The sequence below is a fragment of the Faecalicatena faecalis genome (assembly GCF_012524165.2).
Classification (GTDB): domain Bacteria; phylum Bacillota; class Clostridia; order Lachnospirales; family Lachnospiraceae; genus Faecalicatena_A; species Faecalicatena_A faecalis.
In genome coordinates this window covers 1-228,454 of the sequence record NZ_JABACJ020000005.1, presented here as the reverse complement: position 1 = coordinate 228,454, position 228,454 = coordinate 1, and the positions used below count along the sequence as shown (strand labels likewise).

The 228,454-nt window shown below is 46.0% G+C and carries 217 protein-coding genes, 1 tRNA gene and 1 other RNA gene; 29 read left to right on the top strand and 190 right to left on the bottom strand.

Translation table 11 applies throughout. The features are described from left to right. Positions 1–183: 183 nt before the first annotated feature. The 46 genes from gdhA to gpr all read right to left on the bottom strand — a co-directional run bounded on the left by gdhA (position 184) and on the right by gpr (position 52,817). Positions 184–1,518, bottom strand: coding sequence for an NADP-specific glutamate dehydrogenase (gdhA, locus tag HGO97_RS08100; RefSeq protein ID WP_216240799.1), 1,335 nt, complete (start codon positions 1,516–1,518; stop codon positions 184–186). Positions 1,519–2,014: 496 nt separating this feature from the next. After that, the gene (locus tag HGO97_RS08095; protein WP_216240798.1) at positions 2,015–2,602 is read right to left on the bottom strand and encodes a putative ABC transporter permease; all 588 of its coding nucleotides are present in this window, start codon (positions 2,600–2,602) and stop codon (positions 2,015–2,017) included. A 199-nt stretch (positions 2,603–2,801) separates the two neighbouring features. After that, positions 2,802–2,978 carry a 30S ribosomal protein S21 gene (rpsU, locus tag HGO97_RS08090; RefSeq protein WP_004054229.1) on the bottom strand — a complete coding sequence of 59 codons (177 nt, stop codon included), beginning with the start codon at positions 2,976–2,978 and terminating at the stop codon, positions 2,802–2,804. Positions 2,979–3,103: 125 nt separating this feature from the next. Next, complete coding sequence (gene alaS / locus HGO97_RS08085; RefSeq protein ID WP_216240797.1) at positions 3,104–5,743, bottom strand: alanine--tRNA ligase; 2,640 nt, start codon at positions 5,741–5,743, stop codon at positions 3,104–3,106. Between the two features lie 235 nt (positions 5,744–5,978). Beyond that, the gene (locus HGO97_RS08080; protein WP_216240796.1) at positions 5,979–7,493 is read right to left on the bottom strand and encodes a 4Fe-4S dicluster domain-containing protein; all 1,515 of its coding nucleotides are present in this window, start codon (positions 7,491–7,493) and stop codon (positions 5,979–5,981) included. Positions 7,494–7,625: 132 nt separating this feature from the next. Continuing rightward, a complete protein-coding gene (locus HGO97_RS08075; RefSeq protein WP_216240795.1) occupies positions 7,626–10,022 on the bottom strand; it encodes a homocysteine S-methyltransferase family protein in 2,397 nt (798 codons plus the stop codon). A 16-nt stretch (positions 10,023–10,038) separates the two neighbouring features. Beyond that, a complete protein-coding gene (locus HGO97_RS08070) occupies positions 10,039–10,695 on the bottom strand; it encodes a vitamin B12 dependent-methionine synthase activation domain-containing protein (RefSeq protein ID WP_216240794.1) in 657 nt (218 codons plus the stop codon). A 12-nt stretch (positions 10,696–10,707) separates the two neighbouring features. Continuing rightward, entirely contained in the window at positions 10,708–11,577 is an 870-nt protein-coding gene (gene metF, locus HGO97_RS08065) for a methylenetetrahydrofolate reductase [NAD(P)H] (protein WP_216240793.1), read from the bottom strand. A gap of 42 nt (positions 11,578–11,619) precedes the next feature. After that, entirely contained in the window at positions 11,620–13,068 is a 1,449-nt protein-coding gene (glgA, locus tag HGO97_RS08060; protein ID WP_216240792.1) for a glycogen synthase GlgA, read from the bottom strand. An 86-nt stretch (positions 13,069–13,154) separates the two neighbouring features. Continuing rightward, the gene (gene spo0A, locus HGO97_RS08055; protein WP_216240791.1) at positions 13,155–13,943 is read right to left on the bottom strand and encodes a sporulation transcription factor Spo0A; all 789 of its coding nucleotides are present in this window, start codon (positions 13,941–13,943) and stop codon (positions 13,155–13,157) included. Between the two features lie 92 nt (positions 13,944–14,035). Next, entirely contained in the window at positions 14,036–15,118 is a 1,083-nt protein-coding gene (gene spoIVB, locus HGO97_RS08050) for a SpoIVB peptidase (RefSeq protein ID WP_216240790.1), read from the bottom strand. A gap of 123 nt (positions 15,119–15,241) precedes the next feature. Then, the gene (recN, locus tag HGO97_RS08045; protein WP_216240789.1) at positions 15,242–16,918 is read right to left on the bottom strand and encodes a DNA repair protein RecN; all 1,677 of its coding nucleotides are present in this window, start codon (positions 16,916–16,918) and stop codon (positions 15,242–15,244) included. Positions 16,919–16,927: 9 nt separating this feature from the next. After that, positions 16,928–17,386, bottom strand: a complete 459-nt coding sequence (gene argR, locus HGO97_RS08040) for an arginine repressor (RefSeq protein ID WP_216240788.1) — start codon at positions 17,384–17,386, stop codon at positions 16,928–16,930. 4 nt (positions 17,387–17,390) lie between these two features. Beyond that, complete coding sequence (locus HGO97_RS08035) at positions 17,391–18,224, bottom strand: NAD(+)/NADH kinase (RefSeq protein ID WP_216240787.1); 834 nt, start codon at positions 18,222–18,224, stop codon at positions 17,391–17,393. Between the two features lie 10 nt (positions 18,225–18,234). Next, positions 18,235–19,038 carry a TlyA family RNA methyltransferase gene (locus HGO97_RS08030; protein WP_216240786.1) on the bottom strand — a complete coding sequence of 268 codons (804 nt, stop codon included), beginning with the start codon at positions 19,036–19,038 and terminating at the stop codon, positions 18,235–18,237. Positions 19,039–19,040: 2 nt separating this feature from the next. Next, positions 19,041–20,915: a 1-deoxy-D-xylulose-5-phosphate synthase gene (gene dxs / locus HGO97_RS08025; RefSeq protein WP_216240785.1), complete on the bottom strand. Its 1,875-nt coding sequence runs from the start codon at positions 20,913–20,915 to the stop codon at positions 19,041–19,043. A gap of 23 nt (positions 20,916–20,938) precedes the next feature. Further along, complete coding sequence (locus HGO97_RS08020) at positions 20,939–21,829, bottom strand: polyprenyl synthetase family protein (RefSeq protein WP_216240784.1); 891 nt, start codon at positions 21,827–21,829, stop codon at positions 20,939–20,941. Then, positions 21,819–22,061: an exodeoxyribonuclease VII small subunit gene (gene xseB / locus HGO97_RS08015; protein ID WP_216240783.1), complete on the bottom strand. Its 243-nt coding sequence runs from the start codon at positions 22,059–22,061 to the stop codon at positions 21,819–21,821. The genes HGO97_RS08020 and xseB overlap by 11 nt, the downstream gene beginning before the upstream one ends. Beyond that, complete coding sequence (xseA, locus tag HGO97_RS08010) at positions 22,051–23,265, bottom strand: exodeoxyribonuclease VII large subunit (protein ID WP_216240782.1); 1,215 nt, start codon at positions 23,263–23,265, stop codon at positions 22,051–22,053. Before xseA ends, xseB begins: the two co-directional genes overlap by 11 nt. Before the next feature lie 113 nt (positions 23,266–23,378). Then, positions 23,379–23,777 (bottom strand): transcription antitermination factor NusB, encoded by a 399-nt coding sequence (gene nusB / locus HGO97_RS08005; RefSeq protein ID WP_216240814.1) that lies wholly within the window; start codon positions 23,775–23,777, stop codon positions 23,379–23,381. 918 nt (positions 23,778–24,695) lie between these two features. Next, positions 24,696–25,079 carry an Asp23/Gls24 family envelope stress response protein gene (locus tag HGO97_RS08000; protein ID WP_216240781.1) on the bottom strand — a complete coding sequence of 128 codons (384 nt, stop codon included), beginning with the start codon at positions 25,077–25,079 and terminating at the stop codon, positions 24,696–24,698. 87 nt (positions 25,080–25,166) lie between these two features. Next, positions 25,167–26,759, bottom strand: a complete 1,593-nt coding sequence (locus tag HGO97_RS07995) for a peptide chain release factor 3 (protein WP_216240780.1) — start codon at positions 26,757–26,759, stop codon at positions 25,167–25,169. Positions 26,760–27,034: 275 nt separating this feature from the next. Next, positions 27,035–27,655: a SpoIIIAH-like family protein gene (locus HGO97_RS07990; protein ID WP_216240779.1), complete on the bottom strand. Its 621-nt coding sequence runs from the start codon at positions 27,653–27,655 to the stop codon at positions 27,035–27,037. A 15-nt stretch (positions 27,656–27,670) separates the two neighbouring features. Next, on the bottom strand, positions 27,671–28,282 hold the full coding sequence (locus HGO97_RS07985; protein ID WP_246597353.1) for a stage III sporulation protein AG: 612 nt from the start codon (positions 28,280–28,282) through the stop codon (positions 27,671–27,673). Beyond that, on the bottom strand, positions 28,272–28,637 hold the full coding sequence (locus HGO97_RS07980) for a stage III sporulation protein AF (RefSeq protein WP_216240778.1): 366 nt from the start codon (positions 28,635–28,637) through the stop codon (positions 28,272–28,274). The genes HGO97_RS07985 and HGO97_RS07980 overlap by 11 nt, the downstream gene beginning before the upstream one ends. Positions 28,638–28,687: 50 nt before the next feature. Beyond that, a complete protein-coding gene (locus tag HGO97_RS07975) occupies positions 28,688–29,950 on the bottom strand; it encodes a stage III sporulation protein AE (protein ID WP_246597352.1) in 1,263 nt (420 codons plus the stop codon). Then, positions 29,947–30,333 carry a SpoIIIAC/SpoIIIAD family protein gene (locus HGO97_RS07970; RefSeq protein WP_216240777.1) on the bottom strand — a complete coding sequence of 129 codons (387 nt, stop codon included), beginning with the start codon at positions 30,331–30,333 and terminating at the stop codon, positions 29,947–29,949. Before HGO97_RS07970 ends, HGO97_RS07975 begins: the two co-directional genes overlap by 4 nt. Positions 30,334–30,383: 50 nt before the next feature. Continuing rightward, positions 30,384–30,578 (bottom strand): stage III sporulation protein AC, encoded by a 195-nt coding sequence (gene spoIIIAC, locus HGO97_RS07965; RefSeq protein ID WP_216240776.1) that lies wholly within the window; start codon positions 30,576–30,578, stop codon positions 30,384–30,386. A gap of 42 nt (positions 30,579–30,620) precedes the next feature. Further along, complete coding sequence (locus HGO97_RS07960; RefSeq protein ID WP_216240775.1) at positions 30,621–31,139, bottom strand: stage III sporulation protein AB; 519 nt, start codon at positions 31,137–31,139, stop codon at positions 30,621–30,623. Next, on the bottom strand, positions 31,124–32,068 hold the full coding sequence (spoIIIAA, locus tag HGO97_RS07955; RefSeq protein ID WP_216240774.1) for a stage III sporulation protein AA: 945 nt from the start codon (positions 32,066–32,068) through the stop codon (positions 31,124–31,126). The genes HGO97_RS07960 and spoIIIAA overlap by 16 nt, the downstream gene beginning before the upstream one ends. 827 nt (positions 32,069–32,895) lie before the next feature. Further along, complete coding sequence (locus HGO97_RS07950) at positions 32,896–34,983, bottom strand: polyribonucleotide nucleotidyltransferase (protein WP_216240773.1); 2,088 nt, start codon at positions 34,981–34,983, stop codon at positions 32,896–32,898. Between the two features lie 288 nt (positions 34,984–35,271). Next, positions 35,272–35,538, bottom strand: coding sequence for a 30S ribosomal protein S15 (rpsO, locus tag HGO97_RS07945; protein WP_216240772.1), 267 nt, complete (start codon positions 35,536–35,538; stop codon positions 35,272–35,274). Between the two features lie 201 nt (positions 35,539–35,739). After that, the gene (locus HGO97_RS07940) at positions 35,740–37,392 is read right to left on the bottom strand and encodes a Na/Pi cotransporter family protein (protein WP_216240771.1); all 1,653 of its coding nucleotides are present in this window, start codon (positions 37,390–37,392) and stop codon (positions 35,740–35,742) included. Positions 37,393–37,415: 23 nt separating this feature from the next. Beyond that, a complete protein-coding gene (locus HGO97_RS07935; protein WP_216240770.1) occupies positions 37,416–38,324 on the bottom strand; it encodes a bifunctional riboflavin kinase/FAD synthetase in 909 nt (302 codons plus the stop codon). 2 nt (positions 38,325–38,326) lie between these two features. Beyond that, positions 38,327–39,292, bottom strand: coding sequence for a tRNA pseudouridine(55) synthase TruB (gene truB / locus HGO97_RS07930; protein ID WP_216240769.1), 966 nt, complete (start codon positions 39,290–39,292; stop codon positions 38,327–38,329). 22 nt (positions 39,293–39,314) lie between these two features. Next, positions 39,315–40,271 (bottom strand): DHH family phosphoesterase, encoded by a 957-nt coding sequence (locus HGO97_RS07925; protein WP_216240768.1) that lies wholly within the window; start codon positions 40,269–40,271, stop codon positions 39,315–39,317. 1 nt (position 40,272) lies between these two features. Continuing rightward, on the bottom strand, positions 40,273–40,644 hold the full coding sequence (gene rbfA / locus HGO97_RS07920) for a 30S ribosome-binding factor RbfA (RefSeq protein ID WP_109729244.1): 372 nt from the start codon (positions 40,642–40,644) through the stop codon (positions 40,273–40,275). 38 nt (positions 40,645–40,682) lie between these two features. After that, complete coding sequence (infB, locus tag HGO97_RS07915; protein ID WP_216240767.1) at positions 40,683–43,643, bottom strand: translation initiation factor IF-2; 2,961 nt, start codon at positions 43,641–43,643, stop codon at positions 40,683–40,685. A 14-nt stretch (positions 43,644–43,657) separates the two neighbouring features. Beyond that, the gene (locus HGO97_RS07910; RefSeq protein ID WP_216240766.1) at positions 43,658–43,981 is read right to left on the bottom strand and encodes a L7Ae/L30e/S12e/Gadd45 family ribosomal protein; all 324 of its coding nucleotides are present in this window, start codon (positions 43,979–43,981) and stop codon (positions 43,658–43,660) included. After that, on the bottom strand, positions 43,968–44,222 hold the full coding sequence (rnpM, locus tag HGO97_RS07905) for an RNase P modulator RnpM (protein ID WP_216240811.1): 255 nt from the start codon (positions 44,220–44,222) through the stop codon (positions 43,968–43,970). Before rnpM ends, HGO97_RS07910 begins: the two co-directional genes overlap by 14 nt. 44 nt (positions 44,223–44,266) lie before the next feature. Then, complete coding sequence (nusA, locus tag HGO97_RS07900) at positions 44,267–45,481, bottom strand: transcription termination factor NusA (RefSeq protein WP_216240765.1); 1,215 nt, start codon at positions 45,479–45,481, stop codon at positions 44,267–44,269. Between the two features lie 17 nt (positions 45,482–45,498). Next, positions 45,499–45,966 (bottom strand): ribosome maturation factor RimP, encoded by a 468-nt coding sequence (gene rimP / locus HGO97_RS07895; protein ID WP_216240764.1) that lies wholly within the window; start codon positions 45,964–45,966, stop codon positions 45,499–45,501. 272 nt (positions 45,967–46,238) lie between these two features. Next, complete coding sequence (locus HGO97_RS07890) at positions 46,239–48,485, bottom strand: DNA gyrase/topoisomerase IV subunit A (protein ID WP_216240763.1); 2,247 nt, start codon at positions 48,483–48,485, stop codon at positions 46,239–46,241. A 19-nt stretch (positions 48,486–48,504) separates the two neighbouring features. Further along, on the bottom strand, positions 48,505–50,427 hold the full coding sequence (locus HGO97_RS07885) for a DNA gyrase/topoisomerase IV subunit B (RefSeq protein WP_216240762.1): 1,923 nt from the start codon (positions 50,425–50,427) through the stop codon (positions 48,505–48,507). Positions 50,428–50,529: 102 nt separating this feature from the next. Next, positions 50,530–51,711, bottom strand: coding sequence for a stage II sporulation protein P (gene spoIIP / locus HGO97_RS07880; protein WP_216240761.1), 1,182 nt, complete (start codon positions 51,709–51,711; stop codon positions 50,530–50,532). A 116-nt stretch (positions 51,712–51,827) separates the two neighbouring features. Next, positions 51,828–52,817 (bottom strand): GPR endopeptidase, encoded by a 990-nt coding sequence (gene gpr, locus HGO97_RS07875; protein WP_216240810.1) that lies wholly within the window; start codon positions 52,815–52,817, stop codon positions 51,828–51,830. 331 nt (positions 52,818–53,148) lie between these two features. Here gpr and rpsT point away from each other — a divergent pair, with 331 nt between their 5' ends. Beyond that, complete coding sequence (gene rpsT, locus HGO97_RS07870) at positions 53,149–53,412, top strand: 30S ribosomal protein S20 (protein WP_216240760.1); 264 nt, start codon at positions 53,149–53,151, stop codon at positions 53,410–53,412. 90 nt (positions 53,413–53,502) lie between these two features. On the opposite strand, the gene HGO97_RS07865 is transcribed toward rpsT, so the two are convergent. The 14 genes from HGO97_RS07865 to HGO97_RS07800 all read right to left on the bottom strand — a co-directional run bounded on the left by HGO97_RS07865 (position 53,503) and on the right by HGO97_RS07800 (position 76,953). Then, positions 53,503–54,144, bottom strand: coding sequence for a type I phosphoribosyltransferase (locus HGO97_RS07865; RefSeq protein ID WP_216240759.1), 642 nt, complete (start codon positions 54,142–54,144; stop codon positions 53,503–53,505). A gap of 82 nt (positions 54,145–54,226) precedes the next feature. Then, positions 54,227–55,582: an MATE family efflux transporter gene (locus HGO97_RS07860; RefSeq protein WP_216240809.1), complete on the bottom strand. Its 1,356-nt coding sequence runs from the start codon at positions 55,580–55,582 to the stop codon at positions 54,227–54,229. Positions 55,583–55,762: 180 nt separating this feature from the next. Beyond that, positions 55,763–56,782 (bottom strand): ketol-acid reductoisomerase, encoded by a 1,020-nt coding sequence (gene ilvC / locus HGO97_RS07855; RefSeq protein ID WP_216240758.1) that lies wholly within the window; start codon positions 56,780–56,782, stop codon positions 55,763–55,765. Between the two features lie 179 nt (positions 56,783–56,961). Further along, positions 56,962–57,462, bottom strand: coding sequence for an acetolactate synthase small subunit (gene ilvN / locus HGO97_RS07850; RefSeq protein ID WP_216240757.1), 501 nt, complete (start codon positions 57,460–57,462; stop codon positions 56,962–56,964). Between the two features lie 109 nt (positions 57,463–57,571). Then, a complete protein-coding gene (locus HGO97_RS07845; protein WP_216240756.1) occupies positions 57,572–57,814 on the bottom strand; it encodes an acyl carrier protein in 243 nt (80 codons plus the stop codon). Continuing rightward, a complete protein-coding gene (locus tag HGO97_RS07840; protein WP_246597349.1) occupies positions 57,811–59,475 on the bottom strand; it encodes an AMP-binding protein in 1,665 nt (554 codons plus the stop codon). Before HGO97_RS07840 ends, HGO97_RS07845 begins: the two co-directional genes overlap by 4 nt. Further along, positions 59,420–61,000 carry an HD domain-containing phosphohydrolase gene (locus HGO97_RS07835; protein WP_216240754.1) on the bottom strand — a complete coding sequence of 527 codons (1,581 nt, stop codon included), beginning with the start codon at positions 60,998–61,000 and terminating at the stop codon, positions 59,420–59,422. The genes HGO97_RS07840 and HGO97_RS07835 overlap by 56 nt, the downstream gene beginning before the upstream one ends. A 5-nt stretch (positions 61,001–61,005) precedes the next feature. Next, positions 61,006–62,826 (bottom strand): histidine kinase N-terminal 7TM domain-containing protein, encoded by a 1,821-nt coding sequence (locus HGO97_RS07830; RefSeq protein ID WP_216240753.1) that lies wholly within the window; start codon positions 62,824–62,826, stop codon positions 61,006–61,008. After that, complete coding sequence (locus HGO97_RS07825) at positions 62,823–70,277, bottom strand: non-ribosomal peptide synthetase (RefSeq protein ID WP_216240752.1); 7,455 nt, start codon at positions 70,275–70,277, stop codon at positions 62,823–62,825. The genes HGO97_RS07830 and HGO97_RS07825 overlap by 4 nt, the downstream gene beginning before the upstream one ends. 83 nt (positions 70,278–70,360) lie before the next feature. Next, complete coding sequence (galE, locus tag HGO97_RS07820; protein WP_216240751.1) at positions 70,361–71,383, bottom strand: UDP-glucose 4-epimerase GalE; 1,023 nt, start codon at positions 71,381–71,383, stop codon at positions 70,361–70,363. A gap of 66 nt (positions 71,384–71,449) precedes the next feature. Then, positions 71,450–72,370 (bottom strand): sugar phosphate nucleotidyltransferase, encoded by a 921-nt coding sequence (locus HGO97_RS07815; protein ID WP_216240750.1) that lies wholly within the window; start codon positions 72,368–72,370, stop codon positions 71,450–71,452. Between the two features lie 312 nt (positions 72,371–72,682). Then, positions 72,683–74,491, bottom strand: a complete 1,809-nt coding sequence (locus HGO97_RS07810) for an ABC-F family ATP-binding cassette domain-containing protein (protein WP_216240749.1) — start codon at positions 74,489–74,491, stop codon at positions 72,683–72,685. 92 nt (positions 74,492–74,583) lie between these two features. Beyond that, positions 74,584–75,528, bottom strand: a complete 945-nt coding sequence (locus HGO97_RS07805) for an L-lactate dehydrogenase (RefSeq protein WP_216240748.1) — start codon at positions 75,526–75,528, stop codon at positions 74,584–74,586. A gap of 90 nt (positions 75,529–75,618) precedes the next feature. Beyond that, positions 75,619–76,953 carry an MATE family efflux transporter gene (locus HGO97_RS07800; RefSeq protein ID WP_216240747.1) on the bottom strand — a complete coding sequence of 445 codons (1,335 nt, stop codon included), beginning with the start codon at positions 76,951–76,953 and terminating at the stop codon, positions 75,619–75,621. Positions 76,954–77,295: 342 nt separating this feature from the next. On the opposite strand from HGO97_RS07800, the gene HGO97_RS07795 reads away from it, so the two are divergent. Then, entirely contained in the window at positions 77,296–78,165 is an 870-nt protein-coding gene (locus tag HGO97_RS07795; protein WP_216240746.1) for an ATP-dependent RNA helicase, read from the top strand. 71 nt (positions 78,166–78,236) lie between these two features. On the opposite strand, the gene HGO97_RS07790 is transcribed toward HGO97_RS07795, so the two are convergent. Both HGO97_RS07790 and HGO97_RS07785 read right to left on the bottom strand, forming a co-directional pair. Then, the gene (locus tag HGO97_RS07790; RefSeq protein WP_216240745.1) at positions 78,237–78,563 is read right to left on the bottom strand and encodes a cupin domain-containing protein; all 327 of its coding nucleotides are present in this window, start codon (positions 78,561–78,563) and stop codon (positions 78,237–78,239) included. 64 nt (positions 78,564–78,627) lie between these two features. Further along, complete coding sequence (locus HGO97_RS07785) at positions 78,628–79,209, bottom strand: helix-turn-helix domain-containing protein (protein WP_216240744.1); 582 nt, start codon at positions 79,207–79,209, stop codon at positions 78,628–78,630. 317 nt (positions 79,210–79,526) lie between these two features. Between HGO97_RS07785 and HGO97_RS07780 the strand changes: the two genes are divergently transcribed. From HGO97_RS07780 to HGO97_RS07750, 7 genes are read left to right on the top strand one after another with little or no spacing between them, the layout of a single operon-like run. After that, positions 79,527–80,534 (top strand): proline racemase family protein, encoded by a 1,008-nt coding sequence (locus HGO97_RS07780; RefSeq protein ID WP_216240743.1) that lies wholly within the window; start codon positions 79,527–79,529, stop codon positions 80,532–80,534. Positions 80,535–80,551: 17 nt separating this feature from the next. Beyond that, complete coding sequence (locus HGO97_RS07775; RefSeq protein WP_246597348.1) at positions 80,552–80,872, top strand: (2Fe-2S)-binding protein; 321 nt, start codon at positions 80,552–80,554, stop codon at positions 80,870–80,872. Then, a complete protein-coding gene (locus tag HGO97_RS07770) occupies positions 80,869–81,954 on the top strand; it encodes an NAD(P)/FAD-dependent oxidoreductase (RefSeq protein WP_216240742.1) in 1,086 nt (361 codons plus the stop codon). Before HGO97_RS07775 ends, HGO97_RS07770 begins: the two co-directional genes overlap by 4 nt. Next, positions 81,954–82,787 (top strand): (2Fe-2S)-binding protein, encoded by an 834-nt coding sequence (locus HGO97_RS24180; RefSeq protein WP_216240741.1) that lies wholly within the window; start codon positions 81,954–81,956, stop codon positions 82,785–82,787. Before HGO97_RS07770 ends, HGO97_RS24180 begins: the two co-directional genes overlap by 1 nt. 1 nt (position 82,788) lies before the next feature. Beyond that, positions 82,789–83,955: an NAD(P)/FAD-dependent oxidoreductase gene (locus tag HGO97_RS07760; RefSeq protein WP_216240740.1), complete on the top strand. Its 1,167-nt coding sequence runs from the start codon at positions 82,789–82,791 to the stop codon at positions 83,953–83,955. Positions 83,956–83,989: 34 nt separating this feature from the next. Beyond that, a complete protein-coding gene (locus tag HGO97_RS07755) occupies positions 83,990–84,880 on the top strand; it encodes a dihydrodipicolinate synthase family protein (RefSeq protein ID WP_216240739.1) in 891 nt (296 codons plus the stop codon). A 43-nt stretch (positions 84,881–84,923) separates the two neighbouring features. Then, positions 84,924–86,330: an aldehyde dehydrogenase family protein gene (locus HGO97_RS07750; protein ID WP_216240738.1), complete on the top strand. Its 1,407-nt coding sequence runs from the start codon at positions 84,924–84,926 to the stop codon at positions 86,328–86,330. A gap of 231 nt (positions 86,331–86,561) precedes the next feature. Here the strand turns inward: HGO97_RS07750 and HGO97_RS07745 are convergent, their stop codons facing one another. From HGO97_RS07745 to HGO97_RS07520, 47 genes are all read right to left on the bottom strand, one after another. Further along, a complete protein-coding gene (locus tag HGO97_RS07745) occupies positions 86,562–88,058 on the bottom strand; it encodes an N-acetylmuramoyl-L-alanine amidase (protein ID WP_216240737.1) in 1,497 nt (498 codons plus the stop codon). Next, positions 88,055–88,186 carry a hypothetical protein gene (locus HGO97_RS23990; protein WP_281419941.1) on the bottom strand — a complete coding sequence of 44 codons (132 nt, stop codon included), beginning with the start codon at positions 88,184–88,186 and terminating at the stop codon, positions 88,055–88,057. The genes HGO97_RS07745 and HGO97_RS23990 overlap by 4 nt, the downstream gene beginning before the upstream one ends. Before the next feature lie 75 nt (positions 88,187–88,261). Further along, positions 88,262–88,762 (bottom strand): phage holin family protein, encoded by a 501-nt coding sequence (locus tag HGO97_RS07740; protein WP_216240736.1) that lies wholly within the window; start codon positions 88,760–88,762, stop codon positions 88,262–88,264. A 5-nt stretch (positions 88,763–88,767) separates the two neighbouring features. Next, complete coding sequence (locus HGO97_RS07735) at positions 88,768–89,358, bottom strand: putative ABC transporter permease (RefSeq protein WP_216240735.1); 591 nt, start codon at positions 89,356–89,358, stop codon at positions 88,768–88,770. Positions 89,359–89,362: 4 nt separating this feature from the next. Continuing rightward, on the bottom strand, positions 89,363–89,920 hold the full coding sequence (locus HGO97_RS07730; protein WP_330654211.1) for a DUF4376 domain-containing protein: 558 nt from the start codon (positions 89,918–89,920) through the stop codon (positions 89,363–89,365). Between the two features lie 16 nt (positions 89,921–89,936). Next, a complete protein-coding gene (locus tag HGO97_RS07725) occupies positions 89,937–91,175 on the bottom strand; it encodes a reverse transcriptase domain-containing protein (protein WP_216240733.1) in 1,239 nt (412 codons plus the stop codon). Positions 91,176–91,536: 361 nt separating this feature from the next. After that, the gene (locus HGO97_RS07720; protein WP_216240732.1) at positions 91,537–91,980 is read right to left on the bottom strand and encodes a four helix bundle protein; all 444 of its coding nucleotides are present in this window, start codon (positions 91,978–91,980) and stop codon (positions 91,537–91,539) included. A gap of 72 nt (positions 91,981–92,052) precedes the next feature. Next, the gene (locus HGO97_RS07715) at positions 92,053–92,979 is read right to left on the bottom strand and encodes a DUF6273 domain-containing protein (RefSeq protein ID WP_216240731.1); all 927 of its coding nucleotides are present in this window, start codon (positions 92,977–92,979) and stop codon (positions 92,053–92,055) included. Between the two features lie 15 nt (positions 92,980–92,994). Beyond that, positions 92,995–93,930 carry a hypothetical protein gene (locus HGO97_RS07710; RefSeq protein WP_216240730.1) on the bottom strand — a complete coding sequence of 312 codons (936 nt, stop codon included), beginning with the start codon at positions 93,928–93,930 and terminating at the stop codon, positions 92,995–92,997. Positions 93,931–93,945: 15 nt separating this feature from the next. Beyond that, a complete protein-coding gene (locus HGO97_RS07705) occupies positions 93,946–95,034 on the bottom strand; it encodes a siphovirus ReqiPepy6 Gp37-like family protein (protein ID WP_216240729.1) in 1,089 nt (362 codons plus the stop codon). A 12-nt stretch (positions 95,035–95,046) separates the two neighbouring features. Continuing rightward, positions 95,047–95,907 carry a phage tail domain-containing protein gene (locus HGO97_RS07700; RefSeq protein ID WP_216240728.1) on the bottom strand — a complete coding sequence of 287 codons (861 nt, stop codon included), beginning with the start codon at positions 95,905–95,907 and terminating at the stop codon, positions 95,047–95,049. A 5-nt stretch (positions 95,908–95,912) separates the two neighbouring features. After that, entirely contained in the window at positions 95,913–98,645 is a 2,733-nt protein-coding gene (locus HGO97_RS07695; RefSeq protein ID WP_216240727.1) for a phage tail protein, read from the bottom strand. 270 nt (positions 98,646–98,915) lie between these two features. Then, positions 98,916–99,293 (bottom strand): hypothetical protein, encoded by a 378-nt coding sequence (locus tag HGO97_RS07690; protein WP_216240726.1) that lies wholly within the window; start codon positions 99,291–99,293, stop codon positions 98,916–98,918. A 53-nt stretch (positions 99,294–99,346) separates the two neighbouring features. Beyond that, positions 99,347–100,057 carry a hypothetical protein gene (locus HGO97_RS07685; protein ID WP_216240725.1) on the bottom strand — a complete coding sequence of 237 codons (711 nt, stop codon included), beginning with the start codon at positions 100,055–100,057 and terminating at the stop codon, positions 99,347–99,349. 3 nt (positions 100,058–100,060) lie between these two features. Next, complete coding sequence (locus HGO97_RS07680) at positions 100,061–100,381, bottom strand: hypothetical protein (RefSeq protein WP_216240724.1); 321 nt, start codon at positions 100,379–100,381, stop codon at positions 100,061–100,063. A 4-nt stretch (positions 100,382–100,385) separates the two neighbouring features. Then, positions 100,386–100,793 carry a hypothetical protein gene (locus tag HGO97_RS07675; protein ID WP_216240723.1) on the bottom strand — a complete coding sequence of 136 codons (408 nt, stop codon included), beginning with the start codon at positions 100,791–100,793 and terminating at the stop codon, positions 100,386–100,388. Continuing rightward, positions 100,790–101,125 (bottom strand): hypothetical protein, encoded by a 336-nt coding sequence (locus HGO97_RS07670; RefSeq protein ID WP_216240722.1) that lies wholly within the window; start codon positions 101,123–101,125, stop codon positions 100,790–100,792. The genes HGO97_RS07675 and HGO97_RS07670 overlap by 4 nt, the downstream gene beginning before the upstream one ends. Further along, positions 101,122–101,433: a hypothetical protein gene (locus HGO97_RS07665; RefSeq protein ID WP_216240721.1), complete on the bottom strand. Its 312-nt coding sequence runs from the start codon at positions 101,431–101,433 to the stop codon at positions 101,122–101,124. Before HGO97_RS07665 ends, HGO97_RS07670 begins: the two co-directional genes overlap by 4 nt. Positions 101,434–101,488: 55 nt before the next feature. Beyond that, positions 101,489–102,832, bottom strand: a complete 1,344-nt coding sequence (locus HGO97_RS07660; protein WP_246597346.1) for a phage major capsid protein — start codon at positions 102,830–102,832, stop codon at positions 101,489–101,491. Positions 102,833–102,842: 10 nt separating this feature from the next. Beyond that, positions 102,843–103,754, bottom strand: coding sequence for a head maturation protease, ClpP-related (locus HGO97_RS07655; RefSeq protein ID WP_216240720.1), 912 nt, complete (start codon positions 103,752–103,754; stop codon positions 102,843–102,845). Next, on the bottom strand, positions 103,732–104,880 hold the full coding sequence (locus HGO97_RS07650; RefSeq protein WP_216240719.1) for a phage portal protein: 1,149 nt from the start codon (positions 104,878–104,880) through the stop codon (positions 103,732–103,734). The genes HGO97_RS07655 and HGO97_RS07650 overlap by 23 nt, the downstream gene beginning before the upstream one ends. Before the next feature lie 18 nt (positions 104,881–104,898). Then, positions 104,899–106,566: a terminase TerL endonuclease subunit gene (locus HGO97_RS07645; protein ID WP_216240718.1), complete on the bottom strand. Its 1,668-nt coding sequence runs from the start codon at positions 106,564–106,566 to the stop codon at positions 104,899–104,901. Further along, positions 106,550–106,936: a P27 family phage terminase small subunit gene (locus HGO97_RS07640; RefSeq protein ID WP_330654209.1), complete on the bottom strand. Its 387-nt coding sequence runs from the start codon at positions 106,934–106,936 to the stop codon at positions 106,550–106,552. The genes HGO97_RS07645 and HGO97_RS07640 overlap by 17 nt, the downstream gene beginning before the upstream one ends. 84 nt (positions 106,937–107,020) lie before the next feature. Next, positions 107,021–107,449 carry an HNH endonuclease gene (locus tag HGO97_RS07635; protein WP_216240717.1) on the bottom strand — a complete coding sequence of 143 codons (429 nt, stop codon included), beginning with the start codon at positions 107,447–107,449 and terminating at the stop codon, positions 107,021–107,023. Positions 107,450–107,595: 146 nt separating this feature from the next. Further along, positions 107,596–108,012, bottom strand: a complete 417-nt coding sequence (locus HGO97_RS07630; protein WP_216240716.1) for a single-stranded DNA-binding protein — start codon at positions 108,010–108,012, stop codon at positions 107,596–107,598. A gap of 113 nt (positions 108,013–108,125) precedes the next feature. Then, entirely contained in the window at positions 108,126–108,341 is a 216-nt protein-coding gene (locus HGO97_RS07625) for a hypothetical protein (protein ID WP_216240715.1), read from the bottom strand. Continuing rightward, entirely contained in the window at positions 108,338–108,490 is a 153-nt protein-coding gene (locus HGO97_RS07620; RefSeq protein WP_216240714.1) for a hypothetical protein, read from the bottom strand. The genes HGO97_RS07625 and HGO97_RS07620 overlap by 4 nt, the downstream gene beginning before the upstream one ends. Then, entirely contained in the window at positions 108,487–108,732 is a 246-nt protein-coding gene (locus HGO97_RS07615; protein WP_216240713.1) for a hypothetical protein, read from the bottom strand. The genes HGO97_RS07620 and HGO97_RS07615 overlap by 4 nt, the downstream gene beginning before the upstream one ends. Further along, positions 108,729–109,667 carry a ParB/RepB/Spo0J family partition protein gene (locus HGO97_RS07610; protein ID WP_216240712.1) on the bottom strand — a complete coding sequence of 313 codons (939 nt, stop codon included), beginning with the start codon at positions 109,665–109,667 and terminating at the stop codon, positions 108,729–108,731. The genes HGO97_RS07615 and HGO97_RS07610 overlap by 4 nt, the downstream gene beginning before the upstream one ends. A 5-nt stretch (positions 109,668–109,672) precedes the next feature. After that, positions 109,673–110,419 (bottom strand): ParA family protein, encoded by a 747-nt coding sequence (locus HGO97_RS07605; RefSeq protein ID WP_216240711.1) that lies wholly within the window; start codon positions 110,417–110,419, stop codon positions 109,673–109,675. A gap of 194 nt (positions 110,420–110,613) precedes the next feature. Continuing rightward, positions 110,614–111,012: a VRR-NUC domain-containing protein gene (locus HGO97_RS07600; RefSeq protein ID WP_216240710.1), complete on the bottom strand. Its 399-nt coding sequence runs from the start codon at positions 111,010–111,012 to the stop codon at positions 110,614–110,616. After that, positions 111,002–111,283, bottom strand: a complete 282-nt coding sequence (locus HGO97_RS07595; protein ID WP_216240709.1) for a hypothetical protein — start codon at positions 111,281–111,283, stop codon at positions 111,002–111,004. Before HGO97_RS07595 ends, HGO97_RS07600 begins: the two co-directional genes overlap by 11 nt. Next, positions 111,261–111,686 carry a hypothetical protein gene (locus HGO97_RS07590; RefSeq protein WP_216240708.1) on the bottom strand — a complete coding sequence of 142 codons (426 nt, stop codon included), beginning with the start codon at positions 111,684–111,686 and terminating at the stop codon, positions 111,261–111,263. Before HGO97_RS07590 ends, HGO97_RS07595 begins: the two co-directional genes overlap by 23 nt. Next, complete coding sequence (locus tag HGO97_RS07585) at positions 111,683–112,078, bottom strand: hypothetical protein (RefSeq protein ID WP_246597345.1); 396 nt, start codon at positions 112,076–112,078, stop codon at positions 111,683–111,685. Before HGO97_RS07585 ends, HGO97_RS07590 begins: the two co-directional genes overlap by 4 nt. Positions 112,079–112,264: 186 nt before the next feature. Next, positions 112,265–113,083, bottom strand: a complete 819-nt coding sequence (locus tag HGO97_RS07580; protein ID WP_216240707.1) for a rolling circle replication-associated protein — start codon at positions 113,081–113,083, stop codon at positions 112,265–112,267. A 217-nt stretch (positions 113,084–113,300) separates the two neighbouring features. Further along, complete coding sequence (locus HGO97_RS07575; protein ID WP_216240706.1) at positions 113,301–113,684, bottom strand: hypothetical protein; 384 nt, start codon at positions 113,682–113,684, stop codon at positions 113,301–113,303. After that, positions 113,662–114,102, bottom strand: coding sequence for a hypothetical protein (locus HGO97_RS07570; protein WP_246597344.1), 441 nt, complete (start codon positions 114,100–114,102; stop codon positions 113,662–113,664). The genes HGO97_RS07575 and HGO97_RS07570 overlap by 23 nt, the downstream gene beginning before the upstream one ends. Further along, complete coding sequence (locus HGO97_RS07565) at positions 114,099–114,452, bottom strand: hypothetical protein (RefSeq protein ID WP_216240705.1); 354 nt, start codon at positions 114,450–114,452, stop codon at positions 114,099–114,101. The genes HGO97_RS07570 and HGO97_RS07565 overlap by 4 nt, the downstream gene beginning before the upstream one ends. A gap of 29 nt (positions 114,453–114,481) precedes the next feature. Next, on the bottom strand, positions 114,482–115,174 hold the full coding sequence (locus HGO97_RS07560; RefSeq protein ID WP_216240704.1) for a single-stranded DNA-binding protein: 693 nt from the start codon (positions 115,172–115,174) through the stop codon (positions 114,482–114,484). Between the two features lie 72 nt (positions 115,175–115,246). Continuing rightward, positions 115,247–115,531 (bottom strand): hypothetical protein, encoded by a 285-nt coding sequence (locus tag HGO97_RS07555; RefSeq protein ID WP_246597343.1) that lies wholly within the window; start codon positions 115,529–115,531, stop codon positions 115,247–115,249. Further along, entirely contained in the window at positions 115,522–116,361 is an 840-nt protein-coding gene (locus HGO97_RS07550; protein WP_216240703.1) for a DNA-3-methyladenine glycosylase family protein, read from the bottom strand. Before HGO97_RS07550 ends, HGO97_RS07555 begins: the two co-directional genes overlap by 10 nt. Next, positions 116,361–116,582, bottom strand: a complete 222-nt coding sequence (locus tag HGO97_RS07545) for a hypothetical protein (protein WP_216240702.1) — start codon at positions 116,580–116,582, stop codon at positions 116,361–116,363. The genes HGO97_RS07550 and HGO97_RS07545 overlap by 1 nt, the downstream gene beginning before the upstream one ends. Next, the gene (locus HGO97_RS07540; protein WP_216240701.1) at positions 116,582–117,427 is read right to left on the bottom strand and encodes a hypothetical protein; all 846 of its coding nucleotides are present in this window, start codon (positions 117,425–117,427) and stop codon (positions 116,582–116,584) included. The genes HGO97_RS07545 and HGO97_RS07540 overlap by 1 nt, the downstream gene beginning before the upstream one ends. Before the next feature lie 67 nt (positions 117,428–117,494). Next, complete coding sequence (locus HGO97_RS07535) at positions 117,495–118,142, bottom strand: DUF6273 domain-containing protein (protein ID WP_216240700.1); 648 nt, start codon at positions 118,140–118,142, stop codon at positions 117,495–117,497. Positions 118,143–118,178: 36 nt separating this feature from the next. Then, positions 118,179–118,478, bottom strand: a complete 300-nt coding sequence (locus HGO97_RS07530; RefSeq protein WP_216240699.1) for a hypothetical protein — start codon at positions 118,476–118,478, stop codon at positions 118,179–118,181. Positions 118,479–118,862: 384 nt separating this feature from the next. Next, positions 118,863–119,285: a hypothetical protein gene (locus HGO97_RS07525; protein ID WP_216240698.1), complete on the bottom strand. Its 423-nt coding sequence runs from the start codon at positions 119,283–119,285 to the stop codon at positions 118,863–118,865. Positions 119,286–119,316: 31 nt separating this feature from the next. Then, the gene (locus tag HGO97_RS07520) at positions 119,317–119,520 is read right to left on the bottom strand and encodes a helix-turn-helix domain-containing protein (RefSeq protein WP_216240697.1); all 204 of its coding nucleotides are present in this window, start codon (positions 119,518–119,520) and stop codon (positions 119,317–119,319) included. A gap of 262 nt (positions 119,521–119,782) precedes the next feature. Between HGO97_RS07520 and HGO97_RS07515 the strand changes: the two genes are divergently transcribed. From HGO97_RS07515 to HGO97_RS07505, 3 genes are all read left to right on the top strand, one after another. After that, a complete protein-coding gene (locus HGO97_RS07515; protein WP_216240696.1) occupies positions 119,783–120,094 on the top strand; it encodes a helix-turn-helix transcriptional regulator in 312 nt (103 codons plus the stop codon). 65 nt (positions 120,095–120,159) lie between these two features. Further along, complete coding sequence (locus HGO97_RS07510; RefSeq protein WP_216240695.1) at positions 120,160–120,693, top strand: hypothetical protein; 534 nt, start codon at positions 120,160–120,162, stop codon at positions 120,691–120,693. Positions 120,694–120,864: 171 nt separating this feature from the next. Beyond that, a complete protein-coding gene (locus HGO97_RS07505; protein ID WP_246597342.1) occupies positions 120,865–121,959 on the top strand; it encodes a tyrosine-type recombinase/integrase in 1,095 nt (364 codons plus the stop codon). A gap of 179 nt (positions 121,960–122,138) precedes the next feature. On the opposite strand, the gene HGO97_RS07500 is transcribed toward HGO97_RS07505, so the two are convergent. The 8 genes from HGO97_RS07500 to HGO97_RS07465 all read right to left on the bottom strand — a co-directional run bounded on the left by HGO97_RS07500 (position 122,139) and on the right by HGO97_RS07465 (position 128,352). Beyond that, entirely contained in the window at positions 122,139–123,149 is a 1,011-nt protein-coding gene (locus HGO97_RS07500; protein ID WP_216240694.1) for a GGGtGRT protein, read from the bottom strand. Positions 123,150–123,198: 49 nt separating this feature from the next. Further along, positions 123,199–123,891, bottom strand: a complete 693-nt coding sequence (locus tag HGO97_RS07495; RefSeq protein ID WP_186874366.1) for an iron-sulfur cluster assembly scaffold protein — start codon at positions 123,889–123,891, stop codon at positions 123,199–123,201. A 202-nt stretch (positions 123,892–124,093) separates the two neighbouring features. Beyond that, positions 124,094–124,603, bottom strand: a complete 510-nt coding sequence (locus tag HGO97_RS07490) for a CinA family protein (RefSeq protein ID WP_216240693.1) — start codon at positions 124,601–124,603, stop codon at positions 124,094–124,096. A 2-nt stretch (positions 124,604–124,605) separates the two neighbouring features. Beyond that, positions 124,606–125,145 (bottom strand): CDP-diacylglycerol--glycerol-3-phosphate 3-phosphatidyltransferase, encoded by a 540-nt coding sequence (gene pgsA / locus HGO97_RS07485; RefSeq protein WP_216240692.1) that lies wholly within the window; start codon positions 125,143–125,145, stop codon positions 124,606–124,608. Beyond that, positions 125,145–126,467 (bottom strand): 30S ribosomal protein S12 methylthiotransferase RimO, encoded by a 1,323-nt coding sequence (gene rimO / locus HGO97_RS07480; RefSeq protein WP_216240691.1) that lies wholly within the window; start codon positions 126,465–126,467, stop codon positions 125,145–125,147. Before rimO ends, pgsA begins: the two co-directional genes overlap by 1 nt. 73 nt (positions 126,468–126,540) lie before the next feature. After that, positions 126,541–126,786, bottom strand: a complete 246-nt coding sequence (gene rpoZ, locus HGO97_RS07475; RefSeq protein ID WP_216240690.1) for a DNA-directed RNA polymerase subunit omega — start codon at positions 126,784–126,786, stop codon at positions 126,541–126,543. A 6-nt stretch (positions 126,787–126,792) separates the two neighbouring features. Further along, positions 126,793–127,428, bottom strand: coding sequence for a guanylate kinase (gene gmk / locus HGO97_RS07470; RefSeq protein ID WP_216240804.1), 636 nt, complete (start codon positions 127,426–127,428; stop codon positions 126,793–126,795). Positions 127,429–127,473: 45 nt separating this feature from the next. After that, positions 127,474–128,352 (bottom strand): YicC/YloC family endoribonuclease, encoded by an 879-nt coding sequence (locus tag HGO97_RS07465; RefSeq protein ID WP_216240689.1) that lies wholly within the window; start codon positions 128,350–128,352, stop codon positions 127,474–127,476. Positions 128,353–128,554: 202 nt separating this feature from the next. On the opposite strand from HGO97_RS07465, the gene HGO97_RS07460 reads away from it, so the two are divergent. Together HGO97_RS07460 and HGO97_RS07455 are read left to right on the top strand one after the other, a co-directional pair. Then, entirely contained in the window at positions 128,555–128,740 is a 186-nt protein-coding gene (locus HGO97_RS07460) for a hypothetical protein (protein WP_216240688.1), read from the top strand. A gap of 29 nt (positions 128,741–128,769) precedes the next feature. After that, entirely contained in the window at positions 128,770–130,506 is a 1,737-nt protein-coding gene (locus tag HGO97_RS07455; protein WP_216240687.1) for an Rqc2 family fibronectin-binding protein, read from the top strand. A gap of 114 nt (positions 130,507–130,620) precedes the next feature. On the opposite strand, the gene HGO97_RS07450 is transcribed toward HGO97_RS07455, so the two are convergent. The 3 genes from HGO97_RS07450 to pheA all read right to left on the bottom strand — a co-directional run bounded on the left by HGO97_RS07450 (position 130,621) and on the right by pheA (position 133,991). Further along, on the bottom strand, positions 130,621–131,469 hold the full coding sequence (locus HGO97_RS07450; RefSeq protein WP_216240686.1) for a DUF6612 family protein: 849 nt from the start codon (positions 131,467–131,469) through the stop codon (positions 130,621–130,623). Between the two features lie 64 nt (positions 131,470–131,533). Next, complete coding sequence (locus HGO97_RS07445; protein WP_216240685.1) at positions 131,534–132,829, bottom strand: ATP-binding protein; 1,296 nt, start codon at positions 132,827–132,829, stop codon at positions 131,534–131,536. 31 nt (positions 132,830–132,860) lie between these two features. Beyond that, positions 132,861–133,991 (bottom strand): prephenate dehydratase, encoded by a 1,131-nt coding sequence (pheA, locus tag HGO97_RS07440; RefSeq protein ID WP_216240684.1) that lies wholly within the window; start codon positions 133,989–133,991, stop codon positions 132,861–132,863. Between the two features lie 154 nt (positions 133,992–134,145). On the opposite strand from pheA, the gene HGO97_RS07435 reads away from it, so the two are divergent. From HGO97_RS07435 to HGO97_RS07420, 4 genes are all read left to right on the top strand, one after another. Beyond that, positions 134,146–134,523: a putative ABC transporter permease gene (locus tag HGO97_RS07435; protein WP_216240683.1), complete on the top strand. Its 378-nt coding sequence runs from the start codon at positions 134,146–134,148 to the stop codon at positions 134,521–134,523. A gap of 135 nt (positions 134,524–134,658) precedes the next feature. Then, on the top strand, positions 134,659–135,195 hold the full coding sequence (locus tag HGO97_RS07430; protein ID WP_216240682.1) for a nitroreductase family protein: 537 nt from the start codon (positions 134,659–134,661) through the stop codon (positions 135,193–135,195). Positions 135,196–135,233: 38 nt separating this feature from the next. Then, complete coding sequence (gene pyrB, locus HGO97_RS07425; RefSeq protein WP_216240681.1) at positions 135,234–136,154, top strand: aspartate carbamoyltransferase; 921 nt, start codon at positions 135,234–135,236, stop codon at positions 136,152–136,154. Between the two features lie 33 nt (positions 136,155–136,187). After that, the gene (locus HGO97_RS07420) at positions 136,188–136,631 is read left to right on the top strand and encodes an aspartate carbamoyltransferase regulatory subunit (RefSeq protein WP_216240803.1); all 444 of its coding nucleotides are present in this window, start codon (positions 136,188–136,190) and stop codon (positions 136,629–136,631) included. A 38-nt stretch (positions 136,632–136,669) separates the two neighbouring features. Here HGO97_RS07420 and HGO97_RS07415 read toward each other — a convergent pair whose 3' ends face one another. The 11 genes from HGO97_RS07415 to HGO97_RS07365 form a co-directional block, all read right to left on the bottom strand. Beyond that, positions 136,670–137,215: a flavodoxin domain-containing protein gene (locus HGO97_RS07415; RefSeq protein WP_216240680.1), complete on the bottom strand. Its 546-nt coding sequence runs from the start codon at positions 137,213–137,215 to the stop codon at positions 136,670–136,672. Then, a complete protein-coding gene (locus tag HGO97_RS07410; protein WP_216240679.1) occupies positions 137,208–137,699 on the bottom strand; it encodes a MarR family transcriptional regulator in 492 nt (163 codons plus the stop codon). Before HGO97_RS07410 ends, HGO97_RS07415 begins: the two co-directional genes overlap by 8 nt. A gap of 171 nt (positions 137,700–137,870) precedes the next feature. Then, positions 137,871–138,524 carry a CatB-related O-acetyltransferase gene (locus HGO97_RS07405; RefSeq protein ID WP_216240678.1) on the bottom strand — a complete coding sequence of 218 codons (654 nt, stop codon included), beginning with the start codon at positions 138,522–138,524 and terminating at the stop codon, positions 137,871–137,873. Between the two features lie 179 nt (positions 138,525–138,703). Next, positions 138,704–138,967, bottom strand: coding sequence for a CD3324 family protein (locus HGO97_RS07400; protein ID WP_216240677.1), 264 nt, complete (start codon positions 138,965–138,967; stop codon positions 138,704–138,706). 164 nt (positions 138,968–139,131) lie between these two features. Next, positions 139,132–141,219, bottom strand: a complete 2,088-nt coding sequence (locus HGO97_RS07395) for an EAL domain-containing protein (RefSeq protein WP_216240676.1) — start codon at positions 141,217–141,219, stop codon at positions 139,132–139,134. Positions 141,220–141,344: 125 nt separating this feature from the next. Beyond that, an RNA gene (rnpB, locus tag HGO97_RS07390) (RNase P RNA component class A) lies at positions 141,345–141,720 on the bottom strand. 95 nt (positions 141,721–141,815) lie between these two features. Beyond that, positions 141,816–142,298, bottom strand: coding sequence for a ribonuclease HI (rnhA, locus tag HGO97_RS07385; protein ID WP_216240675.1), 483 nt, complete (start codon positions 142,296–142,298; stop codon positions 141,816–141,818). 45 nt (positions 142,299–142,343) lie between these two features. After that, positions 142,344–143,078, bottom strand: coding sequence for an MBL fold metallo-hydrolase (locus HGO97_RS07380; RefSeq protein ID WP_216240674.1), 735 nt, complete (start codon positions 143,076–143,078; stop codon positions 142,344–142,346). Beyond that, positions 143,075–143,563 (bottom strand): MogA/MoaB family molybdenum cofactor biosynthesis protein, encoded by a 489-nt coding sequence (locus HGO97_RS07375; RefSeq protein ID WP_330654208.1) that lies wholly within the window; start codon positions 143,561–143,563, stop codon positions 143,075–143,077. Before HGO97_RS07375 ends, HGO97_RS07380 begins: the two co-directional genes overlap by 4 nt. Positions 143,564–143,633: 70 nt before the next feature. Then, entirely contained in the window at positions 143,634–144,911 is a 1,278-nt protein-coding gene (locus HGO97_RS07370) for an amidohydrolase (RefSeq protein ID WP_216240673.1), read from the bottom strand. 35 nt (positions 144,912–144,946) lie between these two features. Next, positions 144,947–145,768 (bottom strand): purine-nucleoside phosphorylase, encoded by an 822-nt coding sequence (locus HGO97_RS07365; RefSeq protein ID WP_216240672.1) that lies wholly within the window; start codon positions 145,766–145,768, stop codon positions 144,947–144,949. Positions 145,769–146,042: 274 nt separating this feature from the next. Between HGO97_RS07365 and HGO97_RS07360 the strand changes: the two genes are divergently transcribed. From HGO97_RS07360 to HGO97_RS07345, 4 genes are all read left to right on the top strand, one after another. Continuing rightward, a complete protein-coding gene (locus HGO97_RS07360; RefSeq protein WP_216240671.1) occupies positions 146,043–146,576 on the top strand; it encodes a helix-turn-helix domain-containing protein in 534 nt (177 codons plus the stop codon). Between the two features lie 107 nt (positions 146,577–146,683). Next, positions 146,684–146,881, top strand: a complete 198-nt coding sequence (locus tag HGO97_RS07355; RefSeq protein ID WP_216240670.1) for a DUF1648 domain-containing protein — start codon at positions 146,684–146,686, stop codon at positions 146,879–146,881. A gap of 20 nt (positions 146,882–146,901) precedes the next feature. Then, entirely contained in the window at positions 146,902–147,633 is a 732-nt protein-coding gene (locus HGO97_RS07350) for an ABC transporter ATP-binding protein (RefSeq protein ID WP_216240669.1), read from the top strand. Then, positions 147,617–149,197 (top strand): hypothetical protein, encoded by a 1,581-nt coding sequence (locus HGO97_RS07345; protein ID WP_216240668.1) that lies wholly within the window; start codon positions 147,617–147,619, stop codon positions 149,195–149,197. Before HGO97_RS07350 ends, HGO97_RS07345 begins: the two co-directional genes overlap by 17 nt. A 163-nt stretch (positions 149,198–149,360) precedes the next feature. Here HGO97_RS07345 and spoIVA read toward each other — a convergent pair whose 3' ends face one another. The 4 genes from spoIVA to der form a co-directional block, all read right to left on the bottom strand. Continuing rightward, the gene (spoIVA, locus tag HGO97_RS07340) at positions 149,361–150,833 is read right to left on the bottom strand and encodes a stage IV sporulation protein A (RefSeq protein WP_216240667.1); all 1,473 of its coding nucleotides are present in this window, start codon (positions 150,831–150,833) and stop codon (positions 149,361–149,363) included. Positions 150,834–150,904: 71 nt separating this feature from the next. Then, positions 150,905–151,924 (bottom strand): NAD(P)H-dependent glycerol-3-phosphate dehydrogenase, encoded by a 1,020-nt coding sequence (locus tag HGO97_RS07335; protein ID WP_216240801.1) that lies wholly within the window; start codon positions 151,922–151,924, stop codon positions 150,905–150,907. Positions 151,925–151,949: 25 nt separating this feature from the next. Then, positions 151,950–152,585: a glycerol-3-phosphate 1-O-acyltransferase PlsY gene (gene plsY, locus HGO97_RS07330; protein WP_216240666.1), complete on the bottom strand. Its 636-nt coding sequence runs from the start codon at positions 152,583–152,585 to the stop codon at positions 151,950–151,952. Positions 152,586–152,587: 2 nt separating this feature from the next. Then, positions 152,588–153,916 carry a ribosome biogenesis GTPase Der gene (der, locus tag HGO97_RS07325; protein WP_216240665.1) on the bottom strand — a complete coding sequence of 443 codons (1,329 nt, stop codon included), beginning with the start codon at positions 153,914–153,916 and terminating at the stop codon, positions 152,588–152,590. A gap of 376 nt (positions 153,917–154,292) precedes the next feature. Between der and HGO97_RS07320 the strand changes: the two genes are divergently transcribed. From HGO97_RS07320 to HGO97_RS07310, 3 genes are all read left to right on the top strand, one after another. After that, positions 154,293–155,462: a ribose-phosphate pyrophosphokinase gene (locus HGO97_RS07320; protein ID WP_216240664.1), complete on the top strand. Its 1,170-nt coding sequence runs from the start codon at positions 154,293–154,295 to the stop codon at positions 155,460–155,462. A gap of 148 nt (positions 155,463–155,610) precedes the next feature. Beyond that, positions 155,611–156,000: a BlaI/MecI/CopY family transcriptional regulator gene (locus HGO97_RS07315; protein ID WP_216240663.1), complete on the top strand. Its 390-nt coding sequence runs from the start codon at positions 155,611–155,613 to the stop codon at positions 155,998–156,000. Beyond that, on the top strand, positions 155,997–157,778 hold the full coding sequence (locus tag HGO97_RS07310; protein ID WP_216240662.1) for a BlaR1 family beta-lactam sensor/signal transducer: 1,782 nt from the start codon (positions 155,997–155,999) through the stop codon (positions 157,776–157,778). Before HGO97_RS07315 ends, HGO97_RS07310 begins: the two co-directional genes overlap by 4 nt. Positions 157,779–157,870: 92 nt before the next feature. Here the strand turns inward: HGO97_RS07310 and HGO97_RS07305 are convergent, their stop codons facing one another. From HGO97_RS07305 to mgtE, 17 genes are all read right to left on the bottom strand, one after another. Then, the gene (locus HGO97_RS07305; RefSeq protein WP_216240661.1) at positions 157,871–160,570 is read right to left on the bottom strand and encodes a penicillin-binding transpeptidase domain-containing protein; all 2,700 of its coding nucleotides are present in this window, start codon (positions 160,568–160,570) and stop codon (positions 157,871–157,873) included. Between the two features lie 143 nt (positions 160,571–160,713). After that, the gene (locus HGO97_RS07300; protein ID WP_216240660.1) at positions 160,714–161,253 is read right to left on the bottom strand and encodes a DUF1653 domain-containing protein; all 540 of its coding nucleotides are present in this window, start codon (positions 161,251–161,253) and stop codon (positions 160,714–160,716) included. A 186-nt stretch (positions 161,254–161,439) separates the two neighbouring features. Beyond that, positions 161,440–162,654 (bottom strand): threonine ammonia-lyase, encoded by a 1,215-nt coding sequence (ilvA, locus tag HGO97_RS07295; protein WP_216240659.1) that lies wholly within the window; start codon positions 162,652–162,654, stop codon positions 161,440–161,442. 21 nt (positions 162,655–162,675) lie between these two features. After that, the gene (ftsY, locus tag HGO97_RS07290) at positions 162,676–163,617 is read right to left on the bottom strand and encodes a signal recognition particle-docking protein FtsY (RefSeq protein ID WP_216240658.1); all 942 of its coding nucleotides are present in this window, start codon (positions 163,615–163,617) and stop codon (positions 162,676–162,678) included. Between the two features lie 115 nt (positions 163,618–163,732). Then, complete coding sequence (smc, locus tag HGO97_RS07285; RefSeq protein WP_216240657.1) at positions 163,733–167,293, bottom strand: chromosome segregation protein SMC; 3,561 nt, start codon at positions 167,291–167,293, stop codon at positions 163,733–163,735. Between the two features lie 12 nt (positions 167,294–167,305). Beyond that, on the bottom strand, positions 167,306–167,995 hold the full coding sequence (gene rnc / locus HGO97_RS07280) for a ribonuclease III (protein ID WP_216240656.1): 690 nt from the start codon (positions 167,993–167,995) through the stop codon (positions 167,306–167,308). Between the two features lie 65 nt (positions 167,996–168,060). Then, entirely contained in the window at positions 168,061–168,291 is a 231-nt protein-coding gene (acpP, locus tag HGO97_RS07275; RefSeq protein WP_216240655.1) for an acyl carrier protein, read from the bottom strand. Positions 168,292–168,316: 25 nt separating this feature from the next. After that, a complete protein-coding gene (gene plsX, locus HGO97_RS07270) occupies positions 168,317–169,345 on the bottom strand; it encodes a phosphate acyltransferase PlsX (protein WP_216240654.1) in 1,029 nt (342 codons plus the stop codon). 199 nt (positions 169,346–169,544) lie between these two features. Further along, complete coding sequence (locus HGO97_RS07265; RefSeq protein ID WP_216240653.1) at positions 169,545–170,075, bottom strand: TlpA family protein disulfide reductase; 531 nt, start codon at positions 170,073–170,075, stop codon at positions 169,545–169,547. A 53-nt stretch (positions 170,076–170,128) separates the two neighbouring features. Further along, complete coding sequence (locus HGO97_RS07260; RefSeq protein WP_216240652.1) at positions 170,129–171,652, bottom strand: hypothetical protein; 1,524 nt, start codon at positions 171,650–171,652, stop codon at positions 170,129–170,131. 21 nt (positions 171,653–171,673) lie between these two features. Next, complete coding sequence (locus tag HGO97_RS07255) at positions 171,674–172,162, bottom strand: hypothetical protein (protein ID WP_216240651.1); 489 nt, start codon at positions 172,160–172,162, stop codon at positions 171,674–171,676. Then, on the bottom strand, positions 172,159–173,553 hold the full coding sequence (locus tag HGO97_RS07250) for a dicarboxylate/amino acid:cation symporter (RefSeq protein WP_216240650.1): 1,395 nt from the start codon (positions 173,551–173,553) through the stop codon (positions 172,159–172,161). Before HGO97_RS07250 ends, HGO97_RS07255 begins: the two co-directional genes overlap by 4 nt. A 199-nt stretch (positions 173,554–173,752) precedes the next feature. Further along, a complete protein-coding gene (rpmF, locus tag HGO97_RS07245; protein ID WP_004068723.1) occupies positions 173,753–173,932 on the bottom strand; it encodes a 50S ribosomal protein L32 in 180 nt (59 codons plus the stop codon). A 3-nt stretch (positions 173,933–173,935) separates the two neighbouring features. Continuing rightward, positions 173,936–174,463: a YceD family protein gene (locus HGO97_RS07240; protein WP_216240649.1), complete on the bottom strand. Its 528-nt coding sequence runs from the start codon at positions 174,461–174,463 to the stop codon at positions 173,936–173,938. A 220-nt stretch (positions 174,464–174,683) separates the two neighbouring features. After that, positions 174,684–175,874: an acetate/propionate family kinase gene (locus HGO97_RS07235; RefSeq protein WP_216240648.1), complete on the bottom strand. Its 1,191-nt coding sequence runs from the start codon at positions 175,872–175,874 to the stop codon at positions 174,684–174,686. 68 nt (positions 175,875–175,942) lie between these two features. Continuing rightward, positions 175,943–176,938 (bottom strand): phosphate acetyltransferase, encoded by a 996-nt coding sequence (gene pta, locus HGO97_RS07230; RefSeq protein ID WP_216240647.1) that lies wholly within the window; start codon positions 176,936–176,938, stop codon positions 175,943–175,945. 331 nt (positions 176,939–177,269) lie between these two features. Next, on the bottom strand, positions 177,270–178,604 hold the full coding sequence (gene mgtE / locus HGO97_RS07225; RefSeq protein WP_216240646.1) for a magnesium transporter: 1,335 nt from the start codon (positions 178,602–178,604) through the stop codon (positions 177,270–177,272). Between the two features lie 154 nt (positions 178,605–178,758). On the opposite strand from mgtE, the gene HGO97_RS07220 reads away from it, so the two are divergent. Continuing rightward, positions 178,759–180,045, top strand: coding sequence for a nucleotidyltransferase (locus HGO97_RS07220; RefSeq protein ID WP_216240645.1), 1,287 nt, complete (start codon positions 178,759–178,761; stop codon positions 180,043–180,045). An 86-nt stretch (positions 180,046–180,131) separates the two neighbouring features. Here the strand turns inward: HGO97_RS07220 and HGO97_RS07215 are convergent, their stop codons facing one another. From HGO97_RS07215 to polA, 6 genes are read right to left on the bottom strand one after another with little or no spacing between them, the layout of a single operon-like run. Continuing rightward, a complete protein-coding gene (locus HGO97_RS07215; RefSeq protein WP_216240644.1) occupies positions 180,132–180,989 on the bottom strand; it encodes a DegV family protein in 858 nt (285 codons plus the stop codon). Between the two features lie 16 nt (positions 180,990–181,005). Beyond that, positions 181,006–182,370, bottom strand: coding sequence for a PFL family protein (locus tag HGO97_RS07210; protein ID WP_216240643.1), 1,365 nt, complete (start codon positions 182,368–182,370; stop codon positions 181,006–181,008). Between the two features lie 39 nt (positions 182,371–182,409). Further along, a complete protein-coding gene (locus HGO97_RS07205) occupies positions 182,410–182,682 on the bottom strand; it encodes an ACT domain-containing protein (RefSeq protein ID WP_216240642.1) in 273 nt (90 codons plus the stop codon). A gap of 20 nt (positions 182,683–182,702) precedes the next feature. Further along, positions 182,703–183,500, bottom strand: a complete 798-nt coding sequence (locus tag HGO97_RS07200) for an MBL fold metallo-hydrolase (RefSeq protein WP_216240641.1) — start codon at positions 183,498–183,500, stop codon at positions 182,703–182,705. Next, positions 183,497–184,078: a dephospho-CoA kinase gene (coaE, locus tag HGO97_RS07195; RefSeq protein WP_216240640.1), complete on the bottom strand. Its 582-nt coding sequence runs from the start codon at positions 184,076–184,078 to the stop codon at positions 183,497–183,499. Before coaE ends, HGO97_RS07200 begins: the two co-directional genes overlap by 4 nt. 1 nt (position 184,079) lies before the next feature. After that, positions 184,080–186,695, bottom strand: coding sequence for a DNA polymerase I (gene polA, locus HGO97_RS07190; RefSeq protein ID WP_216240639.1), 2,616 nt, complete (start codon positions 186,693–186,695; stop codon positions 184,080–184,082). A 365-nt stretch (positions 186,696–187,060) separates the two neighbouring features. Between polA and HGO97_RS07185 the strand changes: the two genes are divergently transcribed. Next, positions 187,061–187,690 carry an HAD family hydrolase gene (locus HGO97_RS07185; RefSeq protein WP_216240638.1) on the top strand — a complete coding sequence of 210 codons (630 nt, stop codon included), beginning with the start codon at positions 187,061–187,063 and terminating at the stop codon, positions 187,688–187,690. Here the strand turns inward: HGO97_RS07185 and HGO97_RS07180 are convergent. From HGO97_RS07180 to HGO97_RS07085, 20 genes are all read right to left on the bottom strand, one after another. Further along, positions 187,665–188,312 (bottom strand): SdpI family protein, encoded by a 648-nt coding sequence (locus HGO97_RS07180; protein WP_216240637.1) that lies wholly within the window; start codon positions 188,310–188,312, stop codon positions 187,665–187,667. The genes HGO97_RS07185 and HGO97_RS07180 overlap by 26 nt on opposite strands. Before the next feature lies 1 nt (position 188,313). Beyond that, entirely contained in the window at positions 188,314–188,580 is a 267-nt protein-coding gene (locus HGO97_RS07175; RefSeq protein ID WP_216240636.1) for an autorepressor SdpR family transcription factor, read from the bottom strand. A gap of 205 nt (positions 188,581–188,785) precedes the next feature. After that, a complete protein-coding gene (locus tag HGO97_RS07170; RefSeq protein WP_216240635.1) occupies positions 188,786–190,042 on the bottom strand; it encodes an L-rhamnose isomerase in 1,257 nt (418 codons plus the stop codon). Next, the gene (locus HGO97_RS07165) at positions 190,024–191,229 is read right to left on the bottom strand and encodes a M20 family metallopeptidase (RefSeq protein ID WP_216240634.1); all 1,206 of its coding nucleotides are present in this window, start codon (positions 191,227–191,229) and stop codon (positions 190,024–190,026) included. Before HGO97_RS07165 ends, HGO97_RS07170 begins: the two co-directional genes overlap by 19 nt. Further along, complete coding sequence (locus HGO97_RS07160; RefSeq protein WP_216240633.1) at positions 191,222–191,977, bottom strand: glutamine amidotransferase; 756 nt, start codon at positions 191,975–191,977, stop codon at positions 191,222–191,224. Before HGO97_RS07160 ends, HGO97_RS07165 begins: the two co-directional genes overlap by 8 nt. 9 nt (positions 191,978–191,986) lie before the next feature. Next, on the bottom strand, positions 191,987–193,261 hold the full coding sequence (locus tag HGO97_RS07155; RefSeq protein ID WP_216240632.1) for an ArgE/DapE family deacylase: 1,275 nt from the start codon (positions 193,259–193,261) through the stop codon (positions 191,987–191,989). Positions 193,262–193,271: 10 nt separating this feature from the next. Beyond that, positions 193,272–194,219, bottom strand: coding sequence for an ABC transporter permease (locus HGO97_RS07150; RefSeq protein WP_216240631.1), 948 nt, complete (start codon positions 194,217–194,219; stop codon positions 193,272–193,274). Further along, positions 194,216–195,712 (bottom strand): sugar ABC transporter ATP-binding protein, encoded by a 1,497-nt coding sequence (locus HGO97_RS07145; RefSeq protein ID WP_216240630.1) that lies wholly within the window; start codon positions 195,710–195,712, stop codon positions 194,216–194,218. The genes HGO97_RS07150 and HGO97_RS07145 overlap by 4 nt, the downstream gene beginning before the upstream one ends. Positions 195,713–195,726: 14 nt before the next feature. Next, positions 195,727–196,701 carry a substrate-binding domain-containing protein gene (locus tag HGO97_RS07140; RefSeq protein ID WP_168866681.1) on the bottom strand — a complete coding sequence of 325 codons (975 nt, stop codon included), beginning with the start codon at positions 196,699–196,701 and terminating at the stop codon, positions 195,727–195,729. Positions 196,702–196,746: 45 nt separating this feature from the next. Beyond that, a complete protein-coding gene (locus HGO97_RS07135; protein ID WP_216240629.1) occupies positions 196,747–197,844 on the bottom strand; it encodes a M28 family metallopeptidase in 1,098 nt (365 codons plus the stop codon). A gap of 17 nt (positions 197,845–197,861) precedes the next feature. Beyond that, positions 197,862–198,863, bottom strand: coding sequence for a LacI family DNA-binding transcriptional regulator (locus tag HGO97_RS07130; RefSeq protein WP_216240628.1), 1,002 nt, complete (start codon positions 198,861–198,863; stop codon positions 197,862–197,864). Between the two features lie 147 nt (positions 198,864–199,010). Beyond that, the gene (locus HGO97_RS07125; RefSeq protein ID WP_216240627.1) at positions 199,011–200,063 is read right to left on the bottom strand and encodes a LacI family DNA-binding transcriptional regulator; all 1,053 of its coding nucleotides are present in this window, start codon (positions 200,061–200,063) and stop codon (positions 199,011–199,013) included. A gap of 70 nt (positions 200,064–200,133) precedes the next feature. Then, a complete protein-coding gene (locus HGO97_RS07120; protein ID WP_216240626.1) occupies positions 200,134–201,315 on the bottom strand; it encodes a M24 family metallopeptidase in 1,182 nt (393 codons plus the stop codon). 439 nt (positions 201,316–201,754) lie between these two features. Then, the gene (locus HGO97_RS07115) at positions 201,755–204,172 is read right to left on the bottom strand and encodes a pentapeptide repeat-containing protein (protein WP_216240625.1); all 2,418 of its coding nucleotides are present in this window, start codon (positions 204,170–204,172) and stop codon (positions 201,755–201,757) included. A gap of 129 nt (positions 204,173–204,301) precedes the next feature. Next, the gene (locus HGO97_RS07110) at positions 204,302–205,006 is read right to left on the bottom strand and encodes a PHP domain-containing protein (RefSeq protein ID WP_216240624.1); all 705 of its coding nucleotides are present in this window, start codon (positions 205,004–205,006) and stop codon (positions 204,302–204,304) included. Positions 205,007–205,112: 106 nt separating this feature from the next. Next, a complete protein-coding gene (locus HGO97_RS07105) occupies positions 205,113–206,351 on the bottom strand; it encodes a glycosyltransferase family 4 protein (RefSeq protein ID WP_216240623.1) in 1,239 nt (412 codons plus the stop codon). Between the two features lie 198 nt (positions 206,352–206,549). Further along, a tRNA-Leu gene (locus HGO97_RS07100) sits at positions 206,550–206,632 on the bottom strand. A 95-nt stretch (positions 206,633–206,727) separates the two neighbouring features. After that, positions 206,728–208,002, bottom strand: coding sequence for a diaminopimelate decarboxylase (locus HGO97_RS07095; protein ID WP_216240622.1), 1,275 nt, complete (start codon positions 208,000–208,002; stop codon positions 206,728–206,730). A 52-nt stretch (positions 208,003–208,054) separates the two neighbouring features. After that, positions 208,055–209,491 carry a pyruvate kinase gene (pyk, locus tag HGO97_RS07090; RefSeq protein WP_216240621.1) on the bottom strand — a complete coding sequence of 479 codons (1,437 nt, stop codon included), beginning with the start codon at positions 209,489–209,491 and terminating at the stop codon, positions 208,055–208,057. Positions 209,492–209,537: 46 nt separating this feature from the next. Then, positions 209,538–210,365: a rhomboid family intramembrane serine protease gene (locus HGO97_RS07085; RefSeq protein WP_216240620.1), complete on the bottom strand. Its 828-nt coding sequence runs from the start codon at positions 210,363–210,365 to the stop codon at positions 209,538–209,540. A 288-nt stretch (positions 210,366–210,653) separates the two neighbouring features. Here HGO97_RS07085 and HGO97_RS07080 point away from each other — a divergent pair, with 288 nt between their 5' ends. Then, a complete protein-coding gene (locus HGO97_RS07080; protein ID WP_216240619.1) occupies positions 210,654–214,901 on the top strand; it encodes a 2-hydroxyacyl-CoA dehydratase in 4,248 nt (1,415 codons plus the stop codon). A gap of 121 nt (positions 214,902–215,022) precedes the next feature. Here HGO97_RS07080 and HGO97_RS07075 read toward each other — a convergent pair whose 3' ends face one another. From HGO97_RS07075 to HGO97_RS07020, 12 genes are all read right to left on the bottom strand, one after another. After that, positions 215,023–215,685 carry an HAD family hydrolase gene (locus HGO97_RS07075; protein WP_216240618.1) on the bottom strand — a complete coding sequence of 221 codons (663 nt, stop codon included), beginning with the start codon at positions 215,683–215,685 and terminating at the stop codon, positions 215,023–215,025. Between the two features lies 1 nt (position 215,686). Beyond that, the gene (gene greA, locus HGO97_RS07070) at positions 215,687–216,190 is read right to left on the bottom strand and encodes a transcription elongation factor GreA (RefSeq protein WP_216240800.1); all 504 of its coding nucleotides are present in this window, start codon (positions 216,188–216,190) and stop codon (positions 215,687–215,689) included. 171 nt (positions 216,191–216,361) lie between these two features. Further along, positions 216,362–217,900: a 2,3-bisphosphoglycerate-independent phosphoglycerate mutase gene (gpmI, locus tag HGO97_RS07065; RefSeq protein ID WP_216240617.1), complete on the bottom strand. Its 1,539-nt coding sequence runs from the start codon at positions 217,898–217,900 to the stop codon at positions 216,362–216,364. A 142-nt stretch (positions 217,901–218,042) separates the two neighbouring features. Beyond that, on the bottom strand, positions 218,043–218,864 hold the full coding sequence (locus HGO97_RS07060; RefSeq protein ID WP_216240616.1) for an alpha/beta hydrolase: 822 nt from the start codon (positions 218,862–218,864) through the stop codon (positions 218,043–218,045). Positions 218,865–218,983: 119 nt separating this feature from the next. Continuing rightward, positions 218,984–219,733 carry a triose-phosphate isomerase gene (gene tpiA / locus HGO97_RS07055; protein WP_216240615.1) on the bottom strand — a complete coding sequence of 250 codons (750 nt, stop codon included), beginning with the start codon at positions 219,731–219,733 and terminating at the stop codon, positions 218,984–218,986. Between the two features lie 154 nt (positions 219,734–219,887). Continuing rightward, a complete protein-coding gene (locus tag HGO97_RS07050; RefSeq protein ID WP_216240614.1) occupies positions 219,888–221,081 on the bottom strand; it encodes a phosphoglycerate kinase in 1,194 nt (397 codons plus the stop codon). Positions 221,082–221,236: 155 nt separating this feature from the next. Next, positions 221,237–222,250 (bottom strand): type I glyceraldehyde-3-phosphate dehydrogenase, encoded by a 1,014-nt coding sequence (gap, locus tag HGO97_RS07045; protein WP_216240613.1) that lies wholly within the window; start codon positions 222,248–222,250, stop codon positions 221,237–221,239. Between the two features lie 150 nt (positions 222,251–222,400). Beyond that, positions 222,401–223,219 (bottom strand): histidinol-phosphatase HisJ family protein, encoded by an 819-nt coding sequence (locus HGO97_RS07040; protein WP_216240612.1) that lies wholly within the window; start codon positions 223,217–223,219, stop codon positions 222,401–222,403. Continuing rightward, positions 223,216–224,286: a tRNA 2-thiouridine(34) synthase MnmA gene (mnmA, locus tag HGO97_RS07035; protein ID WP_216240611.1), complete on the bottom strand. Its 1,071-nt coding sequence runs from the start codon at positions 224,284–224,286 to the stop codon at positions 223,216–223,218. Before mnmA ends, HGO97_RS07040 begins: the two co-directional genes overlap by 4 nt. Beyond that, positions 224,286–224,729 carry a Fe-S cluster assembly scaffold protein NifU gene (gene nifU / locus HGO97_RS07030; protein ID WP_216240610.1) on the bottom strand — a complete coding sequence of 148 codons (444 nt, stop codon included), beginning with the start codon at positions 224,727–224,729 and terminating at the stop codon, positions 224,286–224,288. Before nifU ends, mnmA begins: the two co-directional genes overlap by 1 nt. A 15-nt stretch (positions 224,730–224,744) precedes the next feature. Next, positions 224,745–225,929 (bottom strand): cysteine desulfurase NifS, encoded by a 1,185-nt coding sequence (gene nifS, locus HGO97_RS07025; RefSeq protein WP_216240609.1) that lies wholly within the window; start codon positions 225,927–225,929, stop codon positions 224,745–224,747. 51 nt (positions 225,930–225,980) lie between these two features. Then, the gene (locus HGO97_RS07020) at positions 225,981–226,439 is read right to left on the bottom strand and encodes an RrF2 family transcriptional regulator (protein WP_216240608.1); all 459 of its coding nucleotides are present in this window, start codon (positions 226,437–226,439) and stop codon (positions 225,981–225,983) included. Between the two features lie 218 nt (positions 226,440–226,657). Here HGO97_RS07020 and HGO97_RS07015 point away from each other — a divergent pair, with 218 nt between their 5' ends. Next, positions 226,658–227,980 carry a polysaccharide biosynthesis protein gene (locus tag HGO97_RS07015; RefSeq protein WP_216240607.1) on the top strand — a complete coding sequence of 441 codons (1,323 nt, stop codon included), beginning with the start codon at positions 226,658–226,660 and terminating at the stop codon, positions 227,978–227,980. Positions 227,981–228,454 lie beyond the last annotated feature (474 nt).

Genomic DNA, 228,454 nt, shown 5'->3' with positions numbered 1-228,454 from the left:
TTTGTATAACAAACGTCGCGCACCCGCATAGCGGGTGGTTTATATTTCGCACGTTTCCGTTTCTCTGCTGAGAAACTCCAACGTACTCAACAGGGTCTATCCGACCCATAATGAAAAGAGGCATCCTAAAGGGATAACCCTTATGGACGCCTCAAATTCTATGAACTTTATATTGCTTCGATCTTATACTACTCCCTGTGCCATCATTGCATCTACGACCTTCTCAAAACCTGCGATATTGGCACCTACAACGTAATTGCCTTTCACATCGTATCTCTCTGCTGCATCTGCCATATTGTGGCAGATATCCACCATGATGCGCTGTAATCTGTTATCTACTTCTTCGAAGGACCAGCTTAATCTTTCACTGTTCTGTGACATCTCAAGTGCAGATGTCGCAACGCCGCCGGCATTTGCTGCCTTACCAGGTGCGAACAGCACTCCATTCGCCTGCAGATATTCTGTCGCCTCAAGCGTAGTAGGCATATTAGCTCCCTCTGCTACTGCAATACAGCCATTAGCGACCAGTGCCTTGGCATCATCCAGAAGCAGTTCGTTCTGTGTCGCACATGGCAGGGCAATGTCGACCTTAACAGACCATACGCCTCTTCCCTCATGGTATTCTGAGTTCGGACGATACATCTTATATTCTGTCAGTCTTGCACGTCTGATTTCTTTGATTTCCTTTAATGCCTCTACATCGATTCCGTCCGGATCATATACCCAGCCATTAGAATCACTGACGGTCACAACCTTAGCTCCTAACTGCTGTGCCTTCTGTGTCGCATAGATGGCAACATTACCAGATCCAGAAACTGCCACGGTCTTACCTGCAAGTTCAATTCCGTTCATCTTGAGCATCTCCTGTGTCAGGTATAGAACGCCATATCCAGTCGCTTCTGTACGCGCTAAGGAACCGCCGTAGCTTAATCCCTTACCTGTCAGAACACCTTCTGAGAGACCGCGGATTCTCTTATACTGACCATACATATAACCAATCTCTCTGGCACCAGTTCCGATGTCACCTGCCGGAACGTCTGTATCTGCTCCAATATATTTACATAATTCTGTCATAAAGCTCTGGCAGAACGCCATGACTTCTCTATCTGACTTTCCTTTCGGATCAAAATCAGATCCACCCTTTCCACCGCCGATTGGAAGCCCGGTCAGGGAATTCTTAAAGATCTGTTCAAATCCAAGGAACTTAATGATTCCAAGGTTCACAGATGGATGCAGACGAAGTCCTCCTTTGTATGGTCCGATCGCGCTGTTGAACTGTACACGGTATCCGGTATTTACCTGTACCTGGCCGTTATCATCTACCCACGGCACACGGAACTTTAACTGTCTCTCAGGCTCAACAAGTCTCTCCAGTAGCGCATCTCTGCGGTACTTTTCCTCGTTCGCCTCAACAACGACTCTCAGGGATTCCAGCACTTCTTTGACTGCCTGATGGAATTCAGGTTCTGCCGGGTTCTTCTTCACTACCAATTCAATCACTTCATCTACGTATGACATCTCTAATACCTCCTGAAATCAATAAAATCAAAAGAATTTATCTTCCTTTATTTACCTGCATTGTCTACTCGTATTATTTTAAAGACTAATTGCAGTTTTGTCAATGAAAAATTTCATATTTTTTATAACTTTATCACTTCACCCCAATAAATCTAACTCTTCATTTCTAATGTCACCTTCGTTTTCCTGTAATTCCACCCAGTATACAAACGTTTCTTTCCCATTTGGCATGTGGTTTTAATCCTTTAGTTTTCTTTTTACCATAACTACAATTTTCTTAATTTTGCAAGAATTCATTTTTCATTATTCATTTCGTCCTATTTTATATTCAATTTATAGAAGCAGGCCTAGGACGAGTGAAGCCTCTTTTGAAGTACAATGAATTTCACTTGCGAAACTTGCATGAGGAGAACTTTTCTATAATAACAAAGGGATATCATGAACGCAAATCCATGATATCCCTTTATATTCCCATATTTTTAATAACTCTCGTCTCCTAGCGTCCCATGAAATTCCAGAAACGGTCCTTGATCTCAGTAAAATGAAATGGCAGTTCTTCTCTTTTTTCCTGATATACCGTTGTCAGGAAATCAATCACATAAAGGATAATCAATACAGCTCCTGCAATTCTGCCAATATGAAATGGTATCGCATTGACGATCCGTTCTACGAACCCATGAAGTACTCCGAATAAGATCACCGTATATAACCCCCAGGCAAGAGTACTCTCCAGGCAGAGAATTCCCTTATAATTGAAGGGCTTGTCCGTATAATCCCACCAAATCTCTCCAAACAGCCGCTCCATGATCCTGGCCGTAGCCCATTCAATCGCAGTAGCAAGAACCGCACCCAGGAAGAATAGAAGTACCCTGTTATGACTGTACGGACTTAACAGGAAGTATACTGTCAGTGCACCCACACCATAAATAGGACAAATAGGGCCTCTTGAAAACCCACGGTTCGTCCATTTTCTGTTGCAGATCGACATATAGATAGATTCTACTACCCATCCAAGGATACTATATGTAAGGAACCAAAGCACCACATGGTATATGTCTTTTCCTAAAATAATCTTGTCCCACATTCTAATCACTCCGTCTTATCTTTCTATCTGTCAGCTTACATGAAATATCATACCACAGCTTTTTCTTCATTTCTACGAACTTTGGAAAGTCTTAAACAAATCTTAAAACTTTAGGGAAATCCTGTCATTTACAAATTGTTATCCCTCTTTATGAGCATAAAAATAGAGTGTTTTTCAACACTCTATTTATCTGCACATATTAATTATACTTGCGTTTTCTAGCAGCTTCAGATTTTTTCTTACGTCTTACGCTTGGCTTCTCATAGTGTTCTCTTTTGCGAATCTCCTGCTGAATGCCAGCTTTTGCACAGTTTCTTTTGAATCTGCGTAAAGCGCTATCTAACGTCTCGTTTTCTTTAACGATTACATTTGACATAGTCTCACACCTAACCTCCCCTCCAGCCTTGTATTGTGCATCATACGACTGTTCGGGTATATTTATTGCACTACAAAAGATTATACCATATTTTCGATAAACGTCAACCATTTCTGCGAAAAAAACTAAGAAAGTTGTCCTTCCAGTGTCTCCTTTGCTTTCCCCAGCGCATCTTTGATGCCTGCCGGGTTCTTTCCACCGGCCTGTGCCATATTCGGGCGTCCGCCTCCGCCTCCGCCTACCAGTCCGGCAATTGCTTTGACAAGGTTCCCTGCATGTGCGCCCTGCTTCATAGCTGCTTCTGTGGCGGTTACCATAAGACTCACTTTACCGTCATTACCGGATGCCAGAACAACGACCCCTTCTCCCAGCTTTTCTTTGAGCTGGTCACCGAGATCACGCAGGCCGTTCATATCAACGCCATCCACCTCTGCAGCCAGAAGCTTCACGCCTTTTACTTCCTGTACCTGATCCATGACATCGCCCATGGCATCCTGTGCCAGTTTGCTCTTTAAGCTCTCCACCTCTGAATGCAGCGCTTTATTTTCAGACATCATATGGCCAATCTTCTCTGCCAGATTCTCCGGTGTGGCCTTGAGAGCCTTAGCCGCCTCGTTCAGCCTCTGTTCCAGAGCATCGTAATATTTCAGAAGTCCCTTAGAGGTCAATGCCTCGATACGGCGCACTCCTGCTGCTACCCCTGTCTCGGACAAAATCTTAAGGGCCATGATCTCGCTGGTGTTCTTTACGTGAGTTCCGCCGCAGAATTCAATAGAGAATCCGCCCATATTTACAACGCGGACGATATCGCCGTATTTTTCACCGAACAGTGCCTGCGCGCCTGTCTTTCTTGCCTCCTCGATCGGCATGTTCTGTACCTCGACCGGAAGTCCCTTCGCAATATTCTCATTGACGATCTCTTCTACCTTTTTGAGTTCTTCAGGAGTCAATGCAGAGAAATGAGTAAAGTCAAAACGCAGTCTATCTTCGTTCACACTGGAACCAGCCTGCTCAACATGTGTTCCAAGTACGGTTCTTAAAGCTTTTTGAAGCAGATGAGTCGCACTGTGATTCCTTGCGGACAGAGCACGTTTCTCTTCATCTACTGCCAGTTCTGCCTGATCGCCTGTCTTAATCATGCCCTTTACGACCCGGCCGACATGACCGATTTTGCCGCCCAGAAGCTTGATTGTGTCTTCTACCTGGAATTCTCCTTCTGCCGTGCGAATCACTCCTGTATCGGCCTCCTGACCACCACTGGTCGCATAGAAAGGTGTCTCTTTCACAAAGATAGTGCCTTTCTCACCGTCTGACAGAGCATCCACAATCTCTGTCTCTGTTGTCAGAACGGTAATCTCTGATACACAGGTCAGATTCTCATATCCTACGAATGTACTTGTAATGCTTGGATCGATGGACTCGTATACGGTCACATCGGCTCCCATGTAGTTCGTCACACCGCGTGCTGCTCTTGCAGTCTGACGCTGTACCTCCATGGCTGCGTGGAATCCTTCTTCATCCACATCCATTCCCTTCTCTTCCAAAATCTCCTTAGTAAGGTCGATCGGGAATCCATAGGTATCATATAACCGGAATGTCTCGTCGCCGGACAGGGTCTTAGTCCCCTTCTCTTCCATCTCTTTGATCATATCGGATAAAATTCCCAGTCCCTGATCGATCGTCTTATTGAACTGTTCCTCTTCCTTTGCAATTACATTTAAAATAAAGTCCTTCTTTTCCTCCAGCTCTGGATATCCATCCTTAGAACCTTCGATGACAGTCAGTGCCAGCTCCGGCAGGAAATTACCTTCAATATTCAACAGTCTTCCGTGACGGCATGCTCTTCTTAACAGACGGCGCAGCACATATCCGCGACCTTCATTAGAAGGCATGATGCCATCAGAAATCATGAATGTAACGGAACGAATATGGTCCGTGATGACACGGATAGAAACATCCGTATTCTCGTCTTTCCCATATTCCACCTTTGCAAGACGGCACACATGGTCGCGGAGGGCTTTGATGGTATCCACATCAAAAATAGAATCCACATCCTGCACAACAGATGCCAGTCTCTCCAGGCCCATCCCTGTATCAATATTCTTCTGCTCCAGCTCTTCATAATGGCCCTTCCCATCATTATCGAACTGGGTAAATACGTTATTCCAGATCTCCATATAACGGTCGCATTCACAGCCTACTGTACAATCTTCTCTTCCACATCCGTACTTTTCGCCCCTGTCATAGTAGATTTCAGAGCACGGACCGCATGGGCCGGAACCATGTTCCCAAAAATTATCTTCCTTGCCGAACTTAAAAATACGTTCCGCCGGAATTCCCATCTTCTTATTCCAGATCTCAAATGCTTCGTCATCCTCCAGATAGACAGACGGATATAATCTGTCCGGGTCAAGGCCCACCACTTCTGTCAAAAATTCCCATGACCATGCGATTGCCTCTTCCTTAAAATAATCACCGAATGAGAAATTACCCAGCATCTCAAAAAATGTACCGTGGCGTGCAGTCTTACCTACATTCTCGATATCGCCTGTACGGATACACTTCTGGCAAGTCGTCACTCTCTTGCGCGGCGGGATCTCCTGGCCTGTAAAATAAGGCTTGAGCGGAGCCATTCCTGAATTGATGAGCAGAAGGCTCTTGTCATTGTGCGGCACCAGAGAAAAACTCTTCATTGCCAGGTGTCCTTTGCTCTCAAAGAACTCCAAAAACATCTTTCTTAATTGATTCACTCCATATGGTTGCATAACCTCGTCCTCCCGGTTTCTTTATCTAAAGCAGACCAACCTTGCCTGCTCTATGTTGTATCTGACACGTCCCTTAAACACCTGGCCGGTGTTCAGGGTCCGATATGCATATATAGTCAACAGAAACAGAGTGGATATTCATCCACTCTGCGTGTCTAACCTATCATACCATAGCTGTAACGGTTTTTCAAATACTATTTGCGCATATCTATAGGCGCAAACTACTACGATTTTATTATTTCAATTCAATCTCAGCCAATTCTTCCGGCGGAATATTCTTTGTTGAATTCTTCACATAATTTGTAAGTGCCTTTTTCGCCTTCGCCACCGGGATATTCGTACCTGCTCCTGCAATACATCCGCCCGGACATCCCATACCTTCGATCAGACATCCATTCATCCGGCCGGCCTTTGCCAGAGTCAGGATCTTTTTACATTCTGCAAGTCCTTCCGCATGTTCGATATTGACTTCCACTCCTGGATAATACTCATTGACACACTTTTCAATCGCCTCTGCAACACCACCAGCGCACGCATATCCACGGCCCGCTCCTGTCGCATCATGGAAGGAGGATTCTGCGGAATACTTCGTCAGGTCGATTTCCTTTGCATCGAACATTGCCTGGAGTTCCTCATATGTAACAACAAAGTCTACATCACTTCGCACCGTCCTTCTGGAAGCCTCCAGCTTCTTCGCAGCACAAGGCCCAATGAAGACAACTCTCGCATTCGGATGTTCCTTTTTGATCGTACGTGCCGTTGCCACCATAGGGGTCAGTTCCTCTGAAATCTGATCGATCAGATCCGGGAAGAACTTCTTCGCCATCATCGCCCAGGATGGACAGCAGGAAGTCAAAAGAAACGGCAGTTCACCAGAAACTACTTTTTCCACATAGTGATGCGCCTCTGAAATTGCTCCGATATCTGCTCCTAAGGCAACCTCATATACTTCTGAAAAGCCGAGTTCCTGCAGGGCCGCCTTGATATTTCTCGGTGTAATATTCTCGCCGAACTGCCCAACGAAAGCCGGTGCGATCTCTGCTACGATCTCGCCGCCCTCCTTGAGTGCGCGGGTCAACTGGAAAATCTGTGACTTATCAGAAATCGCACCGAACGGACAACTTACCATACACATACCGCAGGATACGCACTTCTCTGTATCAATATAGGCTCTGCCATGCTTATCGGAAACGATGGCGCCCACGCCGCAGGCATTCTTACAAGGTCTTTCCTTCTTAGTGATCGCATCATAAGGACAGACAGATTTACATTTACCACACTTGATACACTTCTCCTGATCAATATAAGACTTTCCGTTCACCATGGAGATCGCACCTTTTGGACAGACCTCCTGGCATGGATGTGCCAGACATCCTTTACACATATTGCTGACCTCGTATTTGTTCTCCTCACAGCGTTCACACGCAGAAGGAATGACCTGCATAAGAGGCGGCTCATAGTATTTTTCAGAAATATTACTTGCTTCTACTCCGGCAGTCAGATGGACTGGCTTATTCTCCGGGCGCAGGGACAATCCCATTGCCAGTCTCAGTCTCTCTCTTACGATCGCGCGGGCACGATATGTACTCTCGCGGTACTGAACCTCGGTATCATCATTCACAATCTCATAAGGTATTGCTTCCATATCTGCTAACAACGTCTCCGCGTCAGCTTTAAATCCCAACTTTGCAACTTCTGTAAAAACGCGTCTTCGAATCGCTCTGACAGGCGTCTGCAGTCCTCTCATCATAGGTCATCTTCCTCCTGAATTCTCTTAAAAAACGGCACTTTGTCCGCTTCCTCTTACTTTGCATTACCACTATACCGTTTTGTTAAAAAATAGTCAATACCGTTCCTTGTACAAAAAAAGGTACATTCCAGCCTACTTTCCCTGGAGCAGCTTCTGCGCATAATAGACGGACTGCATAGCATCCTTCCCATAAAAATCTGCTCCGATCATATCCGCATATTCCTGGTTCAAAACTGCGCCCCCGACCATCACCTTACAGTCCGGTGCCTGCTTTTTTAACTGCCGGATTGTCTCTTCCATACTGACTACCGTTGTCGTCATCAGGGCGCTCAAGCCCACCAGACGGATGTTTTCCTTTAATACGGTCTCCACGATCAACTCAGGAGGCACATCCTTCCCCAGATCCACCACCTCAAAGCTGTAATTTTCCAGAAGCACTTTCACGATATTCTTCCCGATATCATGGATATCTCCTTTGACTGTCGCGAGTACGACCTTTTCCTTCTTTTCGACCTCACTGCCGCTGGCAGCCAGAATGTCTTTCAGGACCGAAAATGCCGCCTTTGCTGCCTCCGCACTCATCAAAAGCTGTGGCAGGAATACAGTTCCCGTCTCAAAGCCTTTTCCGACATGGTCCAAAGCCGGAATCAGATACTCATTGATGATATCTAAGGGTGCCTTTGTCTTAGCCAGCTCCATAGTAATGCGGTGCGCATCTTCCTTCAGACCCTTTTCGATTGCAGTGTCAAGCTGCATCTGGCTGCCTGCAGCGCCTGTTGCACTTGGAGCGGCAGGCGCTGCCCCCGCATACTGGGCAATATAATGCTCACAGTTCTGATCCAGATTCATCAGTGCATGAAATGCATAATAGGACTTCATCATCTCCTCCGAGGACGGATTGATGATTCCTGCGCTTAAACCATTCTGCATCGCCATCGTGTAGAATGCAGCGTTGATGACCGGACGGCTGGGCAGTCCAAAGGATATATTAGATACTCCCAGTACAGTGTGAACCCCCAGTTCTTCCCGCACTCTTTTTAAGGCTTCGAGAGTGACCCTCGCTCCATCCGGCTCGGAACTGATTGTCATACACAAAACGTCGATCACGATATCCTTCTTCTGGATTCCGTACTTCGCAGCTTCTGCAATGATTTGTTCTGCAATCTTCACCCTGCCGTCAGCTGTTTCAGGGATTCCCTTTTCATCCAATGTAAGCCCGATCACGACACCACCGTATTTTTGAAGAAGTGGGAAGACAGCATCCATGGACTCCTGTTTGCCGCTGACGGAGTTCACCATCGCTTTTCCATTATAAATGCGAAGTGCAGCCTCCATCGCATTCACGTCCACCGTATCGATCTGCAGCGGAAGATTTGTCACGCTCTGCAGCTCGGTCACCACCTCGCGCATCATGGCTGTCTCGTCAATATCCGGGAGCCCCACATTCACATCCAGGATATGTGCTCCCTTGTCCTGCTGCGTGATTCCCTCCCTCAGAATGTAATCCAGGTCATGCTCCTTTAGAGCCTGCTTGAACTTTTTCTTGCCTGTAGGATTGATCCGTTCTCCAATGATCTTAGATCCCTCTCCTAAGCACACGGCCTGTCCATAGGAAGACACCATGGTCCATTCTTTTGGCTCCAGGGGTTTGATCTTTATCCCACGGCAGAGTTTGATCATCGCATGGATATGTTCCGGTGTGGTGCCGCAGCAGCCGCCAATCACAGCAGCGCCCTTCCTGACGATTTCCTGCATCACAAAAGCAAACTCTTCCGGAGAGACATCATATACAGTCTCGCCATCCACCTGCTTCGGAAGCCCTGCGTTCGGCTTCACTATGATTGGGAGGGAAGAATATTTCAAGATTTCCTCCAGGATGGGAAGCATCTGCCTGGGCCCGAGTCCACAGTTGATTCCCATCGCATCCACGCGCAGTCCCTCCAGCAGAGCGGTCACTGCAGGAACATCCGCACCTGTCAAAAGCTTCCCCCGTTCATCAAAAATCGTTGTTACGAACACGGGAAGATCCGTGTTCTCCTTCGCCGCAAGCACTGCCGCCTTCAACTCATAGGTATCACTCATCGTCTCAATATGAATCAGGTCGGCTCCTGCCTCCTCTCCATATTTGACCACCTCCCGAAAGGCCTGGTAAGCTTCCTCAAAATCCAGATCTCCCATAGGCTTTAACAGCTTTCCTGTGGGGCCGATATCCAGCGCCGTATAAATCCTGCGTCCGTTAGTCTCTGCCCGTCTGGCCGCCTCTTTCACATGGCCGACTGCCACAGTAACGATGTCTTTCAATGAGCACGACTTGTCATGGAACTTTAGAGCATTGGCCCCGAACGTATTCGCCAGGACAATATCACTTCCAGCTTCAATATACTTCCTGTGAATTTCAATTACAGTCTCCGGGTGGGTCATATTCCAGGTCTCCGGCAGCTCCCCCGGCTTCAATCCTTCTGCTTGCAGCAGTGTTCCCATACCGCCATCAAAAAACAGCAGTTCTTTTCCTAATCTGTCTAAAATCATATTCTGTCCTTTCTGCTTATGTCACCGGGACATTCCTTCTGTAGATACAATCTTTCTTATCACAGACCTCGCATCCCTTTGTATGACAGTTCTCTTTTGTCTTACTTGCACCGATTACGGCTGTTACAGATTTTGTTGGTGTCATCATATAACTGTCCGTCATCGTAAGCCCGATTGTCTTTGCACAATCCAGCATCCTCATCAGAGGCTCCTGGAAGCAGATATCGAAATCCCCATACCCCGGACTAAATCTGGGCCGCAGATAGAGTCCTTCCTGTCCAAGTATCCTTCCGATCTCTGCCTGGCATTCGTCGCAGTACTCCTCCAGCACCGCTGCCGCGCATGCCTGTAATACAACCGCTGCCGCCATGTCAGTCAGTGAAGTCCGTGTAATCAATCGGTCCACGGCCGTGCCCAGTGTAGCACCGAATAAAACGATTCCGCTGCACCCTCTTAAATTCCTGCCCAAGCTTTTGCTCTGCACCTCTGTCTCCCCGATTTTAAGCCGGTCGTCCGCTATCTGTTGAAAATCAAAGATGCGATAGATGGATCTCTTGTCCGCCGCATCCTCCAGATTCCGAAAGGAATCTGAAATCAGCGCAAGAGTCTTTTCATCTACCGCATGCTTTCCATACCCCAGATAGCGGATGGCTTCCTTTGTCATCTGATCCATCTGTTATAGCTCCTAGCATTTAATAATTTCTGACAAGTTGTCCATGATCGCTTTTGCAACCTCTGGTTTATTCATGGAATAAATATGAATATTCTTTACACCATTTGCAAGCAGGTCAATGATCTGGTCCGTCGCATATGCAATACCAGCCTGCTGCATCGCCTCCGGGCAGTCTCCGAACCGGTCCAGAATCGCCTGAAACCTTCTTGGGAATACTGTCCCTGATAATTCACAGCTTCTCTTCATCTGCTTTGCGCTTGTAATCGGCATGATTCCCGGCAGGACCGGAACCGTGATTCCTGCTTCACGGATACGGTATAAGAAATTATAGTGGATGTCATTGTCAAAGAACATCTGAGTCGTCAGGAAGTCAACACCGCTGTCTACCTTCTGTTTTAAATACTTGATGTCATCTTCTTTATGCTCATTCTCCACATGCCCTTCCGGATAACATGCTGCACCGATGCAAAAATCTCCCGAATTACGAATCTCTTTAACAAGCTCATACGCATAATGGAATCTGTCCTCGGTCGGAAAACCCATATCTGCCGGAATATCTCCCCTGAGTGCCAGGATATTCTCGATTCCCAGCTCTTTCAGGTTCGCGATCACCATCCTTACTTCCTCCTTGGTAGAGGATGCGCAGGTCAGATGTGCCAGGCTCTCCACGCCTAAATCTTCCTTGATATGCTTTGCGATCTTCGCAGTATTCTTACTCGTTCCTCCGCCTGCACCATAGGTGACACTGATAAAATCAGGGGAAAGCCCTGCAATCTTATCGGTCGCAGCAAGGACCTTGTCAAATCCTGCATCTGTCTTCGGTGGGAACACTTCAAATGATATATGTATCCGGTCTTCTTTCAGTCTGTCTATAATCTTCATGCCTTCTTCTCCTGTGTATAATAGATAGCCAAAATCCCCTTCTTATTCTCCGATCAGGCTCTTATATAAATCGTCATACTGTCTTGCAGAATTCTTCCATGAGAAATCCATATTCATAGCTCGTTCTACAATTTTATTCCAGTCACGTTTCTTATCGTAATAGATACGTTCTGCATAACGGACGGTATTCAATACTTCCTGTGCATTATAATTGCAGAAGCTAAATCCCGTTCCGGTCTTTTCAAATTCATTATATGGCTCTACTGTATCCTTTAATCCTCCGGTCTCTCTTACGATCGGAATCGTTCCGTATCTAAGGCTCATCAACTGGCTCAGTCCACATGGTTCGAACAGAGACGGCATAAGGAATGCATCACATGACGCATAGATCTTATGAGATAGATCCTCTGAATAAAAGATATTCGCAGAAACCTTTCCTGAGTACTTCCATGCAAAATGACGGAACATGTTCTCGTATTTTGCTTCTCCTGTGCCAAGTACGACAATCTGTACCGCATCCTGGCAAAGGTCATCCATGATATAGTCTACAAGGTCAAATCCCTTTTGGTCAGTCAGTCTGGATACCATACCGATCATCATGATCTTCGGGTCCTTCTCCAGCCCGAGCTCTTCCTGAAGAGCAGCCTTGTTATATGGTTTGTTCTTTCTAAATGTGTCTACTGTAAATTTCTTGGCAATCCTGTTATCCTTAAATGGACAATATTCTTCGTAATCCAGTCCATTCACGATACCGGACAGATCGTTCGATCTTGCCTGCATCAATCCGTCAAGGCCTTCCCCAAAGAATGGAGTCTTGATCTCCTGGGCATAGGTCTGGCTGACAGTTGTCACTTTATCTGCATAAACGATTCCGCCCTTGAGCAGATTCGCGTCTTTGTATGCTTCCATCTTATCCGGTGCGAAATAGTAATCCGGCAGCCCTGTGATGCCCTGGACCGTCTTCGTATCCCATACGCCCTGGAACTTTAAGTTATGTATCGTCATCACGGTCTTGATACCACGATAATACTCTCCAAGATAACGGAAATTATCGAGGTAAACAGGAATCAGTCCAGTCTGCCAGTCATGACAGTGGATGAGTTCCGGACGGAATCCGATAACAGGGAGGATGCTCAATACTGCCTTTGAGAAGAATGCGAACTTCTCGATATTCCACTTGGGATCGCCATCATAAGGAGCGAATCCGCCGAAATAATACTCGTTATCGATAAAATAAAATGTAATATTGTCGTATACACACTTTAAAATACCGACATATTGGTCCACACCTGCGATATCCATATAAAAATGGTTCTCATATTCCAGCATGTCTTTCCATTTCTGGTTCATGCATGTATATTTGGGCAGGACAACTCTGACATCGTATTTTTTCTTGTCAAAATATTTGGGCAGTGAACCGACAACATCAGCCAATCCTCCTGTCTTGATAAAAGGTACACACTCGGATGATGCAAATAAAATATTTTTCATAAATAAACCCTCCCACTTTCCTCGAGTTATGTTCGAAGCATTATGCTATTGACTATTATACCTCATTTTTGAGGCAAAGGGAAGAATTATCTGTGTTTATACTCCAATTGGATCGTATCTGCAATCAATGCGATAAATTCAGAATTTGTCGGTTTTCCCTTTCCTGTGCTCACCGTATAACCAAACAGTTCATCCAGTGTATCTAACTTTCCGCGGTTCCATGCTACTTCAATTGCATGTCTGATCGCGCGTTCTACACGACTGGATGTTGTCTGATATTTCTTGGCTACTGTCGGATAAAGTACTTTTGTAATAGCATTTAGTACATCCATGTCTTCAACAGCCATCATAATTGCGTCTCTTAAATAATGGTATCCTTTGATGTGAGCGGGAATGCCGATCTCGTGAAGCATATTTGTGACACGATTTTCCAGGTCCTCTTCTCTGATGCCGGTACTTACGGATAATTCATCATTTTTCTTTTCGTGGTTTCGGAACACTTTTCTTACAGTTTTTATGCGATTCAACAACATCTCGTTATTAAAAGGTTTCATGATGTAGTAATTTGCGCCTTTGTTGAAAGCGTCTTCTGTAATTTTTTCCTGGCCAACTGCTGTTACGACAATAAAATCAGGGCGTTTTGTCATGGTTTTGTCTTGATTGATCTTTTCCATCACGGTCAGTCCGTCCATTTTCGGCATAATCAGATCAAGAAGAACCACGTCCGGCTGTTTGTTTTTGATGATTTGACACATCTCCTCACCATTTTTAGCCTTTCCCACCACATTCAGCTCCTTGTCCATGTTGATGATTTCTTCAAGTAAGTCCAAAATTCTTTCATTATCATCAGCGATGGCCACGTTTAAATGTTCCATAATCCCTCTCTCCTCTAAGGACCAGATCCAAGGAAACGCCACTCGATTATTATATCTGCCAATGATTGCAGAATCAAGGGGAATTTGTTTCTCTAATTCGACAAAGTCTGACTTGCAACATTGTCGAGCATATTTTCAATAAAAATGCCGTAGCCTTTTGTGGAATCCTGGACGAACACGTGCGTCACCGCTCCGATTAATTTTCCGTTCTGCAAAATAGGGCTTCCGCTCATTCCCTGTATGATTCCTCCGGTCTTTTCAAGGAGTTCGGGATCTGTCACTTGGATGACCAGTCCCTTGTTTGCCTCCCGTCCGGAATCGTCGATATCTGTCACCTGAATGCTGTATTCTTTGATTTCGTTGTCGACAAAGCAACGTATTGTCGCGTCGCCAATTTCTATCTCCTCTTTTGATGCAGTCTGCACTGGAATCTGTTCGGAAAACAGCTCATCGATCTTGTCGACTTTGCCATATATCCCTTCATCCGTATTTTTTTCAATGCTCCCGAGCTTATTATAGCCATTATAGACAATAATCCCTTCCATACTGCCCGGAATGCCATTCTCTCCCTTTTTGACTGAATGAATGCTCGTCTTGTACAGAGTTCCTTCTGCAATAGACAAAAGGACGTTCGTGTCCGTATCGTGTATTCCATGTCCCAGCGCCCCGAACTCACTATTCCCTGTCAAAAATGTGATAGTCCCCAGTCCCTGTACATTATCTCTGACCCAGATTCCCAGCTTATAGTCATCGGTGCCGCATTCCACAGGCTTTACCCGGACATCAATCATCTCATCCTCTCTGCGCAGCTTTAGGATGACATCCTCTCCATCCAGATCCTTCAGAGCTTCCATCAGTTCCTTCTTATTCGCAATCTTCTTCCCATTCAATCCGGTAATATAATCCCCGCATTTTACCAGATGGCCGGCCGGCTCATATTCGACTCCGTCCACACCCTTGATATGATCCGTATCAAGCACCATCACGCCGTCCGTCTCCATATAGATCCCGACCGGCATCCCGCCGAGCAGGACCGTGTCTTCACTGATCGTCTCTGTGCTGACCTCGGTCTGCTCCATGGCATCGGCCGCCGACCACCCGAAATATCCTGCTCCAAAGGCCAGAAAAGCAGCAGATATCATCACCATGATTTGTTTCTGCCAGCGTCTCTTCATGCATCCACACCCTTTCTATGCGCTTTCAGTTTTTCGAAAAGCATATTAATATAAAAGAAAAAAACGGGTACCAATTGGTATCCGTTTTTAGTATGTGTGCACATCGCTTTTTTCACTCTGGTATTATATTTCACGCTTTGCCATTTCTTTCATCTCAGCAGCACTTTCTAATATCTTACCGGTCACATTCGCACCGCCCAGAAGTCTTGCAAGCTCTTGAATGGATTCTGACTCTTCCAGACAGAAAATCTCTGTTTTAGTAATATTTTCCTTTGCCTCCTTCTGAATCAGGTAATGAGCATCTGCCATCGCTGCGATCTGAGGCAGATGGGTGATGCAGATCACCTGTCGGCTCCTGCCGATCACATGCATCTTCTCCGCGACCTTCCCGGCCGTGATCCCGCTGATTCCGGTATCGATCTCATCGAAGATCAAGGTCGGTGTTTCTTCCTTATCTGCCAGGACTGCCTTGATCGCCAGCATGATTCTGGAAAGCTCACCGCCGGAGGCCACGTTACTAAGTGGTTTCAAAGCCTCTCCCGGATTTGTGGAAATATAGAATTCGCCTTCGTCCTTTCCATTGGATGTGTAAGAATCCAGCTCATTCAGACGCAGCTCGAACTTTACATCCAGGAAATTCAGATCCTTGAGTCCCTGGGAGATTTCCTTTTCAAAAGAAATGCCTGCCTTTTTTCTAGCCTTGCTAAGTGCCAAGGAATACTTCTTTAACTCCTCTTCACATTTTATGAGATTTTTGTTCAGCTCTGCAATATAATTTTCATAATCTTTCAGTTCATTTAGTCTTTCCGTCTTTTGACGGCAGTATTCTTTAATTTCACTGACACCGCTTCCATATTTTGCCTTTAAATGGTTGAGCAGGTTCAACCGGCTTTCTGTCTCATAATATTCTTCCTCTGAGAACTCAAAGCTTTTTTCATATTCGGACAGTTCCCGGTTAAAATCATTCAGAAGGCTGTCGATCTCCACGAGCTGCTCATACAGCGTGGCTCCCTTGTCATCACATTCACTGACATCCTGAAATGCACGAATTGCCCGGCTGAGCAGGTCACTTGCATTGGCAGATGCAGATTCACTCGTGTACTGATAGGTCTCCGCAATTCCTTCCGTATAACGGCGGCTCTCTGTCATACGCTGATAGAGCGCCTCCAGCTCCTCATCCTCGTTGTCCAGAAGGCCGGCTTCTGTAATCTCCTGGATTTCAAATTCCGCAAGAGAAAGCTCCTTCTGTCTGCTCTGCTCATCCATACCAGACTCTTCCAATTTCTTTTTACATTTCTGGTATTCACGATAAGACTTTGAGACTGCCTTTTTCAGTTTCTCCACTGATTCCCCTGCATATACATCCAAGAGTGCCAGGTGATTCTTCTTATGCAGCAGTGTCTGGTGTTCATGCTGTCCATGGATATCAATCAACAGACTGGCAACATCTCTTAACACGCTCATGTTCACCGTCTCTCCGTTGATCTTGCTGATACTGCGTCCCTCCATCAGTTTTCTGGACAGCACAAGAAGTCCGTCCTCCGGGAAGATATCCAATGCCTCAAGCTGTTTTTTGATGGCATCATCCTCAATAGTAAAAATCAATTCCACCAGACCAGCCTGCGCACCCTTGCGCAGCATATCCGCGTTATATCTGCCTCCCAGGGCAAGATTCACAGAGCCTAAGATAATGGACTTCCCGGCTCCAGTCTCTCCGGTCAGGATGTTCAACCCTTCCCGGAACTCTACTTCAATTTCATCAATCAATGCTAAATTTTTTACATGCAGATATTGTAACATATTCTCTTCCTAATTCCCTTTAGACACAATCTTGTGAATCTTGTCCATGACAGCTACCGTCTCATCTACACTTCGGATCGCACACATAATCGTGTCATCTCCCGCGATGCATCCTACGACCTCATTCCATTTCATCGCATCGACCGCCGCTGCAACTGCCATTGCCATGCCTGAGACCGTTTTAATAACAAGAATATTCTGTGCCATATCCATGGAAACATACCCGTCTTTTAATACACGGATATACTTTTCGCTCATCCCGTCCTCCTCCGGCTTAAGCACAACATACTTCTGCTTTCCGCCGTCAACAGATACCTTAGTGAGCTTAAGATCCCTGATGTCTCTGGATACGGTTGCCTGAGTTACCTTGAAACCGGCACCATTCAAGCGCTCCGCCAGTTCTTCCTGGGTTTCAATATTATTCTGGCTGATTAATTCGATTATTTTTGCATGACGACTGACCTTCATTGTCCTAGTTTCCTTTCATTTTCTCGCGCATAGTCTTCATAAAACTCTCTTTACTCAGTTTCACCAGTTTCGTTGTTTCCTGTGACTTTCTGATCAGGATTCGATTTCCAGTCACCAACGGCACCGTACTGGCACCATCAAATGTAACACTTGCATGCTCCGTCCTGCCATAACGGCCCTCGCAGATTTCCACCTCAATCGTATCCTTTGCTGAAAGCACGATGCTGCTCGTATTCAGCGCATGGGAACAGATCGGGGTAATCACGAACATGCTGGCCGTCGGTTCTACGATTGGACCTCCCGCAGAAAGATTATATCCGGTCGTCCCTGTCGGTGTGGAAATGATTACGCCGTCCGCCAGATAGCTGTTGAGCATCTCGCCGTTGACATATACATTAAAATGGACCACCCGAAGGCTTCCCTCTCTCGTCACGACGATATCATTCATGGCCACATCATCGATCAGTCCCTCCACAGTACCGCGCATCATCATCCGTTCCTCAATCACGGGCCTGGATTCAAACAGCTTATCAAGAGCCTTCTGATAATCATTGAGTTCTACCTCTGTCAGGTAACCCAATGTCCCAAGATTGATTCCAAGCAACGGAATATTATGTCCTTCCAGTTCCCTTGCGGCACGGATGAGAGTCCCATCCCCGCCTAACACAAGCGCACAATCTATCCCTTTCGGCACGGTACCCGGGATGATGTGTCCTTCTTCATCTTTTTCTGATAAGATACAGTGTTTCTGATTCTGCTCAATATACGCCATGATCTCTTTTGTAATCCTGAGGTCACCGTCTTTGAGCATATTGGTTATCATATAAAAATTGTCCATCTTATACCTCTTATTTAGCCAAAGTTTCAAATGCTCTATCTACGACAGACTGCAGATCCACTGCAATCTCTGGTGCGCCTTCTTCCCGCTTTTTCAAATGAATCAGGTATTCAATGTTTCCCTCCGGTCCCTTGATCGGAGAAAAGTCAATATTTAAAATTTCAAATCCAATTGAATTGGCGTAAGAAGCCACCTTTTCAATGACCTCATGATGAGTGCTGCGCTCTCTCACCACACCTTTTTTCCCGACCTTTTCACGTCCTGCCTCAAACTGCGGCTTGATCAGAGCGACAATCTCCCCATCCGCTGTCAGATAGTTGCGAATCGGCTCAAGAACCTTAGTCAGGGAGATAAAAGAGACATCAATGGAAGAAAAATCTACCGGCTCCCCGATATCTTCCGGGGTCACATAACGGATGTTGGTCTTCTCCATACATACGACCCTCTCATCCTGACGAAGCTTCCAGTCCAGTTGTCCGCGCCCCACATCGATGGCAAAGACTTTGACTGCCCCGTTCTGGAGCATGCAGTCTGTAAAGCCTCCCGTGGAAGAACCTACATCCGTACAGACCTTCCCTTCCACCGTAACGTCAAAATTCGCAAGTGCTTTTTCAAGCTTCAGTCCGCCCCGGCTTACATATGGCAGTGTATGGCCCTTCACCTCGATCTGTACATCCTCAGAAAAGGAAGAGCCTGCCTTGTCTTCCCTCTCACCGTCCACAAATACATTGCCGGACATAATGATGGCTTTTGCTTTTTCTCTGGATTCTGCAAGGTTGCGTTTCACAAGCAGAACATCTAATCGTTCCTTCATGTCTATTCTTTCCTTATCGTCACATATTCTGTAATAATCTGCTTTACAATAGTCTCTTCATCCAGGCCGACCTCATGGCGCAGGACATCCACATTCCCGTGTTCTACATAATCATCCGGGATTCCGATATTAAGGACATCCACATCAAGACGTGCCCGGGACACATATTCTAACAGTTGTTCTCCATAGCCGCCTGTCAAAACATTCTCTTCCACCGTAACGAACAGGGAATGCTCTTTCGCCATCTGTTCTAAGAGCGCCTCATCCAGAGGCTTCACGAACCTGGCATTGATGAGACTGCAGCTATAACCGATCTCCTTGAGCCGGGTTCGCACTCTCTCAGCGATCGAAGCCATATGACCTACAAAAAAGAGGGCAATATCTTCCTCCTCATACAGGACCTCCCCTTTGCCATATACAAGCGGGGCACGGAACTCCTTAAGTCCCTCATATGCCTCTCCTCTCGGATACCGGAGTGCTACAGGACAGTTAAAATCAACGGCAAAACGAATCATATCTGCCATCTCCCAACGGTTCTTCGGTGACATCACGGTCATATTCGGAATCGTGGATAAGAAGGACAGATCGAACAGCCCCTGATGTGTCTCCCCATCACTGCCCACCAGTCCTGCGCGGTCTACCGCCAGTACGACCGGAAGCTTCTGGAGACAGATGTCATGGATAGCCTGGTCATAAGCCCGCTGTAAAAAGGAAGAGTATAACGCCACGACCGGCTTCATCCCTCCTGCCGCAAGTCCTGCCGCAAACGTAAGGGCATGCTCCTCCGCAATCCCCACGTCAAAGAAACGATCTGGAAAATGCTTCTTAAAGCGGTCAAGCCCCGTTCCGCCTGCCATTGCCGCCGTGATTGCCACGACCTTTTCGTCCTTTCTGCCGATGTCGCACAGCACCTTGGAAAAGACATCCGTATAGCTGTCCTTTGTGCTTTTTGACTTCGGCTCCCCGGTCTCGATCACAAATGGTCCTGTCCCATGAAAACGGGATGGATTCTTTTCCGCTGGCTCGTAGCCCTTTCCTTTCTTCGTCAGGACATGAACCAGAACTGCATGATCTACCCGTTTTGCCTCTTGGAAGGCCTTGTATAGTCTCTTCACATCGTGCCCATCCACCGGACCTAAATAAGTGATTCCCATATCCTCAAAAAACATTCCGGGTACGATCAACTGCTTAATTCCGCTCTTTGTCTTCTTCATCTGGTGGATGATTTTCTCTCCCTGCACCGGAATCTTAAGAAGGGTATCCTCCACACCTTTTTTCAATCCCACATAGGCATCCGCCGTGCGCAGGCCATTCAGATATTTGGACATGCCGCCTACATTTTCAGAGATGGACATGTTATTGTCGTTCAATACAATAATAAAATTACTCTTCAACCGTGATGCATTATTCAATGCTTCATAGGCCATCCCTCCGGTCATGGACCCATCCCCAATAATCGAAATGACATGATGATCCTGCCCCTGGATATCCCTGGCCGCGACATAGCCCAGCCCTGCGGAAATGGAGGTAGAGCTGTGACCGGTATCAAAGGCATCACAATCGCTTTCCTTACGCTTCGGGAAACCGCTCATTCCGCCATATTTTCGCAGATCGTCAAAGCCTGCCCTGCGTCCGGTCAGAATCTTATGGGTGTATGCCTGATGTCCCACATCCCAGATCATCTTATCCCCAGGCAGATCAAATGCAAGGTGCAAAGCCATCGTAAGCTCCACCACGCCCAGATTCGATGCCAGATGTCCCCCGGTCATACTGATCTTCTCGATCAGAAACTCCCGGATTTCCTCTGCCAGAAGCCCCAATTCCTCCGGCTCCAACTGTTTGATATCATTTTCCTTTTGGATTTTTTCTAATATCATAAGGAATTCCTCTTTCCTGATTTCTATTTATCCCGGTGGATCAGGGATTCTAACAACTCTGCCAGATACATATCCGGCGGATTCAGGCTCTCTAACTTTTGTATTGCTTCCATGGAAATCTGCTCCACAAGTGCCTTCGCCTCATCCAGACCTTTCCATGTCACATATGTTGTCTTCTCATTCTTTTCATCACTGTGAATTGGTTTGCCAAGAACCTCTGCAGTGCTAATGACATCCAGAATATCATCCTGAATCTGGAATGCCAGGCCGACCATCCCCGCGATCTCCTCTATTGTCTTCACCTGTGCCTCATCTGCTCCTGCAAGAACTGCACCAATCATCATAGAAGATTCAATCAAAGCCCCTGTCTTCAGCTTATAGATAAAATCTAATACCTCGCCGGAAACCGTAGTTTTCGTAGATTTCACATCCACGACCTGACCGCCGATCATCCCATAGATGCCAGCTTTTTTCGCCAGAATCTGCATCGCCTTTCCAATCTCAAGACTTGCCTGCGGCGCCATATCAAAGGCCTTTGCAGCAGTCTCGAAGGCATAATTCAAAAGGGCATCCCCTGCAAGGATTCCCATATCTTCCCCGTATACCACATGTGTCGTTTTCCTGCCCCTGCGGTAGTCATCATTATCCATCGCCGGCAGATCGTCGTGTACCAGAGAATAGGTGTGTATCATCTCGATTGCTGCCATGAACGGCTCGATCAAGGCAGATTCTCCGCCGAACAGTCGGTATGACTCCTTCATCAGCATCGGCCGCAGTCTTTTACCTCCTGCCATCAGGCTGTATTCCATCGCCTCCATGATGACCTTCTGATACCCTTCCTGTTCCGGCAGATATGCCCTCAAAATCTGCTCGATCTCCTCTACTTTTCTTTGGTATGTTTCTTTAAAATTCATGAACTTCACCATCCTCATCCAGCATCTGGACCTTCTTCTCTACTGTATCTATCGTTTCATTGCACTCCTTGAGCATCTCCATCCCCTTTTGATAGAGCTGAAAGGATTCCTCCAGTGAAATATCCTCGCCTTCCAGTCTGGACACCACCTCATCCAGGTTCTCAAAGAGTTCCTCCAGAGAAAGCTTCTTTTCTTCTGTTTCTTTCGCCTTGCCGGCCGTCTTACCTGCCATCCTCTGTCACCTCCGCAATCTCTTTCACTTCTGCACGGACATTACCATCCGTCATAAAAATCCTGATTTCATCCCCCGGCTTTGTCTGATGTACAGACTTCACATTTTCACCAGAAGGACCTTCTACATAAGAATATCCCTGATTCAGTTTGGTTAAAGGGGACAGCCCCTTCATCTGTTCTACATACAGAGCGAAACGATGTCTTCGCTGATTCAGACATTCCTCCATCCTAAGACGCAGTCTCTGCTCCAAATCTACGGCACGCTGCCGCTTCTCCAACAGCTTCTGTCTGGGATGCGTCAGCCTCAGCTTGAGTGCCGCCTGCTCGCTCCTTCGCCTCTCGGCTGTGATCCTCTGCATCATATTTCTGCGCATACGGGCCTCATATTCACGCATGGTCCCTGCAACTTTCAAATATTCATAGACTGCCAGCTCAGCCGCTGCTGAAGGTGTAGGGGCACGCAGATCCGCCACATAATCTGCAATCGTTGTATCTGTCTCATGCCCGACCGCGGAAATGACCGGTACACGACACTCAAAAATCGCTCTTGCCACGGACTCCTCGTTAAAAGCCCAGAGATCCTCAATGGAACCGCCGCCGCGGCCCACGATCATGACATCCACGCCTTTCTTCTCCAGAGCCTGGATTCCTCTGACAATGCTCGCCGCCGCACCTTCCCCCTGAACCAGGGCCGGATACAAAATCAACTGCACATAGGGGTTGCGCCTGGAAGCAATATTGATGATATCCCGGACCGCTGCTCCCGTGGGAGCCGTCACGATTCCCACCGTCTTTACATAAGACGGAATCGGCTGCTTGTACTCCTTCGCGAACATCCCCATCTCTTCTAACTCTTTCTTCAGGGCCTCAAACTTCTCATAAAGAAGCCCCGCACCGTCTAAGATGATCTCCCTGGCATAAAGCTGATATTTACCATCTCTTTCATACACATTGACAGAGCCCAGAACAACGACCTGCTGTCCTTCCTGCATACGAAAAGAAAGCCCTGATCGCGAGCCCGCGAACATCACGCAGGCAATCGTGCCGGACTCATCCTTGAGTGAAAAATATATATGCCCTGATGTATGGTATTTGCAGTTAGATACTTCACCCTTCACATAAATCCGGTTCAACATGAAGTCTTGAGTGAACATATTCTTAATATATGCATTGACCTGCTTTACCGTATAGACATTACGCATCCTGTACCCTCCCAAAAGCCGGATCATCCAATCTTGTCGGTATCCGGCTGCTGTCTGATTCCGTCTTCCAGTCTGATCTGGTCTGCCAAGCTCTTCTCAACTGTCAGTCTGACCTAGTCTGCCAGCTTTCCGAGCACTCCATTTACAAATGCTGGGCCTTCTTCTCCGCTGAATCTCTTCGCCAGCTCCACGGCCTCATTGATAGCGACTCCCGTCGGCACATCATCATCCCACTTCATCTCATAGACCGCCAGACGTAAGATCGTCAGATCCACCTTGCTCATTCTAGTAGTCTTCCACCCTGTCGTCTTCTCATTCAGGATGGCGTCAATCTCCTCGACTTTCTTGGCTGCTGCTTCAAACTTGTTCTTTATGTATTCTTTATCTTCATCTGTAGCACTCTCTAAATTCTCAAAATAAAGCATCAAGTGCTCCGGCATATCACTCATATCATTGAATTCAATCTGGAACAGTATCTTAAAAATGTGCTCCCGAAGTTCTCTTCTTACCATAGTGGCTCCTTTCATTAATGTCTCCTAAAAACGGGGGACATGTTACAACTCCGATTATTATACTACAGATTCCCACCTCTTTGCAACTATTCTTGGAAAACATACTTTCGGAAAAAAGGAGGGGCCGTCTGCCAGAAGGAGGGGAGGGCGGGGAGTGGACATGCATACCGGGGCGCGGCTTTCCATTCGCTAAACAGGACTAAATAAAATTCAGCCAGATCAACGGAAAGCCAAGTGATTCGCTCCGTTTGCTGATGCAAACGCAGCTCAACACTTGTTGGAATTTGTTTTGGAAAACAAATTCCATTCCGCTGATCTGGCTGAATTTTATAAAGTCCTGCTAAGCTTATTCTACGCCTGCGCCCCGGTATGCATGTCCACTCCCCGCCCTCCCCTCCTTCTGGCAGACTACGCTCATCCTGATTGGAAAGAAAGTTATCCTCGGGGGAATAGCGCGTAAAAATCACGGTTTTTAGAATCATTCAAGATCCTGAGGACACACAACTATAACGTCCACAAGGACACAAATGTAAGCATGCATTTACCGGTAAGTCAGCTCCCAAGGAAGTAAATTTTGCAGGACCAATTGGATGAACCTAGCTTGAGGTAAGACCAGTCGGAGCTCTGCGATGCAGTCCAATGCCGATGCGAAGTGCTTATAGTGCGCTTACGGATTCTTAGGACAGAAAAGCGGAAAATGGAGGGAGAAATGTGATTCCGAATCACATTTCTAGCTGACCCAGAGCGGGAAAATATCGATTTTCCCGTGATGTGTCAGCTGTACCTTCATTTTCCGCTTTTCTGTTCTTAGAATCCGTTTGCAAACGGCCTGCACTTTGCATCGGCATTGGACTGCACCACAGAGCTCCGGCTGATCTTACCTCAAGCGACCTCCATCATACATCCAAACTTTTCTTCCTACTCCTGACTCTCCATTTCGACACCGGCTACTTTGATGTTGACATCAGCAACTTCGAGTCCTGTCATATTCTCAATCGCGTTCTTTACTTTTTCCTGTACCTTAGATGAGATTTCCATGATACTATAGTTATATTTCAAATTTAATGCCAGGGATACGGTCACGACACCCTCAAGCACGTCCACTTTTACTCCCTTGGAAAGGTTCTTCATACCAAGCTTGCTGATCAGTTCGTTGGTGATGTTCCCTGCCATAGATGCAACGCCTTCCACCTCGGTAGCTGCAAGTGCTGCTATGATTGCAACGACCTCGTCTGCAATCTTGACTTCTCCCATACTGGAGTCGTTCTGTATTGAATAAGTATTTCTTTCATCCTTTGCCATTTGTAAAAACCTCCCGTCGGTTTAATTCTTTTTGTTTTGATTCTTTTTACATTATAACAAATATCCCTATGTTTGCAAAGGGAAATATCAGGAACGACCGAATTCGGAAAGGATCAGATCTTTATTGCGGTCCATTGTCATACGGATGCTCCACTCATGCACGAACAGCAGCAGCGGACGATCTTTCAAGTCTTTGATCTTCTTCATATCAGAGGTTCCGACCAGTTTGTCCATGTTGATCTCCTCATTTTCAATCCAGCGGATGTGCTCGTAAGGCAGGTTCTCCAGTCGGATTTCTACATTGTACTCATTCTTTAGACGGTACTTGAGCACATCGAACTGCAGTACACCCACGACTCCCACGATAATCTCTTCCATCCCAGTGTTGTACTCCTGGAAAATCTGAATCGCACCTTCCTGAGCGATCTGATTGATTCCCTTGACGAACTGCTTCCGCTTCATGGTATCCACCTGACGCACTCGGGCAAAATGCTCGGGTGCAAAGGTTGGAATCCCTTCATAGGCAAACTTTTCTTTCGAGGTCGTCAATGTATCTCCAATGGAAAAGATGCCCGGATCAAAGATTCCAATGATATCCCCGCCGTATGCCTGCTCCACCATCTTCCTTTCGCTCGCCATCATCTGCTGTGGCTGTGACAGACGCACATCCTTGCCGCCCTGCACATGGTAGACAGACATCCCAGCTTCAAACTTACCGGAGCAGATTCTCATGAATGCGATTCTGTCTCTGTGGGCCTTGTTCATGTTTGCCTGTATCTTAAAGACGAACGCGGAAAAATCCGGCTCTGTCATCGGGTCAATCTCGCCGTGATCTGACATCCTTGGAAGCGGAGAGCTTGTCATTTTGAGGAAATGCTGCAAAAAGGTCTCCACACCAAAGTTCGTCAATGCAGAACCGAAAAACACAGGTGACAGCTCTCCTCTGTTGACCATCTCCTGGTCAAATTCTGCGGACGCTCCATCCAGCAGTTCGATTTCATCTTCTAATGCGATCTTAGCCTCGGTCCCCAAAATCCAATCTAATTCTGGATTGTTGGAATCAATCTTACGTACTTCTCCGGTCGTCGTCCCCTTATTCGTATCAGAGAACAGCTCCACCTCTTTTTGTGCCCTGTCATAGACACCCTTAAAGGCTTTTCCAGAACCGATCGGCCAGTTGATCGGGCAGGTCGCAATTCCTAACTCCTTCTCGATTTCATCCAAAAGCTCGAAGGTATCCCTTGCCTCTCGATCCATTTTATTGATAAATGTAAAAATCGGGATATGGCGCATCACGCAGACCTTGAACAGCTTCCTTGTCTGTGCCTCCACGCCCTTTGAAGCATCGATCACCATGACCGCGGAATCCGCAGCCATGAGGGTACGGTACGTATCCTCCGAGAAATCCTGATGTCCCGGTGTATCCAGGATATTAATACAATATCCTCCATAATTAAACTGTAAGACAGAAGAGGTCACAGAAATACCTCTCTCCTTTTCAATCTCCATCCAGTCTGAAACCGCATGTTTTGCAGTTGCCTTTCCTTTTACAGAGCCCGCCTGGTTGATGGCGCCTCCGTAAAGCAGGAACTTCTCCGTCAGTGTCGTCTTTCCCGCATCAGGGTGGGATATAATCGCAAACGTTCTTCTTTTCTTTATTTCATTCGTAATCTCTGACATATCTTTCCTAATCTCCTCTAAATTATTTTCAGATTCGGTTTTTATCTTCTTTCACCTTAAGACTGAAAATACATCCTGTTGGCTTAGGCCTGGTCCGCTCTCGCTTCTATTATAAGTATATCCAACTAAGCACATTGAATAATTTTAACATAAGTAAGGTTCTGCCGCAATTGTTTACTGGAAATATTCTGCCCAATTTCCAGATTTTTTACACTGTTCTCTATTATTTATGTCCATAAATTGTGCAGAATATTTCCAGATACTTTGCAGGCACCTTACTCGCTTGCTGCATGAATCGGTGTGATCACAATATTTTCCGGGGAGATATTTGATTTTCTTGTAACAATATCCTCAATCTGGGCGCGGTTTGCATCGGTCAGCTCCGCACTGTCCACAACGATATCTGCGGAATCTTCCGTCAAGCTCACTACAGAATCTGAAAATCCTTTGGATGCCATTAACGTTTCAATTGCCACTTCCTGCTCAGAAAGTTCTGTCATCTTTACCATCTGTGCAACTGCATCTGTTTTTTCGTCTTCACTGATGTTCGTGTTATCAATAATTGCCTGAAGAGTCTCTTTGTTCTGTGCGCGGACCTGTTCCCTGGCTACCTTTGCCTGAGCCACTGTGGTGTCAGCACCGCTGTTTGTCAGTACCGCCTCGCCTGGGGTGCCGTCTACATCGGAATCATTGCTGGCAATATCCCCTGTACCTGTTTCTATATCTTCCTCCGAAATGTCGAGCAGCTCCTTGTTCGCCAGCTCCGCATTTGCCTCTGTCGTACCCTTGTCTGATTCTCCGAACAGCCGCCCTGAATAATTCAGGTATCCGGCAATGGCAATCATAACTGCCAAAGTAGTAATGATGATCTGATTCTTCTTAAATAAACGCTTCACTTGGAATCCTCCTTTTTATGTATCAGTCCTTTTCATTATTTTAATTTTATGCGCCTCTACGCCGAATAATGCCTGGATTGCTTCTGTAATATTCTGTACCACCACCGCATTATCTCCGCCGTCTGCAATCACGACTACTCCTGCGATCTCCGGTGTCAGTTCTTTGCTCACATAGGGTGACTGTGAGCCGTCCGATCCCTGTTCGTAAATACTGGTCTTATCTGTTGTATTGTCCTGTACACTTCTGGTTCCACCCGAGCTGTCCTCCTCGTCTGTCTTCTGGCTTGTATTCTGCTGGTCCTTCTCTATGATTTTCTGCCCAGAGGACTTTAATGTAATCATGACCTCCGCTTTTCCCACCCCCTCCACATATTCTAATGTCCGTGCAACACGGTTCTCCAGATATTCCTCATATTCCTCGCTCGAATCTGGATAATTACCGTCCATGGTTTTGGACGATGTCCTTGATCCATCTCTTTCTTCCTCTGTTTTCTTTTTTCCGGGAGTCGGAATAGCGATGACAACAAGCAGGATTCCAATCAGCAGAAGAATCAGCAATTGATTTTTCTTCGGAAGTACCGCCTTTTCTTTCATCTTATTGAAGATGTCTTTCCATTTATTGTCCAAAGCGTATTTCCTCCACTTCTACTTTATTCTGGACTGCATCCTTCTCCCCACTCTTCTCTGCCTGATACTCTTCTGGCAGAAAATCCAGGAAATCCACATCTTTTAGATAATTTTCTGATCTTTCGATTTCTGCTTTCTCCATTTCATATTCCCTGCTGTGGTACAGCTCGTAAAATTTTGCCTCCGTTCCCGCTAACTTCAGGATAGGCGTCAACATCAAAAGTATCATGACCAGCCCGGAAAAGAACTGGATATATTTTTTATAGCTTTTTCCAGGAAGGATCTGAACTACGGCTGTAATAATGACCAGATAAAATGCAAGATTCTGAATCCATTCAAATAGAAAGTCAAACATTTCCTTTTCCCTCCTGTGATATGGCAGATGTAATTGTGCAGTAGATGCCGTTATGTGGTAGATGCCGTTACGACAGCGATTGTAAGCAGGAACAGTACTCCGGTGGAAAATACGACCTTGACCAAAAGCTCATACCCTTCACTCACGCTGCTTATGCATCCGGTAATCCGCTTATCCGATACCGGCTGTACCAGGGCTGCCGCCAGTTTATACAACAGAGTCATGACTGCCATCTGCAGGATAGGGACCGCACAGATGGCGATCATCACCGCCGCCCCTGCCATCCCGATTCCATTTTTAATCAGGACGGCCGTCCCCAGGACCACATCCGTCACGCCTCCGATTGCATTTCCAATTCCCGGAATGGCCTCTGCCGTCTTGGTAATGGCACTTCGTTTGAGTGCATCGATTGCCGGAGCGAGCATTCCCTGGATTACATTGATTCCAATCACGCAGGTCACAAGTGTCTTTAGAATCCAGGAGATTATTTTTTTCAGGAGTTCAGCAAATTGAGACAAATACTCCTCCCCTGCCAGGTAGTTCATCACCTGTACCATAATATAGATATTCACGATAGGAAGCAGGAATCTTAAGATCAGCGTCTCTGCTATATAAATAAGAAAGAGTACGATGTTGTAAAAAATCAGAGAGCTGCTGCTTCCTGACGCAATCGCCACGGCCAGAAAGTAGCTGGGACACAGCACCCGCATGAAATCTAAAAGCAGCTCCAGATGTCCTTCTATCCCGGTCATTGCGATTCTGAATGCATTCAGGCACATGGTGATCAACAGCATATATAGGACATAAAAGCTGATTTCTGAGACTTGTTTGTTCTGGAATGCATTCGAAAAATTCGTGAAGACCGCCGCAATGATAGCAATCAACAGCATATATGCCAGATTCTGCTTATTATAACGGAACTCATAGCTCACCTGGTCTGACACGAACTGCATGACCAGCTCCTTTGCATTTTTCCCTTCCCCGCTGATCAAAGATGTCACCAGCTCCTGAAAGCCCATCTTATCGCCCGGAAAAATCTTTTTCAGACTTTCATCAATTTCTGTAAAATCAAACTCGGAAAAGATCTTCTCTTTCGTCTCCTCTTCCAGTGCATCGTAGTCGTATTCTTCCTCCTCTTGCGCCAAACCCTCGTCTTTAGCATATACAACAGACATTCGGGAACCACCGGGATTACATCCACTTAAGATGAGGCCAAAAACCGGAATCATCACCAATAAAAAGGAAAAGGGCCGTCCAGAGAGCCATTTCTTTTTCTGATCCTTTACCTGATTCCTTTTTCGATTCCACTTCATGCCAAAAACTCCCGGATTGTCTCAAGCAGTGCAAGCAGTACCGGAAGCCCCAGGGCAAGAATTGTGAGTTTACTGAAAATCTCGATTTGGACCGCGATTGTCTGATATCCCGCATCTTTACAGACACTGGAAGAAAACTCAGCAATATATGTGATTCCGATCATTTTCAGCATGGCTGCCAGATAGCTTGTATCGATCTTAATATACTGGCTGACCTGGGAGACCGTCCTCACAAAAAGTTCCAGCTTGTCTACAATACAGGCGAAGATCAGAATACTGATCGCCACACTCATATAGATTCCATATTCTGATTTCCCGCCCTTGAATTGGATCGATAACAGCGCCCCGATCACGCCGATCACACCAATCTGGATCATGTTCATAAAAACGCTCCCCCCTCTGCCCTAGACAGACTTTTTTTGATACTCTACTTTTACAGGGAAAATAATTGTTTGATAGATGAAAACAAATCGTAAATATAAGGCAGTACCCAAGAAAGTACCAGAATCAGCCCTGCAAAGCTTGTCAAAAATGCCTGTTCATCTCTCCCGCTGTGTTTTAGTACCTGGCTCAGAATCGAGACCAAGATCCCGACTGCCGCAATTTTAAATATCAGATTAATGGTCATGGATTCCTCCTGCATATGTATTGATTCTGCGGTTTGCTCTTCTTACAGCAATATGACAACTAGAAAAACCCCTCCCATCACGCCAAGACAGTTGCTGATTCTTTTCTTTGCCGCCATCCCTTCCCTTACCTTTTCAATCTCCAGCTCGAGCCGGTTCAAGTATAGCTGCATCGTTCTTCCCAATGTATCTCCATCCAGTTGTCCCAGAAATGTCCCCAGCTCCTTTAGCTGGATAGAATGCGCACTTTTCAGATGAAGTTCTTTTAAGTACCGGTCAATGGAGCGGTTCCATATCCTGGCAAATTCTGCTTCCTCCCTGTCTTCTATCTGTTTCTCCATGGCCCGAAGCCAGCTTCGAAAGGGCTCTTTGACTCGGACGGCAACACGGGCGAAGATTTCTCCCAATGGTGCGTTGGCATACTCGATCTCGCCCTTGAGCATGTACACAATATGCCGGATGTACAGTAGTTTTTCCAAATACCGCTGCAGCTCGGTACCATATGCGACTCCTGCCCCTGTTGTGGCACCGATGATAAGCAGACTCCCTATAAATCTCTGCATAGAAGGCTCCCCCGTTCGTCGTAGATTGCCTTCACCTCTCCAGGCCGTTTTTCATTTCCCAGTAAAATATAACGTTCAAATCTGCGTTCCTTTATCAGCCTGCCAAGCACAGGTTTCTCGTGCGCCTCATCCATGGTAAGCCCATGTACGCTCGCGATCATCTTGCAGCCGCACTGCATAGCATACTCGATGGCATGGATGTCTTCCGTAGATCCGATCTCATCGACCGCGATCACCTGTGGGGCCATAGACCGAATCAGCATGATCATCCCTTCCGCCTTTGGACAGCAGTCCAGCACATCGGTACGCATTCCCAACTCATTCTGGGCTACCCCCAGGTAACAGCCTCCGATTTCCGACCGTTCGTCCACGACCCCCACCGTACATCCCTTCACATATGTATTTCCATCCGAGATTTGCCGGATCAGGTCTCGAATCAACGTTGTTTTCCCGCAGCGCGGCGGTGAAATCACCAAGGTGTGGCACACCTGCCGGTTCTTCGTGATAAACGGAAGAAGCCGGTCTGCACATCCTAAGACCTCATGGGACATCCTGATATTCACAGAAGAAATGTACTGTAAGTTCTTCACATGATTATTCTCTAAAATTGCTTTTCCCATTACACCCACACGGTGTCCTCCTTCAATCGTAATAAATCCCTGCTTCATCTCATGTTCGTATGCATAGAGAGAATAATGGCTGGTGTACTCCAGTGTCTCCCTGATTTCCTCCTTTGTGACCACATGTCCTTCTTTCTGCCCGCCCGGCAGTATCCGCTCCTCATTATCATAGACCACCATCAGAGGTTTCCCAATCCGAAGCCGGATTTCCTGTACCTTCTCAAAATCCAGATCTTCATCCTCTATCACGGAACGGATGGGACGAGCAAGCACCTGAAGGATCTGCCGTTTTCTGTTTAACTCATTCATCTTGTCCACCTCTTTAAACAATATATGAGAGGAATCTAAAATTATGAATAGAATTTTGGGGGAAATGAATGGGGGGGCAAAGAAACATCCGCTGCAAAGGGGGCATGTCCGGGTGCAGGGCTGTATGCGAAGATAAAGGGGACTAAAGTGAAAAAGCAGAAAAAGGGGGACGACCTGAACACTGAGCCCAAAATCTGATGATTTTGATCTCAGGGTCCAGGAAAAATCGTGATTTGTGATCACGATTTTTGTCCCTCTTTTTCTGCTTTTTCGCTTAAGTCCCCCTAATCTTTGCAAGATGCCCCGCACCCGGACATGCCCCCTTTGCAGCTAGGTGCTTCCAAGCGGAAGGATTCCTTTCTCCGGTGGGAATTCTTACCGGAACAAGTCGGCGCGCTTACGGCCGGAGGCGTATGCGGCACATTAGGTATCTTTTGTTTTCCTGAAGGAAAACGTAAGATACCTTATACCACCGTAGCGGAATTCTAAGGTGCTTCCTTCTTCTGTCCGCCCCGCTGTCCCCTTTGATGTGCCTAGCGAACGGGAATAGCAGCCGGGGCTTTTCAGGATGGCAGGTGCTGGGTGGGATGCGTAGAGTGCGTTTAGGAATTCTTGGAATAGAAAAGCCGGAAATCTGGGAGAAAATGTGATTCCAAATCACATTTTCGGCTGACCCAGAGCGGGAAAATATCAATTTTCCCGTGATGTGTCAGCTGTGCCCAGATTTCCGGCTTTTATATTCCATAGTATTCCTTAACAAACGGTCAGCATTCCAACCAGTACCTGCCATCCTGAAAAGCCCCGGCTGTTATCCCCGCGAGCGACCCCTACTCTGCTACGTCGCGCATGCTGAAGCTAAAGCGTCCCATCTTATCTTTTCCAAGGCAGACTACTTTTACGACATCGCCCAGTTTGAGTACGTCTTCTACTTTGTTGATTCTCTGCTTGGAGATCTTGGAAATGTGTACCATTCCTTCTTTTCCTGGCGCAAATTCCAGGAATGCTCCAAATTCTTTGATGCTGATTACTTTTCCTTCGAAGATCTGTCCTGCTTCGAAGTCTGTTGTAATCGTTGCAATGATCTTTGCTGCCTGATCCATGCTCTCTTTGTCTGTTCCGCAGATGGATACAGAACCGTCATCTGTGATGTCAATCTTGACACCTGTCTGCTCGATGATGGCATTGATCGTCTTACCGCGCTGTCCGACTACATCGCCGATCTTCTGTGGGTCGATCTGCATCTGCATGATCTTCGGTGCAAACTGTCCTACTTCTGTTCTTGGCTCTGCGATCGTCTTATTCATCACTTCATCCAGGATGAAGGTTCTTGCTTTCTTTGTTGCAGCAATTGCTTCTTCAATAATCGGTCTTGTCAGTCCGTGGATCTTGATATCCATCTGGATTGCTGTAATACCCTTGTGTGTACCGGCAACCTTGAAGTCCATGTCTCCAAAGAAGTCTTCCAGCCCCTGAATATCGGTCAGTACAAGGTAATCATCATCTGTATCACCGGTTACCAGGCCTGCGGAGATACCTGCTACTGCTGCTTTGATCGGCACGCCTGCAGCCATCAGTGACATACTGGATGCACAGATACTTGCCTGTGATGTGGAACCGTTGGACTCAAATGTCTCAGATACGGTACGGATTGCATATGGGAACTCGGCTTCACTTGGAAGTACCGGGATCAATGCTCTCTCAGCCAGCGCACCATGACCGATTTCACGGCGTCCAGGTCCTCTGGATGGTTTTGTCTCACCTACAGAGTAGGACGGGAAGTTATAGTGGTGCATATATCTCTTAGAAGTCTCCGCTTCATCGAGGCCATCAATTCTCTGTGCGTCAGATAATGGTGCCAAAGTTGTAATGGTACAGATCTGTGTCTGTCCACGTGTGAACATTGCAGAACCGTGTACTCTCGGGATCAGGTCGGTCTCTGCAGCCAGAGGACGAATCTGATCGATTGCACGTCCATCTGGACGTTTCTGATCTTTTAAGATCATCTTTCTGACGGTCTTCTTCTGATACTGATAAACAGCCTCGCCAAGTACAGCAAGCCATTCTTCATTTTCAGCAAAAGCTTCTTCTAATTTAGCAGTGATGACACGGATATTCTCTTCTCTTGTCTGCTTGTCATCTGTAAAGACCGCCTCTTCCATCTCTGCCGGAGGTACGATCTCTTTGATTGCAGCGAATAACTCTTCCGGTACAGCGCAGCTCTCATATGTGTGCTTCGGCTTTCCACATTCTGCAACGATGGTCTCAACAAAAGCGATTACCTTCTGGTTCAGTTCATGTGCAGCAAAAATCGCCTCGATCATCTGTGCTTCCGGCACTTCGTTAGCGCCTGCTTCGATCATGATGACTTTCTCCTTGGTAGAAGCAACTGTCAGCGCAAGGTCAGATACTTCCTTCTGCGCTGCTGTCGGGTTGAATACAAATTCTCCGTCAACCAGACCTACCTGTGTGGTAGAAATCGGTCCGTCAAACGGGATATCAGAAATACTCGTTGCAATCGCTGCACCAAGCATCGCTGTCAGTTCCGGGCTGCAGTCCTGATCTACAGACATTACCAGATTCTCTAATGTCACATCATTCCTGTAATCCTTCGGGAACAGAGGTCTCATCGGTCTGTCAATCACACGGCATGTCAGAACCGCATTCTCAGATGCCTTTCCCTCTCTCTTATTGAATCCTCCCGGAATCTTACCTACAGAATATAATCTCTCATTATACTCTACGCTCAGAGGGAAGAAGTCGATCCCCTCTCTCGGTTTCTCAGATGCTGTTGCTGTACAAAGCACAGTTGTGTCTCCGTAGTGCATCAATACGGCACCATTTGCCTGCTTAGCTACTCTGCCGACGTCTACTCGCAGAGTTCTGCCTGCAAGTTCCATTTCAAACTTTTTAAACATATCGTTCTCCTTTTATATATAAAATACATACTTCGCGGCAGGAGACTCCGAAACTACTGAAAAACACATTAGAACACTAATATCCTTTTCAGTGGTCTCGGGTACTTGTAACCTGTCCGCAATCTTAAATATTATAGCATAGGCATTCACTTTAATCAAGGGATTTTCAAAGGGGTCAGGCCCCTTTGCAGCCTATTTTCAGAATATTATCATTATACGAATCTAAAAAGAGTTCCAAGGCTGTTTTTCCCGCCTTGGAACTCTTTTGCTGTCTGACTATTGTCTGGATTATTTTCTTAATCCAAGTCTTTCGATCAATGTACGATATCTCTCGATATCTGTCTTCTTCAGGTATGCAAGCAGACCACGTCTCTGTCCTACCATCTTAAGAAGTCCTCTTCTTGAGTGGTGATCCTTCGGGTTTGCTTTGAAGTGATCTGTCAGTTCGTTGATTCTAGCTGTCAGAATTGCGATCTGTACCTCTGGAGATCCTGTATCTCCCTCACTTCTTCCATACTCTGCGATGATTGCCTGTTTCTTTTCTTTTGCGATCATGTTTTGTTTCCTCCTTTTATTTTCTTTGTTAGACCGCCTGGCATTAAGCAACGGTCGGAGTGATCCGATTACCGAACACCGGCTGAATTCATACTTGCTAAGTATAGCATAAGACTTTCGGTATGTAAAGCAGTATTTTTTTACTGATTTATTTTCTGACTCATACTTTGATACATTCCTGAACCTTCTTGCCGCCGCATCCTACTCTTCATCTTCTTCCAATTCATCCACATCCTGCGGCTCTAATATCGCGAATGCAATATTCGTAGCATGGTCGGCCACACGTTCCAGGCCTGAAATCGTATCAGAAAAGATCATCCCAGCCTCCGGGCTGCACTTGCCTTTTGTGAGACGCTTTACATGTGCTTTTTGAAGCTTTTTCTCGCGCTCATCGACCTCATCCTCCAGCGCGATCACCTCGGCCATATGGGCCTGACTGCGGTTCGCGAACATGTCGAAGGAATATTCCAGTGTTTTCTCAACCAGATCCATCATCTCCTGCAACTGCTTAACGCCCTTTTCACTAAAGGAAATGTGCCGCTCGATCCGCATTTTTGCGGAGTCCGCAAAGTTTTCTGCATGGTCTCCGATTCGTTCAATATCATTCGCCACATGGAACAGGCCGCCTACCATCTTTGCATCTGCGATCGGAATATCCATCTCATTGATGCGCACAAGATAATTGGTAATCGCTTTATTCAGGTAATCGATGTAGCCCTCCTGTTTATAGACCTCAGCGATCTTCTCCTCATCCAGTGTACATAAGGCATCCATCCCGCGCTTCAGATTTTCGATTGCCAGCTCTCCCATATGCTCCAGCTCGTGAATGACTGCGATCACAGCCGTCGTCGGCGTGATCATTGTACTCTTCCCGATATATTTCAGTTCATAAGCATCTTCCGGTGATGCATCCTCTCCCGGAATAATCACATAGGTCGCTTTTACCACCCAGTTCATGAACGGGAACAGGAAAATCACCTCGCAGATTTTAATCAATGTATGTGCATTGGCTACTGCCCTGCCCGGATTGCCGCCAGATACCCGCATGATAGCATCAGCAATTGGGTTCAATGCGAACATCAAAATTACAAAAATAATCAAAGAGCCCACAATATTGAATAAAAAATGAATCCATGCCGCTCTCTTCGCATCCTTTTTTCCTCCGAGACTGGCTATCAGAGCAGACACGCATGACCCCATGTTACATCCCAAAATCAAGAAGAAGCAGATTGGGAAATTCAAGAGTCCCTGTGAAGCCATCAGAATCACGATACCTACCGTCGCAGAGGAACTCTGCAGCACTGCCGTTATCCCGAATCCGACCAGAATCGCCGCCAAAGGATTCGTCAGTGATTTCAGCAGACTCACCATGTGTGGAGATTCCCTCAATGAGGACATTGCATCACTCATCGTACTCAATCCCATAAAAAGGATACCAAATCCCAGGATCACTCCGCCTATTTTCTTTACGTTCTGCTTTTTACTGAACATGAACATCACAACACCGATGATGACGAATAACGGGGCAATGTCTGAAAGATTAAACGCAATCAACTGACCGGTGACCGTTGTACCGATATTGGCCCCCAGGATGACTCCGGCAGCCTGATACAGATTCATAAGCCCTGAGTTGACAAAACTTACGACCATCACTGTAGTTGCACTCGATGACTGGACCACGGCCGTGAACAAAATTCCGACCAGCATTCCGACAAATCTGTTCTTTGTAAAAAATTCCAGGATAGAACGCATACGTGCGCCGGCAACTCTTTCCAGCCCGTCGCTCATCATCGTCATCCCAAATAAGAATAATCCGAGTCCCCCTAACAGTAGAAAAATAGTTGTTATACTCATTTGTACCTACCTAATCTCTTTCTCTATACATCCATCTTAAGCATTTGGAAATATTGTCTGCCAAATGCAATATCTCTATCTACCTGTGCCTTGAGCTCCTCCACAGATTTAAATCTCGTCTCTGGGCGTTCAAACGCACAAAATTCTACGGTAATCTCTTTATCGTAGGCATTTCCTTCATAATCAAACACAAAGACCTCCACTAAAAGCCGAGGCTCTTCGGCAACCGTCGGCTTAATCCCAACATTGCCGATTCCGCAGTACCACTGTCCGTCAATCTGAACTCTGCAGGCGTATACTCCAAATTTCGGCATAATCTTACGCTCTGCCGGAGCCACATTCATAGTTGGAAATCCCAGTGTACGTCCCAGACGTCTGCCATGTTCTACGATTCCGGTCATATGGTAGGGATATCCTAAAAGCTCTCCTGCCAGGCTGACATCACCAGATGCAAGTGCCTCCCTGACATAAGTGCTGCTGATTTCCCGGTCGGCATATTGTTCCTTGTCCAGAATTTCCAGATGGTAATGATATACCTCTGCATATTCTGCCAGCATATGCACGTCACCGCGCTTGCCGTGTCCAAAGTGGAAATCCCTTCCTACAACGATGTAGGAAGCGTGAAGCTGCTCTGACAGCACCTCTTTTATAAATGTTTCCGCTTCCATCTCCCGGATTTCCCGGGTAAAAGGACACTGTATCATGCAGTCCACCTGGTCTGTAAGATGGGCCCTGCGCTCTTCATTCGTAAGCAGTGATTCCCGCTTCATGTCGAAGGAAAACACGACACTTTCCAAGTGCTCTGCCGCAGCCGCCTCTTTCACTGTGCTAATCAGCTTCTGATGTCCTCTGTGAAGGCTGTCGAACTTTCCCAGCGTTACAGCCGTTCTTTTGTTTCCCTGATAAGAATGAATATCTGTATAATACCGCATGTCTATCCCCGCAACTCTTCCTGGTCCAAAAACATTTTTTCCAGCTTGTATTCTTTTCTTTTTTCATGATAGCAGTAAATCCCTATGAATCTGCCATCTTCATCATAAATTCTGACCCTTATACCATCTTTTGGAACATCCTGATGGTCACTTTCTTGTGCTTCCATATTTGGCAGCGTTTCTGTCTTTTCATGTAGAAAACGTGCCTTTAAAGGATTTCCATTATATGCCAGCGGCGCATGTGCGCTGTCTACAGACAATGCCCTCAGATCAGAAAACATCTGATCCACAGGCATAACGATCTCCATAAGCTTTCCTGCTTTTTTCAAAGCTTCAATCTCACTGAGCCGCAGACTGTCCTTGAAATCAAACCGGCTCACTCTTGTACGGAGCAGCTCCTCCATACAGGCACCTGTTCCTAAATCACGGCCTATATCATGACATAAGGTCCTGATATAGGTTCCTTTGGAGCAAGTGACCTCCATGGTCACCCGGGGAATCTCAATCTTCTTGATCTGGATATCATAGATTTGCACCTTTCTGGCCTTGCGCTCTACTTCCTTCCCTTCCCGGGCAAGCTCATAGAGTTTTTTTCCATTCACTTTCAGCGCAGAATACATCGGCGGAACCTGTTCGTACTCGCCGATGTATGCTCGTATACATTCTTCTATTTTTTCCACAGTCAGAAGACTGGTGTCCTTCTCTTCCAGGACCGTGCCCGAAATGTCCTGTGTGTCTGTCGTCTTTCCAAACAACAGAACTGCCTCATAGGTCTTATCTTTATCTGTCAGCATATCACATAACTTCGTCGCTCTTCCGAGGCAGACAGGCAGCACGCCCTCGGCATCCGGGTCCAGTGTCCCGGTATGGCCGATTTTCTTCTGCCCCACGATTCCCCGAAGCTTTGCAACTACATCATGTGAAGTAAAACCCTTTTCTTTATATATATTGATCACACCATTTATCATATCTGTCTTCCCGTCAATTTCCTTATGCCTCCAACTGCAACGCGATCTGTTCGGTCACATTATTGATCACATCGTGACTGGAACCTGTCATACTGAAACCGGCTGCCCGCACGTGCCCGCCTCCTCCAAAATACTTGGCAATGGCGCTGACATCGACTTTCCCCTTGGAACGCAGGCTTACCTTGAACTGCCTGGTCTCTGTCTCATACAGGAACATCGCTACTTCCACGCCTTTTGTCTGACGCAGCTGGCTTACGATTCCCTCCAGATCGCTGGGACCTGCACCATAAAATTCCATTTCCTTTTGGTCCACGACTGAAACAATACATTTCTTGTCCAAAACAAGAATACTTTCCAGCAGCGCCCGTCCCAGAATCTGATTCTGTACATAAGTCTTCTCATAGTAGGTCCGGTCAATGATGTCATTGCCGTCAATCCCTTTTCTCATCAGCTCCGCAGCAGCTTCCATCGTCTCCGGTGAGGTGCAGGAGTATTGGAATACCCCTGTATCATGGGCAATACCCATATACAGTGCCTCTGCAATTGGACGGCTTATCTTTTCTTTATCCAGCAGTAAAAAGACCAGCTCTGACGTAGAGCTCGCATCTGGAACGATGTTATTGATGCCTGCAAATGCCTCATTACTTACATGATGATCGATACAGAATGTCTGTTTTGCCCCGCGAAACAGAGGCGCTGAAAAACCAAGACGCCTCTCGTCTCCGCAGTCCAGGCAGATAAACAGATCATACTGCTTATCCGCCGGAATCTGGCTTTTTACTTCTTCTGTCCTTTCAATCATCTGGTAAGCCTTTGGTATCTCTTCCAGATATACATCTGTCTCAAGGTGAGGGTACTGCTCCTTTAAATACATATACAGCCCCATACAGGAACCGACGCAGTCCCCGTCCGGGCGGATATGCCCGCCCAGGGCTACGGTCTGTTTCCCTTCCAGAATCTCAGATAACTGCAAATTCATTTTACTCATCCCCGTCTTTCAAATCTCTTGTCAGCTCATCAATCTTCTTACTCATATTGACTCCATATTCAATGGACTGGTCCATGATGAACTTAATTTCCGGAGTGTTCCTCATATTAATTGTTCTTGCCAGCTCGCGTCTGATAAATCCCTCCGCGCTCTGAAGACCTTTGATCGTATCCTCCTGTGCCTTCTTATCTCCAAGCACACTGATATATGCCTTACAGGTTTTCAGGTCAGGAGCCACCTCTACAGCTACGACGGAAGTCATAGGCGCCACTCGCGGGTCCTTGATCCCTCCGCGCAGGATGTTGCTTAATTCACGCTGCACTTCTGTATTGATCCTTGTATTCTTGATACTATTTTTTCTCATAAATGCTCCTTCACATAACCGCTGTAAAATCTACGGTCTTATTTTCTTTCTACTTCGACCATCTTGTAGGCTTCCACGAGGTCGCCTTCCTTGATGTCGTTATAATTCTCGAATACGAAACCACATTCGTATCCTGCCCTGACTTCCTTCACATCATCCTTGAAACGCTTCAAAGATGCAAGAGGTCCGTCAAACATTACAATGCCGTCGCGTGTGAGTCGGACAGAGCAGTGTCTCTCGAAAATACCATCCAGTACATAAGAACCAGCAATCGTTCCCACACCAGATGCCTTGAATGTCTGGCGTACTTCTGCGTGTCCGAGTACTTTTTCTTCGAAAATCGGATCGAGCATGCCCTTCATGGCTGCTTCCACATCCTCGATTGCATTGTAAATGACTCTGTAAAGTCTTAAGTCTACGCCTTCACGGTCTGCGATTTCTTTGGCTGTCGCATCCGGGCGCACATTGAATCCAATGATGATTGCATTGGATGCAGATGCCAGAATAACGTCAGATTCATTGATCGCACCTACGCCGCCATGGATGATCTTAATAACGACCTCATCGTTGGACAGCTTGAGAAGACTCTGCTTCAATGCCTCTACAGAACCCTGTACATCCGCCTTTACAACGATGTTGAGCTCTTTCAAGTTTCCTTCCTTGATCTGTGTGAACAGATCATCCAGAGACATCTTAGACTTCGTATCATCCAGCAGTTTGACCTTGTTCTGTGAAATAAAGGTCTCTGCAAAGCTTCTTGCTTCTTTTTCTGTATCACAGCCTACGAAGACTTCACCTGCATTCGGTACATCATTCAATCCTAAAATCTCTACCGGCTGTGAAGGGCCTGCTTCTTTGACTCTGCGTCCCTTGTCATCCATCATGGCTCTTACCTTACCATGTGCGGAACCAGCCGCAATGGCATCCCCAACATGAAGGGTACCCTTCTGTACCAGAACAGTCGCAACAGATCCTTTTCCTTTATCCAGCTCAGCCTCGATCACCAGACCTCTTGCTGCACGGTCCGGATTTGCCTTCAATTCCATTACTTCTGCAGTCAGAAGGATCATCTCTAACAGGTCTTTGATTCCTTCCTTTGTGTGTGCAGATACCGGTACAAAGATGGTGCTTCCGCCCCAATCTTCTGGAATCAGTTCATATTCTGCAAGTTCCTGTTTTACTCTGTCAATATTTGCACTCGGCTTATCAATCTTATTGATTGCTACGATAATCTCAATGCCAGCGGCTTTCGCATGGTTGATTGCCTCAACTGTCTGCGGCATCACACCATCGTCTGCTGCAACGACCAGAATCGCGATGTCTGTTGCATTTGCACCACGCATACGCATAGCGGTAAATGCCTCATGTCCCGGTGTATCCAGGAAGGTGATCTTTTCGCCGTTTGCCTCGACCACATAGGCACCGATGTGCTGTGTGATACCGCCGGCCTCACGTCCAATGACATTGGTATGGCGAATGGCATCCAAAAGGGAAGTCTTACCGTGGTCAACATGACCCATGACACAGACTACAGGCGGACGTTTCACCATGGTGTTTTCGTCCTCCTCTTCCTCTTTCAGGAGCTCTTCGATTACGTCAACGACAGGCTCTCTCTCACAGAGGATTTCAAATTCCATTGCGATTTCTTCTGCTGTCTCATAATCGATCTCCTGGTTTACAGTCACGATCTTGCCCTGCAGGAATAATTTCTTCACGATTGCAGAAGGAACCATCTTCATCTTGTCAGCAAGCTCTTTGATCGTCAGAACCTCTGGAAGGATGATCTGTTTGATCTCTTCGACTTTCTTCTCCTGCTTCGGCTGCGGCTTCTGAACCTCAACGATAGGTTTCTGCTTTTTGCCCTTCTTGCCAAAATCATTCTCTTTATATTCTTTTTTCTTGTAATCTTTTTCTTTGTCTTTTGCTTTATTCCTGGATGCTTTCTGCTGTTCTACTAATGGTGTTGGGATTGCATCTCTGTCATCTCTTCTGTTATCACGGCGTTCACCCGGACGGGAAGACTGATTTCCTCCACGCTGATTATTGCCTGCATAACCGCCGCCTTGACGCTGTCCATTACCCTGGTAACCGCCCTGACGCTGCCCATTTCCCTGATAGTTTCCGCCACCCTGGCGCTGTCCATTTCCCTGGTAGCTTCCGCCGCCCTGACGCTGTCCATTTCCCTGGTAGCCGCCCTGGCGCTGTCCATTTCCCTGATAGCTTCCGCCGCCCTGGCGCTGATTATTGCCCTGGTAGCTTCCACCGCCCTGGCGCTGTCCATTACCCTGATAGTTTCCACCCTGGCGCTGGTTATTTCCCTGGTAGCCGCCCTGACGCTGACCGTTGTTATTTCTGTTATTCTGGCCGTCGTAGCTTCTCTCCTGGCCGCCGCGGTTATTGTTGTATCTCTGACCACCATCAGCATTTCTCTGGTTATTAGAATTGTATGGTCTCTGTCCTAAAGACTGGTTTTGTCTTGACTCCTGTGTGGATGCGGACGGTCTTGGTGTTCCCTGTCCCTGCGCGTTCTGTGCTGGTGTGCTGGAAGGACGCTGTGCCTGTGTATTCTCAGATGCCGGCTGGCTGGCTGCACTCTGCGTTCTTGCTCCCTGTGCTGCTCCTGCCGGACGGCTTCCCTGTGGACGCTGTCCCTGCGTGTTCCCCTGTGGACGGCTTCCTTGCGGGCGCTGTCCCTGATGTCCGCTGCTCATGCGTCCACCACTCTTGGAATTCTGCGGACGGAATACCTGCACGATATTTTTCTTCTTCGGTGCTGCGTCCTCTGCCGCCTTCTCATCTGCTGCAGGTTTCGCCTCTGCCGGCTTTGCTACCGGGGCAGCACTTCCCTTATGTCCTTTGCGGATATTATCCACCACCTCATCGGCCAAAGAACTCATATGGCTTTTCACCTCAACGTTCTTCTTTACTAAAATATCCATCAGTTCTTTATTTTCCATCCCCAGCTCTTTAGCCAGTTCATGTACTCTCATTTTTGTCATATTAACTACCTCCTTTATGCAATTGTATTGTCTTTCGTTTCTAAATGTTTTCGAATTCCCTTTGCAAATCCTTCGTCCAATATCGCCAGAGATGCACGGAATTCTTTTCCCATTGCATGCCCTAAGGTATCTTTATCTCCGTAAAAATAAATTGGAACCTTATAAAATTCACACATATCGCGAAACTTCTTTTTTGTATTGTCTGATGCATCGTCCGCAACGATCACCAGTGCGGCCCTTCCTGACTTCACTTCTTTCTCCGTCATGAACTCACCGCTCACCGTCTTCCCCGCCTTCGTAGCAAGCCCGACCAGAGATAACGCTTTACTTGGTATCAATCTCGTTCATCTCCTTTTCCAAACGCTCATATACTTCGGCAGGAATCGCCTGCTTAAAAGAACGCTCCAGTCCTTTACTTTTCACTGCTTTTTGGAAACATTCCTTTGAGCAGCACAGATAGGCTCCGCGCCCGTTCTTTTTCCCAGTCGCATCCAATACAAATTCTTCATCTGCTGTGCGTAAGACGCGTATCAGTTCCTTCTTCGGCTTCATCTCACCGCAGCCAACGCATTTACGCATCGGTATCTTTCTATTGTTCAATCATTCCACCTCTTATACGGTTATTATTCACCATCTGTCTCAATGAATTCAATCTCTTCGTAATCCTGGTCTTTTGAAGTCTCTGCCGGCTCCTCATAATCCTGCGGATACTCTTCTTCATATCCACTCTCATACTCGTCATCAGCATATCCCTCTTCCATCATTCCCATCTGTTCCATGTAGTCTTCTGGAAGCTCCCCTGACTCAATGGCCTGTGTCTCGCTCTTGATATCGATCTTGTATCCTGTCAGACGTGCTGCAAGTCTTGCATTCTGACCTTCCTTACCAATCGCCAATGACAACTGATAGTCCGGTACAATGACGCTTGCTGCCTTCTCATCCGGGTCAGCCATAACGGAAATCACCTTAGCCGGGCTGAGCGCATTCTCAATCAGAAGTGCCGGATTCTCATCCCAGTTGATGATATCGATCTTCTCGCCCCGCAGCTCATTGACAACCGCGTTGACTCTGGCACCATTCATTCCGACACATGCGCCGACCGGATCTACATTCTCATCGTTGGACCAAACGGCCATCTTTGTACGAGAGCCTGCTTCACGTGCAATGCTCTTGATCTCAACAGTTCCATCCTTTACCTCTGCGACCTCTGCCTCGAACAGACGCTTCACCAGCTCAGGATGAGTACGGGAAACAAGGATCTTCGGTCCCTTTGGTGTATTCTTGACCTCTACAACGTATAATTTGATACGCTCTGTCGGTTTGAACACCTCACCTTTTACCTGCTCGTTCTCTGTCAGCATTGCATCTGCTCTTCCCAGGTTGATACTAATATTTCTTCCCACATAACGCTGAACAATACCTGTTACGATATCTTTCTCTTTTTCGAAATACTGATCGTATACGACTTTACGCTCTTCTTCTCTGATTTTCTGTAAGATCAGGTTCTTGGCATTCTGTGTCGCAATACGTCCAAAAGATTTGGACTCGATCGGTATCTGAGCTACATCCCCGATCTGCAGTGCAGAATCTAACTTCTCCGCATCTTCTAAGCTGATTTCAATCGCAGGATCAAATACCTCCTCTACGACCTCTTTCTCCGCATACACTGCATAATCACATGTCTCGCGGTCCATAATGACCTTGATGTTATCTGAAGTTCCAAAATGGTTCTTGCATGCGCTGATAAGAGAATTCTCGATGGCATCCATCATGGTATCTTTACTGATGTTCTTTTCCTGTTCAAGAATAGTCAATGCTTCCAATAATTCTGTATTCATTATTATTTCCTCCTAAATTAAAAATCCAAAGCTAAGCGGATAAGCGCAATCTCACTTTTGTCGAAGGTCTGAGTCGACTCATCTTCGTATTCTATCGTTACAGTATTCTTATCATAATCCTTTAAGATCCCGACAAACTCCTTCTGGCGGTCGATCGCCCGGTATGTCCGAATCTCTACTTCCTCACCCAGGCTACGCTTGAAATCCTTCTCCTTTTTCAGCGGTCTGCCCAGTCCCGGGGAACTCACCTCGAAGATATACGTATCTTCTATATAATCCTTTTCATCCAGAATATCTGAAAACTTCCTGCTGACCACTTCGCAGTCATCCACGGTAATCCCGCCCGGCTTGTCGATATAAGCCCGCAGATACCATGTACCGGCCTCCTTCACATATTCCACATCCACCAGTTCAAAGCCGAACCCTGTTACGATCGGTTCCAAAAGCTCCTCTGTCTTAAGTTCATACTGTTCTTTTCTTGACACGCTAAACTCCCTTTCTCTGCATTTGCTTTTTCTATACATGATCGTTAGAATAAGTCACCCGGATGCCATCTATACGGATTGTAAATCCCATCAAACTGCGATGAGACCCTTAGCAACAAAGAAGAGTGAACTTTCGTTCACTCTTCTGCCGGGTTCCTATGTAACTGTGGTTAGTATAGCACCTTTTTCCAGTAAATGCAAGGGGCAAAGTTTATACTTTTTTAATTTGACTGCCTGATAAGTACTGTGCACAGTCGTTCCTAAACGGCCGCTTAATTCCGGTTCTTCGTCCCCAGTGTATCCCGGTGTGCCTGTCTTAATCGGTTCAGAGTCACTTCCTTTTCCCCAAAAGCAACCTTCGTCTCCGCGCCTTCTTCAAACAAGTACACATTCTCCAGTTCATCCTTCTTCTGCAGCTTGATTCCCCTGACACCGACAGCGCCCTTTTTCTTCTCCGGGACTTCCTCTGCCGGGAATCTCAAGAAATATCCGCCCTTGGTCTGGAGTACTACATTCTGGTTCTCTGTCACCACACTGACACTAATCAGCGCATCTTCCTCCTGCAGCTTAGTCGCCGCAATCGTCCGTTTTGCCACCTGGAACTCGGTTCCTTCCACCTTCTTGACCATGCCCTGCTTTGTGGCAAATAAAAGCTTCGCAAACCGCATCTGCTCGGCATCACAGACCATAACGATCTGCTCCTCACTGCTGGAATAATTGCTGACATTATCGATCGGCGTTCCTTTATCCCGGAACTTTCCGTATGGCAGATCCAGCATCTTCACCTGGTGCATCTTCCCGGTATCGGTAAAGATACAGATTTTCCCGGTGTTCATACAGTGCACGACATATTTATTCTCACTGTCAGCCGCTTCTTTATTCCTCTCATAGGCCGCCACATCGATTGTCTTCGCATATCCGAAACGGTCCATCAAAAATACGACTTCCTGCTCTTCGATCTTCTTTTCCTCGAATACTGCTTCCTCTGCATTCTCAATTGCGGTACGGCGCTTCCTTCCATATTCCTTTTTATAAGATTCCAGTTCAGAGATAATGAGGTCTGCCATGGAATCGTAATTGTTCAAAACATCCTCATAGCGTGCAATATTCTTCAAGGTCTCCTCATGCTCTTTCTGGAGTGCTTCGATCTCCAGTCCGATCAGCTTGTACAGACGCATCTCCAGAATCGCAGTTGCCTGGCGCTCTGTAAATCTTAAAAGAGAGGCCATTTTCTTGGAGATCTTGGACTTGAATGTAATATTGTCTGTCACACCATTGACCAGACACGCACGGGCATCCTTTACAGACTTACTTCCGCGCAGGATCTCGATGATCAGATCAATGACATCACACGCCTTGATCAATCCTTCCTGTACTTCCCGCTTCTCCTGTTCTTTCGCGAGAAGCGTGTTGTACTTTCTGGTCATCAATTCAAACTGGAAGTCTACGTGATGTTCAATGATCGACTTAAGCCCCAGCGTCTCCGGCCTGCCGTCAGCGACTGCCAGCATATTGACGCCAAAGGTATCCTCCAGCCGGGTCTTTTTGTAGAGCATATTTTTCAGGTTCTCTACATCAGCACCCTTTTTCAATTCAATGACGATACGGATTCCCTCTTTTGAGGACTGATTGGAAATGTCCACGATATCATTGGTCTTCTTGGTCTCCACCAGATTGCAGACATCATTCAGAAACTTTCCGATCCCGCTTCCGATCATAGTATAAGGAATCTCCGTTACAACAAGCTGCTTCTTGCCGCCCTTTAACTCCTCCACTTCTACTTTCCCGCGCAGCTTGATCTTCCCCTGCCCGGTCTCGTAGATATTCAGAAGGTCGTCTTTGTTGACCACGATGCCCCCTGTCGGGAAATCCGGTCCTTTGATATACTTCATCAGCTGCTTTGTGCTGATCTGATCATTCTTCATGTAGGCCTTGACCGCATCAATGACCTCACACAGGTTGTGTGTCGGGATGCTGGTCGCCATTCCGACTGCGATTCCCTCTGCCCCGTTGATCAGCAGGTTCGGCACACGTACCGGCAGAACAAGCGGTTCCTTTTCCGTCTCATCGAAGTTCGGTCCGAAGTCGATGACATTCTTGTCCAGATCTGCCAGATAGGCCTCCTGCGTAAACTTGGTAAGCCTGGCTTCGGTGTAACGCATAGCCGCTGCGCCGTCCCCCTCGATGGAGCCGAAGTTGCCGTGGCCGTCCACCAGGATCATTCCCTTCTTGAAATCCTGTGCCATCACGACAAGGGATTCATAGATAGAACTGTCGCCGTGGGGATGGTACTTACCCATCGTATCCCCTACAATACGCGCACACTTTCTATAAGGCTTGTCATAGCGGATTCCAAGCTCATACATGTCATACAGAGTCCTGCGCTGCACCGGCTTTAATCCATCCCGCACATCCGGCAGTGCCCTGGCAATAATGACACTCATGGCATAATCAATATATGATTTCTTCATAACCTCAGAATATTCGGTTCTGATAATCTGTGATTCACTACTACTCATTCTTTATCTCCTGCTTCTTTTAAATATCCAGCTCTGCATCCGTTGCATTCTCGTAAATAAAGGAGCGCCTTGGCGGTACCTCCGTCCCCATCAGCATCTCGGTCACGCTGGAAGCCATCAGGGCATCCTCGATCTCTACCAGCTTAAGAAGCCTCGTCTCCGGATTCAGAGTTGTCTCCCATAGCTGATCCGCGTCCATCTCTCCAAGACCTTTATATCTCTGGAGGGTAAATGGTCCGTCATGTGTCTTCCTGTATTTTTCAAGTGCTTTATCGTCATAGAGGTACTCTTCCTCTCCTTTTTTCGGCATTACTTTATATAACGGCGGCATCGCAATATACACATGTCCTTCATAAATAAGCTCCGGCATAAAGCGGTAGAACAAGGTCAGCAGCAACGTGGAAATATGCGCACCATCCACATCGGCATCGGCCATGATAATGATCTTATCATAGCGCAGCTTACTGATGTCAAAGTCGTTGCCGTACCCCTCTGAAAAACCGCATCCGAATGCATTGATCATAGTCTTGATCTCCGCATTTGCCAGCACTTTATCAATACTTGCCTTCTCCACGTTCAAAATCTTGCCCCGGATCGGCAGGATTGCCTGGAACATCCTGTTTCTCGCTGTCTTCGCAGAGCCTCCGGCAGAATCTCCCTCGACGATAAAAATCTCACATTTCTTTGCATCCCTGCTCTCACAGTTCGCCAGCTTTCCATTGCTGTCAAAGGAATACTTCTGCTTGGACAGAAGATTCGTCTTTGCCTTCTCCTCTGTCTTACGGATCTTGGCAGCCTTTTCCGCACAGGACAGCACCTTCTTTAAGACCTCCACATTACGGTCAAAATACAGAACCATCTCATCCCCTGTTACTTTTCCGGTCGCTTTCGCTGCATCAGGGTTGTCCAGCTTGGTCTTAGTCTGTCCTTCAAAACGCGGGTCCGGGTGCTTGATCGATACGATGGCAGTCATTCCATTTCGGATATCCGCGCCAGTAAAGTTGGCATCCTTCTCCTTTAAGATTCCCAGCTCTCTTGCATACTGGTTCATCACCGTAGTGAAGGTGGTCTTGAATCCTGTCAGATGGGTTCCTCCCTCTGCATTGTAAATATTGTTGCAGAATCCCAGAACATTCTCATGGAATTCATTGACATACTGCAGCGCCACCTCCACTTCAACTCCTTCAGATGTCCCCTTAAAATAAATCGGATCATGGAGGACCTCCTTTTTCTGGTTCAGGTCCTTGATAAATCCAATGATACCATCCGGCTCGTGATACACAATATGTTCCGGTGACTCCATCCGTTTGTCATCGAAAATAATCATCAGTTCCGGATTCAGATATGCGGTCTCGTGAAGACGGCTCTTGATTTCCTCTGAACGGAATCTTGTCTTCTCAAAAATTGTATCATCCGGCATGAAGTTGACCTTCGTCCCGGTTTTCCTGGTCTTTCCAATAATAGGAAGCAGACCCTCCTCCAGCTCGATCACCGGTACACCGCGCTCGAACCTGTCATGATGAATCGCGCCCTCTCTAAAGACCTGTACATCCATATAAGTAGAAAGTGCATTGACAACGGATGAACCGACACCATGAAGACCACCGCTTGTCTTATAAGCGGTATCATCAAACTTACCACCTGCATGAAGGGTCGTATAAACAATACGCTCCGCAGATACTCCCTTTTTGTGCATACCAACAGGGACGCCTCGTCCATTGTCCTCAATGGTGGCCGAGCCGTCCTTTTCCAATGTTACATGAATCTGTGTACAATATCCGGCCAGATGCTCATCCACGGAATTGTCCACGATCTCATAGATCAAATGGTTCAGACCTTTTGTCGAAACACTTCCTATATACATACCAGGCCGTTTTCTGACTGCTTCAAGTCCCTCCAATACAGAAATACTGTCTGCATCATATGTATTCTTATTTCCCATAGTCCCTCTCCTTTTTACATTCATCTCATCTTAGCACAAAACCCCAAACCGTTCAAGAAGCTTCTTTTGCGCAGTTTCCGGCTTTGCTGCAGAAAGTAGATTCTAATCACTGATTACATGGCACAGGGTATCTGCCAGGACTTCCATCGCATTTTTCATCTCTTCCACGGTGTTTGTCTGAGCCCCAGCCTCGATCAGCAGTGATTTGGGCAGGAGATGCAGATTGTATCTGTAGCCCCTAAGATAAATATGCCTGGCAAATCCGGGATATCTGCTCTCGGAGGCCAGCTCCATCTGCAGAGAAAATGCCAGGTTATCCTGGATATAAGGGTTATAGAGGTAGGCGATGTCGCCGTTCGTCCTCGTGCGGCTCAATCCGTTGAAATACATAATCTTAGCCGTCGGCTTTCCATTGACCTCTGTGACGAGGTGGGTCCCCTCCGCCACACCATCCCTGTGCAGATCGATTGCCACTTCCAGTGTAGGATTCGCTTCGATGATAGGACGTATGGAAGCCTCCGCATTTTCATAGGCATTGCTCCGGTCCAACTGACCATTGATGATATCGTAGACCCCGGTATCATGAATCGTCTCTATCCCCTTCTCATTCAAAAGCTGACAGAGGTATTCCCCAACGCCCACAATACTTGTATTGGGGTCGCCTGGCGTAGAATCTGCGAATTCCTCCTGGGAATGAGTATGGAAGATCAAAATCTTGGGACCGCCCGTGCTCTTGTCGATCTTCATGCTGCGTCCCAGCAGGTCATCGACATTGAGCTGCTCCGGTCCGATCATCGTCGAGCTGTCCACGGTATAAAAATTGCTCAGCAGATAGTCAAAATCCCTCAGCTTTTCAATCGACATATCGATAGGCGACTGCCCCTGCTCCACGGCAGGCTCCTGTTTTGCCAATGTATCCTCTCCCACCAGTTTTCCGTTCTCATCCACCGCATTCTCATCATTTGCCTGACTCTCCAAAATCTTTGCAATCGTCTCCTCGTCCTCCATCGCTGACTCATAAGGTTTCTTCTGTTCCACATAATGAACCAGCGGCATCCAGGACAACGCCTTTTCCTTCATCCATTCTGCTGCTGATGGCTCAGGTCCCCTTTTCACATAAGCCAGGCCCGGCATGTACATCTCTTCCGTATATTTTAGGATTGTTTTCTGGCTCTCATATCGAAATTCATTTATAGCATTATTACCGCTTATGTAAAAAATACCCAAACATATCAATACTCCGAAAGCAGCCAGAACCATGCGGATTACTGCTGTTTGCCTCATATACCGCCTTCTTTCCACCGAAATCCGGGCCAAAGCCATCTTATGGAGAAGAGGATTTTACCCTTCTCCATATATATGACCATGGGAAGCATAATATGATTTTTTCTTTGCCTGCCTTACGCCTCTGCCGTCTCCTTTGCATTGGTAAAAAGGAGGTTCAGGCTCTCGGAAATCGTATAGCTGATCTGTTTGACCATCTCATCTATATCCTTCGGCGTCACGAACATCCCATTTAAATGAGGGGAGATCAATTCCTTGACCAGTTCATATTTTTCTGCCGCATTATATGTCCGCAAGACATCTCCTACCCCCTTTAGCATCTCTGATGTCTCCAGTGCATAAATCAGATTCTCCATCGTGTCATTCACAATCGTAGCGGCGTCCACCACCGTCGGCACACCGATTCCAATGACCGGAACCCCAAGGGATTCCTTTGTCAGGCCATTCCTATGATTGCCCACGCCTGAGCCTGGATGGATGCCTGTGTCCGCGATCTGTACGGTTCGGTTTAGTCTTCTGCTGTTTCTGGCAGCCAGGGCATCGATTGCGATCACCAAGTCGGGTCGGGTCTCCTCCACGACTCCTTTGACAATCTCCACCGTCTCCATTCCTGTCTGTCCCATGACTCCGGGGACAATCGCACTGACCAGGTTCGCATGTTCCATCCCCATCGCATACTTCCCGTATTCCTTTACGATATGTCTGGTCACACAGAGATTATCCACCACGTACGGTCCTAATGCATCCGGTGTCACCTGCCGGTTTCCCAGTCCCACGATGAGTACGGACAAATCTTCCTTTCCGAGAAGTCCAAGCCGGTCGATCAGCTCTTTGATGTAACCAGAAAGCTCCTCTGAAATTTCCCTGTGATATCCTTCATCCGGGACAGCCATATTGGGTGCCTCCACTGTCAGGTACGTTCCTACCGGTTTCCCCATCACCTTGGCGCCCTTTTCGGTCTCGATGCGAACCCTGGAAACACGAATTTCCCGTTCCTCGTCATACTCCTCTTCCAGGACGACCCCCTGCACCTCTACATTGTCGGATTCAAACCGTTCCTTCTCCTCCAGGGCAAGGTCCGTCCTCACACTATACTTTTCCAACATCTTAAAGCCCTCACTTTTCCTTGACATCATTTGAATATCATGCTAATTTTTAGTAACGATTTCAGCCCATTTTAAATGCATCTTCGATGCATGGGGCTGAAATCCATCCTACTGTCAACTCTGGCGCATAGCTTGACAACAAATGTCAAGCTTGTGAGTGAGCAGTAACGAATAGTTACAGTTTTTACATTTTTTTGGAAAATATGTATTGACAACTATTGTTCCTTATCTTAAAATGAATGAGTATGTTCCGTTGAAACGTCCGTGTCCGATTTTGATGGAATCATGAAAATCACTATTTGAAAATTTCACATATTTGGAGGTGTACAGATTGGCTAACATTAAATCTGCTAAGAAGAGAATTTTAGTTAACGAAACAAAGGCTGCAAGAAACAAAGCAATCAAGTCTAAAGTTAAGACTGCTGTAAAGAAGGTTGAGACTGCTGTAGCTCACAAGGATGCAGAGGCTGCTAAGACAGCATTACACGCTGCTATCGTTGAGATCACAAAAGCTGGCAGCAAAGGTGTTTATCACAAAAACACTGTTTCAAGAAAAATCTCCCGCTTATCTAAAGCTGTTAACGAGATTGCTTAATTTTCTGAAATATAGACTCAAAAGCACCCACTCCCGTCAGGTGGGTGCTTTTTTCGTATATGTTTCTTTATATATGTTTATCGTATGTATTTATAATTTTGCATATCCAAAGCTGTTGATCAATCCCTCGATTCTCTGCCCTGCCTTGCACATCGGGCATTCATTCGGAGCATATACATGGTAGTCCGGCAGATCAGAGCTGGCAAAAATGGTCTTGACCTCCATCCCCGCGACCTTCGAGATTGCACTAAATACCGCACAGATTCCACATACTGTACCGCCATAATAAAGAACGGATTCAATCGCCTGGTAAGCAAGTGCCCCCGTCGCCATGGAATCTATCAGTATCAATACCTGTTTGCCCTCGATCATCCTCTGATTGTTATCACGGAACAATATCTGTCCCGAGGAATCAAACTCCGGCGTCACAACTGAAATGTTATTGCCTCCGCTCATGGATGCATTTGTGCTGTCCGCAAGTTCCTCCGCCATGAACGTTCCAATGACCTCTGTGTTCTTAAGACATACAATGGTATCTACCATGGTATTCATCAGATATTCTGCGGCCAGTGTCTTTGCCGTCTCGCGTGCGTTATTATGTCTGGTCTTAACCGTTGACATATCAATGTAGGTATTCACATGAGAATGACGCGTCGCAAAATGACCGCTCATAATCTTGATACGGGCTTTCGGGTTCTTCGTCGATCGTAAATTCACTAATCTTTCATCCATGCTGCTGGCTCCTTTCTGGAAATGGGCAAAATCACGTCCTGTTAACTGTTAATTACATTTTACCACAGTCATGCATCTTCGGCTAGTTTTTTTCTTGAAGCGTGGGCCAGACGGTGATCAGCATTGTTACGAAGCTTGCTGTTCCTCCGATGGCATTTGAAACTGGCTCTGCCCAGAAGACGCCGGATGTTCCAAGACCTCCGATCAGGGGGAATATAAGGGTCAGAGGGATAACAATGATTACTTTTCTGAAAAGTGAAAAGAACACTGCCTGTTTTGCTCTGTTCAATGCCACGTATGTAGACTGCCCGGAGAACTGGAGGGCCATCAGGAAAATGCCGCAGAAGTAAATCCTCATGGCGGGAACACCGGCCTCGATCAATTTAGGCTCGCTGGTGAACAGGCCCAGGAAGAAGGCAGGCTCAAAGAATAATACAGCCCACATCAGGAAGGTGAATATGATACAGCTTGCTGACATGAACTTGATTGCTTTTTTTACACGATCATAGCAGCCAGCGCCATAGTTATAACCGATTACAGGCTGAGCGCCGGAAGTCAGTCCTGTTACGGGCATCGTGATGATCTCGCGCACGGAATTGATTACGGTCATGATTCCTACATACAAATCGCCGCCATAACGAAACAGGGTCGCATTACATACGATCTGAACTGCTCCATTTGTCACGGACATCACAAAACCAGAGGTTCCAAGGGCTGTGATTTCCTTGACCAGCTTTTTATCCAGCTTCATAGAGCCGCGGTCCAAAGTCAGGATTGCTTTTTTCCCGGTCAGAAATTTTAAGACCCAGAAAGCGGAAAGTCCCTGGGATATGACAGTCGCGATTGCCGCTCCCTGGACTCCCATATGGAACACGAAAATGAGGACCGGGTCCAGCACAATGTTTGTGACCGCACCTAAGATTACAGTCAGCATCCCCATCTTCCCGAACCCCTGGGCATTGATAAAATTGTTCATCCCCAGACTGATCATGACAAAAAGAGTACCGCACAGATAAATGGTGATGTAAGCATCTGCATAAGGAAATGTAACATCACTCGCTCCGAACAAATACAGCAGCGGCTTTTTAAACGCAAGGCACAAAACTATCAGGACCGCTCCCGATAAGAGCAGCATGGAAAAGGAATTCCCCATGACCTTTTTTGCCTTCTCCTCCTCATGTCCTCCCCTGGCTATAGAACACAGCGGTGCTCCTCCCATGCCGAACAGATTTGCAAATGCCATGATGACCGTGATGATCGGCAGGGTCAGTCCAATTCCGGTCAATGCCTGGGCAGATGTATGGGGGATATGTCCAATATAAATTCTGTCTACGATGCTGTACAATACATTGATCAACTGTGCCAGTGTCATCGGAAGTGCCAGCCCTATGATATTCCTGGAAATGCTTCCCTGGCTGAAATCATTCTTTTCTGCCACCTTCACCCTCTCCTTTCTACCACCTACATCCCCGCTGTCTCTGAGATGGTCACGTACTATGCTCTGCAATGATGCTTCGCTCAACATTAAAATCTGACATACAGACAAGTAATTAAAACCCCAACATCTGCTCATCTGCAGACGCCGGGGTCCTAATAATCAATTTATGGTAGTCTTGCTTTAGTTGTTGATCAGTTTGTCTTCGTCACTCCAGCTGTAGAGCTTTCTTACTTCTTCACCGATCTTCTCTGCCGGATGCTCTGCTGCAAGCTTTCTCATTGCTCTAAAGTGAGCCTGGCCGCCAGCCTCTGACATATCAAGCAGGAATTCTTTTGCGAAAGATCCATCCTGGATATCGCTTAAAATCTTCTTCATTGTCTTCTTTGTCTCTTCTGTGATGATCTTCGGTCCTGTAATGTAATCACCGAATTCTGCTGTATTGGAGATAGAGTATCTCATTCCAGAGAATCCTGACTGATAGATCAAATCTACGATCAGTTTCATCTCATGGATACATTCAAAGTATGCATTTCTTGGATCATATCCAGCCTCTACTAATGTCTCGAAGCCCGCCTGCATAAGTGCACATACACCGCCGCAAAGAACTGCCTGCTCACCGAAAAGGTCTGTCTCTGTCTCTGTTCTGAATGTTGTCTCTAAGACACCAGCTCTTGCTCCGCCGATTCCAAGTGCATATGCAAGTGCCATATCAAGCGCTTTTCCTGATGCATCCTGCTGTACAGCTACCAGACAAGGAACACCCTTTCCAACCTGGTATTCGCTTCTTACTGTGTGTCCAGGTCCCTTTGGTGCGATCATAGTAACATCTACATACGGAGGTGGTACGATCTGTCCGAAGTGGATTGCAAAACCATGAGCGAACATCAGCATATTGCCCTCTTCCAGGTTCGGCTCGATGTCTTTTTTGTACATTGCAGCCTGCTTCTCATCATTGATCAGAATCATGATGATATCTGCTTTTTTAGCAGCCTCTGCTGCTGTGAATACTTCAAATCCCTGTGCTTCTGCTTTTGCCCAGGACTTGCTTCCTTCATACAGACCGATGATCACGTTGCATCCTGACTCCTTTAAGTTCAATGCATGTGCATGGCCCTGGCTTCCGTAACCGATAATTGCGATTGTCTTTCCTTCTAACATAGAAAGGTTACAATCTTCCTGATAATAAATTTTTGCTGCCATCTTGACATTCCTCCTAATTCTCTCTCATCTGTTGTCCACACAGATGATACATTGCTTTTTTATTGAACATCTATGTCCAATAGATTTATGAGTTAAAGGCTCTTCGCCTCTAGCTTCTGTATGTAACCTGATACCTTGGCCTTTTCTCTTACGACGGCCTGCATATTCCATACAAGGCCTTAATCAATAAAGGTCACACCCTCAATGCCTCTTGCAAGACCTGTAATTCCGGTCCTTGCCAATTCCAGTATCTCATAACCGTCCAGTAGATTTAAAAATGCTTCCAGCTTGGACTGATTCCCTGTCAGCTCAATGATCATAGACTCTTTCTCAACATCGACGATCTTCGCCCGGAAAATATCTGCTATCGAGATGACCTCTGGGCGCTGAGCCGCATTCGCGCGAATCTTCACCATAATCAGTTCTCTGTAAACGGACTCGCCATCCTTCAATACCTTGATCTCGATCACATCCTCCAGCTTACGGACCTGCTTCTCGATCTGGGATAAAATCAGCTCATCTCCGCTGGCTACAACTGTAATCCTTGTAAATCTTGGATCTGCAGTCATCCCCGCCGTGATACTGTCAATACTGTATCCTCTCCGGCTGAAAAGCCCGGCGATCCGGCTGAGTACACCAGGATTATTGTCGACCAGTAATGAATATACCTGTCTTCTCATATGCTTCCCTACTTTCTTATACAATCAGAATTGTAAAAACAGAGTGCGTTCTGTTTTTTAATCATACCAAGTTCCTATTTCTTTGTCAAGAGCTTTTCAAAAATTATTCCTAATTTAATGTCTCCATTTTTTTCATATATTGAATGACATCTCTGACCTGCATCAGATTACGGACATCCTTCATCGGAATGTCCACATCGAATTTTTCCTCAAAAGCAGAAATCAGATTTGCCACATCCATGGAATTGAAAGCCAGGTCATTTACGAACTCCGTATCCATCGTCAAACATGCTACCCCTGTCACCTCTCTTACGATTTCCTCAACAATGCCAAATAATGCTTCTTCTGTCATACGTTTACCTTCCTTCTCTGTATCTTCTGCATAGATGTCTTTTGAAACTCGGATTCTGACAGCTTTACGGACTGAATTCTCTTATAAATAGGGAGTCTCATGTTCAGCTCTTGGATTTCCTCCTGGATTGTCTCTAATATCTTATAATTATCCGTTTCCTCTGTCTGGTCTGTGTCCACACAGATCAAGGCTGACAACTTCACCTCATCCAACGCATTCCCAGTGCTTGCACCATACACCATGACTTCCTTGACCAGTGGAATCTGATGAATGTATGCCTCTAACTCCTCCGGCACTACCTTCTTCCCATTATTGAATACAATCAGGTTCTTTTTGCGTCCGCAGATATACAAAAATCCCTTTCTGTCCAAATATCCGATATCACCGGTGTGGAACCATCCATCCGTAAAGCTCTCCTCTGTCACGACTGGATTTTTATAGTACTCCTTGAATACATTTGGCCCTTTCACCAGGATTTCACCATCCGCGATCTTCATCTCGATTCCCGGAAGCAATTGGCCTACAGAGTTGATTCTATTTTGTCCCCGTATGCTGTTGCTGATCAGTGGACTGCACTCTGTAATTCCGTAGCCCTGAAGCAGATCAATTCCATAGGCAAAAAATTCTTCAGCTATCTTTTCGTTCAAATGCGCCCCGCCGCAGCAGATCGTCCTCAGATTTTCACCCAGAATCTCACTCATTCCATTCAAAAGAACAGGCTTTTTCATAAACAGGCCTTTTCTATATTTCTCCACGGCCTGCTCGACCTGCCCGCGGATTCCCATTTTCTCCTGTACACGATGAATTTCCTTTAACAGGTTCTCAAGTACAAGTGGGACCGCCATCATAATGCTGGGGCTGTATAATTTAATATCCCGAAACAGCGTCTTTAAATTCCCATTGATACAGATGTTCTGTCCATGAGCCAGGATGTTCAACACTCCGCAGCCCAGGGAATAGGTGTGATACAAAGGAAGCGGGTTGAACATCCGGTCCTCCAGTTTCACGGATGCCTGACAGCAGCACGCATCATACATCAGATTATAATGGCTTAAGACCACCGCCTTGGAAACACTGGTCGTACCTGACGTATAAACGATTGCAAGAGGTGTATCCTGCTCTACCTTCTTACCAAATTCGAACTCTTCTATCCCCTTCGTCTGAATCGCTTCTCGCCCTTTCTGAATCATCTCGGCAAAGGTCGTTTCCATCTGAATGACCATTTCCTTCTGCCATCCTTCAAAGGCCGGCAGAAATTCCTTTTGAACAATCGTGAAAGTGGCATCCGCAAACTCTGCAAGATTGACGATTTCCTCCTCCGGGTGCTCCACGTCGATTGGAACGGACACGGAGCCAATGCATCCGGCCGCACAGAACGCAACGATCCATTCATAAGAGTTTTCTCCCACAAGGGCGATATGCCTGCCGCTCATATTTCTCTGCTCCATCATAAAAGCAGCTCCCTGGACATCCTTCACGAACTCCTTGTAGGTCACACTTTGCTCTTTTCTATCTCTTCCAAACATTGTAATTGCCGGCTTCTCTGCGTACAGATTCCCCACTGCGAGCAGGCATTCCGGCAGAGTGTGATAAATCGTCACATTCCTATATATACTCTTCTGTTCCATAATTTCCATATCTACCTCTTTGATTTTCCTCATAAGTCCACTGTAGTTCCGCAACGATCGCATCATAATTTTCCAGCACTTTCAGGAATTCTTCCACAAGCTGCGCATCGAACTGGCTGCCTTTGCCTTCCTTGAGCTGACTGACTGCTTTCTCAAAAGAAAGCTTTTTCCGGTAATGTCTGTCCGACATCATCGCATCAAAGGAATCCGCAATCGTGATCATTCTCGCTTCCAGAGGAATCTCCTCCCCTTTCAGCCCATTGGGGTATCCCGTCCCGTCATACCGTTCGTGATGTGCACACACGATTCCTCCTACCGCACAGAACATGTCCATACAGGATAAGATTTTCGCACCAATCGCCGGGTGCTTTTTGATGCATGCAAATTCTTCCTCCGTCAGTTTATCCGGCTTGCTTAAGATGGCATCCGAAACCCCGATTTTTCCAATATCATGCAGAAGTCCGGCCGTCCTGACACGGTGGACCACCCTGCGGTCCGCATGAATCGTCTTCGCAAGTGCCACTGCATAGAAGGAAACGCGGTCCGAATGGCCCCTCGTATAAAGATCCTTCGCATCCACAAGCTGCCGCATGGCCTCTACGGTCTGCATATAGCTGTCCCTCAGCCGTTTGTTCATGCGGGTGAGCTGCTTATTGTTGGCATCCAAAAGAATCTTTAGCAGTGTGTTATGAAGCGCCGTGGAAACCTGCTCCGCATAGACCAGAAGAAGGTCCAGAAGCGTATCTTCCGGCGCCTTTTCTAATGTAGCCCCCATAACACCCAGGATTACCTCTTTCTTCCCTAACAGGGGCACCACCAAAAGTCCTTGTGCCTCCTGATATAGGATGCGGTGATCCTGAATGCTGCGGCGTACTGCTTCAATCACATTCACATAATCCTCCTGCTCAAATTTTAAAAAAGACTTCTCGAATCTACCTGCCCCACAATAGATATCCTTAGGCACCTCGGCCTCAGCCAGATCCGTCAGTGTTTCATCTGGTTTTACCCAAACGAAACAATCTGCTGACCTAGTCAGCCTTTTTAACTCTACAAGCACCTGTTGTGTAAGCTCCTCTACCGGCAGCATCTGGTGAAGATGCGGGATGGAGGAAAGGATGCTGGATAACCCATCCTGATACTGGTAGATTGTATTCATATGACGGATACTCTTGACACTGCTCTCCACCAGCAGCTCCAACTGGTCATATCGGCTGCTCTTTTCGCAATATCCCTGAATTTCCAGTTCTCTGACTGTATTCAGGGGCGGCGCCAACTCCTTGTGTCCGGTCAGCATGATCACACAGATCCTCTGATCAAATTTACGGAGCCTTGCGACCACCTCATCCCCGCAGATCGGTGCCATGATAAAGTCCAGGATCAAAATATCATAATGCTTCCTCTCCATTTGCACAAGCGCCTCAAGAGGATTGTCCTGTGTATCCACCTCGTAGCCCTTGGAACGAAAATTGGCACTTAATGCCTCAAGAATATTCCTGTCATCATCCAAGATAAACATCTGAATTCCATTTTTTTCTTTTCCTGCTCTGTTCTTCCGCATATTTTTTATTCCCTCTCATCCTCCGCAGGCAGCTCGACAAAGAAACTCGTGCCTCCATCCTCATTGTCGTCAGCCCATATTTTTCCTCCGAACCTTGCCCGGATGATTTCTGCTGAACTGTATAGTCCCAGCCCCGTGCCCTTCGTTCCCTTTGTCGTGCACATAGTCCTGAATAATTTTTCTTTCACATCCGCGGGAATTCCTGGTCCCTGATCTTTTACCTGGATGCAGATTCCCGCCTGGGTCCTATAGACCTTTAGTTCAATGTCCCCGCCTGTTTTCTCCATGGCATCACAGGCATTATCGATCAGATTATTGATTACCTGCACCATGTTGTTGATATCTCCATGGATCATCGTCCCCTGGGGAAGCCTCATATCTGTAAGGAGCCTGCATCCATTCTTCACCAGCTTGCCCTTTAAGAACATCTGTACTCTTTTGAGGACCTCTTCGATTGTAAATTCCCCCTCAGAGGTATTGCTCAAATTTGCCGCCATTCCCTTCACCGTCGTAATGATGTCCGACATGTATTCACAACATTCCCCAATTCTGTTCAGCCAGCCTGACATCTCTTTTGCAATCTCCAGATGATCTTCCACAGTCACTTCCTCATCCCCAATGCTTTCCTCATATTCCCGGACCAGGTCTATAAGAAGTGTCACATCCCCGGAAATCGCCATGATCGGTGTCTTTAAGTTGTGTGAGATGCTTCCAATCATCTGTCCCAGTGAAATCAGACGTTCCCTCTCCATTGTACGGCTTAAATTCTGTTGCTTCCTGCGCATCTCTTCCTTGATTTTGGTCACATCCCGAAACATCGCCATAACCCCGGCAAGTCTATGCTTAACAAGGATCGGTGTCAGTTCCACCGAATAGTAGAACTTCCCATCTTCACTGAGAATCGCCTGCTCATAAGAAATCATATTGACCGACTGCTTGCATACATCGAAAAAGTTCAAAAGATTATAGATCACGTCTTTTTTTCGTTCCTCCAAATCCTCCACGATCCTGTTCAAATAGCAGTTGGTCCTCATTTTATACTTTTCTCCAAAAATTGCTTCAAAGGCTGCATTGCAGTAGATGATACAACTGTCAGCCGATAGGACCGCATATCCCTCCGCAACATTCGCGGCCATATTTTCCAGCGCGGCTGGTTTGATATTCAGGAAGTTCAAATAGTATACTGCGATTCCATGGCAGAAGATCGTTACCAAAAAAGCCAGCGGCGTAGCAAAGATCGGCAGGTCCAGAATCCTGAGCGTAGCGAGCAGGTTTGTACAAAAAGGGACTAAAAGACCACCGATGAACAGCCCCACCTGCCCCCAGACCCGCTTTACCCTGGCTCTGCACCCGAACCGGATCATAATCACGATGACCAGGATGGAATACACATAATACTGCAGCCCAGAAATAATGAACAATGGTCCGAACTGCACCTCCGAAACATAAATGGAAAATCTTCTGTAGAATAAATGATGCAGCGGATTGGTAAATACAATCAGGGTGGTGATTCCCGGAAGTATATAAAGCAGCCAGTAATACCGGGGGACCTTTTCCAGATTTTTTGTAAAGACCAGCGAAATCAATAAAATCGTCATAATCAACAGTGCGGAACTCGCACATGTGATCGCGTCCAGCACCTGCAGCCCAGCCATACTGTCCATATGGTCCATGCCATTGACCGCTAAAAGCCACAGAAGGAGGAATACCGCTGAGGACAGGTATAATTTCTGGGCAGCGGAAAGCCGTCCCTTTAAAAGGCAGCTTACGATGAAAAAGCCAAGTGCTGCGGCTGAAATATCTAATATATGTCCGACGATCGTCATTTCCTATCCTCACTCCTTTCCTCTAAAAAGCATAGCTTCTGCTTTTCAAGCCTGGGCTCTCTCCACCAGAAATCCAATTCCGCCAGCTTCTCCAGCGTCTTTTCCTGACTGACTCTGACCATGGGCTGTAAGCCTCCTGCCTCGAACCAGGTCTGTGCCAATGCTTGAATATAAGGTGAATCTGATTGTATGCTTTTCTGTTTCAAACGGTTTGCAAATTCTTCCTCTGTCACCCTCTCCACCGGTCTGCAGGCTTTGACAAGGCTCCCGATTTTAACCTCGTACGGGCTGTAAATATGGTACGCTCCACCTACAGAACCACTCAGCCGCACCACCGCCTCAGCCGCCTCATTGACCGGAGTCAACTCCATCCTGTGTTGATACAGGCTGTCCGAGAGCACACCTAATTCCAGGATACCTTTCACCAAACGGTAATAGGCGTTCGACTGTGGATTTTTCTGGAACCGTCCATTATAGGAGTTGGCCGCAAGCCTTCCGATTCGGAAAATGCTTGCATGAAGTCCCTTTTGGACGGCATCATCCACCGCCTTTTCAGCGAGCACCTTACTCTTCACATAAGGATTTTCCTGCCAGTCCTGTCCCACATCCAGATCCATCTCTGAAAACGTATAGGGTTCTTTTGGTTTCTCCAGAAGATGACTTCCGGCAGTACTGATCGTGGACATATGCATCAGCGCTGCCCCTGAGGCCTCTGCAAACTCCAGGACCCGCATGGTCCCCTCTACATTCGCATGATATAACTCGGCTTCCACTGCATAATGTCTGACATCCGCAGCGCAGTGGAACACCCGGGTGACTCTGCCCGCCATCTCTTCATACTGTTCTTTGGGCAGAGCGAACCGTTCTTTTGCCAATTCGCCTGTCATTATATGCAGACGTTCTCTATATTTTTCATAGAAACCTTCCTGGAAGTACAGATTCAACACTTTGATCAGGCGTTCTTCCTCTCCCCTGATCAAACAATATATTTCTTCATTTCCATATTCCAGCAGCTTCTTTAAGATATGGCTGCCCAGATAGCCTGTAGCCCCGGTCAGCAATATGCCTCCCGGCCTTAAGATTTGCTCTGTCTGTACGGTCAGTCTGCGGGGAACCATGTAGTCTTTCGTTTCACTGCCAAGCCGCCGCACAGAGTTTTCCTCCCCTGGCATCTGATGCTCCCGCCCGGTCAGGATAGCCGTCTGTTCACGTAAGGTGGGGTGACGGTAAAAATCATTCAGATCAAATCCGTACTGCTCCTGATGGTAACGGTTCAGGACCAGGATTGCTTTTAGGGAGGTCCCTCCCTGCTCAAAGAAGGAAACATCCGGATTCGGTTCCCTTCCTAGAACCTCCGTCCATAATTCCTTAATTCTGTCCGACGGGCGATTTTTAAACGTCTCTGCCTGCAGCTCTTCCTCCGATACTGATTGCAATTCTTGATCAGCTTTAGAACTCCATTCTTCGTCGGCTTCTAATTGCGGTTCGTGGCCAACTTCCACTTGCAGTTCGTGGCTTCCTTCTATCTGCAGCACAGCAAGCTTCTTTACATCTGTCTTGCCGCTGGAAGTGCGCGGAAGCTCATCCAATTCCAAGAACTCGGAGGGAATCATATAGTCCGGCAGTTCTTTCGCCAGATATTCCCGCATGGCAGCTTCTTCATATCCCTCCGCCTTTACGAAAGCGGCTCTTAGATAAGCGGGTGCCCCATCCTCATACACTGGGACCACCGCGGCCTCTCTGACCATACCTGATTGCAGCATCAGCTCGGAGATTTCCATCGGCTCGATCCGGTGTCCATCCAGCTTCACCTGCGTATCCACACGGCCCAGGCACTGCCAGTTTCCATCTGCCCGAAGTCTTCCCAGATCTCCGGTCCGGTACATCCTTTCCCCTCTTAAGATATCATCCGGTACGAATACCTCCTCTGTCAGCTCGGGCTGGTTGATATATCCCGCAGAAAGACATTCCCCGGCAATATAGATTTCCCCCACCGCAGTCGGAAGCACTGGTTTTCTATGCTTATCCAGAAGATAATAGCGGCAATTCCCGATCGGCTTCCCAATATGGATACTATCCGACTCGGTAATATCCCCCTGACAATTATGGACCGACGTCTCCGTAGGACCGTAAATATTAAAGATTCGTGCATCTGTCAGACTTCTCAGTCTGTCCTTTAGTTCCATCCCCCAGGGCTCGCCTAACAGTATAATTCGGTGGATTCCCCGAAGTGCGCTTCTAAAGTTTTCATCTCCCAGGCACATCTGGATTCTGGATGGAGTCAACTGCAGAACAGTCACCTTATCCCGGATGATCCGCTCTGCCATCTTCCATGGAAGGACCATCTCCTGTTCATCCGCGATACTGATCGTATATCCCTTGGCTAACGCCAGGATGGTCTCTGTTGTAAAGACATCGAATACACAATTGGATGCACAGAGAATGACTTCTCTGCACGTCCCCAGCAGAGGTTCCAGATGCGCTGCCAGATTGGATAACGACTTATGGAGCATGACAACGCCCTTGGGACGTCCTGTGGTGCCGGAAGTGAAGATTACATTTGCTGCATCCTCGCCCCCATGCTCCTGACTACTTGTAGACTCTATTCGTGTCCGGCGCATCTGTTCTTCCTCCCATATAAGCGCCTCGCAGCCGATTCCCTCCAATACAAGTTCGGCCTGTCCGTAAACTGCCAGCCGTACCTCAGCCTGTTCTAACATATAGCGGATGCGCTCCTTCGGAAACGCCGGATCTACCGGGACATATGCCGCCCCTGTTTTTAAGATTCCGAACATCAAAACTGGCAGTAATCCGGTCCGCCTTGTTAAAAAGGCGACCTTATCTCCTCTTTGTACCCCTGCCGACCTCAATGCTGCCGCCAGAAGATCTGATTGGTATTTCAAATCGGCGTAGGTATCACAGATATCCCTGCCCCACCGCACTGCAGTCCTCTCTGGCCTAAGCAATGCTGTCTCATCCATCATCTGGTCGACAGTTGCTGCATCATAGGGAGTCCTCATTCTTCTCGGACGCTCCAAAAGCCGGATTCTGTCAGCCATATCGAGTATTTCTATTTCCTTGAGTCTTCTATCACAGTCCTCCAGAATCGATGCCAGCCCCTGGACCATACATCTGCTGTAAAATGCGATCGTAACTTCATCGAACAGACTTTTTGCATACTCGAACCGGAACTGATATCCTCCCTTCAGGAATGTCACCTCAAGATTCAGATCCATCTTCACCGCATGTGTCTCATATGGGACATAGGTAAGTCCGGCACTGCCGATGGAAATCTCTTCCGCTTTAAGTGGTGTCATCGTAAAAAGAGTGGTAAACAACGGATTGCGGTCTCTTCTTCTCTCCACTGCAGCAATCTCTGCCAATTCTTCAAGAGAGATTTCCTGGTGATCCAGCATATTGGTCACCGTCTGGCAGACGGATGCTAAATAGCTTTCCATTGTCATCTCCGGGTCTGTATTCAGGCAGACGGGAAGCGTATTGACAAAGACGCCCGTCATATCCTCCAGCTTCTGTCTGCGCCGTCCTGAGAACGGCGTTCCCACAACCACCTTGTCCGCCCCCGAACAACGGCTGAGCAAAAGTCCATACATGGACAACAAAAGCATAAAAACAGTCACATGGTGCTGCTCACAGTACGCGTTAAGTTTGTCATTCCATTCCTCTGGCAGCCAAAATAGATACTGTGCTCCTTTTCCGTCGAATACAGAAGGCCTTGGCCTGTCAGACGGAAGCTCCCAGTTCGGCAGCCCCTCCTTGAACTGCTCCTCCCAGAACTCTCTGGATGGATTTCTGCCCTCATCTTCTTTGTGCTTCCTCCACCAGGCATAATCTACAAAGGTCACTTCCGGCCGGCTGACCGAAAGCCCTTGATAATACCTATGAAGCCTGGAAAGCAAAAGCTGACTGCTCAGTCCATCGGAAATGATGTGATGCATATCCAAGATGAGCCCCGGCCGGTTTTCCGGCAGCTTTACCATAGCTGCCCGAAGCAGAGGCCCCTCTGCCAGGTCAAAGGGCCTTACAAAGTCCCTCATTGCTTCTTCTATGGTATCCGTCTCCATCCACCCCAACTGAAAATTAAGCGCAGGATTTACCTTTGCAATGACATTTCCTGCTTCCATATGAAATGTTGTCCGCAATACCGGATCCTCTTCTATCATTTTGCAAAAGGCCTGTTCAAGCCTGGGGAACTCCAGCCATTCACTGAGCTCAAAGGCCGTCGGCATATTGTAGCTGATCCGGGTCCCATCCAGCTCATGCAGGACATAAAAACCTGCTTGGGATGGGGTCAGAGGATACCAGTCCTGATTCTCTGCCCTTTTAATTTCTGAATCAGGAACCGTTTTTTCAAGTGCTTTGCCGCGAATCAGGCTTCCCAATCTTCTAAGAGTGGAGCAGCCGTATAATTCAGAGACCGTAAGCGTCCTGGAAAATTCCTTTTCCACCTCCAAAAGCATCTGGACCGCATTCAGAGAGTCTCCGCCGGATTGGAAGTAATCCGAATAGACGCCCAGTCCGTCTCGCTTGAGTACCCTTTTCCAGATGGTCAGCAGACGCTCTTCCACCTCATCGGCCGGCCCTTCAGTCGAATCCGGCAGCTCTGGCTTCTCAAGCCGCGCGAAATCGGTCTTCCCATTTCCTGTCAGGGGAAGCACATCTTTCTTGATCAGTGCTGCCGGAAGCAGATAACGCGGCAGATAAGCGGCCGCATAAGTCAATAGCTCTTCCTCCCCAAGCGACGGTCTGCCTGTAAAATAGGCCAGCAGCCTTCCCTCCCAGACAGTAACAGCAGCCGTATCTACAGATGGATGCCTCATAAGCACAGATTCGATCTCCGAGAGTTCAATCCTGTGTCCCAGCAGCTTCACCTGCTGATCTTTTCTTCCCAGATAGAATATGTTCCCATCTTCAGACCATTTTCCAAAATCTCCGGTCCTATATATCCGCTTCCCCGCAACGAATGGGTCCTCTAAGAACCGATCCCTTGTCAACTCCTCCCGGTTGTGATATCCTCTCGCCAGACATTCTCCTCCGATATAGATTTCTCCTTCACAGCCCGGCGGCAGCGGATTCTTAAACTCATCCAGAATATAGATCCTGCAGTTCTGCAGTGGTGCCCCGATACTCACAGCATCCTTTCCATTCATTTTGGCATGGCTGACCGCCACAGTCGCTTCTGACGGCCCATATTGATTGTATAGAGAGGCCGTGGTGTGCGCATGGATCTGCTGATAGAGTTGAGGCGGCAGACTCTCCCCTCCGCAGATAATCGTCTCCAGATGGGGAAGGGCCTTTCGAAACACTTCTTCTTTCATGTATGCAGATAATCGGGAAGGCGTCAGTGCCATAAACCCCACATCATAATCGTGGATCAACTGCCCGATCCGTATCGGATGATTCATCTCTTCTTCCGATGCAATGACAATTGTCCGTCCATTCAAAAGTGCCAACACACTTTCCAGCAGAAATGCATCAAACCCTACATTGCAGATGGACAGCACAGCCCCCTTCGGATACAGATGCTTCATGGCATCTGCCAGGTTTAAAACACTGTGCTGCTCGATCTCTACTGCCTTTGGCTCCCCAGTGCTTCCAGAGGTATAGACCAGATAAGCAAGATCCTTTGGAGCGGCCCTGTAAAAATCATCTGCTTTCACTTCCGACCCCATAGAAAGTTCCTGAAATAGAAGAAACGAAAAGTTCTCCTCCGCTTCCCATACATCCTCTGTGATACACAGTGCGGCCCCGCTGTCTTTCAGCATCAATTTCTTCCGGTTCACAGGAAGCTTCGTATCAATCAGAAGCCAGTGATTTCCTGAATAAATGATTCCTGCAAGCGCGGCAAACAGACTGTCGCTCCTTCTCATGTGAACTGCCACAGTCCTGTTTTCTGCTTTAATGTGTGTCGTGATCTGTCGGGCGATATGCACTGCCGTATTTCCCAGCTCCTGGTATGATGTCCTTTTTCCCTGAAAAATCAATGCGGCTCTGTCTGGGTAAAGCAGGACATTTTCTGCCATCTTTTCCGCAATATTCTTCTCTCTGTCATACCAGTTATCCGTCTGATTAAAATCATAGATGACTCGCTCTTCACTCTCTTCATCTAAGATCGGCAGACTTGAGATCGGTATATCCGGGTTTAGAAGCGCCCGCTTTAAAATCCGGGAGATTGCATGATGGAGATGTTCAATCTCCTGTTCACTGAAGATCTGCGTCAAATAATCATAATCTACCACAAACTGATTTTCTTTGTCCCGGCTGCTTAGATGAATACACAATGCTTCACTCTGATATCCGCTATAATACCAACGGCCTTCCAGAGATACACGTGCCCCTCTAAGGTGATCCATCTTACCGTTCTGATAAGACAGAACAATATCGAACAAGGGGCCTCCGTCTTGGCTGCTCTCCCCTGCTAATTGTTTGATTGATTCAAATGGAATTCTCTGATGACAGAGTAATGAGAGCCAGTCTTCCCTCAGCTTTTCGTTGAACTCATTCCAGGTCATAGAAATATCCAGCTCATTCACGAAAGGAAGGGTGTTGACGAACATTCCGCCCGTCTGCTTTTCCTTGAAATTGAGCCTGTTAATGGTAGGCACCCCGATACAGAAACGCTTCTGCCCCTTCATCCGCCTCAAATACACTGCCAGGCCCATATAAAAGACCGCAAAAGGAGAGACCTTCTCTTTTTCACAGAACCCGCCGATCAGACGGTTCAGGCGATTCGAAAAACAACAGGATTTTCGTAGGCCGACTGGGCTTAACAGGGCGCACTGATGCTCCTTAACAAACCCCGGGGAAATATCCCTTAATTTTTCTTTCCAGAATTTTTTATCCTTTTCGAAAGCTTTAGACTGTAAATATTTCTGTTCACTCAAGACATGCTCCCTATAGGACCCGGTGGGCGTTGCATCCCCCTCCTGTCCAGAAAGCAACTGAAAGTAGTTGTGTATGATATGATTTGTAACCAATGCATGAGACCATGCATCCGCAATGATATGATGTACCTTCATATAGATACCGCCGCTGTTCTCAGAGGTCTTAAAAATCATCATCTGACACAGCGGATGATCCAGCAAAGCAAATTGCTCCCTGGCAACAGACTGAAACCAGGTCTGAATCCCCTGTTCGTCTGTCTCTGTAAAATCAAAAAAAGCAGCTCCTAAAGGGATTTCCTTTGCCACGAACTGACAGGGCTTTCCATCCCTTATGGTAATGCGGGTACGAAGGGATGGAAAGGCCTGAAATGTAAGCCTGATACAGGTCCAAAGATGCTCCAGATCCAGATTCCCTTCTATTTTAAGCGCAGTACATATGTTGTTCATCGAAAGTCCCGGGTGTGCCATTTCCAAATTCCAGATATTCATCTGACTGGAGGATAATGGCAGGTATTCGAAATGATCTGTCATCCTATCTTCTCCGTACATCTCACTTTTCTCCTGTTTATCTGTATGGTACAGCATCCGGACGTATCAGGCTGCCATCTTTAGGCAGCCTGTCCAGTATGTATTTAGTCAGCGTTCCTGTAACCGTCAGGATTCATGGACTGCCATCTCCAGGAATCTTCGCACATCTCCTCAATTCCTCGTTCTGCTATCCAGCCAAGCTCCTCTTTTGCCTTTGTAGCATCGCAGTAGCAGGTCGCTATGTCTCCGGCACGACGCGGCTTGATCTGATAAGGAATTTCTCTGCCGCTGGCTGTCTCATATGCCTTCACTACATCTAATACACTATATCCTACCCCTGTACCAAGGTTATAAATATGAACCCCTTTGCTCTTCCTCATCTTCTCGATCGCCTTCACATGTCCCACAGCAAGGTCTACGACATGGATATAGTCGCGCACTCCTGTGCCGTCCGGTGTATCGTAATCATCCCCGAATACGCCCAGGCAGTCCAGCTTTCCGACTGCTACCTGTGCAATATATGGAACCAGGTTGTTCGGAATTCCCTTCGGATCTTCCCCGATCAGGCCGGACTTATGTGCACCGATCGGATTGAAATAACGAAGGAGCATGATATTCCATTCCGGGTCCCCGGTATGCAGGTCAGTTAAGATCTGCTCCAGCATTCCTTTCGTACGTCCATATGGATTCGTGATCTCGCCCTTCGGACAGTTCTCCGTAATCGGAATCTCCGCCGGATCTCCATACACAGTTGCAGAGGAGCTAAAGATCATGTTCTTGCATCCGTGCTGCCTCATCACATCACATAAGATCAAGGTACCTGTTATATTATTGTGATAATACTCCCATGGTTTTGATACGGATTCTCCGACTGCTTTGAGTCCTGCAAAATTAATGACCGCCTCGATCTCCTCATTCTCAAAAATCGGATTTAAGTCTTCCCGATTCAGGATATCTCCTTTATAGAATTTCAGCGTTTTCCCTGTAATGCTCTGTACTCTTTCCAAAGCGGTCTCGCTGGAATTATACAGGTTGTCTACAACAACGACATCGTAACCTCTCTCCAAAAGCTCCACACATGTATGGCTCCCGATATATCCGGCGCCTCCTGCTACTAAAATTGCCATAATCTACTTCCTTTCCGTAATCTGTAACGTATGCTTAGGTATCGTAACTGCGGCAGTTTCGATTCTCTACTCCCACAAATGGAGTGGATAGATTCCCTGCTCCTTCATTCTGACAATTGCGTCTACGACACTCTGCTTGTCCTCTTTATATGTAATCCCATACCATCTGTCCTCAGACTCGAGCACCTTCACTGTCGCCTTCTGTTCAGCAATCAGTTCTCCGACTACTGACGGCAGAAAATACTCACATTTCAGCGGGTTCTCTTTCAGATTCTTCTCAAGGAATCTTGGGAAACGCGCTTCAATCTCCTTTAACATACTGGCTGTAAATCCAAACATATTCAGAGAGACGATACAATCTGGATCGATCGCTGTCCATGACTTTCCATCATCCTCTGTAAATGCCACACCATCTTTTCTCTTCTCGATATGGGTACGCTCCACAATCCCTGTCAGATAGCCGTTCTCATCCGTCTTGCATATTCCTCTGGAAACATATCCGTTGTCAGTCAGTGTATTGGTCAGATGATAGCCCACCATCGCATATCTGTACTTCTCATCATCCTCATTCTCGGATAAATAATCATAAATCTCTTTGAGCGCATGTACTCCATAATAGTCATCCGCATTGATCACTGCGAATGGTCCGTCTACTGCATCCTTGCAGCTCAAGATAGCGTGTCCTGTTCCAAACGGCTTCACACGCCCCTTTGGGACCTCAAATCCATCCGGCAGGTCTTCAAGCTTCTGATATACGTAAGATACCTCCATGAATTCACTGATCCGATCTCCGATGCTGGCACGAAACTCTTCGTCATACTCTTCTTTGATAATAAATACTACTTTCTCGAACCCTGCTCTTCTTGCATCAAAAATGGAAAAATCCATGATGATATGCCCTTCTTCGTCTACAGGATCAATCTGCTTTAAGCCGCCATAACGGCTTCCCATTCCAGCCGCCATAATGACAAGTACCGGTTTTTTCATAGCTTAGCACCTCTTTCTTAATTAATCATGACCCCGTATAATCACACAACCATTAAATGTAATCACGCATTTTCGGTTTTTTCTCTTTATTTTCGTTTATAAATCATATTCACCATTATACTGCTTAAATTGTCTGGGGTCAATGTCCTAAATTATTATATCACAGAACGAAACGACACTCTATAAGTTTTTGTTAGAAAGGCCCCCTCAAAGTGCCTTTCACACACCTTGAGAGGGCCTCATACATCCAAGGATAAATCCGTCCTGTTTCCAACATTCGGTCCATTTTGCTTTGTGTACAGAATCTATCCTCTAATTCCCTTTTTGGGCCTCGATTCTTTCCGCCAGATCATTCAGATAGACCCAGCGCTCCATTTTTACTTCCAACTCCTGCTCAGCCTGGTCCTTGAGGGCCATCAATTCACCTAATTTCATAGAATTTGTGGCATTTTTCAGGATGTCCTCCTCCAGCTTTTCAAGCTTCGCCTCGAGACTGGCAATGTTTTCATCGATCGTCTCGTATTCTTTCTGTTCTTTATAGGAAAACTTCAGCTTTACAGGACTATTCTGTTTCCAATCTCTGCTGCTTTTCTTTTCCGTACTGTCGTTTCCTAAAGATGTATTCACGGCTGCTGATGAAGCATTGCGCTGTCTTGCTTCCAGATAATCCGTATATCCGCCTTCATACTGCTTGAGATGTCCACCTTCCTCGAATGCAAAGATACGGTCCACCACATTATCCAGGAAATATCTGTCATGAGATACCGTAATGACAATACCCGGAAAGCTGTTTAAGTAATCCTCAAAAATAGTCAATGTCGGAATATCCAGGTCATTGCATTCATCGATCAGAAGACAATTCGGGGCGCCCTGGAGGATTCCCAATAAGTACAGACGCTTCTTTTCCCCTCCCGAAAGCTTTTCAATCGGCGCATACTGCATATCAGGGGTGAACAGGAAACGCTCCAGCATCTGAGAAGCGGTAATTCTGCCCTGTTTTGTCGGGATATACTCTGCGATATCGCGGACATAATCGATCACCCTCTGCCTGGTGTCCATATTGGGGACTTCCTGGGCAAAATATCCAAGCCTGACTGTCTCACCGATTTCTATTTTCCCTGAATCTGGCTCGATCAGCCCTGCGATCATCTTGATCAGGGTAGATTTTCCGCAGCCATTGGGACCGACAATTCCGAGCCGCTGGTTCTTGAGGACGATATAATCGAAATTCTCTATGATCTTTTTCTCGCCATAGCTTTTACTGATATGGTTCAGCTCCACCGTCTTTTTCCCCATACGGGTCTCAATGGACTCCATCTCCACTGTCTGGCTCTGAATGGGGGAGGCTCCATTTTTTAATGCTTCCAACCGCTCTAATCTGGCCCTTTGTTTGGTACTTCTTGCACGGCAGCCGCGTTTGGCCCATTCCAGCTCCATACGCAGGACACTCTGACGTTTTCTCTCACTTGCCAGCTCCATTTCTTCCCTCTGTGCCTTCATTTCCAGGAACTTGGAGTAATTCGCCTCGTAAGCATACAGCTTCCCATAGCTGATTTCCAGGATTTTATTCGTCACCTTATCGAGGAAATACCGGTCATGAGTCACCATCAATACAACGCCCTTATAACGTTTCAAATACTCCTCTAGCCAGGTAATCATCTCTTCATCCAAATGGTTCGTCGGCTCATCCAGAATAAGAACATCGGATGGCTCGATCAGGACTTTTGCAAGAGCTGCACGCTTTTTCTGACCTCCTGACAAGTGGCCCATGTAAGCCCCGTGATCTTTCAGCCCCAGGTGGTTCAGGATACTTTTCGCATCACTCTCCACATCCCACACCTCCTGCTTCTGCCCTGCCAGAACATAAGACAGGACGGTCGCGTCCATAGGGAATTCCTGGTTCTGGGGCAGATAACCGATCTTGATGCCATTCTGCCTGACCACCTGTCCTTCATCCGGCTCCTCACTCCCCGCTATGATCCGCAGTAAGGTCGTCTTGCCTGTCCCGTTGATTCCGATGATTCCAATCTTATCCCCATCATGAATTCCATAGGAAACATCATCGAAAATAACCTTCTCTCCAAAAATTTTGCTGATGTGCTCTATATTTAAAACATTCATTCGAATATTCCTCCCTTTTTTGACTTTTCTATCATAAGGGATTTTCCAAAAAACGTCAAGAATTTCGAAGTCACAGTGTCTGTTTCAAGAGATTACACCTCTTCGATTTTGTTGTAAATTGTATGCAGGGCGTTCGCTGATTCTTTCAGCTTCTCCTTTTCCTGCGCATTCAGAGGTATCTCTATAATATCCTCCGCTCCGTCTCTTCCCAATACCGTCGGAAGGCCGATACAGATATGATGAATCCCATAATGTCCCTGGGCCAGACTGGATACAGTCAGGATGGAATGTTCATCCCTAACAAGTGCCTGCGCGATTCTCCTGACAGCCATTGCCACTGCATAGAAGGTCGAGCCCTTACGGTCAATGATTTCGTAGGCACTGTCCCGCACCTCTTCATAAATCTCATTGAGCTGCAGGCTGTCCCTTGTGCGTCCGTGCTGACGACAGTATTCATCTACCGGAAGCCCTGCAACGGTAGCACTGCTCCAGGCTGCCAGTTCGCTGTCCCCATGTTCCCCGATCATCCAGGCATGGATATTGCGGTAATCCAGATTAAATTTTTGTCCCAACAGATATTTCAGTCTTGCCGTATCCAGGACCGTTCCACTTCCAATGACCCTGGATGCCGGAAAGCCCGAAAGCTTTAAGGCCAGGCTGGTCAGCACATCGACCGGATTCGTAACGATCAAAAGGATGCACTCTGAATTATATTTGACGATTTCAGGGATGATCTGCCTAAATACCCGGGCATTCTTTTCCGAAATATCCAGCCTTGTCTCCCCCGGCATCTGATTCGCCCCGGCAGTCACGATGACCAGATAGGCATCCTTCAAATCAGCGTAATCCCCTGCATAGATTTCTGATGGTACTGTGAAGGGGATTCCGTGTCCAATATCCAGGGCCTCTCCCTCCGCTTTCTTCTGATCGATATCGATCAGGACCATTTCATTAAAAAGTCCGCTTTCTATTAATGTATAGGCGGTCGTTGCACCGACTCCGCCGCATCCGATGATGCCGCATTTCTGAATATTCATCCTGTACTCCTCTTTTCTGCTTTTTCTGTTATTATTTCCAGGTTACATAGATTTGTATTCTCTGCAGCATCATAATATGAAATTTTTAAATCAATCGATTAGATTTTGTTTCTTCCAGGTGCCAGACAGGTAGAAACCGACTGAGAGAGCTGTCCCAATCACCCAGCCGATCGGCCAGGACAGCCAGATTCCCGTCTCCTTCCAGATTCCAGACAGAAGGAAGGCTAAAATCACCCGCAGAATCAAGTCAGAAAACGTGGCGATCATGAACGCCTTCATTGCTCCTGCACCGCGCAGCACTCCATCTGCAATCAGTTTTAACGATATCACAACATAAAATGGGGAGACGATCCTCAAAAAATCCACACCTACCTGGGCCGCCTTTTCACCGCCCTCACTCATAAAAAGCTCTACGATCGGTCTTCCTCCCAGGAAAAATAGAAGAAAGACCGGAACTGCCACGCTCAGCACCATGACCACACCGGAACGGAAACCTTTTGCCGCCCTATCCATCTTCTTCGCTCCGATATTCTGCGCTGTAAAACTGGAAACACCGTTACCAAGGGTCGTAAATGACGTGATTGCAAAGGTATTGATTTTCATTCCGGCCGAATATCCCGCCACCACTGCAGATCCATAGCTGTTGATCAGCCCCTGTACGAACAAATTCCCTACAGAGATAAAACTCTGCTGCAGAATACTTGGAACCGCTACTTCCATGATTTTCTTTAGCATTGACACAGAAAAATGGAGGTACTCTCCACTTTCAATACTATTCAGCCGTTTTTTCAAAGTGATATAGGCCAGTATCGAGGAGACGCCTTGAGCCAGGAATGTCGCCCATGCCACACCGCTGACGCCCATATGAAACTGAATCACGAAGACCAGATCCAATATGATATTCCCCACAGAGGAGGCAATCAGAAAATACAGCGGAGTCTTGGAATCTCCAAGAGCCGTGAAGACACCGGTGCAGATATTATATAGGAAAAGGAAGATCAGGCCGCATATGTAAATATTCAGATACAGCGCCGAATCACCAAATATATCCTCCGGGGTCTTAAGCAGTACCATAAGTGGTCTGCTAAAGACCAGTCCCAGAACGGTCAGCAGAACACTGATTCCAAGGACGGTCCTAAGAGATGTACTCACCGCACTTTTCATCTGCTCATACTCTTTCGCGCCAAAATACAAAGAAATCACAACAGAGCACCCTATGTTCAGCCCGGTCGCCACCGCCATAAAAATCATGGTGATGGGGTAAGAAGCACCCACCGCTGCCAAGGCATTGACCCCGACAAATTTACCTGCCACGATGCTGTCCACGATATTGTATAGCTGCTGGAACATCACACTGACCAGCATCGGAATCGTGAATCTCCACAAAATCTTAGAAGGTCTGCCTTCTGTCATATCCGTAATCATCTCATACTCACTCCTGTCTCATTTATCTTAAGAATCCCTTTGTTCTGCACATTTGCTGCCGCTTTCATATCCATTTGGAATGGATGCGTGATTTTATCAAATCACAGCGATCTTTTTATTTTATCATCTTTTATAGAAATATAAAAGAAATCTTATGACTTTATGAATTTTTTGTGATTGCACTTGAGTATAGATAAAAAAAGTTATACCATAGCATAAGTACCCAGAGAATGGCAGGTGTATACAGGTGTATTGTAACGTACAGACCATATAGTATGTTCTGTCATGAACTTACTGCCAGGTTACTTGGATGACTGAGTTTTTAATTTGAGGAGGAAATGAATGAGTTCTAAGAAAAATAGTATTTCTATTTTTGATGATGATTTTGAGGTGACTTATGAGGAAGAAATTCCTTTTTCATATAGTTTTGATACGAAGCCTGTTTCAAAGGGGGCCACGGATGAGACCGTTGTCATGGCTGCGCGCGATTTTGATGAAGTCGACTATGAAGATTCCTATGAGGATGATTACGACGAGGATTATGGGGATTCCTACGAGGATGAAGATGAGTATGACGATCAGTACGAGAACGACTACTATGATCAAGATTATGAGGAGGATGACTATGATTATGACAGAGATGCCCCTCGCAGAAAGCGAAAGAAACGAAAAGGCTCTTCTGGAAATGGAGCCCGTCTGCTTTCACCAGTCAAAAAGACAGCCAAATATGGCACAAAGGCAATTTACCGGACTGCACGTTCTGTCGTCAGAATCATATCCGCACTGATCACTGCAGGTACTTTTTGTGTGCTTGCATACAACTTCTGGAGGGGAGCTGCCCCATATGGGGATCCCCAGAAGATTCTGACAGATCAAAATTTTGCACTGGCCGCCTATGCCGGAGTAGCTGCTGTCATTCTTTTATTTGAATTGATCTCCTTCTTCTGGTCTTTAACTAAAATGAAGTTCCGGGAAGGACGCAAAATCTATAAGGAAGATACCGGAAGAGGTCTGTTTTCTTTTATTTTTATTTATATTGCCTCTTACCTCTCCTTCTTACTCTGCTCCTTCCTGCCGGATACGCTCGGCTCCTATGATGTATTGAACGGACTAAAGGGAGCCCTGGATGTGTACGGCTCCCTTCATAATGTACTGCTTGGTCTGTGTCTGGCAGGTGCCATCTCCTGTCTGGTGCGCAGACATATGAACTGACACAAAAGTCCCCGCCGATCACTTTTGCCTTCACGGCACGCAAGTAATCGGCGGGGACTTATTGGATAAGATTAATCTTTTATGATCAATGCCATAAATACCAGATCATCCAGCCCTGTGTTGGCAAGGGCATGTCCGCTGTTGTCCGGGGTGAACGTGATATCTCCTGCCTTGACGCTTCGTTTCATTCCATTGTCATTATATATTCCCTCACCCGAAAGAATATAATAAGTCTCACTCTCCCCATGGTGCTCATGGTATCCAAGGGTACAGTTCTTTTCCAAAGTCACCTCCGCATAGAGGCCGCATTTTCCATTCAGTTCCTTTTCTCCCAGAAGCCGTTTGATAATTACATGTCCTTCCCCACCGCACATATTTTCTATACGTTCTACTGTCATGTCCCATTCCTCCCTCATATTTATTGTCTTTTTAGCTGCATCCTTTTGTGCACTTTGCACAATTTTACTCTTTTTCTTCGTAAAATGGACTTGGAATATTAACAGTTAATAGTTTAACTATCTTATTGGTAGAGTTCATCCAATTATGTGCCTTATCAGATGAAAACTGTACGCTGTCCCCCGGGTTCAGTGTGTACCTCTGGGAGTCCAAAAACAGAGTCACAGTTCCCTCCAGAACATAGATGAATTCCTCCCCCTTATGACTGTACATCTCCAGCTCTTCTTCCTCCTGATTCGCCTGCGGCATCAACTGCGTCAGACGCGGCAGCATCTGGAATGATGAAATATCATGATTCAACACTGCCTGGAAGATCTTCGCGGCAGTCTGATCATAGCGCTGTGAAAAGCTATACATGACAGGCTCTTCGTTTTTCTCCTGGCAACTGTCAAAAAATACAGAAAGCTTCACATTCAATGCCTCTGAAATTAATTCGAGACTATCCACAGCAACCGATGACAATCCTCTCTCAAGCTGTGACAAAAAGCCCGTTGATAAGCCCGTCATCTCACTAAGCTGCTTTAATGTCAAGTTCTGTGATGTTCGGATTGTCTTTATTTTTTCTCCAATGGTATCGGAATGGCTCATTTTCAGAATCCCCTTTCTGGATATCTTTTACAGATATAAATCAAGTATACCCTCCCTCCCCAATCCCGTCAATACAAGTATCCTTTCAAACCAATCAATGAGGTTGAATATTTTTTCACAAAAATGATGGATTTTGGCCCATATTTTCATTTTATCAAATTTAATTCGTTACAAATTTCACATTAAAGAAATAAATATTCACAAAAATGAACTTTACTACTTGTATTTGTGAAAAAGCATGCTAGAATGAAATCAACAACAAAGTGTATACAAAATAATGAATCGTATACAAGATTTCAGAAAAGGAGGTCTGTATCTTGAAAATTAAAAAGACGTTCCACACCATTGACACTCATACCAGCGGAGAGCCGACACGCAATGTATTAGGTGGAATTCCATATATCAAGGGAAATACCATGCTGGAAAAACTTCAGTACATGATGACTGAAGGCGACTGGGTCAGACAGCTTTTGACTTATGAGCCGCGGGGAAATGACGTTATGTCAGGAACGATCATCACTGCTCCCTGCAGTCCAGAGGCGGACATCGGAGTCCTGTATTTTGAAGTCGGCGGATGGATGCCCATGTGCGGACATGACACGATCGGTGTCGGAACTGCGCTCGTAGAGTCCGGTATGATAGAAGTAACGGAGCCATTTACATATGTCACATTGGATACAGCCGCAGGATTGGTGAAGCTTAAGATCGAAGTCGTCGAAGGAGAGGCAAGAAGCGTCTCTTTCCTGAACGCTCCTGCATTTGTCATGGCAGAAAATGTAACGGTCAATACGGATGAGTATGGTCCAGTCACCTTAGACATCGCATACGGCGGGAATATTTACGCGATTCTACCGGCCGCCTCTGTAGGACTCACACTGAATCCTAAGAACTCCGCCAAGATCATACAGACCGGAAATCTTTTAAAAGATGAGATCAACACACAGATCCAGGTCATGCATCCCGAGATTCCGTTCGCCAACCATGTGACCCATGTAGAGTTCTATGAAAACAGCCAGACTCAAAAGAACCTGATTCGAAATGCTGTCGTCATCCCGCCGGGGGCAATCGACCGCTCACCATGCGGAACCGGAACATCCGCCAAGCTTTCAGTGCTTGCGAAAAAGGGACTGATCCAAAAAGGAGAATCCTTTATCCATGAAAGCATCATCGGCGGCAGATTCGAATGTACTTATGTAGATGACGCACTGGTCGGCTCACTTCCGGCAGTCATCCCAGAGGTAAAAGGACGGGCATTTATCACAGGGATCCATACCTTTATGTTGGACCCAGAAGATATCTTCCCGGCAGGATATCAATTAGCTTAGAATGGAGGCGCATAAAAATGGATGAAATGCGTGTAAAGAACCACCCCATACTGGGGGAGGACATCTGTGAGGAATTCGTTGAGATCACAGTGGATGGTAAAAAAATGAAGGCCAAAAAGGGCGAGATGATTGCTGCTGTTCTGATGGCCAACGGTATTAAGATCCACCGTTACACTGCAAAGGAACATAAACCAAGAGGAGTCTTCTGCGGAATCGGGCAATGTACCGATTGTGTCATGACCGTGAACGGACAGGCCAACGTCAGGACCTGCATCACTCCGGTGGAGGATGGAATGGTGGTAGAAACGCAGGAAGGATACGGGAGGAAAAAGCCATGAAAAGAGAGGTTGTCATCATCGGCGCAGGCCCGGCAGGACTTGCGGCAGCAATCGAAGCTACAAAAAACGGCTGTGAGGTTCTTCTGATCGATGAAAACAGAACCGCAGGCGGGCAGTTTTTTAAGCAGCTTCACAAATTTTTCGGATCACAGGCACACAGTGCCGGAATCCGTGGGTTTGAAATTGGGAAACAACTATTAAAAGAAACCGAAGAGATCGGCGTGGAGGTATGGCTGGAAAGCTCTGTCATCGGCATTTTTGCTGGAAAACGTGTGGCAGTATTACGCCATGGCATCACAGAGACCATCGAAGCACAGAGTATTTTGATCTGTACCGGCGGCGCAGAAAATCCTCTTCGTTTTCCTGGTTGGACACTTCCCGGAGTGATGGGAGCAGGTGCTGCGCAGACAATGGTCAATGTGAACCGGGTCCTTCCCGGCAAACGGATCTTGATGATCGGTTCCGGCAATGTAGGCGTTATCGTTGCCTATCAATTACTGCAGGCCGGCGCAGACGTGGTCGGGATTGTCGAGGGAATGCCAAGAATCGGCGCATATGGAGTTCATGCAGCGAAGCTGAAACGGGCCGGAGTTCCATTTTTTATTGGACATACAATTGCAGAGGCCAGAGGGAAAGACCATGTCGAAGAAGCAGTCATAGCACATTTTGAAAATGGAAAGATTCTAAAGGGCACAGAACAAAAAATTGATGTGGATACAATCTGTGTCGCTGTAGGCTTACGTCCGCTCTCCGAGCTGGCACAGATGGCTGGTGTGAAGCATGATTTTATCCCGGAACTGGGCGGCTTCATGCCGATCCACAATGAAAATATGGAGACCAGTGTAAAAGATGTTTACGTGGCAGGGGATACCGCAGGAGTGGAAGAAGCCAGCACTGCAATGGATGAAGGACGGCTGGCCGCCGTATCCGTCTCCTATTCCCTGGGACATTTATCTTCCCAGGCTGCCGAGCAGAAAAAAGAAGAGATCCGTGACCGGCTCGCATCGCTCCGCCAGGGGCCTTTCGGTGAACGTCGGATGAACGCGAAAAAACGGGTCGTAGATATGGGGGTGAATCTGTAATGGAAAAGAAATCAGGAATTATATATGACGGTTATCCTTCCAGGGAAGAGATTGTAACTGCGAATGGCTGGCCGAGTGAGGAACGTTTTGCAAAAGGGCCCATTGCCATTGCGGAATGTGTACAGGAGATTCCCTGTAACCCGTGTGAGGCTGCATGTCCGTTCCATGCTATCAAGATCGGAACTCCGATCACCAATACACCGCGCATTGAAGAAGATACCTGTACAGGGTGCGGCTCCTGTATTGCGGCATGTTCCGGACTTGCTATTTTTGTTGTAGACAAGACCTATTCCAAGACAGAAGCTCTGATCAGCTTTCCATTCGAATATCTACCTCTTCCAGAAAAAGGGGATGAGGTAGAAGCCTTGAGCCGCGGCGGAGAATATGTCTGTCAGGGAACTGTCGTAAGAGTCATGAATCCCAAACGCAACGACCACACTCCTGTAGTGACACTTGCCGTCCCGAAGGAACACGTGGACCATGTAAGAACCATGAAACGGCTCGTTCTTCCTAAGCCTGGAAAGGGATTTGAACCTGTGGAGCCCCAGGGAGTCCTGGATGATGATGTCATTGTCTGCCGTTGTGAGGAAATTACGGCCGGAGAAGTCAGGGATGCCATCCGCAATAAAAAAGCAACCACTGTTACGGAAGTCAAAAGAAGATGCCGTGCAGGCATGGGACTCTGCCAGGGCCGCACTTGCGGAAAGCTGGTGAGCCGAATCCTCTCCGAAGAATTAGGAAGTGCCCCTGACACACTTGTTGGAAGCACGGACCGTCCTCCGGTGCGTCCGACCACATTCGGCGAATTAGCCGGAATAAAGAAGGAGGTGTAACATGAGCCAGATATTTGATGTTGCTGTAATCGGTGCCGGTTCCATCGGAACCTCCTGCGCCTACTATAATGCCAAAAAAGGGGCCCGCGTCGTCTTAATTGACGCCGGCGATATCGCCGACTCCACAAGCAGCCGAAGTGACGGGAATATCCTGGTCTGTGACAAACAGCCCGGATTTGACGCGATATTTGCAAAAGCCAGCCAGGACATGTTCCCAAAGCTGGAGAATGAGCTGGAATATAAAATTGAATGGACCCAGAAGGGAAGCCTCTATCTGACTGAGACGGAAGAAGAATTTGAGATTGCCTCCAAATTCTGCAGTGATATGAAGGAATGCGGCATCCAGATGCGGATGATGGACCATCAGGAAGTACTGGACGATGAGCCCTACCTGGCAAAGGATGTTTACGGTGGTCTGGAGACGATTTCCGACGGTTCTGTCTATCCGATCGGCCTGGCTTATGGCTTCGCTCTTGCAGCAGAACGCCTTGGCTGTGTACTTTCTCTTCATAACCCGGTAACCGGGATTCAAAAAGAGGAAGACTATTTTATGATCCAATGTAAGAATGGAGATATTCTTGCTAAAAATATTGTGAACGCCTGCGGTGTACGTGCTCCTTTCATCGGGAAGATGGTCGGGCTGGATATTCCGATTCAGGCAAGACAGGGGCAGATTCTTGTTTCTGAACAGACCTTCCGTGTAGCCCGCAGGAAAGTACATGAATTTGGATATATGCTGACAAAGTTCCAGAGCGGCAGCTATGAGCGCCCGGTCTCCGAAAGAGTCAAACGAAACGAGGTCGCTTTTGTCTTCGAACCGACTGCCTCCAACAACTTCCTGATTGGATCTTCCAGAAGCTTTGTCGGGGAAGATATCCGCAGTGAAATTGATGTCATGCAGGCATTGGCAGAGCGCGCCATCCGTTTCTTCCCGGTGATCGCAGATATCAAGGTCATCCGAGCATACAGCGGGCTGCGCCCGTTCACCCCGGATCATATGCCGATTGTATCAGACACTCCTGTTAAGGGCTTCTACATTGCAGCAGGCCACGAGGGCGACGGAATCGGACTCTCTCCGATCACAGGGACCTGCATGGCTGATATGATTGCCGGAGATAAGACCTTCATGGACCTCTCATTGCTTAGCTTTCAAAGATTTTGTTCCTAAAATATAATCAAGAATAAGAAAGGAAGACCGTATTATGAATCCAAATTTTAAAGGAATTTATGCAGTAGCTGTTACCCCATTTAAGGAGAATGGAGAATTTGATCTTGATCAGTCAAAAAAGAACCTGGACTGGCTCATCGAAAACGGAGTGCATGGAGTATGCATCCTCGGTGCCACCGGAGAATACCAGAGTATTTCCGATGAGGAGCATATGCAATATGTCCGCGAGATCGTGCCCTATATCAAAGACCGCGTCAGTATCATCGTGGGCGCTTCCAGAGAAAGACCGGAGGACGTTGTAAAGCTTGTCAATAACATCAAAGCCTGTGGTGCTGATGCAGCGATGGTCCTCTCTCCGTTCTACTGCCACCCCGCACAGGACGAAATTGTAAAATTCTATCACTATGTTATGGATCAGACTGATTTTCCAATCGTGGTCTATAACAATCCAGGATCAGCCGGAGTGGAATTAGAGCAGAATACATATCTTGAAATTTTAAAGCATCCGAGGGCTTCTATCGTAAAAGAGTCCAGCGGGGATATCCATAAGCTGACGCAGGTATTGAACGATGCTCCAGAGACGACCTCTGTCTTCTGCGGATGTGATAATCTTGCCTTCGAAAGCTTTGCTGCGGGCGCCTGCGGCTGGATCTGTATGCTGGCAAATGTTGCCCCAAGAGACTGTGTCGCCCTGTATGAAGCTGTCTGTGAGGAAAAAGACCTGGAAAAAGGGAAAGAGATCTACCAAAGGATCCTCCCATCCCTGGATGTCCTTGAGTCCTTCCCAAAGCCGGTACAGGCACTCAAGCATCTCCTCTCCTACCGCGGATTAAACGGCGGATATGTCAGAAAGCCACGCTATGAGCTGACCGAGGAGGAAAAACAGTTTGTTGTAAAAGAAATGGCACCCGATCGCATACAATAATATCATTTCACCTGCTTCACACAAAAATGGAGGTATCATAAACATGGATGTTCGTAAATTATATATCAATGGAGAATGGGTAGAATCAGAAGGACGGGACTATATTGAAATCGAGAATCCGGCAACACATGAGATTTTTGCAAAGGTCCCACGTGGCAATCAGAAGGATGTAGATAAAGCGGTGCGCGCTGCCAGAGCGGCTTTTGAGACATGGCAGTATACGCTAGTTGAAGAACGCGTGGCCCTGATGGAAAAAGTGGTTCACGGACTGGAGGAGCGCAGACAGGATTTAATTGAAACAATCACAAAGGAGCTGGGCTCTCCTTATAAAGTTTCTGCAGAAGTACACACCGATCCTTTTATCCTGGAGGCAAAGCATTATATCAAGGTGGCAAAGAATTTCGAATATGAGCAGCGCCGCCAGACCTCTGTTGTCGTCAGAGAACCCGTGGGTGTCATCGGAGGACTCACGCCTTGGAACTTCCCACTGGAACAGATCGAGAAAAAGGTCGTTCCTGCGCTTCTTGCGGGGAACTGTGTTGTATTAAAACCAAGCCAGTTCACTCCAATGACTGCTTACATCCTGGCCGAGGAAATTGAAAGGGCAGGTTATCCAAAAGGAGTATTTAATCTGGTCACAGGAAGAGGCGGAGAAGTCGGTGATGCACTTGCCGTACATCCCGAAGTCGATATGATTTCCTTTACCGGATCTACGGATGCCGGAAGAGCCGTTGCCATCAAGGCCCTTAGCAATATCAAAAAGCTTGCTCTGGAGCTGGGCGGCAAATCCGCTGCCATTTTCTTAAAAGGCGGAGACTGGGAGAACGGCGTGAACGGCGTACTTGAGACCGTTATGCTCAACGGCGGACAGACCTGTAATGCCCTCACACGGATGCTCGTGCCCGAAGACGAGGCCGGACAGATAGAGGAAATCCTGAAGCAAAAAGCTGCCGAATATCATTTTGGCCCTCTTGATGACCCTTCCACCACATTGGGGCCACTCTCCTCACGCAAGCAGTTCGACCGTGTAAAAAAATACATCGAACTCGGTGTCAATGAAGGTGCAAGACTCTTAGTGGGCGAAATCCCGGAAGACGACGGTTCCTATAACGTAAAGCCGGTTATCTTCTGTGACGTTACGCCGGACATGACCATTGCCAGAGAAGAGATCTTCGGTCCAGTTCTTGTCGTGTTGACCTATAAGACCGTCGAACAGGCAATCGAGATTGCGAACGACAGCATATACGGCCTCGCCGGTGCAGTCTACGGACCGGAAAAGGAAGCCAACGAGGTGGCTCGTAAGATGAAGACCGGAACTGTATATGTCAATGAGGGACAGTGGGATGAAGCCTCTCCATTCGGCGGTTATAAACAGTCCGGGCTGGGACGCGAAGGCGGTATCGAAGGGTTTGAAGAATTCCTGGAGATCAAGACGGTGTATGATAAATAAAAATAGAGAATGCGGATCTAAGAATGATGGATCTAAAAAACGCACTCAGGCGAAAAGCTTGAGTGCGTTTGATATTCTATATGGATTCTTAGAATTTACCTTCTTTGTGAGCCTCTTCAATAGAAACAGTAAACAGCGGTTTTTCAGGCTCCGCAGCCGCCTTTGTATATTGCGCGTGTTGTACTCGCGCGTTTTTACACGTTTTCATAGAACTTTTCTTTGTCCATTATATCATAATGTGTGGATCACTTCAACCAGATCAGAACGCTTCGTCAGATACCAGCCGGACTTTAATTTGTAGAAGTCGCCGCTTTCCCCGACGATTGTGAAGATCTCCCCGTATTTTGCCACGCCTGCTGCCGCTGCATTGTAGTCGGGAACTGACCTATAATTCACGCCGTCGCTTCCCTTGTATATGATCTTCGCATATCTCTTTTCTTCCTTCTCTGTGAATTCCACCAGATCGGAACGCTTCGTCAGATACCAGCCGGACTTCAATTTGTAGAAGTCACCGCATTCGCCGACGACAGTGAATAATTCGCCGTATTTTGCCACGCCTGCTGCCGCTGCATTGTAGTCGGGAACTGACCTATAATTCACGCCGTCGCTTCCCTTGTATATGATCTTCGCATATCCAGAAAGTGCCTTTTCTTCGCTTGTATTCTGGTTCCCTTCGCCTGCTCCCTGCTCTCCGATAATCGCTGCAAGGTTTTTCAGAATAGCTGCACCATAATTTGCGCCAGCCGCCCAGCCTTTGCCGTTCGGATTTTCTTTTTGTCCCAGCCATTCAACATATTCTGCACAACCTCTTTGAACATACTTGAAGCGCGGATCTACGCAGGCATTTTTCAGTGCTTCTGTGGATCCATAGGCTTTCAAGTGCTGGATCTGTGCGCGGATTCCTTCGCGCATAGTTGCGAAGCTGTTGCCCTTCATGCCGTTCGACGTCACGCCCATTCCGCAGAAATTGTTCTGATCCAACGTCACTGCACTTCCTTCGAATTTCAAGTGTCCCGTTTCAACGGAAGTCTGGGCTGCTGCCACGTCACCGCGAACGCCCTCTGCGTCGCCTTCTTCAATGAACAGTCGTGCAATATCCAGTGCAAAAGAAGCAGTGTCTGGATTGTTCTTGATGTAATATTCTGCAATCTGTTCGGCAGACGCTACGGAACGCCCCATGATTCTTGTGAAGCCTTCTGTTGTGCCTTTCTGTGCGATTGTTGCCTTGAATTCCTGCCATGTTTCTTCCGTTACATTGTAGACATACGGATTCGGGCAAATTTTCCCCGTGACGTCATAATGGCGAATGACATGATCCGCAGGAATATTGTACTTCTTCATAAGCTGCCGCGTCAACTCTGCTGCTGCCGCGACTGTTTCTTTTGTGAAATACCAGTCTTTGTCAGTAGCGGAAAGCGTTGCCGTGTTTCTCTTTTTGACTGCCATTTCGATTCCGATTGAATTCGAATTGCGGCACTCTTTATGCGTGTATGAATTTGCGCCACAGTGCCAAGCCACGTCGTCGTCTTCAACGATCTGGAAGACTTCGCCTGCATGTCCCACTGCGTAATGTGCCGACGCGCCTGCGTACTCTCTCGCCCAGTATTGCGCCAGATTCTGTGCGGTTGCAAGTCCGCCGAAATAATGGATCACTATGTATTTGATTCTTGCTGTGCTGTTTTTATCCGTGAAGTTGATCTTCGTCAAATAATTTCTGTTGATATTCATTCGACGTCACCTTCTTCCCCGCTGAATCCCATGTCGTCGGGATCGAAGCTGTTTCTGAATTTCGCCAATTCTTCTTCCGTCATGCTTTCAATGCTTTTCCGCAGTTCTTTGATTTCTGCGTCGCTCATATTCTTTGTATGTTCACTTTTCATTCTGCTTTCCCCTTTCTTTGGGATTGCCCCGCAGCTGGCGGGGCTTCCCTCTTATTCTTCGGCGTCAGCTGTGTCTTCTTCGTCCTCTGTGCCGATTCTCTTGTTCAAAAGCTTCTGCGCCACTGCCAGCCCCTTGATCAAAAATTCTGGTACGTTGTAGCCGCATTCCACAAGATTTTCAAGAATGCTGCGTGCTTCATTTACAAGCAGCATTGCCAGTGTGAACCAACCAATCATTGAAAGGAAGGAAAGATCCACGCCCAGAAGATCTGTTCCTAAGTGCGTGAAAACATAGCTGATCATAAATGCCACAAGAATGATCACCCAGTAACCAAGTTTTTTCGCTGCTCCCTTGATTCCCACTTTGCTTGATTCTTCGCCGCGTCTTCTGGACTTGTACCAGCCCGTCAGCCAGTCCGCAATGTTCAAAACAAGATAAGCCGCGAAAATATACCAATAGATCCCGAAAATTGCTGTCAGTCCTGCTACAATCACGCCAGCGATTGCGTTGTATTTGTCAACCAGTGCTTCTGAAAAATTATGTGTTGTCATTTCTTCTACCTCCGAACATGTTTGCAGTTTTTGCAAGGTTTTTGATCCGCTGGGAACATGTAATTCTTGCATTCTCCGCATTTGTTTCTTGATTTACAGTATCTGTATTCGCACTTTTCCAGATAACGCTTGCAGATCCCGTTCATTCCCAGCGCAGCACATTCGAAGTTGTCCTTCGGAAATGTGAATTGATAGCGCGGTTTTTCTTCCGAAAAGAATTTCCAACGAATAAAATCGTCAAGTGTTATTGCTGGCAAAGCCAGTGCGAACCATGCTGTGAAGAATTGCGGACATATCTGCCCCATGACATTGAATTTCATGTTCGAATAGTCCCACATATCCAGATTCAGCCATACATTCAAAATAAGTCCCGCAACGAATTCGATCGCTGTGATTATGATTGCACATATCAGCATTTGAATTTGAAGCGGCGTCTTCCAGTCCATGAATTCATTGACAAGACCGCATAATATAAAGCATATCCCGCCGACGAACGCCATTGCCTTGAATGTGTACCCGCGAAACGCCAGTTCACAAAGCGCGTATATTGCACCGCCTACCAGAAACAGAACAATATACTTCACAATTTGTTTCATGCGATCACGCTTTCTGTGCTGCTTCGTAGTCTTTCAGCACTTCCGACTTGTATTTGTCCGGAATCTGTGCGCCATAGTAAATGCCGCTTAACTCTTCGACACTCTCTGCGCCCTTGATCCATGCGTTCAAGCTGTTGCAATAGGTTGTGTGATATGACACAAACTGCATTGCGGCTGTGATGATCGCCGTCATGTCTTCGGCAGAATAATATTTGCAAAGCTGCCCGTCTTCATGGTATTCAAGCTTTGCTACTCCTGCCGCAAGCTGGCTTTTTTTGCCGAACAAATTGATCTGATCTTTTTCTGTCAGACTGATGTGTTCTGTCGTGCCGTCTGAAAGTGTAACGTCAACGCCTGCAAAAATCGTGCTTTCACAGCGGTTTGACACTTCCGCAAGCTTCGCAGTTCTGATCTGTTCTGCGTCCGGCTGCTGTTCTTCCTGCTCCGTATAGATTGTGCCGTCGTTTGAATAGATAGTCGCGTCTTCAAGCGTCCTATATACAGTGGCATAACCTTCATATTTTGCCACTGTGCGTCCGTCGTCAGATACAATTTCAATCACAGACGCGTCTTTCCCTTTAATGCTCCGATCCGCCTGCACAAGCAACATATTTTGTGCGACTTTCTTGACGGATCCTTCGAATATTGTTTCGCTTCCTTTGAATTTGAATTTCATGCGCTTCTTCCTTTCCTTTCCAGTTTTCTATAAACAGTTCATTGAAAAGCTTGTCCATGTTCTGCACTGTACGCCATGACATTTTGTGTTTCATGTAGCCTTTCCACGATTGATATTGCTGCCGTACTTCTTCAAATGTGATTCTGCCTTCGTCAAGTTTATTTTTCAGCTTTTTCAACTTCCTTCTTTCGCGTGTTACTGCCTGCCGACAAGGGCGCATGATCACTTTTCCGCTGTCTGTCAGTCTGAATTGTGTTTTCAGAAACGTGAAGCCGTGTTTCATTGACACTTTCCGCGTTTTCCTTTTATTCACAACAATTCCTATTCTTTCATAGATTGCGAATAGTGCTTCGATTGCCGCGTCTGCTTCTTCTTTTGTCCGAAATGCCATGAATGTGTCGTCCATGTATCGGATATACGCGCGGATCTGCAATACTTCTTTTGCGAAATGGTCTGGTTCGTTCGGGTATATCGTGCCGACTATCTGTGAAATTTGACTTCCCAGACCGCAGCCGACTTCCCCGAAGGCTTCCACGAATAACATTATGAATTCAACCACTTCTTTGTCGGTAAAATGCTTTTGCAAAATCGTTCGAATATACCAGTGTTGCATATTGCCGAAGAAGTTCGTGAAATCAATTAAGACAATCACGCCTTCATTGCTGCCCGTCTTTCTGTAATACTCCCGCAGGAAGAAGGCGACGCGATCAATCGTCGCATGTGTTCCCCTTCCTTTAATGCAAGCCATATTGTCTGAAATAATTGTTCTTGTCAGTATCGGCACAAGAACATTGTCGCAGGCTGATCTTTGAACCACTCTTTCTGATATGTGAACGCTGCTAATGTCCCGCAGCTTTCCGCGTTCCATAATCGTGAAATTATGAAAGCCGCGTCTTATGTCTTCGCCTGCAAGAAGCTTCATGTGTGTTTCATATGTCTTCCGAAGAAGGCTTGCTTCATATCTCTGCACGCTGCACTTCCAGCGCACGCCCTTCTTCGCTACGTCAAACGCATTCAACAGATTTCCATAATCGAAAATCGCTTCCAGTTTTCCGTGTTCGTCGTTGATCTTCTGCTTCTTCCGCCTTCTGGTTTCTTCTCTTCGAAGCCGTCTGGCGGCTCTTCTTTCTTCACTTGTCATAAAACACCCCGCATACATAAATTTTGCGCCGCTATGTACTTAAACAGCTGACATGAAACAAGGCTGCGCGATCCTTGCCATGCAAGCAGCGTCCGTCAGCTGTTGTCGGTGTGTAAATTTACCCTTTCGGGACGGTCAAGCATTCCTTATTTTCTTTGTGCCACTGCTTTCGTTTCCTACTCGGACGGGGCATTGAAATAATCAGAGGGGGACGCCAAGCGGCGTCGAAGCATTGTTGTTGTTGGGATTACCATTGTTGTTGACATTACAAAAGTTCGTCGTGTTCGACGCGTTCGGGGACTCACACCACCAGTTGGAACGTGAACCCTGCTTTCAACACTTAACCGATAATATTGCGATCCTACTGCTTTTCAGCTGCCGGATTGCTTGCTTTCTTCATTTCCTTGTATCTTTGATTGTCTGATTTTCTCCATGCTGTGATATATCCTTTTTCAGAAATAATCATGCCGACAATCTCCTTCAACTGTGCGCTGTCTATCCCTCGCACGCGACGCAGGCTTTGAAGCTTTTGCAGAAGCTTTTCACAGTCCCCGCTTGCGCGTTGCTGGTATCTCCGCCGATCAATCGCGTCTTCGTTGCTCTTCACATAGATCGTGTTCGCGTCTACCACGTTATCGACCAGCTGTTGTGCCGTCGCTATGATCGGCATGGCATACACGAAGCGGTATTTCTTCGGAATAACTTCTTCTTTCATGCAAAATTCGATCAGCTTGTCTTGAATGTCAACTGCCGTCTGAAAGAACTGCATTTCTGATTGTTCGCGCCTGCTTTTCAATACACTCATATCTTTTCACACCTTCCGTCTTTGGTTTATCACGCCGCACGCGGCGGCGTGATTTTTTCGCGTGATTCAAGATTATGTATCAAAGCAGAGGGGGACGCCAAGCGGCGTCGAAGCATAGTAGTAGCTGGGATTACCACCGCTGCCGACACCACAAAAGGTCGTCGTGTTCGACGCGTCCGGGGACCCACACCACCAGTAGGAACGCGAACCCTGCTCCGCTTTCCCGAAGCCCAGTCCTTTGTTGATATGAGCAAGGGATCCGCGGAAGATCTCAAACTGAACAGCATTTCCGTTTCCATAGCCAACTTCTGACCAGCTGTTGAACCCCCAGACTTCTACTTCGGAAGGAAGCCACAACTTCTGATCTTCCTGCCAATCCCATGATCCTTTTTTGCTGCACAGACGTTTGTTCGTTTTGATAACCGCTTTCACATCAGCTGGCAGCATATTGTAAATTGTTGTATTCAGCGTCGTTTTCAGTGTGCTTGCTGGGAATCCGCCCGTGTTTGTGTTGGTTTCATTCATTTTGTATGTGGTTGCAAGACAATCGCGACTGATCCAGTGAATGCAGTTGTTATTGTTTGTCGCATAGCCTTTTCTTGTGTTGATTCCTGCAACTTCCATTCGAACTTTTTCACCGTTCGTCAGCATAATGTCTTTATAATCTCCGACATTGATCCCCGAAAAGTCGCCCGCAGTTTCCTTTTCGTCGATTTCCGCCCATGTGAACGGCAATTCTTTTCCGAAATACCCATAAGAAGCGCGGATCTGTGCCTGCTTGTCTTCCAGTGCCGCAGCTACAAGATAACCTTCTGGAATGTAGCCTTCTTCCGTGATGTCAAGCGTGTCAACTACTCCCAGCGAAGTTTTAACAGCTTTCATCAATTCAGAATATTTGATCGTTTTTGTACCGTTTGACGTTTCCACGATCAGAACGTCGTCGGCTGTGATTTCTGTTGTCTGTGCGATCTGATTGATTGTTTTTTCTGGTAAACTCATTTTTTCAGTCCTTTCTTATAAAGTCGCAAAGATTTTCCTTGCGCCGATTCTTTCCCCGTCGTCCGTGATCAGAATATATTCGTCGCTTGTTGTGATAGCCTGCACAACTTCATTTGTGACAGCAACTGTTTCCAGTATGTCAACACGGCTTTGAAGGTCTTGAATCAAAAGCAAAAGATTTCCTGCCGTTTCGTCGTCCAGAATTCCTTTGATTTGTTCCACCCACGCTTCGAATTCTCCCTGCTGCTGGCTTGTGTAATTCTGCAAATACTGTTTGAAGTTTTCCAGAAATTCGTCTGCTGCCGTTTTGTCTTCGTCCACATTGCCTTTGTACTGCTGCAAATATGCTGTCGCGTCTTCCTTCTTTTCGTCAATGTCTTCTTCAAAGTCTTCCACGTCAAAAGCGATCCTTGCTTTCTGCTCTGCAAAATACGTTGTGAACTGTTCGTATATTTGCGAAAAGTCAATCTGTGTTACAGCACCAGCAACCCAGCCGCATTTTGATTCGTCCATTCTTGTGTCTGTGATCATTGATTGCGTGATCGCTGTTGTTCCTGCTGGTATATTGATTTCTGCAATCGTGACTTCGTACACCGTTTCACTTCGCACGTTTGTCGGACACGTCGGCGCTGTTGCGTTTCCGCCTTTGTCTGCATACGCATTGATTGTCCTTGCAGAAAGATCAAGCTTGATTTTAATTGCGTCATATCTGTTCAGATTTCCGCTGGCGACTTCCAGATCAATTTCAAGCGGTTCCGTGTTCTGGTAGCCGTAGCCTTCAAGCCACGCATAACCAGTCGCCACCGTCACAGACATTTGCCCGTTTGCAGTGACTTTCAGATCTCCGTTGAATACTCCGCTGCGGAACAATGGCTTGAAATAGTTCGCCCAGTGCGAAGCATTGTATTTCCGATCGCCGCCCTTTGAATTGAAGAATGTTGCAATTTCCACTTGTTCACCTTCTTTCTAATCGTCCAGATCTACTTTTTCGGGAAGTGGATCCCCGAACGTGGGTACAATATCGAACCCGCCGTCTTCAAAGATTTCTTGAATTTCTGTGATTCGCTTGTCCATTTCGATTCCCCACATAATCTTTTTCACCGTCACAATGTCGCCCAGATCGTAATGTTCGCGATATACGAAATTCACGAAAGGCTTTGTCTGCGCTTCCATAGCTTCTACAACTCCATATTCAGCAAGCTTTTCATTTCCCTTTTGCTTCAATGTTTCTGTGTATTCTGCCGTTGTCATGTCGCCCTTCTGAACGTCCCTTGCGTCAACAATTACTTCGCGCAGATCCCAGCCGCTGCCACCACCTACCGTCACAAGCGTTCTGGCTGTTCCTTCGCCTTCTCCTGCTACGATTGCACATGTCTTCGTGTTCTGGTTACTGAATACATAAGATACGCCATTCAGATTCTTGTGAACCTCTGAAAAGATCACCTGACTTCGTTCGTGCTGGTTTTCTGTCTTGTCCTGCCCTTTGTATGTTTCGAAAAAGAACTTTTTTGCCTTGAAATCTGCCCGTATGTTGAACCCTATGTCGCTATATCGTGATAGCTTGCACATGTATGTGTATAGTTCCTTGTATGACACTTGAAATCTGACTTTTTCAGTAAATCCGTTTAATGCTCCCAGTGTCACAAAAGGCATAGGCGTCACAATCTGCACCAGCTTCCGCATTCCTGCTTCTGTCGTCCCATTGAAGTTCACAACGGTCTTGATCGCCCGTCTATCCATGAGCGACGAAAGAAACCTTCCTTTTGCTGTGATCTCGTTCACTGTGTCGTCGATCGCTATATACTCAACGATTCCGCTTTCTTTGCTCTGTGTCTTTTCGATCTGTCCGTTCTTCGCTCTGTACTCGCGTTTTGACAGAATGTTGTCTTCCGCCAGTAGCTGCAAATTTCGCGCATTCAGCGGCGCATGTATTTCAAATGTTCCGCATTCGTAATATTTGCGCGTCCAGATCAAGCTTCTGAATACGTCAATCACTCCAAGGCGGTTCAGATTTTTGTCATACGAAACGACTGTGACTTTGTTTTGTGTTGACATTCTGTTTCCCCCTTATGCGAATATGTACTGATTTTTGTATTCAAATTTTACATTCAGATATTCCACGCCTTCGTCTGCGTCGTATTTGATCACGTTTGTTCCCATGATAAGCTGAATATATCCGTCGTTGTCTTCGTCTACAGTGTAGTTGTAGTCGCTTGTGATTCCGTCCCTTAGAAGTTCGACAGTGATGTTTCCTTCTATGGTCTTGATTGTGATTCTGTCGTTCGGCTGCATTGTACAAAGCAGCTTCAATGTTTCATTCGTCGTCTGATTGTATATAATCGGATTGACCACAATGTCGTCTGCTTCCAGTGTGATTGTGATTCCGACGTCTTTCGTGCTTTCGTTGTCCACTTGCTTGATCGTGTCCGTTTCTCTGTGTCCGAATTCCATGCCTTCTTCTGGAATTTCGCATTCCCATTCCCAGTCGTCATACCACTGCGACATTTCGATTCGAATGTCTTCGCCGTCTGTGAAGTAGGGATCGCAGCAGATCAGCGAAATAACTGCCGATCTGATGATCCCTTTTTCAGCGACGTCAATGTCTTCTACTCTGTATTTGATTTCCCTGCTGTCCCCGTCTTCTTCGTGAATGAATGTGCCTTCTGAATGAATCTTGAATACTTTTGAAAGGAATTCGCGATTCTGTCTGTAATTTCTGATCATGTTGACTGTCAGAACAATGTTTCTTTGTTCCAGCCCTTCGCCGCTGTACGTTGTGCCGTCAGTCGTTGCGTTTTTTGACGTCTTGATCGCATTTTTTATGCTGTAGATACCGTCGCAGCTTACAAGAAAGAATTCGTGTTCGTCGTGTTCGTATGTGAATTCGACTTCCATGCCACTGTCATTCCTGCATGTAATTTTTTTCATTTTCTTCACCCTTTCTTGTTCATATTCAGCACAATTTGTCTTGTCTGGTTCCTTGTCTGTCGTGCCACCTCTGACGGCGACAATTCCTTCGGACTGTTGATTGTGATGTTCTGCGTGAAGCCGCCGCCTGCTGCCGCTGCTGCCATTTCCACCGAACCACCTTTTGCGTTGATATAACTGTCAATAGTTGTCGGAACGCCTTTTCGCATTGCTTCTTGAATTCGCGCTTCCTCTTCGTCCATTCCTTCTTCGACACCCTCTGCCATACCAGCCGGAAGCATTTTTCCGACTTGATCGCGCATTACCGTTGACGGCGAATGAATCCCGAAGAAATCTTTCACGGCGTCCAGTGCTGACGAGGCAAGATCTTTGAACACATTGATCAGACTGCTTGCTGCGTTCTTTACGCCTTGAATTACTCCGTCTATGATGTTTCTTCCTAATTGCAGCCAGTTTGTGTTCATAATCGTGTCCCAGATTGCAGATATAATCTGCGGGACGGCTGCGATCAGCGACGGGATTGCCTGCACAAGTCCGCTGATCAAAGATCCGATCAGCTGGATTCCCATTTGAATGATTTTAGGCAAATTCGTCGTCAGTGTTGTGACGATTGACTGTATAATCTGTGGAACGGCTGCGATCAGCTGGGGAATCGCTTGAATGATTCCGCTGATCAGCGAAGTCAAAATCGTGATTCCGGCTTGAATGATTCGCGGCAGCATTCCAGTCAATGTCGAAACGATCGTCGTGATGATTGTCGGAAGCATTGCGATCAGCTGGGGGATTGCCTGCACAATTCCGTTGACCAGTGAGATCAGCAATTCAAGTCCGGCTTGTACGATTTTTGGTAAATTCTCCGCAATAGAATTCAAAATCACGGGGAATAAATCAATAATTGCTTGAATAAGTGTGGGGATCGTTTGCGTGATTCCGTTGATCAAGCTGATAAGAATATCAATTCCAGAAGCTATGATCTGCGGAAGATTTGCTGAAAGCGTCGCTGTCACTTGATTGATCATGTCTGGCAGCATTGCCAGAAGAAGCGGGATTGTCTGTTGTAGTCCCGATAATATCCCAGTGAAAAGCGTCATTGCCGCATTGAGAAGCTGCGGCAGAAGTGTCGGAAGTGTGTTGATCGCTGTTTGAATCAGCGTGAAAAATGCTTGTAGTAGCGGCGGCAGTAGCGATTGAATCAGCGTTCCTGCCTGCGTCGCAAGTTCATTTGCTACAGTTGAAAGGCTTTCCGCCAGCTGTGGCACTGCTTCCACGATTCGCGGTACAGTTTCCAGAATGCGCGGAACAATATTGTCAATTACCGTCAGAACGGAATTCGCCAAGTCGTCGATCAGTGAATCCAGATCCGCGTCGCCGTCTGCAAGCCCAGTCAATAAATTCTGGTATGCCCCTTTCATGGAACTGATTGAACCAGTGATTGTCGTGCTTGCTTCTTTTGCCGTCGTTCCCGTGATTCCCATTTCAGTTTGTACGACATGGATCGCGTCAACTATGTCTGAATAACTTGAAATGTCATATTCTACGCCAGAAAGCTTCGTTGCGTCGTCCAGAAGCCTTTGCATTTCTTCTTTCGTGCCGCCATATCCCAGCTTTAAGTTGTCAAGCATTGTATAATTCTGCTTTGCAAAGCCTTGATATGCGTTCTGTATGGATTCTATGCTTGAACCCATTTTATTTGCGTTGTCAGACATGTCAACGATTGCCATGTCTGCTTTTTTCGCGGCTGCTTCTGTGTCGCCGCCCATGCTTTGAAGCAGCGACGCAGAAAAGCTTGTTACAGTCTGCATGTACTCATTTGCAGACATTCCAGCCGTCTTGTATGCGTTATCGGCGTATTTTTGCACTGCTTCCGAAGATTCGCCGAACAGTGTATCAACGCCGCCGACAAGCTGTTCGTATTCTGCATATGAATCGACAGCTGCTTTTCCAACTGCTACGCCTGCCGTGACAGCTGCTGTTGAAAACGCCGCGAACGCTTTGACCGTTCCGCCAACAACACCCGTCAAAACCGTGAATCCGCCCTTCGCCGCTGCTGCCGCCGCGTCGCCAGTGGCTTTCAGTGCTGTTGACACAGACGGAAGTTTCGCTTTCACGTCCTCTGCCGTTGTCTTTACTTTCCCGAACGCGTCCGCCACCTTCTGCACAGCTGGGTGCGCGTTCTTGAAGTCTTCCGCTTTCTGTTTTGCCCCTTCTATCGCAGAAGAAATCTTTTTGATTCCTTCGGACTGTTTCACAGTGTCCGTGATCTTCGATTTTACAGAAACAAAGCCGTCTGCAAGCTTATTCACGACGGGAATATGGCTTGCGAATTTCCCGATCTTTTGCCCCAGTGTTTCTGATTCTTTTGCCGTTTTCTTCTGCTGCTCTTCAACGGCTTTCAGTTCCGTCTTAAATTCAGTCAGCTTCGAACGTGCAAGTACGATTTCACGCTGTAGATCTCTGTAACCGTCGTCGTTTATGTCCTTTCCTGCTGCCGACATTTCCTTTTCAGCTTGTGTCAGAAGTTTTAACTTCTCTTCTGTTTCGGAAACGGCGTTTTTCAAAATTATTTGCTTTTGTGCGATCAATTCTGTGTTTTTCGGATCTAACTTCAAAAGAGAATTGACGCCCTTTAATTCAGATTGTAGGCTTTTTGCATTAGTGTTGACCGACGACAATGCTTTGTTCAATGGCGTCGGATTTCCGTCGATCGTGACTGTAATGCCCTTCAAGCCTTTCGCCATGCTTTCACCCTTTCTTTCCGAAAAGTGATCGCAGCTTGATTCTGTCTGGCTTAGTCTGTGTCAGTGTGTATGCGTTTTCCAGATATTCCCGCCCTTCCTCTGTCTTGTTCATTTCGTGAATGAAAGCGTCGCGTCTGTATTGCAAATAGTCTATGTATTCCAGTTCTTCAATTTCATTCACATTCAACCCCGTGTATTCATGCACTAAGTGTTCATAATACGTCGGTATGTCGAAGCAGTCTTCGTCGTCAAGCGGATAGAACGGGATCGTTAATTTGGGGCAGCTGCTTCCCCTTTGCAGAATCGCACATACATTGCAAGAAATTCTTTCATTTCTCCGAATTCCATTTGTTCGCTAACCCAGTCAACCGTTATTTTTTCACCAGCCATATTGTTTGACAGAATCACGCTGACAAGTTCATACACTTCATCAATGATCTGTCTGTTTCTCTGCGACTTCTCCTTTTCGTCCTCTGGTTCGCCATTCAATTTGATTGTGTCTTGCAGATCCATAAGCATGTCGAATATTTTCTTCTTCGGCATACCTACCAGAATTGTTTTTTCGATCTGTTTTCCGTCTTCAACGTCGTCAAAGGTCAAAACCATGTAATTTCTTTTCGCTTTTTGAAAATTTACTTTGTAATTCATGCACTTTCCTTCCTTTCATCTGTTCTGGGGCTGGTTCCCCAGCCCCTTTTCATTTACTGCTGCTTTGCTGCTTCCTGTGCTGCAAGAAATTCTGCGATAATTTCTGCTTTTACAGTCTTTGTGATTGTATATCCCTTCGCTGTCGCAATCAGTTTGATCTGTTCAATCGTCAGCACGTTCAATTCCTCTTCTGTGTACTCTTCCTTGTACTCTTCGTCGATTTCTTCAACGAACTGGATCAGCGTGCCTTCGTCGTCCTGCGGCTTGCAGCCGAATTCTGCGTCAATAACCGTCGCGGAATCTGTCGCCCATGTGATCGTGAATCCGGCTGAATTTCTGCCGACAATAACAAGATAGCAATTTCCTTCCACTGGATCTTTATGCACAAACAGAATGACGTACTGCTTGCCGTCGTCGTTGGAAGTTCCGCCCACTTTCAAGATTCTGTACTTTCCCGCTGTTTCAAGTCGTGCCGTAGAACACAGCTTCTGCAATGTTTCTGCGTTCCATGTGAAAAGCCCCGTCTTGAATGTTGCTTCTTCGTCAGTCAGCACTTCTTTCACGATATGCCCCAGATCGTCTTTTTCTGTGGTCATTGTCGGCTTGTATTCGATCGACGCGCCGCCCTTGATCCAGCCTGCACGCTTTTCGTCAGTCATCATGGTCGTGATTAAAGTTTGAAACTCCGGCAGCTGTCCGTTGAATTCATCAATGAACACTTCGCCGCTTCCCATTGTGACTTTTTCTTTTGATCCTTTTTTCATTTTTTACACCCTTTCTGTATAGTTGATCAGATATATTGTTTCGAAGCACTTTTCGTCCGTCAGCCATGTTCTTTCCCTCTTCCAATTCCAGAACTGTTTGTCGAAGAATGCTTCCAGCTTCTTTTCGTTTGCTCTGTCGATTCGTTCGGCGTAAAATTCAACCGCAAGATCGTTGTGAAGAACGATTCTGTGTTTGAAGTCGTCGCCGTCGCTTTCAACCGTATTCAGAACAACCGTGAACGGCAGCTTCTGTGGCTTTGTGAAAGCCGTGTCTGCCGTTGGAATCTTTGTTTCGTCTTCAAGTGCTTTCACAATGTCTTCCATTTTCTCACCCCTGCCACATGTCTTTCATTCTCTCTTCAAGAACTTGTTCTGCTATTCTTCGCCCGTGTGCAATATGCTTCACTGGCTTTGTCCTTCCGCCGTTTCTCTTTGCGTGTCCGTTTTCAAGCAAATGCGTCAAGCGGTATTCTGGGGCTTCAACGTACCATGTCGCCTGCTTATGGTGCTTTGTCAGCATTTCTTTTTCAATCGCGAAATGTCCTATGTATTCCCCCGTTGAAATGCCGTGTCCTTTCGAAAGATACGACTTCGCTGTTTCATTGCACTTTTCCGCAGCTTCGTCGATCGCGTCAAAAAACTTTGCTTCTTCCGTGTTGTACCAGTCTTCCAGAACACTTGCCAATTCTCCTGCAAATTGTTCCGGCTTGATCGCATTTCCAGCATTTACTTTCACGCAAATTCCTTCTTTCTGTGCTTTTCAAGCTTGATCAGCGTCAGTTTTGAGATCGGCGGGAAGTTCTTTTTCAAATTGTCCACTTTTTCGACGTCAAACTGTTCTTCTTCAATGACAATCACGTCATGCGCTTCGAATATCGGCGAATATAACACATGTATCATGCGATCCACTTGCCGATCTGCCGACTGCGCTGCATAATGCCTTTGAATGCTGACGTTTTCCTCTCCGAAACGGATTTCTTCTTTCATTTTCGGAACCAGTTTTTCGTCGTCATTCACAGAATAAAGCCTTGCGATTCCGTCGTTGAATTCTTCGAATTTGCTTTTCATTGCGTTTCCCCGCTTTCTGCACTCTTTAATGCTCCACGAAGCGCAAGTGCTGTCAATTCTGTCTGAAAATCATGCCGAAACTGTTCGATCGCATTTGATCTTCCATATCTGCAATATGACACAAGCAATTCCATTGCGATTCCGTCTTCTGCAAAATTGATTTCGGATCCGAATTTGTCATTCAGATATGCTTTGCCACGCTTTATGATCCCATTGATTTTCTTTTCAAATGCTTCGTCGTGAAATGTGTGATCAAGTTCATTCAGAATTTGTTCCAGAAGTTCGTCTTTGTTGGTTATGTTCTCCATACTTCACCGCCTTCGACAATGGCAGCAAAGCTTTTCAGCCCTGCTGCCGTCCTTTTTATTCCTGCTCTGCCGCTTCCTGCGCTGCAAGGAACTCTGCGATCACTTCCGCCTTCACAGTCTTTGTGATTTCATATCCCTTGTACGCTGCAAGACCTTTGATCTTGTCCACTGTCAGCGCGTTCAGTTCTTCTTCTGTCCATGCAGTCTTCTCGACCACAACTTCTTTTGTGCCAGTTTCTACGACATAGACCATAGGTTCAAGCGCGGAAATGTCAAGCACAGTGAATGCGTTGTTGTCAAGCGGCTTTCCATTGCCGTACAAGAAAGCTGCATACACTCTTTCGCGCTGTAAAAACTTGTAGCTGTCGTCATATTCGATCACGCCGTCTTTGCTTGTTCCCATTCCCATGAAGTATTTGTCAGCAATTCCGACCACGGCTTTTCCTGCCGGAACTTCTTCACACTGAATCACGGTTGTCGGGTACGGCAGCACATCATTTGCAAACGTACCGTCTGGACGCTGAACGGTTGTTGCAGGCATTACTTTTGCGAAATAGTCAACCGGATTGACTACCATGATTACCCCTGCCACTTTTCGCGGGCGGTTGTTTCTGGAAAGTGCAAGCTTCGCAATGACTCCGCCGTACTGCTGCGCGTCGAATCGGGTGATCTTTACGGCTGTTTTGTCCGGGTATGCTTCTTCTTCTGTTTTGCTTGCAGAAAGATCCTTCATCATACCGATCGGCATATCAATTCCAGTGCCAGCCACAATCGCTTCTTCAAGTCCGCAATAGATCGCGTCTTTTAATACCTCGCGGACGTAGCTGTCAAGCCACTGTGCGCCCAGATCCAGCATAGACTTCGCAACCGGCAGCCATGCAGTCAGAGAATTCAAAGTCATGTTCATTTTTTCGAATTCGCCTTCCAGTTCCTTTGTTACCTCTGCCGTAATTGCTCCCCATTTTGCTTTCTGTTTTCCGTTTTTGCTCAAGATCCACTCTGTCACATAGGTTGTGTTCTGGAAGTTGATCGCTGCAAGAAGCGGGTGTTCTCTTCTTAAATCTTCGAACACGTCTTCAATGATCGTTTCCGGCATTGTCACTTCTAAAGAACTAAGTGCCTGCTTTGGATTGTCGGACTTCATTGCTTCAATCAGCTTTTCATAATACTTCTTTTCGCTGGAAGTCAGCTGACGAAGCCCTCTGGAAGATAACGCCTGCGCGTCAAGCTGTTCAATGTTTGCCACAGACTGCGCCCTTTCCATGATCTCGTTCTGGATCCCCTCTGCCATGTCTGCCATTGCCTGCGCTACCTGTTCGGGATCGTTTGTCTTCAATGCTTCATTGAACTTCTGCGCAAGTTCTTCTCTGGTTAATGCTTTTACGTCTTTACTTTTCATTTTTTCTACCTCACTTTGAAAGATTTGTTTTCGCCGCCTGCGCTAATAAGGCAGCAAGGTTTTTTGACTGTTTCTTGTCGTCCTTTTTGTTTTTGTCGTCGTCTTCGTCGTCTTCGTCGTCTGTGTCGTCCTCTTCGTCAGAATCGTCGTTCTGATCTTCGTTTTTCTTTTGTGCTGCGCCTTTGCAGAATGCAAGCAGTTCTGTTCTGAATGATTTCTGTTCTGCCATTGTTCTTCGAAGCTGCTGCAACTGCTGCTGCACTGCTGCAAGTGCGTCTTCTGGATCTGCTTCCGTTTCTTTGTCTACTTCGTCAGCAAAGCCCATTTCCACTGCCTTGTCTGGTGTCAAATAGGTTTCGTTGTTCATCATTTCGATCAACTCTTCTTCGCTGATTGTGGCGCGTTCAAGATAGATCTGTCGGTTTGATTCCATAAGAACGTCAAGATCGTCTGCTGCCTTCCGCAGATCTTCTGCGTTTCCGGCAATCGAAAGCCACATGTTGTGAATCAAAAGACTTGTCCCCAGTCCCATGATCCTTCTGTCTGCCGCCTGCAAAATAACGGAAGCAATCGAATATGCGAATCCGTCAACATATGCAATGATTTCTTTGCATTTTTTCTGCTTCAACATGTTATAGATAGCAATGCCTTCTTTCACTGATCCGCCATATGAATTGATGTGAAGTTCGATTGTGTCAGTTTCCGACACTTCTTCAAGTGCTTTTTTGAAGAACTTTGCGGAAGTTTCGCTTTCGTCATATGACCATGTTGACCAGTTGAAATCCCCGTATTCTGAAACGTCGTCGTATATGTACAGCTTGACAATATTGCTTCCCGCCTGCTGCCGGAAACAATAATGCGCCTGCGCTTGTGTCTGTCCTTTTTCTGCTGTCTTCACCTTATTCACCCCTTTCTTGTCCAAGATGATCCATTTGTTCTGCTTCTGTGTAGTTTTTGGTTATATAGTGCTTTTGTGACCAGTCAGTCTTCAAAGCTGTGTCACCCAGTTTTGTTCGAAGTTCGTCTATACAATACAGACCACTTCGAAGAAGCCCTTCCGCATTCGTTGACTGTTCGAACACATCAATGTGCTGAATGCAGTTCGTGTTTATGTCTATGTAGTTGCCTTTTGCAAACTGCTTTGCGCCGTAACGCTTGCGCGTGATCTCTTCGCCGAATTTTTCAGTGACTGGATCAATGGCAAACGTCAGAAAATTCTTTGTGATTTTCTCCACGTCAGAAACGTCGCCCAGCATTAAGGCTTTCGGGATTTTGAACGCTCTGCCTGCAAGTTCAAATTCATAATTGATTCGTTCGTTCAGATCTGCTGGCGTCGGCGTCGCAGTGCTTTTTGTGACGTCTGTGTATTTGTAGCCAGACGTCAGCGGCAGGACGGCTTGCGCCGATTCGAAGAACGGCTTGAATCTGTTGTTGATCAACTCTTGCAGTTTTTCCGCGAAGTCTTTCTGTGCCGACGTCTGTGCGTCAATGTCCAGAATGCCTTTCTGTCCATTCGCTCTGATCAGACTGCGGATTGCTTTTGCGACTGTCTGACCGTAACTTGTGTACGATCCTTCCAGCCGCTGCTTCACGTCAATGTTATTCAGCTGCATGTATATGACGTCGCTTGCCGGAAAGCTTTTTTGAAGTGTCATGTTCCCGATCGTCACATTGCTGAATATGTCTTCATATAGCGCATATTCCCTTCGGGTGAAAGAATCAGCAACATACAGCTTCCCGCCGACTTCAACAATCAAAGCTTCGTTGTCATAACATAAATTCGTGATGAATTTCTGAATCATGTCGCTGCTGTTTTCGTTCTGGTTCGGCTCATAGTTCCACAGAAAATATTCTTCTTTTCTCTGCGGTTCGTTTTTTATGAATGTTCGGACTTCACACTTTGCAATGGTACTGGCAATCATATTCACGGCACACGCCGTCGCCAGTTCTTTGAAAAAAACTTCTGTGATTTCCTCTTCAACTTGCATTTTCAATGTGATTTGCTGCTTTTTTCCGAATGCTCTTGCAAAAAAATCTGCTGCTTTCATTTTTTTCTTTTCACCCCCTTACATGATAAATACTGGGAGAATGTCGCTTCCCTGCTGCTCTTCTGGAATCTTTTCGTGTTCAGTCATTGCGCCCACGAACGCGAAGAAGCCGTCTGTCTTCCTGCTCTTCGCTTCAATTTTTTGGTATTCGTAATTCCCATACTTTTTCGACTTCACTTTTTTTGTGTTGTTTGTGTACCAGCGCATGATCGAAGAATCGCCATAGACGATATTGTGGTTTCTGAATGCGCTGTCAATTATCGGTTCAACTTTTATTTTATCGGAAGGTCTGATCAGCTTGATATTCTTGTTTTCATAGCTGATCCCCAGCCTTTCAAGTGCCGTTTTCATCAGTGCGTATCTGTAATCGTCAAGCGTTGTCATTTGTATGGAATATGTTTGCATTTGTTCTTCGATCCAGTCTGCGATCAAGCTTGTGTCGATTTCGGGGGCGTCAACAAATTCAAGTTCGCCCGCTTCTTCTGCTTCGTGCAATGGGTATTTGATTCGCGGCAGATCTGCGCTGTTTTTACATACCCACGTTTTTTGCTTCCAGACGAATTTTGCGCCGCGTTTGGTCAATACTCCCGCAGAAGCAAAGTCATTGATCTTTGTGTAATCAATGCCAATGACTGCCATTTCGCCTTGAATCGGTGCTTCAACTTCCTGCTTTGTTGCAAGAATGTTTTCCCAGCTTGTCAATTCGACTTCGCTGTTTCCTTGCCGCCAGTTCATGCGCTTCGTCATAAAGTCACTGCTGGAAGATCTGTTTTCCAGCCATTCAGCATATTCTTTGCGCGTTTCTTCTAAAAGGTTCGGAAGATACTGCAAGGACGGGTTTGCTTTGTACCAGTTTTCTTCGTCGTGAACCTCTTCTTTGTCGTCAATCGCGCAAATGAACGGAAGAAAGCCGTTGTCCTTGATTTCCCCGTCAAGAATTTTCTGTGATTTCTCGATCAGATCGTCCAGAACTCCGTCGCATACGTCGCCGTTTGTCGTGACATATGTGCGGCGCGGGTGTGGTTTTTTTCCCAGTGCCGTTGTGAAAACCTTGATATTATCGTAATTTTCATACGCATGAACTTCGTCGAAATCAACTTTCCCCGATCGCAAGCCGTCTTTTGACTTTGCATTGTTCGTTCTGTACTTGATTTTTGACTTGTTCTTTCTTCCGGTTATCACTTCTTTGTTCCAGTAGAAGAATCTTTTCAGTTTTTTCGTATGTGCTGGATTTTCAAGAATGTTGTAGATGTCGTCGAATGATGTGCGTGCCTGCTCTTCTGCTGTGGCACATATATCAATGTCATACTGCTTTATTTCGCAATATGGACTGATCAAACAGAAATCTTCAAACGCCAGATAGCCGTTTTTCCCTGCTCCCCTCGATACCATAACAAAAAGATCTGGAAAGCGCGGCAGTCCGTCTTGTCTGAATGTGCAAATGTGCAATGTGAATATAAATTTTTCCCATTCAAAAAGCTGAAAGTCGAAATATTTTTGCAACGATAAATATTTCGAAAGTTGGTCTGTTTTTATGATTAAATCTTCATTTTCGAATACTTTTTTGACGAATTTGACAAGTTTTTTCTGCCATTTTGACACCCTTTTGAAGCCTTTTTTGCCCCCATTTTCGACCATTGAAAAGTATTCTTGCAGTTCTGGAATGTCCCTATAATTCGTCGCCATACTCGCCACCACCTATCGCGGCACTGGCTTTCAGTCCCAATTCCGACAGAAGCTTCAACATTTGCGCGTTTGTCTTATTAAACATGTCCACAGCTTCATTTTTCTTGAATCCAGACTGCCCGCCGCCGTTGTTATAAGGCACGATTGTTCCGCGTTTCTGAATGTCTTCTATCAACAAAGTTTTCGTGACGTACATTGCCATGTAGTCGTCGATCATGTCTTCAAAGAACTTCCCGAAAGTGCCGTTCGCTTCCAGCTGATCGCGAAGATCCGCTTCGATCTCTTTATACTTTTTTGTCCTTGTGATCCGCTTCACGTCACCGCTTCTGTTGTCTGTTGCTTTTGCCATATAGACCACCCCCTTACGCACGCGCGATTTTCCGTTTTGTCAACCCCCTGCCCCGATTCCCCTTGTAAATTGAAAATCCGATTCTTTTTGGGCGGGGGGATAGTGTCACCAGCGTTCTTCGTTCACAAAATGTTCTTTTTTTGATTCTGTCTTCACTCGCTTGTCTGGGTGCTGCTCATTGTGGCAGCTTTCGCAAAGCGGGATCAAGTTCTGATATACCTTGCCGTTGAATTCATATGTCCTTGACATAGCAAGACGCGGGTGTTTCCTTACCCACTGCACATGATGAACGCTTCGTGCTGGTGTATGAATGCCGCGCTTCTTGCACAGCTGGCATTCGTTGTTGTTCTCTTTCTTGATCTGCTCTGATAGTTCGCGCCATTCGCGCCACTTATAGAACTTTTCAAGCTTGTCTTCTTTTATCAGCTGAAGGATCCACGCTTCCAGCTGGTCTTCTGTCATAGTCATAGAATCGCGCCTTTGAATGCCAGTGCCGCCGAAGCGACACTGGACGAAGGAAAGTTTTGCAAACAAAAAGACACACACAACAAACATTCGTCGTCTGTTGTGTGTGTCGCTTGTTCACGCCTTAATGATAGCACATGTTGAATATTTCTTCAATGATTTCTTTTCAGTGCTTCCTGCGGCTTCTGGCGCGTCTGTGCATTGTCTTTTGCGTGTTAGTCAAACGGCAGCTGATCTTCGATTCCGTCTGGTATGTTCATAAAACCGTCGCCGTTGTCCGGCTGCTCCGCTTGTGCCTGCTGCCCTGCTGCCGCTTTGCTTTCTGCGAACTCCCATTCTTCGATCACAACGTCTGTCGTGTTCACCCTCTGCCCGCCTTCGTTTGTATAGCTTCCCGTCTGGATCCTTCCAGACACTGCAATCTTCGAACCTTTGTGCAAATACTTTTCTGCGCTCTCCGCAGATTTCCCGAATATTACACAAGAAACAAAGTCTGCGCCTGCGTCCCTTCCCCTTCTGTCTACTGCCAGACTGAAACGAACAATGCACAACTGTTCTTGTGAATTTTTCTTTTGTCCCCAGCGCACTTCTGGATCCCTTGTCAATCTCCCTAAAAGTATGACTTTGTTCATGTCTGCTGCCCTCTGCTTACTTCTTTTTTCTGTTGCCTATTATTGACAGCGCAACGATTGTCGCGCAAATAATAGCTGTGATGATAACTGCTGTCAAATTGATTGCCATGCTTTCACTTCCTTTCTGCCGCTTTGTACGCCGCCATTATTGCAAACGTGACCGGGAAGAAAACCCCTGCTGCCACGCTGTACACCAGAATTATTTTTCTGTCGTTTCTGGCTTCTGTCTTGCCTGCTGCCTTCAAGTACATGAACACTGCTGCGAATATTGCCAGTTCCACATAAATGAAGGCTGCTACCGATAGAAGCACAACTGCTGCCACATTCATTCTTCACGCCCTTCTTTCTTTGTCTTGTTATCTCCTGCCGTCCCGTCCCTTGTATGCCGCATGATGTTTCCGGCTTCCTCGACTGCTGCCACTGAACAAATAAAGACCACTAAGGCTGCCACCGCTACCGTTGCAATTATTACTTTCACTGTCCGCGCTCCCTTCTTGCTTGACATTTCTGCACAAGAAGTTTCAAGCTGATCAATTCTGGTTCTGTCAGATATTCGCAACAATCCGCCAGATCGGAAGCGGCTTCATATCTGTCCGCTTCTTCCTGCGTCAGCTGCAATTCCTCTGCGTCTTCTACCTCTGCCGCTTCGCCCTTCTTGTCCGTTCCGAATTCCAGTTTCTTTTCTTCTCCGTCGATTTTCAATGACAATTCTATCTTCATGCTGTTTCCCCCACGTCTTCAAGACCATATTCACGCTTTCTTCTCTTGCAGTCTTCCAGCATAGCTTCCAGAATCCGCACTTCTTCTTCGTTCATGTATATATAATATTTTTCAAGCATTTTCAGTGCATGAAGGCGGCGGGCGTTTTCCTTCTCTTCTTCCATTGTGTCGGTATCTGACGCATGCGGCTGCAACTGCTCCTGCGTTGCCTTGTTCTGCTTGTCTTCTTTCTTGCCCTCTGCCATTTCGCGGATCTGTTCACTTTTTACGTCTTCGCCTGCTGCCGCAGCTTCCGCAATGGCGTTCTGATCTTCTTCTGGAAGTCGGCTTGCTTCCGCAGCTGACGTCATGTTCAAATTGCCTTCTTTCAGCTGTTCTTTCACGCTGTCCGTGGCGTTGTTGTTGATCCTCTCCAACTCTCCCACCGTAGCAGAAGAAACGCCCAGAATCTGTGCCACATATTCGCGTGTTCTGGTTCCTTTTTCCGGCTTGAATGTTCCTTCCTTCTTTGCCTGCTGCAAAACTTCCTTCCACTCTGCCGCCTGCGTCATTCTGTCATAGTCAGTCATTTTCCGATTGAACGTATTGCCGATCAGCAGCTGGATTCTGAATTCAACTTCCGTCATGTCCTTATAACGGCAGTTTACCATTGCGAACTGTTCTTCGCCCTCTCTGACCAGAAGATCTGTTGCTTCGATTCTTCTGTGTCCAGATACAAGCCAGTATTCACCATTCACGCGCCCCAGAACAAGCGGCTGCTGCAACTCTCCTGCCATTTGAATTCCCGCTGCCAGTTCTTCGATTTCGTCCATGCTGTATTTGTTATGCTTCGTTACGATAATGTCTTTGTAATTCAGTTTGATTTCTTCGAACTGTTCCACGTTCGCGGATCCTGCCGTCTTGCTGTTTAATATGTCCATGATATTGAATGCCATGTCGTCTATTCCTTTCCCAGATATTCTTTGATCATTTTTCTGTAGTCCACCGCGGCAGCACACATCAACGAATAACCGTCAAGCGGCTGCTTGTAATATGTCGCGCTGTCCACCTTCTTCGAAAATCTGATTTTTGTTTTGAATACCTCTGCCGAACAATTTTCCCGAAGCCATTCTTCCGCAGCTTCGCTTTCCGGCGTCTTTATGAAGTCCGTGATCAGCACTGAAATTTTCTTCAAGTCCTTATTCAGTGCTTTCAGCTGCCCGATTGTTTCTGTGATCATTTCCGTTCCGTCTAAAGCCCAGTTGTCAAGCTTCACTGGAACAATCACTTCGTCAGAAGCACACAGCGCATTGATCACGCACATTCCCACGGCTGGCGGATTGTCAATGATACAGAAGTCATATTCCTGCATTTTCTTTTGCAGAAACATCTTCATTCTGTTGTCTTGTCTGTCATTGCTTTTCAGCAATTCATTTTCTGCCGTTTCCAGTGTCATGTTTGCATTGATCACGTCAAGCCCTTGATCTGTCACCCATATTGCCGGATCCCCGCCTTCCAGAATTCTTGCCGCCCCGCATGTGGCGTCTTTTATGTACTTCCCGAAGAACTGGCTTGTGTTCCCCTGCTTGTCGTTGTCAATCAAAAGCACGCGCTTCCCCCAGCGATTCGCCAGCAACGCTGCCATGTTGATTGCGGTTGTTGTCTTTCCCACACCGCCTTTCAGATTGATCACTGATATTGTTTTCATTTTCCCTTTTCCTTTCCTTCGTTTGCTTTCGTTCTGCTGCCTTCTTCGATATTCCTTTTCTGTCCGCCCATTCGCATGTGTACGCTTCTTTCTTTGTCCGAAATTTCTTTCCACACACAATGCACATGTACGGAATCTTTCTGGATCTTCCTTTCCAGTCAATGATCGGCTTCGGCATGTTCGCCACCGCCTTTCTATTTCCCGCCTGCTGCCAGAATGGTTCTTTCCTGCTGCAAATATTCTTCCAGAATCTGCGTTGCAGCTGCTCCACCCCAGCATACTTCTACTTTGTAGCCTTCACTTTTCAGAAAGCGGATCCATTCGTTCTGATTGTCCGTTGTCTTGTTCTTGCCGTATTTCATTTCGATATACAGCCCAGCAAAGCCGCCGCGTGGACACGGAAGGCACAGATCCGGCACGCCTGCTTTCACTCCCATAGCTTTGAATCGCGCTGCTTCCGCCGCATTCCTTTTCCCGCCGTTCGGCACATGGAAAAGCATTTTCAGTTCGGGGAATCTTCCAGTGTTCCAGTTCGCCCAGTCAATGACGCCCATTTGTTCTGTGTCTTCCCCGCGTTTCAAATTACCGTACATTTGCGCTGCTTCCTTTCACTCTTTTTTGCCAGCGTATGAACCGATAGAAGACGCGCCATTCTTCCTTTGTGGTCAAACGCCTATAATTCAAATACTTTCTGACGTTCAGTGTGTATGCTTTGACGTCTTCGTCGCCTTCAACATTCGCTTTTAACATTTTACTGGGTGAAATGATACCCAGAAGCCCTTTGAACCCGCTTGCGCGAATTCTCTTCGGGGCTTTCGGTCTTTTGCTGGTTTCCCAGTCTTCATTGATTTTTCTGTTTTTCATAGCTGCCTTCGCTTTCTTCGGTGTAGGCTGGTTCCCCGTGTTGGTATTCACCCACCAGCCAGCCGCCGCACTCAATTTGTATCTGGTGTCCGTCCGTTCCGTCGTTTAGTATGTCGATTTCGCCGAAATAGCCATGCGTCGCGCCGTCCGGCGTGTATATTGTGATACTGCCTTCCGTTTCCGGCTTTGGTATTTCGATAGACAACGGTTTCCCCTGCTCTCGTTCAATCTGTGCTGCCAGTTCTTCGTCAGTACGCGGCGGCTGTGCCTGCGCTCTATACCAGATAAACAGCATAAACAGCAACAGCCCCGCAAGGCTCAACGCAATAATCGCCGCGATCTGCGTCAGTGCCTTCAATACCTTGTTTTCTCTCCGTCTTTGTTCTTTTGTTGTTCTTTTCATGTCCTTTCTTCTGTTTCACTCCCTTCTTGCAACGGTTTTTCATATTCTTTCAGCTGTTCGACGATCAGATCCTTCGGCAAAATGTCCTTGCAGAAGTAAACCGTCGCGAAGCTTGCGCCGCGCTTGTATTTGTCCATACTGTCGGGACTATGGAACGCGATTCTTTTGTCGAATGACAGCAGCTGAATTCCCTGCTTGAAATACTCATACCGTGACACGCCTTGCAGCGAATTCAACGGCAGCAATATTGCGAACGGCTTCCCCAGTTCGCACAGACGCTTCAAAACTTCGTCTTTCTTCGTGAACGGCGGATTTGAAACAATAATGTCATAGCCGCCTTCTGGCTCATATTCGAAGAAGTCCTGCCCGTCTTCTATGCTGCTTCTGACCACTTGCCACCCCCCCCCGCTTGAATGTCTGGAAGAACGCCGACCAGTCACGATCGAACGGACACCAGATCTTCATGTCTTTGGGTATGTATTTCGCAATAGGATCCACAGCATAGAACGGCGTGTATTGTTCATTGCTTCCAGCGTCCCTTTTCGCCTTCAAATATCCTTTGTTCAATCCCATGTCTTTTATTTCCTTTCTGCCTGCTTGTTTTCTGTGATTTCGATTTCGCCCGTTTCCAGATTCAGCTTGTATGTATCGCGCTGCTTCTTTCTGCGCCTGCTGCCGTCGAAAATCAATGTGTATGTGAAGTACATGAAGCCCGTGAATTCATGCCATGCTTCCTTCACGCTTTCTTTGTCCAGATACCAGCCGGAAGGGATCGTGATTGTGTGATTGTATGCGTTCCTGCTTCGTACCGTCTTTCGTTCCGGCTCTGGGATCACAAGGTTCTTGCTGCTGTTGTACCTCTTGCCCCCGAAGCCCTCTGCCGTCTTCATGGTCTTTTCAGAATACTTCACAAAGTATGCTGCAAGCTTTGAATACTGCCCGCTGTCGTCCATAGGTTTTATTGTGATCCAGCCCTTTTTCCACAGCTTCTTCAATGCCTGCGTGTCTACATGGTTTATGCACATGTGAATGTGCGCTGCTCCGCGCTGCCCCACTTCTGGAACCCAGACATATTTCGCAACCGTTCCTGCCTTCTTCTGCTCTCTTCTCAATCCACGAAGCAGCTTGTCAACGTCCGACCGAAGATCTTCTGGTGCTTCTGGTCTGTTATCTTTTGAATAACTGAATGTTATGTACTGGCACGTTCCGTCGAAGTTCTCATTCAAGATCCACGTCAGCTTTTTGATTGCCTGCCTGCTGTTCACTTTCTTCTGTGCTTCGCTGGTCTTATTCTCTTTCTGCCTTCTGGATCCTTCCTTCATGTCAGCACGAATGCTGTAATAAAACGTGAATTGCTTCGTTTTCCCTGCTTTGCATATCTCTCTCTTATATGGCATGTGTCACAACCCCTTTTGTCGGTAAAATAATAAACTTAACAAGTCACCCATGCGGGCTTTTTCCCGCATATTTGTTGACTTTTCGGCACACATGCTATATAATATTTTTAACGGTTTTATTATTTATGTGTACCGCTTAGAAGTATTTGAATTCCCGTTCAAATGCTTCTTTTTTTGTTCAGTTTTTTTCGTCGGTTGTGATTTTCTTCGCATGTGCTTACTGTTCGAACGAATTCGTGTCAGATACTTCGCGCACGACTTTGATTTTGTCTTTCGCCATTTGCATGATCCGGCACTTCAAGCCCGTTCTGATTGTGATTGTCATATTCTTTGCCCGCTTGTCACAGACAAGATCAATCACGCCTTTGATCGTGCTGATCACCGCTTCCGGCTGCGAATAATTTCCCGCGCCTTCCCCGAACAATTCATCAACACGCTGCTTTGCCTTTTCTCTCCGCTGTGCTGCTTCTTGATACACCTTCGCTTCATCACATTCACAGTGAAGCGTCGCGCACTCTTCCAGCTGCGGATCTGTCATTTCTTCGCTGTTTTCGATCATGTGCTGCTGCCCGCAGAATCTACATGCCCCCGTTTTTGCCATGTTCATTCGCTCCTTTCTTCATTCTCTTCAACCTTTCCTTCAAAAATCTGTGGTTTATCCGTCGAATTGCCCTTCTGTACAGTCTGGAAGCGTCACGCATAGCTTTCGGCGACCAAGCTTTGTCGTCTATGTATTCATGTGCAAATATCTTCCGGCTGTCATTTCCGAACTTTTCAACATTTTCCGGCACATTCTCATTGATATAGTCAAATTCAAGTCCATGCTTCTTGCAGAATTCCACTGCTGCCGTCAAGTCTTCACCGCAACGGCACGTCCACAGAATCAGAATGTCGCCGCGTGCCTTGATCATTTTACAAGTGAAGAACATTGACCAGTTCGGCTTGATTATCTCTGGGAACTTTGTTTCTGCCAGCGTCCCGTCGAAGTCTACAGCATAGATCTTTTTGTATGCCCTCACTGCGCCACCGCCCTTCGGAAATGGCGCATGATTGTTTGCAGATTGATCTTGTCCACTTTCTTGATCGTATCTTCGCCCATTGTCCCCAACATATCCACAAGATTTTGAAGTTCCCTTGCGTCGATCAGATCGTGCATGAACATTGCATTCGCATAACCGACCGCGATCGCCGTCTTGACCAGAACTTCGTCGTGTTCGTCTGCTAACAAAATGCCGCGTGCCTGCTGCATGATGATTTCCATGTCTTTTGCCTGCCTTTGGGTGCTTCCCCGCCGCGCTTTGATGAAAACCGTCTTGATCTTCGTTTTGCCTTCTGTGCCTTTCGTGTCCTTACTTGTAAAACCCTTCATTTTGTGCTTTCCTTCCTTTCTGTGCTGAATTAGTTTGCTTCTGCGGCTGGATCCTCTGTTTCTGCTCCGGCTCCCTCTGCCGCTGCCACGTCGTCGCCAAAATCAACGCCCAGCTGTACGACTGAAACTTCATACGCAGTCATTAAATACGGTGTTGCGCCTTCGATCTGCTTCTGATAATCTCTTGACTGGAAACGCCCTTCTACTTCGACATAAGTGCCTTTTTTTATATTCTCCATTGCGTCTGCTACATTTTGCCAGCAAATGCAGGGAATGAAGCTAACGCTTCCGCGCCTTCCTTTGACCGAAACCATAATGTCAGCAATGTGTGTCCCCTTCGCAGTCTGACGCACGCGCGGTTCCTTGCAAATGTGACCACACAACTTTACTTCGTTCAGCTTGCTTTCAACCTTTTCCAGCAGCTGCATTTTCTCTGCTGCAATAAAGATCTTCACAGTCGGCGCAGTTGGTACGATTTCTTTTTCATTCTCCGTTCTGATTTCCCCGCGCAGTTTGATTGCCGATCCGTCGTCTATCTTTTCAAAGTCTTCCTGCGCGATTGCAGATCCTTCGAACTGCAAGATCAGAATGTCTTCCGTTCCGCTCTTTCTTTCTGCCACAATCTTTGTTTCAAATTTTCGACGTTCAAATTCTGACGCGTCAAGAATCATCTGCGGCTTTCCTTTGATCACTCCTGCGATCTTGATTTTGTTGTTTCTCATTTCTTTTTCTGTCCTTTCGATTTTATTTTGAATTTGCCGTCGATCGTGATTCCCTTCGTCTGCTTCTTTCCGTCAAATATGTATTGTGTAGTACAGCGACATTTGAAGATCGCTGAAACTATACTGCGCCGTTTCTTCTGGCTGGATCGGGGGACGAAGCCCCTTCCCTTTCCATTGTTTGTGCGTTATTTCTGGAACCGCACGAAATTTTTCCACTTCTTCTGCGCCCGTCAATTCAGCGTTGTCTTGTTTGAAGTTCCCCAAATATCCGACATACTTCGTTTCGCCGCCCTTTACAATCCGCAGACGGTCTGAATTATTCAGAAGACGCAGAAAATCATTCAATGTTATTTGCATGTATTCCCCCTTTCTGGAAGTCCATGCCGTCTGACGTATGCAAACAAATACTGCTGGACTATGCCTGCATAATCGGGGAAATTTTCTTGTATATAGCCTTGTCCGAAATAGTCTTCGATTTTCTGAACCCATGTGTCGATCGGATAGCTTTCATATTGTCCCAGACCGAAAAGGCAAATACATTCCGCCACTTTGTCACCCACTCCGCAAAAATTCTTCAAAACCAGCTTCGCTGTGTCGTGATCCAGTCGTGCCAGTTTGTGAAGGCTTACTGCTCCACTGGCTACAACCCGCGCCGCCGTTATGATCTGCTTGTCCCGATAACCGAAGCCCAGCGCACGCAAGTCTTTCGGCGTTGCGGTTGCAAGTGCTTCCGGCGTTGGAAATTCCGTGAATTCTACCCCTTCCGTCTGTTTCCAGCAGCCGTACTTTTCACACAGCCTTTCGATCAGCGTCGTTGCTCTTGCTATGCTGATATTTTGGGCTGTCAAGAATGTGATCAGCATTTCCCATGCTGTCTGCCGAAGAATCCGAATTCCCGCGCCCTCTGCCACTGCGTCTGCGATTAGTCCGCCTTTTTCGGCTGCGGCTGCCTTTATGCCCTCATAGTCTGTGCCGCCGTCAATGTCAAAGTAATTCGCCCATAATGTTATGAAATCGAACTGTGTACATGACAGTTCGAAGCAGTTTTCTTCGATTTCTTCAATTTGCAAATATTCCCCGTATGCTACAATAGAATATTTCTTTCCGCTTTCGTCAAGCTGTTTCCAGCGAAAGCACTGACCACTTTCGGCGATCTGTTTCAAATTCATGTTGATTCTTTCAATCATCACGCCACCGCCTTTCCGCGGATCCGCGCCAGTTCCGCTGCTACGTCTGCCCCGCTGTACTGCGCCAGAAGTCCTGCGCTGATCTGGTACGTCCATTTTGAAGACATTTTCAGGGCGGTTCCGATCGGCAGCTGCTTTTGCTGCATTCCGATTCTGACGAACTGCTGTGATACATGAAGAATTGCTGCTGCTTCCTGCACTGTGATTTTTCCTACTTCCATTATTCGTCACCGTCCTTCCAGACTGCATTTGCTTCTTTGTGGCATTGACGTTCCATGTAGTAATCATAAAGAAATTCTTTCTGTTCTTTGGTTCTGTGTCCGCCTTCCTTTTCTGTCGGATATGCAATGCCGCAGGAAGGATTGTGAAGAAGAATCCAGCCACGTTCCACCAGTGCGTCGCCACCAGTACCCAGCCGGAATCGCTTTTCTGTCTTTTCATACTCTTCTTCCGGCAAATTCTTTCGAAGCCATTCGTCAGCCCACTTCGTATGTTCTCCCCATTCAACGCCATGAAAAGTCCCGTTCGGTTCAAGCCAGCCGTAGTCTTCCGTTGTGTGTTCTTCTTTGTCTGACATGCGTTTCAAAAAGCTGTCCAGCATAGAACTTCCCCGCGATTCCCTTCGCGCTTCCACGTCTTTGAACAATCTTTCTTCATATTCTTCGAAGTATTCGTCGTTTGCAGCACGTTTTTCCCAGTCTTCCATTCTGTCCAGCAAAAATAAATATTTCTGTTGAATATCTCGCAGCTGCGCTTCGCTTTCTTCTGCCTTCTCTGCAAGTTTTGAAATTAGCTTTTCAATACGCCAGCGTTTGTCTGGTTCTTCGTTGTATTCGAATCTATAGTCACCGTCTGGATAAACGCCTTTAATTTCTGCCCGTCCGTCAAGAACAGCAAATGCTAACCCCGCGATTTCATTGTTGTCAAGCTGGTCTGTCTGAAGACTTCCCTGCAAAATCTCCATAGCGTGTCCGAATCTGTGGTTTATATAGCACTGTTCTCGCGCGATCCGCGTGATTCCTTCGCCTTGAACTCTCATAATCATTCTTTTTGTCGTCTTTTCCATGTGTATTCTTCCTTTCGTCGTTTGTGATTCCCCACCGCACTACGCGGCGGGATTCTGTGATTCAAGATTAAATTTCGAAGCAGAGGGGGACGCCAAGCGGCGTCGAAGCATTGCCGCTGTTGGGATTACCATAGTAGTTGACATGACAAAAGTACGTCGCGTTCGACGCGTACGGGGACTCACACCAAAACCAATCCGTGTCCGTTCCTTCTTCGCCGATCTTCTTCATTCTGTTTCTTCTGTCCTCGAAGAACGGGAACTGCTCTTCGCCTTCAATGTGCCTTGCGAAGATCTCCCGTCCGTGGATCTCATATTCAGACGGCAGCCACAGCTTGTCTTCACACTCCACAACTTCTTCGTATTCCTTCACATACTGTCTGCGAAGTGCTGGCTTGATAACTGCTGCCAGATCGTCGGGAAGAAGTGCGAAGATCTCTGTGTTCAGCTTCTCCCGCAAGTCTGAATTTTTCCAGCCGCAGTCATTCGTTCTTTTCTTGTTCATAGGCATTTCTTCTGAAAGACATTCCTTTGAAACAAATGCTGTGCGCTTTCCGTTGCCTGCGGTTCTTACGACTTGCGCCGTGATCTTCTCCCCCGTTTTCAATTCGAACTTTACTTCGTCGCCCAGATTCAGCTTGATCTTTCCTTCTTCAATCCCTGCTGCCAGTGCGCCCCAGTCTGTCTGCTGCTCCTGCTTTGTGATTAAAATTGCCATTGTGTTTCCTTCCTTTCCTTCGTTTTGATTTATGGATCATGCCTTCTGGCTTGTTCCCGCTTCTCGCTCTGATTTCGTGCGGAATTCCTCTTTGTTGAAGAACTCTTCGTCGCTGATCAAGTGCTGCCGCCACTGCTCCTGCTTGATTTTCTCGCTGATCGTGTACTTGCTGCCGATCTCCATAATTGTTTGAAACATGTTTTCGACCGTGTAATCTTTGAACGGGAATGAGCCGTCTTCCCCTTTGTACTGCTGCCACTGCACTTTCAGTTCTTCCAGTGCTTCCAGTTCCCTTTCGCCGACCATGAATTCGACTTTTATTTTCTGATATTTCATTCCGCAGCCCCTTTCGTCGTATGTGTAAATATTTTCTTTATTTTTTTATTGCTTTCTGATATAATAGAAACGTGCTTTTCACGGGACGCAGAAAAGAAGGTCAATATGACTGTATTTTTGATTGTTGCAGCCGTTGTTGAACTGCTGCCGATTTTAATTTCAGCACTTTCGACGACAAAGCTTGAATTGCAGTTCAAGCTTCACTTCCGACGAATATTCACTATTTCGACGAAAATTTCTGTAACTCAAAAATAATTCACACCCGCGCCCCGTTGTGGCACTCGCCAGCATTGTTCGCAGCAATGCTGGCATTTTATCTGATCGCGTTTCCAGCGCGTTTCAGAACATTTCCGCAGTCGGCATGTTTCCAGCATGTCGGCTGTTTTATTTCTGGCTATCTGATTGCGGTTCTTCGACCTCTGCTTCGAACCGATCCAGAAGTTCTTTCATTTCATTGAAAATCTTTCGATTTCTCTTGATTGATTCAAGCATTTCACAAGCAAGCACGCATTTCGGATCCGCGTCCAGTTCCACCAGCTTGTCGCAAGCCGTTTCCACCTTCTCGCCTGCTGCCCTCATAGTATCATCAATCAGATTGTATATTTCAATGTACGTCTGGCGTGACATTCTCTTTTCCGGCTGCTTCGGCTGGCAAATTGCCTTCCATGTGCATTTCTGGCAGGCGTCACACAGAACGCCGCGTCCGTTTATGTCGTTGTATGAAACAATGTCTTGTTCATTCACTGTGTAATGAATAACCATTCCGCAAGGTGCTGTTTCTTTCAGATCTTCAATCTTCTTTCCCATGATTCCTTTTTTTCCTTTCGTCGTATGTGATTTATGCAGACGCTGTTTCTTCTTGCATTTTGTAGATTCCAGCGTTCACCGCCATTTGTGTGGGATCCGCGTCTATAGCAGAACATATTCCGTAAAATTCAGTAACTTCGATTTTCCGCTGTTCGTTAAGCATTGCGCCCAGAATCTGCGGCGATATTCCCACTTTATCTGCAACATAGCTTTGTTTGATTCCTTTTTCTTTCATGTATGCTTTCAAGTATGCGCCTACCATTTTCACCCGTCCTTTCTTCTGTTTTTGATGTACTGCATTTCTGTATATTTGAATAATAATACTGCATAACAGTTTTGTCAATGCTTTTTTACTGCTTTTCTGTATTTTTTTATTGAAAGTATGAAAATGCTGTGGTAATATACAAATAAGAAAGGACGGCGATTGCGAAATGACAATTCAAACAGAAAAGAAATTGAAAGAAAACGTACAAAAAAATTTGATTTTTTATAGAAAAATGCGGAAAGTGACGCAGAAACAACTTGCCGACTTTCTTGAAATCGGTGTGTCAACCGTTTCCGGCTGGGAACGTGGTGCATATACGCCAGATATTGACACTTTATTTTTGATCTGCAATTTCCTTCAAGTCACTTTGAATGATATGTGTGGAATTTTCAACGATAACGAACAGTTATCAGAAGCAGAAAGCAAGCTATTGAATACATATAGATCTTTGAATCAAAGTGGAAAAGACAAGCTGCTGGAACGCGCAGAAGAACTTCGTGATCTCGGATATGTGGCAAAAGGGGACGCAGCAAAAATGGCATAAAATACCAAAAGCGCGGAAATGTGGTACATATTGAATATTTTAGAAAATAGAAAGAAGGAATGTAAATGAAACGAATTGCTTTTTATTTTATCGGCGGTTGCTGTATCATTTCAAGCTTTATCGGTTTTTCACAATATGGCATTGCAACTGGTATTATCTGCATTGTTGTCGGCGTTTTGTTTATCTCTGCTGCACATGGTACGTCTTCCACTGCTTCGCAACAAGAATCAACGCTTCCTTCTTCTGCTGTCCAGCAAGAAGAAATTCGCGGGCTTGTTTTCAATGTTGCTGGCGTTTCTTTCAGCAATGAAAGCGGGCGCATTCGCTCCCGACAATCTATACTTCGGAAGATACACTTCGAAGATCCGCCTTTCGATTCTGGATATGAAGTTCGTCTTGAAAGATATATCTTCGAAGACGCTCCTGCGTATTATGTATATGTTAATGACTATATTGTCGGTAATGTTCCGAAAGAATTCATTCACTATCTTGAAGAAAATTCCGATCGCAAATATGTTGTTGATTATTTCAATACATACGGCGGCGGAAAAAATAAAAACTTCGGTGCTGAAATGAAAATTTCATTTATAGACACATAAAAAGAAAAACCGCCCTGCGCTGGTAACGCAAGGCGGCTGCAAACTCCGTTTTGAACGGGCTGCTGTAATATTCTTCGCAAAAATATTATAGCACAAGCCCTTCAAATAAACAATCAGAAAAATCGGGGGCTTGTTTTTTTGCGCCCATTTTTCGGAAAGAAGGTGCTATATATGGCAATGAAACGTGCAAACGGCGACGGCTCCGTCTATAAGATAGGTGGAAAACGTCGCAAGCCCTTCGGGGCAAGGGTGACGATCGGCTGGCAGCTGGATCCCGAAACGGGGCGATCAAAACAGATATATCAGTCGATCGGCACATTCGCAACCCGCGTGGAAGCAGAAACGGCTTTGAACAATTATCTTCAAAACCCCTATGACATTGAAGCGCACAAAATCACATTCGCTGGTGTGTATGATCGCTGGTCTGCTGAATACTTTGAAACTTTGAAAAATCCTTCATCTGCCCGCAGCTACAAAGCCGCCTATGCCTATTGTGAACCGCTGTATAATATCCGAATGCGCGACATTCGGGTGGAACACATGCAGGGCGTGATCAAAGACGCGGAAGTCGGGGACGCCACGAAAGGGCGAATGAAGTCGCTTTTCAATCTGATGTATAAATGGTGTATGATCCACGAAGTCGTTGAAAAGGACTATTCCGCATTATTTGTGCATAAGGCAGGGAAGCGCGACAAGACGAAGCGCGTGCCGTTTAAGAACAGCGAAATTCAGAAGCTGTGGAAAATGCAAGAATTCAGCGTCGTGGACATGATTCTTTTTGCCTTGTATTCTGGTTTTCGTCCTTCGGAAGTGACTTTGATTGAAACGCGCTTCGTGGATCTCGTTCGCTGGCGGATAAAAGGCGGAATGAAAACAGAAGCCGGAACTGATCGAATTGTCCCGATACATGAGAAAATACGACCGATCGTTCAGAAGCACTACAACCCAGACAGCAAGTTCCTATTCACGAATGAAAAGGGCGAATACATGACATATGATCAATACCGTGGACGCTTCAAGAACGTCATGCGTGCGCTGGGGACTACTCACACCCCGCACGAAGCGCGTCACACCTTTATTTCATGCGCGAAGCATTTTGATGTTGACGAAAATCTTCTGAAAGCGATCGTCGGGCATAAGATCCGCGACGTGACCGAAGCCGTCTACACTCACCGCCCATTTTCCGACTACGTTGCCGCAGTTGCTTTGATTGATTATTCCGGCGAAGATATTGAATTTGAATCCATTGACGCAGACTGGGACTGATCCTGCTGCCCTCTCGGAAATATCTGCATAATGAAAGCCCCCAGATTGATTTCTGGGGGCTTATTCTGTGTGTATTACGTCTGTGTATTATCCGTGTATTTCCCGTGTAGTACATAGGCGTTTTCGCATGTTCTGACGTGTTCTTGCAGTCTTTGGAACCCTTGAAAATGCTGTGTTCCTTAGAATCTGCCAGCGTCTGCTGCTTCTTCAATACTGACTGCAACAGCCACGGTCATTCCGACCATCGGGTTGTTACCTGCACCAATCAGACCCATCATCTCTACGTGAGCCGGTACGGATGAAGATCCTGCGAACTGTGCATCAGAGTGCATACGTCCGAGAGTATCTGTCATACCATAGGAAGCCGGTCCTGCAGCCATGTTGTCCGGGTGAAGTGTACGTCCTGTACCACCGCCTGATGCTACGGAGAAGTACTTCTTGCCCTGCTCGATACATTCTTTCTTGTATGTACCTGCTACCGGGTGTTGGAAACGTGTCGGGTTGGTTGAGTTACCTGTGATGGAAACGTCAACGCCTTCTTTGTGCATGATTGCAACACCTTCACGTACGTCGTTTGCACCATAGCAGTTAACCTTTGCACGAAGACCTTCTGAGTAAGCTGTTCTCTGAACTTCTTTGAGTTCTCCTGTGTAGTAGTCGTACTCTGTCTGTACATATGTAAATCCATTGATTCTGGAAATGATCTTTGCAGCGTCTTTTCCAAGACCATTCAGGATAACACGCAGAGGTTTCTTACGAACCTTGTTTGCCTTCTCAGCGATACCGATGGCACCTTCTGCTGCTGCGAAGGATTCGTGTCCTGCCAGGAATGCGAAGCAGTCTGTGTCTTCTTCCAGAAGCATCTTTCCTAAGTTACCGTGTCCAAGACCTACTTTACGCTGATCTGCTACAGATCCCGGGATACAGAAAGCCTGAAGGCCTTCACCGATTGCTGCTGCTGCGTCAGCTGCTGTTGTACATCCTTTTTTGATTGCAATTGCTGCACCTACGATGTATGCCCAGCAAGCGTTCTCAAAACAGATTGGCTGGATTCCTTTTACCTGATTGTAAACATCAAGTCCGGCATCCTTTGTAATCTTCTCTGCCTCTTCGATAGAAGCAATACCATAGCTGTTTAATACTTCATTGATTTTATCAATTCTTCTTTCATATGATTCAAATAAAGCCATTTAATTGTCCTCCTGATTTAATCTAACGTTACCTATATGCTTATCCCGATTACTCTTTACGTGGATCGATGATCTTCACAGCGTCAGCAACACGTCCATACTGTCCTTTTGCTTTCTCCCAAGCATCGTTCGGAGTATCTCCTGCTTTGATGAAGTCAGTGAATTTGCCAAGGCTTACGAACTGGTATCCGATGATCTCATCGTTCTCATCCAGAGCGATTCCTGTTACATAACCCTCTGCCATCTCCAGGTAACGAGGACCCTTAGCCAGTGTTCCGTACATTGTACCAACCTGTGAACGAAGTCCCTTTCCTAAGTCTTCCAGACCAGCACCGATAGGAAGTCCGTCTTCTGAGAACGCGCTCTGTGTTCTTCCGTATACGATCTGTAAGAATAATTCTCTCATAGCTGTATTGATTGCATCACATACAAGGTCTGTATTCAATGCCTCCAGGATGGTCTTTCCTGGAAGGATCTCAGATGCCATAGCAGCAGAGTGAGTCATTCCTGAACATCCAATTGTCTCTACCAGAGCTTCCTGGATGATACCGTCTTTTACGTTCAGAGTCAGTTTACATGTTCCCTGCTGTGGTGCACACCAGCCTACACCGTGTGTCAAACCAGAAATATCTTTAATCTCTTTAGCCTGTACCCATTTTGCTTCTTCCGGAATTGGAGCTGGTCCGTGATTTGCACCCTGAGCTACCGGACACATCATTTCTACTTCATGTGAATAAATCATGTTAAAACTCCTTTCAAATATGTATGATTTTCTTCCTATAGGCGCTTGATATTTATTTAACGCCGTATATGAAATATTTTCGCACAATTTTCGACATTCGTCAATTGTAAGATTATACAAGTTTCTTGTATGTCATAGCTGATTTATCAGACAATATTTGTCTTTCGTTCTTTCCTTAAGATCCAAAGCCCTGATCTGCCGCTTATCCCAACATCTCAAGTGCCATGGCAAGTGCCGTCTGAACCGTATTCAGACGGTTCTCCATACGGTCACCTGAGAATCTGCATTCCTTTACAGCCGTCTTCCCGCGCACAGAACAGCCTACATATACCAGTCCTACCGGCTTCTCTTTTGTTCCGCCTCCCGGACCTGCGATTCCTGTAGAGCTTAATCCGACATCTGCCTTCGCTGCCTTTACTGCTCCCTCGGCCATCTCACGTGCCGTCTGTTCACTGACCGCGCCATATTGCTCCAACGTATCATGACTGACTCTAACAAGGCGTTCCTTCGCCTCATTTGAATAAGTGATATACCCTTCATTGAGGACATCAGATGCCCCCGGTACATTCACTAAAGTACCGGCGATCAGTCCTCCTGTACAGGATTCTGCGGTGGTAACTGTCATTCCCTGTTGAATCAGCTTCTCCACCAGACACTCCTCCAGGCTCTTTCCATCCGCTTTCCTCTGATTTAATTCCCATTCTGGATACATCCTTACATTCCTCCCTGCGTCAATACTTGTTTGTTCTTCACTACATAATCGATCAGAGAGATGATTGTAAGTGCCAATGCAACAGCAATCAGAATCAGTGATATAATATCAAATACTCCACCCAGATCTGCAATCAATACGATGATCATTGCCATCTGGAAAACAGTCTTGAACTTGCCCCAGTAGCTTGCAGCGATCACGATTCCACTATCCGCTGCTACAAGACGGAATCCACTGATGATGAACTCGCGGCTGATAATGATAATGACGATCCAGGATGGCAGCTTATCCATCTCAATCAAGCAGATCATAGCGGAACATACAAGCAGCTTGTCCGCCAGAGGATCCATGAATTTGCCGAAGTTCGTGACTAAGTTATACTTTCTGGCGATCTTTCCATCCAGCAGATCCGTCAGGCTTGCAACAATAAAGAGGACCAGCGCAATCCATTTACTTCCGTCGACTAAGTCTGTCAACAGGAAAAATACAAAAAACGGAACCATGATAATTCTCAATATGGTAAGTTTATTAGGTAAATTCATTACTCAATTCCTCCTATTAAATCATAATCTACTGCACCGGAAACCTTCACCTTCACAAAATCCCCGGACATCAGCTCCTCATCCGTATTCACAAAAATCAATCCATCCACATTCGGCGCATCGCGGTATGTCCTGCCCACATATGCATTCTCATCTGCCACTTTTCCCTCGATCATGACAAGAACCTCTCTGCCGACCATATTTTCCGCATTGTCAAAGGCGATCTCCTGTTGAAGCTCCATCAGCTCTGCCTGACGGTCTTCCTTTACTTCCTCCTCGATCTGCCCCGGCATACCTGCGGCCGGAGTATCCTCCTCCGGTGAATAGGTGAATACACCCAATCTGTCAAATTCCATCTCATCCACAAAATCCATCAATTCTTCATGCTGTTCCTCTGTCTCCCCCGGAAATCCGGTGATCAGGGTCGTCCGAATACAAATATCTGGAATTTCGCTTCTCAGCTTTTGAATGATATCGATCAGCTCCTGCTTGGATGTCCGTCTGCCCATGCGCTTCAAAATCTCGTCATTGGCATGCTGGATAGGCAGATCCAGATAGTGACAGATCTTCGGTTCCTCTTTCATCACCTGAATCAGCTCATCCGTGATTTCCTCTGGATAGCAGTACAGAACACGAATCCATCTGATTCCACTGATCTTACACAACTCTTTCAGAAGAAGATGCAGGCTCTTTTTCCCATACAGATCCTTCCCGTAAAGAGTGGTCTCCTGGGCAACGAGGATCAATTCCTTCACTCCCTGCTCTGCCAGGTACTCAGCTTCCTTGATCAGCCGTTCCATCGGAACACTTCGGAAATTCCCCCGAATCTTCGGGATAATACAATAGGTACAGTGCTTGTCACAGCCTTCTGCAATTTTCAGATAAGCAAAGTGCCCTCCCGTCGTGACCAGACGGTGCGTCTCTACTTGAGGCAGTGCGTTAATATCTGTCACTGTGACACTGTGCTGTCCCGCAAGTGCTTCATCGATGGCATCCAGAATCTTATCATAGGCTGTCGTCCCCAGCACAGCATCCACTTCTGGAATCTCTTCTAAAATCTCCTGACGGTAACGCTCAGCAAGACACCCTGTCACGACCAGCGCTTTCAGCCTTCCAGCCTTCTTATATTCCGCCATATCCAGGATATTCTGGATACTCTCTTCCTTGGCATCGTGGATAAAGCAGCAGGTATTGATCACGATGATCTCCGCCTCTGTCTCATCATCTGTCATCTGATATCCTCTGGATGCCAAAAGGCCCAGCATGACCTCTGTGTCTACCAGGTTCTTGTCACACCCTAGAGAAATAAATAATATCTTCATAAAACCTCCCAATTGCTACATTTTTCCTATTTTTAAAAGGCAGATACTCTATGCATCTGCCTTCTTTTCTTGATTATTCTTCTTCCGCATTCTCAGCGATGATCTTTAACTTGCCTTCATTCAGCTCCTCAATTGCTGTTGAAAGCGGCTTTTCTCCGTCCTTTGCGTTCACAAGCGGGAGTTCACCGTCGATTAGCTGTCTTGCTCTCTTTGATGTTGCAAGAACGATAGAATAACGACTGTTGACGATCTTAGTCTCGCCTTCCTCTACGTCTTTGTTAACGACTTTCATTAAATCAGTGTAAGATGGATGTAACATATCTTATCATTCTCCTTTCAAACTTCTGCTTAAGTCTTCTTTGATTTCTTTCATAAATCCTGTATTACGAAAACTTCTGTGATGCTCGCCCTGGATAATCGTGTGCATCTGCTTCGCACAGGTCTCCAGATCATCATTGATAATCAGATAATCATATCTGTCCATGCCTTCGGCTTCTTCCACCGCGCGCTTCATCCTGGATTCAATGACTTCCATTGTCTCCGTACCTCTGCCCACCAGACGTCTCTTCAATTCTTCTGCTGACGGAGGTGTGACAAACAATAACAGGGTATCCGGGAATGCTTTCTTCACCTTTAAAGCTCCCTGGATCTCGATCTCAAGAATGACATCCTTCCCTGCATCAAGCTGCTTCTCTACATAATCACGCGGGGTTCCGTAATAATTTTCCACATACCTAGCATACTCTATCAATTCATCTTTCGCAATCATTTTTTCAAATTCTTCCCTTGTTTTGAAAAAATATTCTCTTCCGTCTACTTCTCCCTCTCTTGGACTGCGGGTCGTTGCGGAGATTGACAATGCATAGGTATCCTCATACCTGCTCAACAGCTCCTTCATTAAAGTTCCCTTGCCGGAACCAGAAAATCCTGATACTACGATTAGAATTCCTCTTCTATTCATCATGATATCCTCTGCTTTTCTTTCTTTTTATTGAGTCTTCTTTCTTTATTCGATATTCTGTATCTGCTCTCTGACCTTCTCGATCTCCGTCTTGAGACCAATGGCACAGTTGGAGACCTCCAGGTCGTTGGCCTTTGATAAAATAGTGTTGGCCTCCCGGTTCATCTCCTGGGCAATGAAGTCCAGCTTGCGCCCGATGCCTTCCTTCTCCTCCAGGGTATCCCTCATATGGCTGATATGGCTCTTTAAACGCACCACTTCTTCGTCCGTACAGATCTTATCCGCAAAAATAATCACTTCCGCTGCGATCCGGCTCTCCTCCATCTGTGTATCGATAAGCAGCTCCTTCACCTTTTCTTCCAGTTTTGCCCGGTACTCTGCCACGATCTGAGGAGAACGTTCCTCGATCAATGCAATCAGCTTCTCCATGCCTGAAAGCTTCTCTAAAATATCCTTCTTGAGATTACCGCCTTCTGTCGTCCTGGTCTCCACGAACTGGGCAAATGCCCCTTCCAGTGCCTCTTTTAAGCCATTCCAGAGTTCTTCCTCATCCTCGCTGTGTTCCTCCATCGTAAGTACCTCCGGGCAGCGTGATAAAGTGGAGACACGGATATCATTCTCCAGGTGGAACTCTTCCTCCATCTGCTTAAAACACTTCATATACTCAGCGGCCAAAGCAGCATTGTACTTTAATGATACCTGATTCTCAGATGTATCTTCATATGTAATAAAAATGTCAACCTTCCCTCTGTTCGCATACTTCTTGAGCAGAGTACGGATTGATGTCTCAAAAAAATTAAGCTTCTTCGGCATCCTGATATTCACATCCAGATATCTGTGGTTCACACCTTTAAGTTCTACAGTGAACTTTCGGGAATCCTTTAAGACCTCACATCTTCCGAAGCCTGTCATGCTTTTTATCATGGTCGTTCATCCTTTTTATTTACTAGATTTTGCTAATTACGCATTATGAAACATTATACTCCCTACTGCCCTATCAGGTCAACCTTACATGTTAAGATTCCTCTGATTCTTGACATTTTGGGGCGGCAACGATACTATAGTATAGAAAAACACGCCACACTGGCATATAAAGAAAGACCGATACACAGGAGGTGGTATTCAGATGGCAAAAACTTCTGCAGGCGGTCAGTTCGACACGCTTACAATAAAACTCCCGAAAGGGACAAAGGATAGGATCAAGAACCTGTCTGGGAAAAATGAAACAGCATATATAACTGACCTGGTGTTAAGGGATCTGGAGGTCCTTGAAAAACGCCAGAAATCAGGCCCTGATCTTTTTATCATATAAAAATGGGCCTTTAAAAGAAAGGAATGAACATGGCATTTGACGGAACATGCGTGGCCTGTCTGGTCCACGAATTAAAAGAACAATTATTAAATGGAAGAATCGCCAAGATCGCACAGCCGGAGACAGACGAACTGCTTCTGACCATCAAGTCAACTTCCGGCCAGAAAAGGCTCTGCATCTCTGCGAGCGCATCCCTCCCACTGATCTATCTGACCGATTCGAATAAGCCAAGCCCCATGACAGCGCCCAATTTCTGCATGCTCCTGCGTAAGCACATCAGCAATGGACGGATTGTGGATATCTACCAGCCAAAACTGGAGCGGATCATCCATTTTACAATTGAGCACTTGGACGAGCTGGGAGATCTTTGTAAAAAAGATCTCATCGTGGAGATCATGGGAAAGCACAGTAATATCATCTTTTGTAATGAAAACGGCATGATCATCGACAGTATCAAGCACGTGTCTGCTCAGATGAGTTCCGTGCGTGAAGTATTGCCTGGCAGAGATTACTTTGTGCCGGATACGATGGAAAAATCAGATCCCTTAAGTGTATCGGAATCTGATTTTATAGAGCTTCTCATTAAAAGGAACATGACGCTTGCAAAATCCCTTTATACAAGCTTTACCGGAGTAAGCCCAGTGGCTGCGGAAGAGATTTGTACGCTCAGCGGAATTGATTCTTACCTTTCCCCGAAAGAGCTGTCCGGGGATACCTTCAAGCATCTGTATAATCAGTTTACCATTTACTTTTCTGCGGTAAAAGAGGGACGCTTCTCTCCTGCCATTTATTATGATGGAAAGGAACCAAAAGAATTTTCTGCACTGCCTTTGACACATTTTGGCGGTTATACGAGAAAAGAATTTTCCAGTATATCAGAAGTGCTGGAGACCTACTATGCTTCGAAGAACACCATTACCCGAATCCGTCAAAAATCAGCCGATCTGCGTCACATTGTACAGACTGCTCTGGACCGGAATAAAAAGAAGTATGATCTACAGCTAAAACAGCTCAAGGATACGGAAAACCGGGATAAATACAAGGTCTATGGGGAGCTGCTCCACACCTACGGCTACAACTTAGAGCCGGGGGCAAAGAAGCTGGAAGCCCTTAATTACTATACCAACGAGATGATTACGATTCCTTTGGATCACACTAAGACACCGCAGGAAAATGCGCAGCGCTACTTTGACAAATATAATAAACAGAAACGGACCTTCGAGGCGCTCTCCAAGCTGATACAGGAGACACAGGATGATATCACCTATCTGGAATCCATCAGCAATGCCCTGGATATTGCCCTGACAGAAGATGACCTGGCAGAGATCAAGGAAGAACTGATCAATGCCGGATACATGCGCAGAAAGTTTACAAAGAAAAAAATCAAGATCAAAAATAAACCGCTCCACTATATTTCCAGTGACGGCTTCCATATGTATGTAGGTAAAAATAATCTGCAGAATGATGAGCTCACCTTCCATTTTGCCGTTGGGAATGACTGGTGGTTCCACGCGAAGGGAACTCCCGGCTCTCATGTCGTCGTAAAGACGGAAGGACAGGAACTTCCAGACAGGACATTTGAGGAGGCCGGACGGCTTGCGGCTTACTATTCCAAGGCCCGGGGCAGCGAAAAAGTAGAGATCGATTATATCGAGAAAAAGCATGTCAAGAAACCTAATGGAGGAAAGCCGGGATTCGTCGTATATTATACGAATTACTCCCTGATGATCGACAGTGATATTTCACAGATCCAGGAGCTTTCCTGACCCATATGAACAGCACTTAAGCCGGGATAACAAAGGAGCGCCTGCCATCCATTTGGATGCGTGGGCGCTCCCTCTTTTCTCTTAAGATAAAATTTTCGACAGCTCTTTCTTGAATTACATATCCGAAGACTGTCCCGTCATATTCTGTACCTGTGTACAGGAATCTTTTACCTCTTGCGGCACTAAAATTTCCTTCACATCATCAAATCCTGTATACCCGAGTTCTATGGTAAAATCATTGACATTCGTGCTCTTATCGTACTTATCATACAATTCGTTCATCACATCTGTCATATCCACAATAACCCGTGCGGGAAGCATGTCCTCCTTATAGACCTCGATCGTAACTGGCACTTCCAGGCTGGTGATGGCATCCTCATCTGGAATTTCTACCAGTCCAAAGGCTCCCATCATATCCAGGCCCATGAATTCCAATAATTCTTTACCTGTGACATTCCCATACATCTGATAGCACTCCTTGTGATCTACTTCTACATTCTGCTCAGCAATCCGAAAGGACTCGATCGAATCTCCTGCTTCCTGGAAAAGATTCCCGTTAAAAGTACTCTTCTTTGAATTATCAGAGGCCTCTCTGCTCCACTTATCGTACATGCGGCTGTAAGTGACGGCTTCCCTGCCCTCATTTACCTGATAAATTTCGATATCACTTCCCAGCTTCGTGCCTCCAAATTCTACCTCTGCGCTTCCTAATGCATGTCCTGCCTTCGGCTTTACTGTATTTTCCATCTTCATATCCATGTTAATCTTCATGGTATCCAGCACATCTTCCAGCTCGATATCCATACGCAGTGTATTTGTGACAGATTTTGCTTTTGCAAGATTTGTTGAAACCGATGCCATCATTTTTTTAGGCGTCATTTTACTGCTGCATCCGACCGTCAAAATTGTACATAATATGCCCAATAAAATGATGCTTTGTCCTTTTTTTACATATTTAATCATGAATTAACCTTCTTTATTTTTATTCAGAAATCAATCACTGCGGACCGTGAATAGTCACCACCACTTATTCACTGCATCCTAGCAGATAATCGATGAACTGCTGCGCTGTCCGTCCGGAAAGTCCACCGTGAGTCAGCTCCCACTTATTTGCTGCAAGGAGCAGCTCCTCTTCCGGCATATCGATCTGATTCTGTTTTGCCAGCTCTTTTACGATCTGCTGGAATTCCTTTTTGCTTGGTGAGCCAAAATAAATCGTCACACCAAACCTTGCAACCAATGACAGCTTCTCCTGTACAGTATCATTGGTATGTAATTCTTCATCCCGGTCCGCCTTATCCTTAAATGTCTCGCGTACGAGATGACGGCGGTTGGAGGTCGCATAGATCAGCACGTTCTTTGGTTTCTTTTCCAAACCACCCTCGATCACTGCCTTTAAGTATTTATATTCAATCTCAAATTCCTCAAATGACAGATCATCCATATAAATGATGAACTTATAATTCCTGTTCTTGATCTGCGCGATCACATCGTTCAGATCTTGGAACTGATGCTTATATACCTCTATCATACGCAGTCCCTGATCATAATATTGATTCAGGATCGCCTTGATGGAGGAGGACTTACCTGTGCCTGCATCTCCAAAGAGAAGGCAGTTATTTGCTCTTCGTCCTTCCACAAATGCGCGGGTATTATCGATCAGCTTCTTCTTTGCGATCTCATATCCGACCAAGTCATCCAGATGTACATGAGCAATATTAGTGATCGGCACGATTTGAACGCCCTCATCTTCCGGGTGCTCAACACGGAATGCCTTATGAAGTCCCAGCTTCCCGACACCGAATTCCCGATAGAACTGTGTCAGAGTCTCTTTGAATGCGTCCACGCTCCCGGCCATACCGAGTGCTTTTGCCAGTCCGCAGATTCTGTCCCGAATCCGCTTGTTGAACACCTTACTGCCCTCATTTACATTCTTATAGTTCATCAAAATGGAGAGGCAGTCCACATCCAGTGCCTCTTTCAGACCGCTGAAATCATAGTCAAATAATTCTTTGAACACGGCAAAATCATGGAGTGCGATCTCATTGATACTGCCCTCCACAGGTCCCACGATCTCGCAGGAAGTACTGTAAGCATTCTCATCACTGGCCAGAAGAAATGTCAGATAGGTATGCCACAGATTCCCTTCGAAGCCATGACTTGTTGATAATTCGAGCAGTGAATTCACACACTCGAATACAAGGCTCCTTAAATCCTCCCGATTGTAATATTCATTGTCATAGTTCTCCATCAAAAATGTCATATCCAGGAGAAGCTCCCCGTATTCCATATTTTTATAGAGCATCAATTCATTTGTACGCATCTTCATCCCTCTTTATTCTTGTAATCCTTTTCTAATAATTTCCAAGTATCTTTAAGTTTCTCGCTTCTTCACGGAGGCCTCGAATCGCATTCTTCACAGCCGCATCCGCCATGTTGCCCTCAAAATCCACAAAGAACCGATATTCCCAGTTTCTTCCCTCCATGGGGCGTGACTCGATTTTAGTCATATTCAGATCATTGTAGATAAAATGAGACAAAATACGGTATAGAGAACCGCTCTCATGAGGTACTTCAAAACAGATACTGATCTTGGATGCATCCTGTAAAAAGATTTTCTGATTGGTCACCACGATAAAGCGGGTCGAGTTATTCGGCTCATCATTGATTTCATCCTGCAGGACGGACAATCCGTGGACCTTTGCCGCATAGGCACTGCATACAGCCGCCTGCGTCTTATCCTGGTCCTCCAGGATCTTCTTCGCCGCAATGGCCGTATTCACCACGCTGATTTGCTGCCAATTGCTGTGCTCATCCAGAAAACGGGAGGTCTGCATCAATGCCTCCGCCTTGGAATACACCCGTTTAATCTCATCCAGATTCGTTCCCGGAAGACCGGAAAGTGTATGGGTGATCGGAATGATCGTCTCCGCTACGATATAGTTTTCAAATTCCACGAGCAGGTCATACATCTCATTGACCGCTCCCGCAGAAGAATTCTCGATCGGAAGCACTGCATAATCTGCAGAACCTTCCTCAATAGCCTCCATGGCATCCCGAAAAGTCCGTACGTGGAAGCTGTTGCAGTTTTCACCAAAATAGTGCTGCATAGCTGCCTGACCATAGGCCCCTTCCACTCCCTGAAAGACTACACGGGCCTTGTCCTTATTAAGAGAATCCACTTCAATAAAAGGAAGGCGTCCTAATGCCCCTGCCTCTACAAGAAGCTGATATTGAAGCTTCCGGCTCATGGACATGAGCTGTTCATACAGTTCCTGGATTCCTTTCTTGTTAAAGTCGCCGGATACCTTTGCGGAAACGGCTGCCAGCTTCTCCCGCTCCCTTAGCTTATCGAACACCTTCCTGCCCGAATTCACCTTGAACTCACCGACTTCTTTACATACCTGCATCCTGTTCTCATACAGCTTTACAAGCTGGTCATCAATCTCATCCAACTGTAATCTCAGTTCTTCCAATGTTGCCATCTTCACTTCTCCTTTGCACTAACAATACTTATTGAACAGCCGCTGTTCAACAAATGTAAGGAATATTATAATACATTTGGAGTTATAAGCCAATATCTTTTTTTCCTGGAATCACCGCGTATAAAATAGGAGTTCTTGAAACATACTCTTTCATATGAAGAATAAATTTATCATTTGCGGCACTTTGGGCTGGTGCATGGAGATTATTTTTACAGCCCTTAACTCCTTCAAAAAGAAAGAATTTACTTTAGTCGGCCGTACCTCCATCTGGATGTTCCCAATCTATGGAGCCGCCTGTCTTCTGGCCCCTGTCTGTCGGCTTCTGAAGGGGAAAAACACCTTTTTAAGAGGCAGCATTTACACATGCTGCATTTTTCTCGGGGAATTCTTATCTGGCAGCTTCCTTAAGAAGCATCATGCCTGCCCCTGGGATTACAGCCATTCCAAATATAACCTGAAAGGAGTCATACGATTCGATTATGCCCCTCTGTGGTTTGGAGCGGGACTTTTATTTGAAAAAATTCTGCGGTAGGATCTGCCAAGTTAAGATTACCACCTCACAGGGGAGTTTCCTTATCCCCTGTAAAACCTTCAAAATTCCAGTTGAAAATCCCCCTGTTTTAGTATATGATTAGTTGAAGAGAATTTCAGATAGGGAGGTAAACATATGAACGTTATTGATTGTATTAAGACTCGAAGAAGCATCCGTCAGTTCAAGCCGGACAAGATTGACCATTCAATGATTGATTCTATTGTACATGCAGCATCCTTTTCCCCTTCCTGGAAAAACACTCAGATTACCCGATATATCGCAATCGAAGATTCTTCCCTTCTTGGAAAGATTGCTGATGAATTCACCCGCAATAACAATTCTAATATTGTCCGTCAGGCACCAATGCTGATAGCTGTCACTTTTGTAAAGGGACGGTGTGGGTTCGAGCGCGATGGCTCCTATACGACCAAGAAAAAAGACAGATGGCAGATGTTTGATGTGGGGGTCGCATGCCAAACCTTCTGTCTTGCAGCAAAAGAGCACGGACTTGGTACGGTAATCATGGGGATTTTCGATGAAGATGGAATCACCGGGCTTCTAAATCTGCCCAAGGACAGGGAACTCGCTGCACTGATTGCTGTCGGCTATCCTGATATTGATCCGGAAGCACCGAAGCGCAAACCCGTTGAAGAATTACTCGAATACAGATAAGATTAAATATGTCCTGTGGACATATAAGGAGGTTGTTTATGAGACACTTAATGAGTCCTCTGGATTTCTCCGTTGAGGAACTTGACGAACTTTTAAATCTTGCGCAGGATATCGAGGCGCATCCTGACAAATATGCCCATGCCTGTGCCGGGAAGAAACTCGCTACTTTATTCTATGAGCCAAGTACCAGGACCAGACTCAGCCACGAGGCTGCCATGCTGAACTTAGGCGGAAGCATTATGGGCTTCTCCTCTGCAGATTCCAGTTCTGCCGCAAAGGGTGAGAGCGTTTCTGATACGATTCGCACGATTTCCTGCTATGCTGACATCTGTGCTATGCGTCATCCAAAAGAAGGTGCTCCGATGGTAGCCTGCCAGCACTCTTCTATCCCTGTGATCAACGCAGGTGACGGTGGACATCAGCATCCGACACAGACATTGACTGACCTGCTTACCATTTTAAATGTGAAGGGCCGTCTCAACAACATGACCATCGGTTTGTGCGGTGACTTAAAATTTGGACGTACTGTCCACTCACTGATTCATGCGCTGGTACGCTACGAGGGAATCAAGTTCATCCTGATTTCTCCAGAGGAATTGAGACTTCCTGACTATATGCGTCATGATGTGCTGGACAAGCTGAACATTCCTTACAAAGAAGTGGTCCGTCTGGAGGATGCGATTCCAGATCTGGATATCCTGTACATGACACGTGTACAGAAGGAACGTTTCTTCAATGAGGAAGATTATGTCCGCATGAAAGACTTCTATATTTTAGATAAGAAAAAGATGAAACTGGCTCCTGAGGATATGTACGTGCTTCATCCGCTCCCAAGGGTGAATGAGATCGCGGTCGAAGTCGATGATGATCCAAGGGCAGCATATTTCCGCCAGATGCAGTACGGAGTCTATGTCCGTATGGCACTCATCCTTACTCTGCTGGATATCCACGTGGATTAAGAGCAGCATAGATTAAAAGAAAGAAGGTACGATATAGTGAAGACTACATTAAACGTTGGCCGTATCTCCGAGGGGTTCGTACTGGACCACATCGAAGCCGGCAAAAGCATGGAAATCTACAAATACCTGCATCTTGACAAATTAGACTGCTGTGTGGCAATCATCAAGAATGCAAGAAGTAATAAAATGGGAAAAAAGGATATCATGAAGATCGAATGTCCGATAGACTTCATGGATCTCGATATCTTAGGATTCATTGACCACAACATCACGGTCAATATCGTTCAGAATGAAGAAATCGTAGATAAAAAGCGTCTGACACTTCCAAAAGAGATCAGAAATGTCATCCGCTGTAAAAACCCACGCTGCATCACCTCCATCGAGCAGGGCTTAGACCACGTTTTTGTCCTGACCGATGAAGAAAAGCAGATCTACCGCTGCAAATACTGCGAAGAAAAATATACGGATAATAAATAATAAATCTTATTGGGGGCCTGACCTTTTTTACAAAGAGGTCAGGCCCTTTTGTGTCCACCATTTTCAAAATAGTTTACTAATTCACGGATGTTCTCCTTCTGACAGAAATCAAAGGAATGGGCGATCATCCTCATCATTATCTTATCCTCCTGTGATGGGTCTGCCTTTTTTGCCAACATTGATACAAATGCTTTCATCATCAGTTTATACGTAAGGCTCATCTTCTCATAATTTAGTCCAGACTGTAAATAAAATGTTGGAATCTTTTTACGCTCTTCTTCCGTAAAATTCGCATCCATAGTTTTCTGTATCATTTCTTTTTCTTCTTTCGGAGTCGCACCTGTTCCGAAGACGAGCAGCCCAACTGCAGGATACTGCTTCATCTGATTCTTTATCTTTTTCAACCCTTTGATCTGTCCTGCATAGAAGCCGCCGCCATAAATGACTGTCTGGTAATCTGCTGGATTCTTATGCCGCCATTCTTTCTGATTCACTGCCTCACATTTTAGTTCTTCTGCGATCCACTGGGCATACCTTTGTGTAAACCCCGTTTCAGAAGTATAGACTACTACCTGCTTATTCATGTTTTTCCTCCACATATTGTTCGATTTTTTCAATATTTTCCTGTAGCTTCATGAATCCATGATACAGGCTCTGTGTCTCCTGCTCCGAAAAATCCTGAAATAAAAGTTCCAATACTCTTTGCTGCATTTCCCCTACACGATTTGAATATTGAAGCATTTTCTCATCCAGAACTACACAGACTGCCCTGCTGTCTCCTCTTCTTTTTTCCAGCTTCAAAAACCCTTTCATCTCCAAGGACAATGCAATTTTCTTCACATTCTGTCTGGAGCATCCCATCAGCCTTCCCAGGTCTGTCAATGACATTGGCTCATCTGCTGTTCCTGCCATTGCCAGTAAAAGCCACTGCTTCATCGTAATTTCCTCATCCAGCTTATCACAGGCCGTCTGCAGTCGGTTCTGAACCAAGAAGATACTGGCAAAAATCCCCTGCTTCTGCATCCACTCATTAGCCGAATAATCCTGAATCAATTGTCGTAATTCCATATTCAATCCTTTCTAATTTAACAAATAGGTAACTTGTTACTTTTTATTATAGTAACAAGTTACCTATTTGTCAACTACATTTTCAAAAGGGGCAGCCCACTTTTGTACCTCCATTTTCAGAACCGTTTATCAATTAATGAGACCGGCGGTTCTATCTTGATCTTTACCAACTCATTTGCCTTCTTTTATACGATTCATACGAAGTGCTTCGATCTGTCCTGTCTGAATATCTGCAAGATGTTCCGCAATACGCTCCTTCGGCCAATTCCACCACTTTACCTCAAGCAAATCCGCAATGACCTCATCCGGGAATCTTTTCCTGATGGCTCTTGCAGGCACACCGCCCACTACTGTATAGGGCTCCACATCTTTGGTGACAACGGCCCGGCTGCCGATGACAGCACCATCCCCTATCGTCACCCCTGCAAGGATAACAGCCTCATAACCGATCCATACATCATTTCCAATCACAATATCTCCTTTATTATCCCAGGCGTCTGTCACATTTCTTTTATCCAGTCCCCACTCTTCAAAAAATAATGGGAACGGATATGTGGAGAGCGATTTCATCGTATGGTTTGCACTGTTAAATAAAAATTTTGCACCACAGGCTATCGAACAGAATTTTCCAATCAACAGCCTGTCATGGTTGATTGGATAGTGATATAACACATTATTTCTCTCAAAATCGACTGGATTGTTTACAAAGTCGTTATACATCGTATACTCTCCAACACTGATATTTGGATCTGTGATAACCTTCTTTAAATAAATCGTTTCTTGGTCCCCTGTTCTTGGATAAATCCTTTTCTTTGAATCAACCATCTTATCTCCTCCTGACTGTGCTTCTCTATGTCTCTATGTTACCAGCGGTCCACCAAAGACTTCAATATACACAATACTGCGGTACCATTCTTTCTTATCGAATTGAATCTGAGAACGGCCAGAACCCCTCCCTATAAAAAACGATTCAAAAAGGACCGCCATAACAGCGGTCCTCCCTTCTATCTCTGATATATGATTTTCCGAATTGCATAGACAGAAAGACTGTAACGTTCTGCAAGCTCCTCTAAGGAGCTTCCTTTATTGTAGTCCTCCATGATCTGTCCATTCCTTTTAACAAGCTCTGCTCTGTAGCCAGTCAACTCGCCCCAGGATCTATGCTGTCCATCTTTGGCAGGAACATAAAGGTAACCTGCCTGAACATACTTCTGGAGTTCTTCCACCAGTTCGGTCGGAAGAATCTGATCTGCATTAATATATTTCATATGAGCTTCCTCCTTGATTGATAAATTCAAGCAGCAAAGCCAGCTATATGAAATCAGCGACTCATCCTTACTCCCTGCAAATGTCGCTGTGATACTGGCTTTGCAAGGAGCCATACATCGTTTTTACGTTTCTGATTCTGACACATCATATCTCACCTGATCTTTTATAATTTCTTTCCATCTAATTGTACCCGTTCCTTAAGCTGGTCCAGAGGAATTGCCGGACTGTACAGATATCCCTGATACAGATTACATCCAAGTTCCTCCAGGCCCGCACGAATTTCTTCTGTCTCCACATATTCCGCGATCACTACGAACCCCAGATTCCTGCCAAGAGACACAATTGAGGAGATAATCTCCTGATTCCGTTTATTCTCCAGCATCCCCTGTACAAGTCTGCCATCCAGCTTCACCGCATAAAAGTTATTATTCTGCAGATACATCAGGCTGGTCCTTCCCATGCTGAAATCATCCACCTCTGTCCTGATTCCTGCGGCTTTGAGCCTTCCGATCTGATGAGGAATGTCCTCCATTCTGTCCACAGAGGCCTCTTCTGTGACTTCCAGGGAATAATGCCCCTCTATCCCATAGGACTGAGCCATTCGAATGACACGATTGATGAACTGTTCTGAATTCAACTGATCTGCAGATATATTTGCAGAAACTGTGATATCACTGCCCTGGTTCAAAAGCTCGCGGCAGGCCTCCATAGAGATCTTCACTACGACCTGGGTCAGTCGGTCATAAAATCCATCCTCCTTCGCAAGTGCTACTACAAGGGGCGGATAAATCGTCCTGTCCAGATATTTCCAGCGCAGCAGAGCCTCGCTCCCTACCAAGGTCCCCGTATTATCATACTGGGGCTGATACCCCATGGTGACCCTTTCCTGCTCAATATCGATTCGAAGCTTTTGCGCAATATTTCTCGCAAGCAGTCCCTTACTGTCATGACGTTCCAGGAGGCGGACGTTCTCATCCCCTTCCAACTGGAGCCTTTTAAAATGCTCTGTGAGCTCATTGAGCAGCATCTCCGCCTGTTTTTCCTTTACACGGTCCATCAAACAGATGAAAGGTGCATACACCGCGGTGCCTGCCGCCAGTATCACAAGCTGCACCACTGCTCCCCTCCAGGACCCGGAGGACAGATACCCACTGAAGAAGACCGGCGTCGTCCAGGTCACCTGTCTTCCCAAAATCGGCAAAAATCCTATCACAGCCGCACCATAAGAAATTAAAAGTGAAATCACCGGAGTCAGGATAAAGGGCAGGAACAATACCGGATTGAGCACCACCGGAAGACCATATACCAAAATCTCATTAATATTGAATATCACGGCCGGAGCCGCTGAATAGGACAATTGACGATTCTCCCTGCCCCGGGAACAGATCAGCAGAGCCAGAAGCAGACAGATCGATGTCCCGCATCCGCCGATCATAGCATAACTGTCTAAGAACGACTTAGAGATCACCGCACCGGCTACCGAGTCTTTGGGCATGAGATACGTCTGGGCGACCTGCTCCAGAGCATTACCACCGTGAATACCAAAGACCCACAGAACATTCAGCACCACCACATATAAAACACCTGCTCCAAGTCCATCGTTGACATTGTGGAACAGATATACGATTCCACTGGTCACCAGATCATTTAAATTCTCGACATGGAACAACTGCTGTATCACCAGATTCAGCCCGATAAACAAGAGGGCACAGAACAGAAGCGGGTATATTGCAGAAAGCGAATTCCGGTAATCCATATCCGAGCCCCTGGAACGAAACCGGTAGGCTGCCGACAGCTTCCCATAAAACAGATAGAACAGCCGCGTCGCTGCGATGGACGAAAACATGGCCGTAAATACCCCCACCGGCCCCAGGTCATTTAACTCCATCGATCCACTGGCCGCTCCGAAGGAAGCAGCAAAACAGACCATAGAGACCACCATAGCCATGACCTGCAAAAACACATCATGCTCCTTTAAAGAACTGGAGTAATAATAACTGATGCTGATGACCAGATATACGGACATGAATCCCACCGTAGAATCAAACAAAAAGTTCAATACTGTCTCCATGACGCCCCCGGCCCATCCTGTTATAAAATTCTGGAATGCAGCCACCGGAAAATTCAAAAACAGCAGAGAAAAGGAGCCTACCAAAAGGACAGGGATCAGAAGGATAAATCCCTTTTTTATCGAGGACAATATCTGGTTGTTCTCAATCTTATAAATTGCACGAAGTACTTTCAAGTACATGCCCTGCCCCCTTTTCCCTAAATCTGTAAAGCAAAAATTCAAAATCCTCTTCACTGCCTGATGATTAAAAAAATGATGCCGTAAACTGATCACGGCACCATCCCTGTTGTTCTTCTTCATAAAACTGGTTAAGCAAGACGATAAGCCGGGTTATGTCGTTGGACAATCATCTATCTAGGCCTGATGTCGCCACCAGGCTCAAGCGACCTACCTAAAGCGTGACGGGCCGCCACATCGCTTATATTCGGTCTTGCTTCGGATGGGGTTTACATGTGCCCTTTCTGTTACCAGAAAGGCGGTAGTCTCTTACACTGCCTTTCCACCCTTACCGGAACACGAGACCTGACAAATGTCAGGAACGCCTTCCGGCGGTTTATTTCTGTTGCACTGGCCTTGGAGTCACCTCCACCGGACGTTATCCGGCATCCTGCCCTGTGAAGCCCGGACTTTCCTCGCCTGCAGCCTTTCGGCTCATGCAGCCGCGATTGTCTGTCTTACTTAACTTGTTTATTATACTATGTATTTTTCTTCCTGTCCAGAATGAATGACAGGTTTTGCAGTAAATTTGCAAGTAAAATCACATGAACATAAAAGAACTAATTCTGCCCCAGTCCTTCATCCACGATCAGCCCGCTTCCATCCGCCGCCGTTGTAGCCAATTCGTCACATCGTTCATTCTGTGGATGTCCATCATGTCCCTTGACCCAATGGAAGGTCACTTTATGCTGTGACTTAGCCGCCAGCAGCCTCTTCCAGAGATCCACATTTTTAACTGGTTCATTCTTTCCTCGTTTCCAGCCCTTTTTCAGCCATCCGTCCACCCAATGCTGATTAAAGGCATCCACTACATACTTCGAATCTGAATAGACCTCCACCTCACAGGGACGGTTCAGCGCCTCAAGCCCTGTAATGACCGCCATCAGCTCCATCCGGTTATTCGTCGTCTTCACATAGCCCTGTGAAAGCTCCTTTGTATGAAGCTCTCCCTTTGTATCCACATATTCCAGTACGGCCCCATATCCTCCCGGTCCATCCGGGTTGCCTCTTGCCGCACCATCCGTATATAATTTCACCTGCATGTCTTCTACATCACTCCCTGTTCTGATTATTCTATCATTTGAATACTATTCCAATATATCCCGTACACTTTGGGCAAAGGACTTCTCCTTTTGTATCTGAAGCTCAAATACCTGGCCTTCCTTTGTAATTCTCTGTATTTTATCGACGTACTCCTGTGCACTCTCCTCCAGCATAAGCCGGTCAAAAATACCATAATTGTCCCAGAAATGCATCGGAAAAACAGCTCTTGTGTCTGTCCGCTTCATAAAACAGTCCAGCCCTAAGTGATACTGTTCCCCCAGCCTTGGGTCCACCGGCACAAAGGCAATATCGATCTTTTCCCCATTCAGCTTATTGATCTCATATTGATAGTTCCGCCGCATCAAAGTATTGTATTCCTTGCTTTCTTCCTCCCAATGCCACCAATTCAGGTCTCCTGCATGGAATAAGGTAATCCCCTCATACTGAACGAGAAACGCCACGCCCTCATCTGTGGAGCGCAATGTCCTTACACGGCACCCTGCGATCTCCTGGTCCTCATTCGGCCCCATTGTTCTGACATCCTGAGACTCTTCTGCCTCTACATCACTGGATAGGATATAATAGATTTCCGGGAGATATTCCCTTAGTTTAAAAATATCCTTTCGGTAATGATCATGATGTACGTGACTGACAAAGACAAAAAATGGCTTTCCTGTCTTGATCTCTGGCAGTTCTCCTTTATAATAGTCAAATAGAAAATAGGCTCCTTCTAATTCTACTAAAAAGCCGCTGTGGCTTAGATAGGTTACTTTTATCATAGACTCAATATCTCCACTACTTGTACTAATTCCGGCAGAATATATTCCAGACTGTCCATTGCCGCCTTTGCATTCTCCGGCAGGTTCACGATCAGTGTATTCCTTCTGATTCCGGCATTGGAACGATCCAGAATCGCCTTCTTCGTATAACGCAGATTATAGGCCCTCACAGCCTCTGGAATTCCTGGCAGGAGCCTGTCAGAAATCTCCGCCACTACATCCGGCGCACAATCACGCTTCTGAATTCCCACGGCACCTGTTGTCAGTACCAGATCCACGCTGTCTGTATCTGTCAATCTCTTTAAGACAGCAGTCAATACCTTCCGGTCCTCTGGCAGGACGCCTGCTGCCTTCACATCAAAGCCCACCTGCATCAGCATCCGCTTCAATGCATTTGCCGCTGCACTCTCCTGCTTTGCTTTATATAACCCTGTATCCAACGTAAAAATCGCTGCTTTCATCTCATGTGCCCCTTTTCTAATCATCTACACCCTGTGTCTATATCTCCTGTCTTGGAAAATCCATCCCCCTCAGAATTTCTTTTCCTCTGTCCTTTTACCCTAATATACGTCTGGCTGATTCATTTGCCCTGGCAAAGATCTCTTCCTTGGAAGAATCCAGATAATAGTTTCCATCCTGATAAAGCACCCTGCCTCCGACCATCGTCATCTTCACATTCTGCTTGCTTCCACTGTAGACCAGATTCTTCTCAATATTCTGCAGCGGCTGCATATTTGGCTGCTGCAGGTCGATCAGGATCATATCTGCCTTCTTGCCCTCTGCCAAGGTATCGCACTCTGGAAGCCCCATTGCATATGCTCCGTTGACTGCTGCCATCTTTAGCACTTCCATCGCCGGAACTGCCTCCGGGTCATCACAGACGGCTTTCTGCAGTCCGGTAGTCAAAAACATCTCCCGGAACATGTCCAGACAGTTGTTGCTGGCCGGTCCATCTGTACCGATCGCCACAGGAATCCCCATATCCAGATACCGTTTTACTGGCGCGATTCCACTGGCAAGCTTCAAATTGGAGGCCGGGTTCGTCACCACATAAAGACCTCTCTTTTTTATGATATCAAAATCCCCCTCATCCATATGCACTCCGTGGAACAGCCCGCCGCCATGAGCGAACAGCCCCAGAGAATCCATGTATGCAACAGGTGTCATTCCTGTGCGTGTCCTGCAGTCCTCCACTTCCTTCTTAGTCTCAGAACAATGGACATAGACCGGGATTTTATACTTTTCAGAAAGACCTGAGAGTCCTTCCATCAATTCTCTGCTTGTCGTATACTCTGCATGGAACCCGAGCTGATAAGAAATCCGACGATCCGGGTCCTGATTATACCGGTGATAATCTTCTTCTACCTCCTGAATCGTTCCTCCAAAATCATTGATGCTCTCACAGATGACCATCCGGTATCCGGTGTCCTTCACCGTACGCTCGGCCGCAGGTTTGTTCAGGTACATATCGAAGACAGAGGTGATTCCGCTGGTCAGGTATTCCATGATGGCCAGCTTATTCAGCCAATAGATATCCTCCCCTGTCAGCTTCGCTTCCGCCGGGAACACGCGTGTATTCAGCCACTCGTCCAGCTTCATGTCGTCTGCATGGGAACGTAAAAACGTCATCGCAGAGTGGGTATGTGCGTTCTTGAATCCAGGCATGAGCAGGTTGCCCCTGCCGTCAATCTCCTGGTCCCACTTTTCCTTAGAATCTAATATCACAGGCCCTGCATAGGCAATGGTATCTCCTTTTACCCACACCTCACCGCGGAAAATCCCCTTTCCCGCCTCCATGGTCAGAATCCTTACATTATAAATCCGTATATTCATCTTCTTGTCCTTTCTCCTCTCTAAAAATCATCTGTTTAAAGCTTCTCAATGATCCGTGTCACCAGGCGTTCAAATTCCTCTGCTCTCTGATCTGCGACTGCCTGCACATCTAAATGGCTCAGTTCTTCTCCCGTGATTCCACATGCCATGTTGGACACGCAGGAGATTCCACATACCCGCACACCTGCATGGCGTGCTGCAATGGCCTCACATGCCGTACTCATCCCGACAGCATCAGCCCCCAATGTGGCAAACATCCTAATCTCTGCCGGGCTCTCAAAATTTGGTCCCGTCGTCTGGAGATAAACGCCCTCCTGAATCCGAATATGTTCCGTCTCTGCTGTCTTTTGTATCAGCTCCATCAGCTCCACATCGTAGATATGTGTCATATCCGGGAAACGTGTCCCCAGCTCGGATACATTCTCTCCGATCAGAGGGGATGGAACAAAGTTAGAGATCTGATCTGTGATCATCATGAAATCCCCCACATGAAATGTCCTGTTGATCCCGCCGGAAGCATTTGTCAGAAACAGGACTTCGATTCCCATCATCTTCATTAATCGGGTAGGCAGGACCACATCTTCTATGGAGTAGCCCTCATAATAATGCACCCGTCCTTTCATTACGACCACTGGGACCTCACTGATATAACCAAGAAGGAAACGTCCGTCATGTCCTTGTACTGTGGACACAGGAAATCCCGGGATATCTCCATAGGGGATTTCCTTCACGACCTTCATATTTCTCCCATAATTCCCAAGACCAGATCCCAGGATCAGGCCGACACGCGGTTTGAAATCTGTTACTGACTTGTAATATTCATAACATTTTAATAACTTTTCATATTGTTTGCTCATTGTATTCACTCCCAATCTATTCTATTGCGCCCAAGCAGATATTTAAACTTCGCTCTGCTGCTTCCTTAATGAGGTTAAAAACATACCTGGGAGTATTATAACCTTTCCCCATCAAAGACTCAAGGGGAATTTCGAGGTACCTGGATAATCACCTCCTGCGAAAACACTGGAAGTATCTGTCTTCATTGGCAGTCTGTACATATGATGATTTCCTCTTGAAAATATACTCTCAAAATGATAATATTATCACATATTCTAAAATCGGAGGTACCTTATGGACCAGAAAATAATGGATACATTCACGAACCCTGTTAAATGTAAAATCTTCATGGAAGTCCAGAAATGTAAAGAAACCAATGCCAAGCATTTGGCCGAGACGCTTTCGGATGTTCCCCAGGCCACCTTATATCGTTATTTAAAGAAAATGACAGCAGATGGTATCCTGAAAATCGTAAATGAAACTCCGATTCGGGGCGTTATCGAAAAAACCTATGCCATAGCCATGGATATGAAAAAAGGATTCGAAGAAATGATCGACCAAAACTCCGGTGAGGCGTACATGCAGTCCTTCATGCAATATATGCTGGGCTTTGCCGAACAATTCCAGACATACTGTAGTCAGGATAACATTGATATTATCAATGACAGATCGGGCTTCTCCCTGACCCATCTGTATCTGACGGATGAGGAGCTGGAAGCCCTGGTGAAAAAAATCGGCGATACGATCAAGCCTTTTACAGAAAACCCGTCACGAGAAGACAGAAATATACGTACGATCGGCCTGATTGTTTCTCCTCCTCAAAAGTAATTCCCCTCCTGCCCGGATTGTATTTTATATGGGCAGGATTTTTCTTGACTTATTATTATCATAGTGATAATATTATCATATCAAGAATATTAGAGGAGGATTTCACAATGAAGAAAAAATGGATCGTTATCACAGTAATCACCTTAGTTATCCTGGCGGCACTTACCTTTGTACTGCCCCAGGAAATTCCAATACACTTTGGGGTTTCTGGGGCCGGCAGAGCCGTCAACAAATATGTGATCCTGCTATTCGCCCCGGTCCCCGCATTCCTCGGCTGGGCCATCACCAAAAAATATAAGAACTGAAAAGAAAGGAAGTCTGCAGCATGAGCAACGTATTAGAAATCAAAAATTTCTCCAAGATCTACTCGGAGAACAAAAGGGCCGTTGACCATCTCAGCCTGACTGTCAGGGAAGGGGAGATCCACGCCTTCATCGGACACAACGGAGCCGGAAAGACCACCACCATCCGTGCAGTCGTTGGAATCATGGATTTTGAAGAAGGGGATATCCTCATCGACGGTCACTCTGTAAAGAAGGAGCCTGTAACATGTAAATCCTTAACAGCATATATTCCAGACAACCCGGACTTATATGATTATGTGACAGGAATCCAATACCTGAATTATATGTGTGATATGTTTTCTGTGCCTGCAAAGGAACGCGCAGACAGAATCCGCACATACGCCGACTGCTTTAAGCTGACAGACTGTTTAGGTGATTTAGTCAGCTCTTACTCTCATGGCATGAAACAAAAGCTGGCTTTGATCGGGGCCTTTGTCCACCGTCCGAAACTGCTTGTTTTGGATGAGCCTTTTGTCGGACTTGATCCAGAAGCCTCCTTCTATCTTAAAAAAATCATGCATGAGCTGTGCGAGGCAAAAACAGCCATCTTTTTCTCTACCCACGTCCTGGAGGTAGCGGAAAAGCTCTGTGACAGGGTATCGATCATCAATCATGGGAAGCTGATAACAAGTGGGACGATGGACGAAATCAAGGGCAGCCATAGTCTGGAGGACCGATTCATGGAGGTGATTGAGAATGATGAGCAAATATAGATTCCTTTTGAAGCTGCAGCTATACAATCTCTTTGGGATAAACAAGCTGATTCACTCCCATGATAAGCAGGAACGGCAGCGTTTTCTGATCACCGCTGGCCTTGGTCTTACCGCTGCGCTCATTTTTGTCATCTATACAGCAAAATTTAGCAGCCGTATGGCTAAAGCTGGATTGGCCGGGGCTATCCCTACGATCATGGTGGTCCTCTGTGCTCTGAGTACACTGATTCTCACCTTCGTGAAAAGTACCGGGGTCCTGATTGGCTTAAAGGATTATGACCTAGTAATGTGTATGCCTGTGAATACGATTGCGATTGTTGCAAGCCGAATTACTTTATTATACCTCATCAATCTTTTCCTTGGTTCTGCCGCTATGCTGCCGTCGTGCATTCTTTATGTCATATACGTGCACCCGCCGCTTTCTAGTTATTTCTTTTTATTGGGCGCACTGCTTTTTACACCGGTGATACCTATGGTTTTCTCTTTATCATTGGGAGTCTGGATTGTTGCTGCATCCTCAGGCACCAAACACAGCAATCTATGCTCATTAATCTTGAGTACGACGGTCGTTCTATTGATCGTATTTGCTTCTGTAAAGACACAGTTCATGGATATGACGCAGATTACTGATCTTGGCAGGGCATTGGCTGATGCAGTGAACAAATACTATCCACCCGCTTCACTGATCACCCGCGCCTTGTCCGATACAGACTGGGGAAGTTTTCTTCTCTTTCTTCTGATATCCATATTGTTGGGAGCCATATTTACAGGTATTGTTTCACACTACTATAAAGCCTTGAATACAGCCGTATTCTCCTATCATGCAGGCAGGAAGTATCAGATTGGAACGTTAAAAGCCTCCTCCCCTTTCATGGCCCTTTACAAGAAAGAATTGAGCCGTTTAACTTCCTGTACGATATATGCATTAAACTCCTGTATTGGAATCGTGCTGCTTTTTGTCCTTACCGTCATCGCAGTCTTCTTTCTGCCGCCCGCCCTGAAAAGGCAATTAGAAACGCAGGAAATAAAAAGGCTGCTTGCAAACCTCATGCCGCTTGCCTTGTCACTGTTTGTAAGCATGACTTCAACAACAGCTCCCTCTCTTTCCTTAGAGGGAAAAAACCGCTGGATCATGTGTTCTGTCCCCGCACCGTCAAGGACCATTTTTGATGCAAAGATCGCGGTAAATTTGACCGTCATACTTCCGGTATTGTATGTGAGTGCCTTTTTGCTTCGGATAGCTTTTCCTCTTTCCGGCATACAGACTGTGCGAATGTTCCTCATTCCGACTGTATATGCCCTCTTCATCTCGGTTCTTGGTCTTTTCTTGAACATCCGGTTTCCAAAATATGACTGGACGAGTGAATATTATGCGGTCAAGGGTGGTGCCGTATCCGTAATCGCTGCCATCATGACCGGTATGGCAAGCAGTTTGATTCCCTTGTATCTCTGCCTTGTCCTCCCACAATACCAAATGGGAATCATACTCGGCTTTCCAGGATTTCTCTTAGCCGTTTCGATTGTGCTCTATGGGAATATCTGCAGAACCTCCTTATACATGTAGGCCGGATAAAAAAGCACTTGGTCAAAGACACAGTAAAAGACAGCCCGGCTATGCATTTACAGTAAGAAGTGCTTTTATACTTCCTGTTATGCATTCCGGGCCGTCCTTTTAAATCCCTCTGCCCTCTGTTTGTGAATCCGATTTTTCATCGGCTTTTTGATTTCTAAATAATAATGCAGACAAGACCTCCATTGCTGTCATTTACAATCTTCTGCATGGTATCCTGCAGCTTCACCTGACTCTCATCGTTGATCATGGTGATTTTATTTCTCATTCCATCCATCACCAGCTCCTCGATGGACTTTCCGAATATATTCGTCCCCCAGACACCTTCCGGCGTCTCACTCTCTGTCTTGATGTATTCCACCAGATCCTGGGCCTGCTTCTCATTCCCTACAATAGGTGCGATCTCTGTCTCAATATTAGCACGGATCATATGGATAGACGGCGCTTCTGAATGAATCTTCACTCCGTATTTATTCCCCTGTTTGATAATCTGTGGCTCATCCAATGCAATTTCTTCCTTCTTCGGACTGACGACTCCGTACCCCTTCATCTTCACATCTGCAAATGCATCCTTGATCTGGGTGTACTCTTCTTTCATGGCTGCCAGTTCTTTCATGGCCGTAATCAATTCATATTCACCCTTGATCTGGGTCCCGGTCAGTTCACTTAAGACTTCATAATAGAACTGCTCTGCAAAGGTAATTCGTACCTTTACCCGTCCGGTGTCCATCTCAATCTTATCTACATTGACTTTTTCAATGTAGGGGCTTTCTACCAGCGGAGGGTCCCCTGCAGCACTGCGGATATCTTTGAACCCGCCCATGATCGCTCTTACATTCTGCAGCAGATCCGCCTTGATCCGATGATCCCTGGACAGCATTTCCACCCATTTAGGAATATAGAATTCCACCTCTGCAATCGGGAATTCAAATAATACCTGACGCATGATATTGTGAATATCCTCTGTTCGAAGCTGCTCACAGTTGACCGGCAGCACAGAAACACCGTATTTCGTCTGCAGCTCCTCCTGCATGGCCTTTGCTTCCTCCGTATAAGGCTTCTTCGTATTCAGCAGAATGATGAAAGGCTTCCCAATAGACTGGAGCTCTTTGACGGTCTTTTCTTCCGCTGCTATGTAATTCTCTCTCGGCAGGTCCCCGATACTTCCATCCGTCGTCACCACGATACCAATGGTAGCATGGTCATGAATGACCTTTTGCGTACCGATCGCAGCTGCCTTGGTAAAAGGAATCTCATACTCGAACCAGGGTGTCTTTACCTGGCGTTCGGCTTCATTTTCAATATGTCCAGAAGCCCCGTCCACCATATATCCCACACAGTCGATCAGCCGTATCCTGACCTCCACATCATCGGAAAGTTTGATAGATGCTGCCTCCTTTGGCACAAATTTCGGCTCTGTGGTCATAATCGTGGTGCCGGAGGCGGACTGGGGAAGTTCATCCTTTGTGCGTTCTCTTGCATGTTCATCTGTCATATTCGGAAGTACCAGAAGATCCATGAACCTTTTGATAAAGGTTGACTTGCCTGTCCGAACAGGACCAACAACTCCGATATAGATTTCTCCGTTTGTTCTTGCTTTCATGTCTTTGTATAACTGAAATGAATCCATAAAATTACCCCCTTGTTCTGCTGATACCAATGTATGCACAGAAAAGGGGGTTTATGATGATTATTTTGAAATTATGCTTCACCCGGCCATGGAAGTGACGCATGTTCACTCTTGTGTTCGCGCAGCATCAATTCATCCACTGCCTCTGCCGGATTCTTGCCCTCGAACAGGACAGCATTCACCTGGTCTACGATTGGCATGGAGACACCATATTCCTTTGCAAGCTTTGCTGCTGCCTTGGCAGAATAGACACCTTCTACGACCATCTTGACTTCCTCCATCGCCTGCTCCATGGTCCGTCCCTGTCCGATCAAGAAACCAGCCTTCCGGTTACGGCTGTGGACGCTGGCGCAGGTCACGATCAGGTCTCCGATTCCGGTGAGCCCTGTAAATGTCTCAATCTTTCCGCCCATCTTTACGCCTAACCTTGCGATCTCTGCGATGCCCCTCGTAATCAGAGCAGCCTTTGTATTGTCACCATACCCGAGTCCGTCCGCGATTCCTGCTGCCAGGGCAATGACATTCTTTAAGGAGCCTCCCAGCTCAATTCCCAAGATATCCGGGCTTGTATATACACGGAATACACGGCTGATGAACATGGACTGTAAATACTCCGCTGTCTTTCTCGTCTTTGCTCCAATGACGCATGTAGTCGGCAGCTTTCTTCCGACCTCCTCCGCATGACTCGGCCCGGAAAGAACCGCAACATCCGCCTGTGGAATCTCCTCCTCGATCTGCTGGGAAAGTGTCATCAGGGTAGTCTCCTCGATTCCCTTAGCCACATCCACAATGATCTGCCCCTCCTTGATATAAGGGCTCATGCTCTTTGCTGTTGCTCTTGTAAAGGGAGAAGGTACGGCCAGTACCAGGAAATCCCGATCTGTCACAGCCTCTTTCAGATCATTTGTGATCACCATATCCTCCGGAAGCTTTACTCCTGGAAGCTTTGTCTCATGTTCTCTTTTCTGTGTCAGCATCTCGACCTCAGCCTTGTCGATCGACCAGACACTCACCTGATGTCCATTCTCATACAACAGAATAGAAAGTGCTGTTCCCCAGCTTCCAGCTCCTAATACACCTACATTTGCCATCATTCATTCTCCTTTACATTTGAATCTACTTTTTCTTCCCTGAACCAAATCTATTCTCAGTGCCCGCGAGCAGACGCTTGATATTCTCCTTATGCCGAAACCATGCCAGAAGGGTGAGCAAAAGAACCAGTATGTACATCTCATACAGGTACGGGGCCGCCATATGAAAGCCGCCGTACTGTCCAAGGGTCACTACTTCCAGGAAAAATAACGTGGAAGCAAGCAGTGATCCCAAGGATACATATCTGGAAAAGATCACAGCGATCAAAAACGCTGCCAAAGGAATCGGCACCATGGCCGGACTGGTCGAGATGACCAGACCTGCGAGTACTGCGATTCCCTTTCCTCCCTTGAACTTTAAATAAAACGGAAAATTGTGTCCCAGCGTCGCCCCCATTCCCGCATACATTGCCAAAAGCGGCAGATATTCGCTGCCTCTGTACAGATAGCGTACAAGAAAGATAGCCGCAACACATTTGAGCACATCTCCTGCGAAAGTCATCAGGCCTGCTTTCCATCCCATGACGCGCACGGCATTGGTGGAACCTGCATTCCCACTCCCTTCCTTTCTGATATCAACATGATTGATCTTCCCTACAAGATAGCCAGTCTGCAAAAGTCCACAGACATAACCGATCAAAAGGCAGATGAAACGTTCCATAACTACTGCTCCTTTTCCTTTCTTTCCCTGATAAAGAACTTCAATGAGGTCCCTCTGAACCCGAAGGCTTCCCTGATTTTATTTTCCAGATATCTGGTGTAGGAAAAATGCATCAGTTCCTTATCATTAACAAAAATAACAAAGGTCGGCGGCTTTACAGAGACCTGTGTAATATAGTACAGCTTCAGCCTCTTGCCCTTGTCGGATGGCGGCTGCTGCATCGCTACTGCTTCCGTCATGATCTCGTTGAGGACTCCCGTCGCCACACGTAAGGTCTGATTCTCAATTACCATATCAATCATCTCATAAAGCTTATTCAGTCTCTGCCCTGTCTTCGCAGACACGAACATGACCTCCGCGTAAGGAAGATAGGATAACACCTGTCTGATCTTGGCCTCATATTCCCTGGTCGTCTTATCATTCTTCTCAATGGCATCCCATTTATTCACTACAATAATGATGCCCTTTCCACGCTCATGCGCGATTCCGGCGATCTTTGCGTCCTGCTCTGTCACGCCCTCTGTGGCATCGATCACCATGAGGACCACATCTGCACGCTCTACTGCCGTAACGGTACGGATGATGCTGTAGCGCTCTAATTCTTCCTTGATCTTATTCTTTCTGCGCAGACCTGCCGTATCAATGAAGATGTATTCCTTCCCATCATGTACGATTTCTGTATCAATGGCGTCTCTTGTAGTGCCTGCAATATCAGATACGATTACGCGGTTCTCGCCCAAGAGCTTATTGACGATGGAAGACTTCCCTACATTCGGTTTGCCCACGATGGCAATCCTCGGTCTGTCGTCCTCCTCCTCTTCCCCTGTGCCCTCTGGAAAATGCTCTGCCACAGCGTCCAGCATATCTCCGATTCCCAGCCTGGAAGCCGCAGAGATTGGAACTGGGTCACCAATTCCCAGATTATAGAATTCATATACATCCGGCATCATCTTGTTAAAACTGTCTACCTTATTTACAACAAGCACGATCGGCTTTCCTGACCTCCTAAGCATATCTGCCACCTTGGAATCAGAATCCACCAAGCCCTGCTTCACATCTGTGATAAAAATAATGACGTCTGCCGTATCAATGGCGATCTGGGCCTGCTCCCTCATCTGGGAAAGGATGATATCCCTGCTGTCCGGCTCGATTCCTCCGGTATCGATCAGGGTGAACTCCTTGTCCAGCCAATTGACATCCGCATAAATACGGTCTCTTGTGACTCCCGGCGTATCCTTGACGATCGATATCGTCTCTCCTGCCAGGACATTGAACAATGTAGACTTTCCAACATTTGGTCTTCCTACAATCGCTACTACTGGTTTGCTCATATTTATTAACTACCTTTCTGAACTCACATTCTACGTTTCTTTTTCGTTTCCTTTTAGGACTGACCGCCTGTCAACCCTGCCGCTTGATTTTACAATATCTGCCGAAACTTGTAAAGCCTTCTTTTGAAATCCCCTTTAACAGAAGAAGCCCTTCACTGCAAGCATTATATCACAAACTGTACCTCGATTGCAATGAATCCCCTCTTATGTCCCCGCATCCCGACTTACAGCCAGGGCACCGCAATTTTTATGTATCGCCTTTTATACACACATTTCTGCAAGCTGTGCTTGAATTCCGACATCAAAAATGATATAACCTTATATGTAAGAGACTGGATTTTTCCAGTCTTAAATTCGTAGAACATAGGAGAAAATCATGTCAAACATCGAATTGTTAGAAAAGACACTTCCCGTAGCGCCGCTCAAGATCGTGGCTATGGAAAGCTGCAAAGAACTTGGGAAGAAGGTAAATGACTACATTGTATCCTTCCGCGAGAATACAATCAGTGAAGTCAAGCCCTCTCCGCTCTATGTCAATTATGAATCCCATAATTATCTGGTAGACTGCTGCTGTCCACGTTTTGGCTCCGGCGAGGCAAAAGGGATTCTCAAGGAAACAATCCGCGGGACTGACTTATTTATTATGACAGATGTATGTAACTACAGCCTGACCTATACTGTGAACGGACATGAGAACCACATGTCACCGGACGACCATTTCCAAGACTTGAAAAGAGTCATTTCTGCTGCGACCGGCAAGGCCCGCCGCATCAATGTCATCATGCCATTTTTATATGAAGGCCGTCAGCATAAGCGTACAAAGAGAGAATCTCTGGACTGTGCACTTGCTTTGGAGGAACTGATCTCCATGGGAGTTTCCAACATTATCACCTTTGATGCCCATGATCCAAGAGTTCAGAATGCGATCCCGCTGAATGGATTCGACAGCTTCAATCCTCCATATCAGTTTATGAAGGCACTATTTCGCTCTGTGCCGGATCTAAAGGTGGACAAGGAACACCTGATGATCATCAGCCCGGACGAAGGGGCAATGCACCGTGCAGTCTACTTCTCCAATATCCTGGGCGTGGACATGGGAATGTTCTATAAACGCCGTGACTACTCCACCGTTGTCAACGGCAAGAACCCGATCGTGGCCCATGAATTCCTCGGGGATGATGTGGAAGGAAAGGATGTCATCATCGTAGACGATATGATTTCATCCGGTGAAAGCATGCTGGACGTAGCGAAACAGTTAAAGAACAGAAAGGCCGGACGCGTATTCGTGTGTACCACCTTTGGTCTATTTACAGAAGGCTTTGGAAAGTTCGATGAATATTATGAGAAAGGATATATCGACCGCGTGATCGCGACCAACCTGACTTATCTCCCGCCGTTTGCAAAAGATAAGCCCTACTTCGTAGCCGCGGATATGAGTAAGTTCCTGGCACTTATCATCGATTCCCTGAATCATGACACGACCATTGGTGCGGTCCTCAATCCAACAGACAAGATACATGCACTTCTGGAAAAGCACGGACTTTAAGAATTAAAAAAAAGAAACAGCTTCTAAATAAGGACTGGTGTACAGCTTAGGTACACAGTCCTTATTTTTATTCCCTCCGCATCCTTATTGACGACTTTTACTTTATCCCTTATAATTACTACATAAGTAAGATTAAAGGAGTACGATTATGGAAAAATTACCGCAGATATCCGAAGCTGAATATGAAATCATGAAAATTCTATGGACTGAATCTCCCCTCAGCACCAATGAAGTATGTGAACAGGCTCAAAAGGCCCACACCTGGAATCAAAAGACAATCCATACCCTGCTGTCCCGTCTGACTGCGAAGCAGGTCATTTCCTATGAACAGCGCGGACGGATGTATTACTATTTTCCAGTCATTGCAAAGGAGAAGTATTTGGAACAGGAGAATCACCATTTCCTGAACCGCTTTTATAATGGGGAGGTGGCACCTATGTTGTCCTCTCTGCTCTCCAACACAGAATTATCAGATTCGGATCTTAAGGACTTGTATGCAATCATCGATTCCAAAATAAAGCGTGGTGACCCATCATGACATTTCCTGTACGTTTTCTGGCCTGCAATCTATTCATCAGTCTTTTGTTGGCCTGCCTGCTGCTATTGAAGAAGGGGCTGAAAAAGCATATTACCCTGACAATGCAGTATCAGCTATGGTATGTGTTTGTCCTAGTTTTACTGCTGCCCTTTCTACCATATCAAATAGCTGTTCCGAAAAAATTAAACCTTCTGATCCAGCAGTTTTTTCCCCGTTCATTCGACGTTTCTTCCATGTCTGCAGGAAACGTACCAAAAACCGCTGCCGCAGATGGACCTTTCCAAGACCTTTCCATGGCCGTTGCATCGTCAGGCAGCCTGTTGAACCGGGTGCTGTTTGGAATCTGGATTTTCGGCATCCTTGTGGCTTCTGTCTTTTTCCTTTACAGTGCCACGAAAATTTTTTTATTAAGGAAAAGAGCATACCTCATTACCTGGCAGACGGAACCGGACCTATTTCAACTGTTTTCGTCCTGCTTAAAGGAACTGGGAATTCAACGCAATATCCGGCTTTATGCTTCCTGCAGCCTTTTTACACCTGTCTCTTACGGATGGCTCAAACCGACCGTCATGATTCCGCAGGATCTGGACATTTTATTGTCAGAAGAAGACATCCGTTTTATTTTTCTGCATGAACTGCAGCATTATAAACATAAGGATGCACTCCTGAATGACCTAATCTGCTTTCTGCAGATCATCTACTGGTTCAACCCATTTATCTGGTATGCATTTGGGCAGCTTCGAAGTGACCGGGAGATTGCCTGCGACCATTCGGTCCTGCATGTCATTGGAAGCAGTCAGGCCTCAAATTATGGATATACGATCCTTCGTTATGCCGGGCAGATGCAGAAAGGAATGTACCTTTCCCCCGTATCGACCATGGGTGGGAGAAAAGATTCCATCCGGCAGCGAATTACAGAGATTGCAGAATATCAAAAGGAGTCTGTCCCTCAAAAGGTGAAAAGTATCGGCATCCTGATCCTTGCGCTGCTCCTTGTATTCTGCTCAAGTCCGCTCCTGACAGCGAATGCCGCTTTCTCGTCTCCATCACTAATAGATGACGGAAATTGGGAAACTATAGAGCTTTCCCCCTATTTTCATGAAATAGAGGGTTCCTTTGTCTTATATGACATGACGAAGGGACGATATCAGATTTATAATGAAAAGCTAAGCAGACAGAGAGTTTCTCCTGATTCGACCTTCAAGATATACAGTGCGCTTTTTGCTCTGGAGGAACAGGTCATTTCTCCGAATGCTTCCCTGCAAAAATGGGATGGGGAAAAACAGCCCTTTGAGAAATGGGAACAGGATCAGACACTGTCTACGGCCATGCGTGATTCTGTCAACTGGTATTTTCAGAACCTGGACCATCAAGTGGGGCTTTCCAAGCTGTACTCCTACTATCAGAGGATTTCTTATGGAAACTGTGACTTGAGCGGTGGGACGGCTTCTTATTGGGCGGAATCTTCTTTAAAGATTTCCCCGGTGGAACAGGTCAGGCTGCTATCTAACCTCCTTGAAAATGAATGGAGCTGTAAAGAGCAGAATATCGAGGCCGTAAAAACTTCCCTATACCTGGGCGACACCTCACTTGGCAAACTTTACGGAAAGACTGGTACCGGTATGGAGAACAATCAGCATGTGAATGGATGGTTTGTGGGATTCCTCGAAAGAGATGGCCATACCTATTGTTTTGCCACACATCTGCAAAACTCGGATGAGGCTGATGGCAGCCATGCCGCGGCGATTACCAGCCAGATTCTTGAACACATTCTTTAACTAAAAAAGCCCCAAAATGATTTAACGGGAGATGGTGTTCTCTGAAAGAGAGCACAATTAAATCCTCACGAATCATTTTGGGGCTTTTTATTTTACTGAAAATAGGCTTCAAATATGGTTCTTCCACACTCTACTGCGGGTGTTGCTGTATACCCATTCACAATTCTGACCGCAATTGCGATCTCAGGATCTAAAACGGGGGCATATCCGACAAACAAACCGTGGTCTGGTCTCGTGCTCACTTCCTGTGCTGTCCCCGATTTTCCTGCAGCTGTCCTAGAAAATCCATCAAAGATCCCGGTATTCTGTGCATACCACTCCATCCCCGTATGGACGCTGTCCCACACTTGGGACGGCAGCTTAATCTCACTTTCTATTTTTGTATCCTTCCTAACATCATCCAATTTCTCGATTAAGGAAAGTTGATAGCTGGTCCCTCCATTTGCAAGCGCTGCTGTATACCGCCCAAGCTGCACTGTCGAAAAGTTATTTGTTCCCTGTCCAATTGCAGAGGGAATCGCATACTTATCTGTAATCTGGGGCTCACTTTCTGGAAGCTCGATTCCACTCTTTTTATCCATATCGAACAATTTTGCGTATTTTTGTATTTTCTCCAATGCAAGTTCATCCGAAAATGTCTCGTTTTCCATCATACCCAATCTATAGGATATCTCACATAAATAATCGTTACATGAATTCTGCAGTGCGCTGGCCGCACTCGTCACGCTTTGATGCCCCATAATGTTCCAGCATTTCAGTGGCGGGGACACCTTGTCAAACACACCGTCACAGAAAACCTCTGTGGCGGGAACAATCACCCCCTCTTCCAGACCTGCTATGACCGTGATAGGTTTAAACGTAGAACCTGGGGCCGATAGCTGCTGTGTAGCCCGGTTATATAAAGGAAGAGACTTATTATTCGAGACCTTGAAATAGTAATCATGGTCCATCTGATTCGCCAGTCTGTTATTATCATACCCAGGATAACTCACACATGCCAATACCTTCCCTGTCTTTGTATCGACCACCACCGCGGAACCGGAGCATGGGTCTAATGCCATATCAGCCGGTGTGAGCTCCAATTTCTGTATCTTCTGAATGATCAGATCATAAGTGGACATGACTCCCTGCTGCCAATTCTCGAAATCCCCATCCTGCTTATCCAAGACTCCCTGGTCGTATAGAAGCATACAGACCTGCTCCGGCGTTATCTCATCTGACATCACCATCTGTCCATAAATCATCTTATCAAAATCATAATCAGACCTTAAGGCTTCTATTATATAGTCGACCACCAGATCATAAATCTCCTTTTGTTCTAAGTATGTCTCATCCGTATCCAGCTTTCCCAGATTGATCCATTCCTTATGAATCGCTCCCTGAATATATTCAGACAGGGAGGAACCACCATTTTCCCAATTTGCAAAGATGCCGGCGGAGATATCTATCCGGTCCCACAGAAAAATATCGATATGCTGGGTAATAAACCGCTGATACTTCTTCATATCATCCGGCTGTTCTAAATATCTCGATGAGGGCTCCTTTAATTCCTTCCCAATCCTGGAAAGCACCTCCGCTTTCCTTTCCTGAAATCTCTGTACAATCGCTTTCTCAAGTGAAGAGGCCTCTTCACCTTGAAAATGAGACAAATCAATGACTTCATTCGTCAAAAGAGAGGTATAGACATCATAGACTGGAATCCGAATTTCTGTCGCATCATTTACTGCCGTCTTATCGAAGCTCTTTGCATTGATGATATTCTCCAGTAAAAGATCGGCGATTTTTCGTTCCAGAGCGTTGTATGTCTTTTTTTGCAGCTCAATATCGATGCTAAGATACACATCCTTCCCTGACTGCGGCTCCTTTACTACCCCTGCATCAAGAGTAGTTCTACCCACATTATCCACAAAGACCTCCTGTTTTCCATCTTTCCCCTGCAGAATATCTTCCAGGTACTGCTCCATTCCCGATTTTCCTACAATAGAATTGATGGAATATCCTTTTCCTTCTTTTTCCTTTAACTCGTCTGTAGAAATGGTTCCTGTGTATCCGAGAATAGATGCACAGGCTTCGCCCCCTTCATAGACTCTGATGCTGTCCTCCTCGATATTCACTCCTTCCATCTCTGATTGGTTTTCCATCACCGCAGCGGCAGTTTCCTGGGAAACATTCCTGGCGGTCGTAATGGGCAGGTATTTCTGATAGGTCTGCAAAAACAAAGAATATCTCACACTCAGAAGATCCAGCAATGCCTTCTTCTCCATTTTTTTAGGCAGCCCATATTCTTTTCTCTCTTTTTTGGTATATACCATCCCATTTTCAGAAAAGACACAGAACTTCTCATCACTGGAAAGATATTCTATGATTTCTTCTGCTGTCGCATTCTTTTGTTTTTCATCCAAATCTTCAATCTCAGGCTTTCCATAAATATCTGCCTTGAAGCGGTCCAATGAGAATCCCCTGTCTGTAAATTGATATTCTCCATTTCGCCCTACTTCAATCTTTAAGCTGTTCTCAATTGAATCTCCATACTTCTTGATCAGGGATATCATATGATAGATTTTACCATTCAGACTCAACTGTCGCTCTCGTACAGTATCATACTCAACAGCATCCGCAAAGGTAACTGAATAAGCTAACTGATTCCTTGCAAGGGCCTTCCCATTTCGGTCATAGATATTCCCTCTGGTTCCTTTAAGCAGAATCTCCCTCTTTGTCTTTAGATTAAAGTTTTTGACATAATCCTCACCACGAACAATCTGCAGCTGGAACAATCGTCCTACTAAAATCATAAATAGAACTCCGAAGAAAATAAATAGAACGGATAATCTGTGTATATTTTTCTTGTGCATTTTTATCTCCTACAATTGTAATATTTGTCTATATACTACATTTGTAAGATATAAATGTCAAGTGAATTTTATACTTGGTAAAATTATCTTAACCTGCCTGTCTCATATTTGATCTTTACCCGCAGATAGCTCATGAGTTCTTCAAACCTAAGTTCCGTTGTTTTTTCTGTGATTGTGCATCCGATACTCTCTCCCGCGGTCAGCAAAAAGGAATCTGTAACCTCCGATCTGTGTTGATAAAGATATCTGAGCTTCTCCTCATTTGTCCTGCAGTCCAGAAATTGGAAAATAAGCGGAATCTGATTCAAATCGTCAGAATGATCTTCTTCTTCTCTTTCACCATCTGATCCATAAGCTTCGCACTCCTGCATCCCGGCATCCCTTTTGACTCTGCCTGTTAATTCAAACCGATATCTCTGTTCTGCGTTTGGATACTTCTCCTTGTCTACAGGACTTAAGAACATATTAAGCGGTCGTGCATAGACCTTATGTGTGCCATACATAGCCCTATAGATCACTAATTCTTCCTCTGTCTCCGTATGGATGGCGATATCTAGTATCAGATACCTTCTGCCTTTAAAATGTGTATATATTTCACCTGGCTTGGGTCTTTTGCGTTCCATAGCATACCTCACTTTTCTTTTTTGATTTATCATATTCTAATCCATCCGAATGTCTAAAACCAGACCTTTTGCAGATTTTTATTCCATTCTTTATAGATTATTTAGAAACAGTTTTCTATATTTCTTAAATAAAAAGCGCCGGCACACTACTTTTCCTTTGTGTGCCGGCTGCGTATCTTACTTCATTTAGTATAGTTTTGCACTGATCAGTTTCGGACGGAATCCTTTTGCCTCCAGTGCATCCAAAATTTTATGCTTATGCTCTGTGCCGAACGCCTCCATAGTAATTCTCAACTCCACGGCAGCATTTCTGTTCGTGCTTACAAACTGGTTGTGCTCCAATTTAATGACATTGCCCTGTGCATCCGCAATCGTGGAGGCAACGCTTACCAGCTCACCCGGTTTATCTGGAAGCAGAACAGATACAGAGAAGATTCTGTCTCTCTGAATCAGACCATGCTGTACGATCGAGGCCATCGTAATTACATCCATATTGCCGCCGCTTAAGACGCAGACTACTTTCTTTCCTTTACATTCTAACTGTTTTAAGGCAGCTACAGAAAGAAGACCTGAATTCTCGACCACCATCTTATGATTCTCTACCATATCGAGGAAGGCTCCGATCAGCTCATCATCCTCCACCAGAAGAATATCGTCCACATTTTCCTGGACATACGGAAGATTCTGGACTCCGACTGCCTTTACTGCAGTACCATCTGCAATCGTATTGGCGCTGTCTAATGCCACGACCTCTCCGGCCTTTAATGCTGCGGTCATGCTGGCTGCCTCTGCCGGCTCCACACCGATGACCTTGATCTTCGGATTCAGCATTTTTGCGAGGGTGGCAACTCCTGTAATCAGTCCGCCCCCGCCAATTGGTACAAGGATGTAATCGACCGTGGGCAGCTCCTGTACGATTTCCATGGCAATGGTTCCCTGTCCTGTGGCAACATCCAAATCATCGAAAGGATGTACAAAGGTGTAACCTTCTTTCTCTGCCAGCTCATATGCATAAGCACATGCATCATCATACACATCCCCGTGAAGAATCACCTCCGCCCCATAACTCTTGGTACGGTTCACCTTAATGAGCGGGGTCACGGTAGGCATTACGATGGTCGCTTTACAGCCATACTTCTTTGCGGCATAGGCAACACCCTGGGCATGATTTCCTGCTGATGCAGTGATCAGGCCCTTCTGTCTCTCTTCCTCTGACAGAGTGCTGATCTTGTAGTAGGCTCCGCGCAGCTTATATGCTCCGGTATGCTGCATATTTTCCGGCTTTAGGTATACTTTACCGCCGGTCTGTTCGCTTAAATAGTCGCTGTACACCAATTTGGTCGGGTTGGTCACCTGTTTTACGAGTTCACTTGCTTCCTCAAACTTCTCTAACGTTAACATTTTACCCCTTCTTTCTGTCCGCTATTCCTCTTCTTTTGCCTCGCTGTAGAATAACGCATTCACAAATTCATCTGCATCAAATTTCTGTAAGTCGTCAATGGACTCGCCGACTCCGATATATTTTACCGGGATTCCCAGCTCAGCCTGGATAGCTACCGCGATTCCACCCTTTGCCGTGCCGTCCATCTTGGTCAGGATGACCCCTGTGATATCTGCCACTTCGTTAAATTCCCGCGCCTGGGCCAGTGCATTCTGCCCGGTCGTCGCATCCAGCACGACCAATGTCTCTTTATATGCCTCCGGGTATTCCCGCTCTATGACACGATTGATTTTTCTTAACTCTTCCATCAGGTTCTTTTTGTTATGAAGACGCCCTGCGGTATCACACAGAAGAATATCTGCCTTCCTTGCCTTGGCTGCTGCTGCCGCATCGTATACGACAGATGCCGGGTCTGCACCCTCCTGTCCGCCGATCATCTCCACCTCAGCACGGTTGGCCCATTCTTTTAACTGTTCTCCTGCTGCCGCACGGAACGTATCTGCCGCCGCCAGAATGACCTTCTTGTGCTGGGCATGAAACTTCCCTGCCAGCTTTCCTATCGTCGTAGTCTTACCCACACCGTTGACACCGATGACAAAGACGACGGAAGTCTTGTCCTCGAATTCATAGGCCGTCTCTCCCACATCCATCTGCTCCTTGATACTATCGATCAACAACTGTCTGCATTCCATCGGCTCCTTGATGTGCTGTTCTTTGACCTTCTCTTTTAAATTCTCAATGATCTCCATGGTGGTGTTGACTCCCAGATCCCCCATGATAAGCGTTTCCTCAAGCTCTTCATAGAACTCATCATCTATTTTCGAAAAGCCGTGGAAAATACTGTCCATCCCTGAAACGATATTATCTCTCGTCTTAGTAAGACCGGATACGAGCCGTTTAAAAAAGCCCTGTTTTTCTTCCATCTCTCTCCTCCATCTACCTTTCCTTTTTATCTGCTCTCATCGACCGTCTAATTCATCTCTCATCAGACAATCAATTCTGCACCTTCTGATCATATCTCCAGCTTAGCCGCACTCCCTATTTATCCAGGGAATCCTCCAGCAGGTCCACGGATACCAGAGTAGATACCCCCTTCTCCTGCATCGTAATACCATAGAGCCTGTCCGCCGCGGTCATTGTCCCTCTTCTATGGGTGATGACAATGAACTGCGTATTCTTGGTCAGTTTATGTAAATACTGAGCAAAGCGGGTAACATTGCTGTCATCCAGGGCTGCCTCGATCTCATCCAGCAGACAGAATGGAGACGGCTTTAAGTTCTGAATGGCGAACAAAAGTGAAATCGCTGTCAGCGCCTTCTCCCCACCGGAAAGCTGCATCATATTCTGGAGCTTTTTGCCCGGCGGCTGTGCGATGATACGAATTCCAGCCTCCAGTATATCCTCATCCTCCATCAGCTCTAAGGTTCCCTTTCCGCCCCCAAAAAGCTGCTTAAATACGCTGTCGAACTCCTTGGATATCAATGCGAACTGTTCCTCGAACTGTTTGCGCATCGCCCCATCCAGCTCCTCAATAATCTTGACCAGAGTTGCCTCTGCTTCGATTAGATCGTCATGCTGTCCCTTAAGGAATTCGTAACGCTCGGACACATTTTTGTAATCCTCAATGGCATTGACATTGACATCTCCCAGCTTTTTGATCTCTCCCTTGAGCGTCTGAATCTGACGCTTCATGTAAGACAAGTCTGTGAGGTTTACATTACGCAGTTCTAATGCATGGTTGTAGGTGATTTCATATTCCTCCCACATGTAGTTGATCTGCTTCTCGCTTGCTTCCTCATAAGACTCTCTCCGGCTGCTCAGCCTAAAACACTCCTTGTCCAGTTCTGACATCTGTTTCGAGAGTTCCTCTCTTTTTCCAAGAAATGCCTTGTGCTTCTGGTTCAGCTCATCTCGCTTTGCGACCTGGCTTTTAATCTCTGCCTCGATCTCTGCGAACAGCTCCTTGGAGTTCTCTATCGTCTCTCTTAAATCCCGGATCTTATCTTCCTTCTCCTTAATTTCTTCGGATGCGTTGCCCTTGTTGATATCCAGTTCTTTTAATTCTGCTTCGAATTTCTCTATCTCCTCCTGGATACGGGCCGAATTCTCCAGAATGAAAACATTCTGCTGTTCCAGACTCGCCAAGGAAAGATGCACTTCCTCCGACCGCTTTAACTGTACAGCCTCCTGTTCTTTATCCAGTTCCAGGCTCTTCTGCAGCTCTTCGATCTTCTGGTTCAGCTCCTTTTCCAGAGCCTCGGATGCTTCCAGCTCCATCTGGATAGAATCCTCATTATCCAAGAGCTCCTGGAGTCTGGCTTCCAATGTCTCCTGCTCTTTTAGATAATTGTCATATCGCTCTTTTGCCTCGCGCTGTCTGGTCAGTACCTGTTCCAGATTCATCTTTGCCGTATTCTCTACGACGGATGCCTTCCTTAACTTCTGCTGAATCTCGTCGATGATGCTGTAACATGCGGCACGCTTTGCCTTGATCTCATTGACTGCACTCTCGCAGTCATCCATATCCTTTTTCAGCATCTTCACCGTCTGCTCGAATTCCTCGATTTCACGACGCCTGCTCAACAGATTGCTGGAATTCTTAAAGGCACCTCCTGTCATGGAGCCACCCGGATTGATCAGTTCCCCCTCCAGGGTAACCAAACGAAGAGACTGCTTGTATTTTCTGGCAAGCCTGATTCCATGGTCAATGTGTTCGACCACGATCGTTCTTCCCAAAAGCTGTTCTGCCAGCCCCTGGAACCTGGGCTCTACATGGACCAGTGTATTCGCAAGACCGATGACCCCCGGCTCTTTTAATGCCTCAGACTGCCGGATGCCACCTCCCCCATGCATGCTGGTCAGAGGTAAGAAGGTCGCCCGTCCAAATTTGTTCTGCTTTAGGTATGCGATCATACGCTTTGCAGTCTCCTCATTGTCTGTGACAATGTTCTGGATACTGCCTCCCAGCGCCGTCTCCACGGCGATTTCATACTCCTTATCTACCTTGATAATATCCGCTACGACGCCGATCAGCCCTTTTTCTCTGTCCTTGTTGCTCATGACCTTCCGAATACTGTTGCCATATCCGTCATAGCGCTCTGTAATATTCTTTAAAGACTCCAGCCTTGAAGACTCTCTGTGATATGCAGTCTGTCCAATCCGAAGCTGTTCCTGCTTTTTTGTAAGCTCCTGCTGAAGCTGATCGATCTCCTGCTCATTTACCTGTATCTGCTCGGTATATCCTGCAATTTCTTCTGAGATTCTATTGAGCTCTTCCTCATACGTAGCAAGCACAGCATTCTGCTTTTCTGCCTCTGAGGAGACTTCTATGATCTTCCTTCCTATCTCCGCTCTCCTTGTGGTGATCTGCTCCTGGGTCGTATCATAATGCTGAATCTTAGCCTTGGTCGATGCTCTGTTGTTCAACAGTTCCATGATCTCAGCCTTATTCTGCTCAATCTGCGTCGTCTGGCCGGCAATACGGGTCTGGACATCAATCAGAGCTTCCTTTGCCTGTGCATCATTCTTGGTCGCGGCCTCCAGCCTGCCTCTCACCTGTGTCTTCTCACGCTCCAGCTCTTCCTGCTGCGCCTTTCTTGTCTCGATCTCCACCCGGATCGTACCCAGACGGTTATCATAGTGTTCATCATTCATGCGGACCGTATTGATCTGCTCTTTTAAGACGTTGATCTGCCCCTCTAGCTGCTGCTTTAAAAGGGTGGTCTCATTGAGCTGTCCCTTTGCCTTCTCGATGGAAAAATCGATCTCATCTACTTCTTCCTCGATTGCCTCATATTCGGTCTTCATGTTCTCATACTTGATGTTTGTTTCTTCCAGCTCGTCATTGGCGATCTTAAGCTTCCCGTCAACGTCCCTGATCTGGTCCTTGATACGCTCTGTTTCCAACAGGAACATGTTGATATCGTAAGTCTTCAATTCTTCTTTCTTTTTTAGATACTCCCTTGCGACCTCAGACTGCCGCTTTAACGGTCCGATCTGTTTCTCCAGCTCTGCCAGGATATCATTGACACGGGTCAGATTCATCCGCTCATCTTCCAGCTTTTTCAAGGAAAGATTCTTACGACGTTTGAATTTTACGATTCCGGCTGCCTCGTCGAATAGTTCTCGGCGCTCTTCCGGCTTTCCACTCAAGATCTTATCGATCTGCCCCTGTCCGATTATGGAGTAGCCTTCTTTCCCGATTCCCGTATCATAGAACATCTCATTGATATCCTTTAAACGGCATCCAGCTCCATTGATCAGGTACTCACTCTCCCCGGAACGATACAGTTTCCTTGTGACCGTCACCTCTTCGTACTCCACGGGGAGCTGATGGTCTGAATTATCCAGTGTGATCGCAACAGATGCATAACTTAGCGGCTTCCTGTTCTCCGTACCCGAAAAAATAACGTCCTGCATGGTACCGCCTCGAAGCTGCTTGACTCTCTGCTCTCCGAGGACCCAGCGCACCGCATCCGCGACATTGCTCTTTCCACTGCCGTTCGGGCCCACGATTCCGGTAATTCCATTGTGAAACTCGAACTTGATTTTATTGGCAAAAGACTTAAAGCCCTGTACCTCTATGCTTTTTAAATACATATAACACCTGCTTTATTTTTCTTTTCTTAATTCCAGGATTGCCTTGTATGCTGCCTCCTGCTCTGCGGCTTTCTTCGTCCTGCCTTTTCCGATGCCGAACCCTTTACCGCCTATCTGGACCTCCACAAAGAATGACTTATTATGGTCCGGACCTTCCTCTTTGACAAGATGGTAGGAAATTGCTCCTTCCAGCTTTGCCTGCACGATTTCCTGCAAAATAGTCTTGCTATCGAAAAAGAGCTTTTTATTTTCTAAATCCGTCAGTATGAACCGATGAATAAACTCTTTTGCATTAGTAAAACCACCGTCCAGATAAATCGCTCCGATCAATGCTTCCATTGCATCCGAAGTGATGGAATCCCTCTGTCTTCCTCCGGTCGCCTCTTCTCCTTTTCCCAGGAGCAGATAAGACCCCAGGTCGATATCCCTCGCACAAAAGGCCAGTGCCGGTTCACATACCATGCTTGCCCTCGTCTTGGTCAATTCACCTTCTGATACCTTCGGGGAATCTAAAAACAAATATTCACTGGATACCAGCTCCAACACCGCGTCTCCCAAAAATTCCAAGCGCTCATTACAATGGTGCTTCTCCAGATGCTTCTCATTGGTATATGAGCTGTGCATCATCGCATGACGCAGCAGTGAAAAATCCTGAAACTGATACCCTATTTTTTTTTCCAATTCTTTTAAACTATCGCTCATTTCCTTCTCCCATTAAAATGAAAAAGCCCATAGGGGCTTTTTCATATGCTGCCTGTTATTCCCTTTTATTCTACAACCTTCTTGATCTGCTCGATCGCATCTCCAACTGTCACGATCTTCTCTGCTTCATCGTTGTCAATCTCAATGTCGAATTCTTCTTCAATTCCCATGATTATCTGGAAAATGTCTAATGAATCTGCTCCCAAATCATCTACAAATGTCGTCTCCATGTGAATGTCGTCCTTAGAAACGTTTAATACGTCTGCAATAATTTCTTGTAATTTTTCAAATTCCATAGTCCTCTTCCCTTTCTTCGTTACATTAATCTTCTTTTTTTTCTTCCTGCGCCGGTGAAATCACGTCTCTTATCTTCTCATTGATCCGCTGTTCCTTAAATGTGACGCATTGAATAATTGAATTACACACTTCTTTTGAAGTAGAACTTCCATGTGTCTTGACAACCAGCCCATTGAGCCCTAGCAGCGGCGCGCCGCCGTATTCACTGGCATCAAAGTCTTTTAATGTGGCCTTCAGCGCCGGTTTCACGAGAAGTGCCCCGATCTTGCTGCGCAGGGATGTCATCATACTTCCCTTGATTTTCTTGATCAGAGTACCGCCGACTCCCTCATACAGCTTGAGGATCACATTCCCAACGAACGCCTCGCACACTACAACATCTACGGCGCCTGACGGAATATCCCTGGCTTCCACACTTCCCACAAAATTGATATCCTTACATTCTTTCAGCAGCGGGAACGTCTCCTTTACCAGTGCATTTCCTTTTTCTTCCTCCGCACCGATATTCACGATACCGACGGTCGGGTTCTTCTTCCCGATGATATTCTCCATATAGATGGAACCCATCTTTGCGAACTGTACAAGATGAGAAGGTCTTGCATCGACATTCGCGCCACAGTCGATCAATAAGGAGACTCCTTTAGCTGTGGGAATCAACGGAGCCAGAGGTGGTCTTTCCACACCCTTGATCCTTCCTACGATCACCTGGCCTCCGACCAGGATCGCACCTGAACTGCCGGCAGACACGAATGCATCAGCCTCGCCCTTCTTCACCAGATTCATGGCCACGACGATGGAAGAATCCTTCTTCCTGCGGATTGCCATGACCGGCGGCTCTGCCGTCTCAATAACTTCTGTGGCATTGACGATCTCAATCTGGTCTTTGGGATACGTATATTCTGATAACGCCTTCTCAAGCAGCTCTTCTGGTCCTGTCATCAGGATCTTAATATCACCTCTTTGCTTCACGGCCTCCACTGCACCTTTGATCATCTCTCCCGGTGCGTTGTCACCGCCCATTGCATCCAAGGCAACTCTTGTAATCTCAGACATTTCTCTTCCTCCTAACGCTACTGCATTAATTCTACTAAACATCATTATAAAAATCAATAACAATTTGGAAATTATTACAGCGGGTGCACAGGGCCCTAAAACCTTACAGAAATAAATTTGCACACGAAGTCTGAAAATCAAGAAAGAGAGTAAATACACCTGCTTGCTTTATTCGGTGCATTCACTCCCTCTTTCATCCCTATTGTCCATACGCTTCAGAAAGCGCTTGTTTATAGATTTTGTATTGCTTGTCAGCATTTTGGGCACCAACAAATACTGCCGTCACCCGCCCATCTTTACCGATGATCAGTGTGTATGGTATCCCAACACTGGGATATTTGCTGCTCACTTCACTATCCTCATCATAACCTACAGGAAAGTGATAATTTTGTTTTTCAATAAATTGATCTGCCGTCTCCTTACTTTCTGCGGTATTGACTGCTATGATCTGTATTTTATCACCATACTCTTCATACAGTTTCTCAAGTGCCGGCATTTCATTTACACATGCAGAGCACCATGTTGCCCAAAAGTTCAAAAGCACGACCCGGCCTTCATTTTCAGAGAGGGAGAATATGCTTCCATCGTTTAATTCAATCTTAAAATCTGGAGCCTCACTCCCTTTTGAAAGCTCTGGATTCTGGATAGCTTGCTTTTGGCCACAGCCGATGCAGACTACGATGCAAATGCATGATATCAATGCCAGCATGATTCTTCTGACTCGCTTCATTTTATATCTTTCTCCTTGTTTCCAGAAACGCAAAAGACCTCTGTTGATGTACTTTATTCCTCTACTTCTATTCCTGCATGCTCAGCATAGCTTTGAAAAACTGCAGATATCTGATCGGAGCAGGCCGCAGCATTCTTCTCTGTGCCGATATAGTATCTCTTTTCGCTATCCAGCGTGTATGGCAGTTCCGCAAAAGCTGTGATCGGTGCGATGAATCCATCCGTATCCTTTGCGTCCTTATTATAGACGAACAGATAAGGGGTCTGGACAAGAGCATATCCGTCTTCTGTTGTTTTTGCAGCAGTCAGATTGGTAAGATGTCTGTCAATCAGATTCGTATACATTTTAATGATAGGAGAATCTTCCACGCATATATTGGTCGTCTGCTTGTATCCCCATTTATCTGTCGTGATTCCGCCGTCGATCTGTGGATCGTACATGTACACACGGATGTTGTTTTTCACTGCATAATCATTGATTTTACCGATGACTGCCCGTGTCTTTTCGCTTCCCGGTCCTCCCATGAGCACAATAGCATTTCCATCTTCATCCAACAGCCATTCCAATTGACGGTATGTAACAGGATAAACATTGATCTGCTCATCCTTCTTAAAAATTTCCTTCCCGTAGCTGTTGAATGCATCACGCATATACGCTTCTTTTGTATAATGAGAAAGCTCGATCTGATTTGTCTTGATATAATCGAACATTTTTTTCAAGCGTTCGTTATACTCATCCGTGATGTATTTCCTGACAGGATTTCCGTCCTCATCGAGTACGGGATTTCCTTCCTCATCTGTCTCCTTGACGTAGAGACCTTCTGCATCACGTTCAACCATTTCCTCAAAGGCGTACACAATCGGACATTTACCGCTCGTATTACCGGAATCACTGTTATCAACCGTATTATCCTTATTATAAAGGAAAATAATTGGCTGCTGAAGTCTTCCCACGGTCACTTCCTTCCCCTCTGCATTCGTATAGGAAAGTGCAGTGTCATCATCCTTTGGATATGCGATCCAGTCGTCTAAGTTTGTAAGATATCTGGATACAAATTCACCATACATATAGTTATACTTTGTTCCCAATGTTGTCTTTTCGTTGGACATACGGACGAACATGGAACCATCATCTCCATTGTCTACGTTAAAGTCATAGGAATAAATCGTGTCTATCCCGTATTCCTTAGCATATTTGTTTACTGAAGGACTCAGGGCACGGCTGTTATGGCACCAGGAACCACTCAACTGAATCAAGAAGTTTCCTTCCTGGTTCAGCAGATTGATCAGTTGATCATAACTGATATCCTGAAATACGATTTCTTTGTCTTCAAAGGTATCGATTCCACCCTGACGCTCCATATCTGCCCTGGAATGTGCATTGAAATCCCCGAATGCATATTCCTTCTCAAAATCAAAATCCGGCGAGGAGAGCTGTGCGGTCACATTCTCTAACGTCTCCTTCTTCTGATCTTTGTTCTGGCTGGCTGTACTGCCCTCCTGGCTGGTTCCGCAGCCAGATAGCACTGAGACTGTCATTGCAGCAACAAGAACAGCCGAGATTAATTTATTTTTCATCTGAAATCTCCTCCTGTCTTCTTAACACATCGGAATCGATACTTCTTCGGAGGCTCCGCCTGTACCGCCTGTTGATGTATATTCATTCTCAAGTGCTGCCAGGTCGGCATAATTCTCAACTAGAGCATACTGGTCTGCTGTCAGATACTGATCGACCACCTCTCTTGCCTCTTCTACATATTTCTTTACATCATCCGAAGAATATCCTTCTACTGTTTTTCTTGCATCTGCAACGCTGGCTGCTTTGATAGCAAGTCGTGCGTACTCAATTTTCGCTGCATCAAAGTCTTCCATGTGATTGATTCTTTCTTTTAAGTCAAAATTCGGATCCAATGCATTGTAGTATTCTACTGCACGGTCGATTTTTGCTTTACATTCATCTGTGTATGTGACCTCACCGATATTTTCAATAGCAGTATTGGTCCTTGTGACTGAAGCCTTTACGGAAAATACAGAAAGTCCCAGGCATACAATCGCAGCTACAATTAATGCAATCGTTGATTTTTTCATGATGCCTGTCCCTCCTTTTTATTCGTTCTGCCTTCTTCTGCATTGAAGACGCTGTCATCTAAAAGATCTGTCTTACGTGCGACAACTGCGGCTGTTACATTCGCACCGACAACGTTGGTCAGCGTACGCACCATATCGGAAATGCTGTTAATTGGAATCAGCAGTACGACTGCGGCAATCGGAAGGTTCACAGCACTGAAAAGTGAAACTGCTGTAACGACTCCAATCCCCGGCATCCCGGCGCTTCCCATAGATAGGACCAGACACATAAAACACATGATCAGATATTGACTGACTTCCCAGTGCTGTCCTGTGGCATTGAGATAGAACATCGCAAGCAGAATCGGCCAGATACAGGTACATCCTGCCATACCGATCGTGGTCCCGAGCGGTGCCGTAAAGTTAGCTACCTCTTCGTCCACGCCGACCTTGCGAATCAGTCGGTCAATTGTAATAGGAAGAGATCCCACACTGCTCTGAGTCGTAAAGGCGGTTGCCTGCGCGTCGAATGTCTTCTTAAAAAATTTAACAGGGCTTAATTTTGCCGCGAACTTTAAGATAATTGCATTGACACCATACGTCTGGACAAGGCAGACCACATAAATCATAGCGACAAGAAGGATCACCTGTACAAGTGCCTCTTTATCACTTAAAAGCTGACTCGCAGAGATTGCTGTCAGACAGAGCACTGCATACGGTGTCAGGTCGATCACATAGGAAAGAATGTAGAAAATGATTTTCTTCATCCCTTCGATCAGATCCTTAAACGTCTTGACCTTGTCTTCTCCTTCTTCTGATGAGACACTGACATATGCGACTGCAACTGCGACTGCTATGATAATAATAGCAACAATATTATCTGCCGCCAGATCCCCTACGATATTCGTAGGAAACAGCTTTAAGAGAATCTGATCAAAAGACGTCTCCATCTCCTGATAGGCCTCTAATGTAGAACCTGCGACGCTGGAGATATCGGAAAATACTGCTCCTGCCCCTCTCCCGATCTGTGTCAGGCCCCCAAATATTACTGTGATCACAATCGCGATCGCTGATGAAAGCATCAGCCAGAATACGGATTTTGTTCCGATCCTTTTCATTTTTTCCTTGTCGTTCAACTGAATCAGCCCGGAAATGACTGATACCAGGATGACTGGAGCAACTAATGCTGTGATGAGATTAACATACACATCCCCAATCAGGGCGAGCCATGTCATATAAGAGTTTCCTTCGGAAGCAAACACGATTCCGACTACCGCTCCCATCACCATACTGATCAGAATCACAAAAGTCCAATTTACCTTGTATGCGATCCAGTTAAGCGCTTTGAACAAAAGCAAAGCAATTACCAGCACAAGCAATGCAATCCAGTTTACACTAAGAAGTGCATCCATTGAAAAACCTCCTCTTATCTTTAGATATATAGCACAACTTGTATCGTAAAGGAGGCAGGAAAATAAAGCAAATTGATTTTTTGCATATGTATATTTTATTTTTCTATATTTTATATGCAATTGACACATTTCCATTGACTTTTATCACATGAAAAAAGGCCTCCCAGTTTCCCGGAAAGCCTTTCTCTGTCTTCTTTCATTAGTCAACAGAAATGATTTCTTTTTTGTTGTAAGAGCCACAAGCCTTGCAGACTCTGTGAGGCATCATAAGTTCTCCACATTTGCTGCATTTAACAAGGTTTGGAGCACTCATCTTCCAATTAGCTCTTCTCTTATCTCTTCTAGCTTTAGAAGATTTATTCTTTGGACAGATAGACATAGGTTACACCTCCTTAAAATTCTTAAACAAATCACGGACAACTGACATTCTTGGGTCAAGCCCTGTGTCTTCACAGTCACAGGTTCCCAGGTTTAGGTTCTGACCACAAACGTTACAAATGCCTTTACAGTCTTCCCTGCATAGAACTTTCGTCGGCCATCCTATCAATATCTCATTAAAGAGCAATTTGTCCACGTCAAGATGATATCCGTCAATGAAATTTGATTCATCTAATCCTTCCGGCAGTTCAGCATCTGAGATACCAAGATCCACATGCTTTGTAAAATCCAGTTCGAACTCCTGCTTTACATCCTCCAGGCATCGGTCACAGGGAATGATGATACATACCTTGCTCTCGGCCTTGATCAAAAGCTCCTTGTCCTTCACATGTGAAACGACAACATGTACAGGTTCCTTACTGACAATCGGATACGAGCCAGACTTTAAGTCGATCGTCTCCAATTCCAAAGCAACAGTCTCTTCCACTGTCTTGTGCTGTTCTGACAGAACGTCTGATAGGTTAATTAACATCTTTATTACTCCTATTCATACCTAAATTATTATATCATGTAAAATTAGTTTGTCAACAAGAAAAATACAGATTCTGACAGAAAAATCATCTTCAGGTACAAAATGTAGTGGAGTTGTGCAAAGGGGTCAGCCCCATTCGCTCTCCATATTCAGAATATTCTGACAAAGGAAGTGAGCGGATACTTTGTCCGCCCACCTTTTTACCTGTCAAACAAACTGATTAAACAAGTGCTACTGTTTCTCTTGCAATTGCTAATTCTTCGTTCGTCGGGATAACGAGTACTTTGACTTTTGAATCTGGAGTGGAAATGATAACTTCCTCTCCTCTCTTAGCATTCGCCTCTTTATCAATCTTAATTCCAAGGAATTCGAGATATGCACAGATCTCTTCACGAATCTCCTTGTCATTCTCGCCAATTCCGGCTGTGAATACGATATTGTCTACACCGTTCATAGCTGCTGTATAGCTTCCCACATACTTCGCAACTCTGTAAGCGAATACTTCGAGTGCGACCTTTGCCTGCTCATTGCCATCCTCTGCTGCTGCGGACAGGTCACGGAAATCACTTGAAAGTCCGTTAGAAAGTCCATATACACCAGAATCTTTATTCAGGACCTTCATCAGCCCTTCGATATCCAGGTTCTCCTTCTTTGCAATGAATTCCAGGATCGCCGGATCGATATCTCCAGAACGTGTTCCCATTACCAGACCTTCCAGTGGAGTCAATCCCATGGATGTGTCTACGGATCTGCCATTCAGAACTGCACATACGCTTGCACCGTTACCAAGGTGGCATACGATAGTCTTGGTAGCGTCATACGGCTTGCCGACGATCTCTGCTGCTCTTTTAGATACGAAGCTGTGGCTTGTTCCATGGAAACCGTAACGTCTTACTTTATATTTGTCATAGTAAGCATATGGGAGTCCATACATATATGCCTTCTCTGGCATTGTCTGATGGAAAGCGGTATCAAATACTGCTACCATTGGTGTGTTCGGCATTAATTTCTGGCATGCATTCACACCGATCAGGTTAGCCGGGTTATGGAGCGGTGCAAGATCGTTGCACTCTTCTACTGCCTTCTTTACTTCATCTGTGATCACAACTGAAGATGCGAACTTCTCTCCGCCGTGTACCAGACGGTGTCCAACAGCTCCGATCTCGTCCAGGCTCTTTACTACACCAGTCTCTGGATTCGTCAATGCATCAATGACAAACTGGATTGCCTCTGTATGTGTAGGCATGTCCTTTGCTGATTTTACCTTTTCTCCGCCAGCCGGCTGATAGGTCAGGCTTCCGTCGATTCCGATTCTCTCGCAGAGACCTTTTGCAAGTACTTCTTCTGAGTCAGAGTTGATTAACTGGAACTTTAAAGAAGAACTTCCACAGTTGATTACTAATACATTCATTTCTTTACCCTCCTGAAATTGTATGATATAAGGGGCTTTTTTGCCTCTTTATAACATCATCCGATTTATTATTGTGCCTGTGCCTGCACTGCTGTGATTGCAACAACGCCTTCGATATCCTCTGCGCTGCATCCACGTGACAAATCATTGACAGGAGCTGCAATTCCCTGTGTAAGCGGTCCGTAAGCTTCTGCTTTTGCCAGTCTTTGAACCAGCTTGTATCCGATATTTCCTGCATCCAGATCTGGGAAGATCAGTACGTTGGCATGTCCTGCAACCGGGCTTCCCGGAGCCTTTGACTCTCCTACAGATGGAACGATTGCCGCATCTAACTGCAGTTCTCCATCCAGCTTTAACTCAGGTGCCAGTTCTTTTGCGATCTTTGTTGCCTCTACAACCTTGTCAACATCTGCATGCTTTGCACTTCCCTTTGTGGAATGTGAAAGCATTGCTACGATCGGCTCTTTTCCTGTCAGTGTCTTAAAGGACTCTGCTGAGGAAACAGCGATGTTAGCAAGCTTCTCTGGATCTGGATTCTGCTCGAGTCCTGAATCTCCAAAGATAAATGTTCCGTCTGCTCCCATATCGCAGTCCGGCACTACCATGACAAAGAATGCAGAAACAAGCTTTGTTCCTGGTTTTGTCTTTAAGATCTGCAGACATGGACGAAGGGTATCTGCTGTAGAGTGGCATGCTCCAGAAACCATTCCATCTGCGTCTCCCATCTTCACCATCATCACACCGTAGTATAAATAGTTCGTCAGAAGGATCTCTCTGGCCTGCTCTTCTGTCATTCCCTTTTTCTGTCTTAATTCTACTAACTTCGCGATATAAGCTTCTGTCTTATCGCTTGTAGCCGGATCAACGATCGTAGCACCAGAAATGTCATATCCTGCACCATTCTTCTCGATCTCATCCTTGCTTCCTACCAGGATCAGGTCTGCTGTCCCTTCCTTCAAAACTGCCTCTGCAGCCTTGTAAGTCCTTACGTCTTCTGTCTCTGGAAGGACAATTGTCTTCTTATCAGATTTTGCTCTTGCTTTGATTTCATCAATAAATCCCATGATTTAAAGCCACCTTTCATATTTTCTCACTTGTTTTATTATAACTCAAAGGAATTTTGTATACAAGTAGATAACGTGTGTATTTTTTAATACAATTTGAATAAGGGTTACTGTTCACAGTCAGATAGAAGTCAGCAGATGGATTAGACAGCTCTGCTGGCTGCTTTTGCGCATGTAGGTGAAGTGGACTGTGAACAATAACGAATAGGGCATGGTTTGGCGAATGGTGTGTGAACAGCGGCTTAGATTTATGGTCAAAAAAATACTGCGACGGGCGGGCATGGAGCAAAAATCGCCCCATCCACATCTTCGCAGTATTTTCCGTTTGTTTTTATAAGTGGAAAATCGCAGTCACAATGTTAAAATAGACCAATATGGTACAAGTGTCGAGTATCGTCGTAATGAGCGGTGCCGCCATAATTGCGGGATCCAGTCCCAGCTTTTTTGCAAGGAGCGGCAAGGTACATCCGATACATTTTGCCATCACGACAACGGCCATCATAGTAAGCCCCAAGGCAAAGGCCAGCGTAAGGTTCTGATCGTACATGATGTAGATTCGAATTCCGTTCACAATTGCCAGCAGACAGCTTACAACAACGGCTACGCGAATCTCTTTGAAAATGACACGGAAGATGTCCTTGAACTGAATCTCTCCGACTGCCAGTCCGCGAATGATCAAGGTGGAACTCTGTGAACCACAGTTACCTCCTGTTCCCATCAGCATAGGAATGAACGTAATCAGGACCGGCATGACTGCCATAGCCTCCTCATAGTGGCCCAGAATTTCTCCGGTCACGGTGGCCGAGAGCATGAGCAGCATCAGCCAAAGGCTTCGGTTCTTCGCATGCTTTAGGACTGAAGTTCCAAAGTAGGAATCCTCGTTCGGGCTGACACCGGCCATGATACTGATATCTTCTGTAGTCTCATCCTGCAATACGAACATCGCGTCATCAACAGTTACGATACCGACCAGACAGTTCTCATGATCGATGATGGGAATCGCGACGAGTCCATACTTCTTGATCGTCGTCGCCACATCCTCCTTGTCATCCAGAGTCTTGGCGCACATGACATTCTCATCCATGATTTCTTCTATCAGCCTGGATTCCCCGGCCGTGAGCAGATCCTTGACATCTACGGCTCCGATCAGCTTCTTCTTCTCTGTAACATAACACGTGTAGATTGTTTCTTTATTAATACCGACCTGGCGGATCTTCAAAATCGCCTCCGCGACTGTCATCTCTCTGCGCAGACTGATATAATCCACATTCATAATACTTGCAGCGCTGTCTTCTGGATACTGCAATAACACATTGATCTTCCTGCGCGTCTCCTCATCCGTGGCCATTAAGAGACGGTCCACCACATTGGCCGGCATCTCTTCGAGAACGTCGACTGTATCATCGACATACATCTCGTCCATGACCTCTTCCAGCTCGGAATCTGTCAACGCATTGATCAGGTTCTCACGCATATCACTGTTCATGTCCGTAAAAACTTCCGCCGCCTCTTCCTTGGCAAGAAGCCGGAAGATCAGCATCTGCTGTTTCTGGTCACACTCTTCAAGCATCTCTACAATATCAACAGGATGCATGGTCTCCAGTTCTTCTTTCAGTTCTTTAAATTTCCGCTGTTCAAGCAGTTCAAATATGATCTCATTTTCCATGCCACACACCCTCTTTTGTCTTATTCTAAACTATATTACAATTGTCTCTCTTTAATATTTTACCAAAATCACAGATTATAAACCAAACTATCCCTACAATATCCCGCTATTTTATAGTATAATGGTTAACAAATTGATATACAAGGAGATTCTTATGAAAATTGTCGGTTTAATCGCAGAATATAATCCATTTCACAATGGTCACCAGTATCATATCGAAAAATCAAAGGAAATCACCGGTGCCGATACTGCCATCGTTGTTATGAGTGGAGATTACGTCCAGAGAGGCACACCAGCGATCATGCCCAAATATCTTCGTGCTGAGATGGCATTAAGATGCGGAGCCGGTGCTGTATTCGAGCTTCCGGTCTGCTATTCCACCGGGAGCGCAGAACTCTTCGCCATGGGGGCAGTCTCTTTTTTGGACAGTCTGGGCATCGTAGACTCTATCTGCTTTGGCAGCGAATGCAACGACCTGGATGGACTCAAAGCCGTGGCAGATATCCTCTGCGAGGAGCCAGAAGAATATAGACAGCTTCTACAGACACATATCAAGAACGGCCTTTCATTCCCAGCCGCAAGACAGAAGGCGCTTACTTCGTACATGAACAGCCCTAAGCACGCTTTGCTGCTCAGCGATCCGAATAACATTCTTGGCATCGAATACCTAAAAGCACTTAAGAAACTGGACAGCTCCATCCACCCGTATACCATCCGGCGCGAGGAGTCCCACTACCATGATACAGAATTACAGGATCATTACAGCTCTGCCTCTGCTATCCGCTCTCTGCTTGCCTACTCAAGCTCGGCGCTGAGTACCCAATACGACGGCGGTACCTTTGAGAACACACACTTTTCCAACATCCTCAATGAACTGGAGGACCAGGTCCCATCCTGTTGTCTTGAACTGTTAAAAGACTATCATCATGTGATGTATCCCGTCTACCAGAATGATTTTTCTCTGCTCATGAAGTATAAACTTTTAAACAAATCAGCCCAGGACCTGACCCGTTATCTGGACGTATCAGAAGAACTGGCAAACCGCATCAGCGGCCAGTTAAATAATTTCTTCAATTATAAACAGTTCTGTGAGCTCTTAAAGACCAAGGAGATGACCCAGACGCGCATCAACCGCGCACTGCTGCACATCATGCTGGGAATCAAGAAAAGGAATGTGGAAGAATATATCGACGGTGGTTACCACTACTATGCCCGTCTGCTGGGATTCCGCAAAGACCGGGAAAAGCTCTTAGGAAGCGTGACCAAAAACGGCATCCTGCCGCTGGTTACAAGCCTCTATCAGACAGAAGACATCCCGGATGCGGGCAAAAAGATGCTGAACCACGATATTCTTGCCTCGAATCTGTACAAATCCGTCATCACGGATAAATATAAGACTGCGTTCCAGAACGAATACAGTCAAATGCTCCTAAAGGTTTGACTCAAATCCAGGACGCCACCTAAAATAGCGGCAGATGTAAATGACAACTCTGCCGCCTTTTGTGCTCTTTTATTTACTTCTTTCTTCTACAGCTTTTTCATACAGGTGACTGCCATCGCCCCCGGGCCGATATGACAAGCGACACTGAGAGAAAGTGGTCCCTCCAGAATCTCATACTGCGGGAACTTGTCCTTTATTTCCTGTTTCCACTCCTGTGCTTCCTCTTTGCTGCACGTATATGCCATTCCCAATACCATCTGGTCCTCTTTTCCCTCAAAGCGTTCCTTTAAATCTGTCTCGATAGCCTTTAACATGGTTCTCTTTGCAGCCTTCCAGCCGCGCACCTTAGAAAATGCATCCAGCTTTTCTCCCTGAATCTGCAGCACAGGCTTGAGATTTAAGACAGTACCAAGCGCAGCAGCAGCCGGGGTGATCCTGCCTCCCTTTTTCAGGTATTTCAGAGTATCCACTGTGATATAGATACTTGCTTCCTTTTTTTCCTTCTCCAGAATCTCTTTGATCTCGAGGGCAGACTTTCCTTCGTCTCTTAATTTGATTGCATCCAGAACAGACTGAACCTGAGTGACAGAAATCCTCTGGTTATCTACGACCTGCACCTTTCCTTCGTACTCATGGGAAAGGGTCACCGCCGTCTCGCAGCTTCCGCTCAGCCCGCTGGACATCGGGATATGAACTACCTCATCGTATTCCTTTAATAATTGATCCCACAGATCTAATATATCCCCCGGTGCCGGCTGGGATGTAGAGATATCAGAATCCTCTCCTAATTTCTGATAAAACTCTTCCTGTGTTAAGGTAATATCTTCCAGAAACAATGCCCCATCGATGAAAAATGGCATCGGCACAACAGAAATCCCCAATTCTTTTCCTTGTTTCTGCGTAATTCCGCTGTTACTGTCTGTTACAATCGCAATTTTTTTCATACATCTTTCCCCTGTTTTAGTTTTTAAAGCTGTGAATCGGAGCAGGGATTCTACCTTCCCTTCTGATAAATTCATCACAGCTAAATTCATTGACCGGCATGATCGGAGCATATCCAAGTAAGCCTCCGAATTCAGCCGTATCTCCAACGTCCTTCCCGATGACCGGAATCAGACGTACTGCCGTTGTTTTTTGATTGACCATACCGATCGCCATCTCATCCGCAATAATACCGGAAATAGTAGCCGCCGTCGTCTTGCCTGGAATCGCAATCATATCCAGTCCAACGGAGCATACGCAGGTCATGGCCTCTAACTTCTCCAGAGTCAGTGAACCTGCATTTACTGCATCGATCATTCCCTGGTCCTCGCTGACCGGTATGAATGCACCGCTCAATCCTCCGACATAAGAAGATGCCATCACACCGCCCTTCTTCACCTGGTCATTGAGCATAGCCAGTGCCGCCGTTGTACCCGGAGCACCGACCCTTTCCAGTCCGATTTCTTCCAGGATTTCTGCAACACTATCTCCCACAGACGGAGTCGGCGCTAAAGACAGATCGACGATTCCGAATGGAACCCCCAGTCTCTTAGAGGCTTCCCCCGCCACAAGCTGTCCGACACGGGTCACCTTGAATGCCGTCTTCTTAATGGTCTCGCAGAGCTCTTTGAATCCTTTGCCTCGAACCTTTTCCAGCGCCTTTTTAACGACTCCCGGTCCGCTGACGCCCACATTGATCACCGCGTCCGCCTCTGTCACGCCCAGGAATGCACCTGCCATGAACGGATTATCATCCGGCGCATTGCAGAAAATAACAAGCTTTGCACAGCCAAGAGAATCATTGTCCTTCGTCGCCTCTGCTGTGTCCTTCACAATCTGTCCACATAAACGCACGGCATCCATGTTGATTCCGGTCTTCGTGGAGCCTACATTGACGGAACTGCAGATTCGCTCGGTCACTGCCAGTGCCTGCGGGATGGAGCGGATCAAGTACTCATCACTCTTTGTCATCCCCTTGGATACCAATGCGGAATATCCCCCGATAAAGTTGACTCCCACTTCCTTAGCCGCGCGGTCCAGCGTCTGCGCAATCGTCACAAAATCCTCCGGGCTTTTGCAGGCCGCACCTCCGACCAATGCGATCGGGGTGATGGAAATTCGTTTATTTACAATCGGAATTCCGAATTCACGTTCAATGTCATTGCCTGTTGAGACCAAATTCTTTGCCAGTCTGGTGATTTTCTCATAAATCTTACGGTTCAGTTCCTCAAGATCAGAATCAATACAGTCAAGCAGGCTGATACCCAGTGTAATGGTGCGGACATCTAAGTTCTCCTGCTCAATCATCTTATTGGTCTCTGACACTTCGTACATATTAATCATAGCATTTATCCTCGCCTTCCAGTCATACTACAGTTTTGCTTACAGCCGGTGCATCTTCTCAAAGATTTCTTCTCTCTGGCAGCGGATATTTACGCCGATCTCTTCACCAAGTGCTTCCATCTCATCACATACCAGTTTAAAATCTTTTTCCAGGCTCGTCACATCCACGATCATCATCATATTGAAATATCCCTGAATGATGGTCTGGGAAATGTCCAGAATATTGATGTTATGATTGGCCAGATAGGTACATACTTTTGCAGTGATCCCTACGGTGTCTTTTCCCAACACTGTTACAATACATTTCTTCATTCTTTCTTCCTCCTAAGTATCTAAACGGTAATTATCTCTGAAATCACATCCCGGTTCGCGACAGCCATATTAAGGTCTTCCCCTTTGTAATCGTTATCGCCAAGAGTTACTTCCAGCTTCACTGTCTCATATGCAAGCTTCGCATAATTATTCTCCTTGCTGAGATGGCCAAGCACGATGTGCTTCAAATTATCATGTAGTATATCACAAAGAAGCCGTCCTGACAATTCGTTTGATAAATGCCCCTTATCTCCCATGACTCTGCGCTTTAAATAATAGGGGTAAGAACCGACCTCCAGCATATGTATATCATGGTTCGCTTCCAGAAGCACAGCATCGAGCTTCTGAAGTTTTTTTACAATATATTCGTCATAGATTCCCAGATCCGTTGCCACCGCCACAGATTTATCTTTGCAGTTCATCCTGTAACCGGACGGCTCCTTCGCATCATGAGAAATCCGAAATGGATCGATCGTAATATCTCCCACTGTAAAGCTCTCATCTATATGAATCGGATTGAGGAGTCCTTCCGGCATCTTACCGAGCGGTCCGTACCCCTTAATGCCCTCTATAGTTCCTGGTGTGGCATAGATCGGAACCTCATATTTCCTGCTGAAAACACCCAGCCCCTGGATATGGTCCGAGTGCTCGTGGGTAATCAGGATTCCATTCAATTCCTCTCCCTTGACGTCCAGTTCCTTCAATCCTGCATCAATCTTCTTCTTACTGATTCCTGTATCCACGAGCAGGTGCGTGCTGTCACTGCCTACATAGATGCAGTTCCCGCTGCTGCCGCTCGCAATGCTGCATAATCTCATAAAATCTCTCCTATTTGTTTCTTTGTCTCTTCAAAAGTTCCACTGTTATCGATCACTTTCTGACATGTATTTCTAAAAAGTTCTTCCGAAGGCTGGGAGTGAATCATATGGGTAATCTTCTCATCGGAATATCCCCTGGATTCTTTCAGCCTCCCTCTTCTGACCTCCTCGCAGGCGTAGATATACCACATTTCTGAACAGATATGCTCATACCCCGCCTCCGGCAGAAGAGCCGCTTCAATCACATAAAGCGGCACTTTCTCTTTTCTCTTTTCTTCGATATCCTGCTCCACCCAGCGCTTGACCTCGGGGTGGACGATTTGATTTAAAATGTTTCTTTTTCCCGCATCCTCGAACACGATCTCAGCCAGCTTCTGTCTGTCCAGCTCTTGATCTGCTCCTACGATACCTGTCCCAAAATAGTCTACGATCTTCTCATAACAGATACCGCCCTGCTTCTGGAGCTCTTTTGCCACCTCATCCAGCTGGCAGACAACGGCACCATATTCTTCTTTCAGACAGCGCAGGACCTCACTTTTCCCCGAGCCTACGCCTCCTGTAATTCCTAATACCTTCATCTTACTTCGCCTCGTACCAGTTCTCTCCTGTATGCATGTCCACGATCAGCGGCACATCCAGATCTGCCGCCTCTTCCATCTGACGTTTCAGGATTTCCTTTACTTCTTCCACCTCATCCTCGTAAGCCTCGATCAGAAGCTCATCGTGTACCTGGAGAATCAGTTTTGACTTTAGGCCCTTTTCCTTTAATTCCTGATTCACACCGATCATTGCGATCTTCATGATATCTGCTGCAGATCCCTGAATCGGTGCATTCATTGCCACACGTTCCCCGAAGTTCCTCTGCATGAAGTTACTTGATTTCAATTCCGGCACAGGTCTCCTTCTGCCGAATAAGGTCACTACATATCCCTCTTCCTTGGCATGTGCAACAGTATCATCCAGGAAACGTTTGATTCCCGGATAAGTCTCAAAATAATTTTCAATATACTGGGCTGCCTCTTTCCTCGTGATACTCAAATCCTGGCTCAGCCCGAAGGAACTGATTCCGTATACGATTCCGAAATTGACGGCCTTTGCATTCCTGCGCTGTAGATCGGTCACTTCATCAAACGGTGTATGGAACACCTGTGAGGCAGTCATCCGATGAATATCTCTTGCCTCTTTATATGCCTGGATCAACTGCTCGTCACCAGAACAGTGTGCCAGAATCCTCAGCTCGATCTGGGAATAATCCGCATCGATAAAGACACAGCCCTCCTTCGGCACAAAGACCTTCCTGATCAGACGTCCCAGCTCCATGCGTACCGGGATATTCTGCAGGTTCGGTTCGGTGCTGCTGATCCTTCCTGTCGCTGTAATGGTCTGATTGAACTTCCCATGAATTCTTCCATCCGGCCCGATGTAAACAGCCAGTCCATCCGCATAGGTGGATTTCAGTTTTGATAACTGTCTGTATTCCAGTATCTTTGCCACGATCGGATAATCTGGAGCCAGCTTATCAAGAACATCTGCTGCCGTGGAATATCCGGTCTTCGTCTTCTTTCCATTTGGAAGCTGCATATGATCGAAGAGGACGACTCCTAACTGTTTGGGAGAATTGATATTGAATGTCTCCCCAGCCTCCTCATAAATCTCCTTTTCCAGTTCCACGATGCGTCCGCCCAGTTGTTCTCCATAGAACTTCAAGGCTTCTGCCTCCACCTTAATTCCTGCCTGCTCCATATCGTATAAGGTGAATACGAGCGGCATCTCAATATCTGTAAAAAGATGGTACATCCCCTGCTTCTGCATCTTTTCTTTCAGGATTCCTGTGGCCGCATAGGCCGTGTATGCTTCATAGCAGGCTTTTACCATTGGCTCTGCCTTCTCGTCGATCATGAGATTCAACTGCTCTCTCGCCACATCTTCATAGTCATAATCATTTTTCAGTGGATTCAGAAGATATGCGGCCACCGTCACATCAAAACTATTCTCTGGCTTTGCATCCGGTACGACCGTCAAATATTTTTTCAGGTCGAACATAGAAAAATGTTTTACTTTTCCTGCCAGTTCACAAAGCTTTCCGAAGAGATAGTCCATCTCCATATCAGGACCACAGGGAATCGAATATACCTTGGATTTCCCATATGCGATCGTCAGTCTGCCGTAGCCTGACGGATGGGCAAATAAAGGCAGGACGTTCCCATTATCCTCCGTGAGTGCAGCCCCGAGTGTCTCAGATTTTCCTGCTTCCTCAAAAATCTTCTCCGCTTCCTTCTTCTCTGTAATCTCATGGAAAAAAGCTTCTACCTCATTCTCAGAAGTCTCCACATCAAAGCGGCTCAACAGATTCTTGAATTGCAGCCTTTGGAAATAATCGTGTGCCTCCTTGGTATATGGATTGCCATGCTTTGCCGCATCCAGATCGAATGCGATCTCTGCATGGGTATTAATGGTAGCAAGCGTCTTGCTCAAGCAAGCCTGATCCCAATACTCCTGAATATTCTTGCTCGCCCTCGGAGGCTTGATTTCTGCCGCATGGGCATACGCATTCTCAATGGAACCATATTCGGTAATGATCTTTGTTGCTGTCTTTTCCCCAACTCCCGGAACACCCGGGATATTATCCGATGCATCTCCCATCAACGCTTTCACATCAATAAATTCGGTCGGGGTCACTCCATATTTTTCCTTTACATCGGCAGCGTAATAGTCCTCCACTTCGGTCCTTCCCTGCTTTGTCTTAGGAATCCTGATCTTTACATGCTCCGTCGCAAGCTGCAGGGTGTCCCTGTCACCAGAGATGATTGCAACATCCAGCCCTTTTTCCTCACAGGTCCTGGAAATCGTTCCTAAGAGGTCATCCGCTTCCAGACCAGCCTGCTCAATGATCTCGATATCCATTGCCTGAAGGACTTCCTTGATCACCGGAACCTGCTGCCGTAATTCCTCTACCATCGGTTTTCTCGTCCCTTTATATTCTGCATACATCTCATGCCTGAAGGTCGGCGCATGCACGTCGAACGTCACAGTCAGATACTGGGGCTTCTCCTCGTCCAGAATCTTGAACAAGATGTTTAAAAACCCATAAATAGCGTTCGTATGGAGCCCTTCTGAATTCGTCAGATCCGGTACACCATAGAACGCCCTGTTTAAAATACTGTGGCCATCTATCAATACTATCTTTTCTCTCATTTTTATTCTCCGCGATTCTTTGTCATGTTTTAACAGGGCACAAAGCGATGCTTTTTCATGCTCTCATGAAAAGTATGGCCTTTTTACCCGGATATTATCATATTAGAGTATACACTAAAATCTTTCTTTTTAAAAGGCTATTTTTATGTTATCATAAAAAGCGGTCAGACCTATGTTACTGTACATTCGCAAGCTTGACGCTTACTGTCAAGCTATGCGCCAGAGCTGACAGTCGGATGGATTTCAGCCCCATGCATCGAAGATGCATTTAAAATGGGCTGAAATCGTAACTGTGCACAGGGTACCTGTGAACAGTTGCAGACCTATGATTACTAATTTTATTTAAGAAAAGGAAGAGGTGCAATATGAAGGATGGAATTATTTTTGATGTGGATGGTACATTATGGAACTCTACCGAGGCCGTTGCAGAATCATGGAACCAGGCTATCGCAGAACATTCAGACCTGGAGGTCCGGATTAACGGCGCCATGTTAAAGAATCTGTTTGGCCTGCCAATGGATGAATTGTACAACGCTGTTTTTCCAGAACTCTCAAAAGAGGAACAGCAGCGTCTTGGAGACATCTGTTTCGAATACGAAAACAAACTGTTAGAAACGAAACCTGGGATTTTATATGAGGGCGTAAAGGAAACTTTAAAGGAGCTTTCAAAAAAGACCGATCTCTTTATTGTCAGCAACTGCCAGTGCGGTTATATCGAAGTTCTCTTAAAGACAACCGGACTTGGACCATTCATCCGTGACCACCTGTGTTTTGGAGATACGAACACTTCAAAAGGACAGACCATCTTAAAGTTGATGGAAAAAAACGGATTGAAGGATGTGGTATACGTAGGTGATACTCTGGGGGATTCCAACGCCTGCAAGGAGGCCGGAATCCCGTTCATATTCGCAGAGTATGGCTTTGGGGACGTGCCGGATGCCGAAACGAAAATCAGAGCCATTTCGGAGCTTATACCCCTTTTTGATAAAGAATAAAGGAATATGCCGTTGGAAGAATGAGTAGTAAAACAATGATCGCAGGTATCACTCCATACCATTGCACGAAACCTTCTACAATGAATAAAAGGCCCGCTGCAATCCACAGCTTCCCTGCAAACCGTGATGTCCGGTTCCAGTTTTCCGTACTATCTAAGGTCCAGGGAAGCTTAATCCCAACTGTGTAGCTCTGCCTGCTTTTGGGAATATAGTTCCCCACAACAATAAAGATGATACCAATTGCCAGGCTGGCAAACATCCCAACGTTGACTGTAATGCCGGCAGCCCATATATATGTCATGCCACAGCAGATCCAGGAAACAATCGGAACCAGCCAGAAGACCACCCTTAACATCTTGGCACTGATATTCTGCTTCTTTGGATCATTCAATGTCATTATCACACAGAAAACCTGTACTATAGTAAGCAGAAACGGCATTGCAAACACCGCAATACTTTTGCTTGCCCATCCGTTCGGCTGGTTATCTGTCCCCCAGTGTACTGCTACCTTATCCGGCATTTTATCCCAGAGCAGGATTCCCACCAACATGGGGAGAAGTGTGATGATACTTGTTATGATGATCTGACTTTTATATTTCTGATACTTACCTTCCTCTTTCATGTTACTTATCTCCTTTCAATTCTGACAGCCACAGCATAATCTCTTCTACTACAGATGTATTCAGTTCATAATACACAAAATTCTTAACTTTTGTCTCCCATACCAGATCAGCTTTCTTCAGTACATTAAGATGATAGGAAATTGTTGCGCCCGTCATATCAAAATGACTGCCAATTTCACCTGCGGACATGGATTGATCCTTTAACAGTACCAGAATCTCACGCCGCACCGGATCTGATAATGCCTTAAATGTTTCCGCAAAGCTCATTTACATTCCCCCCTTTTCTTCGATTGGAATATAAAAAATCTATTTAGAATTATTTCTAAATACATCATATCACGCTGCATTCTAAAAAGCAACAGCTATTTAGAATTTCATCTAAATAGCTGTTGCCCTCTTTTTTTGTATTTTACAGTGACCGCCAAGATTGTATTTCCCGACTTCTTTTACGTTTTTGGTCTAATATTCTTTTTTATAACTCTGCACTTCTGCTGCTTTGTACAGCCTTTTCATACTGCTCCACCACGGACAGCCATTCTTCTCCCGCCGGGACCTGATTCCTGACACAGAACTCTTCCCAGACATCCATAAACGGATAGAATTTTTGTTCTTCCTGCCAAACCATCAGTTTCGTAAAATCCTCTTTCTCCTGCAATCCTTTTAATGCCTCATTTGGCTGCAGCATTGCATACAAAAATGCTTTCTGGACACTGCGCATCCCAACGATCCATGCTGCGACTCTGTTTATGCTGGCATCAAAGAAATCCAGGGACAAGAACATCCTCTCAAGTGCATCATTACGTACAATTTCTTTGGCGATCTCTTTTGTCTCGTCATCAAACAGTACCACATGGTCTGAATCCCATCTTACTGGTCTCGTGATATGCAGAGCCATCCGCTCGTGGAACGGCAGCATTGCGGATATTTTATCGGACACCGTTTCTGTCGGATGATAATGCCCATTATCCATTAATGCCAAAATTCCTTTTTCTGCGGCATAATTGATACAGAATTCACTGGAACACACGGTATACGATTCCAGTCCAATCCCAAATACCTTAGACTCCAGGCTTACGAACACCTTCTCCTTATGATAATCCATTGACAGGATTTCATCCAGAGATTCTTTCAGGCGCATCCTTGGGCCAAGCCGGTCCGCCGGTATATCCTTGTACCCATCAGGAATCCAGATATTTACCAGACACGGTTTTCCAAGCTCCTCGGCAAAATATTCTGCAATCCTGATACAGGCCTGTCCGTGTCGGATCCAGAATTTTCGAATTTCCTCTTCTGTACTCGATAACGTAAACTGCTTTGCTTTTGGATGGGAAAAGAAGGTGGGGTTGAAATCAATCCCAATCTTTCTCTCTTTTGCAAATTCTACCCATTTTCTAAAATGTTCGGGCCGAAAGCAATCCCGATCCACCCATTTACCATCCTCAAAAATGGCATAGCTGGCATGCAGATTCAACCGCTTACTTCCTGGTATCAAAGAAAATGCCTGATCGATGTCCCTCATCAGCTCCTCTGCATTTCGTGCCTTTCCTGGGTAATTCCCTGTGGCCTGGATTCCACCGGATAAGGGCCCGTCAAAATCAAATCCTCCTAAGTCATCTCCCTGCCAGCAATGCATGGCGATTTCCATCCTTTGTAATTTTTCAATCGCCTGCTCTGTGTCCACTCCAATATTTCCATATTTCTCTCGTGCTTCTATATAACGCTGTGACATTCTGCCTCACCTCTTTCTTCCCAATATTCCACTGCATACTCTGAATAAATTCTGGCTGCCTCCCGAATCTGGTCTATCTCCACATACTCATCGATACAATGCATCTGTTCCTCCCTCCCCGGTCCCAGAATCAAAAACGGGATTAAGAGAGCCGGGACGAGCTGGGATGCATCTGTATAATAAGGAATCCCTTTGCACTTGGAGCTCTTCTGGTTCCTTTTTAGAATGTATGACATCCGTTTTGCGATATCACAATCTCGTGGATTTTGGAGTCCAGGACGGTCATTTCGGACATTAAGTTCTATTTCTACGCCTCTGTTCTTCACCTGCAGTTCCTCTGCTGTCTGTTTTACTTTTTGGAAAAGTTCTTCATTAGAATCACTTCCCGGCACAGTCCTGATATCCAATACTGCCTTTGCCATATCTGGTACTACATTCATCGATATACCGCCGTGCATCCCTGTTACTGCTGCGGTCGATCTACCCAGATAAGGATGTGGGGCCGCACATTCTTCTACTATATTCTTAATTTTTTGAACCAACTCCATCGCATATTCTAATGCATTTGCCCCCTTCTTCGGTGACGATGCATGTGCAGATACCCCTTTCACTGTCAGTTCTAGCCATAATGCGCCCTTTTCACAACATCCTATCCCCATATCCGTTGGCTCACATATCACTAATTCCTGTGCCGTTTGAAGCCATGGATGCCCGGACAATGCCAATGCTCCGATTCCTTCGTTCTCCTCGTCTGCCGTAAAGCAAAAATAGATTGGATTTGTGAATCTCACTTGTTGGTCCAGCAGATGCTCTGCCGCCAAAAGCATTGCTGTGATACCGCCCTTCATATCTGCGGCGCCGCGCCCATACAATTTCTTTCCTTGGATATGAGCACTATGGGGCGGATATTTCCATTTTCCATTCCCCTTACACGAGACCGTATCCAGATGTCCTGCGAACACGAGGCCACCCTTTGCACATTCCCCAGGTATTTGAATGATCAAAGAGGAGCGGTACTTGTCGTGAGGAATGACTTCATACTGCGCTCTTCCTTTCAATCTTCCCAGAATTACCCTCACAAGCTGTTCCTCGTTCCCTGATGGCTGGCAGGTATCCGTTTTCACCAAAAGAGACAACAGCTCTTTTGTCTCCTCCCAACCGGGATACCAGCCCTTATCCTCATACATCTTTTCCAGAGCACCAGCCGAACAACTGCTTCCACATCCGTTTGTTCAAATCATGGCTGCAGAATTCATCCGGCATCCAGTGCGGAGCACAATCACTTGTCCAGGCAAAGGTCTTACCCTCTCCATAGGAGCCCGTCACCAGAATTGGTGCGTCCCCATAGGCCAGTAATACTTGTCCCTCTGGCTTTGCCTGCACTTCGTTGTATCCCAGGAGCAAGGGCCATTGTCCGTCCAGTCCCTTCACTGCGGGATGCGTCCGATCAACGACTTTAGGTGCGAAGCCCTGAGGGCATTCCCTTCTGTCGTCTTGTTCTTTCATAGTCACCGGAAGGATTTTTTCGATTGCCGTGTTTTTATACTGTGCCTTTCCTTCGATTCCCATGAATGTCATATAACCGCCTGCCATACCGAAGGCACCGCCCATCCTTACGTATTTTTCGATCAAGTCCAGCTTATTGACAGTCGGCTGACTTCGAAAGAACGTGTCGGGATGCAATAAAAATGTGTTTGCGCCCACATCACTGATCATGACTACATCATATTTTTCCAGTCCCTTACATGTATCCGGGAAATCCTCACTGATTCGATGGGCCGGGATATGGGTAAGTTCTGCAAACTCTGACATATATTCCCTGATCCGCCCAATCTCTGTCTGGTATCCCCCAATGCTGAACTGGTCTGTTCCTTTTGTCTCTGTTGTTGTAAAAAACCAGGACTCTCCTACAAATAAAATCTGATATTTTTCCATAAGTACTCCCTACCTTGTCCATTCAACAATCATTTTTGCATACGTTTCAATGGCTTGGAAAAACTGCTTTTTCGGCAGATATTCATTATACACATGTGCATTATGGCAGCTCCCCGGACCAAATACTACAGTAGGGATTCCTGCAATGTTCGTAAAATGCCTTGCATCACATCCCGCGGACATCCCGGTTATCACTCTTCTTCCAGTCACTTCACCGGCAGCATCTGCCAGCTTCTGTACCAGTGGATGCTCCGTCTGCGTCTCAAAAGGAGAACAGTCCTGAAACCATGTGAATCGCGGCATGTGCTCCCGCATCCACGGGTCTCCCTTTGCCATATTGTAGACATAGTCTTCTACCTCACGGACCACAGTATGTTTATCTACCTTCTGCCAATTGCCGAACTTATCGATCTCTGATGGATAATAATCGATTTCAAATTTCATCATACAATGATCCGGTACTGTCGATGCCGCAACACCGCCATGGATATATCCCATATTAAATGTGATCGGGGCAAGGAGCGGGTGCCGCTTTGTTGCCATCCATTTTGCTTCCAGCTCATAAAGTGTATTCATAATTTTGACCATCTTATCGATGGCACTCTCACCGAAGCCTTTCAGACTGGCATGAATCGGTTTCCCGTCCACCTCCACTTCTCCCAGCCAGGCCCCCCTATTGACCGGGAAGACCTCCATGTTGGTTCCTTCTGCAATGATGACTCCATCGGCCGTTATTCCTCTGTCGACGCAGGCAAGGCTTCCATTCCCGCCTCCCTCCTCATCGACAACACTCAAGATGATAATATCTCCCTTCGGCTCATAGCCCATACTAAGCACAAGCTCCAGTGCCAGGACAGCCGCAGAAAGGCCGCCCTTCATATCGTCTGTTCCCAGGCCGTACAGCTTCCCGTCTTCCTCTGTCATCTCCCATGGATCATACTTCCACCGCTCCAGGTCACCGGCAGGCATCGTATCCATATGCCCATTTAAGATCAGCGATTTTCCCCCGCCGCTCCCTCGGTACCGTGCCGATACATTAGGCCTTTTGTGATAGGAATGTCCTGCATTATAGCCCGGATAGGACTTCATCCTCTCATTATCCGGCTCGAACATTTCTACCTCACATCCTAAGCCATCCAGATATCTGGCCATCCACTGCTGTGCCTCATACTCCTGTCCATCCTCCCCATGTCGGATGACAGAGGTATCAAATCCAATGAGTTTTTTTAGAAACTGTATGTATTCTTCCTGTTTGTTCTCAATCCTGTTCTTGAATTCATCCATATCTTTCCCCTTAATTGCTGCTCTTAATGCGGTCCAGTCCGACTGCTACAATGATGATAATGCCCTGGATAATCAACTGCCAGTTCGTAGAAATGTTCATCAGATTCATACCGTTAGTGATGATTCCCATGATCAACGCCCCGAGCAGTGTCCCCCAAAGTCTTCCAACGCCTCCAGCCGTGCTGGTTCCGCCAATAACACAGGCAGCAATGGCATCTAATTCCAATCCATTTCCTGCACTCGGCTGCCCAGAAAAGAGCCTTGAGGCAAGAACGACACCTGCGATTCCTGCCGTCAGACCGCTGATCGTATGGATCAATACCTTGTTTCTGGATACCGGAATTCCTGACAGCTTTGCCGCCTCTATATTTCCTCCGATGGCATATATGCTTCTTCCGAACTTTGTATACTTCAGAACAAAATATCCAATCACATAACAGACGATCATTACAACCACTGGAATCGGAACAAAACCGATATACCCTCTCCCCAGCATCTTAAAGGAATCTGGAAGTCCCGTTACAGGATAAGAATTTGTCATGACCAGAACGATTCCTCTGGCAATATTGAGCATTCCCATCGTCACGATGAAGGACGGAATTTTGACAAATGTATGAATTGCTCCATTGAGCAGTCCGCAGAACACTGTGATCACGACCGCAATGGTCATCGAGATACCCATCCCCATTCCGGATTTTAAAGCCATTGTTGCTGCGATTCCTGCAAGTGCTGCCAAGGAACCAACACTCAAATCGATTTCCGCAGAAATCAGTACATAGGACATGCCGATTCCTATAATAGCTACAACAGACACCTGACGCATGATATTCAGGATATTGTTGGGTGTCAAAAATACCGGCCGGATAATTGCTAAAATGATGATCAGGACCAGCAATATAAAGAAGATCGCCAGGTCATTCCAATTTTGTTTTTTTATCTGTTTCCCTTTTTCTTTCATTCAAGACTTCCTCCTGTTGCAAATTTCATGATTCCTTCCTGGCTTAATTCCTCCCGATTCAGTTCTCCAGAGATTCTCCCCTCGAACATGACATTGACATGGTCACAAAGCCCGATGATCTCCTGCATCTCAGAAGAAATCAGTATAATCGATTTTCCTTCTTCTGCTAATTTCACAATGATATTGTAAATCTCCATCTTGGCATTGACGTCAATTCCTCTGGTCGGCTCATCCAGTACAATAATTTGTGGTTCGCTGTTCAGCCATTTTGCCAGAACCACCTTCTGCTGATTCCCGCCGCTTAAGAATTTAGCTGCCTGGTATTCAGACGGAGTCTTGATTAAAAGGTCTTTGATATAACGAGTACAGATTTCTTTTGCCTTTTTGGCAGAAAATATTCCTTTTGTCATCGCATTCTCTGTTTTCGCCATCACCACATTATCCAATACCGACAGGCCCACCACGAGCCCTTCCTTCTTACGGTCCTCAGGGAGGAATCCGATTCCATAACGGATAGCATCCTTCGGGGAGCGGATATTAATTTTCTTACCGTTCAAGATGATCTCGCCCTTTGCCCTTCTGTCCGCCCCGAAAACCGCCTTTAACGTCTCACTGCGTCCTGCACCTACCAGGCCTGCGAATCCTAATATTTCTCCCTTGCGCAGGGTAAAGGATACACCCTTTACTTCCTTCCCGTTGTTCATATCCCGGACTTCCAGAATGACTTCCCCGATCTTATTATTCTTTTCCGGGAAGACCTGCATCAAAGGTCTTCCCACCATATCTTCTATGATCTGATCGATCGTAACATCATGAAGGCTCCCAGAACTGATGAACTGTCCATCCCGCAGAATCGTATAGGAATCACAGATTTTAAAGATTTCATCCATCCGATGACTGATATAGATGATTGTGATACCCTTCTTCTTTAAGGATTCAATGACCTGGAACAACTTCTTTGTCTCTCCCTCTGTCAGCGCGGAGGTGGGTTCATCCATAATGACAAGTCTTGCATTCAATGAAACCGCCTTTGCAATTTCCACCATCTGACGCTGTGCTACGCTTAATGAAGAAACCTTTACCTTGGGGTCCATCATCATATCAATACTCTCAAGCATCTTCTGAGCAGCTTCATTCATGCCTTTCCAGTCGATTCTTCCTTTTTTCTTTGGCTGTCTGTCCAGATAAATGTTTTCCGCCACGGAAAGCTCTGGAATCAGGTTCAATTCCTGATATATAATGGAAATCCCTAATCGCTCGGATTCCTTTGTATTCTTTATCTGAATTTCCTTTCCATCCAAAAGGATCGTTCCCTCATCCCTTGTATAGGCCCCGGACAGGATTTTCATCAACGTCGATTTACCGGCACCGTTTTCTCCGAGCAGGGCATGAACCTCACCTTCCTCTACCCGAAAGCTTACCTTAGTAAGAGCCTTCACCCCTACGAATGACTTGCTGATGTTCTGAAACTCCAGTATCCATTTTTTCTCCATGCTATCTCATCCTTCTATTTTAAATCATCTGCATAGACAACGCCGTCTGCTGTATAAACACCTACTTCTACAGCAATATCCTTCTCGATCTTCTCTCCATTCAACGTTTTAGTCACACTATCCACACATGCTTCTGCAAGTTTCTTCGGGAACTGCATGATGCTGCCCTTATAGCAGCCTCCCTCAGCAATTGCAGCCTGCTCTTCATCTGATGCGTCGAAGCCGATGACAGACACCTCATCCTCCCGGCCTGCTGCTTGGATGGCATCATAAGAACCAAGTCCGCCCTGTGCACCATAGGAAAATACCAAGTCGATCCGGTCATTTGCCAATAATACATCTTCCATGATGCTCATAAAGGATTCCCTGGAATCTCCGCCCTGTTCTGCCACGACCTTTGCACCTGGTCTTTCCTTTTCCAGAATATCTTTAAATCCATTGATACGTTCAACTGCTGCAATCGACATCGGATTGCTTAAGAACACAATGTTGGGATTCTCATTATCCGCAAGCACATTCTCGATTGCCCATTTAGCTGCCAACTGACCGCCCAGGAAGTTGTCCGATCCGATATATGTCTCATATTTTCCGCCGCTTGGCTTGTAATCTACTGTAATTACTGGAATGTTGGCCTCTTCACAGGTATCCAGCGCAGGGATGATTCCATCTCCGTCAACACAGGTCAAAATGATTGCATCCACCTTTTGTGCACAGAAGTTTTCAATGGCATCGATCTGTGCCTGCAGATCCATATTCGGATCGTTGAACACGATTTCGTAATCATCTCCGGCTTCTTCCTCAATTCCAGCCTTGATGTCCTGGAAAAATTCATACTGCAATGTCATCAAAGAGACTCCGATCACCTTTTTATTTCCATCCTTCTTTTTCTCGGAAGTTGCTTTCTCATCGCTTCCCATGGAACATCCAATCAGTGAAACTACCATTATAAAACAAAATAATACAGCCGTTAATTTCTTTATCTTCATCATAATTTTTCTCCTTTATGATCTATCTGATCTTGTTTCCTTCTTCTCCTATTTTTCGATAACGCCCAGACCCTGAAGCAGTTCTAATACGATTCTTACCATTTTCTCCATATTTTCCAGCTTACGTTCTTCATAGACATCCTTTGGTGAATGTAAGATTCCCTGGTCGTTAAACGTCAACATGCATACATCATTTCCTTTTTCGTAGTAGGGAGCGTGATCACTTCCCGGAGGCGGCGGACAAATATACTTGGGCACAAAAACTTCTTTGCTTTCATCCAGAATACGCCTGATCCTCCGTTCAAAAGTCTCTGGCCCGCTCCATACCTCCAGTGTATTTTCCCTTCCGACACCGTCAATATTCAGTACAAATGCAAGCTCCTCGTTCTCTGCTTCCGCCTGTTTTTTTGATCCCCGCAGATTGAACTCTTCCCCATCTGTCAAAAGGATTTCGATCTGATTCCTGACCCGGTATGCGCTGAGCTGTCTGGCCGTTTCCAGAACCACTGCGGTACCTGCTGCATTGTCATATGCCCCTTCGGTAGAATATACCGTGTCGTAGTGGGCGCACAATATCACCTTTTTCCCTTCCTTCCCGATTCTGCCCGTGATATTTTGCAACCAGGAATCGTACTGCTTTTGTATCTTTGCATATCCCCGGAACAAGGTCCTGCTTTTCATTGCTGCTTCCAGCCTTTTTTCCTCTTCGCTTCCTACCATATAATGGGGCAGATCTCCGCGGGCAAACAGCATCTGCGGAATTGCTTCCTCCCCTTCCCGGACCGTAATATAGGCTTTGATCTCTCGTTCATTCGAGACGATCATATATCTTTTCCACACATACATATCCCATACCCTGTGGTATCCGGCAAATTCCACTCTTCCCTCAAACCACCTGGAACCACCGCTTTCCAAGAATAAGTAGGATGGAATTTCCTTCCCTTCTCCATCCAAAAGTGCCCATTCTTCTGCTACCCAGGCCTTTTCCGGGTATTGGCAGATCTTCACGTTCCCGCAGACCTCTCTCACCACCGTTTCCAGGTATCCTGCGGTATTCCGAAGATTTAGAGAGCCCATAGGCTTTGCGCCATATGCGATGATGTGTCTCCATACCTCTTTCATCCAGTCCTTTTTGATCTCAGACATCTTTTCTCCTTGTTTCTCTATGAGGAGGCCCGGATCACAAGCTCCGACTGCATGATCACTGTCCTGCCTTCCTGATCCCGCTTCTCCTTATTCTCAATTCTTTCCAATAAAAGTCTTGCCGCCATTCCCGCCAGCTCCCATACCGGCTGACGCACTGTAGTCAGCGGCGGAGTCACCATCCTGGATACCATAATGTCATCATATCCTGCAAGCGCTACATCCTGCGGGACCTTGTATCCATGCTCCATCAAATATCTCAATGCGCCCATCGCCATATAATCATTCGCACAGAACACTGCCGTCGGTTTCTTCTCCAAGGCCATCAGCGCCTGCATCCCTGCATAACCACTTTCCAGTTTATAATTTCCGGACACAATATACTGCGGATAGACCTTGAGTCCATGATCCTCAAGACATTGTATGTATGACTCCTTTCTCTCTACAGCCATTGTGGAGATATAAGGTCCTGTAATATGGGCGATCCTATGATGTCCTCTGTCTATCAGATGCTTTACGACCGCATAGGCACCTACCTTATTATCGATTCTGACAGAGTCCAGATTGGTCTTGCCTGGCTCCCGCTCCATAAGGACAATGGGAAATTCTGTCCGAATTTTCTCAATATGGGAAACCGGCATATTCATCCCGATCAGAATCACTCCATCGATCTGTCTTTTCTCCAACATCTTTAGACATTCCAGTTCCATCTCTACATTTGTATCCGAATTACATACGAGCAGATTATATCCAGAATTCTTCAGTTCTGTTTCAATTCCCCTGATGATCTCCAGGAAAAATAGATTGCTCATATCGTTAACTACAAGCCCGATTACATTGGTCGATTTCTGTTTTAAGCTCTTTGCGATGCTGTTCGGCTGATAATCCAGCTCTTCAATTGCCTTTTTGATTCTTTCCTTTGTCTCATCGGACATATGGCCCTGGTTCTGTCCGTTCAGATATCTGGATACAGATGTCTTTGATACCCCTGCCCTTTTTGCTACATCAATAATTGTTGTCATACGTATACCTCCTTAGGAAACCGTTCCCCTTTTACAGTAAAAAATGATATTCTATGAACCAGCGGGTCTGCTTTTTATTTAGGAAACCGTTCCCCTATTTGGGTAAAATTTCCATTCATTCACATTCCCTGTCTCTCTTAGAGCGTCTTAAAAATCTTTTGAAATCCGCCGGCAGGACTTTCTCTCCACAAGCTCTGTAGAAACCTTGCTCTTTAGTGCCCCGTCTGCTCCATTTCTCATCTTTTCCATCAATCTTAGGACCGCAAGTCTTGCCAGCTTATCCCATGGCAGATTCATGGTCGTCAATTCCGGTGTCACCAGATTTGCAATGACACTGTTATCAAATCCGATCACAGATATCTGCTGAGGAACCAAAAACCCGGCTGCCTGAAGTTCCTTGATCACATCAATTGCCAGATAATCGCTTTCAACAAGAAATGCTGTAGGCATCTCATTCGGCATCCCCAAAAGTTCGATCCACTTCTCTTTTTCACTGTTCTTAATATCAGAAATACAATACCTCGGATCAGTTAAGCCTTTCATATCTCGCATTGCAGCTTCATAACCTTCTCTGCGCTCTGCTAAGTTGATATTCGTGCTGCCTGTTCCGACATACCCGATTTTCCTGTGGTGATTCTCGATTAAGTAAGTAACTGCTTCATATGCACCTGCAAAATTATCAAACGCGACACAATCTACATTCAACTCTTGAAAGAACCTGTCTATGACCACCATCGGAGTAGCAATGCTGTAAATATTCTTGATCTGGGCGGGTGACATCTGCGTACCTACCACGATCATGCCTTCCACCTGATAAAAATCTATCATCTTCTCGATTTCTTTTTTATAATTTCCCTGCATGGGAATGGACTTAAAAAACAGATTATATTTAAATTCGCGAATCTGTTTTTCTACCTTCTGCATAATCTCGTAAAAGGAATACGAATCCTCGCTTCCTTCTCCCTCTTCCTGGGCATTCACTGGATAGAGCAGAAAAATCAATCTGGATGATTCATTCATGTCCATACTGGTCAGCCTTTTTTTCATCAGGCTTTTTGAAGTGTAGCCTTCCTCTTCTACGATCTGTAAAATCTTCTGCCTTGTTTTTTCACTGATTCCTTCTTTGCCATTCAATGCAAACGAAACTGCTGTTGGAGATACTCCTGCCTTTTTTGCTATATCCTTTATCTTCAATTCCATTTGGAATTTCCTCCTTTTTGGTCCTCTCATTCAGGCATATGCAGCAGTATATGTGCAGGCAGTCAGATTTTTAAATCGGCTTTATGTATGTTCTGTCCCAGGTATTTAATGGTTCACATCCATGTTCTGTGACAAGGTATCCATTCTCCAGCCGCATACCGCCCCATTCATTCAAAAACAGGGGAATGTCAATGGAAAATACCATGTTCGGCTTTAATACGACATCACATTTAGATGACAATATGGGCTGTTCAAATTCAATGACTCCTACACTATGGATACCAGTATAGGCAAAATTCTTACCGAACCCTGCTTTCTCAAGCTGATTCCTGGAAATAGCATCCATCTCTTTTCCAGTCATGCCAGGCCCTAAGCTTTTCATCGTCTCTTCCTGGGCACTCATGACAAGTTCTATGTATGCCTGAATCTCCTTCGGTGCCTCTCCCAGTACAAATGGTCTTCCGACTGCCCCATGATATCCTTCATAGCGTGGTGCCAATGTCGCAACAACCAGGTCTGATCTTTGAAGCTCCCTAAAGGTCGTCCTGGACAGGATCGGTGAGGTATTGGCTGGACCGGAATTAATCATGGTCTCAATTCCCATGCCCTCGGAACCCATTTTGCGCATCTCATACTCTGCTTCTGCTGCCAGCTCTCTTTCTGATATTCCTTCTCTGAGCTTTTGATACAGCGTATCCATCCCCTTCTCAGCAATCTGGTAAGCATAACGTATGACAGAAATCTCCTCCTCTGTCTTAACTGCACGGAGCATGGATAACGCCTCTTCTACATCGTGGATCCACTCATTACCAAATTTTTCCACAATTTCCATAAATAAATCATACGGTATAAACGCTTTTCCCGCAACCCCAATGTGTCTGATTTTTCTTTCTGACTGTGCCTCCAGCCTGGCAATCACCTCCTCAAAACTCGTCACTTCACAGTAAGGATAATCCTCGTTCGGGTGCAGGAATTGGGGGGTAGCATAAACAGTTCTGCACCTGGACGTATGCAGAGCAAATTCTACGGATTCTGCTCCTGTTACAAGAGCAATCTCCCCCTTGGCAGGTACCAGCACCAGTGCCGCTTCAAATTGGGGCTGATAATCAATCATCCATCTGGCATATGCCTGACCATATACATAGCGGTCATCTGCATATAAGAGCAGTAGATCAAGATTTCTCTCTGCCATAAAATCCTGCACTTTTCTACGCCGTTCTTCAAACTCCCTTTCACTAATTTTAGGTCTCATCCGTTCCTCCTTTCATTTTTTAGTTTTAATAAATTATTTTAGCTAATTCTAGCATTCAACTAAATTTATGTCAATCAATTCGTATAATCCACTTTCATTTTCGTACTTTTCAACATTTTAAGCTTACGATTTTTGTTTATTTTTTAATTGTTTCCTAAATTTTGCTAAAATTATTTATATTTTTTCCCTATTCAACTTGCACAAAACGAAAAGATTAGATTATTTTAGTAAGGGCAAAACGGATATTTAAATTTGCTTTATTACTTCTCATCTCCCCATAGCCGCTATTGTTTCCGCATAATCCTACTGACTTCAGCTACTATCTTATCAATTTCAGTATTCTTTGGTATCATGACACATTTACTTCGCCGAGCACACTCCTATATAATAAAAAAGTCTCTCCCTTTCAGAAAAGACTTTCCATCATTCAAAAATAATTTTATATAATTAATCCCTTAATATTTAGTTCTCTCAAATGATTATATGCCTCCACATTACTCTCGAATGTAGATCCATCAGGAAGTATTGTATTCATCAAAATAGCATCCGTAAATATGCAATTAGTAAGATTACAATTTTTTAGGTTACCGTTCTGTAAAACCGCTCCCCTAAAAATTGAACCACTTAAATCTGAACCCTCAAAATTTGCACCCGACAAAATAGCGTTTTGAAAAGCCGCGTTTTGAATAATACATGATACAAATTCTACATCACGCAAATCTTCCCCTCCAAGCAAAATGTAAGAAAAATTCGCCTTCCCAGCTGTATAGATTATTCTCTCATTTATGATTAATGAGTCTCTTATGAATATTTTCTTAAAATTATTGATAAAAAATGGATAAGAACCAAAGGTAAATGCTTCATTATAAAACCATGTAATTATACTATCTTCATTTTCTAAATAAGGGTCATATGCATGCCGAAAAATTTGAACAGTATTTATTAGTGTATTAATAATTGAATCATAACCCGTTCCAAATGTTATATCATTAGGCATACTGAAATTTCCCTCTGCTAACAAATAGAAAAAGTTTTCAAGCTGCTTTTTACTCTTTTCAATTTTAGCAAAATTCATATCATTATTCTTATTTTTTTGGTATAAAACTCTAAGATAAAGAAATTCTATCACCTTTGTGTTAATTTCAGAATAGGAAAATAATTCAAACAATCTTTTGGCAAATGTTTCCGCAAAAATTCTATCACTTAAATCTTCCGTTTCCTGATATAATTTTTCCATTTCATAAAAAATCTTTTCACACATAAAAAAGTCTCTAATATTATTATGGTAAAATTCTGCAACTCCTTTTTCCGCATCCATTTTCCAATAACTACAAAGTGCATAACAATATTTTACTATTTCTCTAACATCAAAATCAGAAATTTCCATACCAGAAATTATTTTTGTTATATCATCATTAGTCAGATATAATTTTGTATTGTTTCCTTTATACATCTCATATGATATTTCTGCACCAACTCGGTATATAAAATCTTTATACTTTTTAATGGAATGAGAATATGTACCATGGCTTGAAGGAAAAATAGAATTGTAAACTGTTTCTGATAGCTCTCTATAAAAGATTTGATTATATAATACCCAATTATTCTGTTTTGCATCTTCATTAATTCGACCTGCTACCAACATATATAACGCCATCGGAGTATCACAAATCCCATTTGTATCATTATCATTCAACCCTTTAATATATTCAAGTGCTGTCTTTTCCTCCTCCTCACAACTTGTCTGCATATATTTATTAACCCAAGCCACACGCTGTTCTTTATCAAAATGTAATAGCATGATATGCGCCTTAGGGAAATTCAAACTACGTATATTTATATATTGGGGCCGTGTCGTTATAATAATCTTACACTCTTTGAATAGTTCAAATAATTCATATATGTAATAATTTATGTTTTCATGTATTTTTTCAACCATGCACAGTTCATCAAATCCATCAAGAATAACAATAGAGTTCTTATGCTTTTTATCTAATCTCTCTGATGGATCCAAATTAAGATATGATAAAATATCCGAGTTAATAGAATCGTAAGTAAATCTCATATTATCTGGTATTATATCTCTTAATCTGATACAAATAAGTTCTCGTTCTCCAAAATTATCCACCCATTCTTTAAATCTTTTCTCGTACATATCGGCCAAATAAGAAACAAGACTGCTCTTTCCACATCCCGCATTTCCTTCAATGAATAAACAATTAACGTACTCCAAACCGGATTGCATATCTACCTGAAAATTTATAAAATACTTTAAATAATCTAATACATTATCAGAATCTATTGATAGGCCTTTATTATTCGAAATATTTTTGTACTTATGTTGTATAAATACATCCTGCAACCGTATCCTTTTCTCAGAATTTTTATGGAGAAACATTGTTTCACCATAAGCCCTTGCATACATTTTAGTTGCAGTTCTAATACTATCATCCACTATCGTATTCTGAAATGTTATATAACGATACAGCCACTCCCTATTTGGTTTTGTTATTTCTTTTTTTATATTTTCATTCCACAAATTTAATAAATCATCATGAACAGGTTGTCCAATCAGTAATTCTAAGATTTCCTTTATATTAGACACTTTTGTTAATAATTTTATATTTTCTAATGACAGATTAAAGTTCTCAGATACTACTTTATCATCATATTCTGAAAAAGTATCGTTCAAGGAATCCTCTAACATTTCGATGAACTGATATTCAAGATCATCTGAACGGTAATCCTGCAATTTGAAATTTTCTACAGTCCCCTTCAATTTTCCAATTATATATTCCGATACCTGAGATAAGAAAAAACTGCCTGCTAAAATATGGTCAATTGTTTTTATATCCATAGTCTCCTCTTTCGAATAAAACGAACCCCTTTGAAACTTTCTGTAGTAATCTGACCACCACAGAAATAAATATCCTCTAACCTAGTATTTATATTTAGGCAGTTTTAGTAGTAAATTGCTTATTCCGCGTTAAAAGGCTGCTGATCCCATACGCAGCATTTCTGCCTCGTATACTTCTTCTCGAATCGTAAAAGGTGCCTCTATGGGATTTTTTGTGTCCCAGAGATAATAACTGCCCTCCTTATAATAGGCTGGCATACATTCCTGGTTTCTCACGGCCTGTATCAGCTCCCCTACAGAGTTGATTTCCTTCTGAAAATAGGTCGCATAGATACCAAGCTTTTCCGGGACATGGCAGTCACTGGAACCAAGCATTGCAAGATGTAGTTTTCTGGCATAATCAGCAGCTTTTTTATTCGCCTCAAAAAGTGTGCTTCCATTGAGCACTTCTACTCCATGAAGTCCCTGCATATCACACAGCTTCTCTTCCAGCCCACGGTTATTATTTCGAAACGGGTGGGCTGAAAAGCACATGCCTCCCTGACTCTGTACATAGGAGATGAAATCCTGAGCAGGAATCCGCTCTTTCGGAAAATCTTCGATTCCAAATGCGACGATGTCCCCCTGCAGTGAGAAATACTCAATTCCCACAAATATCGGAAATCCCGTTTTTTCTGAATATTCCTTTGCATACTCCTTTAATCCCATACTATCATGATCCGTAATGCAGATTCCATTGAGTCCCCGCCGTTTCGCCAGCTCCACCATCTGCTCCAGTTTCAGAAAACTATCGCCTGAGTACCGCATCTCATGCATATGCATATCTATCAGCATCCCGCAAACCTCCTGATCATCCTGTTAATTCCTCTGTTAAAAGAATTTTATCACGAAGTACTGCTTGTTCCTAATTGGTATTTTATATAAGTGACAGGATTTATCGTTATTGTCTATGACTCATCCTGTCCGCAAGCCGTCCACATAGACTGCACCACGAGATACGTTCCACAGCTTCCCTCTGCGGTAGTTCCCTCTCCACTGCCTTTTCTACTGCTGCCGCCAGCCTTCTCTCGAACAGTGGCAATTCAGCCTCAATCGGCTCGTCCTCATTGACCATAGCCGGCGGTTCTACGAAGACGACTCCATGCCCGGGAATATTGGCATCCAGCCAGCTCTTTATGCCCGGCAGGTCCGTACAGACTACCCGGAGTCCACATGCCAGTGCCTCTACCACAACGAGCGGAAGTCCTTCATAAAAGGATGGCAGTACAAAAACATCACTTTGGTTCATACGGTGTGCAAGCTCTTTCTGCATCATTCTTCCAGTAAAAGTAACTTCTGCAGGGCATTTCTCCGCCTCCTCGCAGATAGCGCGATATTCCACCTCACTCCCTGCACCACCGGCAAGTGTCAGGCTGACATTCTTTGGGGTCTTAAGATACTGCATGGATCGAATCAGACTTTTTACACCCTTCTTTTCCGAAATTTTTCCGGCAAAAATCAGTCTCAATTTTTCTGATTCCGGCCGATCTTTACAACTGTCCCCTTGTTTGGCCCTCTGCTTTTGTGCCTCCTCTATGTAAAACACCTCGCTGTTATAGCCTGTTCCAATGACCTGTATCTGTTCCTCATTGCATGCATAAAGACGGCAGATTTCTTCCTTCTGTTCCTGATGCAGGGCAAAAATCACATTCAGCTTCGGTATCCATCGGCGGATATATTCTCTCTGCCAGCCGTTTTTCTTAATCTGTCTCAAATCAGACCCATGAGAAATCCCATATACTGGAATCTCTGGGTACAACTGACGCACCATCGCTGCAAGGAAGTACAGATGATGACATAAAATGACATCCGGGCAAAACTCCTGAACTGCCTGATGTATCCGTTGTTCAAAAGCATCCTTAAGCTGTTGTGTCATCTGCTCTGTCATATCAGAATATCTGGTACTCTTATATGGCATCTCATCCGACATTCCCACGACCGGATAAGGCAGCTCTTCTGTCTCAAAGCAGACCGGGAACATCTGCACTTTCTCTGGCAGGCAGATGGTGTCCTCCCTGCTCACGCCTGCAACTACTGCCTGCTTTATCTCCATTCTCCCAAATCCCCTGACCAGCTCTGTCAGATACACTCCGCTGCCGGTGCTGTCAGGCTTCTGTGCTGTAATACTTAGTAATCTCATCCTGCTGCCCCATCCGTAATACCAGATTTATTTTTTAAAGTCATTCTCTACCTCCAATCTAAGCAATCCTCATAAAGCTATGGACACTTCATGAAATCTGAATTGCACTCGCATTCCATATTGTGCATTGTTCATAGCCGGCTTTTTCGTGTTTTTAAGTTCAAAAAAAGTCCCGTAAAATACGGGACTTTCTAAGGCTGCGGATGGTGGGACTTGAACCCACACGAGGTCACCCCCGCAAGATTTTGAGTCTTGTGCGTCTGCCATTCCGCCACATCCGCTCATCGGCCTTTGAACCAGATGTTTATCTGTTCCTCAAGCCGAAATTTATCTTACCATATCCTGCATCATTTTGCAATACTTTTTTTAGCCTTTTTTAATACTCAAGTAGTTTTTTCCCAATCTCAAAGCAATCAAAGGTCGCAAAATAATCTGCCGGAGTCTCTGCACGCCGAATCAGCTGCGTTGTACCGTCTTCTTTCAGCAGCACTTCCGCAGACTTTAACTTTCCATTGTAATTATATCCCATGGAAAATCCGTGCGCTCCCGTGTCGTGAATGACCAGATAATCTCCCATTTCGATCTTAGGGAGCATTCGATCAATAGCGAACTTGTCATTATTCTCACACAGCGAACCGGTCACATCATATTGGTGGTCACATGGCCAGTCTTCCTTGCCCATAACGGAAATATGATGATAAGCCCCATACATCGCAGGACGCATCAGATTCACGGCACAAGCGTCCACACCGATATATTCCTTGTGTGTATGCTTCTCATGGATTGCCGTTGTTACAAGACATCCGTATGGTGCCATCATATAACGTCCAAGCTCTGTATAAATAGCCACATCACCCATCCCGGCAGGTACCAGAACCTCTTCGTACACTCTGCGCACGCCGTCACCGATCACCCGGATATCATTTGGCTCCTGGTCCGGGGTATAAGGAATGCCGATTCCGCCGGAAAGATTGATGAACTTAATGTGTACTCCCGTTGCTTTCTGAAGACGTACGGCCTGTTCGAACAATACCTTCGCCAGCATCGGATAATAATCATTCGTCACTGTATTACTTGCTAAAAATGCATGGATGCCGAATTCCTTTGCCCCTTTGCTTTTCAGGATTCGAAAGGCCTCTTCGATCTGTTCTGTGGTCATCCCATACTTGGAGTCTCCCGGATTATCCATAATGTCATTACTGATTTTGAACAATCCTCCCGGATTGTAGCGGCAGCTTATGGTCTCTGGAATGTGTCCGATGGTCTCCTCCAAAAACTCGATATGTGTGATATCATCCAGATTGATGATAGCCCCCAGCCGGTCTGCCAGCACGTACTCCTCTGCAGGGGTATCATTGGAAGAAAACATAATATCTTCCCCGCGCACACCGACAGCGTCAGAGAGCATCAGTTCCGTATAAGAGGAGCAGTCACACCCACATCCATACTCCTTCAAAATATCAATCAAAAACGGATTCGGCGTAGCCTTCACCGCAAAATACTCTTTATATCCCGGATTCCAGGAAAAGGCCTCTTTCAATGCCTTTACATTTTCCCGGATTCCTTTCTCGTCATAGAGGTGAAATGGAGTTGGGTAAGTTTTTACGATCTCATCCAACTGTTCTTTTGTCACAAATGGTTCTTTCTTCATCTTTCTCTCCTCTTCATGTAATTCTATCCACAGAACCAATAACGCCCTGGATCTACTCGATTGTTGCAATGCGCATCATATTGCTTACGCCGCTCTTTTCCTTCTTGACACTTGGGGAAGGGATTCCTGCTGTCAGCACGACCACATCGCCCACCTCAATATACTGTTTCACAAGTGCCAGCTCAATGGCGCCGTTGCAGATATCTTCTGTTGTATCAAATTCTAATGATTTTAAAGGTCTGACGCCCCAATAAATAGACATTCTTCGTAACGTCCGCTCATTCGGTGTCACACCAAGAATCTCCTGTTTTGGTTTTAAGTTGGATACCACTCTTGCAGTCGCACCTGATACAGATGGAGTGATAATGCACTTTGCATTCAGATTGGATGCTGCAAGGACAGAGGAATAACCGATCGCGCTGGATACTCCCGTCTTTAAGTGCTCTCCTGCTTTTTCCAGCATGATATCATAATCTAAGTGTTGCTCCGTGTTCTCGATGATATGCACCATCATCTGAAGTGCCTCAACCGGATATTTTCCCTGTGCTGTCTCACCAGAAAGCATCACTGCATCAGTTCCGTCATATACCGCATTGGCTACATCTGTCACCTCTGCTCTGGTCGGACGAGGATTGCGGATCATGGAATCCAGCATCTGCGTTGCTGTGATGACGGTCTTAAAGTTATTGTTGGCTTTCTGGATCATCATCTTCTGCAGATATGGAACCTCTTCTGCAGGAATCTCCACGCCCAGGTCACCACGAGCTACCATGATTCCATCGGCAGCACGGATGATCTCATCGATATTCTGAATTCCTTCTGCATTCTCGATCTTAGCAATGATCGGAATATATGGTGCATTCAGTTCCCTTAAATATGCCTTGATTTCCAGCACGCACTCCGCATTTCTTACAAAGGAAGCCGCAATGAAATCCACATCCTGCTCCACACCAAACTTAATATCCTCTTTATCCTTATCTGTGATCGCCGGAAGTCTGACAGGCACATTCGGCACATTCACACCTTTTCGCTCTCCCAGCTCTCCACCGTTTACGACTGTACAGATGATATCTCTGTCTGTCTTGCTGACAACCTCCAGGCCGATCAAACCGTCATCGATCAGAATCAGCTTGCCTTTATCCACATCATCCACCAGACCTTCATATGTGATGGAGACTTTCTTATCATTACCTTCAATCTCATCAATCGTCAGGGTAAAGGTGTCTCCTGTTACCAGATGCACTTTTTTACCATCCTTAAGAAGCCCTGTACGAATCTCCGGACCCTTCGTATCCAGAAGGATCGCTGTGTTGGAACGCTCCTCCTCCCTTAACTGCTTCAACATATCCATTCTGCCTTTATGCTCTTCATGGTCCCCATGGGAGAAATTGAATCGGGCAATGTCCATCCCGTTCTGAATCAGCTTACGCATCAGCTCCCTGTCATTTGTATTCGGTCCCATAGTACAAACTACTTTTGTTTTCTTCATATCATATCTCCTTTTTTTGCCTGACTGTTTTGTCCTTCTATTTTTCTTACTTTACATGCTGGTGAGTGAAAAGATGATCCTGACAGTACTCGTAATTTCCATTACATTTCGAGCAAAACCGAAATTCCAGTGTCGGATCGTCCAACTCGGTGCGCCCGCACACCGCACATCTGTGCCGTGCCCCGCCCGGATAGGTCATATGCGGTCTGGACTGCTGTTTGAACTTCGTCTTCCTTGCGCGTTCTTTTGGTGAATATGGCTTCATATTCCTGCTTGAGAAGAAGAAAATCACAAAGTTCAACAGAGACGCCACGATTGCGACTCTGACTGCAATATTCCCTCTTACCATTGTATACAGAATCATCACTGCATACACAAGTGCCATCCACTTGATCTTGATGGGCAGAATAAAATACAGCAGAAGCTCCATGTCCGGATAGCTCGCCGCAAATGCCAGGAAGATCGACATATTAATATAATAGGTGCTGAAAAAGATTCCCAGTCCTATAAAACCACCTGTTATAAAATACAGAATGAATGCACCAATCACGGTAAATAAAATTCCCGAAAAAATATAAACATTATACCGGAATGCTCCCCAAGTACGTTCTAGCGCATTGCCCAGTGAATAATAAAGCATCATCATGATGATAATTGTTAAAATATTCCCGCTTGGTGGAATCAAGACCCAGGACACGATCCGCCAGACTTGTCCATGTAAAATCATTCCTGGCTCCAATGTGAGCCAGTTCAAAAGATTTGGCATCAGATAATAAATCCCATACCCGATCACATAGCCGCCTATTAAATACATCGTTAGATTATGAATCGCAAAACGTCCAAATTTTCTTTCTAACTTATTCAACCAATTCAATGACCTCGTTCTCCTTATCATTTATTTTCTCATTCATGAAGTAATTGTACAGTTCCCCTCTTTGTTTGTCAAATATATGTTATCTTTTCCTGTGACGATTTTGTTAAATTTTATAAAGTTTAAAGAAATATTCTTTTATACTGCACAATAATGCCGATTGTGTTTTTTTTGTGTATGTCGTATAATGTAGATTGTTGTAAAAACAAGAAACACATTTAATAAGAAGTAACAGACATAAAATAGTAAGAGTCTGCCCAAAGGCATACTCTGGAGGATGAGGAAAATATTATGAGCTTAAACGAATTACATACCTTAGGAATAGACATTGGCTCTACCACTGTCAAAATTGCAATTCTAAATGGTGATAACGAAGTACTTTTTTCCGACTATGAACGGCATTTTGCCAATATACAGGAAACATTGTCCGACCTGCTCTCAAGAGCAGTCTATAAGCTGGGACCGATCCATGTCTCACCGGTCATCACCGGATCCGGCGGTCTGACCCTGGCAAAACACTTAGGTGTCCCGTTCGTACAGGAGGTCATTGCCGTATCCACGGCATTGCAGGATTATGCCCCCCAGACGGATGTGGCGATCGAGCTTGGCGGCGAGGACGCCAAGATTATTTATTTTGAAGGCGGTAATGTAGAGCAGCGTATGAATGGAGTCTGTGCCGGAGGTACAGGTTCATTTATCGACCAGATGGCTTCTCTTTTACAGACAGATGCATCCGGCCTGAATGACTATGCGAAGAACTATAAGGCTCTTTATTCTATTGCTGCACGCTGTGGTGTGTTTGCAAAGTCAGACATCCAGCCTTTGATCAACGAGGGAGCTTCCAAGGAGGATTTGTCAGCCTCTATCTTTCAGGCGGTCGTCAATCAGACCATCAGTGGACTCGCATGTGGGAAACCAATCCGCGGGCATGTGGCATTTTTAGGAGGTCCGCTGCATTTCCTCTCTGAACTTAGAGCTGCCTTTGTGCGCACCTTAAAACTGGATGATGAACACACGATCGCCCCACATCATTCCCACCTGTTTGCTGCGATCGGTTCCGCTCTGAATTCCAAAAAGGACGTGAATGTAGCCCTGATCGAGCTTCAGGATCGTCTTGCAGGAAAGATCAAGATGGAATTTGAAGTTGACCGTATGGAACCGCTGTTTGCCACCACGGGAGAATATGACGAATTTATTGAGCGCCACGCAAAGCATCAGGTCCCGGTCAAAGACCTGTCCACCTATCACGGAAAGGCATTCCTCGGAATCGATGCGGGCTCTACCACGACAAAAGCAGCTCTGGTCGGAGAAGATGGTACCCTTTTGTATTCTTTTTATAACAACAATGAAGGGGACCCTCTCGGAACGACGATCCGTGCTATCAAGGATATTTACAGCCAGCTTCCTGAAGATGTGGAAATTGTCCACTCTTGTTCCACAGGATATGGGGAGGCGCTAATCAAGGCTGCCCTCCTTTTAGATGAAGGGGAAGTCGAAACGGTTTCCCATTACTATGCCGCCTCTTTCTTTGAACCGGATGTAGACTGCATCCTGGACATCGGAGGCCAGGATATGAAGTGTATCAAGATCAAGAACCAGACTGTTGACAGCGTACAGTTGAATGAGGCATGCTCCTCCGGCTGTGGTTCTTTTATCGAGACCTTCGCCAAATCCCTGAATTACTCTGTAGAGGATTTTGCACAGGAAGCTTTGTATGCAAAGAACCCTATCGATTTGGGAACGCGCTGTACTGTATTTATGAATTCCAAGGTAAAGCAAGCGCAGAAGGAAGGCGCCGAGGTCGCCGATATTTCCGCAGGACTCGCATATTCTGTCATCAAGAATGCATTGTTCAAGGTCATCAAGGTGTCCGACGCGACAGAACTGGGAAATCATATCGTTGTACAGGGAGGTACCTTCTACAACAATGCCGTGCTGCGCAGTTTTGAAAAAATCGCAGGCTGCGAGGCCATCCGCCCGGATATCGCCGGAATCATGGGGGCCTTCGGTGCTGCCCTGATTGCGAGGGAGCGCTATGTAGAATGTGAAGGCACGACGATGCTTCCGATCGACGAAATCGAGGCATTGGAATACAGAACTACCATGACCAAGTGCAAAGGCTGTACCAACAACTGCCGCCTGACCATCAATCACTTCAGCGGTGGACGTAAGTTTATCACAGGAAACCGCTGTGAACGTGGATTAGGGAAGGAAAAGGCCGTCAATAAGCTGCCGAACCTTTTCGAGTATAAAATGCAGCGTTACTTCGGCTATACGCCGCTTGATCAGGACGCTGCCAAGCGTGGCACAATCGGAATTCCCCGGGTACTGAACATGTATGAGAACTATCCGTTCTGGTTTACATTTTTTACGAACCTCGGCTTTCGTGTTGTATTGTCTCCGGCTTCCACCAGGAAGATTTATGAGCTGGGAATCGATTCCATCCCGAGTGAGTCCGAATGTTATCCGGCCAAACTGGCCCATGGACATGTGCAGTGGCTGATCGACCAGGGCGTTTCCCACATCTTCTACCCTTCCGTCCCATATGAGCGGAATGAGTTCGAGGATGCCAACAACCACTACAACTGCCCGATCGTTACATCCTACCCGGAAAATATTAAAAATAACATGGACCCGATCGTACATGGGGACGTAGATTTCATCCATCCTTTCCTCTCATTTAAGAATGAGGAAACACTCTCCAGCCGTCTGACTGAAGAACTGGCTGAGAAATTCTCGATCTCCGCAGATGAGATTCACAAAGCAGTGCATGAAGCCTGGGTGGAACTCGCCTCCTGCCGGGAGGATATGCGCCGGAAAGGGGAAGAAACGATTCAATATTTAGATGAGACCGGAAACCGAGGAATCGTGCTAGCCGGACGTCCATACCACATCGACCCGGAAGTCAATCACGGTCTGCCGGAACTGGTCAACTCTTATAATATTGCCGTGCTGACGGAAGATTCTGTCTCTCATCTGCAGGCTGTAGAGCGGCCGCTCAACGTCATGGATCAATGGATGTATCATTCCAGACTCTATGCGGCGGCGAATTATGTAAAGACAAAAGAAAATCTGGATCTGATTCAGCTCAACTCCTTCGGCTGTGGGCTGGATGCGGTGACAACAGACCAGGTCGCTGAGATTCTGAACCGCTCAGATAAGATTTATACCTCCTTGAAGATTGATGAGGTCAACAACTTAGGGGCGGCCCGAATCCGTGTGCGCTCTCTGCTGGCAGCGATCCGCGTCAGGGAACAGAGGGAATCCACCCGGGAGATTCAGCCCTCCTCCATCGAAAAAGTACCATTTACGAAGGAGATGCGTAAGACTTATACCATCCTCTGCCCACAGATGTCCCCGATGCACTTCGAGCTTTTAGAGCCTGCATTCCAGGCCTCAGGCTATAAGGTAGAGGTACTTCCCAACGACAACAAACAGGCCGTAGATGTGGGATTAAAATATGTCAATAACGATGCCTGCTACCCATCCCTGATGGTCGTAGGACAGATCATGGACGCCATTTTATCTAGAAAATATGATACCGACAGGCTGGCCGTCATCATCAGCCAGACCGGAGGCGGATGCCGTGCATCCAACTATATCGGATTCATCCGGCGTGCACTGAAAAAAGCCGGATACTCCCATATCCCGGTCATCTCCATCAACTTAAGCGGCTTGGAAGGAAATCCAGGATTTAAGATCACGCCGGCATTAGCACTGCGTGGGGTCTATGCAGCCGCGATCGGAGATATTTTCATGAAATGTGTCTACCGGATGCGCCCTTATGAAAAGGTAGCAGGCACCACAGATGCCATTCATAGGAAATGGGCCGAGGTCTGCAAGGAATTTGTATCCAGTGGATATCCTTCCAGACGAAGATTCAAAAAACTGTGCAGGGATATCATCCATGATTTCGATACCATCGAGACCGTCGATATCAAGAAACCGCGTGTCGGAGTGGTCGGAGAAATCCTTGTAAAATTCCTTCCGGCGGCAAACAACCATCTTGTAGATCTGCTGGAAAGCGAAGGGGCTGAGGCCGTTGTACCAGACCTGCTGGACTTTTTACTTTACTGCTTCTATAATCAGAATTTCAAAGTCTCTCACCTGGGATTCAAAAAGTCCAAGGCGACCATGGGAAATCTGGGAATTAAGGCTTTGGAATGGTTCCGTTCACCGGCGACCAAGGAATTTGAAAAGAGCAGGCATTTTGATCCACCGGCACATATTGAGGACCTGGCAAGGATGGCTTCCGAGATCGTATCGATTGGAAATCAGACCGGAGAAGGCTGGTTCCTGACCGGAGAAATGCTGGAACTGATTCATAGCGGAGCCGGTAATATTGTTTGTACGCAGCCGTTCGCCTGCCTGCCGAACCATGTGGTCGGCAAAGGGGTCATCAAAGAGCTGCGGCGCCGATACCCACAGTCAAACGTAGTGGCAATCGACTTTGACCCGGGAGCAAGCGAAGTCAATCAGTTGAATCGAATTAAGCTCATGCTGTCCACCGCGAACAAGAACCTGGAAGCAGAAGGATAACAATAGAGCCAGATTTTACGAAAGATTGAGAGATTCACAGCGTCTGCAAAAGCAGACGCTGATTCTTTTTCATAGGAATTTGATTGTTGATCAAATCCTCTTCGTAAAATCTGGCTCTATTTTATTTCTTATTTATGTCTTTGATGATATCCAGGATATCCGCCGGATTCAGAGCAATATAATCAGCTCCGGCCTCTTTAAGCTCTTCTTTGGTACCATACCCATACAGAACGCCTACACAGCGGACTTTAGCCTCCTTTGCCCCGATGATGTCATGTTCCCGGTCTCCGATCATGAGAACGGTATTTCTCTCTTTCACCTGGCAGGCTTCGAGAACATACTCGATGACTTCAGACTTTTTGGTGCGCGCCCCATCCATCAGGCTGCCTCCTATAAAATCAAAATAGGGGGTCAGATTGAAATGGTCAGCGATCTGCTTCGCAAATGTTTCAGGCTTTGAGGTCGCCATCGCTACCTTAAGGCCTGCTTTTTTCATTTCAGCCAGCACCTCGGGGATTCCCTCATACACCTCGTTTTCAAAGAGCCCTGTGACACTGTAGTATTCCCGATATCGGTCCACAGCTCTTTTGCTCTCCTCCTCTGTAAAATTACAGAATTCCTGGAACTGCTTGTGCAGCGGAGGGCCTATAAAGCATCTCAGCTTAGATAAGTCATCTACCTCCATGCCATATTGCCTTAAGGCATATTGTACACTGTTCATGATTCCCGGACCGGAATCAGTCAGAGTCCCATCCAGGTCAAATAAAACTGTTCTTATTTCCATGTTAAAAACTCCTGATCTTGTCTTCTTCGTCATTTTGTGTGTTCACGATTTTTTGGATGACCACATAATATCCGAAATCATCATTTACCTTTACAAACACCTTATCATTCACCTTATGGCCCAATATGGCCTTTCCGATGGGGGATTCTATGCTGATCAGGCCATTGATGGAGCTTCCACGCACGGATGTGACCAACCTGTATGTCTCCACCTCATCATCCTCCTCAAAATACAGCTCCACGGTGTTATTAATCCCCACCTCGTCTTCTTTGGAGGAGTCATCAACGATTACCGCGGTCTTTAGCATCCTCTCCAGATAGCGGATTCGGCTCTCGTTGCGATTTTTCTCTTTCTTGGCAGCATGGTACTCGAAGTTCTCACTTAAATCTCCATGTGCACGTGCCTCTTTCACCGCCTCGATCAGTTCTTTGCGCACGACGACTTTTCGGTGTTCAATCTCTTCTTTAATTTTTTCCACATCACTTTTCGTTAACTTATCATACATAACTGCATCCATTCCTTATTTTGATATTACGTTCCAAGACGCAATGTTCGCCGTCATAATGAACGAATGATTGCGAAAAACCCGAGGAAGCTTCCGGCATCCATGCCTTTTGCTTCCCCGGGGCCTTCTCAGTGAATCCTAGCACATATGGCGTCAAGTGGATTTACTGACTTATTTTACAAGCAGTGACTTTCCAGTCATTTCCTTCGGCTGCTCCATTCCCATCAGTTCAATCAGAGTCGGTGCAATATCTGCCAGACATCCGCCTTCTCTGAGCTTGTAAGACGGATCTGCATTGACAAGTAAAAACGGAACCGGATTGGTCGTATGCGCTGTGAATGGCTCTCCTGTCTCGGAATCGATCAACTGCTCTGCATTTCCATGGTCTGCACAGATGAACATCTGTCCGTCCACCTCTTTGATTGCTTCGACTGCTCTTCCAACACACTCATCGACTGCCTCGATCGCTTTCACTGCGGCTGCCTCAACTCCAGTGTGTCCGACCATGTCAGGGTTCGCAAAGTTGATGATAATTACATCATACTTATCAGACTTGATTGCCTCGACCAGCTTATCGCACACTTCGTATGCACTCATCTCCGGCTGCAGGTCATAGGTCGCTACCTTCGGAGATTTGACCAGGATTCTGTCTTCCCCTTTATTTGGCTCTTCCACACCGCCATTGAAGAAGAATGTCACATGGGCATACTTCTCTGTCTCAGCGATACGTGCCTGTGTCATGTTGTTGGCTGCCAGGAATTCACCGAATGTATTCGTGATCTCATCTTTTACAAATGCGACCAGCTTATTTCCAATCGTCACATCATAATCTGTGAAGCAGACGAAAGTCGTCTTCACACGATCTCCTCTGTCGAATCCATCGAACGTATCATCACAGAAAGTTCTTGTGATCTCTCTTGCCCTGTCAGGACGGAAGTTGAAGAAAATAATGGAATCGTTGTTTTTGATGGTAGCTACCGGAGCACCATCCTTCACAACTACGGTAGGAAGTACGAATTCATCTGTCGTATCTGCATCGTAGGAAGCCTGGATTCCTGCCGGGCCGGACGGTGCTGTCTCACCGATTCCCTTCACCAGCGCATTATATGCCTTTTCTACACGATCCCAGCGGTTATCTCTGTCCATTGCATAGTAGCGTCCCATCACACTGGCAACCTGTCCTACGCCAAGCTCAGCCATCTTCGCTTCCAGTTGTTCAACATATTCCTTTCCTGATGCCGGAGGTGTATCACGTCCATCTAAGAAGCAATGCACATAGACATTCTCGATTCCCTGTCTCTTTGCCAGCTCAAGCAGACCGAAAATATGCTCGATGTGGCTGTGTACACCGCCGTCTGATACCAGACCGAACATATGCAGTGCAGAATGGTTCTTCTTCACATTCTCACATGCTGCCAAAAGGGCTGGATTCTCAAAGAAATCTCCATCCTGAATTGCCTTTGTAATCTTTGTCAGATCCTGGTATACGATGCGTCCTGCACCCATATTCAGATGTCCGACCTCTGAATTTCCCATCTGTCCGTCAGGAAGCCCTACTGCCATTCCACTGGCATTTCCTTTCACAAATGGGCATTCTGCCATCAATTTATCCATAACCGGTGTGTTGCCTTCGTAAACGGCATTCCCTGTAGTACTATCATTCAATCCATACCCATCTAAAATCATTAATACGGTTGGTTTCTTACTCATTTCTTTTCTCCTTTACATTAAAAACTTGATTGAACAGTCCCGCGTCTAAGACCGACGCCGGCCGCTGCCCGCAGAGATATCTGTTCCGGTACTTATTGTACCCGTTTTTTCTTCTTTTTGCAAACCCCTTTTCGCATCTCTTTTAATGGGTCTTCTGTTTTAACCATACCTCCAGAAGCTTCATCCAGGATTGAATTGGTTCACAGATGGAACTTCCATCTGGGTTAGAGGTCGTCTCATCCGCCAGGGAAAAGCCGTGCCCGCCTGTCGGATAGATATGAAGCTCTGTAGATACCCCTGCCTTTTTCAGTGCTTCTGCGAGAAGAAGTGAATTCTCTACTGGAACTGTCGGGTCTGTAAAAGTATGCCAGATAAAGCATGGAGGCATATCCGATGTAACCAGTCTTTCGATGGACAATTCCTTTTTCTTCTCTTTATAATCACTGCCCAGAAGGCATTGAAAGCTGCTCTTATGCATATATTTCTTTTTAGAAGTAATCACAGGGTAACTCAAGATCAGTCCGGCCGGCTTCAAGATATCAGGTGTCGTACCTGCAGCCTCGTATAAAAACGGCTGATTCCAAAATACACCGAAGCTGGCTGCCAGATGTCCTCCTGCCGATGAACCCTGGATGAAGATCTGGTTCCAGTCTACATGCCATTTCTCATGGTTCTCGTGAACAAGCTTCATGACCTCGGCAAGTTCCAGAAGTGCCGTTGGAAATCTTGCGGGTGCCACGGAATAGCGCAGAATCCCCACATGATAGCCCATGGATAACAGACGCATAGCAATCGGCTCTGCTTCCCTGTCACTGGTCATCTCATATCCACCGCCCGGGCACAGGATGATCATCGGGCGGATTCGATCCGGCTGATATTGTTTGGAGCTGTCCAGAATATACGCATGAAATCTGGCATACGGGGCGGACTGCTCTGTTTTTATAGAAATCACTTCGTACTGCATAGGTTCTCCTCCTTTTCAAGAAAAAATCGTGGTGAGCGCTTTCCTCTTACTCCCCACGATTCCTTCTGTTCCAATCCTGCATGGCATTGATGCCTTCTCGGATTCTTCATTCATATGATTTATTTGTAGTTTACAATCTTTCCGAAATCTGCTTTCAGAGATGCTCCCCCTACAAGTCCTCCATCGATATCTGCCTGTGCAAATAACTCTGGTGCTGTAGCTGCATTAACTGATCCGCCGTACTGAATACGGATTGCTTCTGCTGTTGCTTCATCATAGACCTCAGCGATGCATGCACGGATTCCTGCACACACTTCCTGTGCCTGCTCTGTTGTAGCTGTCTTTCCTGTTCCGATTGCCCAGATCGGCTCGTAAGCGATGACTGCATTCTTAGCCTGGTCTGCTGTTACATTCTGGAATCCCACCTTCACCTGCTGGCGGATAAAGTCCATTGTAACACCTTGCTCTCTCTGCTCTAATGTCTCTCCACAGCACATGATCGGTGTAATACCATGCTCAAATGCTTTCAGGACTTTTTTATTAACGTCTTCGTTTGTCTCACCGAAGTACTCTCTTCTCTCAGAATGTCCTAAAACAACGTATTTTACGCCTGCATCAACAAGCATAGCCGGAGAGATCTCACCTGTGTAAGCTCCACTCTCCTCAAAATACATGTTCTCAGCACCAACCTGGATGTTGGTTCCCTTTGCAGCTTCCACTACAGGAACGATGTCGATTGCCGGTACACAGAATACAACATCGACTTCTTCGTTTGCTACTAATGGTTTTAACTCCTCAACTAATGCAACTGCCTCGCTTGGAGTCTTGTTCATTTTCCAGTTACCTGCGATAATTTTCTTTCTTGCCATGATTATGGTCTCCTTTAATATGTTTAGTTAAAATCAGTCTCGATAATACCTCGCTAAGCTTCTTCGTGTTGTTCGCCTTACTAGGCTCGATAGCACCTCGACAAGTGCGGCGAACTAAGTAAACGCTAAGCTCGTTAATACCTCGCTAAGCTTTTTACTTATCGTTAGCTGCAGCTACGCCTGGGAGTTCTTTTCCTTCTAAGAATTCGAGGGAAGCTCCACCGCCTGTGGATATATGTGTCATCTTATCGCCGTATCCTAACTGATTGACTGCTGCTGCGGAGTCTCCTCCACCAATGATCGTCACTGCGTCTGTATCTGCAAGAGCTTTTGCGACTGCTTCTGTTCCAGCTGCAAAGTTCGGCATCTCGAAGCATCCCATTGGTCCGTTCCATACTACTGTCTTTGCTGTCTTCACTGCATCTGCAAAGATCTTTGCTGTCTCAGGTCCGATATCCAATCCTTCCCAGCCATCCGGAATCTCACCACGTGCTACGACCTTTGTGTGAGCGTCATTAGAGAAATCATCTGCGATCACATTGTCTACAGGAAGAAGCAGCTTCACGCCTTTGTCTTCTGCCTTTTTGACCATATCGAGTGCATACTGGCAGTAATCTTCTTCCAGAAGAGAATTACCAACACTTCCGCCCTGAGCTTTGCTGAATGTATAGGACATTCCACCACCGATGATCAGAGTGTCTACCTTGTCGAGCAGGTTCTCGATTACAGAAATCTTGCTGGAAACCTTTGCTCCACCTAAAATCGCAACAAATGGTCTCTCTGGATTCTCTACTGCATTCCCAAGGAAATCAATCTCTTTCTGCATTAAGTATCCAACAACAGCAGTATCAACGAACTGTGTCACGCCAACATTAGAGCAGTGTGCTCTGTGTGCTGTTCCAAATGCATCATTCACAAAAATATCACACAGGGAAGCCAGGTCTTTACTGAATGCTTCACCGTTCTTTGTCTCTTCTGCTCTGTAACGAGTGTTCTCCAGGAGGATGATATCACCATCATTCATTGCCTCTACTGCTGCTTTCGCATTCGGTCCTACTACCTCTGCGTCAGCTGCGAACTTCACTTCCTGTCCAAGCAGTTCTGTTAATCTTGCTGCTACAGGTGCCAGTGATAATTCTGGAACAGGCTGTCCCTTCGGCTTTCCAAGGTGTGAACAGAGAATGATCTTGCCTCCGTCTGCAACCAGTTTCTTAATGGTCGGAAGTGCAGCTACAAGACGGTTCTCGTCTGTGATCTTGCCATCAATCAACGGAACGTTGAAGTCGCATCTTACAAGCACTTTTTTACCCTTTACATTGATATCGTCTACTGACTTTTTGTTAAGCATATAATTGCCTCCCTTAGATTATTTAACAGCTATGCTGTCATGAACCCGCAGGATCAAAATCACAGTTGGTCCTTTGGGAATTTTACTGAAAAAGAAAAGGCCCGGCCCTATATTAAGACCGGACCCTTTTTTGAGTCTATTTCCGAAACTACGGCTTACAGTAATGTTCCGAAGTGTTTGATTGTTCTTACCATCTGGCTTGTGTAAGAATTCTCATTGTCATACCATGAAACAACCTGTACTTCTGTTGTTCCGTTCTCAAGCGGAAGTACCATTGTCTGTGTAGCATCGAATAAGGAACCATATCTCATTCCTACGATATCGCTGGATACAATCTCATCTGTGTTGTATCCGAAGGATTCGTTGGAAGCTGCTTTCATTGCTTCGTTGATCTGATCAACTGTTACTGTTCCTTCAACAACTGCTGTTAAGATTGTTGTTGATCCTGTTGGGGTAGGAACTCTCTGAGCAGATCCGATCAGTTTTCCGTTCAGTTCTGGGATAACCAGACCGATAGCTTTTGCTGCACCTGTGCTGTTAGGAACGATATTAACAGCTGCTGCACGAGATCTTCTTAAATCACCTTTTCTCTGTGGTCCGTCAAGTGTCATCTGATCGCCTGTGTAAGCGTGGATTGTGCACATGATACCAGATTTGATCGGTGCAAGATCATTCAGTGCTTTAGCCATTGGTGCTAAGCAGTTTGTTGTACAGGAAGCTGCAGAGATGATGTTGTCATCTTTTGTAAGCTGCTCGTGGTTTACATTGTAAACGATTGTAGGAAGGTCGTTTCCTGCTGGTGCAGAAATAACAACTTTCTTAGCGCCTGCTTTGATATGTGCTTCTGCTTTTGCTTTGGATGTATAGAAGCCTGTACACTCCAGAACAACGTCTACACCGATTTCTCCCCAAGGAAGCTCTTCAGCGTTAGCTTTTGCGTAGATCTTGATTTCTTTTCCATCAACGATGATAGAATCTTCGCCAGCTTCTACTTTATCACATAATGCGTATCTTCCCTGTGTTGAGTCATATTTTAATAAGTGAGCAAGCATCTTAGGTGATGTTAAGTCGTTGATTGCAACAATCTCATATCCCTCTGCTCCGAACATCTGTCTGAATGCAAGACGTCCAATACGTCCAAATCCATTAATCGCTACTTTTACTGCCATGATTAATTCCTCCTAAAGTTTTAAAAGTGTCAACTGTTACACAGTCATTAAATAGTGGAATCCTAAGCAAACAGCTTGTTTGTTAAAGATTCATCAACTGTAGTTTATTGTACTAAATCAAGAACAAAAATTCAAGTACTAAATGCATTTTTATGGAAGTTGTTGAAAAATCGGCTTTCTTTGTGAAAATTCTGTGTAGTATTTAAAACCACACGCTTTCAGGATGTCTGAAGCCTTCTCAAAATCATAGGCAATGTGCTCCGGCTTATGTCCGTCCGCACCGATCGTAATGATTTCTCCGCCTAATTCCCGATATCTTTTCAGCACATCTGGATGTGGGTGGCAAAAGCCCAGACCATATTTGAATCCGGCCATGTTCATCTCGATCCCTTTTCCCTTAGAAATCACCTTTTTCAGGATCTCATCCAACTCCTTTTTGTACTTTTGATAGGAATACTCCTGGGTCTTATTTTTCCCATAGCGTACCACATAATCAATATGTCCCAGGACATCAAAATCATCCACCGCATCCAGGTCTTCCAGTGTAGCCTGGAAGGTCTCCCGATATGCCTCTTCATCACTTCTTCCCTGGAACATCTCCTGATAGTATGGATCATTTCCATGCACCACATGTACAGAACCGATCACAAAATCAAATGGATATTTATTCACCAATTCTTTATAATATTCACCCAGGTGAGGCTGCAATCCTATCTCAATTCCGATACGGACATCGATCCTGTCCTCATATTCCTTTCGAAGTGCTCCCAGTACTTTAAAATACTCATCGAGATCGAATGTAAATGCTTTCGGTCCGATATCCTCATGAAACGGATAATCCTTATCATTATGATCCGTGATACAGATCGTCCTTAAGCCTTTCTCAATAGCCCCTTCAATCATGCTTCTGACTGGTGTGTCACAGTCAGAAGAAAAGTCTGTATGCATATGGAAATCACTTGTTATCAAAGTATTGTTCCTCCTCCAAGCACATATTCCCCATCGTAGAACACGACTGCCTGTCCGGGCGTCACCGCACGCTGGGGTTCTTCAAATGTACACATCACTTCGTCCACGCCTGTCTTCTCTATCGTACACCACGCACCCTTATGATTATAGCGTATTTTTGTAAAAACACGGTAAGGATGTGTTAAATCTTCCACCGACATGAAATTCAAGTGGTTGGCCCTTAGTATGGTGGTCATGGATTCTTCCTTCGTTCCGATAACGACCTCATTCGTCTCCGGGCGAATCTCCAGTACAAATGCGGGATATCCCAGAGCAAGTCCTAGACCTTTTCGCTGTCCAACTGTATAGTGTGTGATTCCTTTGTGTTTCCCGAGGATTGTCCCATCACTGGTCACAAAGTCCCCCTCCGGGATTTTTACGCCAGCATTCTCTTCTATATAAGAAGCGTAATCTCCGTCGGGCACAAAGCAAATATCCTGACTGTCCGGTTTATTTGCTACCTGCAGACCAATCTTATCCGCGATCTTACGGACTTCCTCTTTGGAGTATTCTCCTACTGGCATCAAGGTCCTCTTTAACTGATCCTGGGTCAGATTGTAAAGTGCATACGTCTGATCTTTCTCAAGGGTCGCCGAACGGCGCAGGGTATAGCGTCCATTCTCCAGCTTCACGATTCGGGCATAATGTCCGGTAGCGATATAATCCGCTCCGATTGCCATGCTTCGTGTAAGCAGAGATTCCCACTTCACATATCGATTGCAGGCGATGCATGGATTCGGCGTCCTGCCTTCCAAATACTCTCCTATGAAATAGTCGATCACATGTTCTTTGAATTCCTGCTTGAAATTCATCACATAATAAGGGATTTCCAGGTCCGCTGCGACCCTTCTGGCATCATCCACAGCGCTCAGTCCACAGCAGCCCCCGTTTTCCTCCTGGACGGCCTGCTCCTCATCCTGCCAGATCTGCATGGTAACTCCGATCACGTCATATCCTTGTTCCTTTAAAAGGTATGCTGCCACGGAAGAGTCCACACCACCGGACATCCCGACTACTACTTTGCTCATTAATATTCCTCTTCCTCTTCTTCCTCACCCTCATGGATATCTGACTTTGGTTTCGTAAGACCTTCGATCTTGATTCCGTGCTTTTCTGCATAGTCCCAGAGTGCTGCATGGATTGCCTCCTCAGCAAGCAGTGAACAATGTACTTTTACCGGCGGAAGTCCATCCAGTGCCTCCATGACCGCTTTATTCGTGATCTGCATTGCCTCTTGGATATTCTTTCCTTTTACCAGTTCTGTCGCCATACTGCTGGTCGCTACTGCTGCGCCGCAGCCAAATGTCTTGAACTTCACATCCCGGATGATCTGGTTCTCATCGATATCAAGATAAATACGCATGATATCTCCACATTTCGCATTTCCTACGGTACCTACTCCGCTGGCATTCTCTATCTCCCCTACATTTCTCGGGTGTTCGAAATGGTCCATTACTTTTTCTGAATACATATGATTTTCCTCCTATTATCTGTTCTGTTTTTTGATAAAATCCTCATATAATGGGGACATATTTCTTAAATTCTCTACGATTTCTTTTAAGCTGCCTACTACATAGTCCAGTTCCTCTTTTGTTGTTTCCTCACTGAGCGTCATACGCAGTGACCCATGTGCGATTTCATGTGGAAGTCCAATTGCAAGAAGTACATGGGACGGATCTAAGGAGCCTGATGTACAGGCAGAACCGCTGGATGCACAAATGCCTTTCATATCCAGTTTTATCAGCAGAGATTCTCCCTCCACGAACCGGAAACTGAAATTCACATTATTAGGAAGACGTTTCTTTCTGTCTCCATTTAAACGGCAATATGGAATTTCTTTTTCAATACGGTCGATCAGATAGTCTCTGAGTTCCACTTCTTTTGTTGTCCTCTCCTTTAGGGAGGCTGCTGCACGTTCGACTGCCTTCCCAAAACCAACGATACCAGGCACATTTTCCGTTCCTGCACGGCGTTTGCGCTCCTGTGCACCGCCGTGAACGAAAGAGCGGATCTTTACGCCTTTTCTAATATAGAGGAAGCCGATTCCTTTTGGTCCGTTGAGCTTATGTGCGCTGGCACTGAGCATATCGATATGGCACTCATCCACATTGATCGGCACCTGGCAGAATGCCTGTACGGCATCGGTGTGGAATAAAATTCCACGCTCATGGGCCAGTTCCCCGATTTCTCTGATCGGCTGGATTGTTCCAATCTCATTGTTCGCGAACATAATAGAAATCAGAATCGTATCAGGGCGGATCGCCGCTTTGAGTTCATCCATCCTAACAATTCCATTCTCATCCACGTCCAGGTATGTGACATCATACCCCTGCTTCTCAAGATACTCACATGTATGCAGGATTGCATGATGTTCGATCTTAGTCGTAATAATATGTTTGCCTTTGCCGGCATAGGCCTCGGCCGTAGCTTTCAATGCCCAGTTGTCGGATTCGGAACCGCCCGCCGTAAAATAGATCTCGTTGGCAGCCGCACCTAATGTATCTGCAATGATCTCCCTCTGACGGGTAATCACATCTTTATTTCCTGATGCAAATGAATACACACTGGATGGATTTCCATAATTCTCTGTAAAATAAGGAAGCATTGCCTCCACAACTTCTGGCGCGGTCTTCGTAGTCGCCGCATTATCTAAATAAATGAGTTTATCCATTCTTTTCTTTCCTCCTATATTTGTATTTGATACCATGTCTTATCCTGGCTTTTAATTCTTACAGCCTGTCTGACCGTGCGGATCATGGCATCCCATCTTCCTGCTCTCCATAACGAGCTGGTCCAGCTTTATCTCATCCACCGTCTGGTTGATACTGTCATTGATTCGCTGCCATACATACTTGGTCACACAACTGTCTGCAGCCTTGCAGCCTTCCTCCGGGTTCAGTCCAGAACATTCTACAGGCTCTAAGCTTCCTTCTAAAGCACGCAGGACATCTCCCACTGAAATATCTTTTAATTCCTTTGCCAGGATATACCCGCCGCCGGCACCGCGGATGCTCTTGACAAGCCCCGCCTTTTTTAACATCGCCATCAACTGTTCCAGATACCGCTCCGAGATTCCCTGTCTATCGGAAATACTGGTGATAGAAACTGGTTCTGTCTCACTGTACTGTGCCAGGTCGATCAGTGCCCTTAAACCGTATCTGCCTTTTGTTGATAATTTCAAATCATCACCTTCTTAACCTCTGGTATTTTTCCTAACACCTTAAAATGAGTCTCTTTTTTGTAAAGCTTCAATTCCTAGTATTTCATTTCCTAGTGTTTTAATCCCTATTATTTTACTAGGATTTCTTTTCTTTTGTAGAATACCACTCGTTTGTGGTTCTGTCAAGCCGCTGCCGGGAATATGTTGTAAAAATATGTTTTTTAGGAGATACATAAAAAGTGTCCAGAAAACAAACCATCATCCGCGGAACTTTCATTCTGACCGCCACCGGCTTTTTATGCAGATTTATGGGGTTCTTTTACCGGATGTTCTTAAGTCATACATTCGGTGAAGAAGGCGTCGGTCTGTATCAGCTCATTTTCCCCGTCTATTCACTCTGTTTTTCACTGACGGCCGCTGGGCTGGAAACCGCGATTTCCCGGACTGTCGCACAGAAAATCTCTCTTGGCAGAAAAAAAGAAGCTCGTGAAATTCTTTTGCTTGGACTAATCCTTTCTTTCCTGCTCTCCTGTTTCTGCCTGCTTTTTCTCCAGGAAAACGCAGCATATATTTCGGAACGGTTTTTAGGGGACCCACGCTGTGAGCCGCTGCTCATCCCCCTGTCCTATGCCCTTCCTTTTGCTGCCATTCACAGCTGCATCTGCGGTTACTGTTATGGAAGAAAAGAAACGAAGATTCCTGCGGTCTCCCAGCTTGTCGAGCAGGTCACAAGAATCATAGCCGTCTATGTGTTTTATATGATTCTGATAAAAAAGGGGGAAGACGCTCCCATCACCATCGCTGTGCTCGGACTGGTCATGGGAGAGATGACCTCTGCCTTATACACCGCAAAATCTCTCACCTCACACGCCCGGAGCATCGGGAGAATGCAGATAAAATGCCGCGATTTCAGTGCCCGCTTTCGGGAATTAATTCCCCTTTCCCTGCCGCTGACCGCCAACCGGATACTGATCACGCTGCTGCAGAGCATTGAGGCGATTTCTATTCCTGCACGCCTTCAGATGCATGACCACACAACTTCCGAGGCCTTAAGTATCTATGGAGTCCTGACCGGTATGGCTCTTCCCTGCATTTTATTTCCTTCGGCCATCACCAGCTCCATCTCCATCATGCTCATGCCCACTGTCGCAGAAATCCAGACAACAGATAACCGCCATGAGATGCTGGATATCATAAAAAAAGTGGCAGGCTCCTGCTTCATTCTCGGCCTGGCATGCTGTCTTTGCTTTCTCCTGCTGGGTTCCTGGATAGGAAGCGTTCTCTTTGACAGTGCCACCGCCGGGAAATTCATTATGACACTGGCGTGGATGTGTCCCTTTTTATATACCAATTCCGCCCTTCTAAGCGTCATTAATGGACTGGGCAAGACCACGTCCACCTTCCTGATTAATTCCTTCGGACTGGTCATTCGCATTGCCAGCGTCTTCATCGCAATCCCCCTGTTCGGAATCCAGGGATATCTCTGGGGGATGCTCGTAAGCCAGCTCCTGGTAAGCCTATGTGCAGGAGGGATTTTGAAACATGAGCTTTTACGAGGGTGAAGAGGAATCGGACGCAGTATGAGAGGAGGGGGAGAGGGCGCAGGGGCGGCTTTAAGCGCCGTGTCGTTTGCTAAGAAAGGATAACAAAAAAAACAGGAGAAAATGGAGGTACGTGCCGCATTTGGCCCAAAATCTGATGATTTTGCGCCGCAGGCGTCACCAGGCTCTGATGTGAGACATCAAAGCCTGCCCTCCATTTTCTCCTGTTTTTTTGTAACCCTTTCTAAGCGCACTTTTAAGCACTTAAAACCGCCCCCTGCGCCCTCTCCCCCTCCTCTCATACTGCTGGCTGCCTCCTATCGTAATGAAAAGCTCCATTTTCCGCGGTGGAATCCCTAGCAAAGATGCAGACTTTAGTGTTAATGATTATTCCGGGCGATTAGCCCATGCGCTGAAGCGCGTTCAGCGCATGGGTATCGCCGTTTAGCAAAGGCTGGTCGCAGTTCAGCCCAGGTCATCAAGCATGTGATAGAT

Bases quoted from the DNA above. Each gene is read 5' to 3' on its own strand.
- ilvN (WP_216240757.1), bottom strand. From the start codon at position 57,462: ATGAGAAGACAGGTATATTCATTACTGGTCGACAATAATCCTGGTGTA.
- HGO97_RS07360 (WP_216240671.1), top strand. From the start codon at position 146,043: ATGGACCAGAAAATAATGGATACATTCACGAACCCTGTTAAATGTAAA.
- HGO97_RS08070 (WP_216240794.1), bottom strand. From the start codon at position 10,695: ATGGATCAGATGACAAAGGAAGCCATCCGCTATCTGGGGTATGGAAAG.
- HGO97_RS07605 (WP_216240711.1), bottom strand. From the start codon at position 110,419: ATGAAAACAATATCAGTGATCAATCTGAAAGGCGGTGTGGGAAAGACA.
- HGO97_RS07405 (WP_216240678.1), bottom strand. From the start codon at position 138,524: ATGGTTGATTCAAAGAAAAGGATTTATCCAAGAACAGGGGACCAAGAA.
- HGO97_RS07790 (WP_216240745.1), bottom strand. From the start codon at position 78,563: ATGACAGTAGAACGTATAGAAAATATGTGCGGTGGGGAAGGACATGTA.
- rimO (WP_216240691.1), bottom strand. From the start codon at position 126,467: ATGAAGATATTATTTATTTCTCTAGGGTGTGACAAGAACCTGGTAGAC.
- HGO97_RS08080 (WP_216240796.1), bottom strand. From the start codon at position 7,493: ATGATGAGAGGACTGCAGACGCCTGTCAGAGCGATTCGAAGACGCGTT.
- HGO97_RS07530 (WP_216240699.1), bottom strand. From the start codon at position 118,478: ATGAAATATCAGAAAATAAAAGTCGAATTCATGGTCGGCGAAAGGGAA.
- HGO97_RS07545 (WP_216240702.1), bottom strand. From the start codon at position 116,582: ATGGAAGTAGGAAAAATCACAGTGCAGGAAGCAGCAGCAATTCTTCAT.
- HGO97_RS07505 (WP_246597342.1), top strand. From the start codon at position 120,865: ATGGCAATGAAACGTGCAAACGGCGACGGCTCCGTCTATAAGATAGGT.
- HGO97_RS07935 (WP_216240770.1), bottom strand. From the start codon at position 38,324: ATGCGGTATTATACAGATATTCATTCTTATCAGGGAAACAAAAGAACG.
- pta (WP_216240647.1), bottom strand. From the start codon at position 176,938: ATGGGATTTATTGATGAAATCAAAGCAAGAGCAAAATCTGATAAGAAG.
- HGO97_RS07140 (WP_168866681.1), bottom strand. From the start codon at position 196,701: ATGATGAAGATAAAGAAATTAACGGCTGTATTATTTTGTTTTATAATG.
- gap (WP_216240613.1), bottom strand. From the start codon at position 222,250: ATGGCAGTAAAAGTAGCGATTAATGGATTTGGACGTATTGGACGTCTT.
- glgA (WP_216240792.1), bottom strand. From the start codon at position 13,068: ATGAAAAATATTTTATTTGCATCATCCGAGTGTGTACCTTTTATCAAG.
- pheA (WP_216240684.1), bottom strand. From the start codon at position 133,991: ATGGCAACATTGGAAGAACTGAGATTACAGTTGGATGAGATTGATGAC.
- HGO97_RS07430 (WP_216240682.1), top strand. From the start codon at position 134,659: ATGAACGTTATTGATTGTATTAAGACTCGAAGAAGCATCCGTCAGTTC.
- HGO97_RS07105 (WP_216240623.1), bottom strand. From the start codon at position 206,351: ATGAGATTACTAAGTATTACAGCACAGAAGCCTGACAGCACCGGCAGC.
- xseB (WP_216240783.1), bottom strand. From the start codon at position 22,061: ATGGCAGGTAAGACGGCCGGCAAGGCGAAAGAAACAGAAGAAAAGAAG.
- HGO97_RS07725 (WP_216240733.1), bottom strand. From the start codon at position 91,175: ATGACAAGTGAAGAAAGAAGAGCCGCCAGACGGCTTCGAAGAGAAGAA.
- HGO97_RS07380 (WP_216240674.1), bottom strand. From the start codon at position 143,078: ATGATAAAAGTAACCTATCTAAGCCACAGCGGCTTTTTAGTAGAATTA.
- rnc (WP_216240656.1), bottom strand. From the start codon at position 167,995: ATGAGCGATAGTTTAAAAGAATTGGAAAAAAAAATAGGGTATCAGTTT.
- HGO97_RS07705 (WP_216240729.1), bottom strand. From the start codon at position 95,034: ATGTCAACACAAAACAAAGTCACAGTCGTTTCGTATGACAAAAATCTG.
- pyk (WP_216240621.1), bottom strand. From the start codon at position 209,491: ATGAAGAAAACAAAAGTAGTTTGTACTATGGGACCGAATACAAATGAC.
- HGO97_RS07170 (WP_216240635.1), bottom strand. From the start codon at position 190,042: ATGTCACAGCGTTATATAGAAGCACGAGAGAAATATGGAAATATTGGA.
- HGO97_RS07995 (WP_216240780.1), bottom strand. From the start codon at position 26,759: ATGTCAGAGATTACGAATGAAATAAAGAAAAGAAGAACGTTTGCGATT.
- HGO97_RS07565 (WP_216240705.1), bottom strand. From the start codon at position 114,452: ATGAAGGGTTTTACAAGTAAGGACACGAAAGGCACAGAAGGCAAAACG.
- xseA (WP_216240782.1), bottom strand. From the start codon at position 23,265: ATGCGTAATGTCTATACGGTAAAGCAGGTCAATGCATATATTAAGAAT.
- HGO97_RS07335 (WP_216240801.1), bottom strand. From the start codon at position 151,924: ATGGCAAATGTAGGTGTATTAGGAGCTGGAAGCTGGGGAACAGCACTT.
- HGO97_RS07665 (WP_216240721.1), bottom strand. From the start codon at position 101,433: ATGGAGAACATAACCAACAAAGACGAACTTCTGGAACAAATTCTGAAT.
- HGO97_RS07370 (WP_216240673.1), bottom strand. From the start codon at position 144,911: ATGAATATACGGATTTATAATGTAAGGATTCTGACCATGGAGGCGGGA.
- HGO97_RS07120 (WP_216240626.1), bottom strand. From the start codon at position 201,315: ATGAGACCTAAAATTAGTGAAAGGGAGTTTGAAGAACGGCGTAGAAAA.
- infB (WP_216240767.1), bottom strand. From the start codon at position 43,643: ATGACAAAAATGAGAGTACATGAACTGGCTAAAGAGCTGGGGATGGAA.
- HGO97_RS24180 (WP_216240741.1), top strand. From the start codon at position 81,954: ATGGAAAAGAAATCAGGAATTATATATGACGGTTATCCTTCCAGGGAA.
- HGO97_RS07465 (WP_216240689.1), bottom strand. From the start codon at position 128,352: ATGATAAAAAGCATGACAGGCTTCGGAAGATGTGAGGTCTTAAAGGAT.
- rpsU (WP_004054229.1), bottom strand. From the start codon at position 2,978: ATGTCAAATGTAATCGTTAAAGAAAACGAGACGTTAGATAGCGCTTTA.
- HGO97_RS08095 (WP_216240798.1), bottom strand. From the start codon at position 2,602: ATGTGGGACAAGATTATTTTAGGAAAAGACATATACCATGTGGTGCTT.
- HGO97_RS07755 (WP_216240739.1), top strand. From the start codon at position 83,990: ATGAATCCAAATTTTAAAGGAATTTATGCAGTAGCTGTTACCCCATTT.
- HGO97_RS07800 (WP_216240747.1), bottom strand. From the start codon at position 76,953: ATGATTACGGATATGACAGAAGGCAGACCTTCTAAGATTTTGTGGAGA.
- HGO97_RS07345 (WP_216240668.1), top strand. From the start codon at position 147,617: ATGATGAGCAAATATAGATTCCTTTTGAAGCTGCAGCTATACAATCTC.
- mnmA (WP_216240611.1), bottom strand. From the start codon at position 224,286: ATGAGCAAAGTAGTAGTCGGGATGTCCGGTGGTGTGGACTCTTCCGTG.
- truB (WP_216240769.1), bottom strand. From the start codon at position 39,292: ATGATAAATGGTGTGATCAATATATATAAAGAAAAGGGTTTTACTTCA.
- HGO97_RS07690 (WP_216240726.1), bottom strand. From the start codon at position 99,293: ATGAATTACAAAGTAAATTTTCAAAAAGCGAAAAGAAATTACATGGTT.
- HGO97_RS07745 (WP_216240737.1), bottom strand. From the start codon at position 88,058: ATGAATATCAACAGAAATTATTTGACGAAGATCAACTTCACGGATAAA.
- HGO97_RS07255 (WP_216240651.1), bottom strand. From the start codon at position 172,162: ATGAAAAAATCAACGATTGCATTAATTGTAGCTGCGATTGTATGCCTG.
- HGO97_RS07735 (WP_216240735.1), bottom strand. From the start codon at position 89,358: ATGAAACAAATTGTGAAGTATATTGTTCTGTTTCTGGTAGGCGGTGCA.
- spoIVA (WP_216240667.1), bottom strand. From the start codon at position 150,833: ATGGATTCATTTCAGTTATACAAAGACATGAAAGCAAGAACAAACGGA.
- HGO97_RS07970 (WP_216240777.1), bottom strand. From the start codon at position 30,333: ATGAACATGATCCAGATTGGTGTGATCGGCGTGATCGGGGCGCTGTTA.
- ilvC (WP_216240758.1), bottom strand. From the start codon at position 56,782: ATGGCAGCAAAAATTTATTATCAGGAAGATTGTAACCTTTCTATGTTA.
- gmk (WP_216240804.1), bottom strand. From the start codon at position 127,428: ATGAATAGAAGAGGAATTCTAATCGTAGTATCAGGATTTTCTGGTTCC.
- HGO97_RS07200 (WP_216240641.1), bottom strand. From the start codon at position 183,500: ATGAGATTATGCAGCATTGCGAGCGGCAGCAGCGGGAACTGCATCTAT.
- HGO97_RS07740 (WP_216240736.1), bottom strand. From the start codon at position 88,762: ATGACAACACATAATTTTTCAGAAGCACTGGTTGACAAATACAACGCA.
- ilvA (WP_216240659.1), bottom strand. From the start codon at position 162,654: ATGTTAACGTTAGAGAAGTTTGAGGAAGCAAGTGAACTCGTAAAACAG.
- HGO97_RS07165 (WP_216240634.1), bottom strand. From the start codon at position 191,229: ATGTATGAGGATAAGGGCTGGTATCCCGGTTGGGAGGAGACAAAAGAG.
- smc (WP_216240657.1), bottom strand. From the start codon at position 167,293: ATGTATTTAAAAAGCATAGAGGTACAGGGCTTTAAGTCTTTTGCCAAT.
- HGO97_RS07095 (WP_216240622.1), bottom strand. From the start codon at position 208,002: ATGAAGAAAGAACCATTTGTGACAAAAGAACAGTTGGATGAGATCGTA.
- HGO97_RS07600 (WP_216240710.1), bottom strand. From the start codon at position 111,012: ATGTACGGTAATTTGAAACGCGGGGAAGACACAGAACAAATGGGCGTC.
- HGO97_RS07220 (WP_216240645.1), top strand. From the start codon at position 178,759: ATGAAAATTGTCGGTTTAATCGCAGAATATAATCCATTTCACAATGGT.
- HGO97_RS07975 (WP_246597352.1), bottom strand. From the start codon at position 29,950: ATGAAGTGGAATCGAAAAAGGAATCAGGTAAAGGATCAGAAAAAGAAA.
- HGO97_RS07795 (WP_216240746.1), top strand. From the start codon at position 77,296: ATGAGTTCTAAGAAAAATAGTATTTCTATTTTTGATGATGATTTTGAG.
- HGO97_RS07700 (WP_216240728.1), bottom strand. From the start codon at position 95,907: ATGAAAAAAATTACATGCAGGAATGACAGTGGCATGGAAGTCGAATTC.
- HGO97_RS07775 (WP_246597348.1), top strand. From the start codon at position 80,552: ATGGATGAAATGCGTGTAAAGAACCACCCCATACTGGGGGAGGACATC.
- HGO97_RS07205 (WP_216240642.1), bottom strand. From the start codon at position 182,682: ATGAAGAAATGTATTGTAACAGTGTTGGGAAAAGACACCGTAGGGATC.
- rpoZ (WP_216240690.1), bottom strand. From the start codon at position 126,786: ATGTTACATCCATCTTACACTGATTTAATGAAAGTCGTTAACAAAGAC.
- HGO97_RS07825 (WP_216240752.1), bottom strand. From the start codon at position 70,277: ATGTACGGAGAAGATAGGATGACAGATCATTTCGAATACCTGCCATTA.
- HGO97_RS07715 (WP_216240731.1), bottom strand. From the start codon at position 92,979: ATGAGTTTACCAGAAAAAACAATCAATCAGATCGCACAGACAACAGAA.
- HGO97_RS07160 (WP_216240633.1), bottom strand. From the start codon at position 191,977: ATGGAAAAATATCAGATTTTATTTGTAGGAGAGTCCTGGTTTTTTACA.
- HGO97_RS07060 (WP_216240616.1), bottom strand. From the start codon at position 218,864: ATGCAGTACGAAGTGATTTCTATAAAAACAGAGCAGTCCGCCCCGTAT.
- HGO97_RS07490 (WP_216240693.1), bottom strand. From the start codon at position 124,603: ATGTATCCAGAATGGGAATTAAATCAGAGGAAAGCGGATGGAAAGAGC.
- rnhA (WP_216240675.1), bottom strand. From the start codon at position 142,298: ATGCAGGTGAAATTATATACGGATGGTGCGGCAAGAGGCAACCCGGAT.
- HGO97_RS07865 (WP_216240759.1), bottom strand. From the start codon at position 54,144: ATGGATGAAAGATTAGTGAATTTACGATCGACGAAGAACCCGAAAGCC.
- HGO97_RS07950 (WP_216240773.1), bottom strand. From the start codon at position 34,983: ATGTTTAAAAAGTTTGAAATGGAACTTGCAGGCAGAACTCTGCGAGTA.
- nusA (WP_216240765.1), bottom strand. From the start codon at position 45,481: ATGAATACAGAATTATTGGAAGCATTGACTATTCTTGAACAGGAAAAG.
- HGO97_RS08075 (WP_216240795.1), bottom strand. From the start codon at position 10,022: ATGATTTTAGACAGATTAGGAAAAGAACTGCTGTTTTTTGATGGCGGT.
- HGO97_RS07265 (WP_216240653.1), bottom strand. From the start codon at position 170,075: ATGAAGCGAGTCAGAAGAATCATGCTGGCATTGATATCATGCATTTGC.
- HGO97_RS07925 (WP_216240768.1), bottom strand. From the start codon at position 40,271: ATGAATTTGCAGTTATCTGAGATTCTGGAAGGGAAACAGACCGTAGCC.
- HGO97_RS07550 (WP_216240703.1), bottom strand. From the start codon at position 116,361: ATGATTGAAAGAATCAACATGAATTTGAAACAGATCGCCGAAAGTGGT.
- HGO97_RS07175 (WP_216240636.1), bottom strand. From the start codon at position 188,580: ATGAGCTTTGCGGAAACATTTAAGGCATTATCAGATCCGGTGCGGCGT.
- HGO97_RS07050 (WP_216240614.1), bottom strand. From the start codon at position 221,081: ATGCTTAACAAAAAGTCAGTAGACGATATCAATGTAAAGGGTAAAAAA.
- plsX (WP_216240654.1), bottom strand. From the start codon at position 169,345: ATGTCTGAGATTACAAGAGTTGCCTTGGATGCAATGGGCGGTGACAAC.
- HGO97_RS07250 (WP_216240650.1), bottom strand. From the start codon at position 173,553: ATGGATGCACTTCTTAGTGTAAACTGGATTGCATTGCTTGTGCTGGTA.
- HGO97_RS07305 (WP_216240661.1), bottom strand. From the start codon at position 160,570: ATGATTTTAGTAGGACGATTGTTCCAGCTGCAGATTGTTCGTGGTGAG.
- HGO97_RS07240 (WP_216240649.1), bottom strand. From the start codon at position 174,463: ATGTTAATTAACCTATCAGACGTTCTGTCAGAACAGCACAAGACAGTG.
- HGO97_RS07845 (WP_216240756.1), bottom strand. From the start codon at position 57,814: ATGACAGAAGAAGCATTATTTGGCATTGTTGAGGAAATCGTAAGAGAG.
- HGO97_RS07835 (WP_216240754.1), bottom strand. From the start codon at position 61,000: ATGCGGAAGAACAGAGCAGGAAAAGAAAAAAATGGAATTCAGATGTTT.
- recN (WP_216240789.1), bottom strand. From the start codon at position 16,918: ATGTTACAATATCTGCATGTAAAAAATTTAGCATTGATTGATGAAATT.
- HGO97_RS07885 (WP_216240762.1), bottom strand. From the start codon at position 50,427: ATGGGAAATAAGAATACATATGATGCAGACAGTATTTCTGTATTGGAG.
- HGO97_RS07215 (WP_216240644.1), bottom strand. From the start codon at position 180,989: ATGAAAAAAATTGCGATTGTAACAGACAGTAACAGCGGAATTACGCAG.
- HGO97_RS07415 (WP_216240680.1), bottom strand. From the start codon at position 137,215: ATGAATAAGCAGGTAGTAGTCTATACTTCTGAAACGGGGTTTACACAA.
- HGO97_RS07630 (WP_216240716.1), bottom strand. From the start codon at position 108,012: ATGAACAAAGTCATACTTTTAGGGAGATTGACAAGGGATCCAGAAGTG.
- HGO97_RS07450 (WP_216240686.1), bottom strand. From the start codon at position 131,469: ATGATTAAATATGTAAAAAAAGGACAAAGCATCATTTTATTGGGCATA.
- HGO97_RS07770 (WP_216240742.1), top strand. From the start codon at position 80,869: ATGAAAAGAGAGGTTGTCATCATCGGCGCAGGCCCGGCAGGACTTGCG.
- HGO97_RS07080 (WP_216240619.1), top strand. From the start codon at position 210,654: ATGAGCTTAAACGAATTACATACCTTAGGAATAGACATTGGCTCTACC.
- HGO97_RS07685 (WP_216240725.1), bottom strand. From the start codon at position 100,057: ATGAAAAAAGGATCAAAAGAAAAAGTCACAATGGGAAGCGGCGAAGTG.
- der (WP_216240665.1), bottom strand. From the start codon at position 153,916: ATGAGCAAACCAGTAGTAGCGATTGTAGGAAGACCAAATGTTGGAAAG.
- HGO97_RS07410 (WP_216240679.1), bottom strand. From the start codon at position 137,699: ATGGAATTACGACAATTGATTCAGGATTATTCGGCTAATGAGTGGATG.
- HGO97_RS07840 (WP_246597349.1), bottom strand. From the start codon at position 59,475: ATGAGGAAAATCAAAGAGGTAGATATGGAAATTATGGAACAGAAGAGT.
- rpmF (WP_004068723.1), bottom strand. From the start codon at position 173,932: ATGTCTATCTGTCCAAAGAATAAATCTTCTAAAGCTAGAAGAGATAAG.
- HGO97_RS07670 (WP_216240722.1), bottom strand. From the start codon at position 101,125: ATGAAAAGCAAATTCGAAGAATTCAACGACGGAATCGCAAGGCTTTAT.
- HGO97_RS07575 (WP_216240706.1), bottom strand. From the start codon at position 113,684: ATGGCAAAAACGGGGGCATGTAGATTCTGCGGGCAGCAGCACATGATC.
- HGO97_RS07460 (WP_216240688.1), top strand. From the start codon at position 128,555: ATGGCAAAAACTTCTGCAGGCGGTCAGTTCGACACGCTTACAATAAAA.
- HGO97_RS07940 (WP_216240771.1), bottom strand. From the start codon at position 37,392: ATGAGTATAACAACTATTTTTCTACTGTTAGGGGGACTCGGATTATTC.
- HGO97_RS07980 (WP_216240778.1), bottom strand. From the start codon at position 28,637: ATGTTTGACTTTCTATTTGAATGGATTCAGAATCTTGCATTTTATCTG.
- HGO97_RS07400 (WP_216240677.1), bottom strand. From the start codon at position 138,967: ATGAAATATATTAATGCAGATCAGATTCTTCCGACCGAACTGGTGGAA.
- gpmI (WP_216240617.1), bottom strand. From the start codon at position 217,900: ATGAGTAAGAAACCAACCGTATTAATGATTTTAGATGGGTATGGATTG.
- mgtE (WP_216240646.1), bottom strand. From the start codon at position 178,604: ATGGAAAATGAGATCATATTTGAACTGCTTGAACAGCGGAAATTTAAA.
- HGO97_RS07365 (WP_216240672.1), bottom strand. From the start codon at position 145,768: ATGAGCAAACAATATGAAAAGTTATTAAAATGTTATGAATATTACAAG.
- HGO97_RS07315 (WP_216240663.1), top strand. From the start codon at position 155,611: ATGGAAAAATTACCGCAGATATCCGAAGCTGAATATGAAATCATGAAA.
- HGO97_RS07720 (WP_216240732.1), bottom strand. From the start codon at position 91,980: ATGAGTGTATTGAAAAGCAGGCGCGAACAATCAGAAATGCAGTTCTTT.
- HGO97_RS07455 (WP_216240687.1), top strand. From the start codon at position 128,770: ATGGCATTTGACGGAACATGCGTGGCCTGTCTGGTCCACGAATTAAAA.
- galE (WP_216240751.1), bottom strand. From the start codon at position 71,383: ATGGCAATTTTAGTAGCAGGAGGCGCCGGATATATCGGGAGCCATACA.
- alaS (WP_216240797.1), bottom strand. From the start codon at position 5,743: ATGCAACCATATGGAGTGAATCAATTAAGAAAGATGTTTTTGGAGTTC.
- HGO97_RS07610 (WP_216240712.1), bottom strand. From the start codon at position 109,667: ATGGCATTCAATATCATGGACATATTAAACAGCAAGACGGCAGGATCC.
- HGO97_RS07615 (WP_216240713.1), bottom strand. From the start codon at position 108,732: ATGAAGATAGAATTGTCATTGAAAATCGACGGAGAAGAAAAGAAACTG.
- pyrB (WP_216240681.1), top strand. From the start codon at position 135,234: ATGAGACACTTAATGAGTCCTCTGGATTTCTCCGTTGAGGAACTTGAC.
- HGO97_RS07595 (WP_216240709.1), bottom strand. From the start codon at position 111,283: ATGAAAAACAGAAAAATCAATGAAGACTGGGAAACCAGCAAAAGACCG.
- HGO97_RS07520 (WP_216240697.1), bottom strand. From the start codon at position 119,520: ATGAAAGAAAAAGGAATCAAACAAAGCTATGTTGCAGATAAAGTGGGA.
- HGO97_RS07130 (WP_216240628.1), bottom strand. From the start codon at position 198,863: ATGACAACAATTATTGATGTAGCAAAAAGGGCAGGGGTATCAAAGACA.
- HGO97_RS08035 (WP_216240787.1), bottom strand. From the start codon at position 18,224: ATGGACAATTTTTATATGATAACCAATATGCTCAAAGACGGTGACCTC.
- HGO97_RS07525 (WP_216240698.1), bottom strand. From the start codon at position 119,285: ATGGGAAAGAAGATTGAAGATCTGAAAGAAACAGCACCTTGCGGAATG.
- coaE (WP_216240640.1), bottom strand. From the start codon at position 184,078: ATGAAGGTATTAGGAATTACAGGAGGCGTAGGCTCGGGGAAAAGTGAG.
- HGO97_RS07310 (WP_216240662.1), top strand. From the start codon at position 155,997: ATGACATTTCCTGTACGTTTTCTGGCCTGCAATCTATTCATCAGTCTT.
- tpiA (WP_216240615.1), bottom strand. From the start codon at position 219,733: ATGGCAAGAAAGAAAATTATCGCAGGTAACTGGAAAATGAACAAGACT.
- HGO97_RS07515 (WP_216240696.1), top strand. From the start codon at position 119,783: ATGCGGAAAGTGACGCAGAAACAACTTGCCGACTTTCTTGAAATCGGT.
- HGO97_RS07435 (WP_216240683.1), top strand. From the start codon at position 134,146: ATGAAGAATAAATTTATCATTTGCGGCACTTTGGGCTGGTGCATGGAG.
- rnpM (WP_216240811.1), bottom strand. From the start codon at position 44,222: ATGCGTAAATGCGTTGGCTGCGGTGAGATGAAGCCGAAGAAGGAACTG.
- HGO97_RS07645 (WP_216240718.1), bottom strand. From the start codon at position 106,566: ATGGCGACGAATTATAGGGACATTCCAGAACTGCAAGAATACTTTTCA.
- rbfA (WP_109729244.1), bottom strand. From the start codon at position 40,644: ATGAGAAAAAATAGTATCAAGAATACAAGGATCAATACAGAAGTGCAG.
- polA (WP_216240639.1), bottom strand. From the start codon at position 186,695: ATGAGAGAAAAGATAGTATTGATAGATGGCCACAGTATTTTAAACAGG.
- HGO97_RS07695 (WP_216240727.1), bottom strand. From the start codon at position 98,645: ATGGCGAAAGGCTTGAAGGGCATTACAGTCACGATCGACGGAAATCCG.
- HGO97_RS07395 (WP_216240676.1), bottom strand. From the start codon at position 141,219: ATGTACTTGAAAGTACTTCGTGCAATTTATAAGATTGAGAACAACCAG.
- HGO97_RS07810 (WP_216240749.1), bottom strand. From the start codon at position 74,491: ATGAATGTTTTAAATATAGAGCACATCAGCAAAATTTTTGGAGAGAAG.
- HGO97_RS07180 (WP_216240637.1), bottom strand. From the start codon at position 188,312: ATGAAAGAGGAAGGTAAGTATCAGAAATATAAAAGTCAGATCATCATA.
- HGO97_RS07115 (WP_216240625.1), bottom strand. From the start codon at position 204,172: ATGGATATAAAAACAATTGACCATATTTTAGCAGGCAGTTTTTTCTTA.
- HGO97_RS07125 (WP_216240627.1), bottom strand. From the start codon at position 200,063: ATGGAATTGAAGATAAAGGATATAGCAAAAAAGGCAGGAGTATCTCCA.
- acpP (WP_216240655.1), bottom strand. From the start codon at position 168,291: ATGGAATTTGAAAAATTACAAGAAATTATTGCAGACGTATTAAACGTT.
- gpr (WP_216240810.1), bottom strand. From the start codon at position 52,817: ATGTTGGAAAAGTATAGTGTGAGGACGGACCTTGCCCTGGAGGAGAAG.
- HGO97_RS07135 (WP_216240629.1), bottom strand. From the start codon at position 197,844: ATGTCTGAGATCAAAAAGGACTGGATGAAAGAGGTATGGAGACACATC.
- HGO97_RS07375 (WP_330654208.1), bottom strand. From the start codon at position 143,563: ATGATTAGAAAAGGGGCACATGAGATGAAAGCAGCGATTTTTACGTTG.
- HGO97_RS07805 (WP_216240748.1), bottom strand. From the start codon at position 75,528: ATGAATATTCAGAAATGCGGCATCATCGGATGCGGCGGAGTCGGTGCA.
- HGO97_RS07320 (WP_216240664.1), top strand. From the start codon at position 154,293: ATGTCAAACATCGAATTGTTAGAAAAGACACTTCCCGTAGCGCCGCTC.
- HGO97_RS07580 (WP_216240707.1), bottom strand. From the start codon at position 113,083: ATGCCATATAAGAGAGAGATATGCAAAGCAGGGAAAACGAAGCAATTC.
- HGO97_RS07555 (WP_246597343.1), bottom strand. From the start codon at position 115,531: ATGCAAATAACATTGAATGATTTTCTGCGTCTTCTGAATAATTCAGAC.
- ftsY (WP_216240658.1), bottom strand. From the start codon at position 163,617: ATGGAAGAAAAACAGGGCTTTTTTAAACGGCTCGTATCCGGTCTTACT.
- HGO97_RS07110 (WP_216240624.1), bottom strand. From the start codon at position 205,006: ATGCTGATAGATATGCATATGCATGAGATGCGGTACTCAGGCGATAGT.
- spoIIIAA (WP_216240774.1), bottom strand. From the start codon at position 32,068: ATGAATGAGTTAAACAGAAAACGGCAGATCCTTCAGGTGCTTGCTCGT.
- HGO97_RS07300 (WP_216240660.1), bottom strand. From the start codon at position 161,253: ATGGAACGCAAAAGACCCAAGCCAGGTGAAATATATACACATTTTAAA.
- spoIVB (WP_216240790.1), bottom strand. From the start codon at position 15,118: ATGAAGAGACGCTGGCAGAAACAAATCATGGTGATGATATCTGCTGCT.
- spoIIP (WP_216240761.1), bottom strand. From the start codon at position 51,711: ATGAGGCAAACAGCAGTAATCCGCATGGTTCTGGCTGCTTTCGGAGTA.
- spoIIIAC (WP_216240776.1), bottom strand. From the start codon at position 30,578: ATGACCATTAATCTGATATTTAAAATTGCGGCAGTCGGGATCTTGGTC.
- HGO97_RS07355 (WP_216240670.1), top strand. From the start codon at position 146,684: ATGAAGAAAAAATGGATCGTTATCACAGTAATCACCTTAGTTATCCTG.
- HGO97_RS07625 (WP_216240715.1), bottom strand. From the start codon at position 108,341: ATGAATGTGGCAGCAGTTGTGCTTCTATCGGTAGCAGCCTTCATTTAT.
- HGO97_RS07560 (WP_216240704.1), bottom strand. From the start codon at position 115,174: ATGAGAAACAACAAAATCAAGATCGCAGGAGTGATCAAAGGAAAGCCG.
- HGO97_RS07445 (WP_216240685.1), bottom strand. From the start codon at position 132,829: ATGCGTACAAATGAATTGATGCTCTATAAAAATATGGAATACGGGGAG.
- HGO97_RS08020 (WP_216240784.1), bottom strand. From the start codon at position 21,829: ATGAATTTTAAAGAAACATACCAAAGAAAAGTAGAGGAGATCGAGCAG.
- HGO97_RS07210 (WP_216240643.1), bottom strand. From the start codon at position 182,370: ATGATTAATATGTACGAAGTGTCAGAGACCAATAAGATGATTGAGCAG.
- HGO97_RS07760 (WP_216240740.1), top strand. From the start codon at position 82,789: ATGAGCCAGATATTTGATGTTGCTGTAATCGGTGCCGGTTCCATCGGA.
- HGO97_RS07660 (WP_246597346.1), bottom strand. From the start codon at position 102,832: ATGAAAAGTAAAGACGTAAAAGCATTAACCAGAGAAGAACTTGCGCAG.
- plsY (WP_216240666.1), bottom strand. From the start codon at position 152,585: ATGGAACGTTTCATCTGCCTTTTGATCGGTTATGTCTGTGGACTTTTG.
- HGO97_RS07830 (WP_216240753.1), bottom strand. From the start codon at position 62,826: ATGACGATCGTCGGACATATATTAGATATTTCAGCCGCAGCACTTGGC.
- HGO97_RS08030 (WP_216240786.1), bottom strand. From the start codon at position 19,038: ATGAAGGAACGATTAGATGTTCTGCTTGTGAAACGCAACCTTGCAGAA.
- HGO97_RS07510 (WP_216240695.1), top strand. From the start codon at position 120,160: ATGAAACGAATTGCTTTTTATTTTATCGGCGGTTGCTGTATCATTTCA.
- HGO97_RS07960 (WP_216240775.1), bottom strand. From the start codon at position 31,139: ATGCAGAGATTTATAGGGAGTCTGCTTATCATCGGTGCCACAACAGGG.
- gdhA (WP_216240799.1), bottom strand. From the start codon at position 1,518: ATGTCATACGTAGATGAAGTGATTGAATTGGTAGTGAAGAAGAACCCG.
- HGO97_RS07145 (WP_216240630.1), bottom strand. From the start codon at position 195,712: ATGGAGAAAAAATGGATACTGGAGTTTCAGAACATCAGCAAGTCATTC.
- HGO97_RS07500 (WP_216240694.1), bottom strand. From the start codon at position 123,149: ATGGCTTTATTTGAATCATATGAAAGAAGAATTGATAAAATCAATGAA.
- HGO97_RS07890 (WP_216240763.1), bottom strand. From the start codon at position 48,485: ATGAGTAGTAGTGAATCACAGATTATCAGAACCGAATATTCTGAGGTT.
- HGO97_RS07260 (WP_216240652.1), bottom strand. From the start codon at position 171,652: ATGAAAAATAAATTAATCTCGGCTGTTCTTGTTGCTGCAATGACAGTC.
- spo0A (WP_216240791.1), bottom strand. From the start codon at position 13,943: ATGGAACATTTAAACGTGGCCATCGCTGATGATAATGAAAGAATTTTG.
- HGO97_RS07750 (WP_216240738.1), top strand. From the start codon at position 84,924: ATGGATGTTCGTAAATTATATATCAATGGAGAATGGGTAGAATCAGAA.
- HGO97_RS07815 (WP_216240750.1), bottom strand. From the start codon at position 72,370: ATGAAAAAACCGGTACTTGTCATTATGGCGGCTGGAATGGGAAGCCGT.
- HGO97_RS07075 (WP_216240618.1), bottom strand. From the start codon at position 215,685: ATGGAAATAAGAACAGTTTTATTTGACCTGGATGGGACTCTGACTGAT.
- HGO97_RS07235 (WP_216240648.1), bottom strand. From the start codon at position 175,874: ATGAATGTATTAGTAATCAACTGTGGAAGTTCTTCTTTAAAGTTCCAG.
- HGO97_RS07680 (WP_216240724.1), bottom strand. From the start codon at position 100,381: ATGGAAGACATTGTGAAAGCACTTGAAGACGAAACAAAGATTCCAACG.
- HGO97_RS07785 (WP_216240744.1), bottom strand. From the start codon at position 79,209: ATGAGCCATTCCGATACCATTGGAGAAAAAATAAAGACAATCCGAACA.
- dxs (WP_216240785.1), bottom strand. From the start codon at position 20,915: ATGATATTAGAAAAAATCCAAAAGGAAAATGATATCAAACAGTTGGAG.
- HGO97_RS07540 (WP_216240701.1), bottom strand. From the start codon at position 117,427: ATGGAAAAGACGACAAAAAGAATGATTATGAGAGTTCAAGGCGAAGGA.
- HGO97_RS08000 (WP_216240781.1), bottom strand. From the start codon at position 25,079: ATGGCAAAGGATGAAAGAAATACTTATTCAATACAGAACGACTCCAGT.
- metF (WP_216240793.1), bottom strand. From the start codon at position 11,577: ATGAAGATTATAGACAGACTGAAAGAAGACCGGATACATATATCATTT.
- argR (WP_216240788.1), bottom strand. From the start codon at position 17,386: ATGAAGGTCAGTCGTCATGCAAAAATAATCGAATTAATCAGCCAGAAT.
- HGO97_RS07495 (WP_186874366.1), bottom strand. From the start codon at position 123,891: ATGATTTATTCACATGAAGTAGAAATGATGTGTCCGGTAGCTCAGGGT.
- HGO97_RS07185 (WP_216240638.1), top strand. From the start codon at position 187,061: ATGAAGGATGGAATTATTTTTGATGTGGATGGTACATTATGGAACTCT.
- HGO97_RS07155 (WP_216240632.1), bottom strand. From the start codon at position 193,261: ATGGATGAATTCAAGAACAGGATTGAGAACAAACAGGAAGAATACATA.
- nifS (WP_216240609.1), bottom strand. From the start codon at position 225,929: ATGGATAAACTCATTTATTTAGATAATGCGGCGACTACGAAGACCGCG.
- HGO97_RS07350 (WP_216240669.1), top strand. From the start codon at position 146,902: ATGAGCAACGTATTAGAAATCAAAAATTTCTCCAAGATCTACTCGGAG.
- HGO97_RS07650 (WP_216240719.1), bottom strand. From the start codon at position 104,880: ATGAAAGCAGCAGATTTTTTTGCAAGAGCATTCGGAAAAAAGCAGCAA.
- greA (WP_216240800.1), bottom strand. From the start codon at position 216,190: ATGTATGATAAGTTAACGAAAAGTGATGTGGAAAAAATTAAAGAAGAG.
- HGO97_RS07535 (WP_216240700.1), bottom strand. From the start codon at position 118,142: ATGGCAATTTTAATCACAAAGCAGGAGCAGCAGACAGACTGGGGCGCA.
- nusB (WP_216240814.1), bottom strand. From the start codon at position 23,777: ATGGTAAGAAGAGAACTTCGGGAGCACATTTTTAAGATACTGTTCCAG.
- rpsO (WP_216240772.1), bottom strand. From the start codon at position 35,538: ATGATCGCAAAAGAAAAGAAACAGGCAATCATCGCAGAGTATGGAAGA.
- pgsA (WP_216240692.1), bottom strand. From the start codon at position 125,145: ATGAATTTACCTAATAAACTTACCATATTGAGAATTATCATGGTTCCG.
- HGO97_RS07590 (WP_216240708.1), bottom strand. From the start codon at position 111,686: ATGAAAAGAACAACAAAAGAACAAAGACGGAGAGAAAACAAGGTATTG.
- nifU (WP_216240610.1), bottom strand. From the start codon at position 224,729: ATGTATTCAGAAAAAGTAATGGACCATTTCGAACACCCGAGAAATGTA.
- HGO97_RS23990 (WP_281419941.1), bottom strand. From the start codon at position 88,186: ATGAGCGACGCAGAAATCAAAGAACTGCGGAAAAGCATTGAAAGCATG.
- HGO97_RS07150 (WP_216240631.1), bottom strand. From the start codon at position 194,219: ATGAAAGAAAAAGGGAAACAGATAAAAAAACAAAATTGGAATGACCTG.